The following is a 229,217-nucleotide window of genomic DNA, read 5'->3' on the forward strand; positions in this document are numbered from 1 at the left end:
CAGCTCCGTAATGTGCTTGAGCGCACTCTAATTTTGATGGGCCGTGATGCGGAAATTGAAATCACTTGCGAACATTTGCCGACCGAAGTGATGGATTCGGGGCTCTCTATTCCTGCAGGTGAGGGGCTTGAGCAAATCATCACCCTGCCGCTACGGGATGCGCGCGAGCGGTTTGAGCGTGAATATCTGATTGCGCAGATTAATCGCTTCGGCGGGAATATTTCGCGGACGGCGGCCTTTATCGGCATGGAGCGTTCTGCGCTTCATCGAAAACTAAAAGCCCTTGGCGTAAACGGTCAGCCGCGCGTAGAAAGCGCCTGATAACGAAACCGGTATGCGTTTCATCCCGCCTTGCGGGGCAGAAAAAGGATTGATTAGTCATGCGCGTGATCGTTTGTGGTGCCGGCCGTGTTGGGGTCGGCATTGCGCGGCGGCTGTCGCGAGAGAACAATGAGGTAACAGTTGTCGATCAGTCGAAAGCGCTGATCCGCAATGTGGCCGAGCGGCTTGATGTGCGCGGCGTCGTTGGTAATGGCGCTTATCCGGAAACACTCGAAGAGGCCGGTGCGCGCGAAGCCGATATGATCATCGCAGTTACCTTTTCTGACGAAGTGAATATGGTCGCCTGTCAGATCGCGCATACGCTATTTAAGGTGCCGACCAAAATTGCGCGCATCAGGGCGCAAGGTTATCTTGATCCACGCTATTCCGATATTTTCTCCCGCAACCATTTGCCGATTGATGTTGTCATTTCGCCAGAGCGCGAAGTTTCAGAAGCGATCATTCAACGCATGTCGACGCCGGGCGCGTTCGAGATCAAGTCCTTTGTGGATGGACGCATCTGGGCCGTTGGGGTCAAGTTGAGAGATGATTGCCCGATTGTGAATACGCCGCTTCGGCAGGTTGCTGAGCTGTTTCCCGATCTAAAAATCACAATTGTTGCCATCAAGCGCGGCGATAATATCTGGCGGGCTCATTCTGGCGATCAGTTGGAGCCCGGCGATCAGGTCTATTTCGTTTCTGACCGGCAGGATGTCACGCGCGCGCTTGAGATCATGGGCGAAGCCGCGCGTCAGGCACGCCGCGTCATCATCGTCGGCGGCGGCAATGTTGGGTTGTTCGTTGCCAAGGGGCTTGAAAAACTTGGCTCGATGAAGATCCGACTGATCGAGCGGGATCGGAAACGCGCGGAGCATATTGCCGAAGAACTCGAACGCACGATTGTTTTACAGGGCGACGGTCTTGATCGTAGCGTCCTGAGCGAAGCCGGTGTCGCCGATGCCGAAACCGTGGTTTCGGTGACCGATAATGATCAGGCAAATATCCTGACATCGGTCGTTGCAAAACGCGAAGGGGCCCGTCGATCAATGGCCCTGATTAACGATCTTGATTACGGGCCGATAGCCGAATCCGTTGGTGTTGACCGGCATGTTGACCCGCGGTCGATTACGATTTCCACCATCCTCCAGCATATTCGGCGTGGGCGGATTAAAGGCGTTTATTCGCTTTCTGACGGAGCGGCGGAATTGATCGACGCGATTGCGCTTGAGACTTCACCGTTGGTGAATAAGCCCCTGCGCGAGGCTAATCTGCCAGAGGGCGTTATGATTGGCGCGGTTTTCCGCGACAACGAAGTGCAAATGCCGACCGGGGATACCATCATCAATGCGGGCGACCGCGTTGTTCTGTTATCGACCCGGGATAACGTAAAAGACGTGGAACAAATGTTCCGCGTCAGTATTGAATATTTCTGATTGCCCAAATGGCTAAGGCAAGCACATGGCTGTAGGAAATATCCTTCGCTCTTTCGCGGTGATGTTATTCGTCATCGCGATTGCGATGATAGCGCCAATGCTTTTGTCGCTTCTCGAAAATCAAGCGGCTACTGGCGCTTATGTCTATGGTGCTGTGGCTGCCGCACTTTGTGGCGGTGGGGCCTATGCGGCATCATTGGGAAAGAGGCCGCCGACGAGCTTTCGTGGTGCACTGATCATTATCCTTTTGTGGTGGGCGGTGATACCGGTATTTGCCGCAATCCCATTTATGGGCGAGGGCCTCACTTTCACTGATGCTTATTTTGAGGCCGTGTCTGCGCTGACGACCACCGGGGCGTGGCTATCCAACGAAGCTGCATTTGCAAGCCACGCAAGGGCGCTTTGGCGCGCAGAACTTAGCTGGCTTGGCGGGCTTGCTTCGTTGGCGATTGCGGCGGCGATTTTTATTCGTCCTGCCTTTATCGGTATTGATACATTGCTGCCACCCTATTCGCGTGGTGATCGCGGTTCACATTTGCGCCCGTTGCGGAATGCGGTTGTCTCTTTTGTGGGGGTCTATTCGATTATGACCGTCGCAGCATTCTCTTTGATCGCGCTTGCCGGTGCGCCGACGCTTGAAGCCATCATTCTTGCGATGACGACGGTTTCATCAAGTGGGTTTATTCCGAACTCAGAGGGGCTATCGGCCTATCCCACTGCGGTTCTGTTACCGATTTTCGTATTCACGGTATTGGGCGGGGTTAATTTCATTCTGATCGCGCGGGTGATGAAGGGCGAAAGAGAACGCCTACGGGATATCGAAACAGGCGCTTATTTCCTGATCGTTCTTTGGGCCGCGTTGTTATTCTGGGTGACGGCCGGGGCCGGGGATGTTGATCTGCTGATCCCACAGCTTTTCAATGCGGCTTCCCTCGTGACAACCAATGGCTATCTGATCGGGGAAGCGCCGCCGCTATTGGTTGCCCTTGTTACGGCGATTATTGGCGCGGCAGCGATTTCGACTGCCGGTGGCTTTAAGGTGCTGCGATGGCTTGTGATCATGCGCCGGGCCAACGAGGAAATCCAAAGGCTGATCAATCCGAGTGCGATCTTTGGTGAGCGTCAGGTCGCGAATGAACTGGGCGTCTGGATCCATTTTCTTGTGTTCACCTTCACGCTTTCGGGATTGCTTCTTGCGGTCACATTGGCCGGCCATAATTTCGAACTTGCTGCGGCTGCTGCGACGGCTGCCCTAAGTAACGCCGGGCCATTAATAGGGCTTGCGAGTGGCGGTGCAGAGGGCTACGCGGTGTTTGAATCGCCGCTGCGGTGGTTATTGCTGGCAGGGATGATTTTGGGCCGCCTCGAAGCGGCTGTTGCTTTGGCGCTGATCAACCGCGCCTTTTGGAGATGGTAGGCAGAGGATGTCTCGGATTGCATATGTGAATGGTCAATATGTGCCGCATGGGTCGGCACAAATTCACGTAGAAGATCGTGGTTATCAGTTCGCTGATAGTGTCTACGAGGTCTGCCTCGTCGTCGATGGCAAGTTCTGGGATATTGATGGCCATCTGGCCCGGCTTCGTAGATCGCTCAGCGAACTTGATATCGAGATGCCGATGCCCGAAAGCGCATTGCGGATCATTATGGAGAATGTCCGCAAGCGAAACCATCTTAAAAGCGCGCTTATCTATATGCAGGTCAGTCGCGGGGTGGCACCGCGCAATCACCTGTTTGCGAAGGGCCTGGTTCCGTCAGTAGTAATGACCGCCAAGCGGTTCGATCTCGATCAAAGCGATGAAAAGGCCGCAAAAGGGATCAGCATTGTTTCGCAGCCCGATATTCGTTGGGGACGCACCGACATCAAAACCACGGGGCTATTGGCCAATGCGATGGCGAAAAATGCGGCGCATGAAGTCGGAGCAGCCGAAGCGCTATTGGTCCGCGATGGATTTGTCACTGAATGTTCGTCGTCAAATGCGTGGATCATCACTAAAGATGGTGTTTTGGTTACCCATCCGAAAGATCACAAAATTCTTGGCGGAATTACCCGGGCGACCGCGTTCGAATGTGCGCAAGAATTGCAGCTTTCGGTCATCGAGCGGCCCTTTACGTTGAACGAAGTCTTTGCGGCGAGGGAGGTATTTCTAACCTCGGCCTCGTCGATTGTTATGCCGGTCGTAACCGTCAATGGTCGCCAGATTGGCGACGGGGCACCCGGACCGATCACAATTCGCCTTCGTGAAGCCTATAAAGCCAAGGCGAGAGCCCTTTGAAATTGGGCCTCGGCGCTTGCAAACCCATGAAATCCTGCCGATTTTGAGCATATTTGACGCTTATTCGCCTAAACAGGTTGCAAGCACCAGTTTTCCGGGCCAAAATGATTGTTGCGATGCAGCAAAGCCAACCGACTCGGAGAAGCGGGACCAATGAGTGAAAAAAAACAAAACCTACAAGACACCTTCCTGAACCACGTCCGTAAAACAAAAATTCCCGTCACCATCTTTTTGGTCAATGGCGTGAAATTGCAGGGCATTGTAAGTTGGTTTGATAATTTCTGTGTGTTGTTGAAGCGTGATGGCCAGTCACAGCTGGTCTATAAGCATGCGATTTCGACCGTCATGCCACAAAGCCCGGTATCCCTTTGGGATGGTGATGACGACGCAGAATAGCGTCCCCGATTTTTGAAAAATCGTTCGCGATAATTCGCCCGCGCCATCGCGCGGCGCGGCTTCGTCGTGTTATAGCTATTCTTTCTTGTTTCGAATGCAGAGTTTGATTTGTCAGAGTCCACGCTACCCGATCGTACAAATGCTATTGTCCTTCATCCGGCGCTCAAGGGCGGCGGCGGTGTTCGTGCGCCAGAAGCACGGCTTGAAGAAGCGGTTGGTCTGGCGGCGGCAATTGACCTCGATATTGTCACGTCTTTTGTCATTCCTATAAATAGCCCAAATCCCGCGACGCTGATTGGCTCGGGGAAGGTCGAAGATATCGGCGCAATGCTTGATGCGCATGAGCCGCGACCGTCGCTCGTGATTGTCGATAGCGCGCTCTCGCCGGTTCAGCACCGAAATCTCGAAAAAGCATGGAATGCCAAGGTTCTTGATCGGACGGCCTTAATCCTCGAAATCTTCGGTGATCGGGCGCAAACTGCGGAAGGGCGCTTGCAGGTCGATCTGGCCCATCTTGATTACCAACGCTCTCGTCTTGTGCGGTCATGGACGCACCTTGAGCGGCAACGGGGTGGCGCGGGTTTTTTGGGCGGTCCCGGTGAACGCCAGATTGAATCGGACCGCCGTGCCCTTGACGACCGTATTGTTCGGCTAAAGCGCAAGCTCGATGAAGTAAGACGCACACGTACCTTGCAGCGCGCAAAGCGAAAACGTGCGCCGCATCCGGTGGTGGCGCTTGTCGGCTATACGAATGCCGGTAAATCGACATTGTTCAACCACCTGACCAAATCAACGGTGATGGCGGAAGATTTGCTGTTCGCAACCCTGGACCCGACCATGCGCGCAATCGACCTGCCTTCCGGTATTCGCGTGATCTTATCCGACACGGTTGGTTTTATCTCCGATCTGCCGACGCAATTGGTCGCCGCTTTCCGTGCGACCCTTGAAGAGGTGTTAGAGGCCGACATCATTGTTCATGTTCGCGATATTGCCCACGAAGACACGGATGCGCAGCGCGCAGACGTATTAAGCGTGCTCGCGGAGTTGGGCGTGAAGGACGATGACGAACGCCCGGTCATTGAAGCGCTCAACAAAATAGACCTCTTGCCCGAAGATGACCGTCTTGATGTGCAGGCAGTTGCGCGGCACAGCCAAGACAATCCCGATACCGCCATCAGGGTTGCGATGTCAGCGCAAACCGGCGAAGGGGTTGAGCAGTTAATGATGCTGGTTGAGCGTTCGCTAACCGCACAGCATGATACGATCACTGTTTTCATTCCGGCACCGATTGGCGCTGCGCGGGCATGGCTTCACGCCAGAGCGGATGTCATTGAAGAAACCGCAGATGGTGAGAATCTGATATTGGTGGTTCGTCTTTCCAAGAAAACCGAAGGGCAATTTTTCAAGCTTTATCCGAATGCGCAGGTCGCAACGGAAGAAGGAGCGTCCGTTAAGCGCGCATGATTATCGATCCGTACAAAGTAGAAGCTATCATCGCCGAAATCGCCGAGGAGGAAATTTCCTCGCGCTTTGGCGTTCTCAAAGACAGCGATGTGTCAACAAAATCAGGCCCAAATGATTTTGTAACCGCAGCGGATCAGGCGGCGGAAGAGCGCCTTGAACGCGCGCTTAAAGATCTGTATCCGGCAGCTTCGTTTATAGGCGAGGAAGCTGCGGCAGAAGATCCGGAATTGGTAAACCGGCTTGAGCACGAGCGCGGCGCATTCTGGATTGTTGATCCGCTGGATGGCACCCGAAACTTCGTTCAAAAGCGCGAAGAGTTTGGTTCAATCGTCGCGCTTATTGAAAATGGCGAAACCCGGCAAGGGTGGATATATGCTATTCCGGAAAAGGCATTTGCCACGGGATCGCTCGGCGATGGTGTGACATGGCAAAATGAGCAACTTGGACCAGTTTCGAAAACCGGGGACGTCCCTGTCGGGTATCGTTCAATCGGCAGTCTGGCACCCCAGTGGCAAGACAAGTTAGTACCGGCTTTGCGGGATAAATTTGAAACCGGGCCTGCGCGTTGCTCCGCATACGCTTATATTAACTTGGTCCAGGGATTGCGTGACTTTGCGCTCTATTCGCGGGTTCATCCGTGGGATCATGCGGCGGGCGTAATGATGTTAAATGAACTCGGTGGGCGTGTTGCCTATCTCGATGATTTGTCGCCCTATCGGCCACAAATGACGGTGGGGCGTCCGTTATTGGGTGCTGGTAATATCTCGAACTGGGAACGAATTCGCGCCGCTTTGTCGTAATACAGAACAGTTCTAGTAATGGTTGTTTTTTATGGTTAATTTCGCGTCTTAAATTTTAGAAGTAACCATAACTAATTATTGACCATTTTACCAAATTCCATGTAATTACAACGCATATGCAGCAATGGGAAGTGTGAAGTATGCGTTCAATTTTTACGATGATGATCGCCGCTGCCGGAACGGTAATCGGCGCGTTGGCAATGCCAACGGCGGCAAATGCGGCAACAATAACAGTAAATGGCGACACAACAGGTGCTCCAACATGGAACCGGCCATTTAATCTTGCGGGGAACTTATCCGGCACTGGAACGGATACGCCATATGATGTGATTGCATTCAGTGTCGACACCACGGGCGATTATGAATTTGAAATTACTTCTGCAAATTTCGACACTTATATTTTTCTATACGATGAAGCGGGCTTTGATCCGATGAACCAAAGTCTCGGCCTTCAGGCACTCGACGATGATGGTGGTGCGGGCCTTTTATCGCTTATTACCGATGCGAACGGCGATAATGCAACGCTGACGGCAAATCTTGTTTATTACATTGTCGTATCTGGCTTTTCGAACAGTGCATTCGGCACATATGCACTGGAAATTCGCGGCAATGGGAATGTCTCTCTGGGCGCGACTGAAGTTCCGCTTCCGGCGGCACTTCCGCTATTCCTCGCAGGTGTTGCAGGGATTGGTGCTGTTGGTCGTCGCCGTAAGGCAAAAGCCGCATAAACAATCGGCATACGAATTTAAAACCGGCCTCGCATTGCGATGGCCGGTTTTTTTTATGCCTTCAGGTAACCATTGCGCTCAAGGTAATCGACGATTTTTGTCGCTGCAACTTCCGCTGAAATTTCCGCCGTATTGAGATCAAGTTCGGCATTTTCAGGTGCTTCATAGGCGCTATCGATACCGGTAAAGTTTTTGATCTCGCCTTTGCGTGCGCGCGCATAAAGGCCTTTGACGTCACGCTGCTCACAGACTTCGAGCGGGGTCGAAACATAAACCTCGATAAACTCGCCCTCGGGGAGTAGTTCCCGGGCCATGCGGCGCTCGCTCTGGAATGGTGAAATAAACGACACCAATACGATTAGCCCTGCATCGGCCATTAGACGCGCAGTTTCACCCACGCGGCGAATGTTCTCAACGCGATCCGCATCGGTAAAGCCAAGGTCCTTGTTCAGGCCATGACGCACATTATCGCCATCAAGCGTATAGGTATGGCGGCCAAGGTCATGGAGGCGTTTCTCAACGAGATTGGCAACCGTTGATTTGCCTGATCCCGACAAGCCGGTAAACCACAAGACGCATGGCTTCTGGTTTTTCGCACTCGCGCGTTCGGTCTTGTTAACGTCAAGATCCTGCCAATGAACATTCTTTGCACGGCGCAAAGAGAAATCGATCATTCCGGCACCGATGGTCGCATTTGTGCGCCGGTCGATCAGAATGAAAGAGCCCGTACGACGGTTTTCTTTATAGGCGTCAAACGCGATCGGCGAGGCGAGGTTGAAATTACAAAAGCCGACTTCGTTAAGTTCCAATGTTTTCCCGGACATGTGCTCAAGCGTATTCACATTGATCTTGTGCTTAAGCTCGGTGATCGTAACCGGCACGATACGGTTCGCGGTTTTCAATAGATATTGCCGACCGGGGAAGAGCTTTTCTTCCGCCATCCAAAGAAGATGCGCGGCGAATTGATCTGTCTGCTCTGCGGGGGCTTTGCCGGCGCAGATCACATCCCCGCGCGAGATATCGATTTCGTCTTCAAGGGTCAGCGTAACCGCCATGTCTGGCGTCGCTTTGTCGATATTGCCGTCCATAGTGACGATGGATTGGACTTTTGATCGCTTCGCAGAGGGCAGAACGACGATTTCATCGCCGGGTTTTACGGTTCCCGTTGCGATGGTCCCCGAGAATCCTCTGAAATCGAGATTTGGGCGGTTCACCCATTGCACCGGCATGCGAAATGGCTTTTCGCTCAAATTTCCGCGTACACTGATGGTTTCAAGATAGGGGAGCAATGCTGCCCCATTATACCAAGGCGTCTCGCGACTTTTGGTTGTGATGTTCACGCCCTCAAGTGCAGAAACCGGGATGCAGGTGATCGATTCAAATCCGAGTTCTTTTGCAAACTCGCGATAATCCGCTTCGATCTGATCGAATGTCGATTGTGCGTAATCGACAAGGTCCATTTTGTTGATTGCGATGATGACGTGGCGAATGCCAAGTAGAGACGCAATGAAGCTATGGCGATAGGTTTGGGTCAAAAGCCCTTTGCGTGCATCCACAAGGATAATGGCGAGATCCGCTGTGGACGCGCCCGTCGCCATATTGCGCGTATATTGTTCATGCCCCGGCGTATCGGCGACGATGAACTTCCGTTTTTCCGTCGAGAAAAACCGGTAGGCAACATCGATGGTTATGCCTTGTTCGCGTTCGGCGGCTAGGCCATCGACCAATAATGCGAAATCGATTTTCTCGCCTTGGGTGCCGTGTTTTTTTGTGTCGCTTTCGAGCGCAGAGACTTGATCGTCGTAAAGCAATTTTGAATCGTAAAGCAGGCGACCAATAAGGGTCGATTTGCCGTCATCAACACTGCCGCAAGTGATAAAGCGCAGCATGCTTTTCCGTTCATGGGCGGATAAATAAGCAACGACGTCGTCATTGATGAGTTCGCGGTCGGCTTCGGTTGTGGCGGACATTTTAGAAATACCCTTCCTGTTTTTTCTTTTCCATCGAAGCCGCTTGGTCGTGGTCAATCACGCGGCCCTGGCGCTCGGAAGTACGGGCCACCAGCATTTCCTGAATGATTTCCGGGAGGGTCGTTGCGTTCGAGCGAACAGCGCCGGTCAGCGGATAACAGCCGAGCGTGCGGAAACGCACCATTTCTTCTAGGGGCTTGGTGCCGTTTAGCGGCATGCGATCATCATCGACCATGATGAGCGATCCGTCGCGATCCACGACCGGGCGATTGGCTGCGAAATAAAGCGGAACAATAGGGATATTCTCGCGATAGATATATTGCCAGATATCGAGTTCGGTCCAATTGGAGAGCGGAAACACCCGTATCGATTCGCCTTTCGCGATACGGGTATTGTAAATGTTCCAAAGCTCAGGACGCTGATTTTTCGGATCCCAGCGATGTTCGGCGGATCGGAAAGAGAAAATGCGTTCTTTCGCGCGGGATTTTTCTTCGTCGCGCCGCGCGCCGCCAAAGGCTGCATCAAATTTATATTTATCAAGAGCTTGCTTAAGCGCCTGCGTTTTCATCACGTCTGTATGAAGCTGGCTGCCATGAGTGAATGGGCCGATGCCTTGATCGACGCCTTCCTGGTTTATGTGCACGATAAGATCGAGGCCGAGGCGCTTTGCGGTTTCGTCCCGGAATTTAATCATCTCACGGAACTTCCATGTGGTGTCCACATGCAATAGCGGGAAGGGGGGCTTTGACGGGTAAAATGCCTTTAAGGCGAGATGAAGCATCACGGCAGAGTCCTTGCCCACTGAATAAAGCATCACCGGGTTTTCGGCCTCGGCGGCGACTTCGCGCATGATGTGGATCGACTCCGCTTCGAGACGGTCGAGATGCGACATGGCAGCAGGGGATATCAGCGCGCTGTCAGAGGGCGCGGGCGATGAGGTCACCGTTTGATCGCTTTCCAGTTCGGCGAGGCGCGTGCGCGCTGTTTCGAGCGTTTTCAACGTGCATTGGCCGCCTGCCTCTAGCCGGGCGATGGCTTTGCCGTCGTTGAATAGCTTTCGCGATATCGTCGAGACGGTCAGCCCCTTGCGGTCAGCGGCGGCGCGGGCGCGGGTGAGAAGTGATTGTATTTCCGACATATTGGGATATTTCCCACGATGTTTGCGTTAAAGTTTCAGAACCCTACCGATTTATGAGGATCTTTTGCAAGCGATACTATCTAACAATGTTATTAGATGGGGTTAATCCCACGATTGTGATCGCGCGTTATTGTATTCGGAACAGATTGGGCGCGTTCGATCATTCCCTTTCAGCGCGGATTATCCCAAGACCGTCAGAACTGTTCGGTTTTGCCTCATAAGGATCGCAGATTTGTTGGAAGTGGAATTGTGGAAGGTCGGCCTGTTATTTCTGGCGGGCGTTGCGTCGGGCTGGATCAATGTACTGGCTGGCGGCGGGTCAATGTTGGTGGTTCCGGTAATGCTGTTCATGGGCATGCCCGGGCCGGTCGCAAATGGCACTAACCGCATTGGCGTCATTGCGCAGAATATTGCGGCGATTGGCGGCTTTTTCCGGCGTGGATTTTCTGACTTCCGTTTAAGCGCAACGCTCGCCGCGTGCGGTGCGTTTGGCGCTTTTTTCGGGGCGCAAGTGGGCGTGAAGCTTGACGGCGTTTGGTTCGACCGAACGCTTGCGATCATCATGATCTGCATTCTCGTCATTATGCTTACGGGGCTTGGGCAAAAGCCAAAGCTGACCGACGGTAAGCCTAAAAATCTCCTGTTAGGACATTTCCTGTTCATTATCGCCGGGTTTTACGGCGGCTTTATTCAAATCGGTGTCGGTTTGATCCAGTTGCCGATTCTCAATCGGGTGATGGGGCTCGATCTCGTGCGCGCCAATATGCACAAAGTTTTTGTTGCCATGGTGTTCTCGTTTGTCTCGCTCGGGGTTTTTGCGTCGCAAGTCAAAATTGAATGGGCGCTCGGCCTTGCGCTGGCGCTTGGCTATGCGATTGGCGGCTGGCTGGGGGCGAATGCGGCGGTATCAAAAGGCGAGGGGCTCATTAAGAAAGTCTTTTATCTCGCGCTGGTGGCCATGGCGATTAAGTTGTTGTTTTTCCGGTGAAGAATATCTTTACCGGTTTTGTGGCAACAAATACGCATTAATCGCGTTCGTACGGCATTGAGTTAGGTAAGTGGGCGAATGAGCCAAAGTAAGTTAGAGCAAGCGCGCCCCATCTATTTCCCTGCATTTGATTGGTTGCGACTGGTCCTCGCAATGACGGTGGCGTTATCCCATGACGGCGTGCCGATGGATCACAATGCGCCCAATTTTGCAGTGCAGATATTCTTTGCACTGAGCGGCTGGTTGATTGGCGGTATCTTATTCGACAGTACGAAACAGGACTTGCCGCGATTTTACTTCAACCGCGCGACGCGGATTTGGGCACCTTACTATTTTTCGGTTGCACTCATTTTTGCTGTAAGTCTGTTGAAAGAACCCATTGACTGGCATTGGATCGAATATCTTTTCTACGATCTGACCTATACACATAATTGGTTCATTTCACCGCGGATTCTTGAAATTCAAAAAGATCTCCCGCTTGGAGGGAGTACGAACCATTTTTGGAGTTTGAGCGTTGAAGAACAATTCTATTTGTTTGCCCCGCTCCTGATCCTGTTTTTTGCGCGAGGGCGCTCGATTGTTTTATGGGCGGCAATCGCAGCACTCGCGGTAACGTTTAAAACATTTTATGGCGCGATTGCTCTTGGCGTTTTCGCTGTTGCGCTTCAGCGGCGCTATGGCGATTGGCATTTGAATAACAATATCGCTCTATCGTTAGGTATTGCGTTGATCGGTTGCGTCGCAGCCTATCTCGTTAAGCCAGAGGCTTATTTATACATTGCGCCAATAGCATCGGTTTTGATCGTATTGCTGCTTGCGCGGCCGGGCACAAAATCGACATTGGGCGCGTTTGTCGGGGGTATTTCCTATCCGCTGTATCTCAATCATTGGATCGGAATATTCGCCGCACACGAGATCGTTGAGATGGTCGGCTTTATCGGGCGATGGTCGGGTGTGTGGCTCGGGGCGATTCTCAATATTGGCGTAGCGTCGGTATTATTTTTAGCGATCGACGAGCAAGTTCGGAAAAGACGAAACCGGCTCTTTTCTACGGGGCGGGGATGGGCTGCGGCCCTTACAGCCTATGGTCTCGTCGTGCTCGGTGCGGTCGGCGGGATCGCGATCTTCATCACTCGCCTTTAAATTGTGAAAAATGCTAACTAATTGAAAACTATAAATAAGTTTTCCAGAGGCGTTATGACGCCGATTTCCCCAATGGACAGTCTGTCGCAGTTGCGCCATTGAAGGCTCACCAAATTCGGGCGTGACCTGACGCGCCTTAGAAGATCGCAAAAATACATATTCAACAACGAGGTTATTTCCATGGAAACCCATGACGTTCGCGCCCACCGATCAAAAGATGAGTTAAAGCGCGAAGATCAACTGGCGTGGAAGATCGCCAGCGTTGCTGCCGACCCGGTCGAGGTCGATGCCGAAGCAACGGATATGATCATCAACCGCATCATCGATAACGCATCTGTTGCGATTGCATCGCTCAATCGCGGCCCCATTAAATCAGCCCGCGCAATGGCGAACGCGCATCTTCGCTCTGGTGGCGCGACATTGTTCGGTATGCCAGCCGATCACACCGTGTGCGCAGAATGGGCTGCTTGGGCAAATGGAACCGCCGTTCGTGAACTCGACTTCCACGACACGTTCCTTGCCGCCGACTATTCACACCCTGGCGACAACATCCCGCCGGTGCTTGCGGTTGCGCAACAATGCGGCAAAGACGGTCGCGACCTCGTTCGCGGTATTGCGACGGGCTATGAAATTCAGGTCAATCTCGTGAAGGCGATTTGCCTCCACGAGCACAAGATTGACCACATCGCGCATATCGGTCCATCTGCATCTGCGGCGGTGGGTACGCTTCTTGGTCTGCCTACGGAAGTTATTTTCCAGTCGGTTCAACAGGGCCTGCACACAACGGTCACCACGCGCCAGTCGCGCAAGGGCGAGATTTCCTCATGGAAAGCTTTCGCACCGGCATATGCGGGTAAGCTTGCGATTGAAGCGGTTGACCGCTGCATGCGCGGTGAGGGTGCGCCAAGCCCGATCTATGAAGGCGAGGACAGTGTAATCTCGTTTATCCTCAATGGCCGTACAGCGCGCGATCAGGGCAAGAGCCCATACGAGCCAACCTACCATGTGCCGCTTCCTGGCGCGGGTGAGGCCAAGCGTGCAATCCTTGAGACCTATACCAAAGAACACTCAGCTGAGTATCAGTCACAGGCGTTGATCGACCTTGCGTTCCGCATGGGTAAAGAGATCGACGATTTCGATAAAGTGAAGTCGATCGTTCTTCATACATCGCACCACACACATTATGTGATCGGCACGGGTGCCGGCGATCCACAGAAAATGGATCCGAATGCGTCGCGTGAAACACTTGATCACTCGATCATGTATATCTTTGCGGTCGCGCTTCAGGATGGCGAATGGCACCACGTTAAATCCTATGCGCCGGAGCGGGCACAGCGTCCTGATACGGTGCGTTTGTGGCACAAGATTTCAACGATCGAAGATCCGGAATGGACACGCCGTTATCACAGCCATGATCCGAACGAAAAAGCATTCGGCGCAAAGGTTGTCATTACGATGGAAGATGGCCGCGTGATCGAAGACGAACTCGGCATTGCGAATGCGCACCCATTTGGCGCACGTCCATTTGGCCGCGAAGAATATATCAAGAAATTCCGTACGCTAACGGATGATATTCTAGAAAAATCAGAATCAGAACGCTTCCTTGATCTGGTTCAGCAATTGCCAAATCTGAACGCCGAACAGGTTCGCACCCTGAACCCGGTCGCGCCTAACGGTTATTTGGTCGAAAACCCTGCGAAAGGGATTTTCTAATCCGGCATTCGCAGTCTTAAAAAGATAGGTGGCTATGAAAACGGAAGTAGAGAAAACGTTGAAGCGGTGGCACGAAATGGTGGCCACCAAAAATCTGGATGAATTGGCTGAGATCATTCATCCGGATGCGGTGTTTCGCTCTCCCGTCGCGCATAGCCCCTATCATGGTCGAGACGCATTACTTTTGGCGCTCTCGACCGTCATCACGGTGTTTGAAGATTTCACTTATCACCGTGAATTCGTTGAGCCGGGCGGCAAGGATGTCGTTCTGGAATTCAGTGCGAATGTAGACGGAAAACAATTAAAAGGGGCCGATTTCATCAAGTTCGATGATGACGGCCTAATCGTAGAATTTGAAGTCATGATTCGACCGGCCAGCGGCTTGATGGCGTTGGGACAGCGCATGGGCGCTGCAATCGGCGACAGGATTGGCGAGTACAAATAGGAGTCAGTATGCTATTCACTCAAAAATCGGCAGCGGAAAAACGCGCCGAATTCCGCAAAGGGCTCTCATCGGGCAAGCTATTGCAATTTCCGGGTGCTTTTAATCCGCTCTGTGCACAGATGATTGAACGCAAACAGTTTGATGGCGTTTATATCTCGGGTGCGGTAATGGCGGCGGATTTGTGCTTGCCGGATATTGGTCTTGCGACAATGACCGAGTTTGTCGAGCGCGGGCGTCAAATCGCGCGCGTATCGGACCTTCCTTCAATCATCGATATTGATACAGGTTTCGGTGAACCGATGGCCGCCGCACGAACCATCATGATGATGGAAGATGCCGGGCTTTCGGGATGTCACATCGAAGATCAGGTCATGCCGAAACGCTGTGGTCACCTTGATGGAAAGGAAATTGTATCGACCGATACGATGATCCAGCGTGTGCGTGCCGCGGCAGACGCAAAACGCGATCCGAACTTCGTTCTCATTGCGCGTTCTGATGCGCGCGCGGTCGAGGGGCTTGAGGCTTCGATTGACCGTATGAAAGCCTATGTTGACGCTGGCGCGGATATGATTTTCCCCGAGGCGATGAAATCAGAAAAAGAGTTCGAAGCCGTCCGTGCAGCGATTGATGTTCCGATCCTTGCGAATATGACCGAGTTCGGTAAGTCGCGCTTGCTCAATAAAAAAGAGCTCGAAGATCTTGGGTTCAATATGGTGATATATCCGGTCACGACATTGCGCTTGGCGATGGGGGCTTGTGATCGCGGGTTGGATGCGATCCTTGAGACCGGTGATCAAAACGGCATTCTTGATGAGATGCAGCACCGTCGCGATCTTTATGACCTGTTGCGTTATCACGAATACAATAAATTCGATGAGTCCATCTATAATTTTCAAGTCGGCGACACGCCACTGGAATAGTATTTTCGTTTAATGGACGGGTTTGATTGGAGAGCAGAGATAGACAGGACGGGGCTTCGGCAATGGAATTTGCTTTGACGAGTATCGTTTCAGGTTTCTGTGTTGGCGGAAAAAATGCCCTCTAGTGCAATCAAACCCGGCTGTTACGCCGCCATTTTTTCAAGCCAGCGAACCGATCAAGACGCGCGTGGCTATGAGGAGATGTCGAAGCGGATGGAAGCGCTGGCAAAGACAATGCCCGGCTATCTCGGGATTGAGTCAGCGCGTGATGAGAACGGTTTCGGGATTACGGTTTCCTATTGGGAAAGCGAGGAAGCTATCGCGAACTGGAAGAAAAACGCCAATCACGCCGAGGCGCAGCATCGCGGCAAAGTCGATTGGTATAAAGAGTATTCAGTGCGTGTCGCGAAAGTTGAACGCACTTATGAAATGAAGAAGCAAAGATAGGTAGGATAGATTTATGACGGATACAGATATCAAATATGGTCTGGCTGGCGTTTTGGCGGACGATACGGCGATCTCAAAGGTGATGCCGGAAACCAATTCACTGACCTATCGCGGTTATGCGGTGCAGGATCTGGCCACACAATGCCGTTTTGAAGAGACTGCCTATCTGATCTGGAACAAAGAATTACCGACCCAATCGCAACTTGACGACTTCGTTGCTTTGGAAAAAAGCCAGCGCGGCATTTCCGATGATCTCATCGAGGTTATGCGTAAATTTCCAAAATCAGCGCATCCGATGGCGACCTTGCGCACAGCGGTTAGCTTCCTAGGTCTTGAAGACAAAGAGATCGAAGATCACGCGACCGACAAATTATATGACCGCGCGATCAGCCTTTACGCAAAAATCCCGGAAATCGTTGCGGCGGACTTCCGTCTACGGAATGGTAAAGACCCGATCAAGCCGAACAACGATCTCGGCTTCTCTGAGAACTTCTTCCATATGTGTTTTGGTGATGTGCCGGCGGCTGAAACCGTAAAATGTTTCGATACGTCAATGACGCTTTATGCTGAACATTCGTTCAATGCATCGACCTTTACGGCGCGCGTGATCGCATCATCATTGTCTGGCATTTATTCTGCGGTGACGGGCGCTATCGGTTCGCTCAAAGGCCCGCTTCATGGCGGCGCGAACGAAGCCGTTATGTATATGCTCAAAGAAGTCGGCACGGCTGATAACGCGAAAGCTTGGATGCTTGACGCATTGGCGACGAAAAAGAAAATCATGGGCTTTGGTCACCGCGTTTATCGTTCCGGTGATAGCCGCGTTCCGACAATGACGGCCGCATATAAAGATATGGTCGATATTATTGGAACCGATGAAGCCAAAATGTATTGGGAGATGAGCAAGATTCTCGACGAGACGATGGTTGCGGAAAAGGGCATTTACCCGAACCTCGATTTCCCGGCGGGGCCTGCTTATTACCTGATGGGCTTTGAAATTCCGATGTTCACGCCTATTTTTGTGATGAGCAGGATCACCGGTTGGACGGCGCATATTATGGAACAACTTGGCGACAATAAGTTGATCCGGCCGCTTTCTAACTATACAGGTCCAGCACAACGTGAGGTCACACCGATCGACAAAAGATAGGATCAAAAATGGCGGCGACTCATAGGGAGAGAACCGAGGAAGAACGCGAACGGGCGAAAGAGGCCGTTCGCGAGCTAATCCGCTGGGTCGGCGACGATCCAGACCGCGAGGGGCTGCGCGATACGCCCCGCCGGGTGGTCGATGCATATCTCGAATATTTCCAGGGCTATGAGCAATGTCCCGAAGAATATCTTACTCGCACCTTTGAACAGGTCGGCGGGTATGATGAAATCGTACTTCTTCGGGATATTCCGTTTCATTCACATTGCGAGCACCACATGGCCCCGATCATCGGCAAGGCCCATGTGGCTTACCTACCGACTGATAAGGTGGTCGGTATCTCCAAATTGGCACGGGTCGTTCAGGCCTATGCCAAACGGCTTCAGGTGCAAGAACGCCTGACTGCGGAAATCGCCGATTGTATCCAAAAAGTGCTTGAGCCACAGGGCGTGGCCGTCGTGGTCGAAGCAACCCATGCTTGCATGACCTGCCGCGGTGTCGAAACACCGGGCGTGACCATGACGACAAGCCGGATGATGGGCGTATTCCGTCAGGACGACAAAGCAAGATCAGAAGTTATCAAGCTGATCGGTTATTAATAATTCAAGGCAACAGGATTTCCCCCATGGCATATGAATGCATTCTTACCGAGAGCGATAGTGGCGTTGGTATCATTACCCTTAATCGTCCCGATGCGCTGAACGCGTTCAATCAGCAATTAATGAACGAAGTCACCGAGGCTGTCCGTAAGTTCGAAGCGGACGACGCAATCGGCTGTATGGTGATTACCGGGTCCGAAAAAGCCTTCGCCGCCGGTGCCGACATCAAGGAAATGGCATCAAAGAACTACATCGATGTCTTGAAAGAAGATTTCATCACGGCAAATTGGGAAGAGGTTTCCAAAACACGCAAGCCTGTTATCGCTGCGGTAGCCGGATATGCGCTTGGCGGCGGTTGTGAGCTTGCATTGATGTGCGATTTCATTCTGGCCGGTGAGAATGCGAAATTTGGCCAACCTGAAATCACGATTGGTGCCTTGCCGGGCGCTGGTGGGACCCAGCGTCTCGCACGGTTTATCGGCAAATCAAAAGCCATGGAAATGTGTTTGACGGGCCGCATGATGGACGCCGAAGAGGCCGAGCGTTGTGGGTTGGTAAGCCGTATTGTTCCCGTTGGTGAGCTACGGGCAGAGGCAATCGAGACCGCCAAGAAGATCGCGAATTTCTCGCGGCCGATTACGACGCTCACAAAAGAATCCGTCAATCGCGCCTATGAAACAACCCTCGCGGAAGGAGTTCGGTTCGAACGCCGGGTATTCCATTCTGTCTTTGCGTTCGAAGATCAGAAAGAAGGTATGGCGGCCTTTACCGAAAAACGTAAACCGGTTTTCAAGCACCGGTAATCGCTCATGGTGCGTTGTTTCTTGCAAGGCACCGTGACACTCCATATAAGCTAGCGTTCCCCTCGGCGGCGGTGTGCATGACGGTATGCAGTCGCCGATTGGCCGCATATAATGTGCGGCGACGACATTTGAGGAGCCAGCGCTGATGGATAATCTCGTACTCGCCGTTGCGATCATCGGCGTTCTCGGTATCGGCGCGCAATGGCTGGCCTGGCGCTTTAATTTCCCTGCGATCGTTTTGATGTCTATTGCCGGCGTATTGGCGGGGCCGGTCTTCAATATTTTTGCGGCACCAGGGGCAGGGCCGGGTGATCCGCCCATGGAAGCCCTGTTTGGCGAGTTCTATCGCCCGATCATCGCAATCGCGGTTGCGGTTATTTTATTCGAAGGCGGATTACAGCTTAATTTTTCCGAGCTTCGTGGTCTGACCCGCGGCGTCAGACGACTGGTGTTTCCCGGCGTTTTGATCGCTTGGTTTTTGGGCGCGGGCGCGACCTATCTGATCGCAGGGCTTTCATGGCAGGTCTCTTTGCTCTTTGGCGGGGTCATGGTTGTCACCGGGCCTACGGTCATTATTCCGCTTTTGCGGCAATCCAAATTGAACGCGCGACCAGCGACCCTCCTGAAATGGGAAGGGATCATCAACGATCCGATTGGTGCATTATTGGCGGTCGTCGTTTATGAGTTTCTTGTTATTGGTGAGCATGGCTCATCATCATCGGATATTATCAGCTCACTGATCCTTGCTGCGATCCTTGCGGCTGGAGCGGGCTATGCGTTCGGTAAGTTTACTGCGATTGCTTTCCGGCGCGGTTGGGTGCCGGAATATCTAAAGCCGCCGGTATTGCTAGCGCTTGTTCTGGTTTGCTTCGAACTTGCGAACCTGCTGCAACATGAGGCCGGTCTTCTTTCGGTGACGGCAATGGGCGTGACGCTGGCCAACTCGCGTATCGCATCAATCAACGATTTGCGCCTGTTTAAAGAGAACATCACCGTGATGCTGGTTTCGGGCGTGTTCATCATTTTGACCGCAAACCTGACCATGGACTCGATCCGTTCGCTTGATTGGTCGAGCGCGATGTTCCTGCTTGCGATGTTGTTTGTTGTGCGGCCACTGACGGTTTTCATTGCGACGATTGGATCGGGCCTGCCGTGGAAAGAACGATTGCTTGTTGGCTGGATTGCGCCGCGCGGGATAGTCGCCGTTGCGGTTTCCAGTTTCTTTGGTGCGTCGCTCGTCGCGGAAGGATACGCAGATGGCGCGCAGCTCATTCCGCTCGCATTCGGGATGGTGTTTGCCACCGTGGTGCTTCATGGCTTTACGATTTCGCCAATGGCCAAGGCGTTGGGGCTCGCCTCGCGCGAACGGCCCGGCGTGTTGATTGTCGGGGCCTCGCCGTTCTCTGCGGCTTTGGCGGCGAAGCTGCAAGATATGGAAGTCCCTGTTACCGTAGCGGACACCAGTTGGCGGCGCTTAAAACCGGTGCGGCTTGCAAATGTGCCGACCTATTACGGTGAAATCCTGTCGGAAGTGACTGAACACCATGTCGATCTCAATCGGTTCGGTTATCTTTTGGCGCTTGGCGGGAACGAAGCTCATAATGCGCTTGTCGCCACCGATCTTGCGCCGGAATTAGGCCGCGCCGCGATCTTTCAGGTCAATGCTCGCGGCAAAGACGAGGAAGACCGCAAAGCGCTGTCCTATACTCTGCAAGGGCGGACATTCCTTCATTCTGCGGCCGCATTGGATGAGTTGATGCGCCGGCATTATTCCGGCTGGGTTTTCCAGCGCACGCGCCTGTCGGAAGAATATCCGCCCGAGCAGTATAAAAAAGATCTGAATCCGGAAGCGGAGATCGTTCTGGTTGTTCGTAAAGGCACGTTGATATTTGCCTCGCCCGAAGCAAAGGTGACACCGGAAATCGGCGATGTCGTTTTGGCGTATATTCCCAAGCCACCCGAGGTAAAACCGGAAAAAGCCAAGGAAAACGGGAAGAAAGACGCCGACGAGAAGGATAAACCTGCGGTCGACAAAGAAAGCCAGAAATCGAAACTGGTTTGATGTCGGGCGGCATCCGTTAAGCAAAAGTAAACCGTGTACGGCGAATTTTACCTAATTCGCCATGACCCTCGCTGTGCAGAATCCTTGGAATGCTTAACGGCGCATTAGCCGTTGCCACCTATGGTTTTGCATGACCACCCAAAGTTGGGTTGAGATTGAGGGTTATGCGTACGTTTAAGCCATTCATAGAAGCGAAGGGGGGAAGGCTCGCGGATTATACGGCGCGTATGGCGGAAACGCTGGTTCGGCGTAGGGCCGAGATTGCCGTTCGCGCTGCGCGGGTTGAAGCCGAGCTTTCGATCAAGGCGCGGTCAGAATTTCTGGCCAATATGAACCACGAACTGCGCACGCCGCTAAATGCCATTATCGGCTTTGCGACGATGCTCCGCGATAGCGAAGAATACGGCATCGGTCCTGATCAGCGTCAGAATTATTCCGAATATATCCTGCAATCAGCGGATTTGCTGCTTGGCCATATCAATACAATTCTCGAAGTCGCATCGCTTGAGAGTGGCGGTATCGAGGTCAATGATGGCGCTCTGAACGCCAGTGAAATTTTAGGCGAAGCCGTTGAGCGCGCAAAAATTCGCGCTGATGCGGCCGGGGTCGAAATCATTCGCCGCGACGGACTGGCTGATTTGAGCGCATGGGGGGACGCAGCGCGCTTTAGTCAAGCAACGGACCATTTGCTCAATACCGCAATCAAGCTGAGTGACGAAGGCGGCAAGATCTATGTCAAAGTGACAAAGGTCGATCAGGGTTGGATCGAACTTGCGGTGCGTGACGAAGGCGATGGCTTCACGAAAGCAGAGCTAACGGAAGCATTGGATGCATTCAGTCATTCCAATCGTGGATTGGATCGTTCCTTTTCCGGGCCGGGTGTCGGCTATGCGGTTGCCAAGACATTTATCGAACTTCAAGGGGGGCGGTTTTCAATTGAAAGCCGCAAGGGGCAGGGCACGCTCGCGAAAATTTCGCTGCCGCCCGTAAAGGCTGAACGAAGCCGTGTTCAAGAAACTGAACGTCGGATTGAAATAAAAGCGGAGAAGAAAAATGATGCCGCGTAGACCATCAAAGGCCGCATTTTCACGCAAGGGCGCAGCGGCTCCAACCGCTGAGGCGTTTGATATGGCGTTTCAGGATAAACCCCGTGTGGGAACGGTTGTTTCGGTCACCGGATCCCATGCGATCGTCATGCTTGACGAAGAAAAGGCGGAATCAGATCGCGCGTCACGGCCACAGCTAGGCGCGATCATGAGTGTTGACGCTGGCTCTTCGATTGTCCTGGGGCTTGTGTCCGCGATGAGCATGCCTGCGCCGAGCCTTGATGTTGCGACACCTGAAATGCGCATCATCGAGATTGAATTGATCGGCGAATTTGTAAAACCGACCATCAATGCGCCGGCGCGGTTCCGCCGTGGTGTATCTGCCTATCCGACATTGGGCGACAATGTTCACGTCGCAACGCGCGATGAATTAACGGCGCTATTCGCTGTTAATGGGGCCGCGAGTGTTCGTGTTGGCGTCGTGAAACAGGATGCGCAAATCCCCGCGACGGTGAATGTTGATGAAATTTTCTCACGTCATTGCGCGATTTTAGGCACCACCGGCGCAGGTAAATCATGCGCGATTACGCTTTTGTTGCGGGCAGTATTGCAGCGCTTTCCGCACGCCCATGTTGTTGTGCTCGATCCGCATAATGAATATTCGAAAAGCTTCGGCGATGGTGCGGTGATTTTTGACCCGACCAATTTCAATTTGCCATATTGGATGCTTACCTTCGATGAGTTGGTCGAGGTGCTATATCCGGGCCGCTCGCGCGACACCGAAGAAATTGAAATCCTGGCAGATCTATTGCCGGCCGCTAAAAAAATGAATCTCTCCGGCTCGGGCCGCGTCGGGCGATTACGTACAGACATGACCGCGATCACTGTCGATACGCCGACGCCTTATCGTATTTCTGAACTCTTGGGCTTGATTGATCGCGCGCTAGGTGGACTAGATGGAAACCGCAATGTTGCGCCCTATAAACGCCTCCGCAGCCGGATTTATACAATCAGCCAGGACGCGCGCTACGCCTTTATGTTCGGTGGGCTGACGGTACAGGACACCTTAAAAGACCTCCTTAGCGATCTGTTCCGTATTCCGGTTGACGGTCGTCCAGTTAGCGTCATTGAGCTTGGCGGTCTTCCCGCAGAAGTGGTGCAGGTTGTTGTTTCCGTAGTGTCGCGATTGGCCTTTGAGTTTGGTCTATGGAGCAATGGCGCAACGCCGATTGCCCTTGTCTGCGAGGACGCACACCGTTACGCGCCTGCGGATCCGAGCGAAGGCTTTGGCCCAACGCGGCGCTCGCTTGTGCGGATCGCAAAAGAAGGCCGCAAAACCGGCGTCTCGCTCTGGCTTGCATCGCAGCGGCCAACAGAGCTTGATCCGACAATCCTCTCTCAATGCAATACGATCTTCGCCATGCGCCTTGCCAATCAGGCCGACCAGGACGCCTTGCGCGCTGCGGTTCCTGATGCGTCTACGAGTCTTTTGAGCTGTCTACCTTCTTTAGGGCTTGGTGAAGCGATTGCTGTTGGTGAGGGCGTTCCGATGCCCACGCGGATCCGGTTTGATGCCTTGCCGAGCGCGGCTGTGCCGCGCAGTCTGACGGCCTGTTTTACCGATGGTTGGTCGGTCGATATCGAAGACAACAGCTTCATTGACCGGATCGTCGAGCAATGGCGCGCGCAACGGATGTTGACCCCGGACCTCGACTAAAAAACTTGATCAGCTTCGCTTGCTCTGTAATCAATGGAGCAAATGGGAGAGTGATCAATGCGGCTAATCTTTTGTCTTTTCGCGTTTGTTTTGGCGGGCTCCTCCGCGTTTGCCGAAGACCGTGACGCGCCAATAACAATCGTCATCCACGGCGGAGCCGGCGCGCTGGAGCCCGGTCGCTACACGCCCGAAGAAGAGGCCGCCTTTAAAGCCGAGCTGCGTGAGGCCCTCAACGCAGGATATGGCATTCTTGATAATGGTGGCAGCGCGCTCGACGCGATCGAAGCGGCAATCATCCGGATGGAAGATTCGCCACTTTTTAATGCCGGGAAAGGCGCAGTCTTTACGCGCGATGGCAAGAACGAACTCGATGCATCGGTCATGGATGGGGCCACATTAAACGCCGGTGCGATTGCCGGGGTGACGCGCGTCAAAAACCCAATCAAACTCGCGCGCGCCGTCATGGAAAATTCCGAACACGTTATGTTCGCCCGGGATGGCGCCGAAGACTTTGCCAAAGAGCAGGGTCTCGAATTCGTTAAACCCCGCTATTTCAAAACTGAAAAGCGTTGGAAGTCATATAAGGACGCGCTTGAACAAGAACGCCGCAAGAAAGACAGCGCGCTTCCTCATGATTTCAAATATGGCACGGTGGGTGCCGTTGCGCTTGATGCGAACGGCAATATCGCAGCGGGTACATCAACCGGCGGTATGACCTTAAAGCGCTATGGCCGGGTCGGTGATGTGCCCATAATCGGCGCGGGGACTTTTGCGGACAATAAATCATGCGCAGTCTCTTCGACCGGATGGGGTGAGTATTTTATTCGCCTGACCATCGCGCGGGATATCTGCGCTCAAGTGGAATATGGCGGTGCGACGATTGGGGATGCGGCAAAAGACGTGATCCACAACCGCCTTGATGGCATGGGAGCCGATGGCGGCGTTATCGTGGTCGGGCCTGATGGAGACTATGCGATGGAGTTCAATTCCGCAGGCATGTTCCGCGGCGTCAAAAATGCCGAAACGGAAGCTGTCGCAATCTATGGCGATGAATAGTCTATTGCGGCGTACCGTTTTCAAAAAGATTGGTCACATCGCTTGTTTTAAATAGCGCTGTGCCTTCGCTCATGCGGGTCGCGCCAGCGGCCGCCATGCCGAGCTTTAGCGCGTCTTCATTGCTGTCACCGCGGGCGAGGGCGGTCAATAATCCGCCCACAAATGAATCGCCTGCGCCGACGGCGCTGCTCGCGCGGACCTTATAGGACGGGGCGAAATCCAATCCGTCTTTTGTTGCTATGATTGATCCATCAGCACCATGGCTGATGACCATCGCTTCGGTTTTGCCATCGGCAACGATTTGCTGCGCGAAATCTTTGATCTCTTGTGGCCATTTGAGCGTTTTGCCCGACAGGGCCGGATATTCGAATTCATTCTGGCGGAGCATGTAAACACCTTCAGCCAGTGCGGCGTCTAAACCAGAGATTGAATCAAGCACAAAGCGCGCTTTCTTTTGTTTGACGATTTTCGCGATCTCTGCCCAAAAATCCTCAGGCGCGCTTGGGGGCAGGCTGCCGCTTGCGACTACATAGTCACCGGGGTCCGTTTCTTCCCGAACTGCATCAAAAAACTGATTCCGTTCCGCTTCGCTCAATTCGGCACCGGGAAGATTGAAGCGATATTCGTCATCGTCGCGATGATTGCTGACATGAAACGCAAGGCGCGTGTTGCCCGCGATAGGTATCATCCGCATGGGTACATTTTCACTGGCAATCGCTTTGATCAGGGCATCGCCATAAACGCCGCCGGCGGTGAAAACTGCGAGTGCATGCGCCCCAAGGCGGGATGCGGCGCGGGCAACATTAATCCCGCCGCCGCCGGGATGGGTTTGGGGATCGCGGCAGCGTATTTTGCGGTTTGGTTCTACAAAGTCCGCATGCACAGCGTAATCAAGGGCGGGATTTGGGGTGAGGGTAATGATGCGAGGCATAGTGCGACCTTTTAAATAGGCAATTTGATTATATCAGACCAAGGCTTTTAAAGCTCGCATGATGTTCATGACCGATCACCAAATGGTCGTGCACCCGGATATTAAGCGCGGCGGCCGCGCGTACAATCTGGTTGGTCATATCAACATCAGCTTTTGATGGTGTGGGATCACCGGACGGGTGATTGTGCACCAATATGATCGAGGAAGCACCAAGTTCGAGCGCGCGTTTAACCACCTCGCGCGGATAGACCGGCGTATGATCGACCGTGCCTCGCTGTTGAACTTCGTCGGCAATAAGAATGTTTTTCTTGTCGAGGAAAAGAATGCGGAACATTTCTGTTTTTTCGTCGGCCATCGCAGCACGGCAATAGGACAAAAGATCATTCCACGATGAAATGACGGGCCGATTGAGAACACGCGCCTGCGTAAGCTTTAGGGCTGCGGCCTGAATAATTTTAAGCTCTTGCGCCACATTGTCGGAAATGCCTTTGATTTCGGTCAGGCGCTCAACCGGCGCGGCAATGACTTGGCTAAAACCACCAAAGGTCGCGATCAATTCCTTGGCAAGAGGTTTTACGTCACGGCGCGGAATGGCGCGGAACAGAATAAGCTCCAAAAGTTCATAGTCCTGTACGCCATCGACACCGGCTTTTTTGAAACGCGCGCGCAACCGCTCGCGATGACCAGCTGCGTGATTGGCGTTAGCCGTTTCTTTTTGCTGGCTCATATTTCGCGATCAATAAGGGGGGCGGTCCAAGCCTTTTGGCGATTTGGTGAAGATCTCTACGCCGTCTTCGGTAATGCCGATGGAGTGTTCAAACTGTGCTGACAGGGATTTATCACGTGAGACCGCGGTCCAGCCATCTTTGAGAAGTTTTACTTCGGGCTTGCCGTCATTGATCATTGGCTCAATGGTGAAGAACATGCCGGGCTTTAGCTCGGTCTCGTCCGCTTGATGAACGCCGCCCCATCTATCGCGATATTCCGCGTAATGAACAACATTCGGCGCGTCATGGAAAACACGCCCCAGCCCGTGGCCGCAAAAATCCCGAACGACGGAAAAACCTTCGCCTTCAGCAAGGGTTTGAATGGCGCGACCAATATCGCGCAAGGTTGCACCCGGTTTTACTGCGCCAATCCCGGCCATCAGTGCATCATAGGTCGTATCGACCAAACGCCGCGCTTTGACCTTGGGTTCTCCGGCATAGAACATCCGGCTCGTATCGCCGTGCCAGCCATCAACGATGACGGTCACGTCAATATTCATGATGTCGCCCTTTTTTAAAACCTTGGGGCCGGGAATGCCGTGACAGATAACATGATTGAGCGAGATACAGCTCGCATGACGATAGCCGCGATAGCCGATCGTGGCGGGAGTGCCGCCATGGTCGAGCATATATTCACGGGCAAGATCATCAATCGATTGTGTCGTGACGCCCGGTTTCACATGCTCGGTCAACATATCCAGACAGGACGCCGCTAATTGGCCAGCCTTGCGCATGCCTTCAAAATCTTCAGGCTTGTGCAGTTTGATCTGTCCGGTCCGGACTTCGATTTCGTCGTCGAGGGCGATGTCGGTCATTATTGTTCCAATTGTATTTCAAGCGCCTTGCGCAGAACTACTTCGCTGTGGGTCACTTCGCAATCATAGCACAAGAGTTCAACCCCTTGGTTACTAACGGCTTTCAATGTCTCCGCATAGGCCGGGTCGAGATCGGCGGCTGGGGAAAACCGGTGGCAATCGCTGCGCTGGACGATGAACAGCATCACGGCGCGGTCGCCCTGGTCCGCAATTTTTGCTAACTCATTCAGATGCTTGGTGCCGCGCGCGGTAACGCTATCAGGGAATTCAGCGAGGCCCCTTTGGCGCGACAGGTGCACATTCTTGATCTCGACAAAACAGGTTTTTTTACGCCTTCCGCCTTCGAGTAACAGGTCGATCCGGCTGCTATCGCCATATTTCACCTCGCGCCGAATGTCCCCATAGCCGGTTAATTCCGGAATGATGCCCGCTTCGACGGCCTCGAAACCGATTTTGTTCGGATTGGCGGTATTGATCGGCACCAGCGTATTGCCGAGTTCGATCAATTCCCAAGAAAAGGCGAGTTTTCGTTTGGGATCGCCATGTTCATGGACCCAGACGCGCGCGCCTTCGACCGCAACCGCAAGCATTGATCCCGGATTGGCACAATGCGCAGTGATTTCTCGGCCATCGTCGAGCTTAATATCCGCGAGAAAGCGTTTATAGCGTTTGATAAGACGCCCCGACTGGAGCGGATTAGGAAGTCGCATGGATCAATATTCACCTATTTACCCCGCCGGTTAACGGGGTTCGCCCCAAAATTCCAAGTCTTGGCGACCCATGCGCCAGAAAACTTCGCGAAATATCGTAAAGACGTTAACCGAGTTTTCTAATACATTTTTATCGGTTTCCCCCGATAAATGAAATGCGGTAGTACACCTGTGTCTGAGGGAAACCCTTGCGTTCATTATTTCGGGATAGATCTGGCAATATCGCCATTTTAAGCGCGCTCGTTTTGCCGGTTATTCTCGGCTTTGTGGGCGGCGCGATTGATTTCTATCGGTGGCATAGTGAACGCGGCAACCTCAAGGAGCTTGCCGATACGCTGGCGACGCGCGGGGCGCGCGAGTTTTTATTGGCCAACGCATCAGGCTCTCAGGTCGAAGCCGTTGTTCAAAATATTATCGATAGCGGCTTTTCGAAAGAATATGGTTTTGATCGCGTCCGGTCGCGCGTTGTCGTTGATCCAGAGAAAGGTGAGGTCAGTGTTCGTCTTGTGGTGCCGCCTTCGGATGGCCTGATCCTGACGAATTTCATGCCGTTTATGGCTGATCTCGATATTACGTCGGTTGCCGTCGCGTTGGGCGGCATGAATGTCTGTGTTGTTGCGCTCGAAGAAGCCGATCCTGGTGCGGTGGCCATTCAGGTCAATTCAAAATTGATTGCCGATGAATGTTCATTGATGTCGAATTCCACATCGACACAGGGCGTGATCGCGACGGGGCTTTCCGATATTGATGCCGGTATGATTTGCTCTGCGGGCGGCGCATTTGGCGGGGCGCAGAATTTTAATCCGGCACCGACGCTGGATTGTCCGGTATATGAAGACCCGTTGTCTGAGCGTGTTGCACCATCGGTCGGTCCGTGCACGCATTATGATGCTTCCTATGGGGAGCGGGTTACTGAAATCGCAACGGCCGCCGCAGCGGCTTTGGTGACCGGCGTTTCTGGAACGCTCGATGAGGTCACAGGTGGTTTGACCGGCGGATTAACCGGCGGTGTCGTTGAGGGGATTGGTCGCGGGTTGACGAAGACCTATAATCTCAGTCCCGGTGTCTATTGCGGCGGTTTGGGGATTGGTCAATTTGCCGATGTGCATCTCGCACCGGGAACCTATGTGATCAAGGATGGTCCATTGCTTGTTGGTCTTGGCGGCAAGTTTCATGGCGAAGATGTCTCGTTCTATATGGTAGGCGACGACGCGACTTTTTATTTCGGCCCAGAAGCCATCATCGAGCTGAGTGCGCAAAAAGCGGGTCCGCTCGCCGGGATATTGTTCTTCGAAGACCGTCATGCCCCGATGGGCCGACTTCATAATATTATGAGCGACGATGCGCGGACATTATTGGGTACGTTTTATCTTCCCCGTGGTGTCTTGAATGTTGCGTCCGTCTTGCCGGTCGCGGACCGGTCTGCCTATACGGCGATTGTCGCGCATAAAATGCAGATGACCGGCAGTCCGACATTGGTTCTGAATGTCGACTATAACGCGACCGACGTGCCGGTGCCCCAAGGGATCGGCCCCGTGGGCGGGACAACCTATCTCCGCGAATAGACTGCGGTTGAGTGCTCGACGCTTTCTGCCCGTTTTCGACGATTTTCTGCACGAAACTCGCTATTGGTGGATAGATATCCCCGCAATAGCAAAGCGCGTTATTGTCGTGACCCAAAATCATTTGCACCCACCCGTCGAACTCGACATAAGCATGGGTATGGCCGTGAGGGTTCGCGGCGGATGAGTTATGAAACGGCGAGATTGATATGGCGAAGCAAAAGACCGCAGCAATTCTTGCGATTGGCGATGAGCTTTTGTCCGGTCGTACGCAAGACGCCAATATGCACTATCTCGCCGGTTGGTTGACTGAACGCGGCGTAGAGCTTCGCGAGGCCCGCTTTGTTACCGATGATATGGACGATATCGGCGAGGCGTTGAACGCGCTCCGCACGAAATATGATTACGTGTTTACCTCGGGCGGGATCGGCCCGACCCATGACGACATTACGATTGATGCGATAGCCAAAGCGCTGGGCGTTTCCGTCATTACCCATCCGATCGCGAAGAAAATGATCGAGAAGTTTTATACCGCGCAAGGCAAAGAAGTGACCGAGGCGCGGTTGCGGATGGCGCGCACGCCCGAAGGGGCTCGGCTTATCGTGAACAAACTTTCTGGTGCGCCGGGTGTATGTATAGAGAATATTTTCGTCATGGCGGGCGTTCCGGGAATTTTCCGGGTGATGTTGACCGCCATAGATGACGAAATCGAACGGGGCGAGGTTGTCCACTCGCGCGCGGCAACTGCGTATGAATTGCCCGAATCTGTGATTGCCGGTGCGCTCGGTGAGATTCAGACCGAGATTAAGGGCGTTTCGATCGGAAGCTATCCGATTGATGGCGATGATAAGGGTGTCACGGTTGTTGCGCGGTCAAGAGATGCCGCCATTGCAGACAAGGCGATCGAAGCTGTTGCGACGGCAATAAAGGCTCAAGGGTTTGAACCGGTAATGAGTGATCGGAAAGAGAGCGAAAAATAGAACATGCTCGGTGTTTTTGATATTTTCAAAATCGGTATTGGCCCTTCATCGTCCCATACGGTTGGGCCGATGCGGATCGCGCGGCGTTTTCTCGAAGAGGCGCGCGGGGACGGATCGCTCGACAAGGCTTCGCGCATACGAATAGACTTACACGGATCATTGGCGCTCACCGGTGTTGGCCACGGAACAGACAAGGCCGCCATATTGGGCCTGTTGGGGTTTTCGCCGGAGACAACAGACCCTGACGAAGCGGAAGCGGCGTTTCAGAACGCAAAACAGGCGCAGGAAATTACGCTTCATGGCGGAAAGACCATTCCGTTTGATGCAAAGCGCGACATCGACCTTCGGGGCGATGTCACGCCGACAATGCACCCCAATGAAATGTATCTGGTCTTGTTGGATAGCGCCGACAAACCAATTTTCGAACAGACTTATTATTCGGTAGGCGGCGGATTTATTGCGAGTGCAAAACAGCTTTCCACGCCAGCGGAGGACGATCTTATCTCTCGTCCTCGTCAGGGGCGACATTTTTTCGGGTCAGCTGAAGATTTACTCGCGTTGTGTCAGGATAAAAACCTGTCGATTGACGAGGTCATTCTCGAAAATGAGGATGACCACCGACCGCGTTTCGAAACCGAGACCATGCTCGATCAAATCTGGTTTGCGATGCGTGATTGTATTGACCGCGGGTTAAAGACGCATGGCGTGTTGCCCGGCGGTTTAGAAGTTAAGCGGCGGGCGCATTCGCTCTATCAGAAATTGCAAGAAGCGCCTTTGGCGAATGAACGGGAACAGCTTTTTGACTGGCTCAATGTTTACGCGATGGCCGTCAACGAAGAAAATGCCGCTGGTGGCCGCGTCGTAACTGCGCCGACAAATGGTGCGGCAGGCATCATACCGTCTGTGCTCAAACATTATTGCGCGAGCGACGGAACAACAAACCTAAAGCATATCCGAAAATTCCTTCTGACTGCCGCGGGCATCGGGATTTTATATAAACAACGGGCCTCGATTTCCGGTGCGGAGATGGGGTGCCAGGGCGAGGTTGGCGTTGCTTGTTCGATGGCGGCGGGTGGTCTCGCGGCCGTGTGGGGTGGCACCCCCGCGCAAGTTGAACATGCGGCCGAGATTGGCATGGAACATAATTTAGGTCTTACGTGTGATCCGGTCGGGGGCCTCGTGCAAATACCCTGCATTGAGCGCAATGCGATTGGCGCGGTGAAAGCGGTGAATGCCGCGCGTCTTGCGCTGCGCGCTTCCGAAGAACATAAAGTCTCGCTTGATCAGGTTATCGAAACCATGCGCCAGACCGGAATCGATATGTCGCGCAAATATAAAGAAACATCCGAAGGCGGATTAGCGGTGAACGTCGTTGAGTGTTGACGTGACTCTTCCAACGCCGTCATCCCGGACTTGATCCGGGATCCATCGGCAGGAACAACGCAAAAGGTAAGCGCCTTTGTTGTTGGATTGCGGGTCGGAGCCCGCAATGACGCTTGTGGTTAGAGCGTGAACGTCGCCACTGTCATCCCGGACTTGATCCCGGGTCCATCGGCGTGAACGAGGCAAAAGGAAAGCGGCTTAATTGCTGGATTACGGGTCGGAGCCCGCAATGACGCTTTTGGTTAGAGCGTGAACATCGCCACCGTTATCCCGGACTTGATCCGGGATCCATCGGCGTGAACGAGGCAAAAGGAAACCGGCTTAATTGCTGGATTGCGGGTCGGAGCCCGCAATGACGCTTTTGGTTAGAGCGTGAACATCGCCACCGTCATCCCGGACTTGATCCGGGATACAGTACCAGAGAATTACTCTTCATCTGGACCCGGAGGGTTAACGAGAACAGGCAAGACCATGCGGAATTGACCGGGGTTGAGTTTTTTGCTGCCGGCCCCGGAAGAGAAATAAGGATTGATTGCTAAATCCTCGGGGTCATAGACCAAGCGCGGCCCCTTAGGTTGGTCGTCCGGGTCGCCCGGGTTCACGAATATCATGCCAGCGAATACTTTCTCCCGGGAGGAAATCGCGCGGTTATATTCGCGGCGACATATTTCAACGGTCATCGGGCAAAATACCCCAGCTGTACCGTCAGCAGGTTGATAGCCTTCGATGTCGGCATCCTCTGTGTCACCACTTTCTTCTTCGGTAGGCTCACCAACAGTGACCGAGGCACCGGATGTTTCTCTTTGACGGGCTGCGTGTTCTTCTTCCGCCTCGCTTGTCTCATGCGGTTCAGGGTTAATATAGACCCGTTCTTCAGTAACGTTCCCGCGTTTGTCAGTGTCTACTCTCTCGGTATAACGAACTTGGCCATCGGCGAAAACCACGACAAAATGCGTTTTCCCGCCGGCATCGTTATCAGAACTGCCCTGGATGATGTGACTTCCGTCGTCGAAAACAATAGTTTCCGTGTACCCCCCATCGGGATTTCGCCGAATGTGATAAGAGTAACCAGCGAGGGAACCTTTGGATGGCAGGCCCGGCGTGAATTCATTGCCTTCATAATCGCCGAGTTGGTCCGGGCGCATAATAATACCATTGGAATGCCCTCCCGCATCCCAACCGGGAACATATTCAATGCGTTCGATGGCTATTGGCCCGGATCGCAAAAGCGAATCTAATTCGCGCAAAGCGGCAAAGTCCAATCCTGCCTCTTCAATCTTTTTGGCTTGCTCATCTAGTGCGGTGCGGCCAAGCGAGGTTTGATTAAAGTGGTCTTTTAGGACGTTATTTAGACCTTTCACATCCCCATACCCATTAATCGTGAGGCCCATTTTATCCGCTTCCGAAAAGGCCTTTTCTCGCGCCCCTTGGATGCGATCGATCATGATGATCGTGTGATCAAGCTCTTTTGTCTTGATTGTGGTTGATTGCGTTGATGGCTTTTTTACGGATTCTTTGGGCGCGGCAGTCGCTTGGTTTATTAGTAATGAAGCTACCGAAATCGCAGTGAAATTCAGAATTCGGCGCATGGTGATTATCCTCCCCTGACAAACACGTAACAAGGTGAGGCTAAGGCAGGGTGAAATTCGGATCAAGATATATTAGATGTCGAGCACCTTAATTATTCGAATGAAGAAAACCTCGCAGTTTCCATTGCCTCCTTTTAATGTTGATAGTCTGGCCAGCTAATTCGATACGTATAGAAATTGAAAGTTTAAATTAAATCGTGATGGATTACGGGTCGGAGCCCGCAATGACGCTTGTGGTGAGAGCGTGAACATCGCCACTGTCATCCCGGACTTGATCCGGGATCCAACGGCAGGTGTAATGTGATGAAGGGAGGCCCTTGCTTATTGGATTGCGGGTCGGAGCCCGCAATGACGCTTGTTGAAAGAAAACTTTTATTGATAATAGCCGACCGATTTCTATCTATTACCGCTTTTTCTTCCGCGATCGCGGCTTGCTGCGTACGTTGCTAACGGTGCCTTCTGATTTTTTGATACGGCCATCAGAAGTCGCTTCAACCCGTGCTTCGATCGTAGACTGCCGGGCGAGGGGATCATCAGCGATAGCCAATTCGACCTCTTGAAGGCGCTTGATTTCATCGCGCAGACGCGCCGCCGTTTCAAACTCAAGATTGGATGCCGCTTCGTGCATTTCCTTGGTGAGGTGATCAAGATGCGCCTTGAGATTATGTCCCGGTGCGCCTTCGAAGTCGGCCTCATCCTCCGCAAAGCCAGCGCGGTTGGAAATTGCTTGAAAACCTCTATCGCCAACAAATGTCTGGCCCATTGCGGCTTTTGCGCCCTCGTCGTCACTTGAGGCAATTTCGGCGATTTTTGCCTTTGTGCTCGCGGGGGTAATGCCATGCGCTTTGTTGTGGGCAATTTGCTTCTCACGGCGGCGATCCGTTTCGCTCATCGCCCGTTCCATAGAGCCCGTAATTTTGTCGGCGTAAAGAATGACGCGTCCGTAGACATTTCGCGCAGCCCGGCCAATGGTCTGAATCAACGAGGTTTCTGAACGCAAAAAACCTTCCTTATCGGCATCCAAAATAGCAACCAATTGACATTCGGGGATATCCAACCCCTCCCGCAAAAGGTTGATGCCGACTAATACATCGAACGCCCCAAGCCGCAGATCGCGAATAATTTCTATCCGCTCAAGTGTGTCGATATCTGAATGCATATAGCGCACGCGAATACCTTGTTCGTGCATATATTCGGTGAGGTCTTCGGCCATGCGCTTGGTCAAGGTCGTTACCAAAACCCGGCCGCCCTTTTTGGCGATTGTCTGGCACTCGGCAATCACGTCATCGACCTGATTGGCTTTTTCGCCAGTAACCGGACGCACTTCGACAACCGGGTCGATCAGGCCAGTTGGCCTGATGACCTGTTCGGTGAATACGCCGCCGGTTTGTTCCATTTCCCACTTACCCGGCGTTGCGGATACGTGTATGGTCTGCGGGCGCATCTTTTCCCATTCTTCGAATTTCAGTGGCCGGTTATCGAGGCATGATGGCAGCCGGAAACCATACTCGGCCAGTGTCTTTTTGCGCGCGAAGTCACCGCGAAACATTGCGCCGATCTGAGAAACGGTGACATGGCTTTCGTCTGTAAAAACGAGTGCGTTTTCGGGTAGATACTCGAACAGGGTGGGCGGCGGTTCGCCAGGCAGGCGGCCCGTCAAATAGCGCGAATAGTTTTCGATCCCCGCGCAGGCACCGGTGGCGGCCATCATTTCAAGATCGAACTGCACCCTTTGTTCAAGCCGTTGGGCTTCTAGCAATCGGCCTTCTTCACGCATGACCGGAATGACTTCGTTTAGTTCTTTTTTGATCCCGGTGATGGCCTGATTGAGTGTCGGTCGCGGCGTTACATAGTGTGAGTTTGCGTAGAGGGTGACCTCTTCGAGATCGCCCGTTTTCTTTCCGGTCAATGGATCAAATTCGGTGATCGTTTCGATCTCATCGCCGAACATTGAAACGCGCCAGGCGCGGTCTTCATAGTGTGCCGGGAAAATCTCAATCGTGTCGCCGCGCGCACGGAAGCACCCCCTCGCGAAGGCATTGTCATTGCGTTTGTATTGTAGCGCAACGAGATCGGCCAACAGCTTTTTCCGCTCGAGCATTTGGCCAACTTTGAGCGTGAAGGTCATCGCCGTATATGTTTCAACCGAGCCGATACCGTAAATGCACGATACGGAAGCTACGATGATGACATCATCCCGCTCAAGAATTGCGCGTGTTGCGGCGTGACGCATCCGGTCAATCTGTTCGTTGATCGTGCTCTCTTTTTCGATATAGGTGTCTGTGCGCGGAACATAGGCTTCCGGCTGGTAATAGTCGTAGTAGGACACGAAATACTCGACCGCATTGTCCGGGAAGAAGGCTTTGAATTCGCCATACAGCTGCGCAGCAAGCGTCTTGTTCGGCGCGAGGATCAGCGCCGGGCGCTGGGTTGCCTCGATTACCTTGGCCATGGTGAAGGTTTTACCGGTGCCGGTCGCGCCTAATAGCACTTGGTCCCATTCGCCCTGCCGGATCCCTTCGGTCAATTCGGGAATAGCGGTTACCTGATCGCCCGCAGGCTCATAGTCAGAGACTACCCGCAATGGTTTCGACAAGCCCCTTTTTTCCGGGCGCTCAGGGCGGTGTGGTGTCCATGCTGCCAATGGCGGCGCGAGGCGGTCATGATAGCTCGCCACGGCTTCCGCAAATCCGTGATTGGCAATCGCGGATTTTGGCGTGGTGGGCTGACTGGTCGGTTTGTTTTTCGGCGCTGGCATAAATGCGAACATAATGCGAACGGCCCGAAATGGAAGAGGCTTTAACCGCGCTTCACAGCGAATTTAGAAATCCCATTGAGGAACAAAGAAAGCCCAATCGGGTTATTAAGGTAATATTGTTGAGGAGGCGAATATGACACGGTTTATCACGATAATTGGCGTGGCATTGATCGCAGCGGTCGTGATTTGGATGGTCTTGGACCAGCGTGAACCGGCGACTACGACGACATTACCGGCAATTGATACACCTGCAAATAATAGTGACGAAGAAGTCGTGCTTGATGACGATGCCGAGGCATTATTGGGCACCGAAGAGGTCGACATTCGGGTTACTGAACCAGGGGATGAGAATGAAGGTATTCCCGATGTCACAATGCCGGAAGAAGGTGTCGAAGCTGATGGAAATCTGACTGAGTCGGAACGGGAAGAAGCTGAGGAAGTGGACGCTGAAGCTGACCCTATGAGATAGGAGTGAGCTTCAGGCTATTGAGGTTTATAAATAGGCTTTCGAATTAAAAGAAAAGCCTCAGTCAGTATTAGAAGGATGCGTTAAATCCTACGCCCCACCAAACGGCGCTGCTTTTGGTTGTTCCAGCAATTGAGTCATCAATGACAGACCCGCCCGGCAGGTCAGAGCCGCCATAACGTATGCCCGTGTAAAATGATCCGTTATCGCTGATCGCATAGGATATATCAGCGGATGCTGTTCCGTAGACGTAATCAGTACCGCCCGTATCGTCGATGACATATCCAATATAACCACCCAGATCAAAGCTCGTTTTCTCAGCTATAGGTACTGAGTAAGATGCGTTGGCCTGAAAAGTTGTCGTGTCAAAATTAAAGTCGTGATAGACATAAATCGACGGCGATAACGGAATATCAAATGATAGTCCAACATAAGGCTCAATTGTATTCGCGCCTAACCCGTTGCCATCTTCTTCGTACAAATCAAAAAATCCGCTGGCCAGATCCGGGAAGGTGTAATAAGTGACGCCGATATCAGCCGTCACGATACTGCTCACAGGGAAGCTGTATCCGGCAACTAGATCTAATTCCTCTCCGCCCGGAGTAACAACAAGATCATCATCACCGATAGGCAAATTGAGCCACGCGCTCATATAAAAATTGCCGTAACTTAAATTGATTGCAGGCTGGAAACTTGTTTCAGCGAACTGAACGCCCCGAAATAGATACCGAGATTCAAATCCGACCGTTGTAGATACTTCCAGCGACTCGGCTTGTGCTGATGTTGAGATCGCGGTCGTTGCCAGTGCTGCTGACAGAAGTGCGCTTAGTTTACGGAACATACAGTCCTCCTTTCACCCCGCTCGGTTTTTTTGGAAACGGTGTGTGCTGATGAAAAACATTGGCTTACGGATTAAGCTTGAATGACCTCGTTGCGCTGCACAATAACAAAAATGCAACAATCTCAACTATTCGAATAAAAAGCGATTATGAGCCTCATAAATAGAGAAAAATGCTACAAAAAAGCGCGAAACAGCTATTAATCGGCGCATCGAATTCGCAATTGCAGCAATTTTTTGTTGCGCGGCCATTGAAGCGTTGATAGCTTAGTGGCGAATCTTCAATTGTGCATGTCGTGCTTTGCGATCTGCACGGAAGGAGGGAAGGCAATGAAATATATAATCGCGGTCGTTAAGCCGCATAAGTTAGACGATGTCCGTGCTGCGCTGACGGGGATTAGCGTCGAGGGGATGACGGTTTCGGAGGTGAAGGGCTTTGGTCGTCAAAAGGGGCATAGCGAAGTTTATCGCGGTGCGGAATATAGTGTCGATTTCGTGCCAAAGGTGAAAATAGAAATTGCGATCGAGGCGTCACGCGTAACAGAGGTTGTTGAAGCTATCTGTAACGCCGCAAAAACAGATCGCATTGGTGACGGCAAAATATTCGTTCTAGATCTTGAAGAATCGGTGCGGGTCCGCACCGGCGAGCATGGCGCAGCAGCACTATAGAAAGCGTAGGGAAAATCCATGAAAATCAATAAAAAAATGAAAGCTTCTCTATTGGTTAGCGCCATTTCTGCAATTGCACTCGGTTCTGTTCCTGCGATTGCACAAGAGGCGGCCGCAGAAGTGCCGACGGCTTCAGATGCGTCCGTGTTTGTATTCAATACGTTGTTATTCCTTGTTTCGGGTATGGTCGTTATGTTTATGGCGGCTGGTTTTTCGATGTTGGAAGTTGGGCTGGTTCGATCCAAAAATGCCGCAACAATCTGTTTAAAGAATATCGCCCTGTATTCTATAGCGGGCATAATGGTTTACTTGTTTGGGTATAATCTGATTTATACCGTCGGGGAGGGCGGATTCCTGGCGCCATTGGATGTCTTTTGGGGTGCCGACGATAGCGCGCCGATTGATACCGGATATTCTTCGCACTCGGACTGGTTTTTCCAGATGGTGTTTGTTGCGACCGCTGCATCAATTGTGTCTGGCACATTGGCGGAGCGGATTAAGCTGTGGCCGTTTCTCGCTTTTGTCGCGATCTTGACTGGTTTTATTTATCCAATTCAGGCGTCTTGGGAATGGGGTGGCGGCTGGCTTGATGCCATGGGTTTCTCAGACTTTGCGGGTTCAACGCTCGTCCATTCAACCGGGGGCTGGGCGGCGCTGGCCGGTGCAATGGTCGTAGGGCCGCGCGTCGGAAAATATGTCGATGGGCGCGTAGCACCTTTACCAGGTTCATCTTTGCCGATGGCGACGCTGGGTACCTTTATTTTGTGGTTAGGCTGGTTTGGTTTTAATGGTGGTTCTCAGCTAGCGCTTGGTACTATCGAAGATGCTATCTCAGTCGCCAAGATTTTCGTCAACACCAATATGGCAGCTTGTGCGGGCGTTGTTGTGGCGATGATCCTTACGCAAGTTCTCTATAAAAAAGTGGATTTGACGATCGTCTTGAATGGCGCAATTGGTGGTCTGGTCTCGATCACCGCGGAACCGCTGACGCCTAGCATCGGGCAAGCATTGTTTATCGGTGCGGTCGGTGGCGCTATTGTTACGCTAGCCGTTCCGGTGCTTGATCGGTTCAAGATTGACGATGTTGTCGGTGCGATTCCTGCGCATTTGCTCTGCGGCATATGGGGCACAGTGATTGTACCGCTTTCTAATTCCGAAGCCATGTTCCATGTTCAGGTCATAGGTGTGCTCGCGATTGGCATTTTCGTCTTTGTTGTGAGTTTATTATGCTGGTTGGCGCTGAAATATACAGTTGGCGTCCGCGCAAATGAGGAAGATGAGCGTTTAGGCCTAGATAAAACAGAATTGGGTCTGGAAGCTTATCCAGAATTCGCTAAAAGCTGATTTGAATAGCTGACATTGTATGGTTGGAGGCTGACATTTCAGAGCGGATGTTAAAATTTGTCTCGCGCGATCGCGAGACTCCAGTGAAAAGAAATCCCGGTGATCGTCGCCGGGATTTCGACGAAATATATTTACGGTTTGCGGATGATAAAGCGAAAGAGCAGGCATCACGTTGTAGTCAGTGTGGCGTTCCGTTCTGTCAGAACCATTGTCCGCTCGGGAACGATATTCCTGATTGGCTAAAGCTCGTTGCTGAAGGCCGAATGGAAGAAGCCTACGCGGTTTCTTCTGCGACCAATAATATGCCCGAAATTTGTGGACGAATTTGTCCGCAAGACCGACTTTGCGAAGGTTCATGTGTAATCGAACAATCTGGGCACGGTACGGTCACGATTGGTTCGGTCGAACAATATATCACCGAAACCGCCTGGGCGAATGGCTGGATCAAACCCTTGTCGCCATCACGTGAACGGCCCGAGTCAATCGGGGTAATCGGTGCGGGCCCTGGCGGGCTTGCGGCGGCCGAGGAATTACGTCGTGAGGGGTTCAAGGTTAAGGTTTATGACCGCTACGATCGAACCGGCGGCCTTTTGGTTTACGGTATTCCTAACTTCAAATTGGAAAAGGATGTCGTCGCACGCCGTACAAAATACTTGGAAGAGAGCGGTGTCGAATTTGTTCGAAACTTCAATGTGGGCCGTGACGCATCATTTGCGGACCTACGCAAAGAGCATGACGCAATCGTTGTTGCGACAGGCGTCTATAAAGCGCGTGACCTTGCCTGCCCGGGAGCCGGGAACAAGGGCGTTGTTGCTGCGCTTGACTATCTGACAACGTCAAATCGGCTAGGGCTTGGCGATAGCGTGCCTCGTTATGAAAATGGCGAGCTCAATGCCAATGGTAAAAATGTTGTTGTCATTGGGGGCGGTGACACTGCGATGGACTGCGTGCGAACGGCGGTACGTCAGGGCGCGAAGTCAGTTACGTGTTTGTACCGCCGTGACCGTGCAAATATGCCGGGATCCGTGCGCGAGACGTCAAATGCCGAAGAGGAAGGCGTCATTTTCGAATGGCTTGCCGCACCGAAAGCTGTGCGTGGTGATGCGGCGAAGGCAAATGGGATCCGCGTTTCGCGGATGGAGTTAGGGGCGCCGGATGAGTCTGGCCGGCGTTCTCCAGTAGAGATTTCAGATGCTGAGTTTGATCTCGATGCAGATCTAATCATCAAAGCACTGGGATTTGAGCCGGAAGATCATCCGGCAATGTTTGGCGAACCTGAGCTGAAAGTAACAGCAAGGGGTACGTTGCGCGTTGATCCAACGACTCTCGAAACAAGCTTGCCGGGTGTTTATGCGGCTGGTGATATTGTTCGCGGTGCTTCGTTGGTCGTGTGGGCGATTGTGGATGGTCGCAAAGCTGCGGCCGCAATTACGGAGCGGCTAACCGCCGCCGAAACGCGCCCGCTTGCCGCAGAATAAAAGCGGCAAGCAAACCGCCAAGTGACCACCTTAAAATAAAGTAGAATATAATGACTGAATGGGTATCAAAATATCTGCGTGAGCGCGACGCCTTAATTGAGGCGAACGCTTATGATCCGTCCTCTGAGCATGATGCGTGTGGTGTTGGCCTTGTTGCTGCACTTGACGCTGAGCCTAGGCGCGAAATTGTCGATATGGCCATTGAGGCGCTTAAGGCTGTTTGGCATCGTGGTGCCGTTGATGCTGACGGAAAGACCGGAGACGGTGCCGGTATTCGGCTGAATGTCCCTCAGGAGTTATTTAAGGAATTCGTTGCTCGTACTGGTCACACGGCAACGGATTCGGATATCTGCGTCGGCATGGTTTTCCTGCCGCGTACGAATTTTGCTGCGCAAGATGCTGCGCGTGCGATTGTTGAATCGGAAATTCTAAATCGCGGCTTTTATATTTATGGCTGGCGACAAGTGCCGGTACAATCGCGCTGTCTTGGCGCAAAAGCGAATGCGACTCGTCCAGATATTGAGCAAATCCTGTTCACGGACCCAAAGGGGCGGACGCAAGAAGAGCTCGACCGAATTCTTTATGCGGTTCGCCGCCGTATCGAAAAACGGGCGCGGCTTCAAGGAATTCATGAGCTATATATTTGCTCACTTTCCTCGCAGGATGTCGTTTATAAGGGGATGTTCCTCGCCGAGGAGATTGATAATTTTTACCCTGACCTTCAGGATGAACGTTTCGTATCTCGCGTTGCGATTTTTCATCAGCGCTACTCGACAAATACGTTTCCTGAATGGCGTTTGGCGCAACCTTTCCGGATGTTGGCGCATAACGGCGAAATCAATACGCTAAAAGGTAATGTCAACTGGATGAAGAGCCATGAAATTCCGATGGCTTCGGAAATTTTCGGCTCCGACGGCGAAGACATCAAGCCTGTCATTCAGCCAGGATCGTCGGATTCCGCGACTTTGGATCAGGTGTTTGAATTGCTCGTACGGGCAGGTCGAACCGCGCCGATGGCGAAGGCTTTGTTGATACCCGAGGCATGGTCGAAGCGGGTTTCGGTTATGCCGCCAAAATGGCGTGCTTTGTTCGAATATTGTAATGCCGTTATGGAACCGTGGGACGGGCCAGCGGCCGTTGCGGCCTATGATGGAAAATGGGCGATTGCGGGTCTCGACCGTAATGGTCTTCGTCCGCTTCGTTACGCGATTACCGAAGATGGTATTCTTGCTGTTGGTTCTGAAACCGGCATGTGCCCCCTTGAAGGGCGCGAGGTCAAAGAACGCGGTGCAATCGAGCCGGGCCGAATGATCGCCGTTGATATGGAGAATGCGTCTTTCTATGATTCAGAACAAATCCTGAATCTTCTATCAGAAAAACATCCATATACAGAATGGTTGGAGAATATTACGGAGCTCGAGCCGGAGATTGGCCCGGGGCCAGAAGAGCGCCTTTACGAAGGTGAAGACCTGCTCCGCCGACAGGGCGCGGCAGGGTATAATCTTGAGAATCTCGAGATCATTCTACGGCCAATGGTCGAAGACGGCAAAGAGGCCATCGGTTCGATGGGCGACGATTCGCCTATAGCCGTTTTGTCAGAAAACTACCGTCCGCTTTCTCACTTCTTCCGCCAGAATTTCAGTCAGGTAACCAATCCGCCGATTGATCCATTGCGTGAAGATGGCGTGATGAGTTTGAAAACGCGGTTCAAAAACCTTGGTAATATTCTTGTTACGGATAAAACGCAGACCGACGTATTCGTGCTGGAAAGTCCTATTCTTACAAACGGTATGTTTACAAGGTTGAGGGGCTATCTCGACCAGAGGATAGCTGAAATCGATTGTACCTATGATGTTGCAGCAATCGAGAATAATGGTGAGGCGCTGAAGGCTGCGCTTGATCGAATTCGCCGTGAAGCGGAGGCCGCCGTGCGCGATGGCGCGGGCCATGTGGTCCTCACAGACGAGCATCAAGGGCCCGGCCGCATTGCCGTTCCGATGATCCTCGCCGCTGGCGGCGTTCATGCGCACCTCACGAAAGCTGGTGTGCGGACCTATTGTTCTATCATTGTGCGTTCTGCTGAATGTGTTGATGCGCATTACTCGGCTGTTCTCGTCGGCGTGGGTGCGACTGCGGTTAATCCATATCTGGCGTTTGATTCTGTGGCGCATGCGCATGCTCAAGGCCGGTTCGGCGATATGCCGATCGGTAAATGCGCATTTAATTATAAAGCGGCGCTGGAAGCAGGTCTTCTCAAGATCATTTCTAAAATGGGTATTTCAGTTATCTCCGCCTATCGGGGCGGCTGTAACTTCGAAACGCTTGGTCTTTCGCGCACGTTGGTGGAAGAGTTTTTCCCCGGCATGACAAGCCGCATTTCAGGCATCGGTCTTGCTGGTCTTGAAATGAAAACGGCAGCGATCCATGCCGAGGCATGGAATAGCGATGCGCCGCGTCTACCGGTCGGTGGGTTTTATCGTCATCGTCGCCGGGGCGAGCATCACATTCTAGAGGCGCAGTTGGTTAGCGATTTACAGACCGCTGTGCGCAATGACGATCCGGCGGCCTATGCGCGTTATTCTACAGCGCTTCAAAACCAACCACCCGCTCAAATCAGGGATTTGCTTCGTGCGCGGCCTATGGGCGATGCGATCGGTCTGGATAAGGTCGAGAATGCGAACGACATCCGCCGGCGGTTTATCACGCCCGGTATGTCGCTTGGTGCGCTGTCACCAGAGGCGCATGGGGCATTGAATATAGCAATGAACCGGATTGGTGCGAAATCGGTTTCCGGTGAGGGCGGGGAAGTGCCCGAACGCTATACGCCTATGCCGAATGGCGATAACGCCAATTCGGCGATTAAACAGGTTGCGTCGGGCCGCTTTGGTGTCACGGCGCAGTATCTTAATCAGTGTAAAGAGTTAGAGATTAAGGTCGCTCAAGGCGCAAAGCCAGGTGAGGGTGGTCAGCTTCCCGGGTTTAAGGTGACTGAATTTATTGCGCGTATGCGTCACTCAACACCGGGCGTTACGCTAATCTCGCCGCCGCCGCATCACGATATTTATTCGATTGAGGATCTGGCGCAGCTGATTTACGACTTGAAGCAAATCAATCCAGAGGCACGTGTTTGCGTTAAGCTTGTATCTGCTTCGGGCATTGGCGCGATCGCAGCGGGCGTCGCGAAAGCAAAAGCCGACGTGATTTTGATTTCGGGCAATGTCGGCGGCACAGGCGCAAGCCCACAAACCTCAATCAAATTTGCAGGGGCTCCGTGGGAACTTGGCCTGGCGGAAGCACATCAAGTTCTAACGCTGAATAACCTGCGCGAAGGTGTCACGCTTCGTACTGACGGCGGTATTCGTACCGGCCGGGACGTAGTGATCGCGGCGATGCTTGGCGCAGAGGAATATGGCATTGGCACAATATCGCTCGTTGCCATGGGCTGTTTGATGGTGCGCCAGTGCCATTCAAATACCTGTCCGGTAGGGGTGTGTACGCAAGATGATGATCTACGCGCGCGTTTCCCGGGCCTGCCTGAACATGTCGTGCACCTGATGACCTTCATCGCAGAGGAAACCCGCCAGATCCTTGCATCGCTTGGGGCATCCTCGCTTGAAGACGTTATCGGACGGGCAGATCTGCTTGATCAGGTCAGCCGCGGCGCAGCGCATTTGGATGACCTTGACCTCAATCCGATCCTGACGCTCGTCGATGCCGGTGAACGCCCGAAACGCTCAACGCGCAAGGGTCGTAAAGAGGTCGTCGATACGCTCGACCAGCGCATTATGCCGGATCTCGAGCCGTTCCTAGAACGCCGGGAGAAGGTTCAGATTTCCTATCCGGTTAAAAATACCGATCGGGCGATTGGTGCACGAATTTCGTCCCATATCGTACGGCTCTATAACAAAGATGATTTAATGGACGACCATGTAACGATGCGTCTCAAAGGATCCGCCGGGCAGTCGCTGGGCGTATTCTCGGCGCATGGATTGAAAATCATCGTTGATGGCGACGCCAATGATTATGTTGGTAAAGGGCTTTCCGGCGCGTCGATTGTTGTCCGTCCTGCAGATAACCAAGCGGACGCAAATGATGCAATCATCGGCAATACCTGTCTTTATGGTGCGACGTCGGGCAACCTTTTTGCCGCGGGCCGGGCCGGTGGGCGGTTTGCGGTTCGGAATTCCGGGGCGACAGCAGTTATCGAGGGGTGTTCGGCAAATGGCTGCGAGTATATGACCGGCGGAGCCGTGGTCATTCTCGGATCGGTTGGCAATAATTTTGGTGCGGGTATGACTGGCGGTATCGCCTATGTCTATGACGATAACGGTACCTTCGAAGGTGCTGTTAATCCCGAAAGCGTAGCCATTCGCGGGTTTGACGATGGTGAGGATGATTTTGAATGCCGCACATTGGTTGAGCGGCATTGGATCGAAACCAAATCTCCACGAGCGCGGCGTATTCTTGATGATTGGAAGAATGCGCGCTCGAAATTCTGGGTGGTTGAGCCGCGTGAATTGCTTGCCCGTAAACGTCAAATTGAGGAATCCGCCAAAATCGCGTGACTTTAACAGTTAGTCTCGATAGAGATATGCGCGAAATTTGGCGGTACCCAATATGACGAATACGGAAGAGTTTCATCGGATCAAGCAGCTTCCTCCTTATGTTTTCGAGGAAGTCAATAAGCTCAAGGCCAAATTGCGGGCCGAAGGGCGCGATATTATTGACCTTGGCATGGGCAATCCTGATATGCCCACGCCAGCGCATATCGTTGATAAGCTTGTTGAAACGGCCCGTAACCCCAAAGCACATCGCTATTCTGTTTCACGGGGTATAATCGGGTTGCGCCGGGCAATGGCGCGATATTACGAGCGGCGATTTAATGTATCGCTGAATCCGGAAACAGAAATTGTTGCCACAATTGGGTCGAAAGAAGGATTTGCTAACCTCGCTCAAGCCATTACTGGCCCCGGCGATGTTATTCTGTCGCCTAATCCGGCTTATCCTATTCACGCCTATGGATTTATTATTGCGGGCGGGGTTATTGCGGCCGTTCCAGCGCCGTCGCCGGAGGCTTATCTTTCCGGTGTCGCTGAGGCTATAAAATTATCGCATGTCAAGCCGCGGGCGATGGTTTTGAATTACCCATCAAACCCAACAGCGCAGACTGTCGATATAGATTTTTATAAGGACGCAGTTGCGCTCGCGAAAAAGCACGACATCATCATATTATCTGACCTTGCCTATGGTGAGATCTACTTTGGCGATGTGCCACCGCCGTCGATACTTGAGGTAGAAGGCGCAAAAGACGTTGCCGTAGAAATTAATTCGCTTTCGAAAACCTATGCGATGGCTGGTTGGCGCGTCGGCATGGCTGTCGGAAACGAGCGTCTGATTAACGCGTTAGCGCGCGTTAAATCCTATCTTGATTATGGCGCTTTTACGCCAATTCAGGTCGCGGCGGTTGCCGCCCTTGATGGGCCTGCGGATTGTGTAGAAAGCATTCGTGAGACCTATAAGGCGCGCAGGAATGTCCTGATTGAGCATTTCTCAATGGCGGGTTGGGATGTTCCGTGTCCTGAAGCATCTATGTTTGCCTGGGCACCAATTCCCGAAAAGTTTCGCGAGATGGGCTCGGTCGAGTTCGCAAAATTGCTGATGGAGAAGGCGGATGTTGCGGTCGCGCCGGGGCTTGGCTTCGGCGAATATGGCGACACGCATGTCCGGATTGGGCTGGTTGAAAACCAACAACGTATCCGTCAGGCCGCCCGAAATCTGAAAAAGGTTTTCGGCACTGCAAAATAGATTAGCAGAAACGGCTAATTTCAATAAAAAATTGGTACACCCTGTTGACGAGTTCGCAATTGCAAACTATCAACGCCGATAACTCATCTAGACCAGCCGAGGGATAGGCCCTTTGACGCTGGGGCAACCGCCGAGCATGCCGGGACCGGTTTTTTCGGAAAGGTGCCAATTCCTACGAATTTGGATCTCCAAATTCGAGAGATGAGTCGGACGAAGAACGGCAAATATGTCGTCCGATTCAGGTCTCATGCGAATTGCTAGTCGAGTTGTTGGCGAGTGACGCAAGAGACTGAATATGAGTGTATCGACCAAAGAAACTTCGGATGACTGTACGCAAAAGGCGCAAGCGTTTTGTGATGTCACTGTCTTTCTGCCTAAAGAATTTACCCTTGATAGCGGTGAGAGCCTGAGCCGGCCAGAGCTTCGCGTTCGCGTTTACGGCGATCTTGAGAAACCAGCGGTTGTTGTAACCGGCGGTATTTCTGCGGGTCGCAAGGTCGCTGATGCGAAAGACGGGAAGGGCTGGTGGCGTGATCTGGTTCATTCGGGCGGCGCGGTCGATCTCGAGCAATTTTGCGTAATTGGTTTCGATTTTCTGCCGAATGCAGGCGAGACAGCACGCACCATTACAACCGCCGATCATGCAAAAGCACTCGTTGATGCACTGAATGTTTTAGAGATTGAGAAAGTCCACGCTTTCGTAGGTGCGTCCTATGGCGGGATGATCGGTCTCGCTTTTGCTCAACATTTCCCTGATCGCGTCGAGAAGCTTTGCGCAATTTCTGCACCGGGACGTCCGCATCCGTCAGCGACAGCGCTGCGCGGTATTCAGCGGCGGATCATAGAATTTTCATTGAAGCACAACGATCCAGAAGCGGGCGTCGCATTGGCGCGGCAACTGGCAATGGTGACTTATCGGACCGCTGAGGAGTTTGGCGAGCGTTTTGAAAGTGCTGCAGGCGAAGCGGCCGGCGACCCTTATGACGTATGCGAATATCTGATTTCACGCGGCAATGCCTATGACATGGAAGCAGCGCGTTATTTGACGCTTTCTGATTCCATTGACCGGCACCGCGTTGACGCAGAAAAATTAGAAGTTGAGACGTTGATCCTTGCGGCGACCAGTGACCGTCTTGCACCAATCGAAGACCTTCGCCGCCTTGCGGGCGATATCGCCAAAGGCAAATTCGTAGAAATAGATTCTCTCTATGGTCACGACACTTTCCTGAAAGAAGTGTCGGTCATAGGGCCCCATATCCATTCATTCCTTGAGGAGAAATAACCATGAGCGAGTCCGTTCAACTTGAAACTATTGCGGCGACCGCTGGTGTTGGTTCTGATCCTGCATTTCGGTCTGTAGCGCCGCCGCTGCATCTTTCGGCGAATTATGCCTGGAATGATCCGCTTGATAAGCCGCAATATGATTATGCGCGCTCTGGTAATCCGACGCGTTCACAACTTGAGGAAGCGATCTGTGCTCTTGAAGGTGCAGCAAAAGGCGTTGTCGTTTCCTCCGGCATGGCCGCTGTTGATTTGGTGCTCAATCTCGTCAACCCCGGTGACCTCGTTCTGGCACCGCATGATTGTTACGGTGGTACGCATCGGCTTCTAACGGCACGCGGGAAGCGCGGTCAGTTCGAGATTGAGTATGTCAATCAGACCGATCTCAACGCGTTGCGTGCTGCGTTTGAACGCAAACCAAAGCTCGTTTTGATTGAAACTCCGAGCAATCCGCTATTGCGAATTACCGATATTGCTGCGGTTGTTGAACTCGCCAAAGAACATGGCACGATTACGGTCGCAGATAACACGTTCTTGTCTCCGGCGCTTCAGCGTCCGATAGATCTCGGATGTGATATCGTCATTCATTCGACCACGAAATTTTTGAATGGCCACTCGGATGTTGTTGGCGGCGCTGCCGTCGCTAAGTCACAGGAGCTGGGTGATGAGCTCGCTTGGTGGGCCAATTGCACTGGCGTAACAGGCGCGCCATTCGACAGCTTTATGACTTTGCGTGGTATACGAACCTTGTTCCCTAGAATTGAACGTCAGCAGAAAACTGCGCAAGACGTGGTGGAAGCACTTGTTGACGATGCTCGCGTGGTGAAGGTCAATTATCCCGGTCTCGAGTCTCATCCTGGACATGAAATCGCGAAGCGTCAGCAAAAAGGCTTCGGTTCAATGTTTTCAGTCGAATTCGATGAATCAGTGGATGTGATTGAGCTTCTGCGCAAGCTTGAGACGTTTACGATTGCCGAGTCACTTGGTGGTTTTGAGAGCCTTGTTTGCGTTCCTGCGGAAATGACTCATGCCGCAATGACGCCGGAAGCGAGAGAAACCGCCGGAATCTCTGATCGTTTAGTTCGTTTTTCCATTGGGCTTGAGCATACCGATGATCTTGTGCGAGATATCTTTTCAGCGCTCGAACAGGCAGCGGTCACGAGCGCTGATAAAGTAGCATATTTACCAAACAAGGCAGCAAGCAAATGTGCCTAGATGTAGAAGATAAAATAAGCATGGTTGGATCTGGCGAAGAATTAGCGACACGAAGACTTAGAGTAGCGGTCGCTGGACTTGGCGTTATTGGTGAAGGGGCGGCCCTTCGACTTGCGAGTGATAACGAGCCTTATGCGTTATGTTCGGCGTTGGTCCGCGACCCGAACAAAGAACGCGCAGAAGAATTGTCACAGCTTCGAATTTACACTGACCCTGAGGTGTTGCTTGTCGAACATCCGGATGTGGTGATCGATGCATTGCCAACCGGTGAGAGTGGACGTCGCTTAATTGAAGCAGCGCTTTCGCGCGGTATTAGCATCGTTACTGCAAACAAGCAGGCGATTGCTGGTGCCATGTCGCCGCTAAGCATGCTGGCGACACAGAACAAGGCGACTTTCGCTTATTCCGCATCTGTTGGCGGGGGATCTCCAATGGTTGAGACTGCGCGGAAAGCCAAATCGGTCGGTGAAGTTCGGTCAATAACAGCAATTCTGAACGGTACGGTGAATTATATTCTTTCTTCGATGAAAGAAGGAGCGAGTTTTCTTGATGCCGTTAAAGCAGCCCAAGATGCCGGGTTCGCTGAGCCTGATCCTACGGCAGATTTATCGGGTGAAGATGCACGCGCGAAAATTTCCATCCTCACCTACGAAGCCTTTGGGCGCGAGATTGAAAACAGCGCCATAAAGGTTGAAGCGCTCGATTCAATGCTCGCTGAAAGCTTCGTGGAAAAAGGCGGAAACTGGAAACAGCTTTCGGTGATCAACAAGAAGTCTGACGGTGGGATTACGGCACGTGTCGGTTTTGCGCGCGTCGATGACGATCCATTTTTCGATTCAATTGGTGGTGAAGGTAATGCACTTCGCATCATCAATATGGATGGGCGAGACTTTACGTGTCAGGGCAAAGGAGCAGGGCGAGAGCCAACGGTCGGGAGCATATTCTCCGACCTTGAAGCAATCGCCCGCCAACCGGTCGGGCGTTAACGCCCAAATCGCGATTGATGACCAATGAGGCCGTTTTCTTTCATAACTACGAAAACGGCATTCGACCTGCCTGTGTTTTTGGTCGCGTAATTGTGGCGTTTCGCCGTTGGTAAAAACGCACTACAAGTCTGCCCATGACCCAACTTACGGAAAAACCAGCTATTAACGCCACGTCTGAAATGCGGGCCGCGAAACGCCTTGTAATAAAGGTCGGATCGGCAATTCTGTGCGCGCCCGATGGAGCACCGCGCAGCGAGTGGCTTTCCAGTCTGGCCGATGACGTTGCGTCTTTACGTAACGATGGGCGCCAAGTTGTGATCGTGACATCTGGCGCGATTGCGCTGGGACGTCACAAGCTGGGACTAAGCGGTGCGCTGCGTCTCGACGAAAAGCAGGCGGCGTCGGCTGCGGGGCAAGTCGCACTGGCGGAAGCCTGGCAATCGGCATTTGCGCCGCATGGAATTAATATTGCGCAGATCCTGTTGACGCTCGACGATACTGAGGGGCGGCGGCGATACCTCAATGCGCGCACGACGCTTCGGACATTGCTCGATCTTGGTGCTTTGCCATTGGTGAATGAGAACGACACGATTGCCACGAGCGAGATTCGATATGGCGATAATGACCGGTTAGCAGCGCATGCTGCGCAATTAATCGGCAGCGATTTGCTCGTCATTTTGTCGGATATTGATGGTCTCTATACGGCTGATCCACGCAAAGACTCAAGCGCGAAACATATAGACGTTGTTGATGTTATCACCCCAGAGATTGAGCAGTCTGCTGGCGGGGCCAATGCGTCTGCCGGTGTGGGATCTGGCGGCATGGCGTCGAAAATTGCCGCTGCGAAAATTGCCGGTGGGGCAGGATGCGCGGCTATAATTGCACCGGGTACAGGCAACAACCCCATTAAGGCAATTCTTGATGGCGGCGCATCAACATTGTTTCGCCCATCGACGACGCCTGCGAATGCGCGTCGTTTATGGATCGGTGGCCGCCTTAAACCAGCTGGCCAAATCATGATTGACGACGGCGCAGCCAAAGCCCTTCAAAAAGGGGCGAGCCTTTTGCCCGCTGGCGTCGCAGAAGTGCGCGGTAATTTTACGCGTGGTGACGCGGTCGAAATAATCACCAAGGGCGACAAGGTAATCGCGCAAGGGTTATCCGCATATTATTCCGAAGAGATGCGCGCGATTGCCGGTTGCAAATCAGATCAACTTGAAGCGGTTCTTGGTTACAAGCGAAGACCTGCTGTCGTTGAAAAAGATGATCTCGTTCTAAGGACAGAGAAATGAGCATAGAAAATATCGCTGAATATATGGACAAGATTGGCCAGAACGCGCGCAATGCGGCGCGTCAAATGGCGACTGTCCCAAGTGATAAAAAGAATGCGGCGTTGCGCGCTGCAGCTCAGAATATTCTGGCGAATAAGGATGAAATCATTTCGGTAAACAAGTCAGAATGTGACGCCGCTAAAGAGCGCGGTCAGGACGCAGCATTCATTGACCGCATGGCGTTGAGCAAGGATCGCATTGCCGGCATTGCCCAAGCGCTTGAGGAAATCGCAGCGCTGGATGACCCGGTTGGAAAGTCTATTCGCAAATGGACGCGGCCAAATGGCCTTGAATTTGAGCGCGTGCGCACACCAATTGGGGTGATTGCGATCATTTATGAAAGCCGGCCTAATGTGACCGTCGATGCCGCGGCAATTGCCGTAAAAGCTGGCAATGCGGTTATCCTCAGGGGCGGCTCTGAATGTATTAAAACTTCAAAGGCGCTTTTTGATTGTTTCCAACGGGCCGTCAAAGAACATGGCTTGCCCGTTCATGCGGCACAATTTGTCGAAACGACTGACCGTGCAGCGGTTGGCGAAATCCTCTCTGGCCTGAACGGACGGATTGACTTGGTTATTCCCCGAGGCGGAAAATCATTGGTCGGAAGAGTGCAGGCCGAAGCCCGTGCGCCAGTGCTAAGCCATCTCGACGGAATCTGTCATGTCTATATCGATGGTGAAGCTGATCCTGAGAAAGCGGTCGCTATAGCGTTGAATGCAAAAATGCGCCGAACAGGCGTTTGTGGCGCAGCCGAGACGCTTTTGATCGATAGGGCCTGCGCGCAAAGCATCTGGCCGACGCTCGGAAAAGCATTACGTGATGAGGGGTGCGAAATCAGAGGCGACTCTGCGCTCCTTGAAATCGATAATTCTGTTGTCGAGGCAACAGAGAGCGATTGGGAAACGGAATATCTTGCGCCTATTATCTCGGTCGCGCTTGTCGATGGCGTAGAGGGTGCCATTGATCATATCGCGCGATATTCCTCAGCGCATACGGAATCGATCATCACGGAAAATGAGGCGACAGCAGCGCGTTTTCTGTCTGCTGTCGATAGCGCAATTGTCATGCATAACGCTTCGACGCAATTCGCTGATGGCGGAGAGTTCGGGTTCGGCGGCGAGATTGGTATCGCGACCGGGCGTCTACATGCGCGTGGTCCTGCCGGGGTCGAGGAACTGACCACCTATAAAAACCTTGTTCGGGGTAAATCCCATACGCGGCCGTGACGTCTTGGCTTGTTTTTAAGCTTGTTAGACGATTATGCTAACATTTATGGGTGAAATAATGACCTTGGCGAAAAAAGTTGAAAAACCCGACTTTTTTTTCTTGTTAACTGAGCGTGGTCTATTGTATTCGCGTGTGGCGCATCGCACAAAAAGCAGCGCAAGTTAGAGCCGGAATTATGGATAGCATCAACAATGCAGGAATTACGCAAGTCAGCGCAGAGTTATTGAACTCTGTGATCGTTGCTGTGAACCTCCTCCTTGTGGTGGTGGTACTCCTTATTAGCCCCATTCGGGGAGCGGCTACGGAGCCCGCGCGCTAACGCAAAGCAGCACGGACCTCCAACACCCCGCTCCCGAAAGGAAGCGGGTTTTTTGTTGTCCGGAGGTTCGAAAAGAAGAGAACGGAAGAGCATGTCAAAACGATCAGACGCAATTACCAAAGGCCCGGCTAAGGCTCCCGCACGTGCGATGCTGCGTGCTGTTGGCTATGGCGATAAAGATTTCGAACAACCCATGGTCGCGGTCGTCAATACCTGGTCAACGGTGACGCCATGTAACATGCACCTCGCAGAATTGGCGGAACCGGTTCGTGAGGGCGTGCGCGCTGGTGGTGCGACCCCAATTGATTTCAATACGATCGTTGTTTCCGATGGCATCACTATGGGCGGTGAGGGAATGCGTGCTTCGCTGATTTCACGCGAGGCGATTGCGGATTCAATTGAACTCGCTGTGCGTGGTCATTCGCTTGATGCTGCAATTATTCTTGTTGGCTGTGATAAAACCTTGCCGGCTGCGGCGATGGCGCTAGCGCGTATGGATATTCCGGGCGTTATTTTTTACGGCGGAACCATCATGCCGGGCAACTGCGACGGTAAAGACGTTTCTATCCAGGATGTGTTCGAAGCGGTTGGTGCTCATTCAATGGGCAAGATGTCGGACGCCGAATTAGATAAGGTTGAGCGCACTGCTTGTCCGGGTGCGGGGGCCTGTGGCGGACAGTTCACGGCGAATACGATGGCGATGGCTTTGGCCTTTTTGGGGCTTGCGCCATTGGGTGCCGGCGATCCGCCAGCGATTCACGAGGCAAAAAATGCCGAAGCTGTTCGTTGTGGTGAGTTAGTCGCGAAGCTCGCGAAAGATGGCACGACGGCACGTAGCTTTATTAACAAAGAAACTTTGCGAAATGCTGCAACATCAGTGGTCGCGAGTGGTGGTTCAACAAACGCGGTTCTGCATTTAGCGGCAATTGCAGCAGAAGCCGGCGTCGAGTTCTCAATCGATATTTTTGACGAATTGTCGCGCACGACTCCAGTCATCACTAACTTGAAACCCGGTGGACGTTTCCTTGCCCGCGACCTTTACGCCGCAGGTGGGGTTCGCTTGTTTGGTAAACGCTTGATGGAAGCCGGAAAAATCGTTGATGCACCAACGGTTAGCGGTGAAAACCTCTTTGATGAATTGAATAAGGCCGAAGAGGCGGAAGGGCAAGAAGTTGTTCATTCCGTAGATAATCCATTCAAAAAAACGGGCGGCTTACGGGTTCTCTATGGTGACGTTGCACCGGAAGGTTCGGTTTTGAAAACCGCTGGTTATAGCGATGGTGCCTTTTCCGGACCGGCACGTATATTCGATGGCGAAGAGGCTGCGTTCAAGGCCGTGACCAATCGCGAGATTAAAGAGGGCGATGTTGTCGTTATTCGTTACGAAGGACCGCGCGGTGGTCCGGGTATGCGTGAAATGCTGGCAGTTACTGCCGCAGTCGCAGGGCAAGGTCTCGCAGGCAAAGTTGCACTGATCACGGATGGTCGCTTCTCTGGCGCGTCGCACGGGTTTGTAATTGGTCACGTCGCCCCCGAAGCAGCGTTAGGCGGTCCAATCGGCCTAATCGAAGAGGGCGATATAATTAGTATTGATGCGGAGGGACGCCGGATCGACGCGAATGTCGATTGGGAGGCGCGTCGCGCCACGTTCAAACCAAAGGCACCAAATCGAATGGGCGGCGTATTCGACAAGTTCGCAAAACTGGTTTCATCCGCCTCTAAAGGCGCGGTTACCATTCAAACATTTAACGAGTAAGGCAGAAGGAATTTTTAAAATGAGAGTCTACACCGAAGATGATGCCAGTCCTGAATTGGTAAAATCAGGCCCAGTCGCAGTCATTGGCTATGGTAGCCAGGGCCGTGCGCACGCGCTGAACCTTAAAAACTCTGGTTGCGACGTGGTCGTCGGCGTTCGCGAAGGTGGCCCCGGTGCAAAACGTGCCGCTGAGGACGGTCTTGAAGTCGCAAGTGTTGCAAAAGCGACTGAGGGCGCGAAGCTGATTGCGGTTCTCACACCTGACATGACGCATGAGAAAATCTTCAATGAAGAAATTCTGCCAAACTTGAAAGACGGCGATGCGCTTTTATTCGCACACGGATTCACAGTTCTTTATGGGCGCGTAAACCCGCCAAAGAATGTTGACGTCATCATGGTTGCGCCTAAAGGACCTGGTGGTCTTGTGCGCAGTGAGTATGAGCGCGGTCGCGGTGTGCCGTGTTTGTTTGCGGTTCATCAGGACGCAACAGGCCAGGCAAAAGATAAGGCGCTTGCCTATACCAGCCTGATCGGCGGTGCGACTGCGGGTGCGATCGAAACAACATTCCGCGAAGAGACAGAAACTGACCTGTTTGGTGAGCAAGCAGTTCTTTGCGGTGGTGCATCAGAGCTTGTTATCGCTGGTTTCGAGACATTGGTTGAAGCGGGTTACCAGCCAGAGATCGCTTATTACGAATGTCTCCACGAGCTAAAGCTTATTGTGGATCTATTCTATGAAGGCGGTATCAGCCGGATGCATGACTTTATTTCTGAGACCGCTAAATATGGTGACTTTGTTTCTGGTCCGCGCGTGATTAACGCAGAAACAAAAGAGCGTATGCGTGAAGTTTTGACGGATATTCAAAACGGCACCTTTGCGCGTAACTGGATTTTGGAGAACCAAGCTGGCAAGCCGCATTATCAACAAATGCTGCAGGCTGATCTTGATCACCCAATTGAAAAAACAGGCGCAGAATTGCGCGAACGCATGTCTTGGTTGAAGCCAGGCGCGAACACAAAATAAGTTGAGGATATCATGACTTCTCCAGACGCTACACATTTGAACAAGCAATCGGCAACCATCGTTAAGGCGGGTGCTGAACTTCTTCTTGATGCGCTGGAGGAGCAGGGTGTCGAAGTGATTTTCGGCTATCCGGGCGGCGCAGTTCTGCCGATTTATGACGCTTTATATCAGCGGGATTCTATCCAGCATATATTGATGCGCCATGAGCAGGGCGCGCTGCATGCAGCCGAAGGTTACGCCCGTTCGACTGGTAAGGTTGGGGTTGCACTGGTGACGTCTGGTCCTGGTGCAACCAATGCCGTTACCGGATTAGCGGATGCCTTACTAGATTCTATCCCGGTTGTTTGTATTTCGGGTCAGGTTGCACGACCATTAATCGGTACGGACGCCTTTCAGGAATGTGATACGACCGGAATTACCCGTTCGTGTACAAAGCATAATTATCTGGCTGAATCCGCGCATTCTTTGTCGAATGTCGTGCATGAAGCGTTTCATATTGCGCGGCGTGGTCGGCCCGGGCCTGTTTTGATTGACATCCCGAAAGATGTTCAATTCGAAGAAGCGCAATATACGAGCCGAAGCAATTCCAATAACCGGAATTGTATTGTCGTACCTGAGGTCAACAAGAGCCAGATTGATCAGGCCGTTGATTTGATGCGCTATGCTCGTCGACCCGTGTTCTATACCGGCGGCGGCGTCATTAATGCTGGTGTTGAGGCGAGTGAAACTTTGCGTTCGCTTGCGCATGAAACCGGATTCCCGGTTACCTCAACATTGATGGGGCTTGGCGCTTTTCCGGCATCCGACGAGCAATGGCTTGGAATGCTCGGGATGCATGGCAGTTTTGAAGCGAATAATGTGATGCATGATTGCGATCTCATGATCGCAATTGGTGCGCGTTTTGATGACCGCGTTACAGGTCGCCTTGATGCATTTTCACCAAATTCACGCAAGATCCATATCGATATTGATCCGTCGTCGATCAATAAAAATGTACCGGTTGATATTGGCATTGTCGGTGACGCCAAAGAAATAATGGATGCGATGCTGGCTGAATGGCGCGCGCGAGAGAAACAAGAGAAGCATGAACGCGAACGCATCGCTGATTGGTGGACGCAAATTGCTGAGTGGCGCAGTAAAAAATCATTTTCGTATGCGCCACATAAAGAAGTCATCAAACCGCAATATGCGGTCGAACGTCTTTATGAGCTGACCCGTGGGAAGGATGTTTATATCTCGACCGAGGTTGGCCAACATCAGATGTGGGCTGCGCAGCATTTTCATTTTGACAAGCCTAACCGGTGGATGACGTCTGGCGGCTTAGGAACAATGGGCTATGGCTTACCTGCTGCGTTGGGCGTTCAGGCGGCGTATCCGGATGCGTTGGTGATTGATATTGCCGGTGATGCATCCGTTCAGATGACGATGCAGGAAATATCTGCGGCGGTTCAGCATGATTTGCCTATTAAAATATTCATTCTGAATAATGCCTATCTCGGTATGGTTCGTCAGTGGCAGCAATTGCTTCATGGCGGACGGTATTCGCATTCTTATTCCGATAGCTTGCCGGATTTTGTTAAGCTTGCCGAAGCCTATGGCGGTGTCGGTTTGCGCGCTGAGACGCCTGATGAATTGGACGAGAAGATCATTCAGATGATCGAGTCCAAAAAGCCGGTATTGTTTGATTGTGTTGTTACACAAGAAGAGAACGTCTTCCCGATGATCCCGTCAGGTGCTGCGCATAATGAAATGCTTTTCGATGATATGAAGGGCGATGAAGTCAGTGACGAAGGAAAGGTACTCGTCTAATGGCAAGTAATGCGACATCACAATCGGTATATCCCGTTACTCGTGAAGAGGGCGGGGTCCGAGAGGTTATTCTTGCGGTGATCGTTGATAACGAGCCGGGCGTACTTTCGCGTGTTGTCGGGATGATTTCCGCACGCGGCTATAATATCGAAAGCCTCACCGTTGCTGAAACCGACATGGAAAAACATACTTCTCGTATCACCGTGGTCACCTGCGGCAGCCCCGGGAAAATCGAACAGATCAAATCACAATTGGGACGTTTGGTGCCTGTTCGCCGCGTCATCGATGTCACGAGCGAAAAGGATGCGCTGGAACGCGAATTGGCGCTGGTTAAAGTCGTCAATACGGGCGAAAATCGCTTAGAAGCCATGCGTCTGGGCGACATATTCCGCGCTAGGGCGCTCGATACGACGCATACCTCCTTCGTATTCGAAATTACCGGTGCGAGGGAAAAGATAAACGCCTTTATTGACCTGATGAAGCCACTGGGTTTATCCGAGGTCTCGCGTACAGGCGTATTGTCAATCCGACGTGGCGCGAACAAGGACTAGCGTAATGAATAGTCGTGGTCATAACTCAAATTTTCTTCAACTCCTTAGCCCCGCGCGGTGAAATCTCCGCGCAATACAAGTCGGCATGCTGTATTTTAAATTAAGGAATTTGACGAATGACCACCGAAACGGAAACGAACACAGACGAAGATCATGTGAAGATCTTTGATACGACATTGCGCGATGGCGAACAGGCCCCGGGCTTTTCGATGTCGACAGATGCGAAACTCATTGTTGCGCGCGCATTACAAGATTTGAATGTCGATATTATTGAAGCGGGTTTCGCTGCTGCTTCACCTGGCGATTCTGCGTCCGTAAGTGCAGTCGCATCCGAGATCGAAGGACCGACAATCTGCTCATTAGCGCGGTTGAATGAGGGCGATATTGAGGCTGCGGCGCGGGCATTGGAGCCTGCGACGAAAAAACGAATCCATACCTTTATCGGCACCAGCCCAACGCACCGTGAAGCAAAGCTGAAAATGTCGAAACTGGAGATCATCGATAAGATTTCCAATGTCGTCGGTTTTGCGTGTTCTTTGAGCGATGATGTTGAATTTTCGCCCGAAGATGCGATTCGGACCGAACGTGATTACCTGGTGGAAGCGATTGAGGCGGCCATCGATGCAGGCGCAAAAACCATCAATATTCCGGATACGGTTGGTTATACAACATCGGAAGAAATTCGCGATCTGTTTGCCTTTCTGAAGGAGAACGCGCGCGGTGCCGAAGATGTTACCTTCTCTACCCATTGCCATGATGATTTAGGTATGGCGGTCGCTAACAGCCTCGGTGCGGTCCGTGGTGGTGCGCGTCAGATTGAATGCGCAATCAACGGCATTGGCGAGCGGGCAGGAAATTGCTCCATGGAGGAAGCGGTCATGGCGCTTGCTACGCGCCGTGATTTCTATGGTCTCGGAACACAGGTCAACACGACAAAAATTTATCAGGCGAGTGTGGCGCTGGCTCGGGTCACCCATAATCCGATCCCCAGAAACAAAGCCATCGTCGGTAAAAATGCATTTGCGCACGAGGCCGGTATCCACCAACATGGTGTTTTGGCTGATCGACGCACATATGAAATCATGGATGCTGAATCTGTCGGCATGCCGTCAAATTCAATTGTCCTTGGCAAGCATTCGGGAAAACACGCAGTTGCTTCGCGTGTAAAAGCGCTTGGATTTAATGTCTCCAAACAAAAAATCGAGGATATTTTCCCTTCGTTTAAACGCTTGGCCGATACCTGCCGAGAAGTTACCGATGCGGACCTTGTTAAACTCGTAACCGGTAATGCGCAGACGGACGGAAGAGCCGGGCCGTGGCGAATGCGTAAAACTGAATTGCACGTTGATTTTGAAGTTGATACCCGGCCCCATGCGCGTATTACCATGGAACACGATAATGGTGATCGCCGAACTGTCACGCATGAAGGTGAGGGGCCAATAGATGCGGCCTTCGCCGCCGTGTGCGCGATCACTGACGTTCCGGGACGTATTCATATATTAGACCTTCATCATATCGCGGCCGAGGGAATAGTACGTGCCGAAGCGGTGATCGATGTTGAAGGACATCACTTTTCAGGAAAATCCGAAGAGGTAGACGTTGCTGATGCTGCTGTGGCGGCGTTTGTCGCGGCTATTAATCAGGCAGTTGCAATTCGCGGCGGGGTGGTTTCGGACCATAATGAGGCGAAAGTATCATGACCGATATTTCTAGACCTAAATCACTATTTGATAAATTATGGGAACGACATATCGTTGTTCCGGAAACGGATGAATCTCCAGCGGTTTTATATATTGACCTGCATCTGGTTCATGAGGTGACGTCTCCTCAGGCATTTGCGGTTCTTAATCAGCGCGGTCTGAAAGTGCGGCGGCCAGATCGAATTGTTGCGACAATGGATCATTCAACGCCGACCTTGCCGGCCAATGAGAATGGTGAATATCCCTACGCTAATGAACAGGCAAAAAATCAGGTTGAAACGCTGATTAAAAATGCCGCTGATCACGATATTGAACTATTTAACATGGGTGATCCGCGCCGCGGCATCGTTCATGTTATTGGACCGGAACTAGGTGCAACACAGCCGGGCAAAACGATAGTTTGTGGCGATAGTCATACATCGACACACGGCGCTTTTGGTGCGCTGGCCTTTGGTATCGGCACGACCGAAGTCGGTCACGTTCTGGCAACGCAATGTATTCTTCAGCGGAAGCCTAAATCCATGCGGATTACCTTTGAAGGTAGTCTGCCCCCGGGTGTAGGCGCGAAAGATATGGCGCTTGCTTTTATCGCTCAAATTGGTGCCGACGGCGGTCAGGGCTACGCGGTTGAATTCGCTGGCGAGGCGGTCCGTGACCTTTCGATGGAAGGTCGGATGACGCTTTGTAATATGTCGATTGAAGGCGGTGCGCGGTCAGGCATGGTTGCACCGGATGAGAAGACATTCGAGTTTCTAAAGGGCCGTGATTTTGCACCAAAGGGTGCAGATTGGGATGCGGCCGTCGAAGATTGGAAATCGCTGGCAACGGATGATGGAGCGCCGTTTGATCGCGAATTCGTCGTCGATGCTTCGAAAATCCGTCCCATGATTACTTACGGTGTGTCTCCGGATGCTGCTGGAGCGGTCGATGGGACGACGCCTGAACCAAAAACAGAGCCGCAGTTACATGCAGCTGAATATATGAAGTTTGGGGCAGGGCGACCATTCTCGGAGGTCGAAGTCAATCGGGTCTTTATTGGTAGTTGTACAAATTCAAGGATTTCGGATTTACGCGAAGCAGCGATGGTAATGCGTGGTCGCAAAGTGAGTGATGGCGTTATCGCGCTGGTCGTGCCCGGCTCGGAGGCCGTAAAGCGTGCGGCGGAAGCGGAAAACCTTCATAAGATCTTTATCGAAGCCGGTGCAGAATGGCGCGAACCGGGATGTTCTATGTGCCTCGGTATGAATGGCGATCAGGGGCAACCGGGCGATCTGGTGGTTTCAACCTCGAACCGAAACTTCATTGGCCGGCAAGGCAAGGGCGTTAGAACCGTATTGGCGAGCCCGGCAACGGCGGCGGCTTCAGCTATAGAAGGACGGATCGCAGATCCGCGACCCTATCTGTCCGATCAAAAGGAGAGTGCGTAATGTCCTTTGAACCATTTGGAACACTTGTTTCCCGAACCGTCGTAATTAGCCAAAAAAATATTGATACGGATCAAATTATTCCGGCGCGATATTTGACGACCACCTCCCGTGAGGGGCTGGGCCAAGCGGCTTTTTATGATTGGCGCTATGATGAAAATGGTAACCCACTGAATTCATCGCCGCTCAATGGTGTGAATGTAGACACCCATAAAATTTTGGTGGCCGGGTCAAATTTCGGTTGTGGTTCTTCGCGAGAACACGCGCCATGGGCTTTGACCGACTTCGGTTTTCGCGCGGTCATCAGTTCAGATATTGCGGATATTTTCAAAAGTAATTCACTCAAAAATGGTTTGCTTCCGATAATCGTTGATGAAGAGACGCATTCTTACCTTTTGAAAAACCCGGGCGTCGAGCTAACGATTGATCTCGAAAAATGTGAGATTGATCTTGGCAATGGGACGTCAATTGATTTTGAGGTTGAAGCATTTGCACGGCGCTGTCTGTTAGACGGTGTTGATCCGCTTGGGCACTTACTCAATCAAATTCCAGAAATTGAAAAATACGAGGAACGTGTTCAATGAGTGCCAAAATTGCTTTTCTTCCTGGTGACGGTGTTGGGCCAGAAGTCGCAAATGCGGCCCGAAGAGTTTTGACGCAGGTTGCCAAAAAACACGACCTATCGATTGAGTTTAAGGAATTTGTCTTTGGTGGTGCGGCGATTGACGCGTGCGGTGATCCACTTCCAGAAGAAACCAAGGCGGCTTGCCTTGAGGCTGATGCAATTCTACTTGGCGCTGTTGGCGGTCCGAAATGGGATATGTCGGAGAAGCGTCCGGAGCAAGGGCTGTTGGCTTTGCGGTCCGCGCTTGCCGTTTATGCAAATCTTCGCCCGATCCAAGTCGCTAAGGGCATGGAGGCACATTCACCACTGAAAGCCGAAATTGCGGCAGATGTTGATATGCTGATCGTTCGTGAGCTGACGGGCGGTATGTATTTCGGCAAACGGCAAGAAGGCAAAGACAAAGCCACAGACGAATGCCTGTACACGCGCGGAGAGGTCGAGCGTGTTGCTCGGATCGCATTTGATGCAGCCAGAAAGCGTAAAGGCCGGGTTACGTCTGTCGACAAAGCGAATGTATTGGCGACAAGTCGTTTGTGGCGAAATGCGGTAAACGAGCTGCACGCGAGTGAATATTCCGATGTCGAATTAGATCACATGCTTGTCGATGCCATGTCGATGAAGTTGATCCAATCGCCTTCTGCTTTTGATGTTGTGCTGACGGAAAATCTGTTCGGCGATATTCTTAGCGATGAGGCGTCGGTGCTCTCGGGGTCAATCGGGCTTGCGCCGTCTGCGTCGCTCGGTGATGGTACGCGCGGTCTTTACGAACCCATCCATGGCTCTGCGCCGGATATCGCAGGCGAGGACAAGGCCAATCCTGTCGGGACATTGGCGTCGGCCGCGATGATGATGCGGTATAGCCTCGGCAAAGGCGAAATCGCCGATGACATCGAGAACGCCGTAGCGAAGGCATTAGCTGCCGGTCGCGGAACCGCGGATATCGGCGGAAAAGATAGCTGTACATCGTTTACGGACTATATTTGCGAGATTGTATAGTCATTCCATTATGTCCTCGTTCCACAATGCCGGATTTTCGCGGATGAATTTGGACATTTGATCGATTGATGGTTTATGCGCGGTGTCGATGACTTCGATACCGCGCTTTTCTAGAAATTTCTCATTACCACCAAAATTTTTGGTGTCATTTATGATGACCCGAGGAATTTTGAACTGCACGATTGTTCCCGAACACATCATACAGGGCGATAGAGACGTATATAGAGTCATGTCGCGATAGGTTTTTTGTCGTCCGGCTTTTCGCAGACAATCCATTTCTCCGTGCGCGATCGGGTCACCTTTTTGAACACGCTGATTATGGCCCGACGCGATCAATTCCGGTCCGCGCGCAAGAACCGACCCAATCGGCAGGCCGCCGGCATCGTAACTTTTCTTGGCTTCCGCGAAGGCAAGTTCTATAAATTCATGATCCCAATCATTGAGCATTTCAGGATGTCCCTTTTTGGCCAATAGACAAGTGGCGGGCGATCATCGATAAAAGTAGCCGAACGAACAACATAAAGAGGTTTCATGACCGAGAACCTGACAATCGTTGATCATCCATTGATCCAGCATAAGCTGACGATTTTGCGAAACAAGGATACCCCGACAGCTCATTTTCGTCAGGTGATACGAGAGGTCGCCATATTGCTCGGCTGTGAGGCCACAAAGGATTTGCCGCTTGGCAATATCGAAATCGAAACCCCGCTTGAAGCGATTAAGTCGCCTTATCTAGAAGGCAAAAAACTTTGTTTTGTATCCATTTTGCGTGCCGGAATCGGATTGCTAGATGGTCTGCTTGATTTGATACCCTCGGCCCGGGTCGGTCATGTCGGGATGTATCGTGACCACGAAACATTGGAGGCACACCGGTATTACTTCAAAACACCGGACGACCTTGGTGGTCGACAGGTCATTATGGTTGATCCAATGCTGGCAACCGGAAATACGGCCATTGCCGCCGCAACAGAATTAAAAAATGCGGGCGCGTCGGCACTAAAGTTTATGTGCCTTGTCGCGGCACCAGAAGGCGTCCGTGCGTTTAACGCGGCACATCCAGATGTGCCGATCATCACCGCAGCGCTCGACCGAGAATTAAATGATCGCGGCTATATCTTGCCGGGTCTCGGCGACGCGGGTGATCGAATTTACGGAACCAAGGGCTAAACGCCGGTATCTGCTTCGTGGCTTATGCCCTCAAGCTCTTTGGGAATGTAATTCTCGTCATGCTTGGCCAGAATAGTTTCGGCGACGAATACGCCCTCCGCATTGAAACGGCCTTGGGCGATGACGCCTTGTCCCTCCCTAAAGAGGTCGGGCAAAATCCCTGAATAGATGACAGATTTCGTTGCGGTGCCGTCGGTGACTGTGAAGGCGATTTCAAGCCCTTCGCCGTGAGAAACACTTCCGGTTTCGACCAGTCCACCAAGACGGATGCGGGTATCGGGCGGTATCGCAGCGATTTCCGCCTCGCTAGGCGTATAGAAATAAGAAATATTCCGTTCGAGCGCAGCAAATACGAGCCATGCTGCCCCGGCCAGCAAAACTGCGCCGATCCCGATAATTCCTAGTCGCCGGTTACGATGAATTGGTTTCATAGGTGGTTTTTATCGCTTTCTGAGGGGCGGGACAAACGCCTTCGGGACGGGCCGATTGTCGCGCGCGGCTTGCCTGATGGCGGGAACTTGTCCAAATGTGGGGGCTAACTTACCGAGAGAACAGCCCGGAACGCATGGAATGGAGCCTTACGCTCACCCGATAACACTGGAAGCGACTGATGTCGGGTGTGATCGCGCTGGCATACCGGTCGTGCGCGGCGTGTCATTCACGCTCAAACCGGGGCGAGCAATTCAGCTTTTCGGCCCCAATGGGTCCGGGAAGTCGAGCATGCTTTCGATGTTTGCAGGCCTCATACCCCCAACGGAGGGCGAACTTGCATGGCATTCGGATGGGGACAAGCGTGCTAAACCATTTGATGGAATGACTTTGTTTATCGGTCACGAAACAAGTGTAAAACTCGCGCTCACAGCCAAAGAGAATCTTCAGTTCTGGACGCAGTTATACGGGATAGAAAAACCGCGTCGCGACGAACGAATAAGTCAGGCGCTTGACCTTGTTGGTGCAAGCCATTTTAGCGACATACGGACCGGCAGATTATCAGCGGGGCAGCGCCGCCGAATTGATCTGGCGCGCGCGGCAATTGCCGACCGACCGATCTGGCTTCTGGACGAACCAGCGGCGGCCATTGACGCGACCGGCGTGGCGGTCATTGGTCGGATGATTGAAAAACATCTCGAACAAGGCGGAATTGCGATTGTAGCGACACATGACGAGCTCGGTTCGAAATTCGATCGGCTGGAGCTAGGCCGATGACAGCGCTCCTCGCCATATTGCGCCGTGACTTTGTTCTGGCCTTCCGTTCAGGCGGCGGATGGTTTTACGCATTGTTTTTCTTTGCGGTCTTTACTGCTTTGTCAGCGATTGCGTTTGGCCCGTCGCTCTCTGCGCTCGCAATCGCGGCCCCAGCAACGCTCTGGTTGGCGATTGCATTATCGGTGCAATTTTCCGCGGCAGATCTGTATGAAAACGATATACGCGATGGATCTTTGCGGGTAATCGCCGCTGAACAACCAAGCCTACTCAGCTATTGGGGGGCGAAGGTTTGCGTTCTGATGATAACCGCAGTCGTTCCGATGATTGCTACCGCGCCGTTCTTTTTGACCATGCTCGGCCTCAGTTTTGGGCAAGGCGTCATTCTGGCGATCATTCTTTTCATGGGCGCGCCCGCATTGGTATTTATCGCCGTAATGACGGCGGCGCTCGCAAGTGGTCTGCGGGCAGGTGGATTGCTCGCGATGATAATAGCCGTCCCGTTCTCGGTTCCTGTCCTCGTTTTTGCAGTCCGCGCGTCTAAAAGCGTATTGGCGAGCAGCGGTCTGGTCACGCCAGAAAGCTTGATTTTATGCGCTATAAGCTTGTTTATGGCAGTTTTGACGCCGGGATTTACCATCGCCGCCTTGCGCGTCAGTCTTGAATAGAAAGTGGATTATGTGGAGCCGATTTTCCAATCCTGCGAAATTTGAAGAAATGGCCCGCATTGCGGGGCCAATTTCGCTCGGGCTGTTCATCGTTACCGCATTGATCGGACTAGGCGGCGGGCTGTTTTACTCACCGCAGGATTACCTTCAGGGCGAAGCTGTAAGAATGATGTATGTGCATGTGCCGGCTGCGTGGATGGCCATGGGTGCATATTCATTTATTGCGGTAATGAGTTTGGTTGCCTTTGTCTGGCGGCACACACTTGCGGATATTGCTGCGCGCTCCGCTGCTTTGCCAGGCGCTGTTTTCACGGCTTTAGCGTTATTTACCGGTGCTGTCTGGGGCAAGCCGACTTGGGGCGCATGGTGGGTTTGGGACGCGCGCCTGACGTCGATGCTGATTTTGCTTTTTACCTATTTTGGCTATATGGCGATTTGGCAATCCGTACCCGAACAGGTCCGGGCTGCGCGGTTCGCCCGTATTTTGGCGCTTGTGGGGTTTATCAATATCCCGATCATAAAATTTTCGGTTGAGTGGTGGAATTCGCTTCATCAGCCCGCGAGCATTTTACGCGCTGACGGGCCGACAATTCACCCAACTATGCTCTTACCGTTATTTGCGATGATCATCGCTTACACGGCTCTGTTTACGTGGCTGGTGTTTCTTGAAATGCGAACGAGCCTGCTTCGACAACAGATCGAAAAACGCTCCATTAGAGCGCCGAGCCGACCGGTGAATATTTCGGTAGGGGACGAATAAATGTTTGGTGCTCACACCCCTTATATCATTGCGGCCTATGGCGTTTCATTTGTGTTGATCGCCGGATTGATTGTGCTTCGATTACGCAATTACCGGAAAGCAAAAGAAGCCGCGAAGCGCCAAGATATCCACTAAGGTTTCGGCCCTTCGAGCATCCAGAAAAGTGCCTTGGTCAGACCGATCGGGAATGTGGATTTGTGGGTTGCGCCGGGAATGATCTCGGAGCGCACTTCAAGGCCGTCATAATTTCGGCTTTTCAAATCTGAGACAAAACGCATTTGATCTGCCACCATGTTCCGGTCACGTCCGGGATTTGTTTCCAGTTCCCCAACTGCAAAATAAACGCGCGCAGGCATTTTTATATAGAGATCGTAGCTTCGCCCTAAATTCTGCGAGGCAATGGTGCGTACGATACTGCGCGGCACTTCGTAAGCTGGCCACTCAGTATCGTTCGCGATTGCTGGTGTGTTCACGAAAACGGCAAGCGCAATGATGCTCGCAACCAGCTTTATAAGTTGCATTGGCAGGCCCTTAGGTGGGAAAGTCAGTTTAGCCAGCGGCTTTTTTGGCTTCTTTAATTTTCGCTTTCAGGGCGTCTTCGTTGAAACCAACAAGAACATCCGCATAGCTACCATCGACTGCAGCGATGATAAAGGCGGGTGTACCATCAATACCAAGAGCCGAGGCGAGGGCGTGATTATAGGACACCATGTCCGGTATATGCTCAGATTCGATCGCGGATTTCATTTCTTCGACATCGAGCTTTTGCGCACGCGCAATCGATTCAACACGTTCTTTGCTGAGCGTGCCATTTGTATCGAGCAAGGCGAAATGAAGGTCAAGGAACTTGCCTTGCGCTCGCGAGGCAAGCGCCATCTCCGCGGCGTAATCTGACTCTTCTTTCAGGATTGGTAGCTCCCGGAAAACGATTTTTACATCCTCATCAGACTCGAGCAGTTTTTTCACCGGCGCAGCCGCGCGCTTACAATATGTACAATGATAATCATACATTTCGATAATCGCGACTTTGGCTTTTTCCGGGTTTTTCCCGGCAACAAAGCTTGTTGCTGGGTCAAGAAGTGCGGGCAGATTTTCAATTGCGGCCTGACGGGCGCTTTGTTCTTCGGCTAAGCGCTGCTCCATGGCGAAGCGATTAACCGCGTCAATGATGACGTCTGGATTCTCGAGGATATAGGCGCGGATAAGTGCGTTCAGCTCTTCTTCCTGCTGCTCAGTGAATGAGGTTGTGACTTTTTCTTTCGGCGCATGCGATGCGTTTTCGTCTGACTGAGCAGATGAAAACCCAACGACTATCGCGCCAAGTGCAAACGCCCCAGCTAAGGCAGTACCAATTGCGATCCGTGTAGGCGTTAGCATGTTATCTCCTATAAATCCTGAACAGGTGAGTATCTGACAATAATGTCGTTTTCTTATTCAATGATAATGGGGTCCGGCACATCCGGCTTTTCGTTTTTAGGTTTCGGTGCCGGTAGTGGCGCGGGAGCGCTCGTCGTTTCGCTGATATCGTCTGCCGCCGGGAGCGGGGTTGTGCTTTCTGCGGGCTGGGTCGCGAAAACAATATCGGCCGCGTGTCGCCAATCCGGTGAACCGCGTTTCAATCCGCTCATCGCGCGCAGTGCAAACTGATTTGCGTCCTGTTTCGCGCCTGCCTGGAAACGCGACTCGGCGGTTGCAAGATTTGCCATCGCCTCGTTGCCCTGTTCGCTATAGGCGCGAGCGAGTTCGTACCACGCAAAACCATTATCGCGTTCAAGGATGGTCGCACGTTTTAATTCTTGTTCTGCTTGTTTGATCTTGTCCGGTTCGCCGCTCGCTAATAATGCGCGCCCAAGATTGATGCGCAATAGTGCGTTATCGGGGAGGAGGTCGACGGCCATTTGGTGCGGGGCAATGGCTTCGTTCGTGCGCCCATACTCAAATAAGATTTGTCCCTCAAGCTCGTGGAAGTAAGGGTAGTCGGGCCGCTTTTCGGTTAGCGTACGGACTTCTTTAAGTGCTTTTTCAATGTCGGAATAGCGGTAATAGGCGACCGCACGGGCGTAATGCGCAGGTTCCGATTGATCCGAAAGCGGATATTTCACTAATGTTTCGTTTGGATCATGAAGAAAGCCCATGATCTTCGCCTGAATAAGGCGATAGCGCGCGATTTCCTCTGGTGGGTCTTTAACGTCGAAATAGGGTGATTTTTCTGCGCGCTCGGTTAGGGCTGTCAGGCGTTCATTCGCGAGGGGGTGGGTGAGGAGATAGGGATTGATCCGCGCGCCGGTGATGATTTGGTAATTGCGGACCCGGCTCCATAATTCCATTGCGCCTTTGCTCGACTGGCCGAGGCGGTCAAGATAGGTAATTGATGATTGGTCAGCCGTCGCTTCCTGGCTGCGGCTATATTTCAGGTAATTGGCAACGCCGACATTCTGACCCAAGCCCATAAGGCCGATACCGGCCTCAGGTGCGCCAGCTGCAATCGCGCCAGCCGCAAGCAATAGACCCAATAGCATCGGGCGACCCGCATTCGCCATTGCTTCGGCGGATCGCGTTGAATGCCCCCCGGCGAGGTGTCCTGCTTCGTGGGCAATTACGCCTTTTAATTCGTTCGGCGTTTCAGCGAACGTAATCATCCCGGTGTTTACGCCCATATACCGACCGCCAGCAAAGGCATTCATGTTTGGGTCATTGACGAGAAGAATTTCGATTGAACTAGGATTGAGGCCGGCTGCCTGAAAAATCGGCCGTGAATAATCATCGAGCATCTTCTCGATTTCCGCGTCGCGCAGAAGAGAAATTCCCTGCGCATTTGCAACCGGGCCACTTAACGCCGTCATTGCTGCTGCAATACTGGCTAGCGCTGTTTTTACTCGCGATTTTTTTCGAACACCAAACGAAGACATGCCTGTTCCTTCTGCACGCCCCCCTAGTTTAAACGCGCTTTGCGGCAATTTCGAGATGGTAGAAGCGCAATGCCGGATTGGTGAGCATGCGCTTCTGCCATCGATCCCCTAGGCGTCGCTTCCGCGTCGCCACCAACCCCGTTTCTTGGGTTTCGGTTTCTCATTTTCAGTTGAATTAGAAGCGCTTTCCTCTGGACTGTCTTGCGTCTGTGGATCGGCTTCTTTCTGCTCTACGGTGTCCTGATTGCCATCGTGACCATTCGCACCATTCTGCGGTGGGTGCGCGCCATTGGTTTTGACTTCCGGTTCTGCCGCGACCTCAACCTCTGCCTCTTTGGCGGTGGTTTTTGGTTCCTCAGCAGGTTGATCGTCTGACTTTTTATCGGCGCTGTCATCGGCTTGGGCACTTTCAGCCTGAGCGGATTCTGCAGAATCGTCCGACGACGCGGCTACACCGGTCTCGTCATTGGACTCGCTGGTATTTTCGTTGTTGCGGCCACGACGGTTACGGCGTCCGCCACGCCGTCCGCGTCGACGGCGCCGGCGGCCTTGTTCTTCTTCACCGTCTTTCGATTGTTGTTCGTCACTATCATCCGATGCGTCGGTGGTTTCGCTCGTCGCATCAGCATCTGATGACTGGCTATCGCTGGCCTGTGCGCTGGTGTCTTTGTCCTTGCGACGACGACGACGGCGACGTTTTTTCCGCTCGCCGTCCTTTTCTTCACTCTCGCTTGCTTCATGCGTGGGATCTTCCACCGCTTCGATCATGTCGGTTTGATCGGCCTGAATAACTTGTGCAACTTCCGACCGCTCGCGCGGTGTGCCGCTTTTCTCGATGTCGTAATCATCGCCCGCACGATCCGTATTCGGAATCATTTGAACCGTAACGCCGTAATGATCTTCGATACGTTTCAACCAGTCACGATGATTGTTGAGAACATAAACAGTGACATCAAGCGATGCATGGGCTGACAGAATTCCCGCTTTGCCCGAAATTGCTTCTGCTTCGAGGGCGCGCAGAATACGTAACGCAGCCATTTCAGCGGAACGAATAACACCCGCACCGGCACAAGTCGGGCAGGACTGTGTCGTGCCATCAATAATGCCAGAACGGCGACGTTGCCGCGACATTTCGAGCAATCCAAAATTCGAGATGCGACCCAATTGGATACGCGCGCGGTCATGTTTGACCGCATCTTTTAGTGCCTTTTCAACCTTGCGATTATTCTTCGGCTCTTCCATGTCGATGAAATCAAGCACGACAAGGCCAGCAAGGTCACGCAGGCGGAATTGACGCGCGGCCTCATAGGCGGCTTCGATATTCGTCTTTAACGCCGTTTGTTCAATATTCCGTTCGCGGGTGGCGCGTCCGGAGTTGACGTCGATTGCGATGAGCGCTTCGGTCTGATTGATGACAATATAGCCGCCAGACTTGAGGCGTACTGTCGGCTGATACATACCATCAAGTTGTGCTTCGACACCGTGTTTGAGGAATAACGGCGCTTTATCTTTGAATGGTTGCACGAACTTTGCGTGGCTCGGCATCAGCATTTTCATGAAGTCTTTGGCTTCACGATAACCGGCTTCGCCTTCGACCAGAACTTCCGAGATATCTTTGTCATATAGATCGCGAATCGCGCGTTTGATCAGGCTCGCTTCTTCGTAGATGAGGCAGGGCGCGATCGATTTTAGCGTCAGGGTACGAATGTTTTCCCAAAGCCGTAATAGATAATCATAGTCGCGTTTGATTTCGATCTTTGTACGTTTCGCGCCCGCTGTGCGGATAATCAGCCCCATGCCCTGTGGCACATCAAGACTATCAACGACACGGCGTAAACGGCGGCGATCCGTAGAATGAGGAATTTTGCGCGAAATGCCGCCGCCACGTGCCGTGTTAGGCATCAATACACAATAACGACCGGCCAAAGACATATAGGTTGTAAGCGCCGCACCTTTATTGCCGCGCTCTTCTTTAACAACCTGAATTAACAGGATCTGACGGCGCTTAATAACTTCCTGGATCTTATAATTGCGCAGGAGGTTCGCGCGTTTGCGTTTTGCTTCTTTATAACGCTCAAACAGGGCCTGGCGGCTTTCTCCGTTTTGGCCGCTGGCGTCATCCTGTTCGGCTTCGTCGCTTTCTTCTGCTTCGTCAGCGTCGTCGTTGCTGACTTCTTCGTCATCCGCAGCTTCGACAGTTTCATTCGCAGAAACTTCTGATGCTTCTCCGTCGTCGGAATGCTCCTCAGAAACATTTTCAGTTTCCTGCGCTGTGACTTCGGTGGATCCTTCCGTGTTTTCGTCAGAAGCGGATTCGTCTGAAGGGACTTGATCTTCTTTTGTCAGTTCAAGCGTATCTTCAGATGTTTCTTCTTTGGCAGCTTTGACCTTGCCGTCTTGGTCTTCTTCGCCGTCCTGTTCTTCTTCCTCTTCTTCGTCGCGATCAGGCTCAGCGATTTCATCCGTAGGATCATCGTCGCTATCCGATTCGTCGCCGTCATCTGAAGAGAGGTCATCATCATCCGCTTCTTCATCATCGGAAGCAGACCGAGCCTTTTTCTTTGGCTTTTCGTCGTCTTGATCGTCGTCGTCATCGCCGCGTTGGGTCAGTTCCAACTGCGCTGCGAGTTCAACCACTTCGGCTTCAGCCTCTTGGAGGGCCAGCCGATCAGAAACAGGGATTTGATAATAATCCGGATGGATCTCGCTGAACGCCAAAAAGCCATGGCGATTTCCGCCATATTCAACGAAAGCGGCTTGGAGAGATGGTTCAACACGGGTGACCCGTGCGAGATAGATATTGCCTCTAAGTGGCTTGCGAGATTCGGATTCGAAGTCGAAGTCTTCGACTTTGCCGTTGTCGAGCACCGCAACGCGCACCTCTTCCGGGTGGGCCGCGTCGATCAGCATCTTTTTTGTCATTTTTTGTAGCTCCGCAATGTGGCGGCGAGGCCGGCACATTGGTTTTGTTAGTTCGCTGGAGCATAGACGCGCGCAAATCCCCGCTCACCCGCAGGGCGGTGTCGGAAAAGATATGGGCGTTCGTTGTCATCAGCGAATGATGTTTCCTTGCCGGAGGTTCCGGCGGTTCTTGGTGGCGCAGGCTGCGCCTTTAAATTTTGCTGGTGCTGTGCGCACCAAATGCTCCTCGCGCTTCGGATCAACCGATTTCGCGGGCCGGCGGACGGAGCTGCCGGCGTTAAGTTTCTGAAAAGTGGGGATTATTCCTGCTTTTCCGAAAAATTCCTCTCAATGTGCCTATATATAGGCATTAATTCCTGAAATTTGCTTTCCGAAATCACTTTCATCGCCATTTTCTGATCTGGCTGATGTGATTGCAGTTCGCAAGTCCTTTTTGACAATGCCTGAGTGCGGGGAAAAAGAAAACCCATGCTTAACACCGACTCAGTGTTCCCTATATGCGGCGTCGAAATATTAATGCTCCGTTAACGCTAGCGAAATCATATTGCGCTAATTACAAACCCCGCTACGGATTAGGGCGATTTTAGTGAGGTGCGGCGTTAATATTGGCTGGCAATCAGCGAGCTGCGCGCGCGTGTGGATGGGTGTAATGGCTTTAGTCATTGAAATCGTTAAATTATTTCAGCGCTCGCGCAGCATGTTCGCTGGCGGCGTTCTTTGCCTTTTTGCGATTTTCTTTGCTGGCGGCGTGAGCGCCCATGCCGCAGAGCTGAAAAATGTACGATTCGGCCCCAATAAAGACGCGACTCGGGTGGTTTTCGATATAAACGGTGCGCCTGAATATCAGGTGACGGGCGACGATGACGGTCTGGGACGACTTTATATTGATTTCGCTTCGCTGGAATTATCCGTATCGGAAGCCGCTTATAAGCCGGGAAAAGGTCACATTGCCCGTTATGGTTTTGCCCGGAAGGGTGAAAACGGTACCCAAGCTATCTTGGAATTCAAAAAAACGGCTAAAATCAAAGAGGTATTTGTCCTCGAGCCTAAAGGTAATGTTTCACATTACCGGTTGGTTGTGGACTTGGAGACCGCGAGTAAATCTGCGTTTCTAGCAAGCCTGCCTGAAGTCTATGGCGATATCGGCGCTGTCATTGAGCAGGTCATTGCCGAAAACGACCAAGGTGATCCAGCGCCTACGATAAATTTGGCGGAAAACGACAACGTACCGCCGGCACCTTCGTTGAAAACGGTGCGCGAACCTGTCGAACAGCCTGCCGCGACGAAGCCAGATCGAAAATTGACGATTGTGATCGATCCCGGACACGGTGGACGCTATCCCGGCGCGACGGGGCCGGGCGGCACGCTTGAAAAGACGGTGACCATGGCGGCGGCGTTGGAATTGTCAAAAATCCTGAAACAGCGCGGGCAATATGAAGTCGTTCTTACGCGCGAGTCCGATGATGATCCCCGGATCAAGCGGAGCCAGAAGGACGAACTCGCCCGGCGGGAAGCATTGGCCCGTGAGGCAGGCGCGAAGCTCTTTATCTCACTTCATGCTGATGCTGTGGCGCAACCCGATCTGCGCGGTGCATCCGTTTATACCCTGTCGAATGAAGGATCGGCGCGCTCTGCGACCTTGGCTAAATCCGAAGGAAATTACGCGAGTTATGGCCTTGAGCTTCGCAAATTTGATCCGGTGGTGGGCAGTATTCTGCTCGATAAGGCGCAGGACACAACGCTGACCCAGTCGTCGAAATTCGCAGAGATTTTGATCGATAATCTTGCTGGCAAAACCCCAATGCTAAACCGTTCACACCGTAAAGGTGATCTGCGCGTTCTGCTAGCGACCGATGTTCCTGCAGTATTGCTTGAGATGGCGTTTATCTCGAACCAACACGACGAAATTAACCTGCGGTCCAAAAACTGGCGCAAGCGGACAATGACCGCGGTCGCGGACGCGATCGATGAATATTTCAGTGAAGAATATGTTCAAAGGCATGCTGGACTTTCAAACAGCGCTGCGAATTAGCCAAATCCTGTCGAAAATGAGGGATTTGCAAGGATATTGCGCCTCGCTGTTGCCGAAATTATGCGATAGAACGATATTTGGTTTCGCGTCTTCGGCGCGTTCATATTGTCGTCAGAAGGTAAAAGGGGACGCGTTACGGAATTGGGGGAGCGCAATGCTTGACCTGTCCGAGGCGTATTAGCGGATGAGTGATCATAAAGACGACCGAAACGGTAACGGGCCGAACGAGCCTTCTGCGCATGATCGTGACGATTCGAATTGGGACGACACGGCGTCGGCAGAGGATGTTAGGGAGCGCGAGCCCGATGATGCGATTGAACATGATATGTTCGGTGATGAAGACGCATCGTTTGAGGACGATCCCGAAGATTACGAAGACGAGTTGGTCCTCGGCGACCTAGATGAAGACGTCGACGAGAGCGACGTTGTTTTGACCGAAGAGGATGAGGCGGAGGAGCCGCCAATTGCTGCGCCCCTCGCAGCGCCACGGCGTGCGACCCCGAAGGCAGAAGCAACAAAAAAGCAACCTAAAAAGTCCGGTTCTGGCAATGATGGTGGAGCGATAGGCGTCGTGTTTAGATTAATGGGACTTGCATTGGCCATTGGCGCGCTCGGCATAATTGGCGTTGCTGGTTTCTCTGCCTGGTATTTGAACAAGCTCAATGCTGATCTTCCGGATTATCAGGCGCTGGCGAATTATGCGCCGCCGGTGACGACGCGGGTTTATGCGGGTGACGGATCACTGGTCGCTGAATTCGCTCGCGAGCGTCGGCTTTTTGTTCCGATTGAATCGATGCCGGATCACGTGAAATACGCATTCGTATCCGCCGAAGACAAAACTTTCTACGAGCATGGCGGGATTGATCTGCGCGGTATTACCCGCGCTCAATTGTCGAATATCAGTAACGTGCTTAGAGGCCGCCGTCTTGAGGGTGGTTCAACCATCACGCAGCAGGTTGCCAAAAACTTCCTTTTGACCAGCGAGCAGCGCATCGAGCGTAAACTGCGCGAGATGCTGATCGCGCGTAAAATGGAACGCACCTATACAAAAGACCATATTCTCGAACTTTACCTCAACGAGATTTATCTAGGGAATCGCTCTTATGGTGTAGCGGCGGCGGCCCTGAACTATTTTGATAAATCGCTCAGTGACCTTTCAATTGCTGAAGCGGCTTACCTTGCTGCGATTACCAAAGGGCCGAGTAATTACCATCCGATCCATAATGAATCGCGCGCGGTAGAGCGTCGAAATTGGGTTATCGGACGCTTGCGCGACGATGGTCACATCACGCCAGATCAAGCCGAGGAAGCGCGCGCGCAGCCATTGGGCGCACAAATCGCGCCACCACTTGGTGCGCGTGATTGGACCATGGAATATTTTGCCGAAGAAGTCCGTAAGCGGATTGTGGATCTCTATGGCGTTGAGGCCCTTTATGATGGGGGGCTATCCGTCCGGACATCAATTGACCCGCATCTTCAGAAAAAAGCTGGTGAGGCCCTACGAAAATGGCTCGTGACCTATGACCAACGTCATGGGTGGCGCGGCGCAATTAGCTCGATGGACGTCACTGATGACTGGGCGGAAGTATTTTCCGAAAAGATCGACGAGCTGCGGAATGCGCGTAAGGTCTCTGATGACATGGCACCGTGGCGGCCAGCATTGGTTCTTTCGGCGAATACTGAAGCGGCAAAAATTGGTTTCCCTGATGGTGAAGAAGCATCGATACCGCTCGAGCACCTGACTTGGGCGCGCCAATATATTTCTGCAAATGATCTGGGTGAAGAGATTACCGCTGCGTCTGCGGTCCTGTCGCGCGGGGACGTCGTTTATGTAGAGCGCGTTCAGGAAGGCACAGATGTCTACGCATTGCGTCAGGCACCAGCGGTTAATGGTGGTCTCATTGCCATTGATCCGCACACGGGCCGCGTTGTGGCGATGGTCGGTGGTTTCTCCTTCCAGCAATCGGAGTTCAACCGTGCGGTTCAGGCAGAACGTCAGCCCGGCTCGACGTTCAAGCCGTTTGTTTATTCTGTTGCGCTTGATAGCGGTTATACGCCGGCGTCAATCGTTCTTGATGCGCCATTCGTCGCCCCAAGTCTCGATAGCTGGTATAAACCGGGCAATTATATTGCGGGCCGCTATTACGGTGAGAGCACGCTAAGGCTGGGCATTGAGCAATCACGAAATGCGATGACCGCGCGCCTGGCGCAAGATCTCGGCATCGGGCGCATCATCGATTACGTGAACAAGTTCAATCTGTCTGACAGCTTGCCGCGCGAATTGGCAATTTCCCTCGGAGCCGGGGAGACAACCCTGATGCGGATTACGGCCGGGTATTCGGTGTTTGTAAATGGCGGCAAGAGTGTCGATCCAGTTTTCATCGATCGTATTCAGGACCGCACGGGCAAAACCATCTACAAGCGCGATACACGGAATTGCCCATCCTGTAATGCAGAGTTTTGGTCCGGCCAGTCAGAGCCACAACTTTTGGACACGCGGGACCAAGTCATTGATCCGCGTACGGCATATCAGGTTACATCTTTACTCGAAGGGGTTGTTATTCGCGGCACAGGTTCTGCCATTCGACGTGCGACGAACAAGCCACTCGCGGGTAAGACAGGCACCACCAACGATTATAAAGATGCGTGGTTTGTCGGGTTCTCGCCAGATTTGGCAGCGGGCGTATATGTCGGTTTCGATTTGCCGCAAACTTTGGGGCAGGGTGAAGCGGGCGGCAAAGTCGCAGCGCCGATCTTTGCGGACTTCATGGTCGAGGCACTAAAAGACGAAGCCGGTATCCCGTTCCGGGTTCCCTCTGGTGTGCGGCTTGTTCGGGTCAATGCGAAAACGGGTCGACCGGCAACTGGTGGTGATCGCAATGTCATCCTTGAGGCCTTCAAAGCCGATGATGTGATTGGCGCTGACCCAACGCGGGACGAGTTATCGCTTGATCCTCTAAGTGCGGCACCACGGGCCGAAGATGCGCAGGACGATTTGAACGGTCTTTACTAGAAGGCCGTATTCACCCTATATCCAACGACCGCGGCAACAATACGTTGCTGCGCCACGTACTATTTGCAGGAGAGAGCGCAGATGCGCGCTGAATTGGAATCCCTCGTTGAGGAAATTAAGCAGTCGATGGAACTGCTGAGGAGGCGTCTTTGACTGGGATGCAGCCAAAAGAGAACTCGACGAACTAAACGCTCGTTCAGAAGACCCGACGCTTTGGGATAATCCCGAAGAGGCACAAGCGCTGATGCAAAAGCGCACCTCGCTTGAAAACCAGATGAACGCCGTTGGCAATTTCGAAAGTGAACTCGAAGACCTGACCGCGCTCGCTGAAATGGCGACCGAAGAAGGCGATGAGGAAAGTCTCGACGAAACGCAGGAGTTGATGACTGCGTTGCGCGACAAAGCGCAGAACGCCGAGATCGAAGCGCTTTTATCGGGTGAAGCCGACGGCAATGATTGCTTTGTTGAAATCCATCCGGGTGCCGGCGGTACAGAGTCCAATGACTGGGCGTCGATGTTACTTCGAATGTATGTGCGTTGGGCCGGACAGCGCGGCTATAAGGTTGATGTGATTGAGCAGCAGCCCGGTGACGAAGCTGGCATCAAATCGGCGACGATCCAGATTAAGGGGCACAACGCCTATGGCTGGATGAAGACGGAGTCGGGGGTTCACCGGCTCGTGCGCATTTCGCCTTATGATTCTAATGCGCGGCGTCACACTTCGTTTGCATCCGTCTGGGTTTATCCCGTGATCGACGATAAAATTGATATTGAAATCAACGAAAGCGAATGCCGGATCGATACGTTCCGCGCTTCGGGCGCTGGTGGGCAGCACGTCAACACGACGGACTCTGCTGTGCGGATAACCCATATTCCGACCAATATCGTGGTTCAGTGCCAGAATGAGCGGTCGCAGCATAAAAACCGCGCAACCGCTTGGAACATGTTGCGCGCTCGGCTTTATGAGCTGGAGTTACAAAAGCGCGAAGAGGCGGCCTCCGCCGAGGCGGCGTCAAAAACTGATATTGGTTGGGGGCACCAGATCCGGTCTTATGTGCTCCAGCCCTATCAGCTTGTGAAAGATACGCGCACGCAAGTTGAACATCAGGACCCAGATGCGGTTTTGAATGGTGCAGTCGACGGATTTATGAGTGCTGCACTTGCACAACGTGTTGGTGGTGACGCGGCTTAGAAAGCTGCGCCGCCGCGCAATCTTGCGCTCAAAATATTAGTGAAAATATAAGAAAATTTACCTCTTGTTAACCAAGGTTAACAGGGTGTTAAATCGTGAAAATGGTTAACGCGTTTTGTTGTTGACCTAAAGGCAATTTAGGCGTTCGATAGTCCTTATAGGTACTATCCCCTCCTTGTACCGACGAAATGGTGAAGCAGACGAAGGAGCATTGAATAGGCTTGCCGCTAGCGGCAATTGTTACATGGATCCCGACCCACGCAACAGAACATACTCGGAAAAATAGCGAAGTCTGGTTTGCTGGCTAAGGATAAATGGGAAGGGCGCGATCGCAGCACGCGATCGCGCCTTTTTTTGTCATTACTTTCTATAATCAAGCGGTGGTTCGCGGTCACCAAGAAGCGACTTATATTTATAGTTTTCGCCACGCGCTTCTTCGAATTCTTCGCGGGCGGCTTCCAGCAGATCTTTGTTGGTGTACAGCTCAATCGCACCAAGCGTCATCGCTTTTGCGGCAATTTGCGCACCTTTATATCCGATCGACGTTCCGCTTGCGGCAACGGCTTGCCAGCTATGCGAGGATGTTCCTGGAACCCAGGTTGCCGTGCGGATGCCGACAGTTGGGGTCGCATAAGAAACATCGCCGACATCAGTCGAACCATAGCCGAGAGAGCGCGAATAGGGTTGAATTTCTTTTTCGCTGCCCAAGTCGAGGCGAGGGTCGTCAAATGATTTTCGTATCTCTTTGGCGAATTTTTTCTCCGCAGGGGTATAATTTATACCACCCACTTCACGGAGTTTTTGGTCCATCATTTTTGCCAATGTTTCATTGACCAAAAGCGGATTGTTGCCGTGGATAACTTCCCATTCAACTTCGGTTCCGGTGCCGAGCGCCGCACCGCGCGCTGCATCTTCGACACGCTCCCAAATTGCTTCAACGCCGTCCGCGTCAGGGTGACGGACATAATAAAATACTTCCGCGAAATCCGGCACAACATTCGGTGCCAATCCGCCTTGTGTAATCACATAGTGAATACGTGATTGTTGCGGTACGTGCTCGCGCATCAGGTTGACCATATTGTTGAACGCTTCGACCCCATCAAGGGCTGAGCGTGCGCGGTGCGGTGCGCCAGCGGCATGTGCGGAAACACCGCTAAACCGGAATTTTGCAGATCGATTGGCGAGGGTGGTTCTCGCGGCGGCGGAGTTCTCGTCTCCCGCATGCCAATGAAGCGCAATGTCTACATCGTCGAAAAGGCCGGCACGTACCATGTAAACTTTACCGCTGCCGCCTTCTTCGGCAGGCGTGCCATATAGACGGATGCGTCCGGGTGTGCCGGTTTCTTCAAGCCATTCAGCGATTGAGATTGCCGCCGTCAAAGAGCCTGCGCCGAACAGATTGTGGCCGCATGCGTGACCTGCTGCTTTTCCGTCAATAGGTGAACGGTTTGGTGAAGCGTCCTGATTGATGCCGGGAAGGGCGTCGAACTCGGCGAGGATCCCGATTACCGGTCCGCCCGTGCCAAATTCTGCGGTGAAGGCAGTCGGAATATCTGCGACCCCTTTGGTGATTTTGAAGCCAGCCGCTTTCAGGCGGTCTTGCAATAATTCAGATGACCGCTCTTCCTGATAACCAACTTCTGCCCATTCCCACAATTTTTGGGCGACCATCGCAGTGTCATCGTATTTCGCATCAATTTTTTTGAGGACATTTTCATCAGCATTCGCAACTACTGGAATAACAGCAAGTGCAACAGACAAAAGCCAGCGTTTCATGGTGTTCCCTTCGATTATTGAATCAATGGGAATAGTGCCATGAAAACCGGCTTGTTGTCATGATTTCTGAGTATATTTTGAGTATCTCTATTGTGATAGGCGGCAACATAAATTGAAGCCGCCTATGCGTTTTGGTTATACACCGAATTTATATTCGAGATTGATTCCAAAGCTCTCGGCGTTGGATGTATCGAATTCATAGTGGGTGTAATCGGCGCGGATGGCCATGGATTCAGTGAGGTCATAGGCCGCAGATGCACCGACCGCAAAACCGTCATCGGATCCGCCGAAGACCAATTCGTTGCCGCCCACGGTCGCAACAGTTGAATCGATTTCAGCGAACGCATAACCGGCTCGGGCGGAAACGTCGAAGCGATCACTCAAAGGCATGGTTGCGCGGCCATAAAAACCAATCAGGTAATCAAGGCCGAGATCGCCGGGACCGGCGATAACATCGTCGAAATCACTATCTTCGTTGTCGTCGAGGTCGAAATCATCTTCGTCGCCATCAAAATCAAACTCGCCATTATCAATGCCGAAACTGGCGTCGGCTTCGACGCCGAAATTAGGGTGTAACTGCCAGCCAGCGCGGGCTGTGATGGCGCTTACATGTGCGTCGCCACCAAGGTCTTCATCGAAATCGAGATAGTTGTATCCCCCTGAAAGATAGGGGCCGGTTGTTTCGGTTGGTCCATTATAGTTTTGAGCATTTGCTGTTGCGCCAAAAAGAGCAGCACCTGCGGCTATCGCAGCCGAGTTCAGCAGAAACGTCGATTTATCCAAAGACATAGTACCTCCAATACGCATTTCATTACTTGCTCGTGTGGTCCCAACAGGGATGGAGGAGAACGGTTTCATTGATTTTTGTTAGGATGTAATCGGCGGTATCACCGAAGAAAATTTGCGTAGCACGGCAAATTTGGTCAGATTATCCAAAAATATCAGGGAGATAATTTTATGACCGGAGCTTCCTCTGGCGCAGCGATGCAGCAAAAGGGCTTTCTGGGATGGGTCGAACGGACGGGCAATCGCTTGCCTGATCCGGTCTTCATCTTCTTCTATCTTATCATTGTTCTCGTTGCGATCAGTATCGTTGCGGCATTAGCTGGATTGTCCGCGCCGCATCCGACGCAAACCGTGGCGGGTACGGATGACCCCTATATCATTGAGGCCGTAAGCCTTTTATCGGCAGAAAATATCCAGAGGCTTTGGGTCGATATGCCGAAGACGTTCACCCATTTCCACCCGCTTGGTTACGTGCTTGTTGTGATGTTGGGAGCCGGTGTTGCTGAACGAACTGGCCTGTTCGGTACGGCAATGCGCGCTGCGGTTCGAAATGCGCCGAAATTCCTCTTGACGCCAATGGTCGCTTTGGTCGCGATGGTGGGCAATCTGGCCGCTGATGCCGCTTATGTTGTTCTCATTCCATTAGCTGGCGTTCTGTTTGCGGCGGCGGGGCGTCATCCCATCGCGGGGATTGCCGCTGCTTTTGCGGGGGTATCGGGTGGTTTTTCCGCGAATTTACTGCCTGGCCAGCTTGATGCTTTGCTGTTCGGTATCACCGAATCAGCGGCTGAATCGATTGTTCCTGCATGGGACGCCAATATTGCCGGTAACTGGTATTTCATCTTTGTGATGACGTTTATTTTTCTCCCCATCATTTGGTTCGTAACAGATAAAATTATTGAGCCACGCATGGGCGGCTATGAGCCACAAGGGCCAGCGGGTGAGATGGTCAAAGACGGCGATAAGCCGCTGACGCAAGAACAAAAAAGCGGCCTTGCCCGAGCAGGCATCGCAGCATTGTTGGTTTGTGCATTGTGGCTTTTCTTTACGATCGGGCCGGGCACACCGCTAATTGACGAAACGGCGCGACCAGAAGCGCGATTATCGCCGTTCTATAAATCGCTTGTGGCCGGGTTTCTGGTCCTGTTTTTGGTAACAGGCTGGGCCTATGGTGCTGCTGCGGGAACGGTTAAAGGGCATCGCGACATTGTCCGTATGATGAGCGAGGCGATGGCCGATCTTGCATATTATCTTGTTCTTGCATTTGCCGCTGCGCATTTCGTTGCGATGTTTGCGTGGTCAAATCTCGGCTTGATCTTCGCCGTGCAAGGCGCTGATGTCATCGAATCGTCGGGTATGCCGATGCCGATCACACTCGCTTTGCTTGTTTTATTGACTGGCGTGGTCAATCTGTTCGTTGGTTCTGCCAGCGCAAAATGGGCGCTGTTAGCACCGGTTATGATCCCGATGTTGATGCTGTTGGGAATTAGTCCTGAAATGACAACGGCAACCTATCGCGTAGGTGATTCCGCGACCAATATCATCACGCCGTTGATGGTCTATTTCCCATTGATCCTGACATTCTGTCAGCGTTGGCAAAAAGGATTTGGCCTCGGAAGCCTGACAGCGACGATGTTACCATATTCAGCATTCCTGATGGTCGGCGGCTTAATTCTGGTGATGGCGTGGGTTGCGCTCGGTCTTCCGCTTGGGCCGGGAGCACCGCTCGAATACACCTTGCCGCAGCAATAAACAAAAAAAAACGCCCGCTCTCGAGCGGGCGTTTTAATTTTATCGTGTAGTAGGATTTTAGGCGACACTGACTTCCGGTGCAGATTCCGGCAGGTCCTCGCCAAAGGCACGCTGATAAAATTCAGCAACCGTTGGCCGTTCAAGTTCGTCGCATTTATTCAAGAACGTAACCCGGAAAGCGTAACCGATATTTTGGAATATTTCTGCGTTCTGGGCCCAGGTAATGACGGTACGGGGGCTCATGACAGTAGAAATATCACCAGCGATAAACGCATTCCGCGTCATGTCCGCAACACGGACCATTGCGTCGATCGCTTTGCGACCTTCCTCGGAATCGTAAAGCGGCACTTTGGCTATGACAATTTCTGTCTCCTCGTCATGGGAGAGGTAATTCAGCGTTGTCACCACCGACCAACGGTCCATCTGACCTTGGTTGATTTGCTGGGTACCATGATAAAGCCCGGTCGTATCGCCCAAGCCAATTGTGTTGGTTGTCGCAAATAGCCGGAAATAGGGGTTCGGTGTCAGGACCTTGTTTTGATCGAGTAGGGTCAGTCTGCCTTCAGCCTCAAGAACACGCTGGATGACAAACATCACGTCCGGGCGGCCAGCATCATACTCGTCGAATACAAGTGCAACCGGTCGTTGGAACGCCCACGGAAGAATACCTTCTTTGAAGGCAGTGACCTGAACGCCATTTTCAACCACGATGGCGTCCTTACCGATGAGGTCGATCCGGCTCACATGGCTGTCGAGATTGATCCGGATGCAAGGCCAGTTCAATCGCGCGGCGACCTGTTCGATATGGGTTGATTTACCGGTGCCGTGGAAGCCCTGAACCATGACGCGTCGGTTATGCGCAAAGCCAGCCAGAATCGCCATCGTCGTTTCAGGGTCAAACCGGTAGGACTCATCAACCGGCGGAACATAGGAGTTCGGCTTGGAAAAAGCGGGAATTTCAATATCGAGATTTACGCCAAATGTCTTTTTGGCCGACACCATTGTGTCTGGCTTTTCGAGGAAAGTATCATCAGAAATTACGGTCATGGACAGTATGCTCTTTATCTTTTGCACATGCGAGCGCGGACCCTCGCGCGAAAGGGCCCTTCTGACAAGGGCCAAAGGCATATCTGACCTCTTGTGAAGAGCGAACAAATTGACGCGCACACGGCGTCGCGAAGGCGTCCGCGAGATTATAGCGGCACCTAGGGTGCCGCTCCATAGGGGGCGCAGGCTAGACGAACTGCGCTTTTTTCAAAATCGTATGGGCTTTGACGACCTCTGAGAGCTGTTCTTCGGCGCTACGGTCGCCACCATTGGAATCAGGGTGGAAGCGCCGCACAAGCTCCGCATAGCGCCGCCGAATCTCGGAACTGGTGGCGTTATATTGTAAGGCCATCGTGTCAAAGGCACCGACTTGAAGTTTGGTCAGTTTTTTGCCGCCGCGGTAATGGCCACGTTCTTCGGCGCGCTCTTTGACAGATTCGGCCATCAGCCCGAATGCGTCATCCGCATCGGCCGGGCCACGGGCATTCGCCGCCGCGCGGGCACGATCATTCTTACCCATCGACCACGTGGGTCGGTCACCATACTGGGCGGCCTGACGGACTTTGGCGGCTTCGTCTTCGGATAGGCCGTCAAAATAGTTCCAATTGCGGTTATGATCCCGCGCATGAGCAAGGCACAGCCAAATCCGGGCCCTAGGCTCCCGCGGCGATTTCGGCAGGCTACAGGCAGCCTTTTCGTCACAGTCGGTAGCTGCGCATGAGTGATCACCAGGCTCCGACCAAGCCGGCGCTTTTTTGGTTCTGCCGGGTGGTTTAACTCTGATGTCAAATCCCAGCCGCGGTTTGTATTCTTTACGTGTCATAGCCCTAATATGATGCGGGTTGCGTCTTGACACAATCTTGACGTTTGTGCCCTTTATGGTGTGACTGGGGACATGTCAGTTTCAGAAAAAATCCGCAACAAATTAATTCACTCGCTAGAGCCTGAGCGGGTCGAGGTCATTGATGAATCCCATTTGCATGCCGGCCATGCAGGCGCGCGGGAGGGCGGTGAGTCACATTTTCGTGTGCTCATTGTCTCAAAGCAGTTTGAAGGCGCGTCCCGAGTCGCTAGGCAACGAATGGTCAATTCGATATTACGCGAAGAACTTGCGGGGCCGGTTCATGCCCTTGCAATGAAAACCCTCACGCCGCAGGAATTCGCGAAAGAAGAATAAGTCAGCGCGCTTTGATAAAAGAAAATAGAGAATAATAATGGAAATATCAGGTGCGCCGGCGACCTATGGGTTAGTGATCGCAAATATAATTGCGAGCGTTTACGGCCTTTCATTTGACCGCGGTTTCGTCGGGAGCTTCCTGTTCAATGTCGGTGCGCTAAAGAACGCGAAACAGCATTATCGGATATTCACGTCGTCATTCCTGCATGGAGATTATTTCCATCTCCTGTTCAACATGATGACGCTTTTGATTTTCGGTCCGGTGGTCGAAATTGCACTCGGCACGGATGGATTTCTGGTCGTCTATTTTGGCGCTATTCTCGCAAGCGGTATCGTCTCGTTCTACGTTAATCGCGATAATCTCAATTATAGCTCTCTTGGTGCGTCCGATGGGGTCTCTGGTGTGATCCTCGCCTTTTGTATGTTCGCGCCATTTACGCCGATCTATTTTCTGTTCGTGCCTTTTGGTATTCCGGCCTTTCTCTATGGCGGGTTATTTATTCTGATCTCAGCCAAGATGGTGGGGACTGGTGGCCGAACTGCGCATGAGGGGCATTTGGGTGGCGCGTTGGCTGGGGTTGTGTTGACCCTGTTAATGCGGCCGGACATCCTTACTGGTTTATTCGCTTAATCTAGAATTATCCTGTTCACCAAAAGATCAATTTTTACAGTCCCGTAGTGCGCCAAAAATAGGCCGGGCCCGAGCGTGGTTTTGGTGTTGTGGTCTATTGGGCGGGCTGTGTTATAGTCTGCGCCGTAGTGTTTCTTGGGTAGCCGGGGGATTTTATGGGGCGCGTGAAATTACCGGATGGGGTTCCAGCCGATAATCAAAGTTTATCCTTAGCCAAAAGCGATGAGCCTAACGTACCCGACGTCGCAACCCCTGAATTTAGCGAGACACAAAACAAATCAACGGCAGCCACAAAACCTAATTTTGACGGACAACGCTTTGCTCAAGGACCAGTGAAATCACACGGTCTTCCAAACGATGATGACGATGAGCCTGTGATCCCCGTTTGGGTTCTGATTACGATTGCGATCGTATTTCTTTTGGTCGGGCTGAGTGCCTATCTTATTTCCCATAACAGCCAGCCGATGCCGCTTTGTGCCGATCAGCCGGAGTGGAACCAATATAATTGCAAGGTGCGTTAAAAGACTGCGCGGTTGCCCGCTGAACGCAAAAGATCCGCGCAATATTTAAACAGTGCGGGCGGTGGTGTTTTCGCGCTCTTTCAGAATTTTGCGGTAGGCATAATTGACCTTTTGGGTCGCAAGCACGGCTGCCTTTTCGATATCTTCATCAAGGCAGAGTGAAGCCAGCGCATCAGGATGCACCGCCTTTATACGAGCTTTATAGGCCGCGCGAATTTCGTCGAGCCCAGCGTCAGGCGATACACGCAAAAGCGAGTAGGGATCACCGGTCTCCTTTGCGGACTTTCTTATCTCGCTTTGAGGATTGGTTTTGTCGTCAAAATTGCGGCTTTTCGTGTCCGGTTTTTGCTCTTCGGAGGGAAGTTCCAAAATTGAGGCGATCTGGCTTTTCGCGACGATAATCGTGTCGCCGCTCTCAAGCCGTATCGGAATAAACGCGCGTTGATCGTTCAACAAATCTGATGCGCGCTCACCAAGGCTTGCGAAAATTGTCGCTGCCATTGGCTCGCGATCGCCCGTAAGGCGCAACTGGACGTTAATCTCATTACGATGACGGAAGGTGCGCGCTTTGCTGTCAAAGGTACTCATATCGGCCTCTTACCGTCCTGATTGGACGGGTTCAGCCAAGGCGATGCAATCGGCTTGCCAATTTAACCTTTATGGAAATTAACGATCTTTTGGCGGGCTATTCATCCAACGCAACAGGTATTTAGTCGGAAACGCCCATGCGACCCCAGCGATGATATAATAGGGGACCAGCAATAATTGGTTAAAGGGAATGCGTTCGCCCAGCGCCGCTGCCGCAAAAAAATAGAGCGCAAGCGCGGGCAGAAAGAGGGCAAATCCGATCAGTTTTTTGACGCGCGGTTGCATGTCGCAGGTTCAATTCCGTTGGCTTCCGGTTGGCGCGACGCGGGGTCGCGGGCAGGCGGAGGCTAAATGTCTTAAAGCATGAGCAGACGCATCTAGCAGCAAATTGGCTGCTTCGCAAAAAATAGGAAAAGGACTGAGAGATCGCTGAAATGACACAGGCAGGTGCATCATCCCCCGCGGCGGCGCGCCGTATTGCGATTTGGCTATTGGTCATGTGTGGCCTTGTTGCGCTGATGATCATTGTCGGCGGAGCGACGCGGCTAACGGATTCCGGTTTGTCGATTACCGAATGGCGGCCGGTCACCGGCGCAATTCCGCCACTGAATGAAGCGCATTGGCTCAGCGAATTCGAAAAATACAAAACCATTCCTGAATATGAAGAAGTCAATTACGGAATGACTCTGCAGGAGTTCAAAGCGATTTACTGGTGGGAGTGGGGGCATCGCTTTCTTGGTCGTTTAATCGGTATTGCCTTTCTGGTGCCGATGGTTGTTTTCATGGCAACCGGTCAGGTGAAAAAACCACTTGCGCTGAAATTGCTCGGATTGTTCGTACTCGGCGGGCTACAGGGTGTGCTCGGTTGGTGGATGGTCAGCTCAGGGCTTGCCGACCGTGTGGATGTTAGTCAGTACCGGTTAGCGGCGCATCTATCGCTTGCGGTAATTGTATTCGCGGCGCAGTTCTGGTTGGCGCTGGATCTTTGGCCCGTCAAAACACTGGTGGTGGAACCAAAACTCCGTATAGGCGCGATTGCACTGTCGATTGGTATCTTTGCGCAAATGATCTTGGGGGCTTTTGTTGCGGGGCTACGCGCGGGCCGCACGTTTAATACATGGCCCTTAATGGATGGAAAAATTATCCCGGACGGATATTTTACGGCGCATCCGCGATTTCACGATCTGTTTGAAACCATGGCGGCAGTGCAATTTAATCACCGCTTGGGCGCATATTTGCTTGCGGGTGCCGTTCTTTGGTTTTGGCTCGCCGCACGAAATTCCACGCTCAAGCGGCGCACGAACATGCTGGCAGCAATGATCGGCCTACAAATTTTATTGGGAATCTGGACGGTACTCGCGGCAACGCCGATTGGCCTTGGCTTGGCGCATCAGGCCGGTGCAATTCTTGTTTTTGCAGCCAGCCTATATGTTACGCATGGTGCGCGCGATCATTCCGGTTGATAATTTGTCGGAATTTTAAGCCCATCTTCCGGCGTTTCTGCCAATTTCCCGCGCGGGGAGATCGGGTCGCCAACCGCAACAGAAAGCCCGTTCATCAGACTATTGCCGGGGACGAGGCGAACCAATGGTTCATTCGCGCTATCGGCAATGCCAAAGGCAGCAACGCCGTTACGGTAGATCGCGCCGAGATTAGTGCTCGTCGCGTTGAACACATTGGCGTTTCCGGTCGCCGGCTGATTACTGGCGTCGTTGAATGAGATGACCCCAAGCGCCAAACCGGAATTTCGATCAAAGGCGTGAAGGTGACCGGTCGATTTATCGAGCAATAAAAGCTGGCCCGTGATGGCGCTATCCTCGCCGCTTGTACTGGCCAGAACGACAATATCACCGGCATCGGCAATTTCGCCTTCAGCGAAGGGGGTGTCGAAAGCCGTTTCATCAGTAAGGCGATATATTGCACCAGAGGTGCTTGCCAAAATGGCTGTGCCATCGACATCGACCGTACAACTCACCAAATCGTCCGGCGTATCAATTGTGGCCTCGTTCGCAACACGGATGCCTTCGCTACCAGCAGCAAGATTGAATACCTGAAGCTTTGCTTTCTGAATTACGAAAAGCGTCGGCGCATTTTCTGACGGAGCGCGACCGAGACAAAATCCACGGACGGCCCCTCTGATTTCCGGCCCGGTTTCGAGCGGGATAAAGGCTCTCGACGCATTGTCGATACCGTAAAAACGGAACGCGCTTTCATCCGTATCAAGAAAGGTTACAAAGCCTGCTGCCTGTGACCCAAAGCCCGCATAACCGACCGCTAGCCCTTGCGCTTTATGATCCCCAATCCGGGAAACCGCATTCCCATCTTCCATATTATAGGAGGTCACACCGCTATCGTTCGCGACAATCAATGTGCCGTTGAATGAGAGGGTGGGGTGGTCCCAAAAGGCGAGGCCGGTCGCTTCGCCACCGAGCCCTGGGAGTTCGTCACTGAAATTGACTGCGACATCTACAACTGGAACGGGTTTTTCGACTATTTCTTCGCGTTTTTGGTCGCATCCGCTGATGAGTAATAACCCGGAAAACGCGAATATAGAGGCGATAGCACAATTTTTACGCAAGATAATGCTCCTGTTGGTGGCCATGAATTTTGGGCAGGCACGGCTCTGCCAATCGATCGGCAAATACAGGAATGAAGAAAATTGTCCTAATATTCAATGGGTTTACAGCGAATTCAGGAAACTTGCGATGTTTTCCATACCTAACAGACGGATGTTCCATGCAGCAAAACTGCCACTCCTCACTACAAAGAATATCCGGTTGGAAAAAATGGTTAACAAAATGTGCGCATAGCGGGCAATTGGTGCTATACTACGACGGTCGCGAGTCTTACGGCAGTAAGGTGCGATGGGGGGCGTTGGGAGGTTTGAGACTATGAAGAAACTCGTTTTCGGATTAGCGGCGACCTTGGCGGCTTTTGCCGGTAGTGCGCACGCTGTCTATCTCGATTTTGTGGATGAGGCCGCAGGAAATGAACGGGGTGTCGCAGACGGCACAACGATCAATTTCGGCGGATTAGATGTGACGTTCACGTCTTTAAGTGCTGGTGCGTTTTTTGCGTATTTCGATGACTTAGACCAAGGGAAGCCAGCGGGACTTGGTGTTTGCGAAGTTTTAGTTGCGGGTCCGGGATCGGTATGTGCTGACCCGTCGGATGACAATATTCGGGCAGGGGATGCGGTGACTTTGACTTTCGATACCGAGGTCACCGTCAGCAATTTCTCTTTCACGGATGCTGATCATGATGACCTGAATTCAAACAATGTCGATACGCTTTGGATTGCGATCAATGACCCTAATGCATTTGTTCAGTACACGTTTGCTGAAGCGGTCGCGTTGGTGATCGCGGGCGTCGAGCTTATTCGGTTTGCATTTGATGAGGTCGGGAATGGTCGCCAGTTCTATGTGAATGGATTTGAAGCGGAACCCGTACCGGTGCCGACCGCAGCGCCATTGCTCCTTGCAGGACTAGCCGGGCTTGGCTTTGCCGCGCGGCGCAAAAGACGCCACTAAGGATCCACGAATACCGGTCTTAAGCAGTTAGAGCGGGTAGGGGCAAATATTGGGGGAGTCCCTATTCGCTCGACCCGATCTGACTGTAGTTAATTTTCGGTTTGCGCTTGTTTGTTTTTCGACGCTTGCGTGATGCTCGTCAGCCGCCGAAGCGCCTTGCGCCGATCCTGCCAGCGTTTCTTTGCCATGTCCTGCATGTCGACGATCTGGTCTGTCTCATCAACAATCTCTGAGCCCAACAAAGTTTCGATGACATCTTCCATCGTCACAACGCCGGACATACTGCCAAAATCGTCAGTAACCAGCGCAATGTGATCTCGGGTTTCGATAAAATCATTAAATAGCTGGAAAATACTGTAATTTTCAGGAACGGTAACGATATTCCGTTTGAAATCGGCGAGCGTTTTTTCGCCATCATCGTCGATCAGATGCTCAAGAATTTCGTCTTTCAGAACATAGCCAACAAAGTTCTCACTATCAGGGCTTTCGCGCAAGGGAACGCGCGAGAATGTAAGCTCTTCCTGATGGTCATAAAATTCCCGTGCCGTCATGGTTTGCGGCGCGGAGACCGTAACCGTACGCGGGGTCATGATCTGTCGCGCTTTGAAATTTTTGAAATGCAGAATGTTATGGATGAACTCGACTTCGGCTTGATCAAGCGCGCCTTCCTCTGAACCGATCTGCGCCATTGCCAGAAAGTCGGTTCTTGAAAAAATGCTCTGTTCTTTGTTGCGCGTGAAGACACGCGTCGTTAGCTGGCAAAGCCAGACAATCGGCGCGAGAAAGAACAATATGAATTTCAAACTGCGTACGGTGAAGGGCGCGAGCGCCTTCCAGTTTGTAGCGCCAATCGTTTTGGGAATGATCTCCGAAAGGATCAGGATTGCTGCCGTGGTCGCTGCAGGCACGGCAAGGCCGGTAATCAGCGGATTGCTTTCAGCCCAAATTTTTGTGGCTTCCTGACCAACGCCAATCGCGCCGACGGTGTGGCCGATCGTATTCAGCGTCAAAATACCTGCGAGCGGCCTGTCGATGTTATTTTTGAAATTGCTGAGCGTCTCGCCGATTTGGTCTCCGGCATCGAGCTTTACCTTCATATAGGACGGAGAAATGCTCAGCAGGACCGATTCCCAGAGTGAACAGAGAAATGAGACAACAATTGAAACGAGTAAAAACGCGAATAGCGATGTGAGCATGATTGGATTGAAAGCCCGCCCGTTGTTGAAATTGTAGGAACTTTCTATTTAGGCATGATTCAAGCGTTTTTTAGCCTGAAACGGTATCGGCTTGTCGAAATTAGCTCGAAATTTCAATTAGCTCTTCGCGAGGCAGTCTATTCCCAAGGGCTCAAACGGTGAAATAACGCCGTCATGGCCAGTTTCGTCGTGTGAGGGACCGGCAGACGGCCGGATTCGTAGTTGATGATGGTATTGCGATGCACATTCAGCGCCTTTGCGGCTTCCTGCTTGCTCTTGAAGCCCATCGTGTCAAACCAGCGTTTAAAGAGAATAGGGTCGTCTTTCGGGTCGTTGTTCATCGTTCTTTGGTCAACCAGTAATATATGAGTGTAGATTTAAATATTACTTGTTTTGATTTACTTTTGAATTCAACTCCTTTGTATGCGGTATCTTTTTGCTCAATGGGGCAGCGGGCGATCAATTAAAAAATTGTCCTCTGAAAAGCTCCCAAAAAATGTGCTAAGTGGTTGATATGATTTATGTGGTATTATAATGCCACATAAATAATAGCCTGTTTTCAATGAATTTATCGGAAGGGTGTTGACCTAACCGGTATCTGAGGGTACCTGCCACGCTTCCAAAGCGGGATGTGCCCTTTATCGGGCGGTGCCCGCGTGAGAATTCAGGATAGAGACATGAAAACCTACGCCATGAAACCGGCGGAAGCGGAAGCCCAGAAAAACTGGATCTTGATTGATGCAGAGGGCCTTGTGGTTGGTCGCCTTGCATCGGTGATCGCAACCCGCCTTCGCGGTAAACACAAACCCGCCTATACGCCGCATGTTGATTGTGGCGACAATGTTATTGTTGTGAATGCGGACAAAGTCGTCTTCACCGGTAACAAATGGAAAAACAAGAAGTTCTTCTGGCACACCGGTTATCCGGGCGGCATCAAAGAACGCACAATGGAAAAGCTCCGTGATGGTGCATATCCTGAGCGCATTCTTATGAAAGCCGTTGAGCGCATGATGCCAAAAGACTCTCCGCTTGCCCGCAAGCAGATGACACATTTGCGCATTTTCACTGGTGCTGAGCATCCGCATGAAGCGCAATCACCTGTTAAGCTGGATGTTGCTGCAATGAATTCTAAAAACCAGAGAGACGTCTAGACCATGAGCATGACATCCCTTGAAGATCTGAAAGACGTTGCTACTGAAGCTGGTGCGGTTGAAGCGCCAGAAGAAACCACGCTACGTGAGCCAAAAATTGATGAGCTTGGCCGTTCTTACGCAACAGGTAAGCGTAAAACTGCTGTCGCTCGGGTCTGGATCAAGCCAGGCGCTGGCAAAATCACTGTGAACGGTAAAGACCAGACAGAATATTTCGGTCGTGCGGTTCTGCAGATGATTATCAAACAGCCATTGGTTGCTGTTGAGCGTGAAACCCAGTTTGACGTCGTTTGCACCGTTTCTGGTTCTGGTCCTTCAGGACAAGCTGGTGCGGTTCGCCACGGTATCGCTAAGGCGCTCACTCACTACGAACCAGCGCTTCGCTCGGTTCTGAAAAAAGGTGGCTTCCTGACCCGCGATAGCCGCGTTGTTGAACGGAAGAAATACGGCCGTAAAAAAGCCCGTCGTTCATTCCAGTTTTCCAAACGTTAATTTGCGTTTGGGCTGCTTGTGGGGGATTATTCAATCCTCCCACATATACGAGTTTCCAAAAGCGCCGCCCTTCGGGGCGGCGTTTTTCTTATATAAATACAATGCGTTATAGCCGTTATTTAAGGCTAAAAATCTTTTTCCCAGTTCGCCGAAATGGTCTGGTCACCATCCTGTTCGAGCTCTGTTTCGATGGTGATATTGTCTGTGACCTCATATTTAACCCGAACTGAGCCATTGCCGCCATCGGTGTTTTGGGTTGCCGAAATGAACACCCCGTCGGCAACATATTTCCCTGCGGTGAGTGATCCGCCGCCTTGCTCGGGGTCGATATCCACATTGAGAAGGTCTAGCCCCACAGATTGGCGCAGTTTGCCCGTTAGGCCTACGCCGCCGAATGGCCCGATACCGCCGAGCGAGGCGAGAGCCTCAGCAGTTTGAATAGATTCAAAAGCCGAAAGGTTCTGTGCCGGTTTGCCGAACAAGATGAGCGACATGACGTCTTCGGAAGGCAGGGACGGCGTCGATTCTAGCGCAATGTTCGGTTCGGTCGCACGGCCAGAAATCACGATGGCGGCGGTTACGCCGTCGCTCGTATCAAGTTCTGCGCGAATATCGAGTAGCGGATTGTTGCGGCTGATCCGGTCAAAGACGATTTGCCCACGCGTTAAGTTAAATCTGCGGCCAGAAAAATCGAGCCAGCCTCGGCGCAAGTCCAATTCGCCCAAGATCAATGGTTCACCGCGATCACTGTTCGCAGTTACGTCCGCAGACCATTCGCTTTCAAGGCCGCGACCGCGAATGAAAATCCGGTCGTCTGCATTGATCGAAACATTATATTCAAGGCCAGAATCTGATTTTGGTGCCAATGGCTCAGGTTCACCATTTTCGTCATTATACGCAATAACCTCGATATCAACAAGGCCGGTACTCTCGGGCGTAACAATCTCGGCATCGAGTTCGGTTATGTCGATATTGCCTTTTGCCACTAACTTAGCGAGTGGCCCGGTGATCTTGATTTTGCCGTTGGCAAGAACCTTGTTTACCGGCTCGGCCGATAGTTCTGCGCCGTCTGCCGTTAGGTTAAAGTCGAGATTGGAGTTCTCGCCCAGGCTAAACGTGCCGTTGAAAGAGATCGTATCGGCACCAGATTGTTCCGCCCCATGTCCGCCACCGGTGATGGTCAGTGTGCTTTGTGGCCCAGTGTAATCCGCTTCGGCTTCCATACGGATACCAGCGAGAGAGAACCCGGTTTCAATCTCTGTATAGGCACCATTGGTGAGCGCCGCACGCCCCGAAATTTGAGGATTTTCGGTGTCACCGCCGATTGTAAAGGTCGTTGATAATGAACCCTCTATTGTCTGAAGTGTCGGCGGCAAATAGGCGGCGATGGCTTGAATGTCGCCATCATAAGTGATTTTGCCTGAGATCTCGCCGGTCGTGTCCACAGTGACAGACGGCTTGCGGATTAACTTCGCCGGTAATCGGATATCCATATCCAGACGTTCGTCGGATTTGTCGTCCAATATCTGTATGTGGGTGCCGTCCCAAACGATATTGCCCGCAATAGAGGCTTCTTCTTCGGTGAGGAGCAATGAGCGCAAGCGAAAATCGCTTCGCGCTGGGATGTCGTTGTCCGTGTCTAGCGCCAGCGTCATTGATACCCGTCCATCGGCATTCGGAATGTTGACCTGATCGAGCGCCAAATCGGCGCGCCAACGGGTCTGTTCAAGAATACCGTCAAGAGCGATGCTTCCTTTTGCACCATAGGCGAGGCGTAGATTCTGAATTTCGGTTTTTTCATTGAGGGTAATGACTGTCGGCGCGGTTAGCCGTGCATCGGTCGCAAAAACGAGGGCGCTAAAATCATTTAGGCTTATCGTTATGTCATCGCGCGCGTCGATTTGTGCTTTCGCAGCGATATTCTCGATGGGCTCCATTGAGGGCAGTGAGAGACGATCCGCATTCAACGATACCGATATCGCACCGGGCGGTCCTTCAGCGTTTAATGAAAGACCAGTTGACCTAATGTCATTATAGGCGATCTCTGTGGCCGTAATCGCCAGATCATTCAGCGCCTCATCGCGCGATAGAACACCGTCAATCGTGACGTCGCCAGACAGGTTGATACCCGGCCATGGCGTTGCGTCTGGCTCTCCGTCATAAGCGAGGTCTAGGATTATGGTGCGCCGAGCGCTATCCAAGTTTGCGCTGCCGCCGAGATTAAATCCGCGCCCGGCATATAAGATGGTCGGAAAGCGCATGCTCCCGTCGTTAGACGTTCGTACGCTCAGATCGAGCTTTCGCGGTCCGCCGTCAGTCGCGCGTGCGGTAATATCGCCATTGGGATAATTGGGTAGACCGGCAAGGCCGGCAGTAATGGTAAGTGCCGGAACCACACCGTTATCGGTCGTCAGTTTGGGCGATACGATATCCGCATTCACGGTCATTCTATCGAAGGTTCCGTTGACTTCCATCGATCCGGAAATGTCACCGGCGGCATTTATGCCGCTAGAAAATAACGCAAGATATTTTGGCGTAATATCAATGTCACCATCGGCTTCGATAGTGTTGGTATTCAGATTGATAAGGCCATCTGCGGTGATCGATGAACCGTCTCCGGTTTCGGCGCGAAGTTGTGTGAACCGGATCTCGTTTTCTAAATCCGCATTGATTGCGGCATTGGCGGTTAATCCGTTTGCAAGGGCTTGCGTAAACTCGGAATTGCGATTGAGCGATAGCGAGACATTCCCGGTAAAGTTCTTGCTTAGGTCAGATTCGCCATCAGCAATCTCTATAGTTCCGCGCGATCCTGAAATCGTCGCTATCAGGCCGTAGTCATTTCGCCGCCAATCGAGGACTGAGACTAGGTTGATCGATTGACCCAGCAAGGCCTGTATTTCTGTACGATAGTCAGAGGCGAAGGCGACGGTGATATTCGAGGAAACTTCGTCGACAATACCGTCAGGGGCGTTCCAGGCAATCTGACCATCCACATTACCAACCGCAGACGATAGACGTTTTAGCGCCAGCGAACCGCCATCAGAACGCGCATCATACCGGCCAGTGAAATCAATAGGCGATGATAGTTCTGTGGTCTCAACGAGACGGCTTCCCGGTACAAAATAAAGTATGATATCCCCGCCAGAAAATCGGGTGAAATCCGATCGGAAAGTGGCGTCGATCTCTCCATAATTGCCGGCGACAGATGCGACTTCGATTGTTGCATCGCTCAAGGGGCTGTCACCCTTGGCTGCAAATTGTAATGGGGCTTCTAATCCGGCGAGGGTAGCGATGACGCCGCCGGGTTCCGCGCTAACAGTCGTGTCGATATAGAGCCGATCATTACGAGGCGATTTTTGAAACGCGATATCAGCATGGTCTTTGCCGCCATCGCTCGTAATGGTGAGGCGTATATCAATATCGGCACCATCCAGATGGATCGCCCCTGTACCGTCGATACGTTGTTTCGAGCCGTTGAAATTCGCGTTTATATCGGTCAATTGAATTGAGGCAATATCGATTTTAGGAAGATCACTGATGGTTTTAAGCTGCCGTGCATCTTCGTCATCAGTATCGTCGCCCGCTGGCGGTTCTCGCAGCAGATATACACCCGTCAATGAAAGATCTTTGACCGAAACCCGCTTACGCAATAGCGCCAGAGGGTTCCACCGAATTTCGAGTTCCTCTGCCAAAAGCCAATCACCTTCGGCATCAGAGAGCACAACATCGGTGACGATGATATGATTGGGCAAAGTGCCTTTGATTTGGCCGATGTCGGATTGGCTGTTGAGGGCTTTGCTCAATTGGGCTTCGGCGAATTCAGATAAAATTGCGCGCCCGGGCCCCGTATTCGGAAATACATAAATTGCCGTCAGTAAAAGACCAACGAGCAAGGCGAGAATAACAAAGCCAATAAAGGCGATTTTTTTGGGGTGCATTGTCATTAGAACGGCTGCCCCAACGCAATATAGATTTGGAAATCGCTGTCGCTTTCGCGCTTATCGATCGGAAATGCGATATCGGCGCGGATTGGGCCAATGGGCGTATAATAGCGCACGCCCGCACCATAACCGAAAAAGAATTCATCATTGAAGCTCGGCACCGCATTAGTCGAAACTGAACCCGTATCGATGAAGGCTGCGAATTGTAGGTTCTTTATGGTTTTGACCCGTGCTTCGAATGCGCCATCAATTCGGGACCGTCCACCAATCGGGTTGAGGTCTTCATCAAGGGGACCGGCTTCCTGATAGCCATAGCCGCGTACAGAACCAGCGCCGCCCGCATAAAAGCGCTTATTGAGGGGGAGGGCATCGAAAGAATTTGCAAAGGTTGCCGCCAGTCCGGTCCGTGCTGCCAAGGTAACGACATCATTCTTTCCGAAGTTCACCCGCCCCCGCGCTGTTATCTCTGATTGCGTGAAATTTTCTGAACCTGCGTAGGGCGTGACTGTCCAGCTAGCGCGAAATCCTTTTTTGGGATCGAGTAAATCATCTTCGGAATTCCATAATACGCTTAGCGGTGTCGATACGAAATAGGTGCGGTCTTCGCTATCGTCGGAGCGGACATTAGACGTTTCCAATTTGAGCGCGCCGCGCGTTTCAAGCCGACCGTCCAGCCATTTTTTCGAAAGCCCGCCAAGAATTTCGAAGGTCCGTGCATCATACGCGTCTGTAGTCTCATTCAAAAAGGCGGAACTGGCAAAAGCCCGGGCACCGAAGTGCGGTAAAGGTCTTGAGATCGATACATTGACCGATTGCTCAATCTGCGAGCCGGTCAATTCCGTAGTTAAATTTTCGCCATGACCGAATATGTTGCGATGTTCGAAAAACAATCTGCCGCCGGGGCCTTCGGTCGTAGAATAGGAAACACCTGCACCTATCGTACGGCTTTTGCGTTCTTCGACGTCCACAAGAATAGGTGTCAATCCGTCTTCGCCGATTTGTCCGGGTTCGACCTCGACCGTTGCGAAAAGCCCGGTTTCACGAAGGCGGTCATAATAATTCGCCATTTTCGCGCGTTCGAATTCCTCGCCAGTCTCCCACGTTTTCATTCGTGCAAGGAATGAGTTGTCCGTTTTTTTGGTCCCGCTAATAACTGGCTCGCCAAAACTGGCTTTTCGACCACTATTAAAAACAAAAATGGCAGAGGCTTCTGCGGTTTCAAAATTTGCAATCGCTCGGCGGTTTACGATCTCGGCAGTCGGATAGCCATTATTCCACAAATAAGTCAGGAACGTTTCTTGTTGATTGCGCAGCGTCGCACCATCGGCGGCACCGGTCGGCGTTATGTTCGCATCGGCCAGCGTATCGGGACGGTCCGTGCCGTCATCTTGAAAGATGATGTTATAATCAGTAACGCGAAAGGCCGGGCCGGGCGAAATCGAATAAATCACCAGAGGCTTCTGGCCATCTTCTGCGGGGATGAGTTCGAAGCTCGCCTGCGCATCGTAATAACCGGCGGACTGGAGGGCGTTGTTGAAAGCGTCGATGTCGCGTCTCGCCGCGCGTCTCAATGCGGCGGCGGTCGGGTATTCGCGCGTCCCTTTCATGAGCTCGGAAATGATCGAAAGTTTCGCCCCTACGCTGTTGGGTGCACCCTCGATTTTAGCGCTATAGCTTTCGGCGGCATGACCATGGCTTGCGGCCGCTAGTAAAAGCGCCGACGAAATGGTTGAAATTACAATGCTTTGCCGTTTTCTACGCAACTTTCTCTCGCTCGACTGCCGCACCAGGCGATCACTTTTGTTTTCTTGCTGGACACGCTTTGCGGCAGCCTGTCACGGCATGGTTAATCTAGTGCTGCCAAGTGGCAGATTTAAGGCCAAAATCGTAGCAATCCCAGTGATTTATTTTTCGCTTTTTGCGACGGATTCTGGCGATTGCGTGCAGACTGCGCTATGCCCCTGATTTGATTGAACAGGGTAAAGGTCGAGAGGTTCCATGGCGCATCCGTTAAGCGGCGCAAATCTTGGTACGCTGGCAACTGTAATCGGGCGATCGGGAATGCCGAGCAACCTGATTGACAGTTTGGCAATCGGCGGCGCGGCGATTGGTCGATGGCCAATTTCAACCGCTGAAAAATTGATTATGGAAAGCCGGATCCCATCACTCGATGAGATGCCACCTCCGGTATTCATTCTTGGGCATTGGAGATCCGGTACGACCCATCTTTACAATGTGATGTGCCAAAGCGGAGAATGGGGCTACGTGCCGCCGGTGGCGACGGGGCTGCCGTGGGATCTGTTTGGTATCGCAAAAGCGTTTCAGCCCATGCTCGAAAAAGCACTGCCGGAACATCGTTATATCGATAATATTCCGGTGACCCCGACCAGTCCGCAAGAAGATGAAATTGCCATTGCGAACATGTCTGACGTGTCGTTTTATCACGGCATTTATTTTCCGCGCGCATTCAAGGAAAACGTCGAACGCGGCCTGTTTTTCGAGGGGTGCTCAAACGCAGAAATTCGCGGTTGGCGTAAACAGTTTTCTTATTTCCTCCGAAAACTTTACCTCCATCAGGAGCGACGCCCGCTATTAATCAAGAACCCGGTCTATACGGGCCGATTTGCGATGCTGCGCGAGATGTTCCCGACGGCCAAGTTTATTCACATTCATCGTAATCCGTATGACGTTTTTGTCTCTATGCGGAATTTTTATAAAAAATTGTTTAAAGAACTCGCGCTGCAAAGCTACGATCATGTGGATATCGATGAGACGATATTGAGCGTGTATGACCGCGTTATGCGCGCCTACGAAAAAGATGCGGAGGAAGTCTCCGAGGAACAGTTGGTCGAGCTACGCTATGACGAACTGGATACAGCGCCAATTGATTCGATCGAAAAGATCTATAATGCGCTCGATTTGCCGGGATTTTCAGCGGCCAAACCGCACTTTGAGAACTATCTTGCATCCGTCTCGACCTTCAAGAAGAATGATTTCGGATATTCCGATGAGGCAGCTGCCAAAGTAGAGGCGCGTCTGGGCTATTTCATCGAAAAATGGGGATATGAACGGCCGGGACCGAAGGCCGATTGATGATAGGGGCGCGTCATGAATCAGGTGAAAAACTCGCTTATCGCTGGATTTTGCCTGAGTTTGGCGGCCTGTAGTGGTCCGGACATCGAAGCCCCGCAATTCGCACTAGATCAATGTTATCGATTACCGCTCGTTGACGCCTCAACCGGCAAGGCCGTGTTAGGTGCCGAGGATCTTGTGTGGGATCAGGCCCATAACCGTATATTCATCGCTGCTTATGATCGGCGCGCTACGGAAAAGGCGGCGAAGAAGAAAACGGATGATCATCCGCCGAGCGGCGGTATTTATGCGATCGGTTTAGGTCAGTTATTTGAGCCAGTTGGCGACGCTTTGAAATTGACGCCGCTCGCGTTGCCGCATGAATTTTCCGGCGGGTTGCGCCCCCATGGCATGACTTATGATGCGGCGAATAGAGAACTGATTTTCATCAACCGAACTTATGCGAAAGACGGACGCAAATGGCGCATGACGCCAAAGCTGCAACGTCTTGGTGCGAATGGCGAGGTGTTTGTCGGCGTTGCGTCCGAAGCGCCTTGTTCAGCAAACAATGTTGTCGCCGCTGACGGAGAGATATTTACATCGTTCGATCATGCGTCATGTGGTTGGCAGGGCGGGATAGAAAACCTTTTCAATCTCGCAAGTAGCGGTATCGCCAATGGTACTGAACATGTTTTTAAAAAAGCACGGTTTGCTAACGGAATAGCGGTGACGGATACGGGCGACGTCGCGCTGGCCGCAACGCGCGAACAAGCGCTTTTATTGCTGTCGCGGACCGAAAACGGCACTATATCCGAGGCCGGACGCATTGAGGTTCCGGGTGGTCCGGATAACCTTTCGATAGCGTCCGATGGCGGCATCGTCGCGGCGCTTCATCCGAACATGTTCAAACTTGCTTTGAACAGAAAGCTTGGATTAGGCCGCGCGCCTTCACGCATTGTTAAAGCGGACCCGGATACGGGGAATGTCGCAATATTGTTTGATGATCCTGATGGTTCGAAATATAGCGCCGCGACCGTGGCAATCAGCCTGCCGCAAGGATTGGTGCTTGGTTCGGTGACCGATTCGGGATTGCTAATATGCCGTGAGGGCGCGTGACAGAATTTACATTAGTTACAGGTGGCGCGGGCTTCGTCGGTAAAGTGCTGGTCGCCATGCTGCGCGAAAATGGCGAGCGTGTACGAAGCTTTGATCTCGCGCCCCCCAGTCATCCAGATGATATTCAAGGATCAATTCTCGAGCCGAGCGATCTCGCTAATGCCTTGGACAGCGTATCAAGTGTCTTTCATCTAGCAGGTAATGCACAGCTTTGGGCGCGCGACCGAAAAATCTTTGATCAGGTCAATCATCAGGGTACGCAGAACGTTATTGCTGCGGTAAAAAACGCGGGTAACGTGAAGCTTGTTCATTGCTCCAGCTTGACCACATTGGTAGGGCGGGAAACCCCAATCGGGCGATCTACAGCTAATGAAGAACAGCGATTAGAGGCCAATTCAATGCTCGGCGCATATCCGCGCTCGAAGCTATTGGCTGAACGGGCTATCGAAGGGGCGGTCGCTGACGGGGTTGATGCCGTCATTGCTATTCCCACAGAGCCTATTGGTGCTGGTGATATTGGGCTGACCCCACCGACCCGGATGATTCTGGATTTTGCGAATGGTCAGACCCCGGCCTATATTGATTGTGTATTGAATTTTGTACCGCTAAATAGCCTTGCAGAAGGCTTGATCGCGGTTCGCGATCGCGGCAGACGTGGTCAGCGTTACATTCTCGGTGGCGCAAATACACTGATGGGTGAATTGCTGCAATTGATCGAGGCCATTACCGGACGCGACATGCCAAAAACCAAACTGCCATATGCCGTTGCTTTGGCCGCCGGTGCCATTGATACCGGCATTGTATCGCAGGTTACGGGAAAGCCGCCCAAAGCACCCCTAACAGGGGTTCGTCTGGCAGGGCGTCAGGTCTCATTTTCGAGCGAGAAGGCGGCCAAGGAACTCGGGTGGCGGGCTGCTGGGCTGGAACCCGCATTGCGAGAAACCTTGGATTGGATGCGGGACGAGGGACTGCTAAAACCGGTTTAATTGTGCTTCTTGTTCGTTAAAAATACGAGCGGAGGTCATTATGCGTTATCTGGGTTTGCCTGATACTTTCGCCCATTGGGTCGATGAAAATCAGTTCATGGCGTTGCGAGAGCAACTTGACCAAGACGGCTATGCGGTCATTGAAAACGTTCTTGATAAAGAGCAAATCAATACGATCAAGGGCGCGCTATCCCCTTACCTAAACCAGAACATCAGAGGGCGCAACGAGTTCGAGGGGCGCGACTCAAACCGGGTCTATGCCATGCTGGCGAAATCACCGGTCTTTGCCGAACTGGTAACCCATCCGCTGGCAATGGCATTTGTCGAAGCTGATTTAGGTACGGATTGCCTGTTATCGGCGTGCCTTGCAATCAACCTTCATCCGGGAGAAACAGCACAGCCTTGGCATTTTGATGACGCTCACTGCACGATCCCGCGGCCGCGCCAATCGCTGGGCGTGAGTAGCTTTTGGGCGATTACGGATACGACCGAAGATAATGGTGCCACAGAGATCATTCCCGGCAGTCATCTGTGGGGGGATGAACCAGTGAATGGCGCGTTAGAAGACACGGATTTTGATAAAACCGGTCGGCGAGAGGGCGATCCCGGTGCGCGTGAAGACGCGAAAAAAGTGATCATGCCAGCCGGTTCGTTGATGATTGCAAAGGGCACTTTATGGCACCGGGGCGGCGCGAATAATTCCGACGCGCCGCGGTTATTGATCACCCCGCAATATTGCGCCGGATATATGCGCCAACTTGAGAATATGCTTTTGGCCGTTCCGGCGGACATTGCGAAAACCCTGCCGAAACGTGCGCAGGAACTTCTAGGTTATTCAATTTGTTCGCCTTTTATGGGCTATGTGGATGGTCGGCACCCGGCTCGATTGTTAAGCTAAACATCGCGCGAACGACTGGCCTTTGTTTCGCCCATGCAATTGGACAAAAATGTACCTATATTAAAAGGATAGGTAACGATGGAGGCTGTAACGTGAAGTTCAACAAAATCATTGCCGCAATCGCTCTTGAAGATGACCTGGCGGAAGGTGTCATTAAAGCGGCCTATAGTCTTGCGGAAAAAGATGGCGCGACCCTTGAGGTCTTAAGTGCGTGGCCATTGCTCACTTCTGCAATGCCGGTGACATCAGGGGACGTGGCGGCAAACTCAACAGTTGTTTCCGAAGCAATCGTTGAGCAGAACCGTGCAGCGCGACGCGAAAGTCTGGACAAACTCACCGAAATGCAAAAACGGCTTGCGCCTTCGGCAAGTTGTCAAATCCTTGATGGTGAACCGGCAGATGCGATTGCCGAATATGCCGAAGAGCAGGGCACGGATTTAATTGTTACCGGATCGCATCAACGCAATTTCTGGAGTTCTTTATTTCAGGGAAGTGCGTCGCGCGATTTGATCCGTGAAGCGCCATGCGCGGTTTTTCTCGTCACAAAAGCCTACGCAGAAAAGCACTAGTAGCTTCTGCCTTTCCATTGTCCGCCTTCGCCGCGCCAGTGTCGTAATGCGGAGGAAAACGTCATCGCTGCATATAACCCGGCAGCAACGGGAAGCAAAACGGCCTCCCATGGCGCGCGACCATAAAGCCGTAAAGTTGGCCAATAGGTGTATGCCATCAACGCACAGGCAATGCCGGAGAAGATAAGCGCGAACAAATTCCAGTGATAAAACGCGGATAATAAAATCAATGGAGCCGCCAAATAAACGAGAATCATACCCAGCACGGTGCCGAATAGAAACACGGGGGAATAGGCAAGCTGCGCATAGGCCGTGCGTGCCACCATATTCCAGATAGAGCTTAGTGACCGATTATCCCTCAGGCTGACGGCTTCATCAGACGCCAGACCCAGCCAAATTTTTGTAAATGGTGAAAGGTCCTTGATCGCCTTTGCGAAGGTGCAATCATCAATCAACGCATCACGGATTTTTCCCATGCCGCCGATCGCCGTGACCGCGTCTTTCCGCGCAAGCATGCACCCACCAGCAGCCGCTGCTAAATTATCATCCGGATCGTTTGCGCGCGGGAATGGATAAAGCTTTTGAAAAAAGTAGATAAACGCAGGGATAAGAAAGCTTGCCCATGGCCCTCGTGCGTCTAGCCGCGCCATGAGGGAGGTAAGGGCCAAATTCTCATTCTCTGCTTTAGCGACAAGCCGAGAGACGGTATCAGGCGCAAGCTGGATATCGGCGTCGGTCAGTAAGACGTATTTCGCGTTCGGCGAGGCCAATTCGCTGTGCTGGATCGCATTTTCAACCGCCCATAATTTGCCGGTCCAACCTTCCGGCACTGGGGGAATGTCGAGCACCTCATGGGCACCGCTTGCGCGGGCAAGCTCTGCGGTTCCGTCGTCGGAGTTGTCATTCGCGACGATCAGCGTGAAATCACCGGGATAGTCGTTTTTGATGTGGGCCTCGACTACGGCACCAATTGTCTCGGCTTCGTTGCGCGCAGGGATGATTGCAACCACGGCGGGCCATTCTTCCGGCGCTGGCGAATCGGTTAGCCGCTCTGAGGCGCGCCAGAAATTCCCCTGTAAAAGCGTGAGCCCGAGCCAGGCAATGCCGGCAAAAAGTGCTATAATCGTCAACATAATGGTATAGGCTTTACGCGTCTGTGGCCTTTGCGCCAAGCCCTGTGGGGAAAGCGCATTGAGACAATAGTTTGCCTTGGATTGCGCGGGAAAATCCGTAAGGTGCGGACCATGACGACACAAGCAGAATCATCTTCCGCTGATAGCGATTTGGCGCAACCGCTCGCTGAAACCCCGTCCGGGAAAGGCGCGAAGGACGAGAATTTTCCCGTCGGCTCGTTTCTGCTGCCAAAACACCTTCGGCCGCATGTTGCGACCTATTACAATTTTGCTCGTGCGATTGATGATATCGCGGATAACCCGGCCCTGAGCGGTGCCGAAAAAATTGAGCGGCTCCGGGCGTTTGACGCGGCGCTTAAAGGGGAGCCGGGTTACGGACCAGAATTCGCAAAAGCGCACGCCCTGCGCGAAAGTATGGCCGCAACCGAAGTTACAACAAAACATGGCTCCGATCTCGTCGCCGCATTCGTGCAGGATGCGCGACAAAACCGATATGACACCTGGGATGATCTCGTCGGCTATTGCCTGCTTTCCGCTTGCCCGGTTGGCCGGTACCTACTTGATCTGCACGGTGAGGATCAGAATACATATCGCTATTCCGACGCCCTATGCATTGTCTTACAAGTCGTCAATCACCTACAGGATTGTGGCGATGATCGCCGCGAACTCGACCGCGTTTATATTCTGGGTGACTGGCTCCGCGAAGAGGGCGGAGCGATCAGCGATATTGATCGTCCTTCCGTATCGCCGGCCTTACGCCGCGTGATGGATCGCATGCTCGATAGTTGCGAAGCGCTGATGGTCGATGCGCGGAAATTGCCGCAGGCGATAAAGTCAAAGCATCTCGCAATGGAATCAGCAATTATTGTGCGTCTCGCTGATCGATTGATTACGCTGTTACGCAATGGTGACCCCTTGGCGACGCGCGTTGCCTTGAAGAAAACCGATTTTGCCTCTGCCGCAATTCGTGGTGCGGTGTCCGGGTTTTTATCTGCGGGAAAAGGCGTCGATCCATGACAACCGCAATTACGCTCGAAGAAGCGCGCAGGCATACCTATGAAACTGTGAAACGGTCGCGGACTTCCTTCGGTCCGGGAATGCGTATCCTCTCAAAGCAGCGACGTGAAGCGATGTATGCGGTTTATGCGTTTTGCCGTGAAGTTGATGATATTGCCGATGAAGAGGGCGATCTTGGTGAAAAACGCGTGGCGCTGGCGGCGTGGCGCGCGGAAATCGACCGGCTCTATAATGGCACCCCAGAATTTCCGACCGGCATTGCGCTACTTGAACATGTCCGCGCTTTCGATCTGCCTAAAGAGGAATTTCTTTTGGTGATCGAAGGTATGGAGATGGACGCTGCCGGACCAATTGTTGCACCAACGATGGAAGAGCTATTCGCCTATACGCGGCGCGCAGCGGGGGCGGTCGGTCAGCTTTCCATGCCTATTTTCGGGGCACCTCGTAACGAAATTGCAGATAATTTTTCGATCTCTCTGGGGGATGCATTGCAGCTCACAAATATTCTTCGAGACATTGAAGAAGATGCCGCGGAAGGACGAATTTATTTACCGCGGGAGTTATTGGAAAAGCATGACTGCCCTTTGACGCCGGATCAAATCGCGGACGCAAAGGGGTTACCGTTGGTGCGCGAAGAAATGGCCCATCTGGCGCGCGGTAAGTTCGCGGCGGCGCGAAAGGCGCTGCGATCACTTGATTGGCGCATTTTAAAGCCCGCTCTTTTGATGATGGGCGTTTATGAGCGGTACCTCGATAAAATGACGGCGCGGGGGTGGGCAAATGGTCAGCCACGCATTGAGATGACAAAGGCCGAAAAACTATCGATTGCGGCGCGGTGGCTTTTTTCACCGAAATTAGTGGACAATAATCAACAATGAGCCGTGTACATATTATTGGTGCCGGGCTGTCTGGGCTTGCGGCGGCTGTTCGCCTTATCGAAAACGATGTCAAAGTCACCGTCTATGATAGTGCGGGCCGCGCCGGCGGCAGGTGCCGTACATTCTTTGACAAGCATCTCGAAAGAGAGATCGATAATGGCAATCACCTGATTATGTCAGGGAATAAATCATCATTGTCATACCTTGATCGTATTGGTTCGGTCGATCCGCTAACCGGGCCGAAATTCGCAATCTATCCATTTGTAGACGTAAAGACGAAACAGCGCTGGAATGTTCGCCTGAACGAGGGACCGATACCCTTTTGGGTCTTTGACGAAAAGTGGCGGGTGCCGAACACAAAGATCATTGATTATCTGCGTGCGGCGAAGATCGCTTTTGCCAATGATGAGAAAACAGTCGCCGATATGGTCGACCCGAAAAGCCCATTATATGAGCGCTTTTGGGAGCCATTGACGCTTGCTGTATTGAATACCACCCCAGAAAAAGGTCAGGCAAAGTTATTATGGCGTGTGATCCGCGAGACATTCTTGCTTGGCGGTCAAGCGTCGGTGCCGCTAACGGCGAAGACCGGGCTTGGCCATGCCTTTATTGATCCCGCAGTAAAATTTATCGAGCAGCATGGCGGTATTGTGCGGCTGGGTGCGCGCTTGAGAAGCGCGTGGATGGAAGGTGGCGCGGTTACCAGTCTCAACTTTTCTGATGAGACCGTAACGCTTGAAGAAGGCGATAAAGTAATTTTTGCAATTCCGCCGTCTCGGTTGAAACAGCTACTACCAGACATAGACCCGCCGGGGGATGATGCGAGTATTTTGAATATTCATTACCGTTTTGGCAGGCCTGTTCCAAAAACAACGCTGGGCGACGGGCCGTTTCTCGGCATGGTGTCGAGTGCGGCGCAATGGACCTTTGTCCGCGATGATGTGATTTCGATCACCACCTCAGCGTCGGATGCATTGGGTACGGATGACATGCCCAATGATCAGGTCGTATCACAGATCTGGGGCGAAGTGTGTATTGCGCTTGATCTTGGCGATAGCGAATATGAGCGTGTAAGGGTCATTCGTGAAAAACGCGCAACGCCGGATCAATCACCCGCGGGCGTGAAAAAACGCCTCGCGCCGGAAACCGCTTATCGCAATTTGTTCCTCGCGGGCGATCATACCGATACGGACGTGCCCGCAACGATCGAAGGCTCTATTCGGTCGGGCGACCGTGCGGCCGAATTAGTCATGCGCACACAAGGGTAAGATGTGAGCTTTATTGGCGTCATCTGTGGGCTGAAGTCGGAAGCGCAAACCGTTGAGCGGGCTGTTGCGTCGAACAAGCTGCGTATTGGCATTTCAGGGGCGAATGCTGCCCGCGCGGAAGAATGCGCGAGTTCGTTTTGTGACGAAGGAGCGGCGGCGATTATCTCTGTCGGCGTTTCCGGCGGGTTGGACCCTGCTTTAGAACCGGGTCAATTGATTGTCGGTGACAAGACAATTGCCGGTGACGGATCAATCTATGCGAGCGACCACGCATTGCTTGAAGCGGCGAAAGCGAGCTTGCGCGATGCGGGCCACGAGGAACCATTAGTTTCGTCGCTATATGGCTCGGATGAAATCATCGATAGCGCCCAGAAGAAACAAGCATTGCGCACACAGTTTGGAACAGTCGCCGTGGACATGGAAAGCCATGGTGCGGCGAGGGCAGCAGCGCGGAAGGGCGTTCCTTTTATTGCGCTTAGGGCAATCGCGGACCCGGCTGATCGGGCCTTGCCTGCGGCGGCGTTAAATGCGGTTGCGCCAGATGGGTCGACCCGCATCATCGCGACACTCGGCGCGGCAATGCGGGACCCAAAACAATTCCCTGCACTGATGAAATTAGGAGCGGACAGCGCCGCCGCGACGAAGGCCTTACGCCGCGACCTCGGCCCGCTCTTTCTTGGCTTTTTTCTCAGCCTCAATCTTTGACATCTCGGCTTCGACAAGCTGTTCGTGAACATCGACAGCCGGACGAGCATTTGAAAGATCAATTTCCGGTGCCATTGGGCCCTCGGTTTTGATTTTGAACATGTTCGGGATTTTGAACATCTTGAACGGGTTCTTCACTGCGTCCATGGCTGCTGTGGGCTCATAGCCGCAATGCGCCATACAGTTCGCGCATTTTTCATATTTGCCCGTTCCATATTGATCCCACTCCGTTGTTTCCATCAATTCCTTGAACGATGAAACATAGCCTTCGCCAAGCAGGTAACATGGCTTTTGCCAGCCAAAGACATTGCGTGTTGGCGAACCCCACGGGGTGCATTCATAGGTCTGGTTGCCTGCGAGGAAGTCGAGGAACAAGGATGAGTGCGATAGATTCCAAAGACGGCCGCGCTCTTTTCCGATTTTGAAGATATCGCGGAACAATTGCTTGGTTTTTTCACGCGACAAGAAGTGATCTTTGTCTTCAGCGCGCTCATAAGCATAGCCCGGCGAGATTGAAATATTCACGCCAAGATCGGTCGCAAAATCCAGATAATCCGCAACCTGTTTTGCAGTCATGTTGTCAAAGATCGTTGCGTTGACATTGACCTGAAAACCGCGCTCTTGCGCCGCTTTGATCGCTTTGACAGCAATTTTGAACGTGCCTTTCTGATCAACCGCATGGTCATGCTCTTCTTCGAGACCATCAAGGTGGACCGAGAAAAAGAGGAAAGGTGACGGCTTAAACAGGTCAAGTTTCTTTTCTAAAAGCAAAGCATTGGTGCAAAGCGAAACGAATTTTTTGCGCGCAACAATGCCTTCGACAATTTCGCCGATTTCTTTGTGGATCAGTGGCTCACCACCGGGGATAGCCACAACGGGTGCACCGCATTCGTCAACCGCATCCAGACATTCCTTTACAGACAGGCGCTTGTTGAGGATTGGTGCAGGGTAATCGATCTTGCCGCAACCGGGGCAGGCGAGGTTGCACCGGAACAATGGCTCAAGGAACAGAACGAGCGGATATTTCTTACGTCCTGTCAGCGTTTGCTTCATGACATAGGCACCGATGCGAAGTTGCTGGTGGAGCGATACTGACATTTTTATTCTCCGGACGATTCTGAGTGTATTTCGTGATTTAGGATTACCGATCAGGCGTTGCTGACGGCCCAGGCTTCCATTGCGTCTTTCGGGCGAGGTACATCTGCCAATTCCTTCGGCAGTTTGAAGTGTACGTTTTCCTCAACGCCATCAAGTGTTTCAACCGTGACATTGCGGTAATTTTTGAGGCGCGAAATTGTTTCCTGAACCAATGTTTCTGGTGCAGACGCGCCAGCGGTCAGGCCAACGGTTTTAACGCCTTCAAGCCATGCCGGATCGAACATGGAGGCATTTTCGATCAGATAGCTTGGGATACCGAAATTCTCGCCGATCTCACGCAGGCGGTTCGAATTCGAACTATTGTGCGCACCAACCACAAGCAAGAGGTCGACCTGTTTCGCCATGGCGATAACAGCGGTCTGGCGGTTTTGAGTCGCGTAGCAAATATCGCGCGTATCAGGCCCGACGATATCGGGGAAACGAACGCGCAATGCGGCGATTACGTCTTTTGTGTCATTCACCGAAAGCGTCGTCTGCGTGACGAAGGCAACGCGGTTCGGATCAGCGACGTTGAGGTCAGCGACATCTTCAGGTTCGGAAATAACATGCACCGTACCCGGAATTTGACCGAGTGTACCTTCAACTTCCGGATGGCCGATATGACCAATCAATACGATGTCATATCCTTTTTCCGCGTAGCGGCGACCTTCTTTATGGACTTTCGTAACGAGTGGGCAGGTGGCATCAATCACATCAAGCTCACGGACGAGCGCACCGTCTTCAACTTTGCGCGCAACCCCATGGGCCGAGAAAACCGTGACTGCGCCCGTTGGGATTTCGTCGATCTCTTCGACAAAAATTGCACCGCGCGCGCGCAATGTTTCGACCACATATTTATTGTGGACGATTTCATGCCGCACATAGACAGGTGCGCCGAATTTCTCCAGCGCCCGTTCTACGATGTCGATCGCCCGTTCTACGCCCGCACAGAACCCGCGCGGTTGGGCAAGAACCACTTTAATTTCTTCGTTCATTGACGTCATTACCACTCGCCCCCGCAGCCATACCAATTTTGGATCGGCAGATTTCGTTAATTACTTGAATGCTTTATTTCACGCAGCGGCCTTTCCAGCAACCACCTAAATCTGCATTCCTGAAGACATATATCGCGTGTTGCACTGCGGCGCAAAAGAAGCTCGCCCAAGGTAACGCAGAATTCATCGAACGTTGCCAAAGGGGCACGGGTCTATAACCCGCTTGGCGGCCAATCTTTGCTGGTGTAGCCTTCTTGTGGGGAATAGCTAAGTGGCTGGGGGGAATTGTGTTTACACGGTTTTCAGGCGGAGAAAGCGGCGGGTGGCCGCTATCAAAGGTTGTGGGCGTGCTGGAAGACCAGTTCGGCGCGCTTGACCTATTGGGCGAAGACGGGCCGCTAAAGGTCTATGGTATCCAAGAAAATGGGGTCAATTTCGTTGTTGCCTTGATGCAATCGGAGGCTGGTTCCGGCCTTGTCGAGGAATATGGTTTCCTCGCGCGATTTGTAGGCTTCAGCGTAACCGAGCAACTACTCGATAGCCTCAATCGAAATCTGCATGTCAGTATGGTCGCGATAGAAGCGGGCGATCTGTTTTTAATGGCGAGTATGCGCGCAAGCGGAAAATTCGACCCCGGCCAATTTAAAGTTCACCTTGAAAGCTGGCGTCGTGATTTGATGATGACGCTTTATGAGTTGTCCGATGCTTATCCATCAATGGCGGTGGCCTTTCCTGCTGCAAAGCTCGAATCAGCGCGCGACTTTGCGGTCAATGTTGCACCGGCCCCGACTGAAGATCGGCCCGTGGACCTTTTGGCAAGTTACCTCGGGGCGAGAAGCAAAAAAGCCATATGCCTTGAATGCAATGGACGGGGTAAGCGCGGCTTTATCGCCAGCACCTGCCGCAACTGTGACGGAACCGGATTGACGAATACACGTCATTAGCCTTGAGGCTTTGGGGCGGTCAGGCTAACAAGCCTCCAAAATTCGCAAGCGGCAAGGGCATAACATGACGGCGTTCTCAGAGACTATCAAAGAAACGGCAACACTGGTCGAGACGGCGCTTGACGAATTCCTGCCGCAACGGGATGGCCCGCTGGGCCGTGTGGTCGACGCCATGCGCTGGGGCGCGCTTGATGGCGGCAAAAGGCTGCGTCCGTTTTTGGCGATTGCGGCGGCGGATATGTTTGACACGCCGCGCGAACGATCAATCCGCGTCGGGTGCGCGGTGGAAATGATCCATTGCTATAGCCTCATCCATGATGATTTGCCGGCGATGGATGATAGTGACCTGCGCCGCGGGCGGCCTTCGGTTCACAAAAAGTTCGATGATGCGACCGCGATCCTTGCGGGGGATGCGTTACTGACCCAGGCATTTGAAATTCTTGCGGAAGCAGACACGCATCCAGACGGGAATATTCGCTGCGCGATTGCGCTCGAACTAGCGCGTGCGTCCGGAAAAATCGGCATGGTGGGTGGTCAGATGATCGATATCTATGCTGAGCAAAAGGATTTTGACCTTGAGGGCGTGACCGAACTTCAGCGCTTAAAAACCGGCGCGCTTATCCGGTTCTCAGCTGTGGGCGGGGGCATTGTTGGCGGTGCCAGCGAGGGTGAAGTTGCCGCCCTAAGCGCCTACGCAGAAGATCTCGGTCTCGCCTTTCAGATCGTCGATGATATTCTTGATGCGACCGCAGACGCAGAAACCCTTGGCAAGCCCGCGGGGCAGGACGCCGAGATGGACAAAGCGACTTTCATCAAACTGATGGGTATGGATGGCGCAAAAGCCAAGGCCGCTGAGTTAGTCGATCGGTGCAAAGCACATCTTGACCGTTTTGGCGCGCCAGCAGAGCCGCTCAAAGGTGCAGCCGATTTCGTCTTTGAACGGAAAAGCTAAATTGTATTGCAGTAGAATACGCGCTCGACAGGTCGCTTAAGCCGCTTCACTTTCGAGGCGGCCAAGCAATTCATCCACGCCATTGGTCGCGACGAAAGACGAAAATTCCTCTCGTTTGACCAGCATGATCGAGACACCGGAAACGATGATGTCGATGGCTTTGCGATCGCCAGAGCGCAATTTGCGAACGCGCCAGTCAACCATAATCGGTGAGCCTTCCTTGCGGTCGAATTTCGTACGTACGATCACGTCACGCGCACCCAGTTCTTTGGCTTCGACAACCTCTAACGGTTTACCGACAATTTCCTGAAACTGTTCGGCATAAAGCTTTGTAATATATTGCGGGAAGATTTCGTCATATCGAGAGAGCTGATCGTCGCTCATGGATTTGCGCGTATCGCCGAGCATGAACTTGCCAATAATATCGAGCGCCATGCCGTCCGCCAGGACACCACGAAAGGCTTCGAGCTTTTCGTCTTCGCTTTTTGTTTCGTCGGTCAGGACTGCGGTCGCGTTCGCCGTCAGGTTTTTAGCGAAATCAACCGCACCATCGACGGCACTAACTTCCACTTCCGCAGGGGGCTGGGTTTCCTGCGCAATTGCTGGTGACACAGCAGATGCGGCAAGCAGTGCGGCGAAAACGCGAACACGGGACATGAACATAGTCGGAACCTCAGAATTGTAACCGGCGAGACTTCGCCTCAGGCAAGTTTGATCAATATGGGACGATTATGGCTGAAATCCAGCACCAAAACGCCAAAGATGCGGCCCGAAATGAAAGTTTTGTTATCCGTCAGTGGGTTAAGGCCCGTTTGGAGACCAAAAACGACGCCAAACATTGCGCGAGGGCAACTACTCCGCCGCCCGAGCCAATCGCCTGTTGGTTTGGCGTTCCTCCAACTGAAACGCTGCGGGAAGCACAATAAGAGTGCAGACAAGCGTAAACGCGATTGCAATCGATAATAGCTCGCCCATGGATGCGGTGCCGCGATGGGGCGAGAGCATCAAGCTTCCGAATGACGCAACGGTAGTGAGCGCCGAGAAGAAAACCGCACGGGGGGTCGAGGTTCCATATACGCCTTCACCCGCCTTGACCTGTTGGTTGCGCAAGACAAGGTGAATGCTGCTATCGACCCCAATCCCAATCAAGAGCGGCAGAACGATCACATTTGCGTAATTGAATGGAATATTCAGGAGAACACCAGTTGCCGACGTTAAGACGGCCGCGAGTGCCAGTGGGAAGAGCATCAAAATCACAGTGCTGATTTTCCGTACGAGCAACCAGAGGAAAACCGAAATCACCGCGAACGCAATGCCAGTTGCTTGCAACATCGCCGCGGAGATTGTCTCGCCGGCCTTGCGCGCCTGAAAGGCACCGCCAGCAAGTTCAGGGACAACCGCTTCGACGTCTTTGACGAATTCATCAAGTGCGCGAAAATCGCGGACGTCATTTTTCGGCAAAATGTCGATGCGCCATTTTCCGCCTTTGCTGAGGTAGCGCTCGCGCAGGGCCGTAGGCAGTGTGTCGATGTCGATGTAATCGGCATTCATCTGGGTACGAAGCTGCGTAATTAATCGCGGCCAGAACGCGAATACATTCGCCTCAAGTAAATCCTCCCGGCCGTTCAAATCCGCTAATGCTGCCGACAGACGCGCACCTGACCCTTCGCTATAGGCTGCATCTAACCGTTGCCGCAGGGTTTCAATACCGCTGGCCGCATCGGGGCCGGCGACCGAGCCCGGTTCCGCATCAAGCGCAAAAACGAGCGTGCCAGCACCGAAATCAATAAGCTCTAGCTTTTCGTCCTGCTCGTCCGGGACGAAGTCAGGTAACAGCCTGACCGCATCGACGGTTTCGAGCTTTGTGATCTCTTTGGCCATTGCTTCGGCTTCGGCCTGTGTCGAGGTAAGACTGCTCAGCCGGTAGGGGACGGTTTCCGGGTTTTCAAATAGCAGGTTGAACCCTTGTACCGATTGCGAATTTGGATTGCGCAGGGCCATTTGGTCGGCGTCAAACCGGACCTGGGGCATTAAGAAGAGAGCGAAAAAGCCGAGTGCAATGGTGGCCAAAGCGACAGGGCCGGAGATCTTGCTGATCGCGTCGAAAATACTGCGGATATTGCCGGTCGGTTTTCGTTTTGGTTGCCCTTTGAATAGAGCGAGCGCGGCTGGGGCAAAGGTAACGGTGACGAGAAATGCAATGATAACCCCTGCACCCGCAATGATGCCCAATTGCGCGATGCCATCAAATTTGGTCGGCACAAAAGAAAGGAATGCAATGGCTGTCGTCGGCCCGGCAAGGGCAAGGGCAGGACCGACTTCGTGGATTGTTCGCCTAAGAGAAGATTGGTTTTCTCGTCCCGCCGCCCGATGTTCCTGAATATGCAATAGCAGGTGAATCGAAAAATCGAGACCAAGGCCAACAAGCAAAACTGTGAAGGCAACAGAGACTAAATTTAATTCGCCAACGAATGCGGCGGCAAAAGCGGAGGTAAAAACAAGGGTAATTACCAATCCGATAAGGGTAAGGGCAGCCATCGCAATCGAGCGGTAACACAGCAACAAAAGCAAGCTGACGAGTATCAAAGAGAGCAGCATCGAAAGGCCGATCCCCGTGGTAACCGCCTCTAGCTCTTCAAGCCGAAGAGCAGGGTCGCCCGTTATGTAGGTATCGACGCGGCCGCCATATTTTTCACCCAATGCTAATGTTTCTGCACGGAGGACATTGATCGCCGCTTTGGCAGGCTGAAGGCGCGTATAATCGAGCGCCGGGGTGGCGTAAACGAGGCGCGTATAGGTTTCACCTTCGCGCTGACCGGCGTCGAGTGCGCCCATCCATGAAAAAGGCCGCCGTTCTTGATTGGCGCTGGCTTCGACTACCTCAGCAAGCTCGGCATAAAGCTGTTCAAGGGTTTCCTTGCCGAGGTCAGAGCGTTCGGCGAGCGCGTCGTTTTCCGCCAGGGTTGTGAAAAGCGTCCCGATCGTGGGGCTTTTGATCAGGGTTTCTATCAGCCCCGAAGCCTTGGACATTTGGGTTAGCCGCGCTTCAAGCTCGGCTTGGTCTAGATATAGAAGGCCATTTTCCCGGAAAAACGGCTCCTGAGCAGGTGCAAAAACTGCGGTGAAGTCTTCCTCGCGCTCTAACAGGCGCGACCGCAAATCGGTGGCAAAAGCGTCCGCCTCGTCCAATGTTGGCGCGTTAATCACGACGATAACGTCGTCTTTTAGCTGCGGAAATGCCTCGCGCAGCTCTGCGGCCCGTTGCTGAAACGGTAGGTCCGGATCAAGCATCGCGCTGGTGTCGGTGTTCACTTTAAGGTGCGTTGCCGCGTAATAACCGGCAAAACAGGCAGCCACGACGATAAGCGCCGCTAAAACGACCCCCATTCGGCGCGCCGTTTCGGCCCACGCCGCCAAAGATTTCTCAATTACTTTTAACATCCGCCTATGTGAATGCCCTTTGTTTTTATTAACTATAGGCTGCTTCGTAGTTTGAGGGAATGACAGAGCGATTACGAAATCAGACAAGCCTGCCTCACTTGCGGGGAATTGCAGGCTTCGCTACTGCTGTCATGGTATGACCCATTCGCACAACCTGATGAACGACCTCGCCTTTCTGGACGACAAACGCGCCCCAATGACAGAACAGTTATTGGCTTGGTGCGGGATAAACTCCGGCAGTACCAATCTGGACGGACTGAAACGCATGCATGCGGCCCTGTCTGACGCTTTTGGCGGTCTGGGCGCAGAAGTGGAGACCATTCCATCCCGGCCTTTACCCGTCGTAACGCGCGAAGGCGAAATCGTTGAACAACCGATTGGCGATATGCTCCGGCTGGTTAAACGCCCTCAGGCCCCGGTCCGGGTATTATTGACCGGCCATATGGATACGGTTTTCCCGGTCGATCACCCGTTTCAGTCCGAGACATTCCTCGATAGCGATACGCTCAACGCTCCCGGCGCCGCCGATATGAAGGGCGGGCTTTTGGTGATGCTTTATGCGCTCCTGACGATTGAGCAATCACCGCTCGCGGATCAAATTGGCTACGAGATCCTGATCAATGCCGACGAAGAGATCGGCTCTCAAGGCTCGGCCCATATGCTTACCGAAGCGGCATCGCGTGCGCATTTCGCTTGTGTTTATGAACCGGCGCTTGCGGACGGAACGCTCGCAGGCGCGCGTAAGGGAAGCGGGAATTTTGCGGCGATCATTAAAGGTAAAAGCGCTCACGCGGGCCGCGAACACCATCTTGGTCGCAATGCGCTTGTGGCTGCGGTAGATTTTATTTCTGGTATCGATCGATTATCCGGGCAACGCGAGGGGCTGACGGTCAATGTCGCGCGGGTTGATGGCGGTGGGCCAAACAATGTTGTGCCTGACCTTGCGGTGGTGCGTTTCAATGTGCGGTTAGAACAGCCTGATGATTCCGATTGGCTGTTATCCGAGGCAAATAAGCTTATCGCCGATATTGATAGCCGCGAAGGTTTTTCCGCGAAACTTGAGGGCGGCTTCACGCGCCCGCCGAAACCGATGACGCCGCAACTTGATGCGTTTTTCCGCGCGTTGCGCGCCGCAGGTGATGAGTTAGGTATTGGTGTCGATTGGGTGCCGACGGGCGGTTGTTGTGACGGTAATAATATCGCTGCGGCGGGCATTCCAGTTATCGATACGCTCGGTGTACGCGGTGCCCATATTCATTCCGCCCAAGAATTTGCAAAGCTCGATAGTCTCGTCGAGCGTGCGAAATTATCCGCCCTTTTATTGCTCAAGATCGCTGCGGGGGAGCTTCCGAACCCCGGCCTCTTTGAGAAAACGGAGAAAAACTAATGTCGCTTGCCTTCATGCGGCCTGTTCGCCGCGATGATTTTGACCAAGTGCTTGCCTTGGCGAAGCAATCCGGTGGCGGAATGACAAATTTGCCGTCCGACGCCGAAGCTTTGCGGCCGCGGGTTGAGTTTTCCGTTGAGAGTTTCGAGGCCAATGCCGAACGACCATCAGGCGAAGTCTATATGATGGTCTTGGAGAAAGACGGTAAAGTCATCGGCACATCTGCCGTATTTTCTGCGGTGGGGCTCGATTATGGGTTTGTAAATTATCGGATTAACAAGACCGTACACGCATCAAAACAGCTAAAAAAGCGGATTGAACGCAGGCTATTGGTACCGACCCATGATTTTACCGGCTGCGCAGAGGTGGGTACGCTTTTCCTGTCCCCCGATGCGCGCGGTGGTGGATATGGTAAAATCCTGTCAAAGGCTCGTTATCTTTTCATTGCGCAACATCGCAAACTGATAGCGGATCCGGTATGCGCTGAAATGCGCGGTTGGCGCGGCCCTAATGGCGAGCAGCCTTTTTGGGATTCTCTGGGCCGACTTTTCTTCGATATGGAGTTTGAAGACGCGGACCTTGCGAATTCCTCCATGGGCAACCAGATGATTGCTGATCTGCTGCCGCGTCATCCCATCTATGTTGCCCTATTGCCAAAGGCGGCGCGGGATGTTCTTGGCAAGCCCCATGACAGTGCGTTGCCAGCGTTCAACATGCTGTTGAGCGAAGGTTTTGCGTTCCGGGGCTATATCGATGTGTTCGATGCTGGCCCGTTGGTCGATGCGCGTATTGACGACATCAAGACCATACGTGAAAGCAGTATCAAAAAAGTATCTATTGGAAAGTCCGATTCCGAGACGCAATATCTCATATCGGCTGGACGACTTTCCACCTTTCGCGTGGTGCGCAGCGAAGGGACGATTGATGGCGATACCATCACGATTAGCGAAGAGGCTGCCAGAGCGCTCGGCACCAAAAGTGGCGACGAGGTTCGTGCAGTGAAGTGGTAACTTCATGAATGAGCCTGCGTTGTATTATTTTTGAGGCACAAAATGACAGACAAGATTTTAATCGACGGCCAATGGCGTATTGGTTCTGGTCCTGAGTTTTCGAGTTTTGACCCGTCGACAGGTGAGGCGATCTGGACCGGGAAGAGCGCAACCAAATCGGAAGTCAACGAAGCTGCAAGTGCAGCACGCGCCGCTTTTAAATCATGGGCGTTGACACCGCTCGGTGATCGCATTGCGATCATGGAAAAATATCGTGATCTGATTAAACGCGACAGCGAGGAACTCGCACGGTTGATTTCACGCGAGACCGGAAAACCTTTTTGGGAAACGAAAACCGAAGCGGCAGCAGTCGCTGGCAAGGTCGATATCTCTATCCGCGCCTATTATGAACGGACTGGTGAAACAGAAACCGCGACCGGGGCTACGCGCGGGGTTCTTCGCCACAAGCCACATGGGGTCATGGCTGTTCTGGGGCCATATAACTTCCCAGCGCATTTGCCAAATGGTCATATCGTTCCTGCGCTTATTGCCGGCAATACGGTTGTTTTCAAACCGTCGGAAATGACACCCGGACCAGGCGCATTCATTGTGGAACGGATGATCGAGGCTGGCGTTCCTGCGGGTGTGGTCAATCTGGTCCAGGGTGGCCGAGAGACTGGCGAGGCGCTGACCGGCGCTGAGGTCGATGGGGTTTTATTTACCGGCGGCGCAAAGACGGGTCTTGCGATCCATAAGCAATTTGTCGACCGGCTTGATGTCATTCTTGCCCTCGAACTTGGTGGGAATAATCCGTTGATTTGGTGGGATTCTGCAGATGTTGAGGCCGCAGCCTTCACGGTGGTTCAGTCAGCATTTTTAACTAGCGGGCAACGCTGTACCTGCGCACGTCGTTTGATTTTACCGAAAGGCGAGGCAGGCGATAAAGCGATTGAAGCGCTGGCGAAGTTGACCGACCGTATTCGAATTGGTGCACCTTTTGATGATCCGCAGCCCTTTATGGGTCCTGTCATTTCGCCAAAGATCGCCGAAGGGCTTGAACGCGCGTTTGATCATCTTGTTGAAGGTGACGGTGAGGCTATCCGCAATTTGAGCATTCGCGAAGACGGAAGCGCCTTTGTCAGCCCCGGGATCGTTGATGTGACACGTCGCGATAATGTGGCGGATGAAGAGCACTTCGGCCCGCTTTTAAAGGTCTGGCGTGTTGATGATTTCGATGAGGCGATTGACCTTGCAAATAAGACCAAGTTCGGCCTTTCGGCAGGTATTTTGACCGATGACATGACAAAGTGGGAAACCTTCCTGAAGCTTTCTCGCGCGGGTATTGTCAATTGGAATCGTCAAACCACTGGGGCGTCCGGTGCGGCACCCTTTGGCGGAATTGGGGCTTCGGGCAATCATCGTCCATCTGCTTACTATGCAGCGGATTATTGCGCATTTCCTGTCGCGTCCATGGAAGGTGAAAAATTACTTCCGCTTGCTGATGATCAGGTAGGTATTAAATGACCTATTCCGAGTATAATTTTGATGGCCTGATCGGCCCAACCCATAATTATGCTGGCCTGTCATTTGGAAATTTGGCTTCGGCAACGAATGCGGGCCGCGCGTCTAATCCGCGGGAGGCAGCGCTTCAGGGGCTCGCAAAAATGCGCGAGGTCATGTCGCTTGGCTTGGGGCAGGGTTTTTTACCGCCCCAAGATCGGCCCCATTTAAAAACACTTCGTGCTCTTGGGTTTTCGGGGACCGACAAACAGATCATCGAAAAGGTGGCCAATAAAGAACCGCAATTGCTCGCAAATTGCTATGCGGCGTCACCAATGTGGACAGCCAATGCCGGTACGGTAGCGCCGTCGCCGGACACAGCCGATGGCAAGGTCCATTTTACGGCGGCAAATCTCGCGGCGAACTTTCATCGCTCCATTGAGGCTGACACCACGGCAAGAGTTCTGTTGCACATTTTCGATGATGAGAATTTCTTCGTGCATCATCAACCGCTACCGGGGGCGATGCATTTCGGTGACGAGGGCGCAGCCAATCATGGACGTTTATGCGAGAACCATGGCGATAAAGCTGTGCACCTGTTCGTATATGGCGAGGATGGTCAGAAATTCCCGGCGCGGCAAAAATTGCGTGCCAGCGAGGCGATCGCGCGGAACCACAAGTTGAGCGATGATCAATGTGTCTTTGTCCAGCAATCGGCGACAGCCCTTGACGCTGGTGCATTCCATAATGACGTTGTTGGCGTTGCAAATGGCCGCGTATTATTCCTGCACGAACAAAGTTTTGCGGACCGGGATGCAGCCTACGCTGCGATCCGCGAAAAGGCACCCTTTGTCGAAATCATCGAAGCACAAGCGAGTACGGTGTCGCTTGAGGATTGCATAAAATCCTATCTGTTTAATTCGCAGCTTTTGACCCTGCCGGGCGGTGAGATGGCGCTTTTGTTGCCGTCTGAGTCCGAAGAGAACCCGCGGGTTAAGGCGTTTCTCGATGAAACCCTTTCAAAGAATAATCCGATTAATCGCGTCATCTTCAAGAATGTGCGTGAATCGATGCGCAATGGCGGCGGGCCGGCCTGCCTCCGCCTTCGGGTTGTTCTTTCGGAAGAAGAGGCCGCAGCCGTAAATCCGAACTTCATTCTTGATGACGCGCAAATCACCCGCCTAGAGGAATGGGTGAAAGCGCATTATCGCGATCATGTCTTGCCGGAAGACCTTCGAGATCCAGCCTTTATGGAAGAGAGTTTCGCCGCGATGGAAGCGCTGACGAAAATTCTGTCCATGGGAAGTTTTTACGACTTTCAGCGTTAGGAAGAGCATAACTTGTTCCAAAATGGGACATGTTGAACTGCGCAAAGTAGGTGAGATTTAATCAATTCCGCGTACAAGGACTCCAAAATTGGCCGTTGAAATGGCCGTTCGGAGTTTTGGATGACAGAAGCCAGCCCTGTTGGGGAGCAGGAAGGCGCGAACAGTAAGGCCTCAGCACTTTCTGGGGTAATCGCAACTGCTATTGCGCGACGAAATCAATTGAGCGTCCGCTTTTTAATTGCGGCGATCGGAGCAGCCATCCTTTGGGGGGCTGTTTCTCCATTAATGGCGATCGTTTGGTTCGCCGCTATGGCATTGAGCCAATTCGTTGACAATTATTTATGGGCCCCATTCCGCAAACCTAATCGCAAGCGTCCTATATCGCGTACCGAATGGGCAGGTTTGATTGTCGCTTCGGTTCAGGCCAGCGCGATCTATTCATTCTTTCCAACCATGCTGTGGATGTATTGGGGTGTACAAGGAAAGATATTCGCGATCCTGTGGCTGAGTGGTGCATTGCTTCACGTCTCGATGCACATGCATCATGAAAGACGAACTTTTATTGCCGCCTCTATTCCTCATTTATTGTATTATATCGGCTTGCCGCTTCATTCATTAATTACCGGAGCAGAACCGGGGCATATGGGGGCGGCGACATTGCTTCTCGCGGAGTTCATGTATCTCGGCCATTTGATTGCAGCCTTTAAGGAGTATCGTGCATCCAGCTTGTCTTTGCGGTTAGCGTCCGAGCGCGCGGCCGAAAAACAATTACAGGCGGAGCAGGCGAATAGTGCGAAATCTATCTTCCTTGCCAATATGGGGCATGAAATTCGTACACCAATGAATGGCATTTTGGGTATGGCGTCGTCACTTGGCGATAGCGATCTGACGCCGGATCAACGTAAAAAGCTCGATATCATCCGCGATTCCGGCGATGCTTTGATGACGGTATTGAATGATCTGCTGGATTTCTCGAAAGTCGAAGCAAACAAAATTGCAATCGAGAAAAATCCATTTTCATTTTCGGAATTGGCTCAGCGTGTCGAGAACCTTCATTCAATCCGTGCTGAAGAGAAAAATCTTGAATTCAAGATCAGCGTGATTGAAGGCGACAGCGGTAATTGCCAACGCATGGGTGATGGTCATCGCATTTTGCAGGTAATGCACAATCTGGTTTCGAATGCGGTTAAGTTCACCGATAGCGGATCGGTGACGCTCACGGTCGACGCAACCGATAAGGTGAACCATCGCATCGAAATCAAAGTCGCGGATAGCGGTATCGGCATGACCAAGGCGCAAGTCGAAAAGGTATTCGATCCCTTCACGCAGGCCGATGAAACGACGACACGGAAATATGGCGGAACGGGATTAGGTCTCTCAATTGCGAAAGGTCTTGTTGAGGCTATGGGCGGCGAAATTTCCGTCAGTTCCGAAGTCGGGCGCGGCAGTACATTCACGGTCTCAATGGTTGCACCGCCAGTTATGACGGCATCTGTCGGAATAGATAAGTTGCCCGAGCCTGCGAATGATCCAAACACCGTCCAGGATGCGCGGAAGCTTAAAATTCTTGTCGGCGAAGACAATTCGGTCAATCAGGCTGTCTTGACCGCGTTTTTAACCACGCGGGAACATGATCTCCATTTCGGACAAGATGGCCTCGACGTCATCTCGGCGTTTAAGGATGATGAGTTCGATCTGATCTTGATGGATATTTCCATGCCGAAACTCGACGGGCCAGAGGCGATGCGTCAGATCCGTTTTCTGGAGCGAGAACAAGGTAAGGCAGTTCCCACGCCGATAATCGCGGTATCCGCCCACGCCATGCAGCAGCAGATCGACCAATATCTGGAGATGGGTTTTGACGGCTATGTCACAAAGCCGATCAGACCCGATGATCTACACGGCGAAATCAATCGCGTGATGGCCGCCAGCAATCAAGCAACGCGTGAAAGCAGCGTTGCTTGAAAAGGAAAAATCCAGCTTAGCGAATGATTGATTGCGGTAGTGGCGTGACGATTTTGCGCGCAACTTCACGAAGGGTGAAGCTGGATTCGACGGTCGCAATATTCGGCATGCGGAGCATCGTTTCAGAAAGAAACGTCTCGTAAGTCGCCAAAGACGGCACGACAACCCGAATGAAATAGTCGAATTTCCCGGTCACGAGGTAACATTCCATCACCTCTTCACGGTCTTTTATGGCCGTTTCGAATTCGCGCAGCGTCTTGTCATCTTCACGTTCAAGCTTGACGAGAATGATAACAGTGACGTTCACGCCAAGGGCTTCGCGGTTGATTTCTGTGCGATAGCCTTTGATGATTCCCTCTGTCTCAAGGCGGCGTAGACGCCTGAGGCATGGGGTCGGCGAAAGGCCAACACGTTCGGCAAGCTCGGCATTGGTGATGCGAGCATTTTCCTGCAAGTGTTTCAGGATCTTGTGGTCGATATGGTCGAGCTTCATAGGTTCACTTCCAATAACACGCTATCTATTTAGCATTTAATGCTAAGCGTCAAGCGTAAATACCCTATATTTGACATGAAGCGCTCCACAAAATCCGCTACCTAGCCACGAGTCAGTCGTGCAATTTGGCGGACTGAGCGCACCATAAAAAGGAAAGACATAATGGAGTCTCGTATATTGCCGGTGGACGGCTGGAGCAAGGTTGTACATTTCACAGATAAGGAATCTGGTCTCGAGGCGATTATTTCAGTTCATGACGCGACACTTGGTCCGGCATGTGGCGGGTGTCGCATTTTTCCTTATGCGAGCTTCGAAGCGGGTCTCGAAGATGTGAAAAACCTTTCACGCGGGATGACCTATAAAAATGCGCTTGGCGGAATTCCTTTTGGCGGCGGGAAAGCCGTGATCTTTGCGGACCCGAAGAAAGACAAAAGTCCTGAGATGCTTCGCGCCTTTGGTAATGCGGTAAACAGCCTTGATGGGCTTTATTACACCGCCGAAGATTCCGGTGTTTCGGAAGACGACATGAAGACCATTCAGTCAGTTACGAAATATGCGGCCGGCATTCATGCGCAGGGCGTCGGCGGTAATCCGTCACCCTTTACCTCTCGGGGTGTCTGGCGCGGCATGCAGGCAGCGGCGCGTCAAAAATTCGGCGCGGATTCGCTCAAAGGTCTGACCGTATCCATTCTCGGTGTCGGTGCCGTCGGTATGGAGCTTGCCCGTCTGATCAATGAAGAAGGCGGACATCTGGTCGTTGCGGACGTTAATGAGGCAGCCGTTGCAGAGGCGGTGAAACGTTTCGACGCGAAGGCAGTTTCGCCTGAAGACGCAATCGCCGCAGATGTGGATATTTTCTCACCTTGCGCGCTGGGCGGTTCGATCAATGTCGATACGATCGACCAGATCAAGGCGAAAGTCATCGCCGGTGCGGCCAACAATCAATTAAAAACGCCGGATATGGACGAGGCGCTTCGCGCGCGCGGCATCCTATATTGCCCGGATTATGTGATTAATGCGGCTGGTGTCATCAGCGTTGGTCTCGAGATTCTGGGTACCTGGACCAATGACGAGATGAACCGCCGGATCGATAAAATCGGCGATACATTGACTGAAATCTTCAAGCGCGCAGATGCGGAAAACGCGCCAACCGGCGCAGTCGCAGATCGCCTGGCGATGGAAGTCATTGAAAAGAAAAAAGCTGAGTAAGAATTTTCACGTAGAAAACTTAAACCCTTGCGCGCCCCCGAATAAAATTGATTAACTATGCTTCGGGGGCGGAGCCTTGGGGCCTTGAGGGCATGTAATCCGCCGGTCATTGTTATGATGGAGGGGGTATCATGTACCAACAACTATTGTCTCGCGCGATTGGGTTTGCTGGCGCGGGACCGCGAGAAGATCTTCTGTTAGGCACGCACCGTGGGCTCGATAGTTCGGTCCGTTCGGGTGTGGTGAATATTGGCTTCCAAATATTTGGTCCACTGATCGTTGCGTTTTTCGCGGGGTTGATCTTTGTCGGTGCGATGCAGGTCGAATTTTCTCAATTTTCGAATTGGTACATTCGAATAATTTTTTCCATCTCGATCTTGTTCCACCTGCTTTTGTTATTCGCCTATGGAGGGCGGATGGGCTTTTGGGGAATCGCGCTTGTTTTGGTTTCTTTTGCGTTCACTGTCTTGCAAATTTTGGCCGCTTTAAGCCTTGTTCAACTGGTTCTCGGCGTTGAGCTGAAAGATGGTTCCTTGTTGCAGCAATATCGGGATTTAGTCCTGAATGCGGTTACCTTGTTTGGGATGGAGACGCGTCTCGACGAGCAGATCGGACAGGTCGGAAAACTCGCATATAAAGTTTCGTATGATCTCTTGGTGCAGGTTGGGGCAGGGCTTGTTCTAGCGGGCATTAGTGCGATTGGCGCGGCTTCACGCAAGGGTTAGGCAATCTAGGAAATTCATGACTAGCCAAATCAACCGGTGGCGTGCGAATTGATCGCGCGCCACAATTTTTTGTGTGTTGAGGCGGGGGCTTGGGCGCTGTAGTTTGGCCGCAACGTGCTGCGACCCCGCGCGGCGTAACCAGACTTGGAAAGAGCGTAAAATGACCCAATCAGACCCTATCGTTATCGCTGGCATGGCCCGGACCCCAATCGGTAATTTCCTGGGCGCTTTCACGGGCGTAAAGACAACAGAACTTGGCGCGCGCGCAATCGACGCTGCGCTAGAGCGTGGTGCGGTAAAGGCAGATGAAGTTGCCGAAGTCATCATGGGTTGCGTGCTTCCTGCCGGTCTTGGACAGGCACCCGCGCGTCAGGCTGCGCTCGCCGCAGGTATTCCGCAAGCAGCGGGTTGTACGACCGTCAATAAAATGTGCGGCTCAGGCATGAAAGCCGTGATGATGGGCCATGATGCGATCTTGGCAGGATCATCAGAGATAGTCGTCGCCGGCGGGATGGAGTCCATGACCAATGCGCCGCATCTTTTGCCAAATGGCCGTACAGGGATCAAATATGGTGCGGGCGTCGTCTATGACCATATGGCGATCGACGGGCTAGAGGATGCGTATGATCCGGGCAAGGCCATGGGTGTTTTCGCAGAGCTTTGCGCCCGTGAAAAAGAATTCTCCCGCGAGCAGCAAGACGAATATTCGATGCGGTCGGTTACACGCGCGCAGGAAGCGATTAAAAATGGTTCCTTTGCGGATGAAATCATTCCGGTTGAGGTCAAAACCCGAAAAGGTGTTGTCACGGTTTCTGACGATGAAAAGCCGGGCGTTGTTGACGCTGCGAAAATCCCAAGCCTGCGTGCCGCATTTGAAAAAGACGGGACCGTGACGGCGGGGAATGCCTCGGCAATTTCTGACGGCGCGGCGGCAGTGGTATTGATGCGCCAATCAACCGCTGAGGCTAAAGGCGCAAAACCCGTTGCGCGCATTCTCGCCCATTCGACCCATGCGCAAGCGCCGGAATGGTTCACAACAGCACCGGTCGCGTCAATCAAGACAGTTCTGGATAAGGTTGGCTGGTCGGTGAACGACGTCGATCTGTTCGAGATCAACGAAGCATTCTCGGTGGTGCCGCTGGCGGCGATGCGCGAGCATGATATTCCGGCCGAAAAGGTGAATATTCATGGCGGGGCAATCGCGCTGGGGCATCCGATCGGTGCCTCCGGTGCGCGAATTCTCGTAACCTTGATTAGCGCCCTGAAACAGACGGGCGGCAAACGCGGCGTGGCCAGCCTGTGTATTGGTGGCGGCGAGGCGACCAGCATCGCGCTTGAGTTGATCTAGCCATTATTGATCGGTAATCGGCCAAAATTTTGGCCGAAAATGCGGTGCTGAGGCTATTCTTTCCGTGGTTTGCGCTTTATCAACAGCGCAAACCTCGATGGGAGGAAGCGCGCGGCACCCATTTGCCTACGCGGTCAATAATTGATGATGGTAGACTAATATTATGAGCAAACAGACTTTTGATTGGCAGGACCCGCTTCTGCTCGAAACGCAGTTGAGCGACGAAGAGCGGATGATCCGTGAGGCGGCCCGTGGTTATGCGCAGGATAAATTGATGCCGCGCGTGATTATGGCCAATCGCGAGGAAAAATTTGACCGCGAGATCATGACCGAGCTCGGCGCGCAGGGTCTTTTGGGCGCGACTGTCGCGGAAGAATATGGCGGCGGCGGCGCGAGCCATGTTGCCTATGGCCTGATTGCCCGTGAGGTTGAGCGCGTTGATAGCGGCTATCGCTCGGCCATGTCGGTACAGTCTTCGCTGGTTATGTACCCGATTGAGTCATTTGGCACCGAAGAGCAAAAAAAGAAATACCTGCCGAAACTCGCAAGTGGTGAGTGGGTCGGTTGTTTTGGGCTGACCGAGTCTGATGGCGGTTCTGATCCAGGCGCGATGCGCACCAAAGCTGAGAAAGTGAGCGACGGTTATAAGCTCAATGGCTCAAAAATGTGGATCACCAATTCGCCAATCGCTGACATTGCGGTTGTATGGGCGAAACTCGATGGCGAGATCCGCGGCTTTATCGTAGAGCGCGGCACAAAAGGATTCTCGACGCCAAAAATCGACGGCAAGCTTTCCCTTCGTGCGTCCATCACCGGAGAGATCGCGCTTGAAGATGCGGTCGTCCCCGAAGAAAACCTGTTGCCGAATGTGAAGGGCCTTCGCGGTCCGTTCTCATGCCTCAATAAGGCGCGTTATGGTATCTCATGGGGTGCGATGGGTGCTGCCGAAGCGTGCTGGATGTATGCGCGCGATTACGCGATGGATCGCGTGGTTTTCGGTAAGCCGATTGCGGGAACGCAACTTGTTCAGAAAAAACTGGCCGATATGCAAACAGAAATCGCGCTTGGCCTTCAAGGCTCGTTGCAGCTTGGCCGGTTGCTCGATCAGGGTGCGTTCGTTCCGGAAGCGATTTCCATGCTCAAGCGGAACAATTGCGGTAAAGCGCTGGAGATTGCGCGCGTTGCCCGCGATATTCATGGCGGTAACGGAATTTCCGATGAATATCATGTTCTGCGTCATGCGATGAACCTTGAAACGGTCAATACCTATGAAGGTACCCACGACATTCACGCGCTGATCCTTGGGCGCGCGATGACCGGTCTTCAGGCCTTTCAATAATCGCTAAAACCAAATCAACGAAACGGCCCCGAATGCGGGGCCGTTTTTATTTGCCGCTAATTTGCGCCTGTAGGCTTCGAGACGAAGTCGTGTGTTGGAATTTCAGCTTCTTATCCGGGAAGACATAGTGAAACGCGCCATGCGCCATCAGCGCCGCCTCATGAAAACCGGATAAAATCAATTTGAGTTTTCCGGGGTAATGCGCCATGTCACCAATGCAGAAAATGCTGGGTACGGAACTTTCAAATTTTTCCGTGTCTACGGCGATGCGGTTTTCTGTCAGGTCAAGGCCAAATTCTGCGATGGGGCCGAGCTTCATGGTCAGGCCGAAAAAAGCAAGCATCATATTGCAGGGTATTTCGCGATCACCGTGATCGGCTGACGTCGTTTTTACCGCACTGATTTGACCATTCGTGCCTTCCAGACCGGTGATCTGCGCCACATGGAAATCGACTTTTCCCTCTGCCGTGAGGGCGTGCATTTTCTCGACACTATCGGGAGCTGCACGGAAGTCAGGGCGGCGATGGATGAGCGTTACTTTTTCTGCGATCGGGGCGAGGTTATTCGTCCAGTCCAGCGCACTGTCGCCGCCGCCAGCGATGACTATATTCTTGTCACGGAACATATCGCGCTTTCTCACGGAATAAAAAAGCGTTTTATTTTCAAATTGTTCAATGTCTGGAATCGGTGGTTTCTTGGGTTGGAAGGAACCGCCGCCGGCAGCGATACAGATTACCGGTGCGGTTATCGAAGTGCCCATGTCGGTTTCGATTTTCCATCGTCCGTCGTCTTTTTTCTCAAGCGAAACAGCCATTTCGTTGAGATGAAATTCCGGGTCAAACGGCGAAATTTGCTCGATCAATTGTTCGGTTAATTGTTGTCCGGTGATCGATTTTATAGCCGGAATATCGAGGATCGGTTTTTCCGGATATAGCTCCGCACACTGACCGCCGGGCTTGTCAAGGATATCAATCAAATGGGCTTTGATGCCCAATAGGCCAAGCTCAAACACTGCGAAAAGCCCGACCGGGCCTGCGCCGATGATAATCGCATCGGTCTCGTATGCGCCGCCCATCGGGGCGCTTTCAACGAGCGCTGACGTCATGCGGGAAAACCTCCCCCCATTACTGATGGAGGGAAGTTAAACGCGTTTTGCGAGCGATGAAAAGGGGTCAGACCGTGAGAACGACCTTCCCGGTTGCTTTACGCTCTTGCAACATATTTAGCGCCTGCGCGGCATCTTCGAGCGGGAAGGCGGCTGTAATTCGTGGGCGAATTTTTCCCTCTTCGTAGAAGCGGAACATCTCTTCCACATATTCCGCATTCAATTGTGGGTTGCGCATGGTGAATGCGCCCCAAAACACACCAACAATTTGACAGCTTTTAAGAAGCGTAAGATTGAGCGGAATTTTTGGAATACCCGCGGGGAAACCGACAACCAGAAACCGGCCTTCCCATGCCAAAGCTCGCACGGCCGGTTCGGCATAATCGCCGCCGACCGCATCATAGATGACATTCGCGCCTTCGCCGCCGCAAAGTTTTTTGATCTCTCCGGAAAGGGCTTTTTGGCTATCGCGATCAAGCTCGCGCGGATAAATGAGCGTTTCATCCGCACCGAGTTCGCGGCAAAATTCCGCCTTCTCTTCCGATGAGACGCCGGCCACAACTTTAGCGCCGAAGGCTTTGCCGAGTTCAATGGCCGCTGCACCGACGCCGCCCGCTGCACCGAGGATAAAAAGAGATTCGCCCGGCTGAATATTTGCGCGGTTTTTCAACGCATAGTGCGATGTTCCATAGGTCAGCATAAATCCCGCGGCTTCGTCGAAGGGCATCGAATCCGGGATTTTGTTCGTACGTGCAGCATCGGCCACAAAATGCGTTGCGTAGCCGCCATTGACGCCGCCGGCCAAAACGCGATCGCCCGGTGCGAGCCCAGTTACATTGTCACCAACAGATTCGATTATGCCAGCGACCTCGCCACCCGGCGCGAAGGGACGGGGCGGTTTGAATTGATAAAGATCTTTAATGATGAGCGTGTCGGGAAAATTTACCCCTGCGGCTTTGACGGCGATCAATACCTGACCCGGACCCGGTTTTGGCGTATCAATCTCTGTGAGTTTCAACGTCTCCGGTCCACCCGGCTCGTGGCTCAACATTGCTTTCATAATAGTCTAGTGTCCTTCAACCTTGCTCTACGGATTTATCTTACGCATTGTGATACGACCAATAAATGATCAATCACACATGATTGTGCATCCGGGAGGGTTGTCATGCGCCGAATGATACTGAGTAGTTTAGTTTTGTTATTACTCGCAGGGTGCGCAACAGCAGCGCGGTACACACTTCAGGATCGCTTCCGCGCCATCGGTCTGCCCGATCAGACAGCCGATTGTATGGTGGATGAACTCGATCAGCGGCTATCCAGCCAAGACCTGTCTGATCTTGCGCAATATACGCTGCGCCTAAGTCGGTCCGATTCAACCTTGGGTGCGATCCGCGCGCTAATGTCGATTGATAACCCGCGTGCGGTTACGGCCATCGGTGCATCCGGTGCCGCTTGCGTATCGAGCTTCCGTCTATGAGCGAACTTAGTGTGAAGTCGCCTGCCGCAAAACCGACGGCGTCTGTTTACCGCTTTTACGTTCTGTTTCTACTGACCGGTGTTTACACGTTCAACTTTGTTGACCGGCAAATTGTTGGTATTTTATCACCGGCAATTAAAGCCGATCTTGGCCTTGCAGATTGGCAACTCGGTATACTGAAGGGTTTTGCCTTCGCCGTTCTTTATACGACGCTCGGCATACCGATTGCGCGACTGGCGGATCGGCATAATCGGGTAACGATTATTTCTGTCGCGCTCGCTCTTTGGTCAGGTTTTACGGCCCTTTCCGGATTGGCGGCTAACTTTACGCAACTTGCCTTGGCCCGTGTCGGCGTTGGCATTGGCGAAGCCGGTGGTTCACCGCCGGCCCATTCGCTGATTTCTGATTACTTCCCCAAAGAAAAGCGCGCAGGAGCCCTTGCCATATATGCGATGGGGATCCCGATCGGTATGGCGCTCGCATTTCTTGGGGGCGGGTGGCTGACGCAAACTTTCTCCTGGCGCGTGGCCTTTGTCGTTGTTGGCTTGCCGGGTGTCTTGATGGCGATCTTGTTAAAGCTCACCGTCAAGGAGCCGCCGCGTGGTCGGTTCGATGCGGATGAAAAGCCCGATCAATTTGCGCAAAGCAAGATCGAAACGCCGAAAGGGCCTTTCGAGAAATTGATCTATAAATGTGCGACTATCCTGCCCGCGAATGCGGCGTCCGCGACCTTTCATGAGATCGCTACGATATGGCGTGCCGCGAAGTATTTACTGGCGATTCCAACCTACCGCGCGGTAGTAATTGCAACGACAGCAATATCATTTACCGCCTATGCGAATGGTGCGTGGATCGTTGATTTTTACACCCGCGCCCATAGCGACTTTCCATTGATGCAAATCTACATGTGGCTTGGAATTGTGTCCGGTACGGCCTATGCGGCGGGGACATTTCTCGGTGGTTTTCTCGTTGATAAATTCGCGATTAAAAACCGAAAAATGTATGGCTACATTCCCGCAATTGCATTGGTGCTGAATTTGCCGGCGTTTCTATTGGTGCTTTGGCACCCAAGCCCGGTTGTGTCATTGGCGTTTCAGTTTCCGGTACAAATGGCGATTGGTTTCTATCTCGGCCCGGCATTCGCCTTGGCCCAAACGCTTGCGCCGGTATCGGTTCGCGCGCTTTCAACCGCTGTGTTCTTTTTCATCCTCAACATGATCGCTCTAGGATTGGGGCCAACCGTCGCCGGTTTCCTGTCGAGTGCCTTAATTGAGCCACTCGGAGAGGATATTGGCCTCAGGGTTTCGTTGAGTGTCGTTTCGCTTGCGGGCCTTTATGGCGCATGGATGTTCTATCAAGCGACCAAAACCATCAACAAAGATTGGGATAAGGCAACGGGAACGGGATAAAAATTAAAGAGGGGTAAGATTTTCATGGCAAATAGTCCAAAAACAGTACCCACGAAAAAGAGTGTCACCAAGTTTATTGCTGATGTCGAAAGCGACACGAGGCGCGAGGATGCAAAAACCCTCCTTGCGCTGATGAAAGAAGTTACCGGTGACCCGGCGGTCATGTGGGGACCGTCAATAATCGGGTTTGGTCAGTACCATTATTGTTATGACAGTGGCCATGAAGGTGATTTCTTCGTCGTTGGATTCAGCCCTCGAAAAGCCCATCAGGTTTTATATGTGCTTGGGTGGATGGATGACGAAGATCCTTTGCTTGAGCGCCTGGGCAGGTACAAGCGCGGCAAGGCGTGTTTATACATAAACCGGCTCGCCCATATTGATCTCGGCGTTCTCGAGAAGATCATCAAAACGTCATATCGTGAGACGAAAAAGATATGGCCGAATTGAGGCGTTGATCAAACCTCTATCACAACGGTGTGCGCCTACTTTTAACCGTAATTCAGTCAATCTATCTCCGTCTTTCCAGCGCAATATGACAATGGGGTCATAGATCTGGGGAGATTGATATGAACTACTTACTCGGAGCAAGTGATGCTCGTTACGATGTCCGGCCAGAGGGCGAATTTCGCTCAAATTGGGGCGGACCCATTGGAAACATCTCGGCCTGCGTAAAAGACGTGTCCCAAGGCGCTTGCGCTGGGTTTTTGTCGCTAATGGGGGCAACCCATCTGACTGGCGGCGAAGGTCTGGGGTCCGTCAGTAGCAATATCGGGTTTCTCGATCAGATTTGGTCATCGCTCGCCGTTAATGGCATGGCGGGACCGGTCGAATTGCTAGCCGGTATTGCCCTGTTTCTGGCGGCACGCCGTACGATTTCGCGGACCCTTGGCCTTGGCTTGTTCATTGCCTTTATTGCGGCTCAGGCGAACGGATATGACGTTTCAGACATGTTGAAGCTCTTATCCAACCTGCTGAAAAGCGCCGCTGGCGCGCTCGAACAGATCCCGGTTGCTGAGACGACAGCCTAAGGCAGGGCGAAAGGTCGAGCCAAAGCTAATTTCGGTTGGTTTCTTGTAGAATCCCGCCGCTTACGGCTATAGACCGTGGCTTGTCCTAGGAAAGTCCACGCATGTCTCGCATCCTTATTACTTCCGCACTGCCTTATATCAATGGTATCAAGCATTTGGGGAACCTGGTGGGTTCCATGCTGCCCGCAGATGTCTATGCGCGTTTTCAGCGCCAGCGCGGTCAGGACGTCCTCTATATCTGCGCGACCGATGAACACGGAACCCCAGCCGAATTGGCGGCGCGCGCATCAGGGCAGGATGTCGAAGACTATTGCCGCGAACAATATGAGATTCAGCGCGACGCTGGCGCGCGCTTTGGGCTTTCTTTCGATCATTTTGGCCGTTCTTCTAGCCCCGCCAATCACCGTTTGACCCAACATTTTGCGAAAGTGCTCGAAGATAACGGCTTGATCGAAGAGCGCACCGACCGACAGGTCTATTCCGTTGATGATGAGCGATTTTTGCCTGACCGCTATGTTGAGGGCACATGCCCGCATTGCGATTACGAAAAAGCGCGCGGCGATCAATGCGATAATTGCGGCCGATTGCTCGATCCGATCGATTTGAAGGAGCCTTATTCGGCGATCTCCGGGTCGAAGAATGTTGAAATTCGCGAAACCCGGCATCTCTATTTGCTGCAGGCACAGATGCAGGAGAAAATCGCAGACTGGGTCGCATCTAAGCCGAACTGGCCGCAATTGACGAAATCGATTGCGCAAAAATGGCTGAAAGAGGGACTGAGGGACCGTTCAATTACTCGTGATCTGAAATGGGGGATTCCGGTCGCCTACGAAGGCAAGGCGCGCCCCGGTTTCGAAAATAAAGTCTTTTACGTGTGGTTTGACGCGCCGATCGAATATATCGCTGCGACGGAAACATGGGCCGATAAAAATAGCGGCGACTGGGAAAGCTGGTGGCGCACAGACAAGGGCGCTGATGACGTGCGCTATGTCCAATTCATGGGCAAAGATAATGTTGCGTTCCATACGGTCAGCTTCCCTGCAACAATTCTGGGATCGCAAGAGCCTTGGAAAACCGTAGACGCGCTTAAATCTCTAAACTGGCTCACATGGTATGGCGGTAAGTTTTCGACCAGCCAAAATCGCGGCATTTTCATGGATCAGGCGCTCGACCTTCTGCCTGCGGATTATTGGCGTTGGCATTTGATGGCGAATGCGCCTGAATCCGATGATGCGTCATTCACGCTCGAACATTTCGCGAGTGTTGTGAACAAAGACCTTGCGGATGTTCTTGGAAACTTCGTCAATCGTATTACGCGTTTCTGTATCGCGCGCTTTGGTGAGGAAGTACCGAGTGAAGGTAGCTATGGCGATGCGGAGAATGCGTTAATCAAGGAGCTTGATGAACGTATTGCTGCCTATACGGATAATTTGGAGAATATGGAGTTCCGCAAGGCATTCACGGAATTGCGTGCAATCTGGGTTGCCGGGAACGAATATCTTCAGGTTGCGGCCCCGTGGACCACGATCAAGGAAGACCGCGAAAAGGCGGCAGCATCCGTGCGCTGTGCGCTGAACCTCATTCCACTATTCGCCAGCCTCTCGCGCCCGGTTATTCCATTCACGTCCGACAAGATGTTTGCAATTTTCGGTCTAGACCCCGAGAGCGCATCCGCTTGGCCAAAGGACGCCAAAACCGCGCTTTCATTCCTGAAGGGCGGCGAGAAATTTGCGCCGGCAGAAGTATTGTTTGCCAAGATCGAAGACGATACCGTTGAAGAGTGGCGTCAGAAATTTGGTGCCGAATAGGGGGAGATTTATGCGGCGTTTGCTCGCTATTTTCGCATGCCTCATTTTCGTTACGGCGTGTTCGCCGGACGCTGAACGCGCAGCGCCAGTCCCGGCAGCGGGGCCAAAAGTCGAGGTTGTAACCGGCTTGATGGCTGCGTTTAATGCCCATGATGCCGATAAGATGCGCGAATATTGGCACTCAGACGTGACCTGGATTGAAATCACCGGGCAGCAATCGAGTGTCGTTACATCGACGGCGGCACAGCTCCACACAGAGCTAATTGCCTATTTCGAGGCCTATCCCTCTGTGTCATCCAAGCTTGATAACATCTCTGTAAACGGTAACTTCGTCACCGCAATTGAGCGTCCCGTATGGGAAGTGGCCGGTGAACGGAAAAGCCAAGCCTCTGTGGTTGTCTATGAAATCATAGATGGAAAGGTAAAACGGTTCTGGTACTTCCCGCCGCAATAAGGAAGTACGACCATGATGAAAGATTTGTTTTCGCTCAAAGGGCGCGTTGCGCTCATTACCGGCGGGTCGCGCGGCATTGGCAAGATGATCGCCCGCGGATTTCTGGAGCAGGGTGCAAAGGTCTATATCACTGCACGCAAAGCCCCGGCCTGTGACCAGACAGCCGAAGAGCTTTCAGCCTATGGCACATGTATTTCTTTGCCTCATGATGTTTCGACCGTTGAAGGATGCAAGTCACTTGCGTCTGATTTTTTAACGCACGAAAATTCTCTCGACATTCTGGTGAACAATGCCGGTGCTGCGTGGGGCGAGCCGTTTGCTGAGTTTCCCGAAAACGGTTGGGATAAGGTCATGGACCTCAACGTGAAGTCGCTCTTTTTCCTGACGCAGGCGCTTCACGATGCACTTAAGAAGAATGCTTCAGCGGATAATCTCAGCAAAGTTATTAATATCGCGTCTATTGATGGGATACGGATCAACCCGTGGGAGACTTATTCCTATCAGGCATCGAAAGCGGCGGTCATTCATTTGACGCGCCGTATGGCTGCGCGGCTCATTGATGACCATATCGGCGTTAGCGGAATCGCGCCCGGTGCCTTTGCCTCTGAGATGAACAAAGCTGCCAAAGACCATGGGGACAGCATTTCGAAATTCATTCCGGCAAAGCGGATTGGCCGGGATTCTGATATGGCAGGGGCTGCGGTCTTCCTCGCGTCACGGGCAGGAGACTATGTCATTGGCGATACGCTCGCTGTTGATGGAGGCGTGGCCTATTCCAATATCGCGCAGGTCTAAGCCGCGTCCATTCGAATAAATCCGATTGACTGAAAAGGCGGACTGTGTTCGCCTTTCGGTCGGTTATTCACGTAAATTTTGAGGGACCACAATGAAAAAATACTTGCTTGGCGCGGCCGCACTTCTCCTGACATGCCTTCCGGCCCATGCGGATGATTTGGCGGATGCGGTTGATCAGGACTACGAGTATATTTTCAATCTTTACAAGCACTTCCATGAAAATCCGGAGCTTTCCTTTAAAGAAAGCGAAAGCGCAAAACGCATGGCGGCGGAACTTGAGCCGCTAGGGTTCGACGTCACAACTGGCTTTGGTGACAAATGGGCCAAGGAAAAAGCCAAGCGCGATGCGGGGCAGGTCTATGAAGGTGTTGGGGGCTATGGTCTCGTTGCCGTGATGAAAAATGGCGAAGGGCCGACGGTTATGCTGCGCGCGGATATGGACGCGTTGCCACTCGAAGAAAAAACCGGGCTTCCCTTTGCGTCGAAAGTCGTCTCGCAAGATTATTTAGGTCAGACCGTACCCGTCATGCATGCCTGCGCGCATGATAGCCATATGGCAATTCTGATTGGGGCGGCGCGTCGCCTCGCGGAAATGAAAGATCAATGGTCCGGAACCTTGGTGCTTATCGGTCAGCCTGCGGAAGAATTGGGGCTCGGCGCGCTCGCGATGCTCGAAGCCGGGCTTTATGACAAATTCCCGAAACCCGATTATGTCCTCGCAACTCATACGTCCGGTTGGGACCCTGCGGGTGATATAGCTTACACACCCGGTTGGGCGCTCGCGAATGTCGATAGCGTTGATATCTTCGTAAAGGGGATCGGCGCACATGGCTCTGCGCCGCAAATGGGCAAGGACCCGATCGTCATTTCCTCGCAGATCGTCAACGCGCTTCAAACATTGGTCTCGCGCGAGCTTGATCCGTTGGATTCAGGTGTCGTGACTGTTGGTGCATTTCAGGCCGGATACAAACACAACATCATTCCCGACGAGGCGCATCTTCAGATCACCGTTCGTTCCTATGAGGACAATGTTCGGGCAAAACTCCTCGAAGGAATTGAGCGAATTGCAATTGCCCAGGCAAAATCGGCGGGTCTGCCCGATGATTTAATGCCAGTCGTAAGGTTCGAAGATGAATACACGCCTTCGACGTTTAATAATGAAGAGCTGACGTCGCGCGTCATGGGCGCTGTCGCAGCGGAGCTGGGACCTGAGCGAGTTTATGAACGTGCGCCAAGTATGGGCGGCGAAGATTTCGGTCAGTTTACGCGGACTGCCGAAAATATCCCGACCTTGATTTTCTGGACAGGCGGGAATGATCCGAAAGCTATGAAAGCCGCTCGCGAAGGCAAGGGGCCGTTGCCGCCGGCCAATCACTCGCCATATTTTGCACCGATCCCGGAGCCGACCCTTAAAACCGGTGTTCACGCAATGACCATCGGCGCATTAGAGCTGTTGCAAAAGAACTAGGTTATTTCTGTTCAAGCAATAGCTTGCCTTCGCGCTCTACCTTGCCGGCGACGGTCTCCGCGATTGTCGCCAGCATGCCGGGTAACACCGCTTCGATGCGGATATGCTGCGGGAAAATATCAATCGATCCGACAATATTTTGTCCCAGACCCTTGGCGGTAAATGCCAGGCGATCCTCGCTCGTCCACTCCTCTTGAAATTTGAACATCACACCGCCGGTCATCGCGCTTTTGAGTTTGTCAAAACCATCGCGAACGCGCTTGCGCGCTTCGTCTTTGCCGAGATCATGGGAAATCGTAATCGTGACAGGTCGTGCCATTAAGCGTCTCCTTAGCAAGTGCACAACAAGTGGGGATGATCAGTATTGATTCAACCAAGAGGTGAGCGCGCTTTCACGAAGTACTCTGTGCAAATAAACACTGAATGGTGTAGGGTCCCGCGGGGTTAAACGCTAAGGGGCTAAATAAGTATGAGAGTAATCATTACGCTAATTTCGTTAGCGGCGCTGGGCTGCGCCCTAACAATTGGTTTTGCAGGACCGGGCACCCAAATGGGATGGTGGGATTATGGTACCGGGCTTGGCTTAATCAGACAGGTCTCCGCGCCAATACAAATTACTGAGGGTATCGGCATATCGCCGATCTTTACCTTGGCGGGGCTCGCCGCAATTGGCGGTATAATTGCGCTTATAATACGGCCACGGGGGCTTGGCGTATTTGCAATTGTTTGTGCGTTGGTTGCATTTGGTGCTGCGCAGGTGCCGCTTAAAATGCGTGCGTTGGTCGAGGCAAACCCGTTTATTCATGACATAACGACGGATTTTGATAACCCGCCGCCGATCATCGCCGGTGCATCGAAAGAGCGCAAAAACCCGCCGGAATATGTGGGCGATAGCTTGGTATCCAGATCAGAAATGACGGTGGCTGAAGCACAGGCGGAAGCCTTCCCTGATCTGAAGCCGGTCAAATTCAATGCGGCATTAGATGAAACCCGGGAAATAGTTCGCCACATCATCGAAGAGATGAATATGGAAATCCTTGATGAAACGCTGAATGATGACGGTTGGTTGATCGAAGCGGAATTCAAATCAAAGTGGTTTGGTTTTTACGACGATTTTGTCGTGCGCCTGTCGCCAGAGGGATCATTGACCCGTGTTGACGTTCGTTCAAAGTCGCGGGTCGGCGGCTCTGATTTGGGCGCAAATGCAGCGCGTATCAAAACCTTTTTCGAAAAACTGAAAGAAGCGCAACCGATTTAATCGGTTGGCGGATTAATAAGCGTGCCATTAGCGGCGACCGAGTCATCATAGATGACATTTGCCCCTAATAGGCGCGCTTTATTTTCTAAAAGGAGCTTGAGACACGCCGGATAGAGCTTGTGTTCTTGCTCTAGAATTCGCGCGGCCAATGTTTCTTCCGTATCACCCGGTAAAACCGGCACTGCGGCTTGCCCGATAATTGGTCCCGCATCGACATCAGCCGATACAAAATGCACCGTACAGCCTGCGATTTTCACGCCTGCCTGTATCATTCGCTCATGGACATGCAGTCCTTCAAATGACGGAAGTAGCGACGGGTGGATGTTGATCAATCTTCCGCGCCAGTCATTCGCAAAGCCCGCGGTCAATACCCGCATGAAACCCGCGAGGCAGATGAAATCGATCTTGGCTGTTTTAAGCGCATGATTAAGCGCCGCTTCGAAATCGTCACGGGATTCGAAAACCTTGTGATCGACAACTTCAATAGGGATGCCCGCTTTTGTTGCGCGTTCAAGCCCACCCGCTTTGGGGCGGTTCGAAATCACAAGCGCGATTTCACCGGGGAAATCCGGCTGCGCAGCGGCGTCGATAAGCGCCTGAAGATTGCTACCGCGACCAGAAATTAAGACTGCAATTTTGGTCCGCGCCATTACGCGTCTTTCCCATTGCTTGCCACGATATCGCCAATGACGCGCGCGTCTTCGCCTGAGGCCTTTAATTTTGCCAGCGTATCATTGACGGCGTCGGGCGCACAAACAACGACGCCCCCAATGCCGCAATTAAAGGTTCGGCGCATATCGCTTTCGCCTAGCGAGCCGGCTTCTTTTAACCACGCGAACAAGGGCGGCAAAGTCAGCGCGCCCTCGTCATAGCGCGGGGTGACGTCGTCACTCATGACGCGGGGTGTATTATCGGTCAGGCCGCCGCCAGTGATATGCGCGAAGGCTTTAACGCGCTCATCATCGAGCAAAGGCAGAATGCTTTTCACATAGATCCGGGTTGGCGCGATCAGGGCTTCGCCGAGGCTACGGGTGTTATCGAAAGGCGCAGGCGCATCATATTGCGCGCCGCTATCGCTGACGATTTTGCGAATGAGAGAATAGCCATTTGAATGTGCGCCCGAGGATGCAAGCCCGATCATCACGTCACCGGCTTCGACTTTCCGCGGCAAAAGCCGGTCACGTTCGGCCGCACCGACACAGAACCCCGCAAGGTCATATTCGCCGTCCCCGTACATGCCGGGCATTTCGGCGGTTTCGCCGCCAATCAATGCGCAGCCAGCTTGGCCGCAGCCATCGGCGATACCAGCAACGACGCTAGCCGCGGTGCCTTCGTCTAGCTTGCCGGTTGCGAAATAGTCGAGGAAGAAGAGCGGTTCAGCGCCCTGAGCAAGAACATCGTTTACGCACATGGCGACAAGGTCGACACCAATCGTTCCGTGCATGCCGGTTTCGGAGGCGATTTTCAGCTTGGTGCCAACGCCATCGGTACCTGAAACGAGAATGGGATCTTTGAACCCAGCCGCTTTGAGGTCGAACATGCCGCCAAAGCCGCCCAATGCTGCATCAGCGCCGGGCCGTGCCGTCGCCCGCGCCAAAGGGCCAATGACCTTTATCAGGCGATCTCCAGCATCAATATCTACGCCAGCTTTTTTATATGCGTCGCTCATATTCGCCTTGGGGTTAGGGGGCTTGAAATATTTGCGCTCTCCTAACCGTTGCCGGGGGTGCCGCGCAAGGTCGAAAGCCCAGAGATTAGCTCAAAGCTAGGAGTTTCGGGCGAGTTTTGCCGGTTTCCCCGATTGATTGGCCCCTGAACGGAAAATCATTGTGCGGCACCGCGATTCGGGGTCGTTTCCGGGCGCAAGGGCCGCTATAAATTGCCATAATCGAGCATTAAGACGGTTCTATCCTTGGGGAATACGCGAAAAAGCGGAGTATTTGATGACGATTTTACGGATTTCAGCGGCGTTTTGCGCGGCAATTCTGGCGATTATCGGGTCCGCTTTGGCGGCGGGTGACGATGTTTTCGTTGTCCCGCGGGTGACCGTACAGGCCCAAGCCGACAACGCGACTGCGGCCAAGCTGATTGCACAGCGATCAGGTCGGCGTCACGCGTTACAGCTCTTATTGCGCCGCCTGACCGTCGAGGAAGATTGGCCCTATTTGCCGCGCTTTGCGTCTGAAACTTCCGAAGTGTCGCCTACAGGCCCAGAAGATTTTTCAATGCTGGCGGAGCGCACAGTCCTGACGCTTGATCATTCGATGCTCGAAGCGCTTGAATCCGGTTTCGAAGTTTATAACGAGAAAAGTTCTGCACGGACCTATCGCGCCTATATCACCTACCGGTTCAAACCTGCGGCGATCCGGAAATTATTGCGCGACGCACAAATCCCATACTCCGAAGCGCAAACCCGGATGGCGTTGGTGCTGCCAGTCCTTGAAACCCAAAACGGGCTTTACCTTTGGGAAGAGAATAATCCGTGGATGGCCGCGTGGAAGGTTCGTCCTTACAACAATGAATTAACCCCGATGACGGCACCGCTCGGCGACCTAGAAGATGCGTCGACCATAAGCCCCCGTCAGGCACTCGCGCTAAACGAAGAAGCGCTCGCGGCGATGGCAGAGCGGTATTCCGTCAGTCAGGTGATCGTCGCCCACGCATTTCTCAAACAGGTCGATGGCCAACATCAATTGCGCGTGCGTCTTGTGAATGGTTTCCGCGAGTCTGCTGATTTCTCCGCCGACGCTGAGCTATCGCAGATCAATACCGCGCCGGGTCAGTTTGGCTTTGACGATGTACAGCAGGGGCCGACAACTAATGCTTTTGCGCCCGCCCAAGTTGGCGACGTTCTGGCGCAAGCCTTGTTTAATCGCGAAGCGGGGAATTTCCCGGCGCTTGCGGAAGAGGCCATCGAAGTCGTGATCGCAAAACACGCGAAACCGTGGAAGGAGCGTACGCTCATCGATCATACGGAAGCCGCATTGCTCGAAGCGAGTGCGTTTTTCAACTCGCTCGGTGATTGGACGAAGATTCGCTCCGCGTTGATTTCAACGCCGCTTGTTGGTTCGGTTCAGGTTCGCTCATTGTCGCGCACCGGGGCAGAGATGTTGATCCGCGCTTATGGCGATCCGGATAAATTGATCGTTGCTATGGAAGCGCAAGGCCTTGCCCTTTGGACCGAAGACGGCGTGAGCTGGATGATCGCAACGCCATCAACCGCGCAGCGCGTCCGGGAAAAACAACGCAATCGGCGAAATCGTTTCGGCGAATATCAAAATGGTGCTTTACCCGTGCAGCCAGCGGCGTATGAAGGGCAACCGGATCCGCGGTATTAAACCGAGGATTAAAAACAACACAATTGAGATCTGAAGAGATGCGCAGCAGTCAATCAATGCGTCAACTTTCGCTCGCCCTGCCGGAAAACAATCCGAAGATGGATCGAGCGTCTTTTGTTCGCGCAGCATCCAACGAAGTGGCTTGGCGTACCGGAACTGCATGGTTGCATTCCGAAGAGCCAGCGCTGGTGATTTGCGGGCCATCCGGTGCCGGTAAAAATCACTTGGCATCGGCGCTTGTGGAAGGGTGTGAATTTTTCCAAACAACAGCCGAAGCGATGGCAGATGGGACGGGTACGTATAAAACGTCACTGGTTATCGTCGATGATATGCCTGCGGTCGATCCGCGCGCGTTTTTGACAGCGTTCGAAACCGGCATTTCGTCCGGGCATCGGTTTTTGTTGATCGGCGAGGGACATCCATCGGTCTGGGCGCTGGGCCTCAAAGATTTACGGACCCGACTCGAAGCCGCACCGCGTGCGGTTTTGGCTGACCCGGATGAAACCTTGCTCCGTGCCGTCATGGCAAAAGGTTTTCGCGATCGTCAGGTCGCTGTAAGTGACACTGTGATCGAATATGTTGCACCGCGCATTCCGTGCACTTTTGCGGCTGCACACGGATTTGTCGCCCTTGCAGACCGAACTGCACTCGAAGAAAACCGAAAAATAACCACACCTTTCGTACAAAAGCTCCTTGATAACCTTTCTGAAGGCGATTGAACGTCATAAGTAAGGTGTTGAAAATTTCAGGGAGCGTTTGCGTTGGCAGCAGATGATGGCATTGCGGGAAGCGTTACGGGATCGGCTTTAATCACGCCAGATTCGCCGAACCGTTTCATCAATCGAGAATTGTCCTGGTTGTCTTTCAATAGCCGGGTTCTCGAAGAGGCATTCAATCCCCAACATCCGCTTTTGGAACGACTTCGCTTTTTGTCGATCTCGGCTAGCAATCTTGATGAATTTTTCATGGTTCGCGTGGCTGGTCTTAGGGGACAAGTGCGCGAAGGGGTTGTGGCGCTCAGCCAGGAAGGCATGACGCCGCAAGAGCAGCTCAATATGATCTCGGAGCATGCGGCGGCCTTGATGGCCGAGCAGCAACGATGCTGGCGCGAGCTAAAGCCACTTATGCGTGATGCGGGCGTCGTTATCCTTGGTGATGAGGACGAGCTGACCGATGAGGAAGCCGCTTGGCTCGAAAATGAATTCCATACGAATATTTTCCCGATCCTGACACCGCTGGCGCTTGATCCAGCGCATCCATTTCCGTTTGTGCCTAATCTTGGTTTTGTTCTTTGTTTTGATCTTAAACGCGCTGACGGACAGCCGCTCGAAGCAATCTTGCCGGTACCGGTCAAGATTGGCCGTTTCATTCGCCTGCCTGATCGGCCATCATCGGATGATACGCGCTCGCCGGCGCGTTTTATATCGCTTGAAAAAACGATTGTTCGATTCATCAATAGCGTTTTCCCAGGGTTTGAAATCGTAGCGCATGGCGCATTTCGCGTTTTGCGCGACTCCGATGTTGAGGTCGAAGAAGAAGCCGAAGACCTCGTGCGCGTTTTCGAAACCATGCTCAAACGTCGCCGCCGGGGTGATGCGATCCGTGTCAAGATTGATGCGCGGACACCGGAACATTTGCGCGAGTTGATCCGCGAGCGCCTTCAGGCGACACCACAAGATGTAATTTATGTGGACGGTATTTTGGGCCTTGCGCAGTCAAGCGAGTTGATACCCTCAGACCGTCCGGATCTGCAGTTCGAGCCTTTTGAGCCGCGCTTCCCGGAGCGTATCCGCGAGCATGGCGGCGATTGTTTTTCTGCTATTCGTGCAAAAGATATTCTCGTCCACCATCCATATGAATCTTTTGATGTGGTGGTGCAGTTTCTCAAACAAGCCGCCGCCGATCCTAAAGTGGTCGCAATCAAGCAAACACTTTACCGGACGTCAAAACAATCACCGATCGTCGAGGCGCTAATCGAAGCCGCGGAAGCCGGTAAAAATGTAACCGCGCTGGTCGAATTGAAAGCGCGGTTTGACGAAGAAGCAAATATTCGATGGGCGCGCGCATTAGAGCGCGCTGGCGTAAATGTGGTCTATGGCTTCCTAGAATATAAAACCCACGCCAAGCTCTCGCTCGTTGTTCGCCAAGAGGCAGACGGCGCGCGAACATATGCGCATGTGGGAACGGGCAACTATCATCCGATCACGGCGAAAATTTATACCGACCTTTCGCTGTTCACCTGCGATCCCGCCATTGGCCGGGACGCTGCAAAGGTATTCAACTTTATTACCGGTTACGCAGCCCCGGATGCGTTTGAGAAGTTTGCGGTAGCGCCGTTGAATGCGCGCGAGCACATAACAAAGTTGATTAACCGCGAAATTCGCAATGCCAAAAAAGGCAAGCCGGGCGCAATCTGGATGAAGATGAATGCGCTCGTTGATGGTGAATTGATCGATAAGCTTTATGAAGCATCGAATGCTGGTGTTCAGGTCGATCTGATTGTTCGGGGTATTTGCTGTTTACGGCCCGGTGTTCCCGGCTTATCCGAGAACATCCGTGTCAAGAGTATTGTTGGTCGCTATCTTGAACATGCGCGGATTTATGCGTTTGGTGCTGGTGACGCGCTGCCGAACCCGCAGGCGAAAATATTTGTCGCTTCCGCAGATCTGATGCCGAGAAATCTCAACCGCCGGGTCGAGGTCTTTTGCCCTGTGGAAAACCCGACGGTCCATAGCCAAATTCTGGATTATATCCTCGTTGGGAATTTAAATGATGAGGCGCAAAGCTGGCGTCTTAAGGCTGATGGGTCATATGAACGGGTCGCCGCCGTCAAGAAGGCTGGTGGTGATTCCGATAGCGAGAGCTTCAATATTCACACCTATATGATGACCAATGCCTCGCTTTCTGGCCGCGGTGCATCAATTGAATATAACGCGCCGAAAGAATTGAAGCGCCGGAAATAAACGCACTAAGTGCGAATCGCGAAATGCTGTATATCGTCGTCATGTATAGAAATCGGGATTGACGGGGATAATGGAGAACGTCACGACCATTGCGCCAGAAACGACGCCGCGCGAGAAAAGACGTGCCGTTATTGATATTGGCTCAAATTCCGTGCGTTTGGTGGTTTACGACGGGCCGGCGCGCGCGCCCATTCCAATTTGCAACGAAAAATCGCTCTGTGGTCTGGGGCGCGATATGACCCCCGAAGGCGGATTAAACCCGTCTGCGGTCGAGGATGCGCTCGCGACATTGGCGCGGTTTCGCCATGTGCTTGATGATCTGGGAAACCCGCCCGTGCGGGCAATCGCCACCTCTGCCGTGAGAGAGGCCCATGATGGGCCGCAATTTGTCGAGGCCGCGCGTGCCCTTGGCTTTGATGTAGATGTGGTGACCGGCAAAGAAGAGGGCGAGTTGGCGGCGCTGGGCGTTCTTTCGGTCGAGCCCGGGGCGACTGGCCTTGTGGGCGATATGGGCGGCGGCAGTCTTGAGCTTGCAGTCTTGAATAAAGGCAGCCTCAAAGACCGCGGTAGTTTGCCCATCGGCCCGCTTAGTCTGATGCATGATGTGGGGGCTGATTTTAAGCAGGCCCAGAAAATCATTGATAAACATCTTGCGGGCGCAAAGTTCATCAAATCGGGAGCGTTCGATACGCTCTATTCTGTTGGCGGCGCGTGGCGCGCAGTTGCCCGAATTCATATGTCGATCCGAGGATATCCGCTTCAGGTTCTACAACATTATGAAATGACAGCGGCACAAACCATCGAAGTTTGCAATTTGATTGCCCGCCAAAGTCGCCAGTCTCTCGAAGAAATAGAGGGCATCCCGCGCAGGCGTCTTGATACCTTGCCCTATGCGTCAACTGTTCTGAAAACCGTCATTCAACGCTATGGCATCAAGCATGTCATCATCTCAAGCGGCGGCGTCCGTGAAGGGCTGCTCTATCAAAAACTGTCCAAGGCAGTTCGCAAACAAGATCCGTTTCATGTGGCGTGCAGGTTTTATGCGGACCGGTTATCGCCTGATCCGGCATTTGGTGCAGCCGCCTATCAGGTTATTGAACCTCTCTTTGTAGAGAGCAACGGCGCGCATCAACGATTGCGTTATGGCGCAAGCCTATTGTGTGACATTGGGGCTTATTTCCATCCGGAAATGCGGGGGCGTCACGCATTTGATACCGCGCTTCGCTCTCCTTTTGTGGGGGTAACCCATAAAGAGCGGCTGTGGACCGCGCTGGCCTTATTTCACCGCCATCAAGGGCGCTCATCGACACCGCCCAATGAAGAAGCAATGTCTTTATTGTCAGACGAAGAGCGAACCAGCGCTACGCAATATGGGCTGGCATTGCGGTTTATCTCCGCGCTTGCGCCGAAAAGCGCGACATCACTTGAAGGCTGTACGCTCGAAAAGCGCGACGATGAAATCATCTTCCGCGCTCCAAATGATCGCAAGGCGCTCATGGGCGAAACACCGCGACGGCGGTTTGTATCATTGGCATCCGCCTTTGAAGCAAATGCCGGTGAGATCTACGACGACTAACTTTTTCGGAAACGGTCCAATCCGGTCACCCGCTCATAGAGGCGGTCGGAGATTCCCGAAGGAAGCATGTTGCGTAGTGCCAATAGGCCCATCTTGCTTTTGGGTATGGTGTAGCGCGCTTCTGGTCGGCGCGCGGTCAATGCATCGTGAACAGCCTCGGCAACGATGATTGGTGAGGGCGCGGTGGGATGGCCTTTCGCATGCCACGCCTTGAAGGTCCTGACCTGATCCGCATAGGGGCCGTTTGTTGCGAACCTATCTAGTGCGTCTTGTTGGTCTTGGCCCATCGCGGTGTTGATGAAGACTGGGCGAATGACACTGACTTTTATTCCGTGCGGAGCGACTTCGCGGCGTAACGAATCGGACATGCCCTCAAGTGCATGTTTCGATGCCGCATATGGGCTTTGGAATGCCGCCGCGATGCGTCCGGAAATAGAGCCGATATTGATGATCCGCCCACGGCCGGCCTCGCGCATTTGAGGCAATACAGAGCGGGTCAGGGCGACAACGCCGAATAGATTGACCTCGAATTGCTTGCGCCAGTCATCGAGACTGAGTTCTTCGAAGGGGCCAATAACGGATATGCCGGCATTGTTCACAAGGCCGAAGAGCGTGTTTCCCTCCGAGCGAATGCGGTCCAACGCATCATTGATTGAGGATTGATCGGTTACATCCATCGCAACCGGATGGATACGGCCCGAACCGAGCGCAGAGAGCTGGTTCAGTTTTTCGATCCGCCGAGCGGCCGCAAAGACCTTAAATCCCTTGTGGGCGAGATGTACCGCAGTGGCTTCGCCAATGCCGCTTGATGCGCCGGTTACGAGGATGGATTGGTGCACGCGCTGATTCCTGATGGCTTTCGGTGGACTTTATCGCGCCAGCCGGATTTGCGCAAAGCGCATAAAGAAGGCGCGACAGTGAACCTGTCGCGCCAACTTAGAGCAGTTGCGGGCGGGGAGGGGTACTGCTCTTAAGCTGTTTTTTTACGCCGCGATGCGAAGCCAAGTCCGGCGATACCGGATAGCAGCAATGGAAGCGCAGCGGGGATCGGCACTTCACTTACCGCGGCATTGATATTGAAGTTGTAATCAGGAAGCGCAGCCCCTGAGTTCAAGAATGCAATACCGTCGATTGAGAAATTCACTGCCGCGTCAGAAACGAACGACAGGAAGAAAGACTGTAGTGCAACACCGCCATCGGTCGTGCCATCACTGTTCGTTACGGTAAAAGAACCGAGAGACGTCACACCTTGGAAAAACTCGATCGTTAGATCGGAGAAGCCAGCAGCGACGGCCGACTGGCCAGCGAGAATCTCATCGAATGCTACGTCGACAAAAACGTCAGCGCCAGCAAGACCAGGCGCGATGGCAAAGCTGCCCTCAGCGGAATATGGTCCCGGGGTTACGTCATCGTCTTGGATTGCGATCGGATTAGAAACGGACAAAGGTCCGCCATCTGTAATCTCGCACGTACCAACGGTGCAGGGTGCAGCGTTAGCGGCGAAAGGCGCAATCGATAGTGCAGCCGTAGCAGCTAAAAGCTTTAGTGTATTCATAACGAAGTCCACCTCATTTACTATAGGATGTGTGGGCAACAGGGCGGATCGCTAATAGTTCACGGAAAATCCGAAAAAGTTCCGATTTTTTTTAAATTGTACTTTTAACCAGAATTTGGTTGCACGTGTTCGCGCAATCGTTGCGCAAACAAGCAAAACACAAGTCAGTTTCTAAACTGACCCGTGTAATGACGAAAATTTAAATCGGAAATTCTGCTAAACTAAACGGGATCGTTTAACCGCTGCTTCGATGAACGACGCGAATAGCGGATGCGGTTCGAACGGACGCGACTTCAATTCCGGATGGTATTGTACGCCGATAAACCACGGATGGTCCGGGATCTCCATGATCTCCGGGAGTTTGCCGTCAGGCGACGTTCCCGAGAAGATGACGCCATGTTCCGCCAAACGTTCCGCCCACGCCATATCGACTTCGAAACGATGTCGGTGGCGCTCAACAATTTCTTCCGTGCCATAGGCTTCGGCAACGCGGCTGCCGGGTTTCAGCTTGGCTGTATAGGCACCGAGGCGCATGGTACCGCCTAGATCGCTGTCCTGAGAGCGCGTGACGGTCTCATTGCCTTGGATCCATTCGGTCATAAGGCCCACAATCGGCTTACAGTCTTGCGTAAATTCGGTGGAGCTGGCTTCGCTTTCACCCACAAGGTTTCTTGCGGCTTCAATGACGGCCATCTGCATGCCGAAGCAAATGCCGAAATAGGGAATTTCCTTCTCGCGCGCGAATTGGGCCGCTTTGATTTTGCCTTCCGCACCGCGCTCGCCAAAGCCGCCCGGTACGAGAATGCCATGAACGCCTTCAAGCGCTGAGATGGCTTCTTCTTCTTTTTCAAAGACGTCGGATTCGATCCATTCAATATTGACGCGCACATTATTGGCGATACCGCCATGGGCGATCGCTTCGATCAGTGATTTGTAGGCGTCTTTGAGGACCGTATATTTTCCGACGACGGCAATCGTGACTTCGCCGTCAGGGACGGTGATGCGCTCAACGATGTTCTTCCAGCCATCAAGTTTCGGCTCTGGCGGATTGCGCACGCCGAAGGCATCCAGAATTTCCCGGTCAAAGCCTTCGCGATGATAGCTAAGCGGCACTTCGTAAATCGTCCGGCAATCAAGCGCCTGAACAACCGCCGTTGAACGGACATTACAGAACAGCGCGATCTTTGAGCGTTCGCTTTCCGGGATCTCTCGATCCGCACGCACCAAAAGAACATCCGGCTGAATACCAATCGCCCGCAATTCCCGAACCGAGTGTTGCGTCGGTTTGGTTTTTAGTTCGCCTGCAGACGGAATATACGGCATCAAGGTCAGGTGAAGATAAACCGCATCGCCGCGCGGCAATTCATTGCCCAATTGGCGAATAGCCTCAAAGAACGGCAGCGCTTCAATATCGCCCACCGTGCCGCCAATTTCACAAAGTACAAAATCTGCGCCGCCGGCATCACCCAGCACGAAGGATTTAATCGCATCCGTGACATGAGGGATGACCTGAACCGTCGCGCCCAAATAATCGCCGCGCCGTTCGCGTTCGATGATCTGGGAATAGATCTGTCCTGTCGTGATGTTGTCGCTCTTGGAGGCAGATACGCCCGTAAAGCGTTCATAATGCCCAAGGTCGAGATCGGTTTCCGCTCCGTCATCCGTGACGAAAACTTCACCGTGCTGATAGGGCGACATGGTGCCAGGGTCTACATTGAGATAAGGGTCTAGCTTCCGCAAACGGACCTTATAGCCGCGTGCCTGAAGCAACGCACCCAAGGCCGCAGAAGCAACACCTTTTCCAAGAGACGACACCACGCCGCCGGTAATGAATATGTACCGCGCCATGGAAGCCCGTCTTACCGAAGAATTCGGCCCAATCAAACTGAATTTTCAGAGAAACTGAAAAAGTTAGCGAAAGGCCCATAAAATGGGCCGCGAAGGTCGGAAAAAACCCAGATTAATTCGGGGTTTCTGTATCCGTTTCTGGGGTTGGTTCTGTTTCCGCCGGTGTTTCTGTTGTTTCTGCCGCTTCAGGAACTTCACCGCCCATTGATTCGATCAGCGCCTCGGCGTCTGTCGTATCATCGGCCTGAATTTCCAGCGTATTCAACAGATCTTCCGCGCGAATATCGCCATCCGGGTTTTCTTGCACCGCCTCTACGCCCGGCGTACCGGTGAGTTCGTCCGCAATGTCATCGGCGCTTTCGCCGCCGCCAGCACGGATGGCCAGAATAAGCGAAGTCGCAAAAAATAACGCCGCCAACACAGATGTCATCCGGGTCAGAGCATTTGCTGCACCGCGGCCAGTCATAAAGCCGCCGCCGCCACCGCCGCCTAGTCCTAAAGCCCCACCATCGGAACGCTGCAAAAGCACAACGCCAATAAGGGCAAGAACGATAAGGGCATGGATCGTAAGAATAACGGCTGTCATGAAGAATGCTCTCTGGGCCGGACGGGTTAAAGCCGGCACATTGCCAGCAAATGCTATGTAATAGGTCAGGGGTGTATTGCAAATGCCCCCGGTGCAAGGTGCTGGGCATTAACGGAAACCACGCCAGCCCGCAAGTCCCCAATAGCCCCGCAAGTCCCCAATAGCCAAGTCGCCAGCGGCCCCTGCCGGGGTTTCGGGAATTTAGGGGGCAATAACGAACCACGGGAAGCAAGGGCCCGCAGGCCCTTGCTAATGTGGATTAATTCGCTTGTTGTTCAGCGATCCATGTGTCGGTGACCTCATGGAGAATGCCCAGCGGCATCGCGCCATTCATCAAGACCATGTCGTTGAATGCCTTGAGGTTGAAGTCATCACCAAGTTCCTGTTCCGCCCGTGCCCGCATTTCCAGAATCGCGAGCTGGCCGGTTTTGTAAGAGGTCGCCTGACCGGGCCAGACCACATAGCGCTCGATCTCGCGGGTGACTTCTGCTTCGGTCATGCCCGTTTTCTCGATCATATAGGCGATCGCTTCTTCGCGAGACCATTTCTTGGCATGCATGCCCGTATCAACCACAAGACGAACCGCACGGAAAATCTCGGCCTGAAGGCGGCCAAGATCGGCAAGGGGATCATCCGCATACATATCCATATCTGTGGCTGCCATGCGCTCCGCATAAAGTGCCCAACCTTCGGTGTAGGCACCGAAAAGCGAAAGCGTCCGCAGGACCGGTACATCTTCGATGAGCTGAGATGCTGAAATCTGGAAGTGATGGCCTGGTGCCGCTTCATGATAAAGAAGTGTTGGCAAGGTCCAGCGCGGATTGTCGGCTGTGTTCTTCAGGTTGATGTAGAACCGGCCCGGACGCGATCCATCAAGGGCAGGCGGGTTATAATAACCGCCGGGTGCAGAATCCTGCGAGAAGACCGGGACCCGAACAATCTCTAATGGTTGTGGCGGGATGGTGGTGAAATAGTCCTTCGACTTTTCGAGCACCTCGTTGTTCAGTTCAACCAAATAGGCGAGCATTTCTTCGCGGCCTTGGTCAGTGTTCGGGAATTGCCGCTCAGGATCGTTCATCAGAATTTTGACGCGATCCGCCACTGACCCTTCGGTCAAACCTTGCGAAACCAAAATTTGATCCATCTCGGCGGTGATACGGTCAACTTCGGCGAGACCCACCGCATGGATCTCATCGGCGGTCATTTCGGTGGTCGTGAAGGATTTGAGCGCGACTTCATAAATCTTGTCGCCATTCGGCACGCGCCAGATACCGGCATCATGATCTGCGGTTTCGAGCATATCCCGGTAAAGTGCGATCATCGCCTCATAGCCCGGGATGACCACGCCTTCGACAGCCTCTTGGGTCTGCGCAACATATGCGGCGCGCTTTTCTTCGCTCAGGCCGTCAATCGTTTCGAGCTTGGCCGGCAGGGTCGTCACCAGCGGATTATCGGCCGCGCCGTCTTCGATGAAGGCTTCCATGACACCGATAGATTTTTCGAGAATGAAGTCCGGCGGCACGACGCCTTTTTCGCGATCAGCCTCGACCCGGCTTTTTACCTCGCTCAAAACCCGACCAAATTCGTTCACGCGCGAGATATAACGCTTAACGCTTTTCTCGTTTTTGATGACGTGGCTATCGGTCAGAAACTGTGGGATGTCGGTTGTAACACCGCTTAGCTGCGTGACGCGGTAACCATAAGGGTCAATTGCGGTTTGGCGCAGAAGGTCATCGAAAAACCAGACCGCGACCTTCCAGCTTAGGAGTTCTTGCCCTTCAAGCCCGTCAGGACCGTATTTATCGAGCCCGGCTCTGATCCGTTTGATTTTTTCAATGGTCTTTTCATTCTGCTCTTCGGTGTAGTCGGCCAGCTTGCCGCTATGGAAGTCGAGCGGGGTATTATCGATAATCCCGAGCTGAGTGATGATTTCCGGGTCGTCTTTGGCCAGTTGGATCATTGATTTGTTGATGTAATTGTTCACGCCAACGGGTGTGAACCAGAACCACATCGATGCCCCGATAACGGCCAGAACCAGCAATAGGAACAAGCCGCCAAAAATTTTTGCGATCAGTTTCATTTCTAGAATCCCCTCGGATGCGTTTTCCGCACTTTTCACGACTTTCCCTTATGTCACCAGTTTTGCGTCCTTGCGACGCCCTTGGACAGAGAAAGTGAACGGACCGTCTCATAATTGGCTCCATATGCCTAATTTGCCCGGGGGAAATTGGTATAAACCTGTGCCAATTGCGCCATATCGATTGCGTGATCAAAGTTGGCTCTTGTTCTTTAGGCCGTAGTCCGGCTAGGAAGGGCGCGCTAATTTTGGAAAGTTGAGATTAATCAATGCCAACGCCGATTTTGATGCCTGCCCTTTCTCCGACCATGGAAGAGGGAACCCTCGCAAAGTGGAACGTCAAGGAAGGTGACTCAGTCTCTTCTGGCGACGTCATTGCCGAAATTGAAACCGATAAAGCGACGATGGAAGTCGAAGCTGTAGATGACGGTATCATCGGCAAGATCCTCGTTTCCGAAGGAACGGAGAACGTAAAGGTCAATGACCCGATTGCGGTGCTCGTCGACGAAGGCGAAAGCGCTGACGACATTGACGCCAGCGCGCTTAATGGCGCTGCTGCTCCGGCCCAGTCAGGTGACGAGAGCGCAGACACCAGCTCCGATGAGGATGCTTCCTCAAGTGACGACGGCGCGCCGCAACCACAATTGATGACCGCTGCGAGCGATCCGGAATTACCGGACGGCGTCGAGATGGTACAGACCACCATCCGTGACGCGCTGCGTGATGCTATGGCCGAAGAAATGCGCCGCGACGGCGATGTTTTCTTGATGGGCGAGGAAGTCGCAGAATATCAAGGTGCCTATAAGGTTAGCCGTGGCCTTTTAGAGGAATTTGGCTCTCGCCGTGTGGTTGATACGCCAATCACCGAATATGGCTTTGCCGGCCTCGGCGTCGGTGCCGCTTTTGCGGGCCTTAAACCAATCGTTGAATTTATGACGTGGAACTTCGCCATGCAGGCGATTGACCACATTATCAACTCTGCGGCGAAAACCCGTTATATGTCCGGTGGCCAGATGGGCTCGCCGATTGTGTTCCGCGGGCCAAACGCTGCTGCGAGCCGCGTTGCCGCGCAACACTCACAGGATTATGCGCCGTGGTATGCGAATATCCCGGGCCTTATTGTGATTGCGCCTTATTCCGCGTCAGATGCAAAAGGTCTCCTTAAAGCGGCGATCCGCAACCTAAACCCGGTTGTCTTCCTTGAGCACGAATTGCTTTACGGCGACACAATGGACGTGCCTGACGTTGAAGATTGGGTTCTGCCGATTGGTAAGGCGAAGATCGCGCGCGAAGGTTCGGACGTAACAATTGTTTCCTATTCGCGCGGCGTGAAATTCTCACTCGAAGCCGCTGAAAAGCTTAGCGAAGAGGGTATTAACGCCGAAGTCGTCGATCTCCGCACGATCCGCCCGATGGATGTGGAAACCGTCATCGAGTCCGTGAAAAAGACGAACCGCGTTGTGACCGTAGAAGAGAGCTGGGGACCATGCGGCATTGGCTCAGAGGTCGCATGGCAGGTAACGCAACATGCCTTTGATTATCTCGATGCGCCGCCTGCGCGGGTTTGCCAGGAAGACGCACCATTGCCTTATGCGGCAAACCTTGAAGCGATGAGCCTCCCGAGCGCGGAGAAAGTCGTCAAGGCTGTCAAGCAAGTGATGTATAAGGACTAATCATGCCAACGCCAATCCTCATGCCCGCCCTGTCGCCCACTATGGAAGAGGGCACGCTTGCAAAATGGAACGTCAAGGAAGGGGACAAAGTCTCTTCCGGTGACGTCATTGCGGAAATCGAAACCGACAAAGCGACGATGGAAGTCGAGGCGGTGGACGAGGGCACTGTTGGCAAGATCATTATCGCCGAAGGCACTGAGGCGGTTAAGGTCAATGCGCCGATCGCCGTATTGCTTGACGATGGCGAAAGCGCCGACGACATTGATATGAATTCGCTCGGCGGTGATGCATCAGCGGAAGCGCCAAAGGCCGAAGACAAAAAGTCAGAAGAACCCAAAGAAAAATCGACGCCGGCTCCTGCGCAATCTGCGCCGAAATCAAATGGTGCCGCGAATGGGCGGGTCTTTGCTTCGCCGCTCGCAAAGCGGATTGCGTCGCAAAACGGTATCGATATCAGCGCCGTGAATGGCACTGGCCCGCGTGGCCGTGTGGTGAAGCGCGATGTTGAAAAGGCGATGAAAGAGGGGACCGGCAAGGTCGCATCAGCCGCCGCGCCCGCGCAGATTGCACCGGCCACAGTCGATGAGCGGCTTTACCCGGCCGATAGCTATGAGGCGGTTAAGCTTGACGGTATGCGCAAGGTTATCGCCAAGCGCCTGACCCAGAGCTTCAATCAGGAAGTGCCGCATTTCCCGCTGAATATCGACATTGAACTCGATACGCTGTTGGAGGCACGCAAGCGCATTAACGCAACCTCCCCGAAAGAGGGTGACGGCGCGTTCAAGCTCTCGGTTAATGATTTCATCATCAAAGCGTCGGCGATGGCGTTGAAACAGGTGCCAGCCGCGAATGCGACCTATACGGACGAAGCGATTCTACTGCACAAACACGCCGACATCGGCGTTGCCGTTGCGATTGATGGCGGTTTGATTACGCCAATCGTCTGGAAGGCGGAAGAAAAAGGCCTCAAGCAGATCTCGGCTGAGATCAAGGATATGGCGGCCCGGGCGCGTAATAAAAAGCTGAAACCGGAAGAATACCAAGGCGGTACTTTCTCGGTGTCTAATCTGGGCATGTTTGGCATCACGTCGTTCTCTTCGATTGTGAATCAACCGCATGGTGCGATCATGTCCGTTGGCGCGGGCCAAGAGCGCGTTGTCGTTAAAAACGGCAAGATGGAAATCGCGACCATGATGACCGTGACCCTGACCTGCGACCACCGCGTGGTCGATGGTGCAGTTGGCGCGCAATTCCTCGCGGCGTTCAAAAACTTCATCGAAGAACCAACCTCGATGCTGCTTTAAATTGTATTTCAGCGGATGCGAGTGTCCGCTGAAGCAACGCCAATTTCTGCCATGTAAATTCGAAACCGGTGTTGCGACCGCATTCGCCAACGCAAAAGCGGGGCAGGTATGTATCGCATAACCTGTCAGATTGCGTGTAAAAAAACACGAATTTACAATGGATTAGTTGGTAAACTTAAGTCGTTTTGTTCGGTGTGGTAACGCCAATGTTAGGTTGCACCGCAAAAAGACCACAATTTCGCCGCGAGAAAATTTCATTTCGTTGCAATATTCCACTCATCGCGAGGGCGTTGAGTATTCCGAGCGACGGCGAGGCACTCAGCCATTTCTCTCCCCCCGTGCTGGATCTGCCTCGCCACTCTTTTTTTTGAATTCCACTTTAACGTGTATTTCGATTGCCGACTTGCCTCAGGGCGGATGTAAGTTTATAACATCACGAAAGCGCGGCGCGTATCGCTGTGGCTTCGTAAGTTAGTTGCGTAGGTGTATGTGGCGTTGTGTTTCTGCGGGCGGCCTCAAGTCCCCCAATATCGAGGCCGCCCGTTTTGCTTTTCCTCGAAAATTTATGCCGCATCCTGTTTTGCTCTTGCGAAGCGGGCGGGGCTGCCCTAATACCCACGCTTTCGCGGGAGGTTTTCGGCAAAGTCCAGCCGGAATCGGACCGCGACCCTTCAACGGACCAAGTCGTTAATTCGGCGCGGTCATACAAAACGAGAAGGCTATAAAATGGCTAAGAAAATCTCAGGTTACCTGAAGCTTCAGGTGCCGGCGGGAGCGGCAACACCGTCACCGCCAATCGGTCCAGCGCTCGGTCAGCGTGGATTGAACATCATGGAATTCTGCAAGGCGTTTAACGCCAAGACGCAGGAAATGGAAAAAGGGATGCCAATCCCTACGATCATCACGATCTTTTCCGATAAGTCTTTCACATTCAAAACGAAGACTCCGCCAGCTTCATTCTATCTCAAGAAAGCAGCGAAGCTTCCAAAGGGTGGTTCACTACCAGGCAAAGAAGTCGCCGGTACCGTCACTGTTGCTCAGTGCCGTGAAATCGCTGAAGCAAAGATGAAAGACCTCAACGCCAATGACCTCGACGCAGCGACCAAGATTATCATGGGTTCTGCACGGGCCATGGGCCTAGCGGTGCAGGAGTAAGATCGATGGCGAAACCAGGAAAAAGAATTCGCGCTGCGCGTGAAGCGATTGATCGCAACAAGTTTTATTCGGTCGATGAGGCCGTAAAGATTCTCAAAGACAATGCGAAAGCAAAGTTTGACGAGTCAATTGAAATTGCGATGAACCTCGGTGTTGATCCACGCCACGCTGACCAGATGGTTCGCGGCGTTGTTTCACTGCCAAATGGCACAGGCCGTTCGGTACGCGTTGCGGTTTTTGCAAAAGACGCAAAAGCGGAAGAAGCAAAAGAAGCGGGCGCAGATATTGTTGGCGCAGAAGATCTGATGGAAAAAATCCAGGAAGGTTTCATGGATTTTGACCGCGTGATCGCGACGCCTGACATGATGGCTGTTGTTGGTCGCCTCGGTAAGGTGCTTGGTCCTCGCGGCCTGATGCCAAACCCGAAGGTTGGTACGGTTACACCAAACGTTGCCCAGGCAGTTAAAGACTCTAAAGGCGGCGCTGTTGAGTTCCGCGTTGAAAAAGCCGGTATCGTTCATGCTGGCGTTGGCAAAGCAAGCTTTGGTGCGGACGCACTTGCCGAAAACGTCAAAGCGTTCATCGAAGCTGTGAACAAAGCCAAGCCAGCTGGTTCAAAAGGCACTTACGTCAAGAAAGTATCGCTTTCTTCGACAATGGGTCCGGGCCTAAAGATCGAGACTTCTGGCGCTGCTTAATTGATTTCCGTTTTCAGAACGGTCATCCAATTCCGAATATTATTAAACCCGTCGCAATAATTGCGGCGGGTTTTTTAGTTTGAATTCGTTTCCACGATTTCCATGACCAAATCCGCAATTTCCGACGTAAATTGCGGATTGGAACGCATAAGGGCCGCAGCGCGCCGACCTTCTTCGAGGTTGTGCACAACGCTTCTCAAGCGAGGTACACTATTGGCTGCATCGGTTTTTAATCCGTATGTGGAGTTCCCGCGGCTGATCCTGCCTGCCTTTTCTGCTGCCGTAAGTCGTCTTTCACATCTGCAGGCGGCAGTCTTGGAAACATTGCCGCATCGCACATTCATGAAAGCCAAAATGGCATCACGACTTCGCTTCAATCGTTGTCGGTAGGTTGCTGGTGCAATTTCCAGCGCTTCAGCGGCTTCACTATCGGATAATTCGAAAATCTCACCGAGCACATAGGCCAATCTAGCTTCTCTTTTGAGGCAGGTCAGCAATGCGAGCGTACAGCCGATCTTGATTTCATTTATTGCGAGTTCAGTTTCGGGGTCGTGGGGTTCAGTGCTGGTTGAAACATCAAGGCCCCGCGCGAGATCATCTGCGAACCCATCAAAGGTTAGCCGCATTGCTTCAACCCGACCGCGTTTGGAACTGGCGATCAGATGCCGGCAGGCAATCCGCATCGCCCATCCGCCGGCAGCCTCCACATCCCGGATAGAGCCGAGGTTTGTTATGATTTTTATCAGGATTTCCTGCGTTGCATCTTGCGCATCCTCAGGATGGGCGAGCATGCGCATTGCGAGATTATAGACCGGTCGTTCAGCATTTTTGACAATAGCTGAAAGGGCGGCGCGGTTTCCTTGCCGCGCCGCGATGACCAGTGAAGCCGCCAGTCGGATCATGCTTCGAGCATCTCCTTTAGCGCGATAAGTTCTTCGCCAAGAATTTTAATTTGCTCGGCTAGTGCACCTTCAAGCATTTCCAATGGCACCGGCGGTGCCATCAACGTAAAAGAATAGATACTTCCGGCGTCGCCATTTGGCGTGACACGTGAAAAGGCGGTGCCCACGGTGCCGTCAGGGAAGGTCATACGCCAATCCACGGTGCCGAGTTCCTGGTTGGTATTTGTGTCGAGTTTGATGGGCAGTGCGCCGTCGGGCGTAACGAGTTTCGCTGTCTGGTCATCCGCCTGCGCGAATGCGTTGGTCCATTTTGGCAAGTTTTTCGGATCAGCGACAAAATCGAATACTTTCAATGCGGGTTTCGCGATTTCGATAGACTGAACGTCGTGGGTTTTCATCTCAATTTCCTTTTACCGGCGCATCGGCCATTCCGCGCGCTCATAGGTAAGGAGGGTCGTGAGAAGGAAACCGTGACAAAAATTCTGAAATGAATGGGCATTTATCTGCGGCATTAGGGCAGATGAATTTCCCTTGCGGATTATCCGAATTGCCCGTTATTGCTGGTCCTACTGTACTTGGGGAGCGGTCGTGAGGACCAGTTTGCTAAAATTATCATTCACGCTTCGGCTTTGCCTGTTTGTGCTCTTTGCACTCGGGCAGTTAGTGCCGGCGGGCTTGGCGTTCGCGTCGCAGGGCGATGATTTCACGATCGTTATCTGTACGATGGACGGTGCGAAATCCGTTTCCTACGCAGAGCTGACCGGCGAGCCGACACCCTTCCAATCGCAACATGATGACGCTGAAAATGTCTGCCATGTCTGCGTGATCGGCGCGTGTGCTTTTGGGGCCATACAGCCACCTTCGGCGAGCATCAAAGTTGCCGTTCTGACACATGGTGATTTGGGTGTCGTTTATCGTCGTAAAGTCACTGCGCTCTATGCGACTGGACCGCCATTGCCGTCACGCGCGCCACCCGCACCGGTTCTGACCTAACGCATCAGTAACCGGTGTTTCTCCTATGAAACGCCACACTTTTTCGCGCTTCTTCAGGAGTAATCAATGCGCACCTTATTTCTTGGCGCGGTTTTGGCCGTTGCCGCCGCTATGCCTGTCTCTGCCGATCAGAATAATGCCAAAGACCACGCACCGATTGGGGTGATGGGTGACCATATGCATAAAAAGGGGGAGGTCATGTTCTCCTACCGGTTTATGCGTATGAACATGGAAGGCAACCGAATTGGCACCAATTCCGTAACGCCTGATGAGATCGTCACCACGGTGCCGAACCGGTTTTTCGGCGCGCCGATGCAGCCGCCAACGCTTCGTGTTGTGCCGCTCAAAATGACGATGGACATGCATATGCTTGGCGCGATGTATGCGCCGTCCGACTGGCTGACCCTCATGGTCATGGGTAATGTGCTGAGCAATGACATGGACCATCTGACCTATCAGGGCGGCATGGGCACAACGACATTGGGTGAGTTCACCACAAGTTCGTCCGGATTTGGCGATACGAAAATTGGCGGGCTGATCCGCATTTTCGACGAGAGCGCGAATGGCGTTCGTCACCATGCGCATTTCAACGCAAATCTGTCACTGCCGACAGGATCGACAACAAAGACCGACGAAATCCTGACGCCAATGGATATGACGCCGACCGTGCGTCTGCCTTACCCGATGCAGCTTGGTTCCGGCACGTTCGATTTTCAGCCGGGGGTGACCTATACGGGCGCAAGCGATCAATTTTCGTGGGGCGCGCAATATCTTGGTACGTTCCGCGCGGGCACCAATGACGAGGGCTATGCGCTTGGTGATCGCCATGACGTAACCGCATGGGCGCAATGGGGACCGCAGCCTTGGGTCGCATTTTCCGGCCGCCTGGCCTTCCGTTCACAGGAAGAAATAGACGGCATCGATCCGGCGATTATGGCACCGGTTCAAACTGCGAACCCGGATTTTCATGGCGGTGAACGGATCGATATGGGTTTCGGCGTCAATCTGGCCGGGCAACATGGCGCGATCAAAGGCCACCGCCTGGCAGTCGAGGTCTTGCTGCCCGTGCATCAGGATCTCAATGGCCCGCAAATGGAAACCGATTGGACACTGACCGTTGGTTGGCAAAAAGCGTTCTAATCAAAGGGGCCGCTTTCTCAGCGGAAAGTGGCCCTGTGCCTTTTTGAAAGGAGGGCATTCAATGAAACTCAAGTTTTTTGATCTGCGCGTGGTTTTCACCGTACTGCTAACTTTGCTTAGTGCCACAGCGCTTTCCCATGAATTTACAAAAGCGGGCTTGCTAGTAGAACATCCGTGGGCGCGGCCGACACATGCGAAATCTGTCCCCGCAGCGATCTATTTCAATGTGGTCAATAAAGGCGAGGGCGATGACCGGCTTTTGTCGGTAAAATCTGCGCGCGCGAAGGCCGTGGAAATTCATCAGACTGAGGTCGATGAAAACAATATCGCCCGGATGCGACCGCTCAAGGGCGGTCTCGCAATTCCAGCGGGAGAAACAATATCCATGGAGACCGGCGGCTTTCACGTGATGCTAATCGGCCTTGATGCGCCACTGAAAAAAGATGAACGGTTTCCGGTTGTTTTGAATTTCGAAAAAGCAGGGGAAGTCACCGTGGAAATCTTGGTCGAAGACCGTGAAGCGGGAATGATGCATCACTAAATGCTAAATATTTTGCGTAGTTGAGACGGCCCCTTGGTGGGCCGTTTCTTTTTTTAGGCCAGATTTCGCTTTTTAGGCCGGATTTCGCTGGGGGCCCTTGATTTCTGGCGAAAGGCCGGTAGAAGCACGAACTTCATCGGCGTTTCGGCGCGGGTGAAACCTGTCCGAGACTGCGGGTGTAGGTTTCCTACTTAATCTCCCGCATAGACAGAGGGAAAGGATCAGCCGGTTTCCGGCACGTCCGTACGACCTTCTGGGGCAGGCTCTCTGCGTTTGGCGCGGGAGCCTTTTTGGTTTCCGACATCAAATGCGAGATTGAAGCCCCCTGTATTTATACAGGGATATCCTGAGGCTAGTAGCATTTTGCTATTGGCCTTGTTCGAACCGAAGGGACCTGCCGTATGGACAGAACCCAAAAGGCGGAAGCGGTCGAGTGGATCGGTAACGTGTTCGATTCGAATGCGGTTGTTGTGGTGGCTAATGGCGGTTTGACCGTCTCCGAAATGGAGTCTTTGCGCGGTGAGCTGCGTAAAGCCGGTGCCAACATGAAAATCGTCAAGAATCGCCTCGCAAAGATCGCGATCTCTGGAAAGCCGAGTGAAAAACTCTCGGACCTCTTCCAGGGACCAACTGCAATCGCATTCTCTGAAGACCCGGTCGCAGCGGCGAAAGCCGTGAAGGACTACGCGAAGGATAATGACAAGCTCAAAATCCTTGGCGGCGCGATGGGTGAGGAAATTCTCGATGTGAACGGTGTGAACGCACTCGCGTCTATGCCTTCTCGCGAGGAGCTTCTGGCCTCTATCGTGATGACCATCACGTCTCCTGCAGCGAATATTGCCGGTGCAATTGGTGCACCAGCGTCAAATATCGCTGGTATTTTGGAGACCTTGGAGAGGCGCGAGGCAGCGTAAGCGGCCCGACCGAATTTTCGTTAATCTAATCAATCAACTAGGAACTAAACAAAATGGCTGATCTTAAAAAACTAGCTGAAGAGCTTGTTGGCCTGACGCTTCTTGAAGCAGCAGAGCTGAAAAATATCCTTAAAGACGAGTACGGCATTGAGCCAGCTGCTGGCGCAGTTGCTGTTGCTGCTGCTCCTGGTGCTGCTGAAGGCGGTGCAGGCGAAGAACAAACTGAGTTCGACGTCATCCTCGTCAGCGCTGGCGACAAGAAAATCAACGTGATCAAGGAAGTACGCGCGATCACGGGTCTTGGCCTCAAGGAAGCAAAAGAGCTCGTCGAAGCTGGCGGCAAGCCAGTTAAAGAAGCTGCAGCGAAAGCTGAAGCGGAAGACATCAAGAAGAAGCTCGAAGAAGCTGGCGCGAAAGTCGAACTTAAATAGTTCGAATAATTCGCGTGTAGGCGTGAATTTTCGTGTCCGCAGGGGTTGCGGTCGCGGACAAGCACGCCTATTACACCCAATCGCCGCCGATGGATCCCTGTCGGCGGCTTAAGGTTTTGCGGCGACGTGCTTCGGTTAATCGAGATCAAAATTTAGTCATCCGTGCCCGCGGTCGAACATTGTGCGACTGACGGGACTTTTTCGTATGCGTTAACCCTGTTTGACGCCGGGTTTGGTCGCGCACGCTGCGAAACGGTTGACATCCGCTTGTGAGGAAAAGATGGCGCAATCCTTCGTTGAGAAGAAACGCATTCGTAAAAATTTCGGTCGTATCGGCGATGCGGCTCCAATGCCGAACCTTATTCAGGTTCAAAAAGACTCCTACGAACAGTTCCTGCAGCGATTCATCAAGGCGGAAGATCGTGAGATCGACGGCCTCGAAGCTGTATTCCGGTCTGTGTTTCCGATTTCGGATTTCACAGAGACCGCAACGCTGGAATATGTGTCTTACGAGTTCGAAGATCCCAAATATGACACCGAGGAATGTCAGCAACGTGACATGACCTATGCAGCGCCGTTGAAGGTGACGCTGCGCCTTATCGTCTTTGAGGTCGATGAGGAGACTGGTGCGAAGTCCGTCAAGGACATCAAGGAACAAGAAGTCTATATGGGCGACATGCCGCTCATGACGGACAATGGTACGTTCATCGTGAACGGTACCGAGCGCGTGATCGTATCGCAGATGCACCGTTCGCCGGGTGTGTTCTTCGATCATGACCGCGGCAAGAGCCATTCATCGGGCAAGCTGTTGTTTGCTGCGCGGATTATTCCTTACCGTGGTTCGTGGCTTGATTTTGAATTTGACGTGAAGGACATCGTCAATGTCCGTATCGACCGTCGCCGTAAATTGCCGGCGACAACGCTGCTTTATGCGCTCGGTATGGATCAGGAAGAAATCCTCGACGAGTTCTATGACCGCGTTTCCCACCGGAAGATCGAAACCGGTTGGACAATGCCGTTCAACCCAGAGCGCTGGAAAGGCGTGAAGGTCGATCGCGACCTGATCAACGCTAAGAATGGCGAGATCGTTCTGGAGGCCGGTAAAAAGCTTTCTGCGCGCGCCGCGAAAAAGCTGGCGGAAGAGGGGCTCGAAGAGCTTCTGCTTTCTGATCAGGAAATGGTTGGCCGCTATTTCGCTTCTGACCTTGTCAATTTCGACAATGGTGAGATCTATGCGGAAGCTGGTGAAGAGATCACCGAAGACCACCTTGAGACATTTGCGGAAATCGGCATCGAAGCGTTTGATACGATTGACGTCGATCACCTCAATATCGGTGCGTATATCCGGAACTCGCTGAACGCGGACAAAAACCGCAATCGCGAAATGGCACTGATCGATATTTATCGTGTGATGCGTCCGGGTGAGCCGCCCACATTGGAAACGGCTGAAGGCCTGTTCTATTCGCTGTTCTTTGACCCAGAGCGCTATGACCTTTCATCGGTTGGCCGGGTTAAGATGAACATCCGTCTCAATTTCGAGACCGAGGACACGCTTCGCACCCTGCGCAAGGAAGACATTCTTGCGGTTCTGAAAACCCTGACCAATCTGCGTGATGGCCGCGGCGAGATCGACGATATCGACAATCTCGGCAACCGCCGTGTGCGTTCGGTCGGTGAGTTGATGGAAAATCAATATCGCATCGGCTTGCTCCGCATGGAGCGCGCGATCAAGGAACGCATGTCATCAGCTGAGCTTGATACGCTGATGCCGCATGATCTGATCAACGCGAAGCCGGCTGCGGCGGCGGTGCGCGAGTTCTTTGGTTCGTCACAGCTTTCCCAGTTCATGGACCAGACAAACCCGCTTTCAGAGATTACGCATAAGCGTCGTCTCTCAGCGCTTGGTCCGGGCGGTTTGACCCGTGAGCGTGCGGGCTTTGAGGTCCGTGACGTTCATCCAACGCACTATGGCCGGATCTGCCCGATTGAAACGCCTGAGGGGCCGAATATCGGTCTGATCAACTCGCTCGCGACACATGCGCAGGTGAATAAATATGGCTTCATCGAGAGCCCATATCGCCGCGTTGAAGACGGTAAGGTGACCGACGAGGTCATCTATCTGTCGGCGATGGAAGAGCAGCGCTTTGCGATTGCGCAGGCGAATGCGGAAGTCGACGAGGAAGGCCGTCTGGCAAACGAATTCGTCAACTGCCGTGTTGGTGGTGACGCAACATTGGTACCGCGTGAAGACGTGGCCTATATCGACGTTTCGCCAAAACAGCTTGTTTCTGTTGCTGCGGCGCTCATCCCATTCCTTGAGAATGACGATGCGAACCGCGCGTTGATGGGATCAAACATGCAACGTCAGGCCGTGCCGCTGCTTCAGGCAGAGGCACCGTTTGTCGGTACCGGCATGGAAGCGGTTGTGGCGCGCGATTCTGGTGCTGCGGTTTCTGCACGTCGTGCAGGTATCGTTGAGCAGGTCGATGCGCAGCGTATCGTTATCCGCGCAACCGAAGAGAATGACCCGACGAAGCCGGGCGTTGATATCTTCAATCTGCGCAAGTTCCAGCGTTCGAACCAGAACACCTGTATCAACCAGCGTCCGCTCGTGAAAATCGGTGACATTGTTCGCGAAGGCGACATCATTGCCGATGGTCCGTCGACGGATCTGGGTGAACTGGCGCTCGGTAAAAACGTGCTCGTGGCGTTCATGCCGTGGAACGGATACAACTTTGAGGACTCGATCCTCATTTCTGAGCGTATCGTGCGCGATGACGTGTTCACTTCCATCCACCTCGAAGAATTCGAAGTGATGGCGCGGGATACGAAACTCGGCCCGGAAGAGATTACCCGCGATATTCCAAACGTATCGGAAGAAGCGCTGCGTAACCTCGACGAGGCCGGTATCGTTGCCATTGGTGCTGAAGTTCATCCGGGCGATATTCTCGTTGGTAAGATCACGCCAAAAGGCGAATCGCCAATGACGCCGGAAGAAAAGCTTCTGCGCGCGATCTTTGGTGAGAAAGCGTCTGACGTTCGTGATACTTCGCTGAAACTACCGCCAGGTGTTGCTGGTACAGTTGTTGAGGTTCGTGTCTTTAACCGTCACGGTGTCGACAAGGACGAACGCGCGATCGCGATCGAGCGTGAAGAAATCGAACGTCTCGCAAAAGACCGCGACGACGAACTCGCGATCCTTGAGCGCAACATCTATGGCCGTCTCAAGCCATTGCTTCTCGGTAAAGAGGCCGTGTCAGGTCCAAAAGGATTTGAATCCGGTCAGGTCACCGAAACTATTCTCGAAGAGCAGCTTTCACGCGGTCAGTGGTGGAAGATCGGTGTCGCCGACGAAGCGGTCATGGGCGAAATCGAAGCGCTCAAGAAACAGTATGACGACTCTAAAGCTCGCCTCGAAGCGCGCTTTGAAGACAAGGTCGACAAGCTCAAGCGCGGTGACGAACTACCGCCGGGCGTGATGAAGATGGTCAAAGTCTTTGTGGCCGTGAAGCGTAAGCTTCAGCCCGGCGACAAGATGGCTGGTCGTCACGGAAACAAAGGTGTGATTTCGAAAATCGCACCGATGGAAGACATGCCGTTCCTTGCTGACGGTACGCCGGTCGATATCGTTCTTAACCCGCTCGGCGTTCCTTCGCGGATGAATGTGGGTCAGATTCTCGAAACGCATCTTGGTTGGGCGTGTCGAGGTCTTGGCCGTCAGATTGGCAATGTTCTCGAGGAATGGGACAATGGTTCCAAGACTCGCGAAGATCTCATTGCTGAGCTGAAACATGTTTATGGCGACGAGCAGGTTCTTCCGCGTTCCAATGAGGAACTGAAAGAGCTTGGTACGAACCTCATTCGCGGTGTTCCGATTGCGACGCCAGTCTTTGATGGTGCGCGCGAAGCGGAAATCATCGACATGTTGCAACGTGCCGGTCTTGAAGATTCCGGTCAGGTCACGCTCTATGATGGCCGGACGGGTGAAACCTTCAAGCGTAAGGTTACGGTGGGGTATAAATACCTCCTCAAGCTGCATCACCTTGTCGACGACAAGATCCACGCGCGTTCGATTGGTCCATACTCACTGGTCACGCAGCAGCCATTGGGCGGTAAAGCGCAATTTGGCGGCCAGCGCTTCGGTGAGATGGAAGTCTGGGCACTCGAAGCCTATGGCGCGGCTTATACGCTACAGGAAATGCTGACGGTTAAGTCAGATGACGTTGCGGGCCGGACCAAGGTTTATGAAGCGATTGTTCGTGGTGATGACTCGTTCGAAGCGGGTATCCCGGAAAGCTTCAACGTCCTTGTTAAGGAAATGCGTTCACTCGGCCTTAATGTCGAGCTTCAGAACGGGTGACGCTAACGCGTCCCCCGTTCCCTTTAGTTATTGATTTGCGGACTGATCATCCGCTCCGAATTGAGAGGCTCTTATGTCCCAGGAACTGCTGAACGTTTTTAATCCGGCTGCGCCCGCGCAGACGTTCAATAAGATCCGTATCTCGCTTGCATCGCCAGAGAAAATTCTCTCCTGGTCATTTGGTGAGATCAAAAAGCCTGAAACTATCAACTACCGTACGTTCAAGCCTGAACGGGACGGTTTGTTCTGTGCTCGGATTTTTGGCCCAGTAAAAGACTATGAATGCTTGTGCGGTAAATATAAGCGCATGAAGTATAAAGGCATCGTCTGCGAGAAGTGCGGTGTCGAGGTTACGCTTACCAAAGTTCGTCGTGAGCGGATGGGCCATATCGAACTGGCTGCGCCGGTTGCGCATATCTGGTTCCTGAAATCGTTGCCTAGCCGTATTTCGCTCATGCTCGATATGACGCTCAAAGATCTCGAGCGGGTGCTTTATTTCGAGCAGTATATCGTTATTGAGCCGGGTCTTACGGCGCTGACACCAAACCAGCTCCTGACCGAAGAAGAGTATCTTCAGGCGCAGGAAGAATATGGCGAAGACAGCTTCACCGCCGGCATCGGTGCGGAAGCCATCCGTGAAATTCTTTCTTCGATCGATCTTGAAGCGGAATGCGAAAAGCTGCGCGTTGATATCGCTGAATCAACCAGCGAGCTGAAAACAAAAAAATACGCAAAGCGTCTCAAGCTCCTGTCTGCGTTCATCGAGTCTGGCAACAAGCCAGAGTGGATGATTATGACGGTCATTCCGGTTATTCCGCCGGAACTGCGTCCGCTTGTTCCGCTTGATGGCGGCCGTTTCGCGACGTCTGACCTCAATGATCTTTATCGCCGCGTGATCAACCGGAACAACCGTCTGAAGCGCCTGATTGAGCTTCGTGCGCCGGACATTATCGTTCGGAACGAAAAGCGGATGCTGCAGGAATCGGTTGATGCGCTGTTTGACAATGGCCGTCGCGGTCGCGTCATTACCGGCACCAACAAACGTCCGCTGAAATCGCTTTCAGATATGCTGAAAGGGAAGCAGGGTCGTTTCCGTCAGAACCTTCTCGGTAAGCGCGTCGACTATTCCGGTCGTTCGGTTATCGTTGTTGGCCCAGAGCTGAAACTCCACGAATGTGGCCTGCCAAAGAAAATGGCGCTTGAGCTGTTCAAGCCGTTTATCTATTCGCGTCTCGATGCGAAGGGGCTTTCGGCGACCGTCAAACAGGCGAAAAAGCTCGTTGAAAAAGAGCGGCCCGAAGTTTGGGATATCCTCGATGAGGTTATTCGCGAACATCCGGTCATGCTCAACCGCGCGCCGACGCTCCACCGTCTCGGTATTCAGGCCTTTGAGCCGAAACTGATCGAAGGGAAGGCGATCCAGCTTCACCCGTTGGTCTGTACTGCGTTTAACGCGGACTTTGACGGCGACCAGATGGCGGTACACGTACCATTGTCGCTCGAAGCGCAGCTTGAAGCTCGCGTTCTCATGATGTCGACCAACAACATCCTGTCACCGGCGAACGGTAAGCCGATCATCGTTCCGTCTCAGGATATTGTTCTTGGTCTTTATTACATCACGATGGAAAAAGAGGGCGAGCCTGGCGAGGGCAAGGTCTTTGGTTCTATCGAAGAAATCGAACACGCGCTTGATGCGGGCGTTGTAACCCTGCACACAAAAATCAAGGCGCGTTGGCAAGGTCTTAATGCCGATGGTGAGCTGGTAACAGAGATCGTTGAAAGTACACCGGGCCGGATGAAAGTTGCGCAGGTTCTGCCGCGTAACTCAGATGTTCCGTTCTCGGTCGTCAACCAACTCCTGACCAAGAAAACCATTCAGGGGCTGATTGATATCGTCTACCGTCATTGCGGTCAGAAAAAGACGGTTATCTTTGCTGACCACATCATGGACCTTGGTTTCAAGGAAGCATGTAAAGCTGGTATTTCGTTCGGTAAGGATGACGTTGTCATTCCTGAAGCGAAGAAGAAATTCGTTGAGGAAACCCGCAACCTCGTGAGTGAATTCGAGCAGCAATATGCTGAAGGTCTCATTACGCGTGGTGAGAAATACAACAAAGTGATCGACGCTTGGGCGAAGTGTACGGATAAAATTGCCGACGCGATGATGGCTGAAATTTCTGAAACCAAATACGATTCCGATTCAGGACGTCAGCTTGAGCCGAACTCAATCTACATGATGTCTCACTCAGGTGCGCGTGGTTCCCCCACACAGATGCGTCAGCTTGGTGCGATGCGTGGTCTGATGGCCAAGCCGTCAGGCGAGATTATCGAAACGCCGATTACGTCAAACTTTAAAGAAGGTCTGACCGTGCTTGAGTACTTTAACTCAACCCACGGTGCCCGTAAGGGTCTTGCGGATACGGCGTTGAAAACGGCGAACTCTGGTTACCTGACCCGTCGTCTTGTTGACGTTGCGCAAGATTGCATCGTGCGCGAAGTCGATTGCGGAACCACAAACGGTATCACCATCGAAGCGGTTGTCCGTAGTGGTGAAGTCGTTGTGCCGCTATCGCAGGTATTGCTTGGCCGTACATTGCTTGAGGATGTTACGCATCCTGAAACTGGTGAGATCGTCGGCAAAGCCAATGACGAAGTCGATGAAGCGCAGAGTGAACTTATCGAAGCGTCTGGCGTTCAGAAAGTTCGCGTACGTTCGGTTCTGACCTGTGACACCAAAGTCGGTATCTGTACGAAGTGTTATGGTCGTGACCTTGCGCGTGGTTGCCCGGTTAATATTGGCGAATCCGTCGGTGTTATCGCGGCGCAGTCAATTGGTGAGCCGGGTACACAGCTTACCATGCGTACATTCCACGTCGGTGGTACAGCGCAGGTTGGCGATTCATCGTTCATCGAAGCAAGCCATGAAGGTACGATCAAACTCGAAGGCCGGAACGTCGTTAAGGACTCTCAGGGCGAGTTGGTCATCATGGGTCGTAATACGCTGGTTAAAATCGTCGACAAGGACGGTAAAGAAAACGCGTCTTACAAAGTTTCCTATGGTGCGAAACTTCGCGTTGACGATGGCGATAAGGTAACCCGCGGTCAGCGTCTTGCTGACTGGGATCCATACACCTTGCCGATCCTTACCGAAGTTGGCGGTAAGGTAAAATTTGAGGACCTTCAGGAAGGTTACTCAATGCAGGTTGTTGCCGATGAAGCCACCGGTATTGCTAGCCGCGTTGTGATCGACTGGCGCGCTAATCCGCGTGCGGCCGATATGAAACCGGCTGTTGTTCTCGTGGGCGAAGATGGTGAGCCATTGAAACTCGCAAGCGGCGGTGAAGCGCGTTACACGCTTCCGGTTGATGCGGTTCTTTCTGTCGAAGACGGCGAGACAATCACGTCTGGTGACGTTGTTGCGCGTATCCCGACCGAGGGTGCAAAAACGCGGGATATCACCGGTGGTCTGCCGCGTGTTGCTGAACTCTTCGAAGCACGTCGTCCGAAAGATCATGCGATCATCGCGGATGTCGATGGTAAGGTTGAATTCGGCCGCGACTATAAGAACAAACGCCGTATCAAGATCATCCCAACGGATGAAAGCCTTGAACCTTCAGATTACCTCGTTCCAAAAGGCCGCCATATTGCGGTTCAGGATGGCGACTTCATCGCCAAGGGCGAATATCTGATGGACGGCAATCCTGCGCCGCATGACATTCTGGCGATTATGGGGATTGAGGCGCTTGCCGACTTCCTCATTGACGAGATCCAGGAAGTTTATCGCCTGCAGGGCGTTCCGATCAACGACAAGCATATCGAAGTGATCGTTCGTCAGATGCTTCAAAAAGTTGAAGTGACTGATCCGGGTGACTCGCTCTTCCTGAAAGAGGAGCAGGTTGACCGCTTCGAGTTCGAAGAGACGAATGAGAAACTCGAAGATCAGGGCAAGCGTCCGGCAAAAGCGACGCCGGTTCTGCTCGGTATCACCAAAGCCAGCCTGCAAACGCGGTCATTCATCTCGGCTGCGTCGTTCCAGGAGACCACGCGCGTTCTTACGGAAGCGGCGGTCAATGGTAAGATTGATATGCTTGAAGGCTTGAAAGAAAACGTGATTGTTGGTCGCCTTATCCCTGCGGGTACGGGCGGTGCGATGTCACGTCACCAGCTCGAGGCCGAACGTCGTGACCGCGAGCTTATCGAAGAGCGCGTTAAACGCGCCGGTGTATCTGACGTACCTGCGCTTGAGGCCTCACCGGAAGCGGTGATGGAATCAGAAGGCGCATCGTCGGAAGGCGAGGAAGGCCCAGCAAATCAGGACGCGGCTGAGTAATTCAGCGCGTCCAACCTTAAAAACAAAAGCGGCGGCCCTCGGGCCGCCGTTTTTTATTTGGGCAACTCGGCCAGAATTGCCGGCAGATTTTGGTGTTTCACCTTTTCAATCGACGCGCCGTCTTCCCCCAGCCAGGCGTCAATTAGCGCGCCCCAAGTGAGGTCACATTTAACCCGGTTCCAAAGGGCTTCGGTCGCGGCGGAGGCGGCACCATAGGCGTTGGCGTCTGTTAATAGCGTCGCGATAGCGTCGGCGAGTTGTTCGGGGCTCCGCTCGGGGGCCATGCGGGCTGCCGGTGTCTCAGCGAAATAAAGCCGGAACATGGGGTGATCCGAAAGCGCCAGGGGCGTGCGTGTCGCCAGAGCCTCGTAAATCGTCATGGGCAAGCCTTCTGGATAGATATGATGGCTTGGGGCGAGGGCGATCGTCGCGGATTTCAATTCCTCGACCACAACGTCGTGGGGTTGCCGGCCAGCCAAGCTGATTTGGTCGCCAAGGCCAAGCTCCGCGATCAAGGCGGCGGCTTCGTCGGTGAAATCACCAGCGCCAATCAGGTTCATTGAAAAGGGGATTTCGCGATCACGCAGGATTTTTCCAGCTCTGATGCAATCGCCAACGCCCTTTGACTGGGCCAGCGAGCCAACAAAAACAAGCTTTGCAGGCTGATCGCTCAAGGCTTTTACAGCATTGTTTTCAGGGCGTAATTCATGTGGCCAGTCCCACGGATAGATCTTGTCTTCGGGCACGCCAATCCGCCGAAGCGAAAGACAGGACGGTATATTGTGGTTGCCGACGGCGCGAATGCGCGGATTTGAAAGCAATTGCGCCAGCCGAAAGGCCCGATAGCGATAGCGCAACCCGGATTCCTCGAAACTATCGGCCAGCAGGGGCAGGGTATCGATGTTGTTTTTCAGGGCCCAGCGCAGCACTGGCCGGATCGGTGCCTGCAATATCAGGCGATCCGGTTTCCATGCTTCGAGTTGTTTGATGACCGTTGGCGAATCGACCCCGCCCTTCGAATCGCGCGGAATACAGACCGAGTGCAATGAGTGCGATAGTGCCGATTCGCTCGGTTCGTTGTCCAAAACGCCAATTACGCCCACGAAATCATGGCGTTCTGATAACGCTGCGACGTAATCGACCGAATATCGTTGCGCATAATAGGTTTCTTGACCACCCGCCCGAAGCGCTTCGAACCGGTCATGCAAAACTCCGTATTGGATGATGGCAATGCGCAATTTTCTCTCCTCAACCCGTCTTAAATCAGCGGAAACCTGCGTGAAGCGTATAGTTTAAAGGCCTTAACATACGCCTCCTTCACCTTCCCAATTTTTCCGAGATGGTGTATATCCCGGCTCGCGATACATGCTTGTGATCCTGTGTATCGTTTCGCTGCTAAAAAACAGCGAAAAGGTGGCTTTATTTTCCCTTAAGCGTATTGACCCCGCTGATGGGGGAAGTTATGTGTCGCGCCGCTGAATGGCTGGCCGTCAGGTCTTTCGAGAGATCGACACTGAAACGCAGTCAAATTTAGATGATGACAGTTGAGGTTCACTGAGCGGCGTTCCGAAGGGCGGGGCGCCTCTCGTTCGTGTCATGGATACCTGTCCGTGACGCGGATTTATTTAGGGTTGGCGCCCGCTGATAGCGAAAGCCTGGAGACGCAATGCCTACTATTCAACAACTCATCCGCAAACCGCGGAAGCCCAAGCGCCGAATTAACAAAGTTCCGGCGCTCGAAGGAAATCCGCAGAAGCGGGGCGTGTGTACACGCGTTTATACGACGACACCTAAGAAGCCGAACTCGGCGCTTCGTAAAGTTGCGAAGATTCGCCTGACGAATGGTTTCGAGGTGATCGGCTACATTCCGGGTGAGGGCCACAATCTCCAGGAACACTCAGTTGTCCTGATCCGCGGCGGTCGTGTGAAAGACCTTCCCGGCGTTCGCTATCACATCGTTCGCGGTGTTCTTGATACGCAGGGCGTCAAAGACCGTAAGCAGCGTCGTTCGAAATACGGCGCGAAACGCCCGAAATAGGATAAAGCGATATGTCACGTCGTCACCGCGCAGAGAAACGAGTTGTTCATCCGGATCCGAAATTCGGAGACAAAACTGTTTCTAAATTTATGAATTACGTCATGGTCGATGGTAAGAAGCCAGCGGCTGAAAAAATCGTCTATGGCGCTTTTGACCGTATCGAAGACAAGCTTCGCCGTCCGCCGGTTGAGCTTTTCAAAGAGGCTCTTGATAACGTAACGCCAGCGATTGAGGTTCGGTCTCGTCGTGTTGGTGGTGCGACATATCAGGTCCCTGTCGAAGTTCGCCCTGACCGTAAGCTTGCGTTGGCAATGCGCTGGATTATCGCGGCTGCTCGCTCACGCAACGAAACGACAATGGTCGACAAGCTTTCTAACGAATTGATGGACGCAGCCCAGAACCGGGGTGCAGCCGTAAAGAAACGTGAGGATACGCACCGGATGGCCGAAGCCAACCGCGCATTCTCACACTATCGCTGGTAATCGGAACTAACAGTAAAGGCAGCCTCGTCATGGCGCGCACGCACAAAATTGAGGACTACCGGAATTTCGGGATCATGGCGCATATCGACGCCGGGAAAACGACAACGACGGAACGCGTCCTGTATTACACAGGTAAAAGCCACAAGATTGGCGAAGTTCACGATGGCGCTGCCACGATGGACTGGATGGAGCAAGAGCAGGAGCGGGGTATTACGATTACCTCTGCTGCGACGACTTGTTTCTGGAACGACAAGCGTCTGAACATCATCGACACTCCTGGACACGTTGACTTCACCATCGAAGTTGAACGCTCATTGCGGGTGCTTGACGGTGCTGTTGCGCTTCTCGATGCGAACGCTGGTGTTGAGCCTCAGACCGAAACGGTTTGGCGTCAGGGCGACAAATATCGCGTGCCGCGCATGTTCTTCATCAACAAGATGGATAAGATCGGTGCTGACTTCTATTATTCAGTCGACACCATTCACAACCGTCTTGCTTGTAAGACTGTTATTCTTCAGCTCCCAATTGGCGCGGAAAGCGACTTTAAAGGCGTTGTCGATCTTATCCGGATGAAAGCGATCATCTGGGAAGAAGAAAGCCTCGGCGCTGCGTTCCACGACGAAGAGATCCCAGCGGACCTCGTTGAAAAAGCGAATGAATACCGCGAGAAAATGATCGAGACCGTCGTCGAGCTCGACGAAGAAGTTCTCGAAGCTTACCTCGAAGGTAACGAGCCAGACAACGACACGATCAAGCGCCTGATCCGTCAGGGTACTTGTACGGTTGAGTTCCACCCAGTGCTTTGTGGCTCTGCATTCAAAAACAAAGGCGTTCAGCCAATGTTGGATGCGGTTGTTGATTACTTGCCGAGCCCGGTTGAGGTTCCTGCGATCAAAGGTCATCTGCCAGATTCAGACGAAGAAGTTGTTCGTAAGTCTTCTGACGACGAGCCGCTTTCAATGCTCGCCTTTAAGGTTATGAACGACCCATTCGTTGGTTCGCTGACCTTCTGCCGGATTTACTCTGGTAAGCTTGAGGCCGGTTCTCAGCTTCTCAACACGGTTAAGGGCAAAAAAGAGCGCGCTGGTCGTATGCTCCAGATGCACTCAAACAGCCGCGAAGAGATCAAAGAAGCATACGCTGGCGACATCATCGCGGTTGTTGGTCTTAAAGACACGACAACTGGCGATACGCTTTGCGAGCCAGGCAAGCCGGTTGTTCTTGAGCGCATGGAATTCCCAGAGCCTGTTATCGAGCTTGCGGTTGAGCCAAAAACTAAAGCAGACCAAGAGAAAATGGGTATCGCGCTTCAGCGTCTTGCTGCTGAAGATCCTTCGTTCCGTGTTTCGACTGATGAAGAGTCAGGTCAGACGATCATTAAGGGTATGGGCGAGCTTCACCTCGACATCCTCGTTGACCGTATGAAGCGTGAGTTCAAGGTCGAAGCGAATATTGGTGCACCGCAAGTTGCTTATCGTGAAACGATCACCCGCGAAGCCGATATCGACTACACCCACAAGAAGCAGTCTGGTGGTTCTGGTCAGTTCGCGCGGATCAAGATGCGTGTAATGCCAACTGAGCCGGGTGAAGGATATTCATTCGAAAGCCAGATCGTTGGTGGTTCAATTCCTAAGGAATATATCCCGGGTGTTGAGAAAGGCATCGACTCTATTCGTGAAACCGGTCTTTTGGTCGGCTTCCCAATTCTCGACTTTAAAGTCGAGCTTTATGACGGCGCGTTCCACGACGTTGACTCTTCTGTTCTTGCGTTCGAAATCGCTGCCCGTGCAGCGCTTCGCGAAAACAAGGCAGAACTTGGCATGGCGTTGCTTGAGCCGGTCATGAAGGTCGAAGTTGTGACGCCTGAAGAGTACACCGGTACGGTTATCGGCGATCTCAATTCACGTCGTGGTCAAATCCAGGAGCAGGAAATGCGCGGCAACGCAAATGTTGTCCATGCGATGGTTCCGCTCGCGAATATGTTCGGCTACGTAAACAATCTTCGTTCGGCGACCCAGGGTCGTGCTCAGTACACTATGTTGTTCGACCACTATGAGCGCGTACCGAAGGCAGTTGAAGAAGAAGTAAGAGCGAAGCTTGCCGGCTAGCCGGAAATTTTAATCCGCCCGATTGGAAATCGGCTTTCGGGCGAAAAGTTTAACGACAGACGTCAAAGAAGACGGAGAGAAGTGAAATGTCGAAAGAAAAGTTTGAACGCACAAAACCACATGCCAACGTCGGTACAATTGGCCACGTTGACCATGGTAAAACTACTTTGACGGCTGCGATCACCAAATATTTTGGTGACTTTAAAGCGTACGACCAGATCGACGCTGCACCGGAAGAAAAAGCACGTGGCATCACCATTTCAACTGCACACGTTGAATATGAAACTGAGAACCGCCACTACGCACACGTTGACTGCCCAGGTCACGCTGACTACGTGAAAAACATGATCACGGGTGCTGCGCAGATGGACGGCGCGATCCTCGTTGTGAACGCAGCTGACGGTCCTATGCCACAGACACGTGAGCACATTCTTCTTGCTCGCCAGGTTGGTGTTCCTGCGATCGTTGTTTACCTCAACAAAGTTGACCAGGTTGACGATGAAGAGCTTCTCGAGCTCGTCGAGATGGAAGTTCGTGAGCTTCTTTCTTCATACGACTTCCCAGGCGACGATATTCCGATCATCAAAGGTTCTGCGCTTGCAGCTATCGAAGATCGCGATCCAGAAATTGGCGCGGAATCAATCAAGCAGCTTATGGAAGCTGTTGATAGCTACATCCCAACACCTGAGCGTCCAGTCGATCAGCCATTCCTGCTTCCAATCGAAGATGTGTTCTCGATCTCAGGTCGTGGTACGGTTGTAACCGGTCGTGTTGAGCGTGGCGTTGTTAACGTCGGTGACGAACTTGAAATCGTTGGTATCCGCGACACCAAGAAAACCACCTGTACTGGTGTTGAAATGTTCCGCAAGCTGCTTGATCGCGGTGAAGCTGGTGACAACGTTGGTGTTCTTCTTCGTGGTATCGAGCGTGATGGCGTTGAGCGCGGTCAGGTTCTTTGTAAGCCAGGTTCTGTTACACCACACACGAAATTCGTTGCTGAGGCCTACATCCTCACCAAAGAAGAAGGTGGCCGTCACACGCCATTCTTCACGAATTACCGCCCACAGTTCTACTTCCGTACGACTGACGTGACCGGCGTTGTTACGCTGAACGAAGGCACGGAAATGGTTATGCCGGGCGACAATGTTGAAGTGAACGTAGAGCTTATCGTTCCTGTTGCTATGGAAGATAAACTCCGCTTTGCGATCCGCGAAGGTGGCCGCACGGTTGGTGCTGGTATCGTCGCCAAGATCGTTGAGTAACATCTAGATAACCGGTGCGGGCCGCTGCTAAGGCGGCCCGCGCTTTCGACTCTTAAAGTAATGAACAAGAATTTCACGAAAAGCGAAGCGTAGAACCATGCAACAGAATATCCGCATTAGGCTCAAAGCGTTTGATCATCGCGTGCTCGACGCTTCGACGTTGGAAATCGTCAATACGGCGAAACGCACCGGCGCGAACGTTCGCGGGCCGATCCCGCTACCGACACGTATCGAGCGTTACACCGTTAACCGGTCGCCACACATCGATAAGAAGAGCCGTGAACAATTTGAGATGCGCACACACAAGCGCATGCTCGACATCGTCGATCCGACGCCACAAACGGTTGACGCGCTTATGAAACTCGACCTCTCGGCTGGTGTCGATGTCGAAATCAAGTTGGGCGCTTAAGGAGCATTTGAAAATGCGCACGGGAATAATTGCGAAAAAGATGGGCATGACCCGCATATTTAATGCGGAAGGTCAGCATCTGCCTGTCACTGTGATGCAACTGGAGGCCTGTCAGGTCGTTGGTCAGCGCACAGAAGAAAAGAACGGCTACACGGCCGTTCAGTTGGGCGCTGGTGCCAAGAAAGCCAAGCGCGTGAATAAAGCTGAGCGCGGCTATTTTGCGAAAGCAAATGTTGAGCCGAAAATGAAGCTCGCCGAGTTCCGTGTTTCTGAAGAGAACCTTGTTGATGTGGGTGCTGAGCTTTCAGCCGAACACTTCTTGGTTGGTCAGAAGGTGGACGTAACCGGCACCTCAATCGGTAAAGGTTTTGCCGGTGCGATGAAGCGCCATAATTTTGGTGGCTTGCGTGCATCGCACGGTGTTTCGATTTCGCACCGTTCGCATGGTTCGACTGGTCAGTGTCAGGATCCGGGTAAGGTCTTCAAAGGTAAGAAGATGGCCGGTCAAATGGGTGCAACGCGCGTTACGACACAGAACCTCGAAGTTGTTCGTACGGACGCAGATCGCGGTTTGATTTTGATCCGCGGCGCTGTTCCTGGCCCTAAAGGCGGCTGGGTGTTGATTAAGGATGCTGTGAAGCGCCCGACACCTGCTGATGTTCCTACGCCAGCGGCTCTTAAAGAGTTGAAGGCTGAGGAAGAGAATGTTGATAGCCCGACGCCTGCGTCTGCTGAAGCCGAAATGGTTGCAGAAGGTGCGCCGGTAGAGAACCCAGAAGCAACGAAGAAAGAAGGGGACGAATAATGAAAACCGACGTCCTCAAAATTGATAACAGCAAGGCTGGCTCGATCGATCTCGACGATGCGATCTTCGGTCTGGAGCCGCGCAAAGATATTCTGCACCGTTGTGTCGTTTATCAACTTGCGAAGCGTCAGCAGGGTACGCACCACGCGAAAGAGCGTAACGAAGTCGCTGCGACCTCGAAGAAATTCGGTCGTCAGAAAGGCGGCGGCGGTGCTCGTCACGGTAACCGGGCTGCGCCGCAGTTCCGTGGTGGCGGTAAAGCGCACGGCCCACGTCCGCGTAGCCATGCAATCGATCTGCCTAAAAAGGTGCGTCGTCTGGCTCTTAAGCATGCCTTGTCTGCAAAAGTTGCTGACGGTTCACTGATCGTTATCGACGAAGCGAAATTCGCTGACACGAAAACCAAGGCAGTTGCGGCAGCATTTGAAAAGCTGAATATCGGCAATGCTTTGATTATGGATGCGAGCATCGACGAACAGTTCGGTCTTGCAGCGCGTAACCTGCCGGGCATTGATCTTCTTCCTGTCGTTGGCGCGAATGTTTACGACATTCTGCGCAAGGAGAAGCTCGTTCTGACCAAGGCAGCAGTTGAAGGCCTGGAGGCGCGTCTCAAATGAGCAATAAATCGGAAACCGGGGTCGTTGAGGCCCATTACAATACGCTGATTGCTCCCGTGATTACGGAGAAGTCGACGATTGCTGCGGAGAACAACCAGGTTGTTTTCCAAACGCCATTGGAAGCGACGAAGCCGGAAATCAAGGAAGCGGTTGAAGCTCTGTTCAAAGTGAAGGTGAAAGCCGTCAACACTTTGCGCGTTAAGGGCAAAAACAAGCAGTTCCGCGGGCGTGGTTATACGCGCTCTACAGTGAAAAAAGCGGTCGTGACTCTCGAAGAAGGTCACTCGATCGACGTGACGACCGGACTTTAAGGCGGGTAAGACCAATGGCATTGAAAAAATTCAATCCGACGACTCCGGGCCGCCGCCAGCTTGTGCTGGTGGACCGCAGCGAACTTTGGAAGGGTAAACCTGTCAAATCGCTGACTGAAGGCCTGACGGAAAGCGCCGGACGCAATAACACCGGACGTATCACAATGCGTCGTCGTGGTGGTGGCGCGAAGAAGACTTATCGGATTATCGACTTCAAACGTCGTAAATTTGATATCGAAGCGAAAGTTGAGCGTTTGGAATATGATCCAAACCGGACAGCTTTTATCGCTTTGGTCAAATATCTCGATGGTGAGCAGGCTTACATTCTTGCGCCGCAACGTCTGAAGCAGGGTGATAAAGTCATCGCCGGCGAAAAAGTCGACGTTAAGCCGGGCAATGCGATGCCGCTTAAATCGATCCCTGTGGGAACGATCGTTCACAACGTCGAAATGAAGCCGGGCAAGGGCGGTCAGATCGCACGGTCAGCTGGTGCATATGTTCAGCTCGTCGGTCGCGACAGCGGCATGGCGCAGGTTCGTTTGCAGTCTGGCGAAGTTCGCTTGATCCCAGGTGAATGCATGGCGACTGTCGGTGCGGTTTCAAACCCGGACCACATGAACCAGTCGATTGGTAAAGCTGGTCGCAACCGTCACAAAGGCAAGCGTCCTTCGGTACGTGGTGTTGTGATGAACCCTGTCGATCACCCGCATGGTGGTGGTGAAGGTCGTACGTCGGGTGGTCGTCATCCGGTTACGCCTTGGGGTAAGCCGACTAAAGGTGCCAAGACCCGCAAGAACAAGAAAACTGACAAACTCATTCTGCGCTCGCGTCATGCGCGGAAGAAGAAATAGGCCGGAGTAAAAGACATGCCACGTTCAGTCTGGAAAGGCCCGTTCATCGATCGTTATCTTCTGAAAAAAGCAGAAGAGAGCCAGGACGGAAAACACAAAGGCGGGGTCAAAACCTGGTCACGCCGCTCAACCATCCTGCCGCAATTCGTTGGACTGACTTTCAACGTTTACAACGGTCAGAAATTTATTCCTGTCCATGTCACTGAAGACATGGTCGGCCACAAATTCGGCGAGTTCTCTCCAACCCGGACTTACTACGGTCACGGTGCGGACAAGAAAGCGAAGAGGAAGTAGTCATGGGGCAGAGCAAAAATCCCCGTCGCGTCGGCGAGCAGCAGGCAATGGCAAAAGGCCGTTTGATCCGCACATCGCCACAAAAGCTGAACCTTGTTGCTCAGCTCATTCGCGGCATGCCAGTTGAAAAAGCCCTCGCGGAACTGACTTTTTCGCGCAAACGTGTTGCGCAGAACGTAAAGAAAGTTCTTGAGAGCGCGATTGCGAACGCAGAGAACAACCATGATCTGGATATCGATTCTCTGGTCGTGGATCAGGCATTTGTCGGCAAGAATATGGTGATGAAGCGTTGGCGCGCTCGTGCGCGCGGCCGCACCGGTAAAATTCTTAAGCCGTTTTCCGAAATCACGATCGTCGTGAAAGAAGTCGAGGAGGCCGCTTAATGGGTCAGAAAGTTAATCCTATCGGCCTGCGTCTCGGTATCAACCGTACTTGGGACTCTCGTTGGTTCGCCGGTAAAGCGGCGTATGGTGATCTTCTTCACGAAGACCTCGCTATCCGGAAGTATCTTGAAAAGCGCCTGCAGCAAGCTGGTGTTTCTCGGATCATCATCGAGCGCCCACACAAGAAGTGCCGTGTAACGATTTATACTGCGCGTCCTGGTGTTGTGATCGGTAAAAAAGGTGCGGACATTGAAAAGCTTCGTCAGGAGCTTTCGAAATTGTCTTCGTCTGAAACGGTTCTGAACATTGTTGAGATCCGTAAGCCAGAAGTTGATGCGACACTCGTTGCAGAAAACATTGCGCAGCAGCTTGAGCGCCGTGTTGCTTTCCGTCGTGCGATGAAGCGCGCGATGCAGACAGCACAGCGCATGGGCGGCCTTGGTATTCGTGTGAATGTTTCTGGTCGTCTTGGCGGCGCAGAGATCGCGCGGATGGAATGGTACCGCGAAGGTCGCGTGCCGCTTCATACGCTGCGTGCGGATATCGATTACGGTGTCGCAACGGCGCAGACGACTTACGGTGCCATCGGTATCAAGGTCTGGATCTTCAAAGGCGAGATCATGGAACACGATCCGCTGGGTCAGGAAAAACGTTTGATTGAAGCGCAAACCGGCGGTGTCAATCAGTCGCGTAACAATTAATCGCGACAGAAGGGATTTGGAGGCGACTGAGCAATGCTGCAGCCGAAAAAAACAAAATACCGCAAACAGTTCAAAGGGCGGATCAAAGGCGTCGCGAAAGGCGGCTCAGACCTTAACTTTGGGTCGCATGGCCTGAAAGCGGTGCAGCCTGAGCGCGTCACTGCACGCCAGATCGAAGCGACACGTCGTGCGATCACCCGTGCAATGAAACGTCAAGGCCGTGTATGGATCCGGATCTTCCCTGATGTGCCGGTTACCAAAAAACCTACCGAGGTTCGGATGGGTAAAGGTAAGGGTTCGGTCGAATTCTGGGCAGCGAAAGTAAAGCCCGGCCGGATCATGTTTGAAATCGATGGCGTAAGTGACGAAGTCGCTCGTGAAGCACTTCAACTTGGTGCCGCGAAATTGCCGATCAAAACGCGCATTGTGACGCGCATTGGCGAATAAAGGACGAATTCGATGAACGCCAGCGAAGCACGCGATATGACAACAGATGAGCTGAAGGACCGCCTTCTTCAGCTCCGCAAAGAACAGTTTAACCTGCGCTTTCAAAAAGCGTCTGGTCAGCTAGAGAAAACCGCGCGGATCAGCGAAGTTCGCCATGATATTGCGCGCATTAAAACCATACTCGGCGAAAAACGCCGGGCAAACGCTAATTAAAGAGACGCACACATGCCCAAACGCATCCTTCAAGGCGCTGTAGTCAGCGACAAAGGCGAACAGACAGTGGTTGTTCGCGTCGAACGTATGTTCACGCATCCATTGTACAAAAAAGTTGTTCGTCGTTCGAACCGCTTTCACGCCCATGATGAGAAAAACGAGTTCAAAGTAGGTGATCTCGTTCGCATTCAGGAATGTGCACCAAAATCCAAGCTTAAGCGCTGGGAAGTGATCGGGCTCGGCTCGAAAGAATAGGTTAGTTCGTCAAGGTAAAAACCGAAGCGAATTGAGAGTTAAACATCGGGCCAGGAGCCCATCAGGAGGATCACCATGATCCAGATGCAAACAAATTTGGACGTAGCCGACAATTCTGGCGCTAAGCGCGTTCAGTGCATCAAAGTGCTTGGCGGCGCGAAGCGTAGATATGCTGGCGTAGGCGACATCATCGTTGTTTCCGTAAAGGAAGCTATTCCGCGTGGTCGCGTGAAAAAAGGCCAGGTCATGAAGGCTGTTGTCGTTCGCACTGCGAAAGACATTAAGCGTAAGGACGGCACTGTCATCCGTTTTGATAACAACGCTGCTGTTCTTATCAACAATAACAAAGAACCAGTTGGCACACGTATCTTTGGCCCAGTGACGCGCGAACTTCGCGCTTCCAAGCACATGAAGATCGTGTCGCTCGCGCCGGAGGTGCTGTAATGGCTGCGAAGATTAAAAAAGGCGACAAAGTCGTCGTGCTTGCCGGTAAAGACCGCGGCGCAGACGGCGAAGTCATCAAGGTATTGCCAAAGGAAGATCGCGTGATCGTCCGCGGTGTAAACCTTGTGAAAAAGCATCAGCGCCAAACGCAAACCGAACAAGGCGGGATCATCACGCGCGAAGCGTCAATGCACATTTCGAATGTTGCATTGAAAGATCCTTCAACCGGCAAAGCGACCCGCGTTGGTTTTAAAGTTGAAGACGGAAAGAAAGTACGCGTCGCTAAGGCGTCGGGTGAGGTCATCGATGGCTGAAGCACAAACATACACTCCGCGTCTTAAGACGCTTTATAACGAAACCATCCGTGGCAAGTTGAACGACAAGTTCAACTACTCCAACGTCATGATGACACCGCAGCTTGAAAAAGTTGTCATCAATATGGGGGTTGGCGACGCGGTGAATGATCGTAAAGCGGTTGATGCTGCTATTCAGGATCTAACGCTTATCGCGGGTCAAAAGCCTGTTGTGACCAAAGCCAAAAAGTCGATCGCTGGTTTTAAACTGCGTGAAGGCATGGCGGTTGGTGCGAAGGTGACTTTGCGTAAAGACCGGATGTTTGAATTCCTTGATCGTCTGGTGACGATTGCGCTGCCGCGCGTTCGTGACTTCCGCGGTCTGAATCCAAAAAGCTTTGATGGTCGCGGCAATTACGCAATGGGCCTGAAAGAACATATCGTTTTTCCGGAAATTGATTACGACAAAGTCGACAAGATCCGGGGTATGGACATCATCGTTTGCACAACAGCGCGGACTGACGACGAAGCGCGTGAACTTCTTCGGGAACTGAACTTCCCGTTCCGTAAATAGAAAAGGCATTAGGCAAGGTCCGCATTTCGCGGAAACCAGCTTGAGAAGGAGATAGAATGGCCAAAAAAGCAATGGTGGAGCGCGATCTTAAGCGCCGCCGCATGGCGAAAAAGTTTGAGTCCAAACGCAACCGGTTGAAGGCGATCATTAAAGATCAAGATCAGCCAGGCGAGGATCGTTTCATCGCAGCGCTAAAGCTTGCTGAGCTTCCACGGAATTCGTCGAAGACCCGCATTCGCAATCGCTGCCTCGTGACCGGTCGTCCACGTGGTTACTATCGCAAGCTCAAGATGTCGCGGATTTCACTTCGTCAACTTGGTTCGGCTGGGAAGATTCCTGGCCTTGTGAAATCCAGCTGGTAAGGGAGCCGAAGAACAATGTCTATTAATGATCCTGTCGGCGATTTGATCACACGGATCCGCAACGCTCAGATGCGTCGCCATTCGACAATGAATGTGCCAGCGTCCAAGCTTCGCGGTTGGGTTCTCGACGTCCTTGAAGCTGAAGGTTACATCCGCGGCTATTCTCGTGTTGAAAAAGACGGTGAAAAGCCAAGCTTTGACGTAGAGCTGAAATATTATGAAGGTGCGCCCGTGATCCAAAAGATCAAGCGCGTATCCAAGCCGGGCCGCCGCGTTTATTCGTCGGTTCGCGATTTGTCGACTGTCCGCAATGGTCTAGGGATTTCTATTGTCTCGACACCTAAGGGCGTCATGTCAGACGCAGCAGCACGCGACGCCAATGTTGGCGGCGAAGTGCTTTGCGAAGTTTACTAAGGCCAGGGAGCAAAAAACCATGTCCCGCATCGGTAAAAAAGCGATCCCGGTCCCAAGTGGCGTAACGGTCACGGTTGATGGGCAGACGGTGAAAGCAAAAGGTCCGAAAGGCGAACTCGAATTCGTCGTAACGGATCTTTGTAAGGTCGCGCTCGACAACAACGAAGTCTCGGTGACACCGGTCAACGATTCCAAGCCTGCACGTTCGCAGTGGGGAATGAGCCGTACGCAGATCGCCAACATGATTCATGGCGTTGCGAATGAGTTCACCAAGACACTCGAACTCGTCGGCGTTGGTTATCGCGCGCAGATGAAAGGCTCAGCGCTGAGCCTGGCGCTCGGTTACAGCCACGACATCGACTATCCGGCACCAGAGGGTGTCAAGATTGCGGTGCCAAAGCAGACGGAAATCGTTTTGTCTGGTATCGACAAACAAAAGGTTGGACAGGCCGCTGCGGAGATCCGCGCGTTCCGTCCGCCAGAGCCTTACAAAGGCAAAGGCGTGAAATACGCTGATGAATATATCTTCCGTAAAGAAGGTAAGAAGAAGTAACGCTTGGCGGACAAGGAAATCGGGCAATGGCCGATAAGAAGAGAAAAAATTTGAACTCGCGGGCGAGCCGCACAAGAGGAAAGATTGCACGGGTATCAAGTAACCGTCCACGTCTCTCTGTGTTCCGTTCGTCTAAAAACATCTCTGCGCAGATCATTGATGATGTTGCTGGCAAGACGCTAGCGTCAGCATCAACACTCGAACCTGATATGCGCAAGGAATTGGGCAAGGGCTCTGACAAGGATGCTGCTGCGAAAATCGGTAAGGTTTTGGCAGAACGGGCAACCAAAGCAGGGGTCGAGAATGTCGTGTTTGATCGCGGCGGTTATATTTATCACGGTCGGATTAAGGCGCTTGCGGAAGCCGCGCGCGAGTCCGGTCTTAAATTCTAGGGAGTAAACGACATGGCGCGTGAAGAAGGACGCGGTCGCGGTCGCGGCAGAAATGAACGTGAAGAGCGCGATGAATTCGTTGATCGCCTAGTCGCGATTAATCGTGTTGCGAAAGTGGTCAAGGGCGGTAAGAACTTTGGTTTTGCTGCACTCGTCGTCGTTGGCGACCAAAAAGGCCGTGTTGGCTTTGGTAAGGGTAAAGCCCGCGAGGTGCCTGAGGCGATCCGTAAGGCAACGCAGGAAGCGAAACGTAACCTCGTTCGTGTTCCATTGCGTGAAGGCCGTACGTTGCATCACGACGCATCAGGCCGCTGGGGTGCAGGTAAAGTTGTCCTTCGCTCAGCGCCTCCTGGAACCGGTATCATTGCCGGTGGTCCAATGCGTGCAATTTTCGAAACACTCGGTGTTCAGGACGTTGTTGCGAAGTCACTCGGTTCTTCGAACCCATACAACATGGTTCGCGCAACTGTTGACGCACTGAAAAATCAATCCAGCCCACGTTCGATGGCTGCGAAGCGCGGCAAGAAAGTCTCCGACATTCTTGGCAATCGCGGTCGCAATTCTGACGCTGGCGCTGCTGACGCTGCCTAAAGGAATAGATCATGGCGCAGAAGAAAACATTGAAGGTTCGCCAGACTGGCAGCCCGATCCGTCGCCCAGCAGACCAGCGCGCAACGCTGGTTGGGCTTGGTCTCAACAAAATCGGCCGTGAGCGTGAGCTAGAAGATACGCCTGCGGTCCGCGGCATGATCAAAAAAGTGTCGCATCTGGTTGAAATTGTTGGCGAATAGTATATCGACAACTTTTCTGGCCCCATAAGGGGCCATTTTATAGGCGAGGCGGCGGTTCTTTTTACTGAGAACTGGTCGTCGCAAGTCGAGGACATGACATGAAACTAAACGAACTTTCCGACAATAAAGGCGCGCGTAAAACTCGGATTCGGGTTGGTCGCGGTATTGGCTCTGGTAAGGGCAAAACCGGCGGACGCGGCGTCAAAGGTCAAAAATCACGCTCAGGTGTTTCTGGCATCCGCGCTTATGAAGGTGGCCAGATGCCGCTTTACATGCGCTTGCCGAAGCGTGGCTTCAATAAGCCAAACCGGGCTGCATTTGCTGAAGTCAATATTGGCCGTATCCAGCAGGCTGTAGACGCAGGCAAGCTCGACGCAGCGAATTCAATTGATGCTGCTGCTCTGGTCGCTGCCGGTGTTGTTCGCCGCGCGAAGGACGGCGTACGTCTTCTTGGCGTTGGTGAGCTTTCAGCGAAACTCAATCTCGTTGTCGCCCACGCTTCTGCAGGCGCAAAAGCTGCTGTCGAAAAAGCTGGCGGCACTGTCACGGTTGAAGCCAGCAAGAAAGCTGGCGAATAAGGCTCCGGCCTTTTTTGGGGTTGCGGTTTGTGACCGCAACCGCCACATGGCGATTGGGCTTTAACCATAATTCCTCTCGCCATTGCCAAAATGCCCCCATTTTGTGCACCGGGGGAAGACGAGCGGGTGATAGACTGAAATGACGTCAGCAGCGGAACAATTCGCCTCTAACATTAATCTTGCTTCTTTTGCGAAGGCAGAAGAGCTGAAGAAGCGTTTGCTGTTCACGCTTGGCGCGTTGATCGTTTACCGCCTCGGTACATTTGTGCCGATCCCGGGGATTGACCCTGTCGCGTTCAGTCAGGGCTTCCAAAGCCAGCAAGGCGGCCTTTTGGGTACGCTGAATATTTTCGCTGGTGGCGCGGTTGAGCGTATGGCGATTTTCGCCCTCAACATCATGCCCTACATCTCTGCGTCTATCATCATGCAGTTGATGTCTGCGGTTATTCCATCGCTTGAAGCCATCAAGAAAGAGGGCGAGCAGGGGCGTCGCCAGATCAATCAATATACCCGTTATCTGACAGTGTTCCTTGCAACCATGCAGGGCTATTTCATCGCCGTCAGCTTGATGGGGCAGGCCGGAACGGTCATCAATCCTGGGCCATATTTCCTTGCGACCACAACGATTACGCTTGTAGGCGGGGTGATGTTCCTGTTGTGGCTCGGCGAGCAGATTACGGCGCGCGGTGTCGGTAACGGTGTCTCGCTGATCATCTTCGCTGGTATTGTGGCTGAGCTTCCACGCGCGATTGCGGGTCTTCTCGATCAGGGCCGTACGGGCGCAGGTATTGGTGGCGGCGCAATTTTGATTATTGCCGCTTTGGCGCTCGCTTTGATTGCGTTTGTTGTCTTTATGGAACGCTCGCAGCGCCGTATTCTAGTGCAATATCCGCGTCGTCAGGTTGGCCAGCGGATGACACAGGGCGAGAAATCGCATCTCCCGCTGAAACTCAACGTATCTGGTGTTATTCCGCCGATCTTCGCATCGTCTCTGTTGCTGCTGCCAGCGACGGCTGCCGGTGCTGTGGGTGAGGGGTCTCCAGAATGGCTCCAGACGCTGACCTATTTCTTTGCGCCCGGCCGCCCGAGCTATATCGCGCTTTATGCAGCGCTGATTATCGGTTTCACCTTCATCTACACGTCCGTTGTGTTCAATGTTGAAGACGTTGCTGACAACCTCAAAAAATATGGCGGTTTCGTTCAGGGCTATCGTCCCGGTGCGCGTACGGCGGAATATCTTGATTATGTGCTTACCCGTCTGACGGCGATTGGCGCGCTTTATCTGACCTTTGTCTGTATTTTACCTGAAGTCCTCAAGGCGAGTTATAGCCAGTCGATTCCGGTCTATATTGGCGGGACGTCCCTATTGATCGTGGTCTCGGTGACTTTGGACACGGTTTCTCAGATTCAAGGCCATCTGGTGGCTCAGCAATATGAGAGCCTGATTAAGAAATCCAAGCTTCGCGGGGGGCGTCGGTGATCGTAATTTTTCTAGGGCCGCCCGGAGCCGGTAAAGGCACACAGGCGAAGCATATCGTTGAGCGCTACGGTATTCCGCAATTGTCTACGGGCGATATGCTCCGCGCGGCAGTTAAGGCAGAAACAGCGATTGGCCTAAAGGCGAAAGCGGTAATGGATGCGGGCAACCTCGTATCTGACGAAATCGTCGCCGCGATCGTCGAAGAGCGGATCGAGGCCGAGGACTGCGCCGAGGGCTTTCTCCTTGACGGATTCCCGCGGACAGTGCGCCAAGCAGAGATGCTTGGAGGCATTCTCGCTAAAAAAGGCCGGGAAATTGACGTTGTTATAGAGTTACAGGTCGATGAGGGCGCGCTGATTGAACGGCTGCGGACCCGCATCCAAGAGACCAAAGCGCGGGGCGAAACCCCACGCGCTGACGATAATGAAGAGACATTTGCGAAACGCCTCGGCGTATATCGCGATGAGACGGCTCCACTGATCCCGTTTTATGCGGATCAGGGCAAATTGCGCTCGATTGACGGCATGGCACCAGTGAAAACTGTGTCTTCTGAGATCGAAGCAATTCTCGACCCAATCAGTACGACGAAATAAGTACTGAAAACGGTTGACGGGAAGGGGAACGCGGCTATATCTACGCGCTCTCCGCCTTAAGGAGACTGAGCTCGCTCGGCGCCGCCTTTTTTGTGCGCGCCGTCGCGGGCTTCGTTGCTTGGGTTAATGGTCCGCTTTTGGGCCTGATCTGGGCGACCACACTTAGATTACGGCCTGCCCGGCCGAGAATGAGGGCGGAGAACGAACGAAAAGGAACTACATCCGTGGCCCGTATTGCAGGTGTCAATATCCCGACGAACAAGCGCGTATGCATCGCGCTCCGCTATATTCACGGCATTGGTCCGGCGAAGGCGAACGAAATTTGTGAAAAAGTTGGCATTACGGCCGAGCGCCGCGTCAACGAATTATCGGATGCTGAAGTTCTTCAGATCCGTGAAACAATCGACGGCGACTATATGGTTGAAGGTGACCTTCGCCGTGAGGTTGCGGTCAACATCAAACGTTTGATGGATCAGGGCTGCTATCGCGGTCTTCGCCATCGTCGTGGTTTGCCGGTTCGTGGCCAGCGCACACACACTAACGCGCGTACGCGCAAAGGCCCGGCTAAGCCGATCGCCGGTAAGAAGAAATAAGGATAGACCCAGATGGCGAAAGCAGCTGCAAATACGCGCGTCAGACGTCGTGAGCGCAAAAATATCACGACTGGTGTTGTCCATGTGAATTCATCATTCAACAACACCATGATCACGATCAGCGACGAACAGGGAAATGCGATTTCCTGGTCATCAGCTGGCGGAATGGGTTTTAAGGGTTCGCGTAAGTCTACTCCTTATGCGGCTCAGCTCGCAGCAGAAGACGCAGCGAAAAAAGCAATGGAGCACGGTCTCCAGACAGTAAGCGTAGAAGTTCGTGGTCCCGGTTCTGGTCGGGAAAGTGCTTTGCGGGCGCTACAAGCGGCTGGTCTGACGGTTACGATCATTCGTGACGTTACGCCGATCCCGCATAATGGTTGCCGCCCTCGCAAGCGTCGCCGCGTTTAATCATCCTACTGAATAGAGAGAGCGATCCAAACATGGATTCAACAAACATTCTCGAAAAGAACTGGCTGGAATTGATCCGCCCAACGAAACTGGAAGTTTCGCCGGGTGTTGATGCAAGCCGTAAGGCGACTATCACTGCGCAACCATTGGAGCGCGGTTTTGGTCTTACGCTTGGTAACGGTCTGCGCCGTATCCTGATGTCATCGCTTCAGGGTGCTGCGGTTACGTCGCTACAGATCGATGGCGTGGTTCATGAGTTTTCATCGATCCCGGGTGTTCGTGAAGACGTTACTGACATCGTCCTCAATGTAAAACAGCTGGCGATCCGTATGCATGCAGACGGTCCTAAGCGTCTTGTCCTCAAAAAGGACACGCCAGGCGTTGTGACAGCTGCTGACATCGAAGAGACATCGTCTGTCGACATTCTCAACAAAGACCATGTGATCTGCCACCTCGATCAGGGTGCAAATCTGCGCATGGAACTGACGGTCAATACCGGCAAGGGCTATGCACCTGCTGAGCAGAACCGTCCGGAAGACGCGCCAATTGGTCTTATTCCGATTGATAGCCTTTATTCACCTGTGAACCGCGTTTCTTACCGCGTTGAAAACACACGTGAAGGTCAGGTTCTTGATTACGACAAGCTGGTGATGGAAGTTGAAACCGACGGTTCGCTTTCACCTGATGATGCGGTTGCTTACGCGGCGCGGATCCTGCAGGACCAGCTTCAGATCTTCATCAATTTTGATGAACCTACAAAAGACACTGGTACAGATGCTCGCGAGGAGCTTCCGTTCAACCCGGCATTGCTGCGTAAGGTTGACGAGCTGGAGCTTTCAGTTCGCTCTGCTAACTGCCTCAAGAACGACAATATCGTTTATATTGGCGATCTGATCCAGAAAACCGAAGCGGAAATGCTTCGTACACCGAATTTTGGCCGTAAATCACTAAACGAGATCAAAGAAGTTCTCGCAGGTCTAGGGTTGCATCTTGGTATGGATGTGCCTGACTGGCCTCCAGAAAACATCGAAGAGCTCGCGAAAAAGTTTGATGAATAAGACTGACAGGTTGTCAGCGTAAGGAGAAAAAGCCATGCGACACGGGTTGGCGCAAAGAAAACTAAACCGCACCCATGAGCACCGCAAAGCGATGTTCGCAAACATGGCTTGCGCGCTTATCAAGCACGAGCAGATCACGACGACGCTGCCGAAAGCAAAAGAGCTTCGGCCGATCGTTGAAAAGCTTGTGACAATGGCGAAGCATGCCGACAAAGATAGTGATCGTGCGTTGCACCTGCGGCGTCTGGCGGTTGCTCGTATCCGCGATAAGGATATGGCGAAGAAGCTGTTTGATACGCTTGGTCCTCGCTATTCCGAGCGTGATGGCGGTTATATCCGCATCATGAAAGCGGGTTTCCGCTATGGCGATAATGCGCCGCTTGCTGTGATCGAATTTGTTGATCGCGACGAAAGCGCAAAAGGTCAGGATTCAGGTCCTGTCATCGCTGTTGATCAGGATGATGACGAATAGGAATTGAGGTGTTCGCGTATGCGAATGCTCGATTGAATAAAGGACGCGCAGGGTGGTAAACTCTGCGCGTTCTTTCGTTTGTGGAGGTCTCGACGATGATACGCGTAATAACTGCCTCAGTGGCGTGTTTTTCTCTGTTGCTTTCCGCCGCTTGTGCACAGCCGGCACCGGGCAATGACGACGCTCAGCCAACGATAGAAGAGATGGACGGCGCGACGATCGCGTCTTCGCCGCGCGCTGTGCCGCAATCAATGGCGGAGGTGAAGCTTTCATTTGCGCCCGTGGTTGAACGCGCCGCGCCTGCGGTTGTGAACATCTATACAAGCCGCGTGGTCAAACAGCGCAGTGCATTTGCAGGGGATCCATTCTTTGAACGGTTCTTTGGCGGGAATATGGGTGCCCCGCGTGAGCGCGTTCAAAATGCGCTCGGTTCTGGTGTCATCGTTAGCCCCGATGGTGTGGTCGTTACGAATAATCACGTGATCGAGGGCATGACCGAAATCAAGGTTGTGCTCAATGATCGCCGCGAATTCAAGGCCGAGCTTGTCCTCGCTGATCCCCAAACGGACCTTGCGGTTTTACGGGTCGATGTTGACGAACCATTGCCTTATCTAAGCTTCGCAAACTCTGATTCCATTCAGGTCGGTGATGTAGTTTTGGCCATTGGTAATCCTTTTGGCGTCGGTCAGACCGTGACCAACGGGATTATCTCTGCGCTTGCGCGCACGGCGGTATCGGTCTCTGACTATCAGTTTTTCATCCAAACGGATGCGGCCATCAATCCCGGTAATTCCGGCGGTGCACTGATCGATATTGACGGACGTCTGGTCGGGGTCAACACGGCGATTTATTCCCGCTCGGGCGGCTCTAACGGGATCGGTTTTGCGATCCCGTCCCGGCTTGTTCAGCAAGTCATTAAATCGGCCATTAGTGGTAATGCGCTTGTCCGGCCATGGCTTGGTGCCTCTAGCAGCACGGTTACATCAGACCTTGCAAAAGCGCTGAAGCTCGACCGGCCCGCAGGGGCGATCATTGACGATGTTTGGCGGCGCGGCCCAGCCGATCTTGGCGGCATCGAACCGGGTGATGTAATCATCGAGGTTGATGGCCAGCCGGTCTATGACGCGCAAACATTGCAATATCGCATTGGGGTTACGAACGAAGGTGACACCGCCGATGTGGTTTATCTGCGCAACGGCAAGACCCGGACCGCGAAAGTAAAACTAAGCCTGCCGCCGGAAACACCAGCGCGTGATCCGCGAACGCTCGACGGGCAACACCCGCTGAATGGCGTTACGGTTGATAATCTTTCGCCGCGCTATAACGAGGAAATCGGGCTTGATCCGTTATCGACGGGGGTGGTTGTGGCTGAGGTGCAATCCCGCTCATTCGCCTCACGGCGCGGGCTTCGGCCGGGGCATAAAATTCTCTCCGTTAACGGAGTGAATGTCCGAACCTCGGCGGAACTTGCGCGAGAGATCGCCAAGCCGCGCACCAGCTGGGAAATTGAAATCGATACGGGCGGCCGCGTTGTACCGTGGCGCGTCGGCAGATAAGGTCCGACACCATGCACGATCAATCAGGCACCGCGAGGGGGCGGTTATCAATAGATTGTCCTCTTAAATGACTGCGATTACCCAAAACAGCGCGCCGCAACCGGGCACAAGTTTCAAAGATTTGTTCACCCCGAAGATCGTTACGGTGCTGCGCGAAGGGTATGACGCATCGGCGCTGCGGGCTGATCTGATCGCTGGTCTCACCGTCGCGATTGTTGCGCTCCCCTTATCCATGGCGATCGCTATCGCGTCGGGTGCCTCGCCGGCGCAAGGGCTATATACAGCGGCGATTGGCGGTTTCATCGTCTCTCTATTAGGGGGAAGCCGGTTTCAAATCGGTGGCCCGGCGGGCGCGTTCATCGTGTTGGTCGCGTCAATTGTGCATCAACACGGTATGGACGGGCTGTTCTTAGCGACAATCATGGCCGGGTTCATGCTCATGGCGATCGGTTTTTTCCGCCTGGGAACCTATATCAAATTCATTCCCTTTCCGGTGACAGTCGGATTCACGGTCGGTATTGCGGCGCTAATTTTGACGAGCCAGCTAAAAGACCTTTTAGGGCTGACAGTAATCGGCCCGGAACCGCTGGAATTTGCCGAAAAAATCCCTGCGCTTTGGGAAGTGCGAGATACAGCGAATATGGCTGCGATTGGCTTATCAGTCGGGACCATTGCCGTGATCGCTGCTTTGCAACGGTTCAAACCCTCCTTGCCCGGAATGTTAATCGCGGTAACAGGCGGCGCAATCGCGGCGGGGTGGTTTGGGCTGCCGGTCGAAACAATCGGATCGAAATTTGGCGGCATCCCTTCGTCACTGCCCGTGCCTGCATTGCCGGTGATCACCACGGCAAAAGTCATCGAGATGCTGCCCAGTGCTTTTGCACTTGCCTTATTGGGCGCAATTGAATCGCTTTTGTCCGCTGTCGTAGCCGATGGCATGACCGGACGACGGCACCGGTCGAATTGCGAATTGGTGGCGCAGGGCGCTGCGAATATCGTGTCGCCGCTTTTTGGCGGGATCTGCGTGACCGGCACCATTGCCCGTACCGCAACGAATATCCGAGCGGGCGCGCGCAGCCCCTTTGCGGGGGTCTTACACGCGATTTTTATTCTCGTGTTTATCGTCGTTGCGGCACCGTTAGCGTCGTTCATTCCACTCGCGAGCCTTGCCGGGGTCCTCGTTATGGTCGCGTGGAACATGATCGAAAAAGAAGCTTTCGTATCGCTTTTAAAGGCATCGCGCGGTGACCTCGTCGTTCTTTTGACCACCCTTGGTCTGACGATCTTCCGGGATCTGACGGAGGCCATTGTCATCGGATTTGCCTTGGGGTCAGTGATGTTCATCCACCGAATGTCAAACGCAACGACGGTCGCCGCCCATATACCCTTGGTGCCCGACGATCAGGCCGATGACGACGAACGAACGCAGCAACCCTTTGAGGCCGATCTTGCCCATGACCCGGCCATAGCGGTCTATCGGATCAGGGGGGCGTTTTTCTTTGGGGCGGCAGCGTCCCTCGGTGCGGCCTTCGATAATCTGGCCGATCAAAAGCGCGCGCTTATATTGGATTTTGCGCAGGTCCCGCTGGTCGATTCCACCGGCGCGCAAACCATCGAAGGATTTGCGCGAAAGGTCGCAAAAAGCGGGGTCACGCTTTATATAAGTGGTGCATCGCGCGAAGTTGAACGCGATTTAAAGGCGAATGGAATTTTGCCACCGTTAGTATGTTATGAAGAAAGTGTCGCTGCCGCAGTTTTATCGGCGCGAGAGACAATAAACGCTTCGAAGACGGCTTCTTGATCGCCGCCGGAAAGCGATCATGAGCCCATATGTCAGACCTGTTCGCCAATGCTGGATTTGAAAAAGACGCACCGCGCCCGTTGGCCGATCGTTTGCGCCCGGAATCGCTTAGCGAAGTCGTCGGTCAAGACCACCTTTTAGGGGCCGGTGCACCGCTGCGGCGAATGCTCGATACGCAGCGCTTGTCTTCGTTGATTTTGTGGGGACCGCCGGGCGTCGGCAAGACGACGATAGCGCGTTTATTGGCCACCGAGGCGAACCTGGAATTCGAACAGATCTCGGCGATTTTTACCGGGGTCGCTGATTTACGGAAAGTTTTTGACAGGGCAAAAGCGCGCCGTTCGGCGGGGCAGGGAACGCTATTATTTGTCGATGAGATCCATCGGTTTAACAAAGCTCAGCAAGACGGGTTTCTCCCCCATGTCGAAGCCGGTGTGATTACGCTTATCGGTGCTACGACGGAAAACCCGTCTTTTGAATTAAACGCCGCCTTATTATCGCGCGCGCAGGTCTTTACGCTAAAGCGGTTGGACGAAGACGCGATTGAACGATTGTTTCAGCGGGCGGAAAAAGAATCGGGCCGAAAATTACCGCTTACGGAAGAAGCGCGAAAAGCGTTGGCCATCATGGCCGATGGCGATGGGCGGTTTTCACTCAATCTCGCTGAAGAAATTCTAGCGGAGCCTAAGGACCGAAAACCGATTGAAGTTAGCGAGCTGGGTGCGATCGTGCAGCGCCGCGCGCCGGTTTATGATAAAGGCCAGGAGTCGCATTACAATCTTGCGAGCGCACTACAAAAATCAATTCGCGGCTCCGATGTTGATGCCGCACTTTATTGGGCAGCCCGAATGGTGGTCGGCGGCGAAGATCCGAAATTTATCTTCAGGCGGCTTGTTGTTATCGCGTCTGAGGATATCGGAAATGCAGACCCGCAAGCCTTGCCGATGGCCGTTGCCGCGAAAAATGCGTTTGAGTTTCTAGGCCAGCCCGAGGGTGAAATCGCGCTCGGACAATTGGTGGCTTATCTTGCAAGTGCGCCGAAATCGAACCGCGCCTATGCAGCATTTAAAAAGGCGAAAGCATTGGCGCGCGAAACCGGTTCTTTGCCGCCGCCGCCGCACGCCATGAACGCACCGACAAAGCTGATGAAGTCACTCGGCTATTCTGACGGCTATGTTTATGATCACGATACGGAAGACGGGTTTGCGGGATTAAATTATTTCCCTGAGGACCTGCCACGCACAAAATTCTATGAGCCAACACAATTTGGCTTTGATAAGGAAATCGCCAAACGCCTGCAATATTGGGAACGCAAGCGGCGCGAAAAAGAATAAGTGGCGGATAAGATGATCACCGCTACATATGATTTCCTTTTGTCGTCGGGAAGCGCAAAAATTTATATCACAGGGCTGGTATTCATCGCGCTCTTTGCGATTGAGCGCGTGGTGAGAGCGGCAAAGGCACCTGATGGTAGCGCGCGGCTGTTTCGTAATTTTGGCCTGATGGCAATTATATTTTTGATGTCGCCGCTTATTATTGCGCCGCTAACGGCGCATGGAGCCAATAATTTAATCTGGACACGGCCTGAATGGGCGAATGTCGGCATTGCCGCCGCATTGTTCATTTTGATCGACCTTGTCCTGCTCGATTGCTGGACCTATTGGATGCATCGGTTTTATCACCGCGTGCCTTTGATGTGGCGTCTTCATAAGGTTCATCATCTCGATGAGTTTTTAGATACGACCAGCGCGTTCCGGTTCCATTTCTGTGAGGTTGTCTTATCGGCGATATTGCGGTTGATCCCGATCATGATTTTGGCTCCAAGCCTTGGCACCGTGATCCTTTACGAAACCCTCTTGGTCGTGACTGCGCTTTTCCATCATTCCAACGTCAAACTTCCCAATAGGGTTGAGCGGGCCTTATCGCGCATTATCGTTACGCCATCGATTCATTGGGTACACCATCATGCGGTGAAAGCGGATACAAATTCGAACTTTGCAGCGGTATTCAGCTTTTGGGATCGATTGTTTCGCTCAAAAAGCCGGGCGGAGCGCGACTTGGCTATGAAAATTGGGCTTGAATCCATTGAAGATAAATCACTTTTCGGGTTAATCCTCATGCCGTTTATAGGGAAAGAACAATGAACGGATTTATCTGGTTGGCCGTGGCCGCAGGCGGTGCGATTGGGGCTATGCTGCGCCATGGCGTATCGCGCCTATCGCTGCATTATCTGGGCCCGAATTTTCCGTGGGGAACCTTGAGCGTTAATGTTGTTGGGTCTTTCGCTATGGGCATGCTCATTGTTTGGTTGAGTAGTCGCGAGCCGCAAAGTGCGGCCATGCGGGCATTTTTGACGGTCGGTCTTTTGGGCGCATTCACAACCTTTTCCACCTTTTCTTTGGATGTGGTATCGCTTTACCGAGACCGCACGATGATGATAGCGGGCGCATATTTGTTCGCGTCGGTCATTCTATCAATTGGCGGGCTGCTTGGGGGATTGGCGCTCGGAAGGCAACTTTCATGAGTGGTGTACAGATCAAAACAGTCACCGATGACGAAGCGGGCATGCGGGTCGATCGCTGGTTCAAAGCGCATTTTCCCGCTCTGCGCCATGGCGATCTTGAGAAACTCCTCCGAAAGGGGCAAGTGCGCGTTTCCGGTGGCCGTGTAAAGGCGAACCGGAGATTGGAAGCAGGTGAAGAAGTTCGTGTACCACCGCTGCATCTGTCGCAGCGCCCCAACAAGCCAAAGGAATTTCGCCAAGAAGACGCAAAAGCCATCCGAGAAATGATTGTCTTCGAAGATGATGCGATGATGGCTATCAATAAACCGTTTGGATTGGCGGTGCAGGGCGGTACGAATACGAAACAACATATCGATGGGATGCTGGCGTCGCTTGAAAAAGATGGGGAACGACCGCGCCTCGTACACCGGCTGGATAAAGACACCGGCGGGTTGTTGCTGCTCGCAAAAACCCGTCAGGCCGCACAGCGCTTGGGCGATGCATTCAAAGGGCATGATATCGAGAAAACCTATTGGGCATTGACCGCTGGTGTTCCGCGTCCGCGCGAAGGAACGATCGATATGCCTATCGCCAAGCGAATGGTGCGTGTGGGCGAGGGTGAAGAAGAGCGTGTCGTACCGGCCGAAGGCGAGGACGCAAAAAAAGCTATTACGGACTATCAAACGATTGATGATGCCGGCAACGGCGTGGCTTTTCTGGCGATGCGCCCCGTTACCGGGCGAACCCACCAATTGCGCGTACACGCGGCGGCGGTCGGCACGCCTATCATTGGCGATCGCAAATATGGTGGCGCGCGATCAAGCCTCGAGGGCGTATCAAACAACCTTCATTTGTTTTGCCGGTCGATGACCTTTCCGCACCCAAAGACAGGCCGCAAAATGACTCTATCAGTCCCGCTTACGGGACATATGCTAAAGACATGGATATTTTTCACATTTGACGCCAATGCGAAATGCGAATGGCCAGAGGATATCCGGTGAAGACAGAAGAACCGAAACCCAAGCGATTTTATGAAACCGTGTCGGTCCAAGAGACCGATGGCCGGTTTGAAATATTGCTCGATGGTCGTGTGGCGAAAACGCTCGGCGGTAAAGCATTGGCTGCGCCTAATGCCGATCTGGCCGCTGCGGTTATGAACGAATGGGACGCGCAGAAAGACCATATTGACCGCAAAACCATGCGCCTAACGGGAATTCTCTCGGCGGCGATTGATGGCGGCAAAAAAGGCCGCAAGGAATGGATCGATGAGATCCTGAGCTATCTCGGATCGGATCTTGTTTGTTATCGCGCTGATATGCCTGAAGCGCTCAACAAGGCCCAGGCCGCATGTTGGGAACCTTATATCGATTTTATGCGGAACGAATTTGGCGCAATGTTGGTGTCGACCACCGGCGTTGTCGCAATTGGCCAGCCGGATGCGACGTTCTCGACGATGCGAAAGGTGCTTGAGGCGGAACCATCGGAGCGCTTATTTGCACTTCAAATCGCGACAGCTATTTCCGGATCAGCAGTTCTGGCTATGGCCTTATGGAAGGGCTTTAAAGACGCGGAAGAGATATTCAACGCCTCGCGGGTTGATGAACATTTCCAACAGGAGCGTTGGGGCGTCGATGACGAAGCGAAAGCGCGCGAAGAAGTTTTACGCAACGACTTCCTGACGACCGCGAATTTTCTATCGTTACTCTAGATCGATTGTTTCACCGCGATTGATCGCGCGAAAACGCAAAAGCTCGTCATCGGTTAAAATCATATCTGAATTCGCGTCCATGGAATCGAAATCGAGCATATATTCCCGGATGTAATCTTGCAGGGATAGCGTCTCGGCGGCCCCTGCCATGAACGAAAATTTTGAAAGCGCGAAGGCTTCGGTTTGCGCGCGCGCGGCGTCGGGATCAATTTCTTCGATAAAGGCATCATATTGCCGTTGGCGTGCGATTTCTTCCGTAGGCGCACCAGATTGACGTACTTCATTATTGCGCCAGCTATCGACAAGATCGGCGAATTCTTGCGCCGATAATTGGCCATTGCGGTTTTTATCGGCGATGGCGAAATCGAGTTTCGCTTCTTCAAAAGCCTCGGTACGCGTCAGCGCTTCACCATCAAACGCCATGCGCAGATTTTCGATGGTTGTCCGGCCAGCTTCGGTTTCCCGATAAGGTTGGCTCCGGTCAAAAGTCACCGTGCGCTTATCGGTTTCAATGACTTCACCATTTACGCTTCGCTTGAGCGTAACCGTCTGTTTGAGTTGTTGGGCGCTATTGAGGGAATCCGCCATCTCATCGGGATCGAACGCGTCGGACTCTTCTGCGGCACTTGTTTCGGATGGGGTTGCCGTGTCCTCTGCTGGTTCTTGCGCCGAAACCGATGTTGCAAGTGCTAAGGCTGCAATGGTGCTGATCGCAAGGCTAGAACCGACAATCTTCATCACGAAACTCCCTTTGAACTAGAATTTTCATAGCATAACAGGTGGGGAAAGGTCTTTCAAAACAAAGGCCATGGCACCATCAAGATTACATTAAATCCGCTTAATGACCGGGTTCAAGGTGCAGCGCGAACCAAGAGTTGATACAGGAGCCAGGAAAAGTACGGCTCTATCGTGTCATCGGAGATATTCCGTAATCGGAAATCAAATGGCTGGCGGTTTCGCCGGTATGGTCGGGCCAAACAATTGCTCGAAAGCTTGTTTAAGCGCGTCGTCGCTTTCGTCCATTGTCACAGGCAGGCCGAGGTCGACAAGGCTGGTGACGCCAAAACCGGGTGTGCTGATACCGCAAGGGGTGATCCCGCCAAAATGGGAAAGGTCAGGTTCCACATTGAGTGCGATCCCATGGAAGCTGACCCATTTGCGAATACGAACGCCAATTGCCGCGATTTTGTCTTCGCGCTGCGGGCCGCCGGGGTCGGTCCGGTCAACCCAGACGCCAACGCGGTCATCTCTGCGCTCGGCTTTGACATTGAACCGATCAAGCGCCTCTATCAGCCATTGCTCTAGGCCATAAACATAGGCGCGAATATCTTTGCCTCGTTTTTCGAGATCGAGCATGACATAGGCAACCCGCTGGCCAGGCCCGTGATAGGTATATTCGCCGCCGCGTGACGTCTTGTAGACCGGGAACTGGTCTGCGTTCAAAAGGTCCTCGGGCTTGGCGCTCGTCCCGCCCGTATAGAGCGGCGGGTGTTCCAGCAGCCAGACAACCTCGTTCGCTTCGCCTTTGCGGATCGCCGCAGCGCGGGCTTCCATTGCTGCCACCGCGTCGTCATAGGAGATACGCGCGCTCGACACAGCCCATTCGACCGGCGAATCGGCCCGTAGCCTTTCCAGTGTCGCATCGATATTGGTAGAGGTTCTGGCCACGATTGAAGGCTCCAGCCGCTGCAAAAGGCTGAAATAGGGGGCTTTTGCTATTTGAACAACTCGGAGAGGGGCGCAAACGCCAGAAAACGGCCAGTAATCGCGCGGATTTGCGGTTCCTGTGGCGATCGGCACGAATTCCTGCACTTTTGGGCTTCACACAGCCGGTGGCTTTTGCTATCTCCGCCGCTCCTCGCTAGGACGTGCGGTCGTGGCGGAATTGGTAGACGCGCAGCGTTGAGGTCGCTGTGGGGCAACCCGTGGAAGTTCGAGTCTTCTCGACCGCACCATTTACCCCGGAAATTTTGGTTTTTGCGACGGCGATTGCCGTTCGTTCTGAACGCTCGATTTGTGGCCGGTATTTGCAACCGACCAATAATGGCGATCTGCGCTAAGGTATGTCCAATGTTGGTTTGGTCGTAGAAACAGGGCTAGGTAGCACCTACATTAGGTGTCGATCAAAGCCATAAAAGAAAATCATGTCGAAGCTTGCTGATAAAGAATTTGAATTTACAAAACTTCATCCGGGTGATGAAGAAAAGATTCTTACTTTATATCGGACCTATCGAACCAACACCTATCCGCCGCAGATGGTGCGGCAACTTTTGGCTGATTTTCCTTCTGTGGGTGTTTTTCATAAAGGTGCGTTGATCGGCTTTAGCTATTTCGAATATTTCGCGCCGGACATAATCGAGCTCGGCAATATCTTCGTTCATAAAGAATGGCGGAATGCGGGTTTGGGAAAAAAGATCATTGCCCTGATGGAAGCGCATGCGGCGGCGCTAGGGTATAAAGCGATTATCCTCACCAATAGCTTGGGGTATGAGACGGTTGAGCCGAAGGAACATGCGTCAGGGTTTTATAAGCGCAACGGATATGAAAATGTGCTTCATACGGAACAGTCAGACGTGTTCGTCAAATATTTAAGCGGTGCCCAGTAATTCGCGCGCTGTATCCGCCGGGAGGCGTCCCGTTACCTGGCCCTGCCATACGGAATCAAAATCCCGTCGATGTTGCGTGATCGCTTCGGAACTGAAATAGGCGGTGCTGCGCCCTAATTTATAATCGGCGCTCGCCTGTTGGTCCTCGACGAGGACAATGGCATCGTCATAAAGGATGAAATCCTTGCGTAAGCGCTGGGGGAGGTCATCGAGCATGAGGAGGCCGATCTCCACCCCGATATTGATTTGCTGTTTGTATAACTCGCGAAGGGGCGCGAGGAATTCTTCATTCGCGAAATCGTCTGCGCGCACCATATAAACCCGGCGAATTCGGCCACCATTTTTGATGAATCTTTCATTCGCGGCGTTATATCTATGCCGTTCTAAAAGGCGTTTCGGATTTGTGGTCATGTCCAGCGTATCGATTGATTTGAAATCACCAGATTCGACCCAGCCCGATTGAACGCTTTGAACCTCTGTTCCATAAAAGGAAATATATCCCTTTTGGAGAGATTGAAAATTCTGAAGGTATTTTTCCTGTTCTTCCTGAACGACCGAAATCAGCTTTGTCGGATTGGCGACATTTGTAAGTCCGATCGAGCCTTCGCCAAGGGACTTTTCTTTTTTCAGGATTTCAAGAACCAGCGACGCGACGAAAGAATCCCGTATGCGGAATAAATAATTGAATTCCCGCGCCATCAACAAGGCCTGAATGCCGCTTGTGCCTTTATTCAAATAACAGACAATGCACTCTTCCGATGGTGCGCTTAATATGCGGGTGGATTGATATAGATCGCCTTCCATTTCGTGGATGACATGGGAAAGTAAATTGTGAACCAGCTTCGCATCGCCCAGCACGGATACCGGTACGTTCTTTTCAACCGCGTCGCGGATAATCCATGGAATTAGATCACCGCTTTTCTGCGGGTTGACGATGACAATTTCTTCCGCGCGCGCACCGGCTTTTTCGGCAAAGGGCATCAACCGATCAGCTTTAATTTCCGTCAGTGAATGTTTGGGCCGATAAAGCGCCGCGATGATAATGATCAAAATACCAAAGGCGAGGGCCCCGCCGATTGCGATTTCGTTCGAGAAATAGGGCTTATCGGTCAGTAGCGCTAATGTAGAGAAAACCGTGAGTGCGAATGCGGCAACGCCAAGCCCCGTATTTAGCCATGCTGCGTCTCGCATTTCATTTTCCCCCGTAGAATGACGTTGTTCTGGATAGCAAAGGCCAAGGATAAATAGAAGCTTTAAAACAAGGAGATATCAATCAGTCATGGGTGAGCGACAAATTCGTCTGGGCTTCGATTAAAAGCCAATTCCACAATGCCTTTTCTGTGCGTTGGCGCGGCGGTTCATTTCTGCGCACAAGCGCCATAAAGCCGCCCGGCAGCGAATTTTCAGACAGCTTGATCAAAATACCGCGGTCAATCGCGTCCTTAACAAGAGCCCGGCTCAAGAGTGCAACGCCTTGTCCGGCAATCGCCGCCTGATAGGCATGAAACTCATCGCTGAAGCTTATGTCGGCCGCGGCCTCGTTTTTGCGACGCCGGATTTTATGAATGCGCAGCCATTTCTCCCAATTCTGGTCGTGTTTTGAGATGTTTTTAAATTCGAAATGAATAAAGGGCAGCGAATGAAAATCGCTACCCGGTTTGATGTTCAAAGTGGGGCTTGCAACGGGGATCATCTCGTCTTGCCCCAGCCAGTGAATATCAAGGTCCGATTGATCTCGTTTTTCTGCGAATATCCGAAATGCAAAATCGGCTTCATACGTATGAAGATTAATTAGCTCTTCTGATGCAAGCACCCTAACGGCGATTGATGGGTTTTCCTGGCGCAATTTCGCAAGACGCGGCGTCAACCAAAGCGCTGTGAACGTTGAGGTTGCGGTGATCGTAAACCGATTGCGCGCCGAGTGGCGCTCAAGCGCGGCAATGCCATCGCGCAATTCGCTGATCCCCGCTTGGGCAAAATGGGCGAGTGTTTTGCCAGCTTCGGTCAGCTGTACCTGCCGGACCTGCCGCTCAAATAGCTGGACGCCTAATTGAGCCTCCAGATTTCTGATTTGGTGCGAGATTGCGGCCGGCGACAGCGCAAGCTCATTGGCGGCAAGTTTAAAGCTGAGATGGCGGGATGCGGCTTCGAACGCCAAAAACATCGATAAAGGCGGCAATCGCGGCTCATTCATAGATGAGGAATACTTGTCCATAGGCTCATACATATCATTTGTACTATCGCAATGAAACCATACTTAGCCAGCAGTCGCAGATCGATAGATTAGGAGAGTTTGGCTATGGATACGGTTCTTGTCATTGACGGCAGCGCGCGGACCTATGGTTCAGATATTGCGAGCTTTGGATCGCATACACGGCGAATTTCGCACCTGTTCGCGGAAACATGGCGCTCGCAGCGCCCCGAAGATTTGATTTTACATCGAGAAGTTGGGGCCGTGCCGCCATCGCCCGTTGATGCGGATTGGGTTCATGCCGCCTTTACGCCTGCGGAAGAACGCACTTTCTGGATGCAGCAGCGGCTCGCCGAGAGTGACAAGCTCGTGGATGAGCTTATTGCCGCTGATGTGATCGTCGTTGCCGCCCCCATGTATAATTTTGGATTGCCAGCGCAAATCAAAGCCTATGTCGATAACGTCGTTCGGGTTGGGCGCACCTTCGGATTTGACCGGTCACGCGATGGTGAACCCTATTGGCCGCTCCTTGAGGGGCAGAACAAAAAACTCGTCACGATCGCTTCGCGGGGCGATTTTGGTTATGACGACCGCCTCAAACATATGAATAATGTTGAAACAGGTATAGAGATTCCGTTCTCGTATATCGGCATTACCGACCATTACCGCATTGCTGTAGAATATGATGAGTTTGCGGATGAACGGCTGCAGGCATCAATTAAACGGGCCGAGGAAAATACCAAGGATCTCGTTGCGACGCTTATTGCAGCATAAATTTTCGATACCGGGCCGCAGCTGAATTTGCCTTCACGTTATTCAGCTGCAGGATTGGCAACCAGTGATTGCTTTTCTGCATAACGCTGGGCGAGCATTGCACAGACGATTAATTGCAATTGATGATAGAGCATCAAAGGCAACAAAATCAGGCCAAGCGAGGGTGAGCCGGCAAATAGAATTTGCGCGATTGGGGCCCCATTTGCGAGGCTCTTTGTTGAACCGCAAAAGACGGTCGCAACTTCATCTTCTGTTGATAGGTTTAATCGCCGTGAGGCAAAGATTGAAACGGCGATAGCCGCGAACAGCAAAATCATCACGATGATTGCAGTTACGAAAAATTGCATAATGCTGAATTGTGTCCATACGCCGCCAAGGACGGAGCTGGCGAAAGACGCATACACAATCATCAAGATAACGCCGCGATCAAACCGCGATAAGATCCATTTATGTTTCGCAAGTATCGGCGCAATTATTGGGCGCATCAACTGGCCGAGCACAAAAGGCGCGAGCAAGGTCAGGGCGATGTCGACGATGGCGTCTCCAATTGAAAGGCCGCCCATTGTTGTTGTGCTGACAATTCCCATCAATGCGGGCGTAATAATCATGCCAATAAGGCCCGAAAGCGTAGCGTTGAATACCGCAACCGGCACATTACCCCGCGCAACGCCCGTTAGCGCGACGGAAGAAGAAATCGTCGAGGGAAGCGCTGCAAGGAAAAAGAAGCCGAGGCGTAATATGTCAGGTAATAGTTCGCCCGTCGCAAAAAAGATAATGAGGCCGATGATCGGGAACAAAACAAAGGTCATTCCCTGGATCAGGGTGTGAACACGCCATTTTTTAACGCTGCTAACCAGCTTTTCTCGCTCCAGATTGGCACCATGCAGAAAAAACACCAGCGAAATACCAATCGCGATGATCCGTGTAAGATTGATCGGACTGTCATCTGCGGCAGGGAAGGGAAAGATAACCGCAAGAATAACCATCGCGATCATCAATAGAATAAAGGTATCCGGTAAAAAGCGTTTCATATGCTTGATCTAATTCTTCTTGCCATTATGGGTTTTAAATAATACCGCCATTGATCGCTGGGTCTCGGCTAATAAATCTTCATTACCTATTAGCTTGGTGTATTGCTTTGTGTTTGATTACTGCCGCCCAAAAATTTTCCGTTTTCTGACGCCATAAATTTCAGTGCGCCACATATCAAGAAGAATTTCCAGCTTCCGTTTCTGCTTGGACGGGTAGTTGAGGAATTTAATTGTGGCACTTATTTGCGAACCGGGACAACAACGCGCCGATACCAAACCAGGCGCACTTCATCATTTAAAAGCGACACCGGAAACAGTTCACTGGGGGTATTTCCACCCGAATATCAAACCGGCGCTTCGGGTTAAAAGCGGTGATCTAATACAGGCCGAAGCGGTTACGCACCATGCAGGTGATGCGCCCGACCTTATGATGGACGAAGGGGTCAAGGCGATATGGGAAGGGGTTGCGCCGGAAGATAGAGCGCCCGGCGTTCATATTATGACCGGGCCAATCTTCGTCGAAGATGCGCAGCCGGGTGACATGCTTGAAGTTCGGTATTTCAAGATGATCCCGCGTTGTAATTACGGCTCCAACCTCGCTGCCAATTGGGGGCATCTCTATCAGGAGTTCGACGAAAAAGAGCGCGTCACGATTTATGAGCTGGATCCCAATGCGAATACGGCGCAAGCGCTTTATGCTTATGATTTCGAGGGGAAATATCTAATTCCGGGAACTGTTACCCACTGCCCGGAATGTGACAAGGAAGAGGCGCTGACAGGGGTGCGTATTCCGGCGCGACCACATTTGGGGACGGCAGGGGTCGCGCCGGCGGTTGATGAGCGTGTCAGCACAATTCCGCCGGGCAAACATGGGGGCAATATAGACAATTGGCGCATCGGGGCAGGGGCAACAATGTATTACCCGGTGCAGGTCGAGGGTGGGTTATTTTCGATTGGGGACCCGCATGTGAGCCAAGGGGATGGCGAGATCAGCGGAACAGCAATCGAGGCGTCGCTTGATGTTCTGTTCCAGATCATATTGCGCAAGGACTTCTCGTTTCCGTCGCCACTTCTTGAAACCGATGATCATTGGATCGTCCACGGGTTCCAGGAAGATCTCAATAAGGCGATGAAAAATGCAGCCGTCGACATGCTTGAGCTACTGACGGAGCATCAAGGACTAAGCGCGAATGATGCCTATTCGCTAATGAGTGTCGCCACCGATTTCGGCATCACGCAGGTGGTCGACGGCACGCAGGGAATTCACGCGCGCATTGATCGCGGAATCTTCCCGAACAAGGGAAGTGTTAAAGACCCGGATTAAAAACATGACGATTTAACCAGCCATTACAGATGATTTTTGAACGGATCAGTTGACGTTGCCGACTGATCCGTGCGTTACTTTTTTTCTGTAAAGGTCGATAGTAATTTTGTCGTCGCGCGGGTTTGGTGATGGCGGCACAGTTGCACCGAGCCGAATGCGTATCAAAATCGGGCGACGTTAAATTGCTTTTCACAACGAATGCATATCCCAAGCAGCAGCGGCGCGATGCGTGGAGCTTCGTGCTACAGCGTTATTCGTTCATGCTCCATAGTTGCGATAATTTGCTCTATGGGGAATTGGCGAGCTTCAAGAGCAGTCAGGATGTTCAGTTCATCCGAATTGCATCAACCGCGCAGTCGATCCAGCTCAATCTGGAGGATGATACGGGCAGCTTTTGGCTGATCCTCGTTCAGGACGGTACGGTCACCGCACGCTCGGAGGTGAGCGAGTTCGACGTCCATGCGGGCGACATCATCTATGGCGGCGTGGATGTTCCGGTTTTGCTGCAATCCGATGGCGAGCATCGAATGTTGGTCGTGCTCGTGCCAGCTTCGTTTTCATCGCTTATGCCGGGGATCAATTTCGACAAGGATATGTCGCCGATTGCCCATGAAACCCCGATTGGGCGAATGATGGCCGGGCTTTTGGATTCGGTCGCTGAAACAATTGTCGATTTGACGGACGATCATATTCGCCCCGTCGAAACCGCACTGCCGAGCTTCATGTCCGCGACATTGATGCACAATGCGCCCGTCAAAGAGCGGGGTGGCACCGCCGGAGCCAAAGCCGCCCTTTTGGAACGGATCTACCATTCGATCGAAATGCGGCTTGGTGATCCTGAACTCAATGCGGATATGATTTCAAAGGAGCATGGGCTTTCGACGCGCTATCTCCAAAAACTGTTCGAGGCTGCGGGCGACAGCGTTAGCCAATATATCAAAAACCGACGGTTAGAGCGGTGCCGGCTCGATTTGCGCAGCCCGCTTCATGCGCAACGTTCAATCTCGGAAATCCTGTTTCAATGGGGGTTCAACGATTCGGCGACCTTTAGCCGTTCATTCCGCGAAAAATATGGAATGAGCCCGCGTGATTATCGCCGCGCCCCGCCAGAAGAGGTGGAAATCGCCGAAGTTCCGCAACGGGGGCGGCCACCAACGGCAAAGGATCAACAAGTCGATCCGCATAAAGAGGATAAACCCGGTAGCGAGACTGAAAAGAGTGAAGCCCCCTATGACGGAGTTCAAAATCCTGTCCGGCATCATCATTTGCCGGCGTCTGTTGAGAATGTGCATTGGGGGTATTTTTCTAGCGCGCTAAAACCTGCGTTATCTGTCCGGTCCGGCGATTTCGTAACTATCGAAACGCTGACCCATCACGCCTATGACGATTATGAACGCATGATCGAAGGGGACGCCGCCGTCGAGGCAGTGTTTGAGTGGACGCCCGAGAGAAAAGCGATTGAACGTCGCGGTGCCGGCCCGATGGATGCCTCGGTTGCGGGAAGGGGCGCAGGTGAGGGCTTTGGCGTTCATATCTGCACGGGACCAATTGAGGTTCAAGACGCTGCGGTGGGCGACGTTCTTGAAATTCGAATTCTCGACATAAACCCGCGCCCGAGCGGCAACCCGCGTTTCATGGGCCGCAGTTTCGGCAGTAATGTCGCCGCCTATTGGGGATATCATTACGGCGACATGCTGACGGACCCGGTCCAGCGCGAAGTCGTTACGATCTATGAAATCGAGCGGGCCCATGGGCGGTCAAATGCCCATGCGGTTTATAATTTCCGCTGGAAGACGCAAACCGATCCATCCGGTGTCGCGCATGAGCGATATGACTATCCCGGCGTTCCGGTCGATCATGATTTGATCGAAAAGAACTATGACGTTTTAAGCAATGTCGAAATTCCCGTGCGGCCGCATTTCGGCGTGATTGGTGTCGCGCCGCCAAATAGCAAGCTGGTGGATTCGGTGCCGCCCTCCAATTACGGCGGCAATCTCGACAATTGGCGGATTGGACCGGGTTCAAGCCTGTTCTTGCCGGTCGGCGTGCCCGGCGCGCTCCTGTCGCTTGGTGACCCACACGCCTCGCAAGGGGACTCCGAGCTTTGCGGGACCGCCATTGAATGTTCCATGACGGCGATGGTGCAATTGGTGCTTCATCCCGCGTCGGGCATGCAAGGGCAGGTCAGGGATCTCGATTACCCACTTTTAGAAACGCGCGATGAATGGGTGATATTCGGCTTCAGCTATCCGAACTACCTCAAAGAGCTGGGGAATGCCGCGCAGTCTGAAATCTATAAAAAATCGTCGATCGATTTGGCGATGCGCGATTGTTTCCATAAGGTTCGGCGTTTTCTTATGTCAGCTAAGGGCCTCGATGAAGATGAAGCGATTTCGTTGATCTCCGTTGGCGTTGATTTTGGTATCAGTCAGGTCGCCAATGGAAATTGGGGCGTGCACGCACTAATCCGCAAAGAAATGTTTACATCGTAACGTCGCGCAACGGTGTCTTTGTTCTCTGACTTGTTTCGTCAATCACGTTGACTGAAGCCAGGTTTTGAATAGCCGAACATCTCGAAATGGATATTCAAGTTCGGGAAATTTCGACATAAAGAATCCCGCTGGCTCGCCCTCACTAAACCGCACAGTGAAATACATCTCCTGCGAATCTGTCGTCTGATTTTTTGTTTTAGGGCGCTTGCAATGAGAACAAAAGGAGAATATAGAACATAAACGGAACAGAAGAGGAGTTGGCTATGGAAAACGAAAGCTTGCGTGACGTCGTCGGACTCGGCGTATTGATCTTGGTAATCGGCGCGGCGCAATTCTGGGGCACACTTCTCGGAGCCTGATCGCGCGCTTTTTCAACTCCGTTAACGGCGGAAGGCTCTGAATGGCATCGCACTTCGTCCATCTCCATCTTCACTCGGCGTATTCCCTTGCGGAAGGGGCCATACCGGTGAGCCGGATCAAGGATCTCTGCCTTGAGGATGGAATGCCAGCGGTCGCGGTTACGGATACTAACAACCTATTTGGGGCGCTTGAGGTCTCAACCACTTTGGCGGGTGCCGGTGTTCAGCCAATTATTGGCTTGCAGCAGGCTTTCGACGCGAAAGAGTTCGGGCTTCAAATTGCGCGCGGCTCGCGCAATCCGCCGTTGGTTTTGTTGGCGCAATCCGAAGCCGGTTACGAGAACTTACTGAAGATCACCAGCGAAGCCTTCCTCGCATCTCGGTCGGAGGAAGGGGCTTGTGCGTCTCTTGAATGGCTGGAAGGGCGTAGCGATGGTCTGATCTGTCTTACTGGTGGGTATGACGGGCCGATCGATAAATTGCTCCGCGAAGACCGCGAGGGCGACGCCCGGGAGGCGTTAAAGCGGCTTCATGCGCTTTTCCCTGACCGGCTATATGTTGAATTGCAGCGTCACGAGGCGCGCAATCATGAAAGTGTCGAGCCGACGCTAATCGATCTCGCTTATGAACTTGAGTTGCCGCTGGTGGCGACCAATGAGCCATTGTTTCCTGCGCCGGATGATTACGAAGCACATGACGCTTTATTGTGTGTCGCCGATGGCGCTTATGTTCATCAGGATGATCGGCGCAAGGTAACGCCGGATCATTATTTCAAAACCAGCAAACAAATGATCGAGCTGTTTTCGGATCTACCGGAGGCCATCGACAACACGATTGAGATTGCGCAGCGTTGCGCCTATCGCCCCCGTTTCCGCGACCCGATTTTGCCGAATTTCGCAAGCGAGGGATCGGTTGCCGATGTGACCGCCGAAGCGCAAGAGCTCGAACGCCAGGCGCGCGAGGGGCTCAAGGCACGGCTCAAGGCGGTGCCGCCGGCGGCACCCGAGGAAGATTATTGGGATCGATTGCAAATCGAGCTCGATATCATCAACCGGATGGGTTTTCCCGGTTACTTTCTTATCGTTTCCGATTTTATCAAATGGGCAAAGAACGAGAACGTACCCGTTGGGCCCGGCCGTGGTTCTGGTGCTGGTTCGCTCGTCGCTTGGTCCTTGACCATTACCGATCTTGATCCGTTGCGATTTGGGCTTCTCTTCGAGCGCTTTCTTAATCCTGAACGGGTCTCAATGCCTGACTTCGATATCGATTTCTGTCAGGACCGCCGCGATGAAGTTATCCGCTATGTTCAGGAAAAATATGGCCGTGATCGCGTCGCGCAGATTATTACTTTCGGTAAATTGCAGGCCCGCGCGGTGCTTCGCGATGTCGGGCGCGTATTACAAATGCCCTTCGGTCAAGTGGACCGGATTTGTAAGCTGGTGCCCAATAATCCGGCTAATCCGGTTACGCTGAAAGAGGCGTTAGAGACTGAGCCGCGTTTGCGCGAAGAGCGCGATAGCGAAGAGGCCGTTGCGGCCCTGATCGAAAAGGCGCTCAAGCTCGAAGGGCTTTATCGTCACGCATCTACGCACGCAGCGGGGGTTGTCATCGGTGACAGGCCGCTTGACGAACTTGTGCCGCTCTATCGCGATCCGCGTTCCGATATGCCGGCAACGCAATTTAACATGAAGTGGGTTGAACCGGCAGGGCTCGTAAAATTCGACTTTCTCGGGCTCAAGACGCTTACCGTGATCGCGCGTGCGGTCGGGTATGCGGCCGAGCGCGGCATCGAAATCGATATCAGCGAAATTCCGCTCGACGATAAGCTGACCTTTGACATGTTGGGCGAGGGGGCTGCGACTGGGGTCTTCCAGCTCGAGAGTACGGGCATGCGTTCAACGCTGCGCGCGATGAAGCCTGATACGCTTGAAGATATTATCGCGCTCGTATCGCTCTATCGTCCGGGCCCGATGGAAAATATTCCAACCTATATCGAACGTAAACAAGGTAATCAGGAGCCGGATTACCTGCATCCCCTGCTTGAAGGTGTTCTAAAGGAAACCTACGGGGTTATCATCTATCAGGAACAGGTGATGCAGATCGCGCAGATCCTTTCCGGTTATTCATTGGGCGAAGCGGATTTGCTGCGTCGCGCGATGGGTAAAAAGAAAAAAGAAGAGATGGATCTTCAACGAATTCGTTTCGTTGATGGCGCGAAAAAGAAAGACGTCGATCCGAAAAAATCATCGTCAATCTTTGACCTCGTGCAAAAATTTGCGGGCTATGGTTTCAACAAATCCCATGCTGCGGCCTATGCCTATATTGCGTATCAGACGGCGTGGCTGAAAGCGAACTACCCCGCCGAGTTTCTGGCAGCGTCGATGTCGCTCGACCGTGCGAATACGGATAAGCTTGCAATTTTCTTGAAGGAAGCAAGGCGGATTGAGGTTGAGGTTCTGCCGCCTCATGTCAATCATTCAAAGGCGGATTTCTCGGTAAAGGATGGTGCCATTGTTTATGCACTCTCTGCTGTCAAAAATGTCGGCGAGGGCGCGATGGCACATATCGCGGATGAGCGCGAGAAAAACGGGCCATTCAGAGATTTATTCGATTTTGCCGAACGTGTTGACCTAAAACAGGTTGGCAAACGGGCGATCGAAAACCTCGCGCGCGCCGGTGCTTTTGATGGTCTGTGCGGTTCGCGAACCCAAAGCTTTGCGTCGGCTGAGCTTCTTATTCGGTATTCCGCTGCGATATTTGAAGAGCGCAATAGCGATCAAGGTGGCCTATTTGCGATGGACAGCGCGCCATCGCTCGATAAACCGAAATTGCCGCGTCCAGAAGAATGGTCGCAGCAAGTCCGGCTTGATGAAGAACGCGCAGCGGTCGGCTTTTATTTCAGTGGTCATCCGCTCGATGATTATGAAACCGAATTGCGTCGGCTTAACGTCGTTTCCTATAACGAAGCTTTAGCCCGGGCCAAATCGGGGCGCGCTGCCTTGCAGATGGCTGGGGTTATTCGTTCTGTCCGTATGCGTCGTTCTAAATCCGGTAAGCCATTCGCCTGGGTTGAGCTGTCGGATGCGAGCGGCGAATTCGAGATTACGGTTTTCTCAGAAACGCTGAATTCTTCACGCGACCTTATGGAATCGGGCGCAATGGTCCTGGCGACGGTGACTGTCGAGGATCGTGATGGGGATGTGCGCTTTACCTGTGAAGGAATGCGAAATCTCGATGACGCTGCGGCGGCGTCGGTTTCGCAATTGCGGGTTAGCGTCACAACTGTCGATGCTCTTGATGGATTAAAACGGCGGCTAGATGCCGTTCGGCCTGCGAGCGCCCGCGAAAGCGGGTCGGTCGTGGTTGTGATGCGATTGCCCGAAAGCGGTCGTGAAGTTGACCTTGCGCTTCCGGGCGTAGCGGCCTGTACTCCGGCCATGCGCGGTGCACTCAAAAATATCGAAGGGGTTGCAGACGTCGAGCTGATTTAAACGGCGTTTTGGATAAAATCCTTTAGGCCATCAGCAAATTCCGGCCGCCTTAAGCCGAGTGCGATATTCGCTTTGAGCCAACCCAGCTTATCACCGCAATCATGGCTTTCGCCTTCATATTCATAGGCGAAAAATTGCTGCGCTTTCATCAACTCGTCCATGGCGTCGGTCAATTGAATTTCACCGCCAGCGCCGCGCGGGGTGTTTTCCAGCAATTCGAAAATTTCAGGCTGAAGGATATAGCGACCGGTGATCGCGAGATTGGATGGCGCTTTTTCTGGTGCAGGCTTCTCCACCATGCCTGACATTTCAAACATACGTCCGCCACGTTCACCCTTGGGTGCAACAATACCGTATTTGTTTGTCTGATCCTGCGCGACTTCCTCGACCGCGATGATATTGCCGCCGGTTTTGTTATATTCCGCCACCATCTGGGAAAGACAGCCCGTCGGCGCTTTGTCGGTTTTCGCAATGACAACGTCGGGCAGGGAAATTGCGAATGGTTCATCACCGATGATGTCGCGTGCGCACCAGATCGCATGGCCCAGCCCCAGAGGTGCTTGCTGTCGAGTATAGGATAGCGCGCCCGCCTTGGGGATCGTGCTGCGAACGCTCTCAAGAATTTCGTTTTTGTTTTTGGCAGCCAGTCCGGCTTCCAGTTCGAACGCATGGTCGAAATAATCTTCGATCGCACCTTTGCCCCGCCCTGTGACGAGCACCACATGTTCGATCCCGGCCTCAAATGCCTCGTTCACCACGTAATCAATCAACGGGCGATCGACGAGCGGCAAGAGTTCCTTAGGCGTTGACTTCGTCGCCGGTAGAACGCGGGTTCCATGGCCAGCGACCGGAATGACAACTTTGCGAACGGGTTTCATACACACTCTCGTTGTTTAAGGCTTCCACAGCTCGGATGAGCGGCCAATTCAATCTTATCCCCATGCCCGCTTCCAAGATCAACTCCGGCTTATGGCGATTGAACATGTCAAATTTGATAATTTCTTATAAATAATCGATTTTTTGCCTTTCTTACGCCATTGAAACAATCGGATAATATGCGGTGTTATAGAGATACCTTGTAGAGCGCGCCGCGGGCACGCATATGATACGGAATTGCGGCCGCTATTCAGATATGAGCGATAAATGAGCCAAGACAACGAACATAAACACAGCGATCATGGCGACCATAGGGGAGGCCATGGCGGGGATACCCCGCTGATCCAGCCACAAAAGCAAAGCTTTTTCGGCAGCCTTTGGTCGAGCTTTCTGGCGGGTGTCGTTGTGGTCGCGCCAATCGGCATCACGATCTGGCTATTTTATCTGTTGTTCACGGGGCCGATGGCGAAGCTTGACGCCTTCGTGAAACGAACCCTGCCGGTCGGCGATACCACGCTTGAAAAAGTGCTTCAGGTTTTGCCCGGCGTTGGCGTTTTGGTTGCTTTTATCGTTCTTGTGATCCTCGGTGCGCTCGCCAAGAATTTTGTCGGCCGCTCTTTCATTCGCGCAGGTGAGCGATTGATTGAAAGCGTTCCCGTGGTTCGCAATGTATTTGGCTTTTTCAAGAATGTTTTCGAGACCGCGTTGCGCCAGTCAGACCGCTCCTTCAAGGAAGTCGCGCTGGTTGAATATCCGCGTAAAAATGCGTGGGTGATGGCTTTTGTTGTAGGCGAAACAAAAGGCGAGGTGATGGCGAAGCTGGATGATCAGGGCGACGCCCTGACGTCGATCTTCATTCCAACGGTCCCTAACCCTACATCCGGTTTCCTGCTTTTCGTGCCGCGTAGTGACCTTCGGATTTTGCGCATGTCGGTGGAAGAGGCCGCAAAGGTCGTGTTCTCGCTTGGTCTTGTCGTCCCGGAATATACCGATGGCGCGGCAGCTGCTGCGAAACTTGAGGAAATGGCTGCGTCGGCGGCTGAAAAGGAACCACTCAGAAAGCGGCTTTTTAAAAGCTGGAAAGACTAACCTGCGCTGAGCAGTTTAACCGCATCATCGCGATTAAAGAGGTATAAGAGCGCCCTTAGCGCTTCGCCGCGTTCTGATTTTAGGTCGGCATCGCGGCGAATGATCAGTTCCGCATCATCGCGCGCGGCGGCCAATAACTCTCCGTGTACGGCAATATCGGCAAGGCGAAATCGCGGGAAGCCTGATTGCGCAGCGCCCAAAACATCGCCCGCGCCCCGCAGACGCAGGTCTTCTTCGGCAATCACGAAACCGTCTTCTGTTTCCCGCAAAACATTGAGCCGTGCTTTGGCGGTTTCGCCCAAGGGGGCCTTATAAAGCAGAATACAGCTTGATTTTTTATCGCCGCGGCCGACCCGACCTCTAAGTTGGTGTAGCTGCGCAAGGCCAAACCGTTCGGCATGTTCGATGATCATGATGGTGGCGTTCGGCGCGTTGACGCCGACTTCGATGACCGTCGTTGCGATCAGAACTTTTATCTCGCCATTGTAAAAACGCTCCATGATCGCGTCTTTGTCTGGCCCTGCCATTTTCCCGTGAACCAAGCCAACCTGATCGCCAAGCGCGGCTTTTAAGGTCTCGAAGCGCTCCTCGGCGGCCGTCAGGTCGAGAACCTCTGACTCTTCGACAAGCGGACAAACCCAATAGGCCTGTTCACCATTTGCGGTCGCGCGCCTAAGACCCGCAATGATCTCCTCGATCCGGTTCATCGGGATCGTTCGCGTATCAACCGGTTTTCGCCCCGGCGGTTTTTCGGTAATGCGGCTATGATCCATATCACCATAAGCGGTGAGGGATAGCGTGCGGGGGATCGGAGTTGCGGTCATGACCAAAAGGTCGGGCTTTGGGCCTTTTTGCGTTAAGGCAACCCGCTGGCGAACGCCAAAACGGTGTTGTTCATCAATAATGACAAGGCCAAGATCCTTAAAAACAACGTCGTCTTGAAATAAAGCGTGGGTGCCGAGCAATACATCAATTTCGCCATTGGCGAGTTTTTCAAGCGTCGCCCGCCGCTGGCTGCCTTTGTCGCGACCCGTCAGTATACCAAGCGTTATGCCCGCAGCATCCGCAAGCATCGAGAGCGATTCAAGATGTTGCCGCGCCAGAATCTCGGTCGGTGCCATAAGCGCGCTTTGCGCGCCGCTTTCGGCGGCAGCCAGCATGGCGAAAAATGCGACGATGGTTTTCCCGGACCCGACATCGCCTTGCAACAATCTGACCATTCGCTCGGGCGCTTTCATATCCGTATAGATATCATCAAGCGCTTGTTCCTGCGCGCCGGTAAGCGCAAATGGCAGGGCTTTTCGCGCTTTGTTGCGCAAGCTATTGTCGCCGAAAATAGAGCGGCCGCGTGACTTGATCCGCGCCTTTCTAATCAACAATAGCGCCAATTGATTGGCCAATAGCTCATCATAGGCAAGGCGCTGACGCGTGGGGGCCATTGCGGATAATTCCGCCTGACTTTCGGGCGCATGCATGGCGAGCATGGCTTTTTTCCAATGCGGCCAATCCCGCGCTTTAAGCCAGCTTTCATCTTGCCATTCCGCAATGTCTGGCACGCGCTTTAGGGCTTGCGCTACGGCTTTGCGCATAACGCCGGCGGTCAGGCCTGCCGTCAGCGGGTAGATCGGCTCGAATATTGGCATTTCGTCCGGCTTGTCAGGGTCAGTGACGTAATCCGGATGGGACATTTGGCGCGCGCCATTAAACTCTTCGACCTTGCCAGAGATCAGCCTTGTTTCGCCCTCGGGCAGAATGTTTTGTAAATAATCGGCACGCGCGCGGAAATAAACGAGGGTGATAAAACCTGTTTCGTCGGAACAGATAACCTTATAGGGCAGGCGTCGGCCTTTTGGCGGCGGATCGTGCTTGTTGACGGTGACGCGTAGAGTCAGGATCTTGCCGGTCGGCGCTTCGGCGATTTTTGGCTGGAATGATCGATCAACGAGGCCCGCTGGTGGTGTCAGGATCAGATCAACAACGCGCGGCCCCGCTGCGCGGCCAATTAGCGCTGCGATTTTTGGCCCGACACCGGTTAAAACCGTAATATCGGAAAATAGAGGATTGAGAATCGAAGGCCGCATCGTGATGTATTAGCGCTGTTTTTAAGGCTTTTCCATTTGCCAGTTAGAGATAAAAGAGGTCCCGGAGGACAATAACATGATCAGACTACTCGCCGCAGCGATCATAGCGGTTATTGCGGGATTTGCCGTAACAAAGTTTGTCGAAGCAATCGGGGTCGGATTTACCGGCGCTGACGTCACGGTCGGCTATAAAGCCGTATTGGCTGTTAGCTGGTTTATCGGCTCGTTTGTTGCCGCGTTAATTGCGCTCTTGATCGGTCGGCGATGGGCACCTCTGGGCGGGCTCGCGGCGAGTTCGATTTTTCTGGCGGCAATGATTGCGATGTTTTCAAACCCATTGGGCTGGGTTTTGTGGGTCTGCGCTGCGGTATTAACTGGCCTTGGCGGATATGCAGCGATTAAACTGACAAAGGCGTCGAACATTCATCCGAATTTGCGGCCAGACGAAAGTATTTTTGATGAGCAATAAATACATTCCCGCGGCGACAATATTGTTGTTGCGGGATGAACCGTCATTCGAAGTTTTGATGATCGAACGTCATGCGGATACACCTTTCGCTGGCGGCGCTGTTGTTTTCCCCGGTGGCCGGATTGATCCGGGTGATCATATTGAGGCGTGGACGGAGTATAGTACCGGGTTGGATGCTGTTCCGCCTGAACAAAAAGCACCCCGTGTGGCGGCAATAAGAGAGGCCTTTGAAGAAACCGGCATGTTACTCGCGCGGCGTGATGGAACACTAATTGACCACGAAATTTCGGCAGAGCTCGCTTCCTGGCGCGATATTGTCGAGCAGGATGACAGCCAGTTTTTTGAGATGGTCAAAAGATACGAGCTAAGCCTCGCGATCGATGCGCTGCATCTCTATTCGCGCTGGAGACCACCCGAAAATGCCCCGCACAGGCGTTATGACACGTGGTTTTTTGCGGCGAAAGCACCGGAACATCAAACCGCGCAAGCGGATGGCGGTGAGGCGCTGGAAATTTTATGGACATCGCCAAAGGCGGCGATTAGCGCGCGCGACGAAGGTAAGGTCAAAATGATCTATCCGACATCGCGCAATGTGGAATTACTGGGTGTCAGCGAAACGGTTTTGTCCGTTTTCCAAAATGCGGCGGCGCGCAAAATCGAGGCGATCACGCCTTTTGTCAAAGAACGCGACGGCAAATCATATTTGGCGATCCCGGAAAATTTGGGCTATCCCGTTACGGAAGAGCCGCTCGAAACAGCGTTCAGAAGCTAGTCAAAATTCATGGATTTGATCGCGCGGCGCGTATATTCGAGCGCAGCAGCGTCATATAGCGCGTGGACCACAATAGGCGTCAGCAAATTATCCGTAATCGCATAAATGATACCTAAATAGGCACCGACGCATCCTGCGATTAAAGCGTAAAGCCATGTCCGCATATGCAAAAGACCGAATAGGATATTCGTCAGCAGGATCGCAAAAGCGATTGGGAAATAGACATCAAGCCATGTCTGAAAAACACCCCGGAATAACAATTCTTCACAGACACCGGCGGCAATCGCCATTGCCGCAATCCGCGGCGGTGTGAATTCGAATCCGATTTGCGAAAAAAATTTAATCTGTGCCCGGCGGAAGGAAGAAAGTTTCTCAAGCGTCGTATTCGAAAACCACCATAAAAATGCAACCAAGGGTACCGTGGCAATAACACCGATGAGAAGATCATTAATGTTAAACTGAATTTGCGGCGCAAGCGGAGTCCGCAACACGAAACTCAAACCGATCGCCACAAGCCCCATGAGGGCAGTGCCCATCATGACAACGGCGAACGGTTGCGTCGGTGTGTCGTTGGGTTGTTGGTTCATGCAATTAGCGCCGCTTCAAAGTGCCAAGCAGACCGCGAACCAGTTCACGCGCGAGCGTGCGAGCGGCGGATTTGAACGCGGCTTCGCCGACGGTTTGGCGATTCGAGCGGCGGCGTGTGCGTGATTTCGTTGTGCGTTTCTTACTGGCAGATTTATTCGCCTTCGCCTCTTTTTCGGCAGCTTTTTCCGCGGCTTCCGCTCTTTGTTCGGCGCGTTTTTTCAAATCCTCATAGGCGCTTTGGCGGTCAATGGCTTCGTCATATTTATCCGCCATATCGGAATAGCGCATGATGTCTTTGCGCTCTTTTTTGGTCAGCGGTCCCATCCGCGAAGACGGCGGGCGGATCAATGTCCGTTCGACGATACCGGGCGCACCTTTGCTCACGAGTGTTGAAACAAGCGCCTCGCCAATTCCCAACTGGGTAATCACATCAAGCGTTTTAAAGGCAGGGTTCGGACGAAATGTGTCTGCGGCCGCGCGCACAACTTTTTGCTCGCGTGGGGTAAAGGCACGCAACGCATGTTGAAGGCGGTTGCCGAGCTGGCTCGAAACGGAATCCGGAACATCGAGCGGGTTTTGCGTGACGAAAAACACGCCGACCCCTTTTGACCGGATTAACCGGACAACCTGTTCAACTTTTTGGAGCAGCGCTTTGGGGGCGTCATCGAATAACAAATGCGCTTCGTCGAAAAAGAAGACCAGACGCGGCTTGTCCGGATCACCGATTTCCGGCAATTCTTCGAACAATTCCGAAAGCAACCAAAGCAGGAAAGTCGCATAGAGCTTTGGCGTATGCATTAATTTATCAGCAGCAAGAATATTGACGATCCCTTTGCCTTCGTCAGTGGTGCGAATGAAATCCATCAGATCAAGGGCGGGCTCACCAAAGAAATTCTCAGCGCCCTGTTCTTCGAGTGCGAGTAAGCGCCGCTGAATAGCCCCGACTGACGCACGCGAGACATGACCATATTCCGCGGAAAGCTCTTTTGCGCGATTTGCAATCTCGACCAAAAGCGCCCGCAAATCCTTTAGATCGAGAAGCAAGAGCCCTTCATCATCCGCAAGCCGGAAGGCGAGGGTCAAAACGCCTTCTTGTGTGTCATTGAGATCGAGAAGGCGGGATAATAATAGCGGCCCCATTTCTGAGACCGTTGCGCGGATCGGATGTCCTTGCTTGCCATAGAGATCCCAAAAGCAAACCGGGAAATCGCGCGGCGTATAGGGATTAAGGTCAATCTTTTCGGCGCGCTCAAGAAGGAAGTCTTTCATCTCAACCGGCTGGCCGAGGCCCGATAGATCGCCTTTCACATCGGCGACGAATACCGGAACACCAGCATCGGAAAATCCTTCAGCCATGATTTGTAAAGAGATGGTTTTTCCCGTTCCGGTTGCACCGGAAATCAGCCCATGGCGATTCGCGTATTTCAGCTTCAGTTGTTCGGCTTTCTCGCTCTTTCCCAGAAATATGGATTGATCCGACATTTGCCCTCCTGAGGCTGAGAATTGCTCTTAACAAGCCTGTAACGCTTGGTTTTAGCGGGCGAGCGCCATATCGCAACCGCCAAATGCCCGTAATTACTGACATATCTGTAATCGACAAGCCACAGTTGGTTGTAGGTGGCGGCATTTACCCGCTCGCGTAAACAAGGTAAATTAAGACTGTTGCGTATGGAAATTAACGCTGCAGTGTGCAGCCAATCGGGGCCACGTAACGCTAATTACATCGGACAATGAGTAAACAAAGGAAGGGGCGATCATGCTCAGAATTCTTCTCGTTATCGCCGTCGCACTGGCGGTTATCTTAGGACTAACGACGCTAATGGGTAATGACGGCGACTCGGTCAATGACGCCGCCGAAGAAGCCACAGAGGCAACGGAAGATGCAGTAGATGCAATGGACGAAGCCGCTGACGATATGGGCGAGGCAGCGAACGATGCCGGCGAGGCGATGGAAGACATGGCGGACGAAGCTGCTGCGGAAGCCGATGAAGCGTCTGGTGATTGGATGGACGAAGCTGGCGAAATGGCGGAAGACGCCGGTGAGGCCATCGGTGATGCCGCTTCCGACGCGAAAGAAGCTGCTGGCGAAATGGCCGACGAAGCTGGTGAAGCGATGAGCGACGCCGCTGCTGACGTTAAAGAAGCTGCAGGCGACATGATGGGCGAAGCCGAAGAGGCTGCGGATGAAGCGGCTGATGCTGCGGAGCAAGCCGCGGATGAGGCGGAAGAGGCTGCGGATGAAGCTGCTGACGAAGAGCCAAACAACTAAGACCGGCTTTTCAACCTGAAATACAGTTGAATTAAAACACCGTCCTTCGATTACGAGGGGCGGTGTTTTTTTCTTGTTCTTAACGAACCGTTCACCATGACATTTAAAATTTTAATAGCCTCTCAGGATTTTGCCCCTACCGTCGGCAATCAATAAGCAAAAAGCAAATATGCTCTAGGGTGCGAATGTGACAAAGCAATTGATCGATATGGAACATTTGGAGAAATATGTGTCCGGTGATGTCGCCTTGCGCGATGAAATATTGGGCATATTCGCCGAGCAGATCCGAAGCTTGCTGGCGCAATTCGATGTCGATCTCGAAGACGAAAACTGGAAAAACACCGCACATACCCTAAAGGGCGCATCGCGCGGTGTCGGTTCTTGGGAAATCGGAAATTTATGCGAGCAGGCCGAAGCGCTGATCGGTAATGTCCGCGCGAAACACGAATCCCGCGCGGCATTTCTGGTGACGTTACGTCACTTGGTCGATGCGACGGTTCAGGAATGTAACCGCCTGAGAACCCCTGTTAGCGCTTAAGCTCGTTCATTGCGTTCTCAATACCGCCCAGCGTTAGCGGGAACATTCTGTCTCCGATCAGTTCCCGAATTAATTGGGTCGATGGCACATAATCCCAGCTGTCTTTTTGAACAGGATTGAGCCAGACCACACGCTCATAAATGTCGGTCAGGCGCTTCATCCAGATCGCGCCGGCTTCTTCATTGAAATATTCAACTGACCCACCGGGTACGGTGATCTCGTAAGGTGACATCGACGCGTCGCCGACAATGATCACCTTGTAGTCATGTGGATATTTATGAAGAACGTCCCAGGTTGGAATCTTTTCGGTCCAGCGGCGGCGATTGTCCTTCCAGACATAGTCGTAAAGGCAATTATGGAAGTAGAAATATTCCATATGTTTGAATTCAGCGCGCGCTGCGGTGAACAGTTCTTCGAGCGTTTTGATATAGGGGTCCATTGATCCGCCAACATCAAAAAACAAAAGCACCTTGATCATATTGCGTCGCTCGGGGCGCATCTTGATGTCGAGATACCCGGCGCGGGCCGTGGCATCGATCGTGTTATCAAGGTCAAATTCGTCGGGCGCACCTTGTCGCGCGAATTTGCGTAACCGGCGCAGCGCCATTTTTATGTTTCGTGTGCCCAGTTGCACATCGTCATCCAGGTTCTTGTATTCGCGCTTTTCCCAAACCTTGACGGCGCGGCCCTGGCGTTTGCCTTCGTTGCCAATTCGGACCCCTTCGGGGTTATAACCGCCCGAGCCATAGGGTGAGGTGCCGCCGGTACCAATCCACTTATTGCCGCCTTCATGGCGCTTCTTTTGCTCCTCAAGGCGCTCTTTGAGCGTTTCCATGAGTTTGTCCCAACCGCCCAGCGCCTCGATCTCGCGCATTTCCTCCTCGGAGAAATAGCGCTCGGTCATCAGGCGCAGCCATTCTTCCGGGACTTCGGCCGAGATTTCCTCTGAAATGGTCTCAAGGCCTTTGAAGACGTGCGAGAATACCCGATCAAATTTGTCGAGATTGCGCTCGTCTTTTACGAGCGACGCCCGGGACAGATAATAGAAATCTTCGACCTTACGACCGGCAAGATCGGCGTCCATGGCCTCCATTAAGGTCAGATATTCCCGCAAAGAAACGGGTAAGCCAGCGGATTTCAATTCGTGAAAAAACTTTGTGAACATGGTTGCTATTGTAACGGCGCTCGCGATGAGGGAAAGAGCGCTATACATCTGGCATTCAGCCGCAGGAAGGCCCCCCTGTACTTATTGGCCGATCATGCTACAGCCGATTACATGCGCATCTAACCGGAGCCGGAAAAATGGACCACGGAAATAATCAATTTGCCTCGAACGAATCCCTGAAATCTCGCCGCGACGACGCTTGCCCAGTGGGCTTGCCGTCAAAGTCAGGCATTTATGCGGCGCGCGCTCAAGGCGCTGAGCTGTGGGACGTTGAAGGCAAGCGCTATATCGATTTTATCGGCGGGATCGGCGTTTTGAATGTCGGCCACAGCCACCCAAAAGTCGTTGAAGCGATTTCAAAACAGGCCAGCAATTTTGTGCATACGGCCTTCGGTATTGCTCAATATGAAAGCTATGTCGAAGTTTGCGAAAAGCTCAACCGGCTGACACCAGGCTCTACGCCAAAGAAAACCGCGCTCTTTAATTCAGGGGCAGAGGCCGTTGAGAACTCGATTAAATTCGCGCGTCAGATTACGGGGCGTCCCGGCGTTATCGCTTTCTCCGGTGCCTTTCACGGCCGCACATTATTGGCGACAACACTAACCGGGAAATCGAAACCCTATAAGGTCGGCTTTGGCCCATATGTACCGGCGATTTTCCACGGGGAATATCCTGATGCCTATCACGGCGTGTCTGTCGCGGATGCGCTCGCAAGTGTCGATCATATTTTCAAATCGATGATTAACGCGAATGAAGTGGCGGCGATGATCGTTGAGCCGGTTCAGGGCGAGGGCGGGTTTAACCCGGCACCGAAAGAATTCCTCGAAGGGCTTCGTGCGAAATGCGACGAACACGGAATTTTGCTGATCGCGGACGAAATTCAATCCGGCATGGGCCGGACCGGTAAATATTTCGCCTTTGAAAATGCAGGCGTTGAGCCGGACTTTATTTGTATCGCAAAGTCGATCGCGGCTGGTCTGCCGCTTTCGGCGCTGACCGGTAAAGCCGAGCTAATGGATAAAGTTGTTCCCGGTTCAATGGGGTCAACCTATGGCGGCAATCCGGTCGCCTGTGCTGCAGCGCTCGCGGTTTTTGACATCATCGAAGAAGAGGGGCTGTTAAAGCGCGCTCTTGAAATCGGCGAAAAGACCGAGAAACGCTGGCGCGAGCTTCAGAACGGGGTCGCAAAAGGCGTTATTGGTGATGTCCGCCGAGTGGGCGGCATGTGCGCGGTCGAATTCGTAAAAGACGGCGACCCGAGCAAGCCAAATGGCGAAGTTGCTGCGGCGATCCTCACCGAGGCGCGGTCGCGCGGATTGATCATGACAACCGCTGGTGCTTATGCGCAGTGCTTGCGTTCTTTGGTTCCGCTGGTGGTCAGTGATGAGCTGCTGGACGAAGGTCTCGATATCTTTGCCGGTGCTACGGAAGCTGCGTTAAAGGCTTAGTCCTGTTTTGCTGGATCCCGGCTCAAGGCCGGGATGACGGTGGTGGGGTTTCGACCCGAGCCTCGGGCGTCATTGCGGGCTTCGACCCGCAATCCAGTAGAGAGCACAGCGCAGGCGAGTAGATCCCGGCTCAAGGCCGGGATGACGGTGGCGGGGTTTCGACCCTGGCCTTTGGCGTCATTGCGGGCTTTGACCCGCAATCCAGTAGAGAGCGCAGCGCAGGCGAGTAGATCCCGGCTCAAGGCCGGGATGACGGTGGCGGGGTTTCGACCCTGGCCTCTAGCGTCATTGCGGGCTTAGACCCGCAATCCAGTAAAGAGCGCAGCGTAGGTGAGTAGATCCGGGCTCAAGGCCGGGATGACAGTGGCGGGGTTTCGACCCTGGCCTCTGGCACCATTGCGGGCTTAGACCCGCAATCCACTAATCTTTTTTCCAGACACTACCTTTGCGAAGAGCGTCGGCGACTTTGCCGGTGCGCTTTCCTTGGGTCGGGTGATGGCTCCAGAAAGCATCATCAAATGACGTTGCCGGCGCGCGATAAATCACGCCAAGCGGCATGGGGAAGCCCTCTTTCGGCAGGGTCAACAACATCTGCGCAATTCCGCGATTGGTCTCGTCATGGACAAGAATTTCAGATTGCGGCGTGTGGTTATCGCCCACATCAACAATCTCCAGCGTGAGTGTCGCGGTATTTAGTTTCAGGCCCTTTGTTCCGTTTGCGAACAATAATGGCTGGCCATGCTGCACATGAAGCTGCGTTTCTTTGGCTTGCTTCTTGTTGGTGAAATCCTCGAACACGTCCTTGTTGTAGACGATGCAGTTTTGGAAAATCTCGACAAATGCCGCGCCTTTGAACTCGCGCGCTGAGGCCAAAACAGGCGACAGGTTTTTCGCATCAGTATCAACCCCGCGCGCGATGAACCGCGCACCGGCACCAAGCGCGAACGCACCCGGCGAAACCGGTTGGTCAATCGAGCCCGCTGGCGTTGATGGCGAACGCGTACCCGGCCGTGATGTCGGCGAATATTGCCCTTTGGTCAGGCCGTAAATTTCATTATTGAACAACAGGACCTGCACATCGACATTCCGGCGCAGCACGTGAAGCAAATGATTGCCGCCGATGGAAAGACCGTCGCCATCACCGGTCACGATCCAGACATCGAGGTCCGGATTGGCGATTTTCAGACCGGTCGCAAAAGTCGGTGCGCGCCCGTGAATTGTGTGAAAGCCATAGGCATTCATGTAATACGGAAAACGCGAAGAACAGCCGATCCCGGAAACAAACACCGTTTGATCGGGGTCCGCCTGAACATCGGCCAGCGTTTTCTGCACGCATTTCAAGATCGCGTAGTCGCCGCATCCGGGGCACCAGCGAACTTCCTGATCGGTTGCAAAATCTTTTGCGGTAAGTGGCTTGTTCATTGTTTCGTTCCTATTCCGCAGCCTGTATCTCGCCAGGGAGGTTGGCGCGGATCGCATCTGATATTTCGGTAATCTTGAACGGCTGGCCTGATACTTTATTCAGTTGCACGACTTCCACGCCGAGCTTGTCGCGAAGAAGTGTTGCACACTGACCAAAATTCATTTCGGGCAACAAGATACGGTCGTATCCAGCCAAAAGGTCGCCCAGATTTTTCGGCAATGGATTGAGCCAACGCAGGTGGATTTGCGCAACATTCAAGCCTTCTTCGTTAGCCTGATGCACCGCGCGCCAGATTGCGCCATGGGTCGATCCCCAGCCGACAACCGCGAGGCGGCCTTTGCTTGGCCCCTGCTCGACCTCTTGGTCCGGAATGAACTTGGCGATGGCGTCAATTTTCGCGGCGCGCATTTCGCCCATCACCTGATGGTTTTGCGCGTCATAGGAAATATCGCCGGTTTCGATGTCTTTTTCGAGACCGCCAATACGATGCGCTAGGCCTTTCATACCCGGCGCGACCCATGGGCGGCCAAGGCTTTCGTCATCCCGTTTCCAGATCGCTTTTTTAACGTCGGTCGGATCATCCGTAGACGGCGCTTCCGGTGCGGCATGAGTTTCAATCGGTGCGAAATCTGCCATATCCGGCAAGGCCCATGGCCCCGCAGCATTGGCGATATAGCCGTCGGTCAACAGGAAGATTGGCGTCATATGGCGAACCGCAACCCGCGTGGCTTCGATCGCTGCATCAAAGCAATCGCCGGGTGATGAGGTCGCGATCACTGGCAATGGCGCGTCGGCGTTACGGCCATAAACCGCCTGATAAAGGTCTGATTGCTCGGTTTTCGTCGGCAGGCCGGTCGAAGGGCCACCCCGTTGAGAATTGACGATCACGAGGGGCAATTCCGCCACCATGCCAAGGCCAATGGCTTCGCCTTTAAGCGCAATACCGGGCCCTGATGAGGAGGTTACGCCAATTGCGCCGCCATAGGATGCGCCGATCGCTGCGCAGCAAGCTGCGATTTCATCTTCCGCTTGAAAGGTTGCAACGCCAAGCTCACCCATTTTGGAAAGGTGATGCAGGATCGGTGAAGCGGGCGTAATAGGATAGGAACAGAAAATCACGTCCCGATCCGCCAGCTCGCCCGCAGCGGCAAGGCCAAGCGAAAGCGCTTCGGCACCAGTTATCGAGCGATAGTCGCCTGATTGCATCGGCGCTTCACCAATCACGAATTGCGGCAGCTCCGCAGAAAGCTCAGCGGTTTCCGCAAAGGCATGGCCTGCGTCTAATGCAGCAAGGTTGCCGGTAAGCACTTCCGGTGCTTTTTTCGCGAATTTTTTGTGCGCCCAATCGATAATGGGTTGGCGGTCACGGCCAAACATCCAAAGGACTGTGCCTAGCGCCCAGAAGTTTTTGCACTGCTCGGCGTCGCTCTTGGAAAGACCATGCGGCTTCACGGCTTCCAGCGTTTGGGTCGAGATGTCGATCTCAACGACTTGGTAGTCGTCTAATTCACCGGTCTTGCGCGGGTCTGCGGCCATGTTGGCTTTTGCAAAATTCCGGTCGTTGAAAGCATCCGTATTCAGAATAATCAGCGCGCCCTTTTGAAGGAGCGGTAAATTCACCTTCAGCGCAGCAGGATTGAGCGCGACGAGTACGTCAGGTTGATCGCCGGCGGTTGAAATACGTCTCGCGCCGAGATTGATCTGGAAAGCGGAAACACCAAAGGTTGTTCCTACTGGCGCGCGAATCTCAGCCGGAAAGTCCGGGAAGGTCGAGAAATCAGCACCCGCAAGGGCGGTTGATTCCGCAAATTGCGATCCCAATAGCTGAACGCCGTCGCCGGAATCCCCTGCGAAGCGGACAACGACCGAAAGATTATCCGGAGTAATTTTTGTCATGGATTTAGACCCATTTGCCGTTTAGCCGGCTAGCATGGCAATATTGCCCATAAAAACAACCGCGTGCCTATCAGGAATTGCCTTTTTGCCCGCGCACTCGAAATTGCATATCTCAACCTCCGGCGAAGAAAACAAGCCCCTAAAGGGGTGGTCTCGCAACTTGGTGATAATTCGTCGCGGATAGGCCAATTTTTGCTTTTCTGCTGATTAGAAAAACTGCGAAACTCAGCGACTTAGGGCAGGATAGTCTCTGCGCGCGCTGAGGCTATCCTGAACGGACAGTCCGGGTTAATAGGGGGCTTTCCGAGGCCGATTTAGATGATGAACAAGAAAGACTAGCGATGAAATTCTTTGTGGACACCGCAGAAATTAGTGAAATCCGGGAGTTGTTACCCTTGGGGGTTGTGGATGGCGTAACGACCAATCCGAGCCTGATTATGAAATCCGGCCGCGATTTCCGCGAAGTAGTGGCGGAAATCTGTGAATTGGTCGATGGACCAGTCAGCGCCGAAGTTACCGCGCTTGAAGCCGCGAAAATGGTCGAAGAGGGCAAATCGCTCGCGAAAATCGCCAATAACGTCACCGTTAAGCTGCCCCT

At 52.8% G+C, this 229,217-nt stretch carries 212 protein-coding genes, 1 tRNA gene and 1 riboswitch (2 of these 214 running past the window's edge); of the genes, 155 read left to right on the forward strand and 58 right to left on the reverse strand.

Features of this window, described 5'->3' with window-relative positions:
• From ABFZ83_RS02780 to ABFZ83_RS02815, 8 genes are all read left to right on the forward strand, one after another.
• Positions 1–321, forward strand: the 3' portion of a protein-coding gene (locus ABFZ83_RS02780) for a sigma-54-dependent transcriptional regulator (RefSeq protein ID WP_411817907.1). 1,068 nt of this gene lie to the left of the window's left edge; only the last 321 of its 1,389 coding nucleotides appear in the window; the start codon falls outside the window, past its left edge; the stop codon is at positions 319–321.
• Positions 322–380: 59 nt separating this feature from the next.
• Complete coding sequence (gene trkA, locus ABFZ83_RS02785; protein ID WP_411817908.1) at positions 381–1,754, forward strand: Trk system potassium transporter TrkA; 1,374 nt, start codon at positions 381–383, stop codon at positions 1,752–1,754.
• A gap of 25 nt (positions 1,755–1,779) precedes the next feature.
• Positions 1,780–3,171, forward strand: coding sequence for a potassium transporter TrkG (locus ABFZ83_RS02790; RefSeq protein ID WP_411817909.1), 1,392 nt, complete (start codon positions 1,780–1,782; stop codon positions 3,169–3,171).
• Positions 3,172–3,178: 7 nt separating this feature from the next.
• Entirely contained in the window at positions 3,179–4,030 is an 852-nt protein-coding gene (locus tag ABFZ83_RS02795) for a D-amino-acid transaminase (protein WP_411817910.1), read from the forward strand.
• A 153-nt stretch (positions 4,031–4,183) separates the two neighbouring features.
• A complete protein-coding gene (hfq, locus tag ABFZ83_RS02800) occupies positions 4,184–4,426 on the forward strand; it encodes an RNA chaperone Hfq (protein ID WP_411817911.1) in 243 nt (80 codons plus the stop codon).
• Positions 4,427–4,534: 108 nt separating this feature from the next.
• Entirely contained in the window at positions 4,535–5,890 is a 1,356-nt protein-coding gene (hflX, locus tag ABFZ83_RS02805) for a GTPase HflX (RefSeq protein ID WP_411817912.1), read from the forward strand.
• The gene (locus tag ABFZ83_RS02810) at positions 5,887–6,690 is read left to right on the forward strand and encodes an inositol monophosphatase family protein (RefSeq protein ID WP_411817913.1); all 804 of its coding nucleotides are present in this window, start codon (positions 5,887–5,889) and stop codon (positions 6,688–6,690) included. Before hflX ends, ABFZ83_RS02810 begins: the two co-directional genes overlap by 4 nt.
• Positions 6,691–6,830: 140 nt before the next feature.
• Positions 6,831–7,418, forward strand: coding sequence for a VPLPA-CTERM sorting domain-containing protein (locus ABFZ83_RS02815; protein ID WP_411817914.1), 588 nt, complete (start codon positions 6,831–6,833; stop codon positions 7,416–7,418).
• A 53-nt stretch (positions 7,419–7,471) separates the two neighbouring features.
• Here ABFZ83_RS02815 and cysN read toward each other — a convergent pair whose 3' ends face one another.
• Together cysN and cysD are read right to left on the reverse strand one after the other, a co-directional pair.
• Positions 7,472–9,388, reverse strand: coding sequence for a sulfate adenylyltransferase subunit CysN (cysN, locus tag ABFZ83_RS02820; protein ID WP_411817915.1), 1,917 nt, complete (start codon positions 9,386–9,388; stop codon positions 7,472–7,474).
• 1 nt (position 9,389) lies between these two features.
• The gene (gene cysD / locus ABFZ83_RS02825) at positions 9,390–10,526 is read right to left on the reverse strand and encodes a sulfate adenylyltransferase subunit CysD (RefSeq protein ID WP_411817916.1); all 1,137 of its coding nucleotides are present in this window, start codon (positions 10,524–10,526) and stop codon (positions 9,390–9,392) included.
• Between the two features lie 241 nt (positions 10,527–10,767).
• Here cysD and ABFZ83_RS02830 point away from each other — a divergent pair, with 241 nt between their 5' ends.
• From ABFZ83_RS02830 to ABFZ83_RS02890, 13 genes are all read left to right on the forward strand, one after another.
• The gene (locus tag ABFZ83_RS02830) at positions 10,768–11,514 is read left to right on the forward strand and encodes a sulfite exporter TauE/SafE family protein (protein WP_411818795.1); all 747 of its coding nucleotides are present in this window, start codon (positions 10,768–10,770) and stop codon (positions 11,512–11,514) included.
• 78 nt (positions 11,515–11,592) lie between these two features.
• Positions 11,593–12,657 (forward strand): acyltransferase family protein, encoded by a 1,065-nt coding sequence (locus tag ABFZ83_RS02835; protein WP_411817917.1) that lies wholly within the window; start codon positions 11,593–11,595, stop codon positions 12,655–12,657.
• A 180-nt stretch (positions 12,658–12,837) separates the two neighbouring features.
• Positions 12,838–14,370, forward strand: coding sequence for an MmgE/PrpD family protein (locus tag ABFZ83_RS02840; protein WP_411817918.1), 1,533 nt, complete (start codon positions 12,838–12,840; stop codon positions 14,368–14,370).
• 34 nt (positions 14,371–14,404) lie between these two features.
• On the forward strand, positions 14,405–14,815 hold the full coding sequence (locus ABFZ83_RS02845; RefSeq protein WP_411817919.1) for a nuclear transport factor 2 family protein: 411 nt from the start codon (positions 14,405–14,407) through the stop codon (positions 14,813–14,815).
• Positions 14,816–14,823: 8 nt separating this feature from the next.
• Positions 14,824–15,735, forward strand: a complete 912-nt coding sequence (gene prpB / locus ABFZ83_RS02850; RefSeq protein WP_411817920.1) for a methylisocitrate lyase — start codon at positions 14,824–14,826, stop codon at positions 15,733–15,735.
• 114 nt (positions 15,736–15,849) lie between these two features.
• On the forward strand, positions 15,850–16,182 hold the full coding sequence (locus ABFZ83_RS02855; RefSeq protein WP_411817921.1) for an antibiotic biosynthesis monooxygenase family protein: 333 nt from the start codon (positions 15,850–15,852) through the stop codon (positions 16,180–16,182).
• Between the two features lie 13 nt (positions 16,183–16,195).
• A complete protein-coding gene (locus tag ABFZ83_RS02860; protein ID WP_411817922.1) occupies positions 16,196–17,332 on the forward strand; it encodes a bifunctional 2-methylcitrate synthase/citrate synthase in 1,137 nt (378 codons plus the stop codon).
• An 8-nt stretch (positions 17,333–17,340) separates the two neighbouring features.
• On the forward strand, positions 17,341–17,931 hold the full coding sequence (gene folE / locus ABFZ83_RS02865; RefSeq protein WP_411817923.1) for a GTP cyclohydrolase I FolE: 591 nt from the start codon (positions 17,341–17,343) through the stop codon (positions 17,929–17,931).
• Between the two features lie 26 nt (positions 17,932–17,957).
• Positions 17,958–18,734 (forward strand): enoyl-CoA hydratase, encoded by a 777-nt coding sequence (locus ABFZ83_RS02870; RefSeq protein WP_411817924.1) that lies wholly within the window; start codon positions 17,958–17,960, stop codon positions 18,732–18,734.
• Between the two features lie 145 nt (positions 18,735–18,879).
• A complete protein-coding gene (locus ABFZ83_RS02875; RefSeq protein ID WP_411817925.1) occupies positions 18,880–20,796 on the forward strand; it encodes a cation:proton antiporter in 1,917 nt (638 codons plus the stop codon).
• 164 nt (positions 20,797–20,960) lie between these two features.
• Positions 20,961–21,863 carry a sensor histidine kinase gene (locus ABFZ83_RS02880; RefSeq protein ID WP_411817926.1) on the forward strand — a complete coding sequence of 301 codons (903 nt, stop codon included), beginning with the start codon at positions 20,961–20,963 and terminating at the stop codon, positions 21,861–21,863.
• Positions 21,850–23,559 (forward strand): ATP-binding protein, encoded by a 1,710-nt coding sequence (locus tag ABFZ83_RS02885; RefSeq protein WP_411817927.1) that lies wholly within the window; start codon positions 21,850–21,852, stop codon positions 23,557–23,559. Before ABFZ83_RS02880 ends, ABFZ83_RS02885 begins: the two co-directional genes overlap by 14 nt.
• A gap of 57 nt (positions 23,560–23,616) precedes the next feature.
• Positions 23,617–24,615 (forward strand): isoaspartyl peptidase/L-asparaginase family protein, encoded by a 999-nt coding sequence (locus ABFZ83_RS02890; RefSeq protein WP_411817928.1) that lies wholly within the window; start codon positions 23,617–23,619, stop codon positions 24,613–24,615.
• A 1-nt stretch (position 24,616) separates the two neighbouring features.
• Here the strand turns inward: ABFZ83_RS02890 and ABFZ83_RS02895 are convergent, their stop codons facing one another.
• Genes ABFZ83_RS02895 through sfsA form a run of 4 tightly spaced genes read right to left on the reverse strand, consistent with a single transcriptional unit; the run spans position 24,617 to position 27,838 of the window.
• Entirely contained in the window at positions 24,617–25,546 is a 930-nt protein-coding gene (locus ABFZ83_RS02895) for a 1-phosphofructokinase family hexose kinase (RefSeq protein ID WP_411817929.1), read from the reverse strand.
• A 28-nt stretch (positions 25,547–25,574) separates the two neighbouring features.
• The gene (gene radC, locus ABFZ83_RS02900) at positions 25,575–26,273 is read right to left on the reverse strand and encodes a RadC family protein (protein WP_411817930.1); all 699 of its coding nucleotides are present in this window, start codon (positions 26,271–26,273) and stop codon (positions 25,575–25,577) included.
• Positions 26,274–26,282: 9 nt separating this feature from the next.
• Positions 26,283–27,128, reverse strand: a complete 846-nt coding sequence (gene map, locus ABFZ83_RS02905; RefSeq protein WP_411817931.1) for a type I methionyl aminopeptidase — start codon at positions 27,126–27,128, stop codon at positions 26,283–26,285.
• Positions 27,128–27,838 carry a DNA/RNA nuclease SfsA gene (gene sfsA, locus ABFZ83_RS02910; RefSeq protein ID WP_411817932.1) on the reverse strand — a complete coding sequence of 237 codons (711 nt, stop codon included), beginning with the start codon at positions 27,836–27,838 and terminating at the stop codon, positions 27,128–27,130. Before sfsA ends, map begins: the two co-directional genes overlap by 1 nt.
• A gap of 188 nt (positions 27,839–28,026) precedes the next feature.
• Here sfsA and ABFZ83_RS02915 point away from each other — a divergent pair, with 188 nt between their 5' ends.
• The 3 genes from ABFZ83_RS02915 to ABFZ83_RS02925 all read left to right on the forward strand — a co-directional run bounded on the left by ABFZ83_RS02915 (position 28,027) and on the right by ABFZ83_RS02925 (position 31,763).
• On the forward strand, positions 28,027–29,403 hold the full coding sequence (locus ABFZ83_RS02915) for a TadE/TadG family type IV pilus assembly protein (protein WP_411817933.1): 1,377 nt from the start codon (positions 28,027–28,029) through the stop codon (positions 29,401–29,403).
• Positions 29,404–29,609: 206 nt separating this feature from the next.
• Entirely contained in the window at positions 29,610–30,380 is a 771-nt protein-coding gene (locus ABFZ83_RS02920; protein ID WP_411817934.1) for a competence/damage-inducible protein A, read from the forward strand.
• Between the two features lie 3 nt (positions 30,381–30,383).
• On the forward strand, positions 30,384–31,763 hold the full coding sequence (locus tag ABFZ83_RS02925; RefSeq protein WP_411817935.1) for an L-serine ammonia-lyase: 1,380 nt from the start codon (positions 30,384–30,386) through the stop codon (positions 31,761–31,763).
• Between the two features lie 425 nt (positions 31,764–32,188).
• On the opposite strand, the gene ABFZ83_RS02930 is transcribed toward ABFZ83_RS02925, so the two are convergent.
• Together ABFZ83_RS02930 and uvrB are read right to left on the reverse strand one after the other, a co-directional pair.
• Complete coding sequence (locus ABFZ83_RS02930; protein ID WP_411817936.1) at positions 32,189–33,352, reverse strand: hypothetical protein; 1,164 nt, start codon at positions 33,350–33,352, stop codon at positions 32,189–32,191.
• Between the two features lie 403 nt (positions 33,353–33,755).
• Positions 33,756–36,122: an excinuclease ABC subunit UvrB gene (gene uvrB, locus ABFZ83_RS02935; protein WP_411817937.1), complete on the reverse strand. Its 2,367-nt coding sequence runs from the start codon at positions 36,120–36,122 to the stop codon at positions 33,756–33,758.
• A 121-nt stretch (positions 36,123–36,243) separates the two neighbouring features.
• Here uvrB and ABFZ83_RS02940 point away from each other — a divergent pair, with 121 nt between their 5' ends.
• Positions 36,244–36,579: a hypothetical protein gene (locus ABFZ83_RS02940; RefSeq protein WP_411817938.1), complete on the forward strand. Its 336-nt coding sequence runs from the start codon at positions 36,244–36,246 to the stop codon at positions 36,577–36,579.
• 67 nt (positions 36,580–36,646) lie between these two features.
• Here ABFZ83_RS02940 and ABFZ83_RS02945 read toward each other — a convergent pair whose 3' ends face one another.
• Entirely contained in the window at positions 36,647–37,417 is a 771-nt protein-coding gene (locus ABFZ83_RS02945; RefSeq protein ID WP_411817939.1) for a TorF family putative porin, read from the reverse strand.
• A 327-nt stretch (positions 37,418–37,744) separates the two neighbouring features.
• Here ABFZ83_RS02945 and ABFZ83_RS02950 point away from each other — a divergent pair, with 327 nt between their 5' ends.
• From ABFZ83_RS02950 to leuB, 18 genes are all read left to right on the forward strand, one after another.
• The gene (locus tag ABFZ83_RS02950; protein WP_411817940.1) at positions 37,745–38,083 is read left to right on the forward strand and encodes a P-II family nitrogen regulator; all 339 of its coding nucleotides are present in this window, start codon (positions 37,745–37,747) and stop codon (positions 38,081–38,083) included.
• 18 nt (positions 38,084–38,101) lie between these two features.
• On the forward strand, positions 38,102–39,427 hold the full coding sequence (locus ABFZ83_RS02955; protein ID WP_411817941.1) for an ammonium transporter: 1,326 nt from the start codon (positions 38,102–38,104) through the stop codon (positions 39,425–39,427).
• Positions 39,428–39,462: 35 nt separating this feature from the next.
• A complete protein-coding gene (locus ABFZ83_RS02960; protein WP_411818796.1) occupies positions 39,463–40,905 on the forward strand; it encodes an NAD(P)-dependent oxidoreductase in 1,443 nt (480 codons plus the stop codon).
• A gap of 50 nt (positions 40,906–40,955) precedes the next feature.
• On the forward strand, positions 40,956–45,470 hold the full coding sequence (gene gltB / locus ABFZ83_RS02965) for a glutamate synthase large subunit (RefSeq protein ID WP_411817942.1): 4,515 nt from the start codon (positions 40,956–40,958) through the stop codon (positions 45,468–45,470).
• 52 nt (positions 45,471–45,522) lie between these two features.
• Positions 45,523–46,710 (forward strand): LL-diaminopimelate aminotransferase, encoded by a 1,188-nt coding sequence (locus ABFZ83_RS02970; protein ID WP_411817943.1) that lies wholly within the window; start codon positions 45,523–45,525, stop codon positions 46,708–46,710.
• Positions 46,711–46,790: 80 nt separating this feature from the next.
• Positions 46,791–46,918: riboswitch (SAM riboswitch) on the forward strand.
• An 87-nt stretch (positions 46,919–47,005) separates the two neighbouring features.
• Positions 47,006–47,992, forward strand: a complete 987-nt coding sequence (gene metX / locus ABFZ83_RS02975) for a homoserine O-succinyltransferase MetX (RefSeq protein ID WP_411817944.1) — start codon at positions 47,006–47,008, stop codon at positions 47,990–47,992.
• A 2-nt stretch (positions 47,993–47,994) separates the two neighbouring features.
• Entirely contained in the window at positions 47,995–49,206 is a 1,212-nt protein-coding gene (gene metB / locus ABFZ83_RS02980) for a cystathionine gamma-synthase (RefSeq protein ID WP_411817945.1), read from the forward strand.
• A 20-nt stretch (positions 49,207–49,226) separates the two neighbouring features.
• Positions 49,227–50,192: a homoserine dehydrogenase gene (locus tag ABFZ83_RS02985; RefSeq protein ID WP_411817946.1), complete on the forward strand. Its 966-nt coding sequence runs from the start codon at positions 49,227–49,229 to the stop codon at positions 50,190–50,192.
• A gap of 134 nt (positions 50,193–50,326) precedes the next feature.
• The gene (gene proB / locus ABFZ83_RS02990; protein WP_411817947.1) at positions 50,327–51,484 is read left to right on the forward strand and encodes a glutamate 5-kinase; all 1,158 of its coding nucleotides are present in this window, start codon (positions 50,327–50,329) and stop codon (positions 51,482–51,484) included.
• On the forward strand, positions 51,481–52,749 hold the full coding sequence (locus ABFZ83_RS02995) for a glutamate-5-semialdehyde dehydrogenase (protein ID WP_411817948.1): 1,269 nt from the start codon (positions 51,481–51,483) through the stop codon (positions 52,747–52,749). The genes proB and ABFZ83_RS02995 overlap by 4 nt, the downstream gene beginning before the upstream one ends.
• 411 nt (positions 52,750–53,160) lie before the next feature.
• A complete protein-coding gene (gene ilvD, locus ABFZ83_RS03000; RefSeq protein ID WP_411817949.1) occupies positions 53,161–54,825 on the forward strand; it encodes a dihydroxy-acid dehydratase in 1,665 nt (554 codons plus the stop codon).
• 19 nt (positions 54,826–54,844) lie between these two features.
• A complete protein-coding gene (gene ilvC / locus ABFZ83_RS03005; RefSeq protein ID WP_411817950.1) occupies positions 54,845–55,849 on the forward strand; it encodes a ketol-acid reductoisomerase in 1,005 nt (334 codons plus the stop codon).
• Between the two features lie 12 nt (positions 55,850–55,861).
• Positions 55,862–57,658 (forward strand): acetolactate synthase 3 large subunit, encoded by a 1,797-nt coding sequence (locus ABFZ83_RS03010; RefSeq protein WP_411817951.1) that lies wholly within the window; start codon positions 55,862–55,864, stop codon positions 57,656–57,658.
• The gene (gene ilvN / locus ABFZ83_RS03015) at positions 57,658–58,209 is read left to right on the forward strand and encodes an acetolactate synthase small subunit (RefSeq protein WP_411817952.1); all 552 of its coding nucleotides are present in this window, start codon (positions 57,658–57,660) and stop codon (positions 58,207–58,209) included. Before ABFZ83_RS03010 ends, ilvN begins: the two co-directional genes overlap by 1 nt.
• Positions 58,210–58,325: 116 nt before the next feature.
• Entirely contained in the window at positions 58,326–59,909 is a 1,584-nt protein-coding gene (locus ABFZ83_RS03020; protein WP_411817953.1) for a 2-isopropylmalate synthase, read from the forward strand.
• Positions 59,906–61,336 carry a 3-isopropylmalate dehydratase large subunit gene (gene leuC / locus ABFZ83_RS03025; protein WP_411817954.1) on the forward strand — a complete coding sequence of 477 codons (1,431 nt, stop codon included), beginning with the start codon at positions 59,906–59,908 and terminating at the stop codon, positions 61,334–61,336. The genes ABFZ83_RS03020 and leuC overlap by 4 nt, the downstream gene beginning before the upstream one ends.
• On the forward strand, positions 61,336–61,917 hold the full coding sequence (leuD, locus tag ABFZ83_RS03030) for a 3-isopropylmalate dehydratase small subunit (protein ID WP_411817955.1): 582 nt from the start codon (positions 61,336–61,338) through the stop codon (positions 61,915–61,917). Before leuC ends, leuD begins: the two co-directional genes overlap by 1 nt.
• Positions 61,914–62,954, forward strand: coding sequence for a 3-isopropylmalate dehydrogenase (gene leuB / locus ABFZ83_RS03035; protein ID WP_411817956.1), 1,041 nt, complete (start codon positions 61,914–61,916; stop codon positions 62,952–62,954). Before leuD ends, leuB begins: the two co-directional genes overlap by 4 nt.
• Here leuB and ABFZ83_RS03040 read toward each other — a convergent pair whose 3' ends face one another.
• Positions 62,955–63,401: a nucleoside deaminase gene (locus tag ABFZ83_RS03040; RefSeq protein ID WP_411817957.1), complete on the reverse strand. Its 447-nt coding sequence runs from the start codon at positions 63,399–63,401 to the stop codon at positions 62,955–62,957.
• Between the two features lie 84 nt (positions 63,402–63,485).
• Between ABFZ83_RS03040 and upp the strand changes: the two genes are divergently transcribed.
• Positions 63,486–64,121: a uracil phosphoribosyltransferase gene (gene upp / locus ABFZ83_RS03045; RefSeq protein ID WP_411817958.1), complete on the forward strand. Its 636-nt coding sequence runs from the start codon at positions 63,486–63,488 to the stop codon at positions 64,119–64,121.
• Here upp and ccmE read toward each other — a convergent pair.
• Complete coding sequence (ccmE, locus tag ABFZ83_RS03050; protein WP_411817959.1) at positions 64,118–64,552, reverse strand: cytochrome c maturation protein CcmE; 435 nt, start codon at positions 64,550–64,552, stop codon at positions 64,118–64,120. The genes upp and ccmE overlap by 4 nt on opposite strands.
• A 139-nt stretch (positions 64,553–64,691) precedes the next feature.
• Between ccmE and ccmA the strand changes: the two genes are divergently transcribed.
• Genes ccmA through ccmD form a run of 4 tightly spaced genes read left to right on the forward strand, consistent with a single transcriptional unit; the run spans position 64,692 to position 66,887 of the window.
• Positions 64,692–65,327 carry a heme ABC exporter ATP-binding protein CcmA gene (gene ccmA / locus ABFZ83_RS03055; protein ID WP_411817960.1) on the forward strand — a complete coding sequence of 212 codons (636 nt, stop codon included), beginning with the start codon at positions 64,692–64,694 and terminating at the stop codon, positions 65,325–65,327.
• The gene (locus ABFZ83_RS03060; RefSeq protein WP_411817961.1) at positions 65,324–65,992 is read left to right on the forward strand and encodes a heme exporter protein CcmB; all 669 of its coding nucleotides are present in this window, start codon (positions 65,324–65,326) and stop codon (positions 65,990–65,992) included. Before ccmA ends, ABFZ83_RS03060 begins: the two co-directional genes overlap by 4 nt.
• A 10-nt stretch (positions 65,993–66,002) precedes the next feature.
• Positions 66,003–66,752 (forward strand): heme ABC transporter permease, encoded by a 750-nt coding sequence (locus ABFZ83_RS03065; RefSeq protein ID WP_411817962.1) that lies wholly within the window; start codon positions 66,003–66,005, stop codon positions 66,750–66,752.
• Positions 66,753–66,887 carry a heme exporter protein CcmD gene (ccmD, locus tag ABFZ83_RS03070; RefSeq protein ID WP_411817963.1) on the forward strand — a complete coding sequence of 45 codons (135 nt, stop codon included), beginning with the start codon at positions 66,753–66,755 and terminating at the stop codon, positions 66,885–66,887. It abuts the gene before it with no gap.
• On the opposite strand, the gene ABFZ83_RS03075 is transcribed toward ccmD, so the two are convergent.
• From ABFZ83_RS03075 to ABFZ83_RS03090, 4 genes are all read right to left on the reverse strand, one after another.
• Positions 66,884–67,273, reverse strand: coding sequence for a hypothetical protein (locus ABFZ83_RS03075; protein WP_411817964.1), 390 nt, complete (start codon positions 67,271–67,273; stop codon positions 66,884–66,886). The genes ccmD and ABFZ83_RS03075 overlap by 4 nt on opposite strands.
• Before the next feature lie 28 nt (positions 67,274–67,301).
• The gene (locus tag ABFZ83_RS03080; RefSeq protein ID WP_411817965.1) at positions 67,302–68,129 is read right to left on the reverse strand and encodes a DsbA family protein; all 828 of its coding nucleotides are present in this window, start codon (positions 68,127–68,129) and stop codon (positions 67,302–67,304) included.
• Positions 68,130–68,182: 53 nt separating this feature from the next.
• The gene (locus tag ABFZ83_RS03085) at positions 68,183–69,661 is read right to left on the reverse strand and encodes a M48 family metalloprotease (protein ID WP_411817966.1); all 1,479 of its coding nucleotides are present in this window, start codon (positions 69,659–69,661) and stop codon (positions 68,183–68,185) included.
• Between the two features lie 108 nt (positions 69,662–69,769).
• The gene (locus ABFZ83_RS03090) at positions 69,770–72,583 is read right to left on the reverse strand and encodes an Rne/Rng family ribonuclease (RefSeq protein WP_411817967.1); all 2,814 of its coding nucleotides are present in this window, start codon (positions 72,581–72,583) and stop codon (positions 69,770–69,772) included.
• Positions 72,584–73,232: 649 nt separating this feature from the next.
• On the opposite strand from ABFZ83_RS03090, the gene ABFZ83_RS03095 reads away from it, so the two are divergent.
• The 3 genes from ABFZ83_RS03095 (at position 73,233) to prfB (ending at position 78,820) form a co-directional block, all read left to right on the forward strand.
• Entirely contained in the window at positions 73,233–74,615 is a 1,383-nt protein-coding gene (locus ABFZ83_RS03095; RefSeq protein ID WP_411817968.1) for an N-acetylmuramoyl-L-alanine amidase, read from the forward strand.
• 571 nt (positions 74,616–75,186) lie between these two features.
• On the forward strand, positions 75,187–77,628 hold the full coding sequence (locus ABFZ83_RS03100; RefSeq protein WP_411818797.1) for a penicillin-binding protein 1A: 2,442 nt from the start codon (positions 75,187–75,189) through the stop codon (positions 77,626–77,628).
• Positions 77,629–77,709: 81 nt separating this feature from the next.
• Positions 77,710–78,820, forward strand: a protein-coding gene (prfB, locus tag ABFZ83_RS03105; RefSeq protein WP_411817969.1) for a peptide chain release factor 2 whose coding sequence is annotated in 2 segments (ribosomal slippage) — positions 77,710–77,778 and positions 77,780–78,820 — 1,110 coding nt in all. Because the reading frame shifts where the segments join, the coding sequence is not laid out codon by codon here.
• Between the two features lie 360 nt (positions 78,821–79,180).
• On the opposite strand, the gene ABFZ83_RS03110 is transcribed toward prfB, so the two are convergent.
• Positions 79,181–80,596 carry an amidohydrolase gene (locus ABFZ83_RS03110; RefSeq protein WP_411817970.1) on the reverse strand — a complete coding sequence of 472 codons (1,416 nt, stop codon included), beginning with the start codon at positions 80,594–80,596 and terminating at the stop codon, positions 79,181–79,183.
• A gap of 135 nt (positions 80,597–80,731) precedes the next feature.
• Positions 80,732–81,385, reverse strand: a complete 654-nt coding sequence (locus ABFZ83_RS03115; protein ID WP_411817971.1) for an outer membrane beta-barrel protein — start codon at positions 81,383–81,385, stop codon at positions 80,732–80,734.
• Between the two features lie 168 nt (positions 81,386–81,553).
• On the opposite strand from ABFZ83_RS03115, the gene ABFZ83_RS03120 reads away from it, so the two are divergent.
• Positions 81,554–83,134, forward strand: coding sequence for an AbgT family transporter (locus tag ABFZ83_RS03120; protein ID WP_411817972.1), 1,581 nt, complete (start codon positions 81,554–81,556; stop codon positions 83,132–83,134).
• Between the two features lie 57 nt (positions 83,135–83,191).
• Here the strand turns inward: ABFZ83_RS03120 and cobS are convergent, their stop codons facing one another.
• Positions 83,192–84,181: a cobaltochelatase subunit CobS gene (cobS, locus tag ABFZ83_RS03125; RefSeq protein WP_411817973.1), complete on the reverse strand. Its 990-nt coding sequence runs from the start codon at positions 84,179–84,181 to the stop codon at positions 83,192–83,194.
• A 187-nt stretch (positions 84,182–84,368) separates the two neighbouring features.
• Positions 84,369–85,004: a J domain-containing protein gene (locus ABFZ83_RS03130; RefSeq protein WP_411817974.1), complete on the reverse strand. Its 636-nt coding sequence runs from the start codon at positions 85,002–85,004 to the stop codon at positions 84,369–84,371.
• A 72-nt stretch (positions 85,005–85,076) separates the two neighbouring features.
• Between ABFZ83_RS03130 and ABFZ83_RS03135 the strand changes: the two genes are divergently transcribed.
• From ABFZ83_RS03135 to ABFZ83_RS03145, 3 genes are all read left to right on the forward strand, one after another.
• Positions 85,077–85,358, forward strand: coding sequence for a BolA family protein (locus tag ABFZ83_RS03135; RefSeq protein WP_411817975.1), 282 nt, complete (start codon positions 85,077–85,079; stop codon positions 85,356–85,358).
• A gap of 37 nt (positions 85,359–85,395) precedes the next feature.
• Positions 85,396–85,989 (forward strand): rhomboid family intramembrane serine protease, encoded by a 594-nt coding sequence (locus tag ABFZ83_RS03140; protein ID WP_411817976.1) that lies wholly within the window; start codon positions 85,396–85,398, stop codon positions 85,987–85,989.
• A 155-nt stretch (positions 85,990–86,144) separates the two neighbouring features.
• Positions 86,145–86,510, forward strand: coding sequence for a hypothetical protein (locus ABFZ83_RS03145; protein ID WP_411817977.1), 366 nt, complete (start codon positions 86,145–86,147; stop codon positions 86,508–86,510).
• A 45-nt stretch (positions 86,511–86,555) separates the two neighbouring features.
• Here the strand turns inward: ABFZ83_RS03145 and ABFZ83_RS03150 are convergent, their stop codons facing one another.
• Together ABFZ83_RS03150 and ABFZ83_RS03155 are read right to left on the reverse strand one after the other, a co-directional pair.
• Positions 86,556–87,098, reverse strand: a complete 543-nt coding sequence (locus tag ABFZ83_RS03150; RefSeq protein ID WP_411817978.1) for a J domain-containing protein — start codon at positions 87,096–87,098, stop codon at positions 86,556–86,558.
• Between the two features lie 78 nt (positions 87,099–87,176).
• On the reverse strand, positions 87,177–87,383 hold the full coding sequence (locus ABFZ83_RS03155; protein ID WP_411817979.1) for a DUF2842 domain-containing protein: 207 nt from the start codon (positions 87,381–87,383) through the stop codon (positions 87,177–87,179).
• A 149-nt stretch (positions 87,384–87,532) separates the two neighbouring features.
• On the opposite strand from ABFZ83_RS03155, the gene ABFZ83_RS03160 reads away from it, so the two are divergent.
• Entirely contained in the window at positions 87,533–88,561 is a 1,029-nt protein-coding gene (locus ABFZ83_RS03160) for a COX15/CtaA family protein (RefSeq protein WP_411817980.1), read from the forward strand.
• Here the strand turns inward: ABFZ83_RS03160 and ABFZ83_RS03165 are convergent.
• The gene (locus ABFZ83_RS03165; protein ID WP_411817981.1) at positions 88,549–89,676 is read right to left on the reverse strand and encodes a hypothetical protein; all 1,128 of its coding nucleotides are present in this window, start codon (positions 89,674–89,676) and stop codon (positions 88,549–88,551) included. The genes ABFZ83_RS03160 and ABFZ83_RS03165 overlap by 13 nt on opposite strands.
• A 313-nt stretch (positions 89,677–89,989) precedes the next feature.
• Here ABFZ83_RS03165 and ABFZ83_RS03170 point away from each other — a divergent pair, with 313 nt between their 5' ends.
• Positions 89,990–90,628, forward strand: coding sequence for a PEP-CTERM sorting domain-containing protein (locus ABFZ83_RS03170; protein ID WP_411817982.1), 639 nt, complete (start codon positions 89,990–89,992; stop codon positions 90,626–90,628).
• A gap of 89 nt (positions 90,629–90,717) precedes the next feature.
• Here ABFZ83_RS03170 and ABFZ83_RS03175 read toward each other — a convergent pair whose 3' ends face one another.
• Together ABFZ83_RS03175 and ABFZ83_RS03180 are read right to left on the reverse strand one after the other, a co-directional pair.
• Positions 90,718–91,824, reverse strand: coding sequence for a CNNM domain-containing protein (locus tag ABFZ83_RS03175; protein WP_411817983.1), 1,107 nt, complete (start codon positions 91,822–91,824; stop codon positions 90,718–90,720).
• A gap of 137 nt (positions 91,825–91,961) precedes the next feature.
• Entirely contained in the window at positions 91,962–92,165 is a 204-nt protein-coding gene (locus ABFZ83_RS03180; protein WP_411817984.1) for an NUMOD1 domain-containing DNA-binding protein, read from the reverse strand.
• 336 nt (positions 92,166–92,501) lie between these two features.
• Here ABFZ83_RS03180 and rplM point away from each other — a divergent pair, with 336 nt between their 5' ends.
• The gene (gene rplM, locus ABFZ83_RS03185; protein WP_411817985.1) at positions 92,502–92,975 is read left to right on the forward strand and encodes a 50S ribosomal protein L13; all 474 of its coding nucleotides are present in this window, start codon (positions 92,502–92,504) and stop codon (positions 92,973–92,975) included.
• Positions 92,976–92,984: 9 nt separating this feature from the next.
• Positions 92,985–93,467, forward strand: coding sequence for a 30S ribosomal protein S9 (gene rpsI / locus ABFZ83_RS03190; protein WP_411818798.1), 483 nt, complete (start codon positions 92,985–92,987; stop codon positions 93,465–93,467).
• A gap of 125 nt (positions 93,468–93,592) precedes the next feature.
• On the opposite strand, the gene ABFZ83_RS03195 is transcribed toward rpsI, so the two are convergent.
• A complete protein-coding gene (locus ABFZ83_RS03195; protein ID WP_411817986.1) occupies positions 93,593–97,411 on the reverse strand; it encodes a translocation/assembly module TamB domain-containing protein in 3,819 nt (1,272 codons plus the stop codon).
• Entirely contained in the window at positions 97,411–99,171 is a 1,761-nt protein-coding gene (locus ABFZ83_RS03200; RefSeq protein ID WP_411817987.1) for an autotransporter assembly complex protein TamA, read from the reverse strand. The genes ABFZ83_RS03195 and ABFZ83_RS03200 overlap by 1 nt, the downstream gene beginning before the upstream one ends.
• Before the next feature lie 235 nt (positions 99,172–99,406).
• Between ABFZ83_RS03200 and ABFZ83_RS03205 the strand changes: the two genes are divergently transcribed.
• The 5 genes from ABFZ83_RS03205 (at position 99,407) to ABFZ83_RS03225 (ending at position 104,049) form a co-directional block, all read left to right on the forward strand.
• Positions 99,407–100,501 carry a sulfotransferase family protein gene (locus ABFZ83_RS03205; protein WP_411817988.1) on the forward strand — a complete coding sequence of 365 codons (1,095 nt, stop codon included), beginning with the start codon at positions 99,407–99,409 and terminating at the stop codon, positions 100,499–100,501.
• Between the two features lie 15 nt (positions 100,502–100,516).
• Positions 100,517–101,596: a hypothetical protein gene (locus tag ABFZ83_RS03210; protein WP_411817989.1), complete on the forward strand. Its 1,080-nt coding sequence runs from the start codon at positions 100,517–100,519 to the stop codon at positions 101,594–101,596.
• On the forward strand, positions 101,593–102,582 hold the full coding sequence (locus ABFZ83_RS03215; protein ID WP_411817990.1) for an NAD-dependent epimerase/dehydratase family protein: 990 nt from the start codon (positions 101,593–101,595) through the stop codon (positions 102,580–102,582). The genes ABFZ83_RS03210 and ABFZ83_RS03215 overlap by 4 nt, the downstream gene beginning before the upstream one ends.
• A 40-nt stretch (positions 102,583–102,622) precedes the next feature.
• The gene (locus ABFZ83_RS03220; RefSeq protein ID WP_411817991.1) at positions 102,623–103,480 is read left to right on the forward strand and encodes a phytanoyl-CoA dioxygenase family protein; all 858 of its coding nucleotides are present in this window, start codon (positions 102,623–102,625) and stop codon (positions 103,478–103,480) included.
• 92 nt (positions 103,481–103,572) lie between these two features.
• On the forward strand, positions 103,573–104,049 hold the full coding sequence (locus tag ABFZ83_RS03225) for a universal stress protein (RefSeq protein WP_411817992.1): 477 nt from the start codon (positions 103,573–103,575) through the stop codon (positions 104,047–104,049).
• Here the strand turns inward: ABFZ83_RS03225 and ABFZ83_RS03230 are convergent.
• The gene (locus ABFZ83_RS03230; RefSeq protein ID WP_411817993.1) at positions 104,046–105,182 is read right to left on the reverse strand and encodes a glycosyltransferase; all 1,137 of its coding nucleotides are present in this window, start codon (positions 105,180–105,182) and stop codon (positions 104,046–104,048) included. The genes ABFZ83_RS03225 and ABFZ83_RS03230 overlap by 4 nt on opposite strands.
• 111 nt (positions 105,183–105,293) lie before the next feature.
• Between ABFZ83_RS03230 and hpnC the strand changes: the two genes are divergently transcribed.
• The 4 genes from hpnC to ABFZ83_RS03250 are packed head-to-tail and all read left to right on the forward strand — an operon-like array spanning position 105,294 to position 109,050.
• Complete coding sequence (gene hpnC, locus ABFZ83_RS03235) at positions 105,294–106,199, forward strand: squalene synthase HpnC (protein ID WP_411817994.1); 906 nt, start codon at positions 105,294–105,296, stop codon at positions 106,197–106,199.
• Entirely contained in the window at positions 106,196–107,077 is an 882-nt protein-coding gene (gene hpnD / locus ABFZ83_RS03240) for a presqualene diphosphate synthase HpnD (protein WP_411817995.1), read from the forward strand. Before hpnC ends, hpnD begins: the two co-directional genes overlap by 4 nt.
• Entirely contained in the window at positions 107,074–108,345 is a 1,272-nt protein-coding gene (gene hpnE / locus ABFZ83_RS03245; RefSeq protein WP_411817996.1) for a hydroxysqualene dehydroxylase HpnE, read from the forward strand. Before hpnD ends, hpnE begins: the two co-directional genes overlap by 4 nt.
• A 3-nt stretch (positions 108,346–108,348) precedes the next feature.
• A complete protein-coding gene (locus ABFZ83_RS03250; RefSeq protein WP_411817997.1) occupies positions 108,349–109,050 on the forward strand; it encodes a hypothetical protein in 702 nt (233 codons plus the stop codon).
• Here ABFZ83_RS03250 and hpnH read toward each other — a convergent pair.
• Together hpnH and ispH are read right to left on the reverse strand one after the other, a co-directional pair.
• Positions 108,994–110,148: an adenosyl-hopene transferase HpnH gene (gene hpnH / locus ABFZ83_RS03255; RefSeq protein WP_411817998.1), complete on the reverse strand. Its 1,155-nt coding sequence runs from the start codon at positions 110,146–110,148 to the stop codon at positions 108,994–108,996. The two genes, ABFZ83_RS03250 and hpnH, sit on opposite strands and share 57 nt — an antisense overlap.
• Before the next feature lie 50 nt (positions 110,149–110,198).
• Complete coding sequence (gene ispH, locus ABFZ83_RS03260; protein WP_411817999.1) at positions 110,199–111,191, reverse strand: 4-hydroxy-3-methylbut-2-enyl diphosphate reductase; 993 nt, start codon at positions 111,189–111,191, stop codon at positions 110,199–110,201.
• A gap of 278 nt (positions 111,192–111,469) precedes the next feature.
• Between ispH and ABFZ83_RS03265 the strand changes: the two genes are divergently transcribed.
• Positions 111,470–112,126, forward strand: coding sequence for a hypothetical protein (locus ABFZ83_RS03265; protein ID WP_411818000.1), 657 nt, complete (start codon positions 111,470–111,472; stop codon positions 112,124–112,126).
• A 64-nt stretch (positions 112,127–112,190) separates the two neighbouring features.
• Complete coding sequence (locus ABFZ83_RS03270; protein ID WP_411818001.1) at positions 112,191–113,078, forward strand: polyprenyl synthetase family protein; 888 nt, start codon at positions 112,191–112,193, stop codon at positions 113,076–113,078.
• A 36-nt stretch (positions 113,079–113,114) separates the two neighbouring features.
• Here the strand turns inward: ABFZ83_RS03270 and ABFZ83_RS03275 are convergent, their stop codons facing one another.
• Both ABFZ83_RS03275 and ABFZ83_RS03280 read right to left on the reverse strand, forming a co-directional pair.
• Positions 113,115–113,735, reverse strand: a complete 621-nt coding sequence (locus tag ABFZ83_RS03275) for a phospholipid-binding protein MlaC (RefSeq protein WP_411818002.1) — start codon at positions 113,733–113,735, stop codon at positions 113,115–113,117.
• A gap of 195 nt (positions 113,736–113,930) precedes the next feature.
• Positions 113,931–116,519, reverse strand: coding sequence for an MMPL family transporter (locus ABFZ83_RS03280; protein ID WP_411818003.1), 2,589 nt, complete (start codon positions 116,517–116,519; stop codon positions 113,931–113,933).
• Positions 116,520–116,655: 136 nt separating this feature from the next.
• Between ABFZ83_RS03280 and ABFZ83_RS03285 the strand changes: the two genes are divergently transcribed.
• The 5 genes from ABFZ83_RS03285 (at position 116,656) to ABFZ83_RS03305 (ending at position 123,688) form a co-directional block, all read left to right on the forward strand.
• A complete protein-coding gene (locus ABFZ83_RS03285) occupies positions 116,656–117,906 on the forward strand; it encodes a hydrolase (RefSeq protein WP_411818004.1) in 1,251 nt (416 codons plus the stop codon).
• Complete coding sequence (locus ABFZ83_RS03290) at positions 117,906–118,916, forward strand: arginine N-succinyltransferase (protein ID WP_411818005.1); 1,011 nt, start codon at positions 117,906–117,908, stop codon at positions 118,914–118,916. The genes ABFZ83_RS03285 and ABFZ83_RS03290 overlap by 1 nt, the downstream gene beginning before the upstream one ends.
• A gap of 42 nt (positions 118,917–118,958) precedes the next feature.
• The gene (astD, locus tag ABFZ83_RS03295) at positions 118,959–120,419 is read left to right on the forward strand and encodes a succinylglutamate-semialdehyde dehydrogenase (protein ID WP_411818006.1); all 1,461 of its coding nucleotides are present in this window, start codon (positions 118,959–118,961) and stop codon (positions 120,417–120,419) included.
• Complete coding sequence (astB, locus tag ABFZ83_RS03300; protein ID WP_411818007.1) at positions 120,416–121,723, forward strand: N-succinylarginine dihydrolase; 1,308 nt, start codon at positions 120,416–120,418, stop codon at positions 121,721–121,723. The genes astD and astB overlap by 4 nt, the downstream gene beginning before the upstream one ends.
• 120 nt (positions 121,724–121,843) lie before the next feature.
• The gene (locus tag ABFZ83_RS03305) at positions 121,844–123,688 is read left to right on the forward strand and encodes an ATP-binding protein (protein ID WP_411818008.1); all 1,845 of its coding nucleotides are present in this window, start codon (positions 121,844–121,846) and stop codon (positions 123,686–123,688) included.
• A 16-nt stretch (positions 123,689–123,704) separates the two neighbouring features.
• Here the strand turns inward: ABFZ83_RS03305 and ABFZ83_RS03310 are convergent, their stop codons facing one another.
• Complete coding sequence (locus ABFZ83_RS03310; protein ID WP_369313939.1) at positions 123,705–124,181, reverse strand: Lrp/AsnC family transcriptional regulator; 477 nt, start codon at positions 124,179–124,181, stop codon at positions 123,705–123,707.
• Positions 124,182–124,343: 162 nt separating this feature from the next.
• Between ABFZ83_RS03310 and ABFZ83_RS03315 the strand changes: the two genes are divergently transcribed.
• The 4 genes from ABFZ83_RS03315 (at position 124,344) to ABFZ83_RS03330 (ending at position 128,802) form a co-directional block, all read left to right on the forward strand.
• Positions 124,344–125,390 (forward strand): Glu/Leu/Phe/Val dehydrogenase dimerization domain-containing protein, encoded by a 1,047-nt coding sequence (locus tag ABFZ83_RS03315; protein WP_411818009.1) that lies wholly within the window; start codon positions 124,344–124,346, stop codon positions 125,388–125,390.
• A 131-nt stretch (positions 125,391–125,521) separates the two neighbouring features.
• A complete protein-coding gene (locus ABFZ83_RS03320; RefSeq protein ID WP_411818010.1) occupies positions 125,522–126,115 on the forward strand; it encodes a hypothetical protein in 594 nt (197 codons plus the stop codon).
• Positions 126,116–126,275: 160 nt separating this feature from the next.
• Positions 126,276–127,463 (forward strand): acetyl-CoA C-acyltransferase, encoded by a 1,188-nt coding sequence (locus ABFZ83_RS03325; RefSeq protein WP_411818011.1) that lies wholly within the window; start codon positions 126,276–126,278, stop codon positions 127,461–127,463.
• Positions 127,464–127,626: 163 nt separating this feature from the next.
• Entirely contained in the window at positions 127,627–128,802 is a 1,176-nt protein-coding gene (locus ABFZ83_RS03330; RefSeq protein WP_411818012.1) for an acyl-CoA dehydrogenase, read from the forward strand.
• Between the two features lie 46 nt (positions 128,803–128,848).
• On the opposite strand, the gene ABFZ83_RS03335 is transcribed toward ABFZ83_RS03330, so the two are convergent.
• The gene (locus ABFZ83_RS03335; RefSeq protein ID WP_411818799.1) at positions 128,849–129,877 is read right to left on the reverse strand and encodes an NAD(P)/FAD-dependent oxidoreductase; all 1,029 of its coding nucleotides are present in this window, start codon (positions 129,875–129,877) and stop codon (positions 128,849–128,851) included.
• Positions 129,878–129,974: 97 nt separating this feature from the next.
• Positions 129,975–130,967, reverse strand: a complete 993-nt coding sequence (locus tag ABFZ83_RS03340) for an NADPH:quinone oxidoreductase family protein (RefSeq protein ID WP_411818013.1) — start codon at positions 130,965–130,967, stop codon at positions 129,975–129,977.
• Between the two features lie 105 nt (positions 130,968–131,072).
• On the opposite strand from ABFZ83_RS03340, the gene ABFZ83_RS03345 reads away from it, so the two are divergent.
• The 8 genes from ABFZ83_RS03345 (at position 131,073) to ABFZ83_RS03380 (ending at position 138,346) form a co-directional block, all read left to right on the forward strand.
• Positions 131,073–131,384, forward strand: coding sequence for a hypothetical protein (locus tag ABFZ83_RS03345; RefSeq protein ID WP_411818014.1), 312 nt, complete (start codon positions 131,073–131,075; stop codon positions 131,382–131,384).
• Entirely contained in the window at positions 131,381–132,793 is a 1,413-nt protein-coding gene (locus tag ABFZ83_RS03350; protein ID WP_411818015.1) for a spinster family MFS transporter, read from the forward strand. The genes ABFZ83_RS03345 and ABFZ83_RS03350 overlap by 4 nt, the downstream gene beginning before the upstream one ends.
• 24 nt (positions 132,794–132,817) lie before the next feature.
• Positions 132,818–133,240: a DUF1801 domain-containing protein gene (locus ABFZ83_RS03355; protein ID WP_411818016.1), complete on the forward strand. Its 423-nt coding sequence runs from the start codon at positions 132,818–132,820 to the stop codon at positions 133,238–133,240.
• 119 nt (positions 133,241–133,359) lie between these two features.
• Positions 133,360–133,821 carry a hypothetical protein gene (locus tag ABFZ83_RS03360; RefSeq protein ID WP_411818017.1) on the forward strand — a complete coding sequence of 154 codons (462 nt, stop codon included), beginning with the start codon at positions 133,360–133,362 and terminating at the stop codon, positions 133,819–133,821.
• 101 nt (positions 133,822–133,922) lie between these two features.
• Positions 133,923–135,629: a methionine--tRNA ligase gene (gene metG, locus ABFZ83_RS03365; RefSeq protein ID WP_411818018.1), complete on the forward strand. Its 1,707-nt coding sequence runs from the start codon at positions 133,923–133,925 to the stop codon at positions 135,627–135,629.
• Between the two features lie 10 nt (positions 135,630–135,639).
• Positions 135,640–136,083 carry a nuclear transport factor 2 family protein gene (locus ABFZ83_RS03370; protein ID WP_411818019.1) on the forward strand — a complete coding sequence of 148 codons (444 nt, stop codon included), beginning with the start codon at positions 135,640–135,642 and terminating at the stop codon, positions 136,081–136,083.
• 12 nt (positions 136,084–136,095) lie between these two features.
• Positions 136,096–136,878 (forward strand): SDR family oxidoreductase, encoded by a 783-nt coding sequence (locus ABFZ83_RS03375; RefSeq protein WP_411818020.1) that lies wholly within the window; start codon positions 136,096–136,098, stop codon positions 136,876–136,878.
• A 91-nt stretch (positions 136,879–136,969) separates the two neighbouring features.
• Positions 136,970–138,346 (forward strand): amidohydrolase, encoded by a 1,377-nt coding sequence (locus ABFZ83_RS03380; protein WP_411818021.1) that lies wholly within the window; start codon positions 136,970–136,972, stop codon positions 138,344–138,346.
• A gap of 1 nt (position 138,347) precedes the next feature.
• Here ABFZ83_RS03380 and ABFZ83_RS03385 read toward each other — a convergent pair whose 3' ends face one another.
• A complete protein-coding gene (locus ABFZ83_RS03385) occupies positions 138,348–138,665 on the reverse strand; it encodes a polyhydroxyalkanoic acid system family protein (protein ID WP_411818022.1) in 318 nt (105 codons plus the stop codon).
• Positions 138,666–138,815: 150 nt separating this feature from the next.
• Here ABFZ83_RS03385 and ABFZ83_RS03390 point away from each other — a divergent pair, with 150 nt between their 5' ends.
• Positions 138,816–139,604 (forward strand): DUF1499 domain-containing protein, encoded by a 789-nt coding sequence (locus tag ABFZ83_RS03390; protein ID WP_411818023.1) that lies wholly within the window; start codon positions 138,816–138,818, stop codon positions 139,602–139,604.
• Here ABFZ83_RS03390 and purN read toward each other — a convergent pair.
• Positions 139,601–140,254, reverse strand: a complete 654-nt coding sequence (gene purN, locus ABFZ83_RS03395; protein WP_411818024.1) for a phosphoribosylglycinamide formyltransferase — start codon at positions 140,252–140,254, stop codon at positions 139,601–139,603. The genes ABFZ83_RS03390 and purN overlap by 4 nt on opposite strands.
• Positions 140,254–141,273, reverse strand: coding sequence for a phosphoribosylformylglycinamidine cyclo-ligase (gene purM, locus ABFZ83_RS03400; RefSeq protein ID WP_411818025.1), 1,020 nt, complete (start codon positions 141,271–141,273; stop codon positions 140,254–140,256). The genes purN and purM overlap by 1 nt, the downstream gene beginning before the upstream one ends.
• Before the next feature lie 274 nt (positions 141,274–141,547).
• On the opposite strand from purM, the gene ABFZ83_RS03405 reads away from it, so the two are divergent.
• The 4 genes from ABFZ83_RS03405 to ABFZ83_RS03420 all read left to right on the forward strand — a co-directional run bounded on the left by ABFZ83_RS03405 (position 141,548) and on the right by ABFZ83_RS03420 (position 147,481).
• Positions 141,548–142,942, forward strand: a complete 1,395-nt coding sequence (locus ABFZ83_RS03405) for a DUF2066 domain-containing protein (protein WP_411818026.1) — start codon at positions 141,548–141,550, stop codon at positions 142,940–142,942.
• A 38-nt stretch (positions 142,943–142,980) separates the two neighbouring features.
• Positions 142,981–143,661 (forward strand): hypothetical protein, encoded by a 681-nt coding sequence (locus ABFZ83_RS03410; RefSeq protein ID WP_411818027.1) that lies wholly within the window; start codon positions 142,981–142,983, stop codon positions 143,659–143,661.
• A 42-nt stretch (positions 143,662–143,703) separates the two neighbouring features.
• Positions 143,704–145,905: an RNA degradosome polyphosphate kinase gene (locus tag ABFZ83_RS03415; protein ID WP_411818028.1), complete on the forward strand. Its 2,202-nt coding sequence runs from the start codon at positions 143,704–143,706 to the stop codon at positions 145,903–145,905.
• 70 nt (positions 145,906–145,975) lie between these two features.
• Positions 145,976–147,481 (forward strand): Ppx/GppA family phosphatase, encoded by a 1,506-nt coding sequence (locus tag ABFZ83_RS03420; protein WP_411818029.1) that lies wholly within the window; start codon positions 145,976–145,978, stop codon positions 147,479–147,481.
• Here the strand turns inward: ABFZ83_RS03420 and ABFZ83_RS03425 are convergent.
• The 5 genes from ABFZ83_RS03425 to ABFZ83_RS03445 all read right to left on the reverse strand — a co-directional run bounded on the left by ABFZ83_RS03425 (position 147,478) and on the right by ABFZ83_RS03445 (position 153,550).
• A complete protein-coding gene (locus ABFZ83_RS03425; RefSeq protein ID WP_411818030.1) occupies positions 147,478–148,320 on the reverse strand; it encodes an SDR family oxidoreductase in 843 nt (280 codons plus the stop codon). The genes ABFZ83_RS03420 and ABFZ83_RS03425 overlap by 4 nt on opposite strands.
• Before the next feature lie 131 nt (positions 148,321–148,451).
• On the reverse strand, positions 148,452–149,036 hold the full coding sequence (locus tag ABFZ83_RS03430; protein ID WP_411818031.1) for a VPLPA-CTERM sorting domain-containing protein: 585 nt from the start codon (positions 149,034–149,036) through the stop codon (positions 148,452–148,454).
• A 216-nt stretch (positions 149,037–149,252) separates the two neighbouring features.
• On the reverse strand, positions 149,253–150,884 hold the full coding sequence (locus ABFZ83_RS03435; RefSeq protein WP_411818032.1) for a CTP synthase: 1,632 nt from the start codon (positions 150,882–150,884) through the stop codon (positions 149,253–149,255).
• Between the two features lie 112 nt (positions 150,885–150,996).
• The gene (secG, locus tag ABFZ83_RS03440; RefSeq protein ID WP_411818033.1) at positions 150,997–151,470 is read right to left on the reverse strand and encodes a preprotein translocase subunit SecG; all 474 of its coding nucleotides are present in this window, start codon (positions 151,468–151,470) and stop codon (positions 150,997–150,999) included.
• Positions 151,471–151,729: 259 nt separating this feature from the next.
• On the reverse strand, positions 151,730–153,550 hold the full coding sequence (locus tag ABFZ83_RS03445) for a DUF885 domain-containing protein (protein WP_411818034.1): 1,821 nt from the start codon (positions 153,548–153,550) through the stop codon (positions 151,730–151,732).
• A 266-nt stretch (positions 153,551–153,816) separates the two neighbouring features.
• On the opposite strand from ABFZ83_RS03445, the gene ABFZ83_RS03450 reads away from it, so the two are divergent.
• The 4 genes from ABFZ83_RS03450 to rplA all read left to right on the forward strand — a co-directional run bounded on the left by ABFZ83_RS03450 (position 153,817) and on the right by rplA (position 158,377).
• Positions 153,817–155,220, forward strand: coding sequence for a pyruvate dehydrogenase complex E1 component subunit beta (locus ABFZ83_RS03450; RefSeq protein WP_411818035.1), 1,404 nt, complete (start codon positions 153,817–153,819; stop codon positions 155,218–155,220).
• A 2-nt stretch (positions 155,221–155,222) separates the two neighbouring features.
• Positions 155,223–156,524, forward strand: a complete 1,302-nt coding sequence (locus tag ABFZ83_RS03455; RefSeq protein ID WP_411818036.1) for a pyruvate dehydrogenase complex dihydrolipoamide acetyltransferase — start codon at positions 155,223–155,225, stop codon at positions 156,522–156,524.
• 726 nt (positions 156,525–157,250) lie between these two features.
• Positions 157,251–157,679 carry a 50S ribosomal protein L11 gene (gene rplK / locus ABFZ83_RS03460; RefSeq protein WP_411818037.1) on the forward strand — a complete coding sequence of 143 codons (429 nt, stop codon included), beginning with the start codon at positions 157,251–157,253 and terminating at the stop codon, positions 157,677–157,679.
• Positions 157,680–157,684: 5 nt separating this feature from the next.
• Positions 157,685–158,377 carry a 50S ribosomal protein L1 gene (gene rplA / locus ABFZ83_RS03465; RefSeq protein WP_411818038.1) on the forward strand — a complete coding sequence of 231 codons (693 nt, stop codon included), beginning with the start codon at positions 157,685–157,687 and terminating at the stop codon, positions 158,375–158,377.
• A gap of 74 nt (positions 158,378–158,451) precedes the next feature.
• Here rplA and ABFZ83_RS03470 read toward each other — a convergent pair whose 3' ends face one another.
• Complete coding sequence (locus ABFZ83_RS03470) at positions 158,452–159,279, reverse strand: RNA polymerase sigma factor (protein WP_411818039.1); 828 nt, start codon at positions 159,277–159,279, stop codon at positions 158,452–158,454.
• Entirely contained in the window at positions 159,276–159,677 is a 402-nt protein-coding gene (locus tag ABFZ83_RS03475; protein WP_411818040.1) for an SRPBCC family protein, read from the reverse strand. Before ABFZ83_RS03475 ends, ABFZ83_RS03470 begins: the two co-directional genes overlap by 4 nt.
• 190 nt (positions 159,678–159,867) lie before the next feature.
• Here ABFZ83_RS03475 and ABFZ83_RS03480 point away from each other — a divergent pair, with 190 nt between their 5' ends.
• The 7 genes from ABFZ83_RS03480 to rpoC all read left to right on the forward strand — a co-directional run bounded on the left by ABFZ83_RS03480 (position 159,868) and on the right by rpoC (position 171,988).
• Complete coding sequence (locus ABFZ83_RS03480) at positions 159,868–160,272, forward strand: DUF2946 family protein (RefSeq protein WP_411818041.1); 405 nt, start codon at positions 159,868–159,870, stop codon at positions 160,270–160,272.
• Between the two features lie 66 nt (positions 160,273–160,338).
• Positions 160,339–161,412, forward strand: a complete 1,074-nt coding sequence (locus tag ABFZ83_RS03485; protein ID WP_411818042.1) for a transporter — start codon at positions 160,339–160,341, stop codon at positions 161,410–161,412.
• 61 nt (positions 161,413–161,473) lie between these two features.
• Positions 161,474–161,953, forward strand: coding sequence for a copper chaperone PCu(A)C (locus ABFZ83_RS03490; protein ID WP_411818043.1), 480 nt, complete (start codon positions 161,474–161,476; stop codon positions 161,951–161,953).
• A 401-nt stretch (positions 161,954–162,354) separates the two neighbouring features.
• Positions 162,355–162,867, forward strand: coding sequence for a 50S ribosomal protein L10 (gene rplJ / locus ABFZ83_RS03495; RefSeq protein WP_411818044.1), 513 nt, complete (start codon positions 162,355–162,357; stop codon positions 162,865–162,867).
• Between the two features lie 53 nt (positions 162,868–162,920).
• Positions 162,921–163,298 (forward strand): 50S ribosomal protein L7/L12, encoded by a 378-nt coding sequence (gene rplL / locus ABFZ83_RS03500; protein ID WP_411818045.1) that lies wholly within the window; start codon positions 162,921–162,923, stop codon positions 163,296–163,298.
• Positions 163,299–163,578: 280 nt separating this feature from the next.
• Positions 163,579–167,658, forward strand: coding sequence for a DNA-directed RNA polymerase subunit beta (gene rpoB, locus ABFZ83_RS03505; protein ID WP_411818046.1), 4,080 nt, complete (start codon positions 163,579–163,581; stop codon positions 167,656–167,658).
• Between the two features lie 73 nt (positions 167,659–167,731).
• Positions 167,732–171,988: a DNA-directed RNA polymerase subunit beta' gene (gene rpoC, locus ABFZ83_RS03510; RefSeq protein ID WP_411818047.1), complete on the forward strand. Its 4,257-nt coding sequence runs from the start codon at positions 167,732–167,734 to the stop codon at positions 171,986–171,988.
• Between the two features lie 53 nt (positions 171,989–172,041).
• Here rpoC and ABFZ83_RS03515 read toward each other — a convergent pair whose 3' ends face one another.
• Positions 172,042–173,226, reverse strand: coding sequence for a glycosyltransferase (locus ABFZ83_RS03515; RefSeq protein WP_411818048.1), 1,185 nt, complete (start codon positions 173,224–173,226; stop codon positions 172,042–172,044).
• A 428-nt stretch (positions 173,227–173,654) separates the two neighbouring features.
• On the opposite strand from ABFZ83_RS03515, the gene rpsL reads away from it, so the two are divergent.
• From rpsL to ABFZ83_RS03705, 38 genes are all read left to right on the forward strand, one after another.
• Positions 173,655–174,026, forward strand: coding sequence for a 30S ribosomal protein S12 (rpsL, locus tag ABFZ83_RS03520; RefSeq protein WP_369313980.1), 372 nt, complete (start codon positions 173,655–173,657; stop codon positions 174,024–174,026).
• 11 nt (positions 174,027–174,037) lie between these two features.
• On the forward strand, positions 174,038–174,508 hold the full coding sequence (gene rpsG, locus ABFZ83_RS03525) for a 30S ribosomal protein S7 (RefSeq protein ID WP_411818049.1): 471 nt from the start codon (positions 174,038–174,040) through the stop codon (positions 174,506–174,508).
• 29 nt (positions 174,509–174,537) lie between these two features.
• Positions 174,538–176,616, forward strand: a complete 2,079-nt coding sequence (gene fusA / locus ABFZ83_RS03530; RefSeq protein WP_411818050.1) for an elongation factor G — start codon at positions 174,538–174,540, stop codon at positions 176,614–176,616.
• 86 nt (positions 176,617–176,702) lie between these two features.
• Positions 176,703–177,878 carry an elongation factor Tu gene (gene tuf, locus ABFZ83_RS03535; RefSeq protein ID WP_411818051.1) on the forward strand — a complete coding sequence of 392 codons (1,176 nt, stop codon included), beginning with the start codon at positions 176,703–176,705 and terminating at the stop codon, positions 177,876–177,878.
• A gap of 97 nt (positions 177,879–177,975) precedes the next feature.
• Positions 177,976–178,287, forward strand: a complete 312-nt coding sequence (gene rpsJ, locus ABFZ83_RS03540) for a 30S ribosomal protein S10 (RefSeq protein ID WP_369313984.1) — start codon at positions 177,976–177,978, stop codon at positions 178,285–178,287.
• A gap of 13 nt (positions 178,288–178,300) precedes the next feature.
• Positions 178,301–179,092, forward strand: coding sequence for a 50S ribosomal protein L3 (gene rplC, locus ABFZ83_RS03545; protein WP_411818052.1), 792 nt, complete (start codon positions 178,301–178,303; stop codon positions 179,090–179,092).
• The gene (rplD, locus tag ABFZ83_RS03550; protein ID WP_411818053.1) at positions 179,092–179,709 is read left to right on the forward strand and encodes a 50S ribosomal protein L4; all 618 of its coding nucleotides are present in this window, start codon (positions 179,092–179,094) and stop codon (positions 179,707–179,709) included. The genes rplC and rplD overlap by 1 nt, the downstream gene beginning before the upstream one ends.
• Positions 179,706–180,020 (forward strand): 50S ribosomal protein L23, encoded by a 315-nt coding sequence (locus ABFZ83_RS03555; protein WP_411818054.1) that lies wholly within the window; start codon positions 179,706–179,708, stop codon positions 180,018–180,020. The genes rplD and ABFZ83_RS03555 overlap by 4 nt, the downstream gene beginning before the upstream one ends.
• A gap of 14 nt (positions 180,021–180,034) precedes the next feature.
• Positions 180,035–180,871, forward strand: a complete 837-nt coding sequence (gene rplB / locus ABFZ83_RS03560; RefSeq protein WP_411818055.1) for a 50S ribosomal protein L2 — start codon at positions 180,035–180,037, stop codon at positions 180,869–180,871.
• 15 nt (positions 180,872–180,886) lie between these two features.
• The gene (gene rpsS / locus ABFZ83_RS03565) at positions 180,887–181,165 is read left to right on the forward strand and encodes a 30S ribosomal protein S19 (RefSeq protein WP_369313989.1); all 279 of its coding nucleotides are present in this window, start codon (positions 180,887–180,889) and stop codon (positions 181,163–181,165) included.
• Positions 181,166–181,167: 2 nt separating this feature from the next.
• Entirely contained in the window at positions 181,168–181,548 is a 381-nt protein-coding gene (gene rplV, locus ABFZ83_RS03570) for a 50S ribosomal protein L22 (protein WP_411818056.1), read from the forward strand.
• Complete coding sequence (rpsC, locus tag ABFZ83_RS03575) at positions 181,548–182,249, forward strand: 30S ribosomal protein S3 (protein ID WP_411818057.1); 702 nt, start codon at positions 181,548–181,550, stop codon at positions 182,247–182,249. The genes rplV and rpsC overlap by 1 nt, the downstream gene beginning before the upstream one ends.
• 33 nt (positions 182,250–182,282) lie before the next feature.
• Positions 182,283–182,696 carry a 50S ribosomal protein L16 gene (gene rplP / locus ABFZ83_RS03580; RefSeq protein ID WP_411818058.1) on the forward strand — a complete coding sequence of 138 codons (414 nt, stop codon included), beginning with the start codon at positions 182,283–182,285 and terminating at the stop codon, positions 182,694–182,696.
• Positions 182,697–182,708: 12 nt separating this feature from the next.
• The gene (gene rpmC, locus ABFZ83_RS03585) at positions 182,709–182,909 is read left to right on the forward strand and encodes a 50S ribosomal protein L29 (protein WP_411818059.1); all 201 of its coding nucleotides are present in this window, start codon (positions 182,709–182,711) and stop codon (positions 182,907–182,909) included.
• A gap of 12 nt (positions 182,910–182,921) precedes the next feature.
• A complete protein-coding gene (gene rpsQ / locus ABFZ83_RS03590; protein WP_411818060.1) occupies positions 182,922–183,164 on the forward strand; it encodes a 30S ribosomal protein S17 in 243 nt (80 codons plus the stop codon).
• A gap of 75 nt (positions 183,165–183,239) precedes the next feature.
• Complete coding sequence (rplN, locus tag ABFZ83_RS03595) at positions 183,240–183,608, forward strand: 50S ribosomal protein L14 (RefSeq protein ID WP_411818061.1); 369 nt, start codon at positions 183,240–183,242, stop codon at positions 183,606–183,608.
• On the forward strand, positions 183,608–183,922 hold the full coding sequence (gene rplX / locus ABFZ83_RS03600; RefSeq protein WP_411818062.1) for a 50S ribosomal protein L24: 315 nt from the start codon (positions 183,608–183,610) through the stop codon (positions 183,920–183,922). The genes rplN and rplX overlap by 1 nt, the downstream gene beginning before the upstream one ends.
• The gene (gene rplE, locus ABFZ83_RS03605; RefSeq protein ID WP_411818063.1) at positions 183,915–184,475 is read left to right on the forward strand and encodes a 50S ribosomal protein L5; all 561 of its coding nucleotides are present in this window, start codon (positions 183,915–183,917) and stop codon (positions 184,473–184,475) included. The genes rplX and rplE overlap by 8 nt, the downstream gene beginning before the upstream one ends.
• Positions 184,476–184,531: 56 nt before the next feature.
• Positions 184,532–184,837, forward strand: a complete 306-nt coding sequence (gene rpsN, locus ABFZ83_RS03610; protein ID WP_411818064.1) for a 30S ribosomal protein S14 — start codon at positions 184,532–184,534, stop codon at positions 184,835–184,837.
• Positions 184,838–184,852: 15 nt separating this feature from the next.
• The gene (rpsH, locus tag ABFZ83_RS03615; protein ID WP_411818065.1) at positions 184,853–185,251 is read left to right on the forward strand and encodes a 30S ribosomal protein S8; all 399 of its coding nucleotides are present in this window, start codon (positions 184,853–184,855) and stop codon (positions 185,249–185,251) included.
• Positions 185,252–185,270: 19 nt separating this feature from the next.
• Positions 185,271–185,804 (forward strand): 50S ribosomal protein L6, encoded by a 534-nt coding sequence (rplF, locus tag ABFZ83_RS03620; RefSeq protein ID WP_411818066.1) that lies wholly within the window; start codon positions 185,271–185,273, stop codon positions 185,802–185,804.
• A 26-nt stretch (positions 185,805–185,830) separates the two neighbouring features.
• Complete coding sequence (rplR, locus tag ABFZ83_RS03625) at positions 185,831–186,196, forward strand: 50S ribosomal protein L18 (RefSeq protein WP_411818067.1); 366 nt, start codon at positions 185,831–185,833, stop codon at positions 186,194–186,196.
• 12 nt (positions 186,197–186,208) lie between these two features.
• Positions 186,209–186,787, forward strand: a complete 579-nt coding sequence (rpsE, locus tag ABFZ83_RS03630) for a 30S ribosomal protein S5 (protein WP_411818068.1) — start codon at positions 186,209–186,211, stop codon at positions 186,785–186,787.
• Between the two features lie 11 nt (positions 186,788–186,798).
• A complete protein-coding gene (gene rpmD / locus ABFZ83_RS03635; protein WP_411818069.1) occupies positions 186,799–186,987 on the forward strand; it encodes a 50S ribosomal protein L30 in 189 nt (62 codons plus the stop codon).
• A gap of 98 nt (positions 186,988–187,085) precedes the next feature.
• A complete protein-coding gene (rplO, locus tag ABFZ83_RS03640; protein ID WP_411818070.1) occupies positions 187,086–187,565 on the forward strand; it encodes a 50S ribosomal protein L15 in 480 nt (159 codons plus the stop codon).
• A 139-nt stretch (positions 187,566–187,704) separates the two neighbouring features.
• The gene (gene secY, locus ABFZ83_RS03645) at positions 187,705–189,045 is read left to right on the forward strand and encodes a preprotein translocase subunit SecY (protein ID WP_411818071.1); all 1,341 of its coding nucleotides are present in this window, start codon (positions 187,705–187,707) and stop codon (positions 189,043–189,045) included.
• On the forward strand, positions 189,042–189,638 hold the full coding sequence (locus ABFZ83_RS03650) for an adenylate kinase (RefSeq protein ID WP_411818072.1): 597 nt from the start codon (positions 189,042–189,044) through the stop codon (positions 189,636–189,638). The genes secY and ABFZ83_RS03650 overlap by 4 nt, the downstream gene beginning before the upstream one ends.
• 224 nt (positions 189,639–189,862) lie before the next feature.
• Positions 189,863–190,231, forward strand: coding sequence for a 30S ribosomal protein S13 (rpsM, locus tag ABFZ83_RS03655; RefSeq protein WP_411818073.1), 369 nt, complete (start codon positions 189,863–189,865; stop codon positions 190,229–190,231).
• 12 nt (positions 190,232–190,243) lie between these two features.
• Positions 190,244–190,639, forward strand: a complete 396-nt coding sequence (rpsK, locus tag ABFZ83_RS03660) for a 30S ribosomal protein S11 (RefSeq protein ID WP_411818074.1) — start codon at positions 190,244–190,246, stop codon at positions 190,637–190,639.
• 47 nt (positions 190,640–190,686) lie between these two features.
• Positions 190,687–191,697: a DNA-directed RNA polymerase subunit alpha gene (locus ABFZ83_RS03665; protein ID WP_411818800.1), complete on the forward strand. Its 1,011-nt coding sequence runs from the start codon at positions 190,687–190,689 to the stop codon at positions 191,695–191,697.
• 34 nt (positions 191,698–191,731) lie between these two features.
• Positions 191,732–192,169: a 50S ribosomal protein L17 gene (gene rplQ / locus ABFZ83_RS03670; protein ID WP_411818075.1), complete on the forward strand. Its 438-nt coding sequence runs from the start codon at positions 191,732–191,734 to the stop codon at positions 192,167–192,169.
• A 95-nt stretch (positions 192,170–192,264) separates the two neighbouring features.
• On the forward strand, positions 192,265–193,725 hold the full coding sequence (locus tag ABFZ83_RS03675; RefSeq protein WP_411818076.1) for a DegQ family serine endoprotease: 1,461 nt from the start codon (positions 192,265–192,267) through the stop codon (positions 193,723–193,725).
• A 67-nt stretch (positions 193,726–193,792) separates the two neighbouring features.
• Positions 193,793–195,526, forward strand: a complete 1,734-nt coding sequence (locus tag ABFZ83_RS03680; RefSeq protein WP_411818077.1) for a SulP family inorganic anion transporter — start codon at positions 193,793–193,795, stop codon at positions 195,524–195,526.
• A gap of 29 nt (positions 195,527–195,555) precedes the next feature.
• The gene (locus tag ABFZ83_RS03685) at positions 195,556–196,860 is read left to right on the forward strand and encodes a replication-associated recombination protein A (protein ID WP_411818078.1); all 1,305 of its coding nucleotides are present in this window, start codon (positions 195,556–195,558) and stop codon (positions 196,858–196,860) included.
• A gap of 12 nt (positions 196,861–196,872) precedes the next feature.
• The gene (locus ABFZ83_RS03690; protein ID WP_411818079.1) at positions 196,873–197,670 is read left to right on the forward strand and encodes a sterol desaturase family protein; all 798 of its coding nucleotides are present in this window, start codon (positions 196,873–196,875) and stop codon (positions 197,668–197,670) included.
• The gene (gene crcB / locus ABFZ83_RS03695) at positions 197,667–198,050 is read left to right on the forward strand and encodes a fluoride efflux transporter CrcB (protein ID WP_411818080.1); all 384 of its coding nucleotides are present in this window, start codon (positions 197,667–197,669) and stop codon (positions 198,048–198,050) included. Before ABFZ83_RS03690 ends, crcB begins: the two co-directional genes overlap by 4 nt.
• Positions 198,047–199,030, forward strand: a complete 984-nt coding sequence (locus ABFZ83_RS03700; RefSeq protein ID WP_411818081.1) for an RluA family pseudouridine synthase — start codon at positions 198,047–198,049, stop codon at positions 199,028–199,030. Before crcB ends, ABFZ83_RS03700 begins: the two co-directional genes overlap by 4 nt.
• Positions 199,027–199,737: an ATP12 family chaperone protein gene (locus ABFZ83_RS03705; protein ID WP_411818082.1), complete on the forward strand. Its 711-nt coding sequence runs from the start codon at positions 199,027–199,029 to the stop codon at positions 199,735–199,737. The genes ABFZ83_RS03700 and ABFZ83_RS03705 overlap by 4 nt, the downstream gene beginning before the upstream one ends.
• On the opposite strand, the gene ABFZ83_RS03710 is transcribed toward ABFZ83_RS03705, so the two are convergent.
• On the reverse strand, positions 199,729–200,478 hold the full coding sequence (locus ABFZ83_RS03710) for a hypothetical protein (RefSeq protein ID WP_411818083.1): 750 nt from the start codon (positions 200,476–200,478) through the stop codon (positions 199,729–199,731). The genes ABFZ83_RS03705 and ABFZ83_RS03710 overlap by 9 nt on opposite strands.
• Before the next feature lie 198 nt (positions 200,479–200,676).
• Complete coding sequence (lipB, locus tag ABFZ83_RS03715; protein ID WP_411818084.1) at positions 200,677–201,405, reverse strand: lipoyl(octanoyl) transferase LipB; 729 nt, start codon at positions 201,403–201,405, stop codon at positions 200,677–200,679.
• 202 nt (positions 201,406–201,607) lie between these two features.
• On the opposite strand from lipB, the gene ABFZ83_RS03720 reads away from it, so the two are divergent.
• The 3 genes from ABFZ83_RS03720 (at position 201,608) to ABFZ83_RS03730 (ending at position 202,343) form a co-directional block, all read left to right on the forward strand.
• Positions 201,608–201,692: transfer RNA gene (locus ABFZ83_RS03720), tRNA-Leu, on the forward strand.
• The gene (locus ABFZ83_RS03725) at positions 201,663–201,797 is read left to right on the forward strand and encodes a hypothetical protein (RefSeq protein ID WP_411818085.1); all 135 of its coding nucleotides are present in this window, start codon (positions 201,663–201,665) and stop codon (positions 201,795–201,797) included. Before ABFZ83_RS03720 ends, ABFZ83_RS03725 begins: the two co-directional genes overlap by 30 nt.
• 84 nt (positions 201,798–201,881) lie before the next feature.
• On the forward strand, positions 201,882–202,343 hold the full coding sequence (locus ABFZ83_RS03730; RefSeq protein WP_411818086.1) for a GNAT family N-acetyltransferase: 462 nt from the start codon (positions 201,882–201,884) through the stop codon (positions 202,341–202,343).
• Here ABFZ83_RS03730 and ABFZ83_RS03735 read toward each other — a convergent pair.
• Complete coding sequence (locus tag ABFZ83_RS03735) at positions 202,326–203,534, reverse strand: hypothetical protein (protein WP_411818087.1); 1,209 nt, start codon at positions 203,532–203,534, stop codon at positions 202,326–202,328. The genes ABFZ83_RS03730 and ABFZ83_RS03735 overlap by 18 nt on opposite strands.
• 82 nt (positions 203,535–203,616) lie before the next feature.
• Positions 203,617–204,558 carry a LysR substrate-binding domain-containing protein gene (locus ABFZ83_RS03740; protein WP_411818088.1) on the reverse strand — a complete coding sequence of 314 codons (942 nt, stop codon included), beginning with the start codon at positions 204,556–204,558 and terminating at the stop codon, positions 203,617–203,619.
• Positions 204,559–204,642: 84 nt separating this feature from the next.
• Here ABFZ83_RS03740 and ABFZ83_RS03745 point away from each other — a divergent pair, with 84 nt between their 5' ends.
• Positions 204,643–205,308, forward strand: a complete 666-nt coding sequence (locus ABFZ83_RS03745) for an FMN-dependent NADH-azoreductase (RefSeq protein ID WP_411818089.1) — start codon at positions 204,643–204,645, stop codon at positions 205,306–205,308.
• A gap of 38 nt (positions 205,309–205,346) precedes the next feature.
• On the opposite strand, the gene ABFZ83_RS03750 is transcribed toward ABFZ83_RS03745, so the two are convergent.
• Positions 205,347–206,339, reverse strand: coding sequence for a bile acid:sodium symporter family protein (locus tag ABFZ83_RS03750; protein WP_411818090.1), 993 nt, complete (start codon positions 206,337–206,339; stop codon positions 205,347–205,349).
• A gap of 232 nt (positions 206,340–206,571) precedes the next feature.
• On the opposite strand from ABFZ83_RS03750, the gene ABFZ83_RS03755 reads away from it, so the two are divergent.
• The 3 genes from ABFZ83_RS03755 to dnaE all read left to right on the forward strand — a co-directional run bounded on the left by ABFZ83_RS03755 (position 206,572) and on the right by dnaE (position 214,005).
• A complete protein-coding gene (locus tag ABFZ83_RS03755) occupies positions 206,572–207,663 on the forward strand; it encodes an acetamidase/formamidase family protein (RefSeq protein WP_411818091.1) in 1,092 nt (363 codons plus the stop codon).
• 128 nt (positions 207,664–207,791) lie between these two features.
• Positions 207,792–210,155 (forward strand): acetamidase/formamidase family protein, encoded by a 2,364-nt coding sequence (locus tag ABFZ83_RS03760; protein ID WP_411818092.1) that lies wholly within the window; start codon positions 207,792–207,794, stop codon positions 210,153–210,155.
• Between the two features lie 400 nt (positions 210,156–210,555).
• Complete coding sequence (dnaE, locus tag ABFZ83_RS03765) at positions 210,556–214,005, forward strand: DNA polymerase III subunit alpha (protein ID WP_411818093.1); 3,450 nt, start codon at positions 210,556–210,558, stop codon at positions 214,003–214,005.
• Here dnaE and galU read toward each other — a convergent pair.
• A complete protein-coding gene (gene galU / locus ABFZ83_RS03770; protein WP_411818094.1) occupies positions 214,002–214,883 on the reverse strand; it encodes a UTP--glucose-1-phosphate uridylyltransferase GalU in 882 nt (293 codons plus the stop codon). The two genes, dnaE and galU, sit on opposite strands and share 4 nt — an antisense overlap.
• Before the next feature lie 265 nt (positions 214,884–215,148).
• Between galU and ABFZ83_RS03775 the strand changes: the two genes are divergently transcribed.
• Positions 215,149–215,970, forward strand: a complete 822-nt coding sequence (locus tag ABFZ83_RS03775; RefSeq protein ID WP_411818095.1) for a DUF502 domain-containing protein — start codon at positions 215,149–215,151, stop codon at positions 215,968–215,970.
• Here ABFZ83_RS03775 and recG read toward each other — a convergent pair.
• Positions 215,967–218,051: an ATP-dependent DNA helicase RecG gene (gene recG, locus ABFZ83_RS03780; RefSeq protein ID WP_411818096.1), complete on the reverse strand. Its 2,085-nt coding sequence runs from the start codon at positions 218,049–218,051 to the stop codon at positions 215,967–215,969. The two genes, ABFZ83_RS03775 and recG, sit on opposite strands and share 4 nt — an antisense overlap.
• A 76-nt stretch (positions 218,052–218,127) precedes the next feature.
• Between recG and ABFZ83_RS03785 the strand changes: the two genes are divergently transcribed.
• Together ABFZ83_RS03785 and ABFZ83_RS03790 are read left to right on the forward strand one after the other, a co-directional pair.
• Positions 218,128–218,520 carry a hypothetical protein gene (locus tag ABFZ83_RS03785; RefSeq protein ID WP_411818097.1) on the forward strand — a complete coding sequence of 131 codons (393 nt, stop codon included), beginning with the start codon at positions 218,128–218,130 and terminating at the stop codon, positions 218,518–218,520.
• Positions 218,510–219,292, forward strand: coding sequence for an NUDIX hydrolase (locus ABFZ83_RS03790; protein ID WP_411818098.1), 783 nt, complete (start codon positions 218,510–218,512; stop codon positions 219,290–219,292). The genes ABFZ83_RS03785 and ABFZ83_RS03790 overlap by 11 nt, the downstream gene beginning before the upstream one ends.
• Here ABFZ83_RS03790 and ABFZ83_RS03795 read toward each other — a convergent pair.
• Both ABFZ83_RS03795 and ABFZ83_RS03800 read right to left on the reverse strand, forming a co-directional pair.
• Entirely contained in the window at positions 219,289–219,879 is a 591-nt protein-coding gene (locus tag ABFZ83_RS03795; RefSeq protein WP_411818099.1) for a lysostaphin resistance A-like protein, read from the reverse strand. The two genes, ABFZ83_RS03790 and ABFZ83_RS03795, sit on opposite strands and share 4 nt — an antisense overlap.
• Before the next feature lie 4 nt (positions 219,880–219,883).
• A complete protein-coding gene (locus tag ABFZ83_RS03800; protein WP_411818100.1) occupies positions 219,884–221,362 on the reverse strand; it encodes a helicase HerA-like domain-containing protein in 1,479 nt (492 codons plus the stop codon).
• Positions 221,363–221,636: 274 nt separating this feature from the next.
• Here ABFZ83_RS03800 and ABFZ83_RS03805 point away from each other — a divergent pair, with 274 nt between their 5' ends.
• A complete protein-coding gene (locus ABFZ83_RS03805; RefSeq protein ID WP_411818101.1) occupies positions 221,637–222,149 on the forward strand; it encodes a hypothetical protein in 513 nt (170 codons plus the stop codon).
• Positions 222,150–222,336: 187 nt separating this feature from the next.
• Positions 222,337–222,687 (forward strand): Hpt domain-containing protein, encoded by a 351-nt coding sequence (locus ABFZ83_RS03810; protein ID WP_411818102.1) that lies wholly within the window; start codon positions 222,337–222,339, stop codon positions 222,685–222,687.
• On the opposite strand, the gene ABFZ83_RS03815 is transcribed toward ABFZ83_RS03810, so the two are convergent.
• Positions 222,677–223,852, reverse strand: a complete 1,176-nt coding sequence (locus tag ABFZ83_RS03815; protein ID WP_411818103.1) for a vWA domain-containing protein — start codon at positions 223,850–223,852, stop codon at positions 222,677–222,679. The two genes, ABFZ83_RS03810 and ABFZ83_RS03815, sit on opposite strands and share 11 nt — an antisense overlap.
• Positions 223,853–223,989: 137 nt before the next feature.
• On the opposite strand from ABFZ83_RS03815, the gene gabT reads away from it, so the two are divergent.
• Positions 223,990–225,300, forward strand: a complete 1,311-nt coding sequence (gene gabT, locus ABFZ83_RS03820; RefSeq protein WP_411818104.1) for a 4-aminobutyrate--2-oxoglutarate transaminase — start codon at positions 223,990–223,992, stop codon at positions 225,298–225,300.
• Here gabT and ABFZ83_RS03825 read toward each other — a convergent pair.
• The 3 genes from ABFZ83_RS03825 to ABFZ83_RS03835 all read right to left on the reverse strand — a co-directional run bounded on the left by ABFZ83_RS03825 (position 225,297) and on the right by ABFZ83_RS03835 (position 228,619).
• A complete protein-coding gene (locus ABFZ83_RS03825) occupies positions 225,297–225,542 on the reverse strand; it encodes a hypothetical protein (protein WP_411818105.1) in 246 nt (81 codons plus the stop codon). The two genes, gabT and ABFZ83_RS03825, sit on opposite strands and share 4 nt — an antisense overlap.
• 178 nt (positions 225,543–225,720) lie before the next feature.
• A complete protein-coding gene (locus ABFZ83_RS03830) occupies positions 225,721–226,722 on the reverse strand; it encodes a 2-oxoacid:ferredoxin oxidoreductase subunit beta (protein ID WP_411818106.1) in 1,002 nt (333 codons plus the stop codon).
• A 10-nt stretch (positions 226,723–226,732) separates the two neighbouring features.
• The gene (locus ABFZ83_RS03835) at positions 226,733–228,619 is read right to left on the reverse strand and encodes a 2-oxoacid:acceptor oxidoreductase subunit alpha (protein WP_411818107.1); all 1,887 of its coding nucleotides are present in this window, start codon (positions 228,617–228,619) and stop codon (positions 226,733–226,735) included.
• 341 nt (positions 228,620–228,960) lie between these two features.
• Between ABFZ83_RS03835 and fsa the strand changes: the two genes are divergently transcribed.
• Positions 228,961–229,217, forward strand: partial view of a fructose-6-phosphate aldolase gene (fsa, locus tag ABFZ83_RS03840; RefSeq protein ID WP_411818108.1) — the 5' end (the start) only. Its footprint extends 397 nt past the window's final position; only the first 257 of its 654 coding nucleotides appear in the window; it begins with the start codon at positions 228,961–228,963; its stop codon lies beyond the right edge, outside the window.

It is taken from the genome of Hyphococcus formosus, from assembly GCF_046736345.1.
GTDB classification, from domain to species: domain Bacteria; phylum Pseudomonadota; class Alphaproteobacteria; order Caulobacterales; family Parvularculaceae; genus Hyphococcus; species Hyphococcus formosus.

What these genes read in the sequence shown, in the direction of transcription:
- ABFZ83_RS02920 (WP_411817934.1), top strand. Translation starts at nt 29,610, where the DNA reads ATGGCGAAGCAAAAGACCGCAGCAATTCTTGCGATTGGCGATGAGCTT.
- rplD (WP_411818053.1), top strand. Translation starts at nt 179,092, where the DNA reads ATGAAAACCGACGTCCTCAAAATTGATAACAGCAAGGCTGGCTCGATC.
- ilvC (WP_411817950.1), top strand. Translation starts at nt 54,845, where the DNA reads ATGAGAGTCTACACCGAAGATGATGCCAGTCCTGAATTGGTAAAATCA.
- rpsC (WP_411818057.1), top strand. Translation starts at nt 181,548, where the DNA reads ATGGGTCAGAAAGTTAATCCTATCGGCCTGCGTCTCGGTATCAACCGT.
- ABFZ83_RS02950 (WP_411817940.1), top strand. Translation starts at nt 37,745, where the DNA reads ATGAAATATATAATCGCGGTCGTTAAGCCGCATAAGTTAGACGATGTC.
- ABFZ83_RS03430 (WP_411818031.1), bottom strand. Translation starts at nt 149,036, where the DNA reads ATGAATACACTAAAGCTTTTAGCTGCTACGGCTGCACTATCGATTGCG.
- ABFZ83_RS03110 (WP_411817970.1), bottom strand. Translation starts at nt 80,596, where the DNA reads ATGAAACGCTGGCTTTTGTCTGTTGCACTTGCTGTTATTCCAGTAGTT.
- ABFZ83_RS03315 (WP_411818009.1), top strand. Translation starts at nt 124,344, where the DNA reads ATGGAGTCTCGTATATTGCCGGTGGACGGCTGGAGCAAGGTTGTACAT.
- ABFZ83_RS03470 (WP_411818039.1), bottom strand. Translation starts at nt 159,279, where the DNA reads ATGATCCGACTGGCGGCTTCACTGGTCATCGCGGCGCGGCAAGGAAAC.
- ABFZ83_RS02955 (WP_411817941.1), top strand. Translation starts at nt 38,102, where the DNA reads ATGAAAATCAATAAAAAAATGAAAGCTTCTCTATTGGTTAGCGCCATT.
- ispH (WP_411817999.1), bottom strand. Translation starts at nt 111,191, where the DNA reads ATGACGTCAATGAACGAAGAAATTAAAGTGGTTCTTGCCCAACCGCGC.
- rplA (WP_411818038.1), top strand. Translation starts at nt 157,685, where the DNA reads ATGGCGAAACCAGGAAAAAGAATTCGCGCTGCGCGTGAAGCGATTGAT.
- ABFZ83_RS03795 (WP_411818099.1), bottom strand. Translation starts at nt 219,879, where the DNA reads ATGAACCAACAACCCAACGACACACCGACGCAACCGTTCGCCGTTGTC.
- metB (WP_411817945.1), top strand. Translation starts at nt 47,995, where the DNA reads ATGAGCGAGTCCGTTCAACTTGAAACTATTGCGGCGACCGCTGGTGTT.
- rpsJ (WP_369313984.1), top strand. Translation starts at nt 177,976, where the DNA reads ATGCAACAGAATATCCGCATTAGGCTCAAAGCGTTTGATCATCGCGTG.
- ABFZ83_RS03140 (WP_411817976.1), top strand. Translation starts at nt 85,396, where the DNA reads ATGGAAATATCAGGTGCGCCGGCGACCTATGGGTTAGTGATCGCAAAT.
- ABFZ83_RS03145 (WP_411817977.1), top strand. Translation starts at nt 86,145, where the DNA reads ATGGGGCGCGTGAAATTACCGGATGGGGTTCCAGCCGATAATCAAAGT.
- ABFZ83_RS02890 (WP_411817928.1), top strand. Translation starts at nt 23,617, where the DNA reads ATGCGGCTAATCTTTTGTCTTTTCGCGTTTGTTTTGGCGGGCTCCTCC.
- radC (WP_411817930.1), bottom strand. Translation starts at nt 26,273, where the DNA reads ATGAGCCAGCAAAAAGAAACGGCTAACGCCAATCACGCAGCTGGTCAT.
- upp (WP_411817958.1), top strand. Translation starts at nt 63,486, where the DNA reads ATGACCGAGAACCTGACAATCGTTGATCATCCATTGATCCAGCATAAG.
- rpsI (WP_411818798.1), top strand. Translation starts at nt 92,985, where the DNA reads ATGACATCCCTTGAAGATCTGAAAGACGTTGCTACTGAAGCTGGTGCG.
- rpsQ (WP_411818060.1), top strand. Translation starts at nt 182,922, where the DNA reads ATGCCCAAACGCATCCTTCAAGGCGCTGTAGTCAGCGACAAAGGCGAA.
- ABFZ83_RS03280 (WP_411818003.1), bottom strand. Translation starts at nt 116,519, where the DNA reads ATGTTAAAAGTAATTGAGAAATCTTTGGCGGCGTGGGCCGAAACGGCG.
- ABFZ83_RS02885 (WP_411817927.1), top strand. Translation starts at nt 21,850, where the DNA reads ATGATGCCGCGTAGACCATCAAAGGCCGCATTTTCACGCAAGGGCGCA.
- ABFZ83_RS02925 (WP_411817935.1), top strand. Translation starts at nt 30,384, where the DNA reads ATGCTCGGTGTTTTTGATATTTTCAAAATCGGTATTGGCCCTTCATCG.
- dnaE (WP_411818093.1), top strand. Translation starts at nt 210,556, where the DNA reads ATGGCATCGCACTTCGTCCATCTCCATCTTCACTCGGCGTATTCCCTT.
- rpsG (WP_411818049.1), top strand. Translation starts at nt 174,038, where the DNA reads ATGTCACGTCGTCACCGCGCAGAGAAACGAGTTGTTCATCCGGATCCG.
- ABFZ83_RS03685 (WP_411818078.1), top strand. Translation starts at nt 195,556, where the DNA reads ATGTCAGACCTGTTCGCCAATGCTGGATTTGAAAAAGACGCACCGCGC.
- rpoB (WP_411818046.1), top strand. Translation starts at nt 163,579, where the DNA reads ATGGCGCAATCCTTCGTTGAGAAGAAACGCATTCGTAAAAATTTCGGT.
- ABFZ83_RS03370 (WP_411818019.1), top strand. Translation starts at nt 135,640, where the DNA reads ATGCGGCGTTTGCTCGCTATTTTCGCATGCCTCATTTTCGTTACGGCG.
- rplV (WP_411818056.1), top strand. Translation starts at nt 181,168, where the DNA reads ATGGGGCAGAGCAAAAATCCCCGTCGCGTCGGCGAGCAGCAGGCAATG.
- proB (WP_411817947.1), top strand. Translation starts at nt 50,327, where the DNA reads ATGACCCAACTTACGGAAAAACCAGCTATTAACGCCACGTCTGAAATG.
- leuD (WP_411817955.1), top strand. Translation starts at nt 61,336, where the DNA reads ATGTCCTTTGAACCATTTGGAACACTTGTTTCCCGAACCGTCGTAATT.
- rplO (WP_411818070.1), top strand. Translation starts at nt 187,086, where the DNA reads ATGAAACTAAACGAACTTTCCGACAATAAAGGCGCGCGTAAAACTCGG.
- rplK (WP_411818037.1), top strand. Translation starts at nt 157,251, where the DNA reads ATGGCTAAGAAAATCTCAGGTTACCTGAAGCTTCAGGTGCCGGCGGGA.
- hpnE (WP_411817996.1), top strand. Translation starts at nt 107,074, where the DNA reads ATGAGCCGTGTACATATTATTGGTGCCGGGCTGTCTGGGCTTGCGGCG.
- ABFZ83_RS03135 (WP_411817975.1), top strand. Translation starts at nt 85,077, where the DNA reads ATGTCAGTTTCAGAAAAAATCCGCAACAAATTAATTCACTCGCTAGAG.
- ABFZ83_RS03680 (WP_411818077.1), top strand. Translation starts at nt 193,793, where the DNA reads ATGACTGCGATTACCCAAAACAGCGCGCCGCAACCGGGCACAAGTTTC.
- ABFZ83_RS03805 (WP_411818101.1), top strand. Translation starts at nt 221,637, where the DNA reads ATGCTCAGAATTCTTCTCGTTATCGCCGTCGCACTGGCGGTTATCTTA.
- ABFZ83_RS03455 (WP_411818036.1), top strand. Translation starts at nt 155,223, where the DNA reads ATGCCAACGCCAATCCTCATGCCCGCCCTGTCGCCCACTATGGAAGAG.
- rpsL (WP_369313980.1), top strand. Translation starts at nt 173,655, where the DNA reads ATGCCTACTATTCAACAACTCATCCGCAAACCGCGGAAGCCCAAGCGC.
- ABFZ83_RS02880 (WP_411817926.1), top strand. Translation starts at nt 20,961, where the DNA reads ATGCGTACGTTTAAGCCATTCATAGAAGCGAAGGGGGGAAGGCTCGCG.
- ABFZ83_RS03380 (WP_411818021.1), top strand. Translation starts at nt 136,970, where the DNA reads ATGAAAAAATACTTGCTTGGCGCGGCCGCACTTCTCCTGACATGCCTT.
- ABFZ83_RS03180 (WP_411817984.1), bottom strand. Translation starts at nt 92,165, where the DNA reads ATGAACAACGACCCGAAAGACGACCCTATTCTCTTTAAACGCTGGTTT.
- metX (WP_411817944.1), top strand. Translation starts at nt 47,006, where the DNA reads ATGAGTGTATCGACCAAAGAAACTTCGGATGACTGTACGCAAAAGGCG.
- rpsS (WP_369313989.1), top strand. Translation starts at nt 180,887, where the DNA reads ATGCCACGTTCAGTCTGGAAAGGCCCGTTCATCGATCGTTATCTTCTG.
- ABFZ83_RS02815 (WP_411817914.1), top strand. Translation starts at nt 6,831, where the DNA reads ATGCGTTCAATTTTTACGATGATGATCGCCGCTGCCGGAACGGTAATC.
- ABFZ83_RS03210 (WP_411817989.1), top strand. Translation starts at nt 100,517, where the DNA reads ATGAATCAGGTGAAAAACTCGCTTATCGCTGGATTTTGCCTGAGTTTG.
- ABFZ83_RS03220 (WP_411817991.1), top strand. Translation starts at nt 102,623, where the DNA reads ATGCGTTATCTGGGTTTGCCTGATACTTTCGCCCATTGGGTCGATGAA.
- trkA (WP_411817908.1), top strand. Translation starts at nt 381, where the DNA reads ATGCGCGTGATCGTTTGTGGTGCCGGCCGTGTTGGGGTCGGCATTGCG.
- gabT (WP_411818104.1), top strand. Translation starts at nt 223,990, where the DNA reads ATGGACCACGGAAATAATCAATTTGCCTCGAACGAATCCCTGAAATCT.
- rpmC (WP_411818059.1), top strand. Translation starts at nt 182,709, where the DNA reads ATGAACGCCAGCGAAGCACGCGATATGACAACAGATGAGCTGAAGGAC.
- rpsK (WP_411818074.1), top strand. Translation starts at nt 190,244, where the DNA reads ATGGCGAAAGCAGCTGCAAATACGCGCGTCAGACGTCGTGAGCGCAAA.
- ABFZ83_RS02995 (WP_411817948.1), top strand. Translation starts at nt 51,481, where the DNA reads ATGAGCATAGAAAATATCGCTGAATATATGGACAAGATTGGCCAGAAC.
- rplP (WP_411818058.1), top strand. Translation starts at nt 182,283, where the DNA reads ATGCTGCAGCCGAAAAAAACAAAATACCGCAAACAGTTCAAAGGGCGG.
- ABFZ83_RS03270 (WP_411818001.1), top strand. Translation starts at nt 112,191, where the DNA reads ATGACGGCGTTCTCAGAGACTATCAAAGAAACGGCAACACTGGTCGAG.
- ABFZ83_RS03155 (WP_411817979.1), bottom strand. Translation starts at nt 87,383, where the DNA reads ATGCAACCGCGCGTCAAAAAACTGATCGGATTTGCCCTCTTTCTGCCC.
- ccmE (WP_411817959.1), bottom strand. Translation starts at nt 64,552, where the DNA reads ATGAAACCAATTCATCGTAACCGGCGACTAGGAATTATCGGGATCGGC.
- ABFZ83_RS02790 (WP_411817909.1), top strand. Translation starts at nt 1,780, where the DNA reads ATGGCTGTAGGAAATATCCTTCGCTCTTTCGCGGTGATGTTATTCGTC.
- cysN (WP_411817915.1), bottom strand. Translation starts at nt 9,388, where the DNA reads ATGTCCGCCACAACCGAAGCCGACCGCGAACTCATCAATGACGACGTC.
- ABFZ83_RS02795 (WP_411817910.1), top strand. Translation starts at nt 3,179, where the DNA reads ATGTCTCGGATTGCATATGTGAATGGTCAATATGTGCCGCATGGGTCG.
- ABFZ83_RS02860 (WP_411817922.1), top strand. Translation starts at nt 16,196, where the DNA reads ATGACGGATACAGATATCAAATATGGTCTGGCTGGCGTTTTGGCGGAC.
- hfq (WP_411817911.1), top strand. Translation starts at nt 4,184, where the DNA reads ATGAGTGAAAAAAAACAAAACCTACAAGACACCTTCCTGAACCACGTC.
- rplM (WP_411817985.1), top strand. Translation starts at nt 92,502, where the DNA reads ATGAAAACCTACGCCATGAAACCGGCGGAAGCGGAAGCCCAGAAAAAC.
- ccmA (WP_411817960.1), top strand. Translation starts at nt 64,692, where the DNA reads ATGGAGCCTTACGCTCACCCGATAACACTGGAAGCGACTGATGTCGGG.
- secG (WP_411818033.1), bottom strand. Translation starts at nt 151,470, where the DNA reads ATGACAGCCGTTATTCTTACGATCCATGCCCTTATCGTTCTTGCCCTT.
- rpsE (WP_411818068.1), top strand. Translation starts at nt 186,209, where the DNA reads ATGGCGCGTGAAGAAGGACGCGGTCGCGGTCGCGGCAGAAATGAACGT.
- ABFZ83_RS03120 (WP_411817972.1), top strand. Translation starts at nt 81,554, where the DNA reads ATGACCGGAGCTTCCTCTGGCGCAGCGATGCAGCAAAAGGGCTTTCTG.
- ABFZ83_RS02930 (WP_411817936.1), bottom strand. Translation starts at nt 33,352, where the DNA reads ATGCGCCGAATTCTGAATTTCACTGCGATTTCGGTAGCTTCATTACTA.
- ABFZ83_RS03490 (WP_411818043.1), top strand. Translation starts at nt 161,474, where the DNA reads ATGAAACTCAAGTTTTTTGATCTGCGCGTGGTTTTCACCGTACTGCTA.
- ABFZ83_RS03445 (WP_411818034.1), bottom strand. Translation starts at nt 153,550, where the DNA reads ATGAAACTGATCGCAAAAATTTTTGGCGGCTTGTTCCTATTGCTGGTT.
- ABFZ83_RS03065 (WP_411817962.1), top strand. Translation starts at nt 66,003, where the DNA reads ATGTGGAGCCGATTTTCCAATCCTGCGAAATTTGAAGAAATGGCCCGC.
- ABFZ83_RS03815 (WP_411818103.1), bottom strand. Translation starts at nt 223,852, where the DNA reads ATGTTCACAAAGTTTTTTCACGAATTGAAATCCGCTGGCTTACCCGTT.
- ABFZ83_RS02895 (WP_411817929.1), bottom strand. Translation starts at nt 25,546, where the DNA reads ATGCCTCGCATCATTACCCTCACCCCAAATCCCGCCCTTGATTACGCT.
- hpnC (WP_411817994.1), top strand. Translation starts at nt 105,294, where the DNA reads ATGACGACACAAGCAGAATCATCTTCCGCTGATAGCGATTTGGCGCAA.
- ABFZ83_RS03485 (WP_411818042.1), top strand. Translation starts at nt 160,339, where the DNA reads ATGCGCACCTTATTTCTTGGCGCGGTTTTGGCCGTTGCCGCCGCTATG.
- ABFZ83_RS03760 (WP_411818092.1), top strand. Translation starts at nt 207,792, where the DNA reads ATGGCGGCACAGTTGCACCGAGCCGAATGCGTATCAAAATCGGGCGAC.
- secY (WP_411818071.1), top strand. Translation starts at nt 187,705, where the DNA reads ATGACGTCAGCAGCGGAACAATTCGCCTCTAACATTAATCTTGCTTCT.
- sfsA (WP_411817932.1), bottom strand. Translation starts at nt 27,838, where the DNA reads ATGCGACTTCCTAATCCGCTCCAGTCGGGGCGTCTTATCAAACGCTAT.
- ABFZ83_RS03740 (WP_411818088.1), bottom strand. Translation starts at nt 204,558, where the DNA reads ATGGACAAGTATTCCTCATCTATGAATGAGCCGCGATTGCCGCCTTTA.
- ABFZ83_RS02985 (WP_411817946.1), top strand. Translation starts at nt 49,227, where the DNA reads ATGGTTGGATCTGGCGAAGAATTAGCGACACGAAGACTTAGAGTAGCG.
- prpB (WP_411817920.1), top strand. Translation starts at nt 14,824, where the DNA reads ATGCTATTCACTCAAAAATCGGCAGCGGAAAAACGCGCCGAATTCCGC.
- leuB (WP_411817956.1), top strand. Translation starts at nt 61,914, where the DNA reads ATGAGTGCCAAAATTGCTTTTCTTCCTGGTGACGGTGTTGGGCCAGAA.
- rplJ (WP_411818044.1), top strand. Translation starts at nt 162,355, where the DNA reads ATGGACAGAACCCAAAAGGCGGAAGCGGTCGAGTGGATCGGTAACGTG.
- ABFZ83_RS03700 (WP_411818081.1), top strand. Translation starts at nt 198,047, where the DNA reads ATGAGTGGTGTACAGATCAAAACAGTCACCGATGACGAAGCGGGCATG.
- ABFZ83_RS03310 (WP_369313939.1), bottom strand. Translation starts at nt 124,181, where the DNA reads ATGAAGCTCGACCATATCGACCACAAGATCCTGAAACACTTGCAGGAA.
- rplR (WP_411818067.1), top strand. Translation starts at nt 185,831, where the DNA reads ATGGCCGATAAGAAGAGAAAAAATTTGAACTCGCGGGCGAGCCGCACA.
- ABFZ83_RS03775 (WP_411818095.1), top strand. Translation starts at nt 215,149, where the DNA reads ATGAGCCAAGACAACGAACATAAACACAGCGATCATGGCGACCATAGG.
- leuC (WP_411817954.1), top strand. Translation starts at nt 59,906, where the DNA reads ATGACCGATATTTCTAGACCTAAATCACTATTTGATAAATTATGGGAA.
- purM (WP_411818025.1), bottom strand. Translation starts at nt 141,273, where the DNA reads ATGAGCGACGCATATAAAAAAGCTGGCGTAGATATTGATGCTGGAGAT.
- hpnD (WP_411817995.1), top strand. Translation starts at nt 106,196, where the DNA reads ATGACAACCGCAATTACGCTCGAAGAAGCGCGCAGGCATACCTATGAA.
- ABFZ83_RS03325 (WP_411818011.1), top strand. Translation starts at nt 126,276, where the DNA reads ATGACCCAATCAGACCCTATCGTTATCGCTGGCATGGCCCGGACCCCA.
- ABFZ83_RS03690 (WP_411818079.1), top strand. Translation starts at nt 196,873, where the DNA reads ATGATCACCGCTACATATGATTTCCTTTTGTCGTCGGGAAGCGCAAAA.
- ABFZ83_RS03385 (WP_411818022.1), bottom strand. Translation starts at nt 138,665, where the DNA reads ATGGCACGACCTGTCACGATTACGATTTCCCATGATCTCGGCAAAGAC.
- ABFZ83_RS03160 (WP_411817980.1), top strand. Translation starts at nt 87,533, where the DNA reads ATGACACAGGCAGGTGCATCATCCCCCGCGGCGGCGCGCCGTATTGCG.
- uvrB (WP_411817937.1), bottom strand. Translation starts at nt 36,122, where the DNA reads ATGTTCGCATTTATGCCAGCGCCGAAAAACAAACCGACCAGTCAGCCC.
- ABFZ83_RS02870 (WP_411817924.1), top strand. Translation starts at nt 17,958, where the DNA reads ATGGCATATGAATGCATTCTTACCGAGAGCGATAGTGGCGTTGGTATC.
- ABFZ83_RS03355 (WP_411818016.1), top strand. Translation starts at nt 132,818, where the DNA reads ATGGCAAATAGTCCAAAAACAGTACCCACGAAAAAGAGTGTCACCAAG.
- ABFZ83_RS03555 (WP_411818054.1), top strand. Translation starts at nt 179,706, where the DNA reads ATGAGCAATAAATCGGAAACCGGGGTCGTTGAGGCCCATTACAATACG.
- ABFZ83_RS02840 (WP_411817918.1), top strand. Translation starts at nt 12,838, where the DNA reads ATGGAAACCCATGACGTTCGCGCCCACCGATCAAAAGATGAGTTAAAG.
- ABFZ83_RS03290 (WP_411818005.1), top strand. Translation starts at nt 117,906, where the DNA reads ATGTCGCTTGCCTTCATGCGGCCTGTTCGCCGCGATGATTTTGACCAA.
- ABFZ83_RS02940 (WP_411817938.1), top strand. Translation starts at nt 36,244, where the DNA reads ATGACACGGTTTATCACGATAATTGGCGTGGCATTGATCGCAGCGGTC.
- rplF (WP_411818066.1), top strand. Translation starts at nt 185,271, where the DNA reads ATGTCCCGCATCGGTAAAAAAGCGATCCCGGTCCCAAGTGGCGTAACG.
- ABFZ83_RS02875 (WP_411817925.1), top strand. Translation starts at nt 18,880, where the DNA reads ATGGATAATCTCGTACTCGCCGTTGCGATCATCGGCGTTCTCGGTATC.
- ABFZ83_RS03040 (WP_411817957.1), bottom strand. Translation starts at nt 63,401, where the DNA reads ATGCTCAATGATTGGGATCATGAATTTATAGAACTTGCCTTCGCGGAA.
- rplQ (WP_411818075.1), top strand. Translation starts at nt 191,732, where the DNA reads ATGCGACACGGGTTGGCGCAAAGAAAACTAAACCGCACCCATGAGCAC.
- ABFZ83_RS03735 (WP_411818087.1), bottom strand. Translation starts at nt 203,534, where the DNA reads ATGCGAGACGCAGCATGGCTAAATACGGGGCTTGGCGTTGCCGCATTC.
- hpnH (WP_411817998.1), bottom strand. Translation starts at nt 110,148, where the DNA reads ATGTCAGTATCGCTCCACCAGCAACTTCGCATCGGTGCCTATGTCATG.
- ABFZ83_RS03790 (WP_411818098.1), top strand. Translation starts at nt 218,510, where the DNA reads ATGAGCAATAAATACATTCCCGCGGCGACAATATTGTTGTTGCGGGAT.
- ABFZ83_RS03420 (WP_411818029.1), top strand. Translation starts at nt 145,976, where the DNA reads ATGGAGAACGTCACGACCATTGCGCCAGAAACGACGCCGCGCGAGAAA.
- ABFZ83_RS03175 (WP_411817983.1), bottom strand. Translation starts at nt 91,824, where the DNA reads ATGCTCACATCGCTATTCGCGTTTTTACTCGTTTCAATTGTTGTCTCA.
- ABFZ83_RS02845 (WP_411817919.1), top strand. Translation starts at nt 14,405, where the DNA reads ATGAAAACGGAAGTAGAGAAAACGTTGAAGCGGTGGCACGAAATGGTG.
- ABFZ83_RS03745 (WP_411818089.1), top strand. Translation starts at nt 204,643, where the DNA reads ATGGATACGGTTCTTGTCATTGACGGCAGCGCGCGGACCTATGGTTCA.
- ABFZ83_RS03435 (WP_411818032.1), bottom strand. Translation starts at nt 150,884, where the DNA reads ATGGCGCGGTACATATTCATTACCGGCGGCGTGGTGTCGTCTCTTGGA.
- ABFZ83_RS03350 (WP_411818015.1), top strand. Translation starts at nt 131,381, where the DNA reads ATGAGCGAACTTAGTGTGAAGTCGCCTGCCGCAAAACCGACGGCGTCT.
- ABFZ83_RS03320 (WP_411818010.1), top strand. Translation starts at nt 125,522, where the DNA reads ATGTACCAACAACTATTGTCTCGCGCGATTGGGTTTGCTGGCGCGGGA.
- metG (WP_411818018.1), top strand. Translation starts at nt 133,923, where the DNA reads ATGTCTCGCATCCTTATTACTTCCGCACTGCCTTATATCAATGGTATC.
- rplB (WP_411818055.1), top strand. Translation starts at nt 180,035, where the DNA reads ATGGCATTGAAAAAATTCAATCCGACGACTCCGGGCCGCCGCCAGCTT.
- recG (WP_411818096.1), bottom strand. Translation starts at nt 218,051, where the DNA reads ATGCGGCCTTCGATTCTCAATCCTCTATTTTCCGATATTACGGTTTTA.
- map (WP_411817931.1), bottom strand. Translation starts at nt 27,128, where the DNA reads ATGACCGACATCGCCCTCGACGACGAAATCGAAGTCCGGACCGGACAG.
- cobS (WP_411817973.1), bottom strand. Translation starts at nt 84,181, where the DNA reads ATGACCGTAATTTCTGATGATACTTTCCTCGAAAAGCCAGACACAATG.
- ABFZ83_RS03800 (WP_411818100.1), bottom strand. Translation starts at nt 221,362, where the DNA reads ATGTCGGATCAATCCATATTTCTGGGAAAGAGCGAGAAAGCCGAACAA.
- fusA (WP_411818050.1), top strand. Translation starts at nt 174,538, where the DNA reads ATGGCGCGCACGCACAAAATTGAGGACTACCGGAATTTCGGGATCATG.
- tuf (WP_411818051.1), top strand. Translation starts at nt 176,703, where the DNA reads ATGTCGAAAGAAAAGTTTGAACGCACAAAACCACATGCCAACGTCGGT.
- ABFZ83_RS03450 (WP_411818035.1), top strand. Translation starts at nt 153,817, where the DNA reads ATGCCAACGCCGATTTTGATGCCTGCCCTTTCTCCGACCATGGAAGAG.
- ABFZ83_RS03475 (WP_411818040.1), bottom strand. Translation starts at nt 159,677, where the DNA reads ATGAAAACCCACGACGTTCAGTCTATCGAAATCGCGAAACCCGCATTG.
- ABFZ83_RS03675 (WP_411818076.1), top strand. Translation starts at nt 192,265, where the DNA reads ATGATACGCGTAATAACTGCCTCAGTGGCGTGTTTTTCTCTGTTGCTT.
- ABFZ83_RS02945 (WP_411817939.1), bottom strand. Translation starts at nt 37,417, where the DNA reads ATGTTCCGTAAACTAAGCGCACTTCTGTCAGCAGCACTGGCAACGACC.
- ABFZ83_RS03785 (WP_411818097.1), top strand. Translation starts at nt 218,128, where the DNA reads ATGATCAGACTACTCGCCGCAGCGATCATAGCGGTTATTGCGGGATTT.
- galU (WP_411818094.1), bottom strand. Translation starts at nt 214,883, where the DNA reads ATGAAACCCGTTCGCAAAGTTGTCATTCCGGTCGCTGGCCATGGAACC.
- ABFZ83_RS03330 (WP_411818012.1), top strand. Translation starts at nt 127,627, where the DNA reads ATGAGCAAACAGACTTTTGATTGGCAGGACCCGCTTCTGCTCGAAACG.
- ABFZ83_RS03830 (WP_411818106.1), bottom strand. Translation starts at nt 226,722, where the DNA reads ATGAACAAGCCACTTACCGCAAAAGATTTTGCAACCGATCAGGAAGTT.
- ABFZ83_RS03750 (WP_411818090.1), bottom strand. Translation starts at nt 206,339, where the DNA reads ATGAAACGCTTTTTACCGGATACCTTTATTCTATTGATGATCGCGATG.
- ABFZ83_RS02835 (WP_411817917.1), top strand. Translation starts at nt 11,593, where the DNA reads ATGAGCCAAAGTAAGTTAGAGCAAGCGCGCCCCATCTATTTCCCTGCA.
- rplX (WP_411818062.1), top strand. Translation starts at nt 183,608, where the DNA reads ATGGCTGCGAAGATTAAAAAAGGCGACAAAGTCGTCGTGCTTGCCGGT.
- ABFZ83_RS03115 (WP_411817971.1), bottom strand. Translation starts at nt 81,385, where the DNA reads ATGTCTTTGGATAAATCGACGTTTCTGCTGAACTCGGCTGCGATAGCC.
- ABFZ83_RS03010 (WP_411817951.1), top strand. Translation starts at nt 55,862, where the DNA reads ATGACTTCTCCAGACGCTACACATTTGAACAAGCAATCGGCAACCATC.
- ABFZ83_RS02810 (WP_411817913.1), top strand. Translation starts at nt 5,887, where the DNA reads ATGATTATCGATCCGTACAAAGTAGAAGCTATCATCGCCGAAATCGCC.
- rpoC (WP_411818047.1), top strand. Translation starts at nt 167,732, where the DNA reads ATGTCCCAGGAACTGCTGAACGTTTTTAATCCGGCTGCGCCCGCGCAG.
- ABFZ83_RS03195 (WP_411817986.1), bottom strand. Translation starts at nt 97,411, where the DNA reads ATGACAATGCACCCCAAAAAAATCGCCTTTATTGGCTTTGTTATTCTC.
- astB (WP_411818007.1), top strand. Translation starts at nt 120,416, where the DNA reads ATGACCTATTCCGAGTATAATTTTGATGGCCTGATCGGCCCAACCCAT.
- ABFZ83_RS03405 (WP_411818026.1), top strand. Translation starts at nt 141,548, where the DNA reads ATGACGATTTTACGGATTTCAGCGGCGTTTTGCGCGGCAATTCTGGCG.
- ABFZ83_RS03275 (WP_411818002.1), bottom strand. Translation starts at nt 113,735, where the DNA reads ATGTCCCGTGTTCGCGTTTTCGCCGCACTGCTTGCCGCATCTGCTGTG.
- ABFZ83_RS03060 (WP_411817961.1), top strand. Translation starts at nt 65,324, where the DNA reads ATGACAGCGCTCCTCGCCATATTGCGCCGTGACTTTGTTCTGGCCTTC.
- crcB (WP_411818080.1), top strand. Translation starts at nt 197,667, where the DNA reads ATGAACGGATTTATCTGGTTGGCCGTGGCCGCAGGCGGTGCGATTGGG.
- rplC (WP_411818052.1), top strand. Translation starts at nt 178,301, where the DNA reads ATGCGCACGGGAATAATTGCGAAAAAGATGGGCATGACCCGCATATTT.
- ABFZ83_RS03835 (WP_411818107.1), bottom strand. Translation starts at nt 228,619, where the DNA reads ATGACAAAAATTACTCCGGATAATCTTTCGGTCGTTGTCCGCTTCGCA.
- gltB (WP_411817942.1), top strand. Translation starts at nt 40,956, where the DNA reads ATGACTGAATGGGTATCAAAATATCTGCGTGAGCGCGACGCCTTAATT.
- ABFZ83_RS03410 (WP_411818027.1), top strand. Translation starts at nt 142,981, where the DNA reads ATGCGCAGCAGTCAATCAATGCGTCAACTTTCGCTCGCCCTGCCGGAA.
- ABFZ83_RS03130 (WP_411817974.1), bottom strand. Translation starts at nt 85,004, where the DNA reads ATGACACGTAAAGAATACAAACCGCGGCTGGGATTTGACATCAGAGTT.
- ABFZ83_RS03375 (WP_411818020.1), top strand. Translation starts at nt 136,096, where the DNA reads ATGATGAAAGATTTGTTTTCGCTCAAAGGGCGCGTTGCGCTCATTACC.
- ABFZ83_RS03080 (WP_411817965.1), bottom strand. Translation starts at nt 68,129, where the DNA reads ATGCTAACGCCTACACGGATCGCAATTGGTACTGCCTTAGCTGGGGCG.
- cysD (WP_411817916.1), bottom strand. Translation starts at nt 10,526, where the DNA reads ATGTCGGAAATACAATCACTTCTCACCCGCGCCCGCGCCGCCGCTGAC.
- ccmD (WP_411817963.1), top strand. Translation starts at nt 66,753, where the DNA reads ATGTTTGGTGCTCACACCCCTTATATCATTGCGGCCTATGGCGTTTCA.
- ABFZ83_RS03335 (WP_411818799.1), bottom strand. Translation starts at nt 129,877, where the DNA reads ATGGGCGGCGCATACGAGACCGATGCGATTATCATCGGCGCAGGCCCG.
- ABFZ83_RS03090 (WP_411817967.1), bottom strand. Translation starts at nt 72,583, where the DNA reads ATGACAAAAAAGATGCTGATCGACGCGGCCCACCCGGAAGAGGTGCGC.
- rpsH (WP_411818065.1), top strand. Translation starts at nt 184,853, where the DNA reads ATGTCTATTAATGATCCTGTCGGCGATTTGATCACACGGATCCGCAAC.
- ABFZ83_RS03340 (WP_411818013.1), bottom strand. Translation starts at nt 130,967, where the DNA reads ATGAAAGCAATGTTGAGCCACGAGCCGGGTGGACCGGAGACGTTGAAA.
- rplL (WP_411818045.1), top strand. Translation starts at nt 162,921, where the DNA reads ATGGCTGATCTTAAAAAACTAGCTGAAGAGCTTGTTGGCCTGACGCTT.
- ABFZ83_RS02855 (WP_411817921.1), top strand. Translation starts at nt 15,850, where the DNA reads ATGCCCTCTAGTGCAATCAAACCCGGCTGTTACGCCGCCATTTTTTCA.
- rplN (WP_411818061.1), top strand. Translation starts at nt 183,240, where the DNA reads ATGATCCAGATGCAAACAAATTTGGACGTAGCCGACAATTCTGGCGCT.
- ABFZ83_RS03230 (WP_411817993.1), bottom strand. Translation starts at nt 105,182, where the DNA reads ATGTTGACGATTATAGCACTTTTTGCCGGCATTGCCTGGCTCGGGCTC.
- ABFZ83_RS03305 (WP_411818008.1), top strand. Translation starts at nt 121,844, where the DNA reads ATGACAGAAGCCAGCCCTGTTGGGGAGCAGGAAGGCGCGAACAGTAAG.
- ABFZ83_RS03730 (WP_411818086.1), top strand. Translation starts at nt 201,882, where the DNA reads ATGTCGAAGCTTGCTGATAAAGAATTTGAATTTACAAAACTTCATCCG.
- folE (WP_411817923.1), top strand. Translation starts at nt 17,341, where the DNA reads ATGGCGGCGACTCATAGGGAGAGAACCGAGGAAGAACGCGAACGGGCG.
- ABFZ83_RS03285 (WP_411818004.1), top strand. Translation starts at nt 116,656, where the DNA reads ATGACCCATTCGCACAACCTGATGAACGACCTCGCCTTTCTGGACGAC.
- ABFZ83_RS03095 (WP_411817968.1), top strand. Translation starts at nt 73,233, where the DNA reads ATGGCTTTAGTCATTGAAATCGTTAAATTATTTCAGCGCTCGCGCAGC.
- ABFZ83_RS03075 (WP_411817964.1), bottom strand. Translation starts at nt 67,273, where the DNA reads ATGCAACTTATAAAGCTGGTTGCGAGCATCATTGCGCTTGCCGTTTTC.
- rpsN (WP_411818064.1), top strand. Translation starts at nt 184,532, where the DNA reads ATGGCCAAAAAAGCAATGGTGGAGCGCGATCTTAAGCGCCGCCGCATG.
- ilvN (WP_411817952.1), top strand. Translation starts at nt 57,658, where the DNA reads ATGGCAAGTAATGCGACATCACAATCGGTATATCCCGTTACTCGTGAA.
- purN (WP_411818024.1), bottom strand. Translation starts at nt 140,254, where the DNA reads ATGGCGCGGACCAAAATTGCAGTCTTAATTTCTGGTCGCGGTAGCAAT.
- ABFZ83_RS03085 (WP_411817966.1), bottom strand. Translation starts at nt 69,661, where the DNA reads ATGTCTTCGTTTGGTGTTCGAAAAAAATCGCGAGTAAAAACAGCGCTA.
- ilvD (WP_411817949.1), top strand. Translation starts at nt 53,161, where the DNA reads ATGTCAAAACGATCAGACGCAATTACCAAAGGCCCGGCTAAGGCTCCC.
- ABFZ83_RS03150 (WP_411817978.1), bottom strand. Translation starts at nt 87,098, where the DNA reads ATGAGTACCTTTGACAGCAAAGCGCGCACCTTCCGTCATCGTAATGAG.
- ABFZ83_RS03020 (WP_411817953.1), top strand. Translation starts at nt 58,326, where the DNA reads ATGACCACCGAAACGGAAACGAACACAGACGAAGATCATGTGAAGATC.
- rplE (WP_411818063.1), top strand. Translation starts at nt 183,915, where the DNA reads ATGGCTGAAGCACAAACATACACTCCGCGTCTTAAGACGCTTTATAAC.
- ABFZ83_RS03170 (WP_411817982.1), top strand. Translation starts at nt 89,990, where the DNA reads ATGAAGAAACTCGTTTTCGGATTAGCGGCGACCTTGGCGGCTTTTGCC.
- ABFZ83_RS03345 (WP_411818014.1), top strand. Translation starts at nt 131,073, where the DNA reads ATGCGCCGAATGATACTGAGTAGTTTAGTTTTGTTATTACTCGCAGGG.
- ABFZ83_RS03205 (WP_411817988.1), top strand. Translation starts at nt 99,407, where the DNA reads ATGGCGCATCCGTTAAGCGGCGCAAATCTTGGTACGCTGGCAACTGTA.
- ABFZ83_RS02970 (WP_411817943.1), top strand. Translation starts at nt 45,523, where the DNA reads ATGACGAATACGGAAGAGTTTCATCGGATCAAGCAGCTTCCTCCTTAT.
- ABFZ83_RS03360 (WP_411818017.1), top strand. Translation starts at nt 133,360, where the DNA reads ATGAACTACTTACTCGGAGCAAGTGATGCTCGTTACGATGTCCGGCCA.
- rpmD (WP_411818069.1), top strand. Translation starts at nt 186,799, where the DNA reads ATGGCGCAGAAGAAAACATTGAAGGTTCGCCAGACTGGCAGCCCGATC.
- ABFZ83_RS03390 (WP_411818023.1), top strand. Translation starts at nt 138,816, where the DNA reads ATGAGAGTAATCATTACGCTAATTTCGTTAGCGGCGCTGGGCTGCGCC.
- astD (WP_411818006.1), top strand. Translation starts at nt 118,959, where the DNA reads ATGACAGACAAGATTTTAATCGACGGCCAATGGCGTATTGGTTCTGGT.